190 protein-coding genes, 7 tRNA genes and 2 pseudogenes (1 of these 199 only partly in view) are annotated in these 208,475 nt (G+C 59.6%); 124 read left to right on the top strand and 75 right to left on the bottom strand.

The annotated features are described in order from the left end of the window. The 3 genes and pseudogenes from ASG35_RS06840 to ASG35_RS06830 form a co-directional block, all read left to right on the top strand. Positions 1-596, top strand: a pseudogene (locus ASG35_RS06840) (electron transfer flavoprotein subunit beta/FixA family protein); the annotation flags it as partial. Positions 597-608: 12 nt separating this feature from the next. Next, the gene (locus ASG35_RS06835) at positions 609-1,610 is read left to right on the top strand and encodes an electron transfer flavoprotein subunit alpha/FixB family protein (protein WP_056354528.1); all 1,002 of its coding nucleotides are present in this window, start codon (positions 609-611) and stop codon (positions 1,608-1,610) included. Between the two features lie 75 nt (positions 1,611-1,685). Next, positions 1,686-3,476 (top strand): acyl-CoA dehydrogenase, encoded by a 1,791-nt coding sequence (locus ASG35_RS06830; protein WP_056354527.1) that lies wholly within the window; start codon positions 1,686-1,688, stop codon positions 3,474-3,476. A gap of 78 nt (positions 3,477-3,554) precedes the next feature. Here the strand turns inward: ASG35_RS06830 and ASG35_RS06825 are convergent, their stop codons facing one another. Continuing rightward, complete coding sequence (locus tag ASG35_RS06825) at positions 3,555-4,847, bottom strand: D-amino acid dehydrogenase (protein ID WP_056354523.1); 1,293 nt, start codon at positions 4,845-4,847, stop codon at positions 3,555-3,557. A gap of 133 nt (positions 4,848-4,980) precedes the next feature. Between ASG35_RS06825 and ASG35_RS06820 the strand changes: the two genes are divergently transcribed. After that, complete coding sequence (locus ASG35_RS06820; RefSeq protein WP_056354520.1) at positions 4,981-5,469, top strand: Lrp/AsnC ligand binding domain-containing protein; 489 nt, start codon at positions 4,981-4,983, stop codon at positions 5,467-5,469. Positions 5,470-5,537: 68 nt separating this feature from the next. Further along, the gene (locus ASG35_RS06815; RefSeq protein WP_056354517.1) at positions 5,538-6,674 is read left to right on the top strand and encodes a PA0069 family radical SAM protein; all 1,137 of its coding nucleotides are present in this window, start codon (positions 5,538-5,540) and stop codon (positions 6,672-6,674) included. Between the two features lie 33 nt (positions 6,675-6,707). On the opposite strand, the gene ASG35_RS06810 is transcribed toward ASG35_RS06815, so the two are convergent. Beyond that, positions 6,708-7,202 (bottom strand): NINE protein, encoded by a 495-nt coding sequence (locus tag ASG35_RS06810; protein WP_056354615.1) that lies wholly within the window; start codon positions 7,200-7,202, stop codon positions 6,708-6,710. 370 nt (positions 7,203-7,572) lie between these two features. On the opposite strand from ASG35_RS06810, the gene rpsP reads away from it, so the two are divergent. From rpsP to ASG35_RS06780, 6 genes are all read left to right on the top strand, one after another. Further along, positions 7,573-7,827 (top strand): 30S ribosomal protein S16, encoded by a 255-nt coding sequence (gene rpsP / locus ASG35_RS06805; RefSeq protein ID WP_056354515.1) that lies wholly within the window; start codon positions 7,573-7,575, stop codon positions 7,825-7,827. A 79-nt stretch (positions 7,828-7,906) separates the two neighbouring features. After that, complete coding sequence (gene rimM, locus ASG35_RS06800; protein ID WP_056354512.1) at positions 7,907-8,614, top strand: ribosome maturation factor RimM; 708 nt, start codon at positions 7,907-7,909, stop codon at positions 8,612-8,614. A 33-nt stretch (positions 8,615-8,647) separates the two neighbouring features. After that, positions 8,648-9,418, top strand: a complete 771-nt coding sequence (gene trmD / locus ASG35_RS06795; protein ID WP_056354509.1) for a tRNA (guanosine(37)-N1)-methyltransferase TrmD — start codon at positions 8,648-8,650, stop codon at positions 9,416-9,418. A gap of 138 nt (positions 9,419-9,556) precedes the next feature. Next, positions 9,557-9,943: a 50S ribosomal protein L19 gene (gene rplS / locus ASG35_RS06790; protein ID WP_056354506.1), complete on the top strand. Its 387-nt coding sequence runs from the start codon at positions 9,557-9,559 to the stop codon at positions 9,941-9,943. A 127-nt stretch (positions 9,944-10,070) separates the two neighbouring features. Further along, positions 10,071-10,772 (top strand): CoA pyrophosphatase, encoded by a 702-nt coding sequence (locus tag ASG35_RS06785; RefSeq protein ID WP_235527473.1) that lies wholly within the window; start codon positions 10,071-10,073, stop codon positions 10,770-10,772. A gap of 114 nt (positions 10,773-10,886) precedes the next feature. Continuing rightward, positions 10,887-11,825 (top strand): CobD/CbiB family protein, encoded by a 939-nt coding sequence (locus tag ASG35_RS06780; RefSeq protein ID WP_056354503.1) that lies wholly within the window; start codon positions 10,887-10,889, stop codon positions 11,823-11,825. A gap of 302 nt (positions 11,826-12,127) precedes the next feature. On the opposite strand, the gene ASG35_RS06775 is transcribed toward ASG35_RS06780, so the two are convergent. The 3 genes from ASG35_RS06775 to ASG35_RS06765 are packed head-to-tail and all read right to left on the bottom strand — an operon-like array spanning position 12,128 to position 14,655. Continuing rightward, positions 12,128-12,454 carry a putative signal transducing protein gene (locus ASG35_RS06775; RefSeq protein WP_056354500.1) on the bottom strand — a complete coding sequence of 109 codons (327 nt, stop codon included), beginning with the start codon at positions 12,452-12,454 and terminating at the stop codon, positions 12,128-12,130. Positions 12,455-12,463: 9 nt separating this feature from the next. Continuing rightward, the gene (rsgA, locus tag ASG35_RS06770; protein ID WP_056354498.1) at positions 12,464-13,390 is read right to left on the bottom strand and encodes a ribosome small subunit-dependent GTPase A; all 927 of its coding nucleotides are present in this window, start codon (positions 13,388-13,390) and stop codon (positions 12,464-12,466) included. After that, positions 13,387-14,655: a M48 family metallopeptidase gene (locus tag ASG35_RS06765; protein ID WP_056354494.1), complete on the bottom strand. Its 1,269-nt coding sequence runs from the start codon at positions 14,653-14,655 to the stop codon at positions 13,387-13,389. Before ASG35_RS06765 ends, rsgA begins: the two co-directional genes overlap by 4 nt. A gap of 185 nt (positions 14,656-14,840) precedes the next feature. On the opposite strand from ASG35_RS06765, the gene orn reads away from it, so the two are divergent. Further along, positions 14,841-15,461: an oligoribonuclease gene (gene orn / locus ASG35_RS06760; RefSeq protein ID WP_056354491.1), complete on the top strand. Its 621-nt coding sequence runs from the start codon at positions 14,841-14,843 to the stop codon at positions 15,459-15,461. A gap of 12 nt (positions 15,462-15,473) precedes the next feature. Here orn and mog read toward each other — a convergent pair whose 3' ends face one another. Together mog and yjgA are read right to left on the bottom strand one after the other, a co-directional pair. Continuing rightward, a complete protein-coding gene (gene mog, locus ASG35_RS06755; protein ID WP_082508259.1) occupies positions 15,474-16,094 on the bottom strand; it encodes a molybdopterin adenylyltransferase in 621 nt (206 codons plus the stop codon). Beyond that, on the bottom strand, positions 16,078-16,722 hold the full coding sequence (gene yjgA, locus ASG35_RS06750; RefSeq protein ID WP_056354607.1) for a ribosome biogenesis factor YjgA: 645 nt from the start codon (positions 16,720-16,722) through the stop codon (positions 16,078-16,080). The genes mog and yjgA overlap by 17 nt, the downstream gene beginning before the upstream one ends. 188 nt (positions 16,723-16,910) lie before the next feature. Here yjgA and pmbA point away from each other — a divergent pair, with 188 nt between their 5' ends. Continuing rightward, complete coding sequence (gene pmbA / locus ASG35_RS06745; protein WP_056354488.1) at positions 16,911-18,281, top strand: metalloprotease PmbA; 1,371 nt, start codon at positions 16,911-16,913, stop codon at positions 18,279-18,281. A 72-nt stretch (positions 18,282-18,353) separates the two neighbouring features. On the opposite strand, the gene ASG35_RS06740 is transcribed toward pmbA, so the two are convergent. The 3 genes from ASG35_RS06740 to ASG35_RS31210 form a co-directional block, all read right to left on the bottom strand. Then, entirely contained in the window at positions 18,354-18,851 is a 498-nt protein-coding gene (locus ASG35_RS06740; RefSeq protein WP_056354486.1) for a dihydrofolate reductase, read from the bottom strand. Between the two features lie 45 nt (positions 18,852-18,896). Beyond that, the gene (locus tag ASG35_RS06735; protein WP_200945695.1) at positions 18,897-20,330 is read right to left on the bottom strand and encodes a sigma-54-dependent transcriptional regulator; all 1,434 of its coding nucleotides are present in this window, start codon (positions 20,328-20,330) and stop codon (positions 18,897-18,899) included. A gap of 169 nt (positions 20,331-20,499) precedes the next feature. Beyond that, entirely contained in the window at positions 20,500-21,045 is a 546-nt protein-coding gene (locus tag ASG35_RS31210) for a hypothetical protein (protein ID WP_056354483.1), read from the bottom strand. Between the two features lie 516 nt (positions 21,046-21,561). Between ASG35_RS31210 and ASG35_RS06725 the strand changes: the two genes are divergently transcribed. Next, positions 21,562-22,938, top strand: coding sequence for a sigma-54 dependent transcriptional regulator (locus ASG35_RS06725; RefSeq protein WP_056354480.1), 1,377 nt, complete (start codon positions 21,562-21,564; stop codon positions 22,936-22,938). A 260-nt stretch (positions 22,939-23,198) separates the two neighbouring features. Then, positions 23,199-24,032, top strand: a complete 834-nt coding sequence (locus ASG35_RS06720; protein ID WP_056354476.1) for a thymidylate synthase — start codon at positions 23,199-23,201, stop codon at positions 24,030-24,032. Between the two features lie 62 nt (positions 24,033-24,094). On the opposite strand, the gene ASG35_RS06715 is transcribed toward ASG35_RS06720, so the two are convergent. Further along, the gene (locus ASG35_RS06715) at positions 24,095-26,059 is read right to left on the bottom strand and encodes an alkyl/aryl-sulfatase (protein WP_056354474.1); all 1,965 of its coding nucleotides are present in this window, start codon (positions 26,057-26,059) and stop codon (positions 24,095-24,097) included. Positions 26,060-26,292: 233 nt separating this feature from the next. Further along, positions 26,293-27,060 (bottom strand): ArsR/SmtB family transcription factor, encoded by a 768-nt coding sequence (locus ASG35_RS06710; protein WP_056354471.1) that lies wholly within the window; start codon positions 27,058-27,060, stop codon positions 26,293-26,295. 137 nt (positions 27,061-27,197) lie between these two features. Between ASG35_RS06710 and ASG35_RS31890 the strand changes: the two genes are divergently transcribed. The 3 genes from ASG35_RS31890 (at position 27,198) to ASG35_RS06700 (ending at position 29,671) form a co-directional block, all read left to right on the top strand. Further along, positions 27,198-27,350, top strand: a complete 153-nt coding sequence (locus tag ASG35_RS31890) for a hypothetical protein (RefSeq protein WP_200945694.1) — start codon at positions 27,198-27,200, stop codon at positions 27,348-27,350. Between the two features lie 103 nt (positions 27,351-27,453). After that, complete coding sequence (locus ASG35_RS06705; RefSeq protein ID WP_056354468.1) at positions 27,454-27,981, top strand: acyl-CoA thioesterase; 528 nt, start codon at positions 27,454-27,456, stop codon at positions 27,979-27,981. A 136-nt stretch (positions 27,982-28,117) separates the two neighbouring features. Then, positions 28,118-29,671, top strand: coding sequence for a class I SAM-dependent methyltransferase (locus ASG35_RS06700; RefSeq protein ID WP_056354465.1), 1,554 nt, complete (start codon positions 28,118-28,120; stop codon positions 29,669-29,671). 53 nt (positions 29,672-29,724) lie between these two features. On the opposite strand, the gene fumC is transcribed toward ASG35_RS06700, so the two are convergent. The 5 genes from fumC to ASG35_RS06675 all read right to left on the bottom strand — a co-directional run bounded on the left by fumC (position 29,725) and on the right by ASG35_RS06675 (position 36,537). Further along, positions 29,725-31,119, bottom strand: coding sequence for a class II fumarate hydratase (gene fumC / locus ASG35_RS06695; RefSeq protein WP_056354464.1), 1,395 nt, complete (start codon positions 31,117-31,119; stop codon positions 29,725-29,727). 38 nt (positions 31,120-31,157) lie between these two features. Then, a complete protein-coding gene (locus ASG35_RS06690; protein ID WP_082508256.1) occupies positions 31,158-32,834 on the bottom strand; it encodes a phospholipase D family protein in 1,677 nt (558 codons plus the stop codon). Between the two features lie 342 nt (positions 32,835-33,176). Further along, on the bottom strand, positions 33,177-34,589 hold the full coding sequence (locus ASG35_RS06685; RefSeq protein WP_235527471.1) for an MATE family efflux transporter: 1,413 nt from the start codon (positions 34,587-34,589) through the stop codon (positions 33,177-33,179). A gap of 196 nt (positions 34,590-34,785) precedes the next feature. Further along, a complete protein-coding gene (locus tag ASG35_RS06680; protein ID WP_056354463.1) occupies positions 34,786-35,841 on the bottom strand; it encodes an NAD(P)-dependent alcohol dehydrogenase in 1,056 nt (351 codons plus the stop codon). 474 nt (positions 35,842-36,315) lie between these two features. Continuing rightward, positions 36,316-36,537: an RNA-binding S4 domain-containing protein gene (locus ASG35_RS06675; RefSeq protein ID WP_056354462.1), complete on the bottom strand. Its 222-nt coding sequence runs from the start codon at positions 36,535-36,537 to the stop codon at positions 36,316-36,318. Positions 36,538-36,903: 366 nt separating this feature from the next. On the opposite strand from ASG35_RS06675, the gene ASG35_RS06670 reads away from it, so the two are divergent. The 3 genes from ASG35_RS06670 to ASG35_RS06660 all read left to right on the top strand — a co-directional run bounded on the left by ASG35_RS06670 (position 36,904) and on the right by ASG35_RS06660 (position 39,908). Then, on the top strand, positions 36,904-37,287 hold the full coding sequence (locus tag ASG35_RS06670) for a hypothetical protein (protein ID WP_056354460.1): 384 nt from the start codon (positions 36,904-36,906) through the stop codon (positions 37,285-37,287). A gap of 69 nt (positions 37,288-37,356) precedes the next feature. Continuing rightward, the gene (locus ASG35_RS06665) at positions 37,357-37,611 is read left to right on the top strand and encodes a hypothetical protein (protein ID WP_056354457.1); all 255 of its coding nucleotides are present in this window, start codon (positions 37,357-37,359) and stop codon (positions 37,609-37,611) included. A 182-nt stretch (positions 37,612-37,793) separates the two neighbouring features. After that, the gene (locus ASG35_RS06660; protein ID WP_056354595.1) at positions 37,794-39,908 is read left to right on the top strand and encodes an ATP-dependent helicase; all 2,115 of its coding nucleotides are present in this window, start codon (positions 37,794-37,796) and stop codon (positions 39,906-39,908) included. A gap of 6 nt (positions 39,909-39,914) precedes the next feature. Here ASG35_RS06660 and ASG35_RS06655 read toward each other — a convergent pair whose 3' ends face one another. The 4 genes from ASG35_RS06655 to ASG35_RS06640 all read right to left on the bottom strand — a co-directional run bounded on the left by ASG35_RS06655 (position 39,915) and on the right by ASG35_RS06640 (position 43,433). Further along, positions 39,915-40,679, bottom strand: coding sequence for a DUF4088 family protein (locus tag ASG35_RS06655; protein ID WP_056354594.1), 765 nt, complete (start codon positions 40,677-40,679; stop codon positions 39,915-39,917). A 145-nt stretch (positions 40,680-40,824) separates the two neighbouring features. Next, complete coding sequence (locus tag ASG35_RS06650) at positions 40,825-41,298, bottom strand: CreA family protein (protein WP_056354454.1); 474 nt, start codon at positions 41,296-41,298, stop codon at positions 40,825-40,827. 294 nt (positions 41,299-41,592) lie between these two features. Further along, positions 41,593-42,651, bottom strand: a complete 1,059-nt coding sequence (locus ASG35_RS06645; protein WP_056354451.1) for an aldose epimerase family protein — start codon at positions 42,649-42,651, stop codon at positions 41,593-41,595. Next, positions 42,648-43,433, bottom strand: coding sequence for a FadR/GntR family transcriptional regulator (locus ASG35_RS06640; RefSeq protein WP_056354448.1), 786 nt, complete (start codon positions 43,431-43,433; stop codon positions 42,648-42,650). Before ASG35_RS06640 ends, ASG35_RS06645 begins: the two co-directional genes overlap by 4 nt. 1,868 nt (positions 43,434-45,301) lie before the next feature. On the opposite strand from ASG35_RS06640, the gene ASG35_RS06635 reads away from it, so the two are divergent. From ASG35_RS06635 to ASG35_RS06625, 3 genes are read left to right on the top strand one after another with little or no spacing between them, the layout of a single operon-like run. Further along, positions 45,302-46,045, top strand: coding sequence for a (Fe-S)-binding protein (locus ASG35_RS06635; RefSeq protein WP_056354445.1), 744 nt, complete (start codon positions 45,302-45,304; stop codon positions 46,043-46,045). Next, positions 46,042-47,451 carry a lactate utilization protein B gene (locus ASG35_RS06630; protein WP_056354442.1) on the top strand — a complete coding sequence of 470 codons (1,410 nt, stop codon included), beginning with the start codon at positions 46,042-46,044 and terminating at the stop codon, positions 47,449-47,451. The genes ASG35_RS06635 and ASG35_RS06630 overlap by 4 nt, the downstream gene beginning before the upstream one ends. Next, positions 47,448-48,035 (top strand): LutC/YkgG family protein, encoded by a 588-nt coding sequence (locus tag ASG35_RS06625; protein ID WP_056354439.1) that lies wholly within the window; start codon positions 47,448-47,450, stop codon positions 48,033-48,035. The genes ASG35_RS06630 and ASG35_RS06625 overlap by 4 nt, the downstream gene beginning before the upstream one ends. 76 nt (positions 48,036-48,111) lie before the next feature. On the opposite strand, the gene kdgD is transcribed toward ASG35_RS06625, so the two are convergent. The 4 genes from kdgD to fdxA form a co-directional block, all read right to left on the bottom strand. Continuing rightward, positions 48,112-49,029, bottom strand: a complete 918-nt coding sequence (gene kdgD / locus ASG35_RS06620; RefSeq protein WP_056354436.1) for a 5-dehydro-4-deoxyglucarate dehydratase — start codon at positions 49,027-49,029, stop codon at positions 48,112-48,114. Positions 49,030-49,287: 258 nt separating this feature from the next. Next, on the bottom strand, positions 49,288-50,031 hold the full coding sequence (locus ASG35_RS06615) for a FadR/GntR family transcriptional regulator (protein WP_056354433.1): 744 nt from the start codon (positions 50,029-50,031) through the stop codon (positions 49,288-49,290). A 233-nt stretch (positions 50,032-50,264) separates the two neighbouring features. Then, positions 50,265-50,340 (bottom strand) — tRNA-Asn (locus ASG35_RS06610). 132 nt (positions 50,341-50,472) lie between these two features. After that, complete coding sequence (gene fdxA / locus ASG35_RS06605; protein WP_056354430.1) at positions 50,473-50,796, bottom strand: ferredoxin FdxA; 324 nt, start codon at positions 50,794-50,796, stop codon at positions 50,473-50,475. Between the two features lie 428 nt (positions 50,797-51,224). Between fdxA and pncB the strand changes: the two genes are divergently transcribed. The 4 genes from pncB to rmuC all read left to right on the top strand — a co-directional run bounded on the left by pncB (position 51,225) and on the right by rmuC (position 56,443). Then, positions 51,225-52,415 (top strand): nicotinate phosphoribosyltransferase, encoded by a 1,191-nt coding sequence (pncB, locus tag ASG35_RS06600; RefSeq protein WP_056354427.1) that lies wholly within the window; start codon positions 51,225-51,227, stop codon positions 52,413-52,415. Positions 52,416-52,591: 176 nt separating this feature from the next. Beyond that, positions 52,592-53,983, top strand: a complete 1,392-nt coding sequence (locus tag ASG35_RS06595; protein ID WP_056354591.1) for a sodium:proton antiporter — start codon at positions 52,592-52,594, stop codon at positions 53,981-53,983. Positions 53,984-53,993: 10 nt separating this feature from the next. Then, positions 53,994-54,974 carry a 2-hydroxyacid dehydrogenase gene (locus ASG35_RS06590; protein WP_056354424.1) on the top strand — a complete coding sequence of 327 codons (981 nt, stop codon included), beginning with the start codon at positions 53,994-53,996 and terminating at the stop codon, positions 54,972-54,974. A gap of 2 nt (positions 54,975-54,976) precedes the next feature. Next, complete coding sequence (gene rmuC / locus ASG35_RS06585; RefSeq protein WP_056354588.1) at positions 54,977-56,443, top strand: DNA recombination protein RmuC; 1,467 nt, start codon at positions 54,977-54,979, stop codon at positions 56,441-56,443. Here rmuC and ASG35_RS06580 read toward each other — a convergent pair. The 6 genes from ASG35_RS06580 to ASG35_RS06555 all read right to left on the bottom strand — a co-directional run bounded on the left by ASG35_RS06580 (position 56,440) and on the right by ASG35_RS06555 (position 64,079). Beyond that, positions 56,440-56,922, bottom strand: coding sequence for a GNAT family N-acetyltransferase (locus tag ASG35_RS06580; RefSeq protein ID WP_056354421.1), 483 nt, complete (start codon positions 56,920-56,922; stop codon positions 56,440-56,442). The two genes, rmuC and ASG35_RS06580, sit on opposite strands and share 4 nt — an antisense overlap. Further along, on the bottom strand, positions 56,922-57,197 hold the full coding sequence (locus tag ASG35_RS06575) for a hypothetical protein (protein WP_056354418.1): 276 nt from the start codon (positions 57,195-57,197) through the stop codon (positions 56,922-56,924). The genes ASG35_RS06580 and ASG35_RS06575 overlap by 1 nt, the downstream gene beginning before the upstream one ends. 116 nt (positions 57,198-57,313) lie before the next feature. After that, positions 57,314-58,621, bottom strand: coding sequence for a molybdopterin molybdotransferase MoeA (gene moeA / locus ASG35_RS06570; RefSeq protein WP_056354414.1), 1,308 nt, complete (start codon positions 58,619-58,621; stop codon positions 57,314-57,316). Positions 58,622-58,757: 136 nt separating this feature from the next. Beyond that, the gene (gene mobA / locus ASG35_RS06565; protein WP_056354411.1) at positions 58,758-59,390 is read right to left on the bottom strand and encodes a molybdenum cofactor guanylyltransferase MobA; all 633 of its coding nucleotides are present in this window, start codon (positions 59,388-59,390) and stop codon (positions 58,758-58,760) included. Position 59,391: 1 nt separating this feature from the next. Beyond that, positions 59,392-60,501, bottom strand: coding sequence for a GTP 3',8-cyclase MoaA (gene moaA, locus ASG35_RS06560; protein WP_056354408.1), 1,110 nt, complete (start codon positions 60,499-60,501; stop codon positions 59,392-59,394). Between the two features lie 215 nt (positions 60,502-60,716). Next, a complete protein-coding gene (locus ASG35_RS06555; protein WP_056354405.1) occupies positions 60,717-64,079 on the bottom strand; it encodes an Rne/Rng family ribonuclease in 3,363 nt (1,120 codons plus the stop codon). Positions 64,080-65,032: 953 nt separating this feature from the next. On the opposite strand from ASG35_RS06555, the gene ASG35_RS06550 reads away from it, so the two are divergent. From ASG35_RS06550 to ASG35_RS06535, 4 genes are read left to right on the top strand one after another with little or no spacing between them, the layout of a single operon-like run. Beyond that, entirely contained in the window at positions 65,033-66,037 is a 1,005-nt protein-coding gene (locus ASG35_RS06550) for an RluA family pseudouridine synthase (protein WP_056354402.1), read from the top strand. Further along, positions 66,038-66,697, top strand: coding sequence for an HAD-IIIA family hydrolase (locus ASG35_RS06545; RefSeq protein WP_056354398.1), 660 nt, complete (start codon positions 66,038-66,040; stop codon positions 66,695-66,697). After that, complete coding sequence (locus ASG35_RS06540) at positions 66,694-67,080, top strand: Rieske (2Fe-2S) protein (protein ID WP_056354395.1); 387 nt, start codon at positions 66,694-66,696, stop codon at positions 67,078-67,080. The genes ASG35_RS06545 and ASG35_RS06540 overlap by 4 nt, the downstream gene beginning before the upstream one ends. A 52-nt stretch (positions 67,081-67,132) precedes the next feature. Next, on the top strand, positions 67,133-68,146 hold the full coding sequence (locus ASG35_RS06535; protein ID WP_056354392.1) for a S49 family peptidase: 1,014 nt from the start codon (positions 67,133-67,135) through the stop codon (positions 68,144-68,146). A gap of 67 nt (positions 68,147-68,213) precedes the next feature. Here the strand turns inward: ASG35_RS06535 and ASG35_RS06530 are convergent, their stop codons facing one another. Together ASG35_RS06530 and ASG35_RS06525 are read right to left on the bottom strand one after the other, a co-directional pair. Continuing rightward, positions 68,214-68,933, bottom strand: a complete 720-nt coding sequence (locus ASG35_RS06530; RefSeq protein ID WP_056354389.1) for an SAM-dependent methyltransferase — start codon at positions 68,931-68,933, stop codon at positions 68,214-68,216. Further along, on the bottom strand, positions 68,930-69,544 hold the full coding sequence (locus tag ASG35_RS06525; RefSeq protein ID WP_056354386.1) for a Maf-like protein: 615 nt from the start codon (positions 69,542-69,544) through the stop codon (positions 68,930-68,932). Before ASG35_RS06525 ends, ASG35_RS06530 begins: the two co-directional genes overlap by 4 nt. 407 nt (positions 69,545-69,951) lie before the next feature. Here ASG35_RS06525 and ASG35_RS06520 point away from each other — a divergent pair, with 407 nt between their 5' ends. From ASG35_RS06520 to nagZ, 22 genes and pseudogenes are all read left to right on the top strand, one after another. Then, positions 69,952-70,605, top strand: coding sequence for a YceD family protein (locus ASG35_RS06520; RefSeq protein WP_056354383.1), 654 nt, complete (start codon positions 69,952-69,954; stop codon positions 70,603-70,605). Positions 70,606-70,723: 118 nt separating this feature from the next. Continuing rightward, positions 70,724-70,903, top strand: a complete 180-nt coding sequence (rpmF, locus tag ASG35_RS06515; RefSeq protein ID WP_056354381.1) for a 50S ribosomal protein L32 — start codon at positions 70,724-70,726, stop codon at positions 70,901-70,903. A gap of 171 nt (positions 70,904-71,074) precedes the next feature. After that, a pseudogene (gene plsX / locus ASG35_RS06510) lies at positions 71,075-72,074 on the top strand (phosphate acyltransferase PlsX); the annotation flags it as partial. A gap of 160 nt (positions 72,075-72,234) precedes the next feature. Further along, positions 72,235-73,224, top strand: coding sequence for a beta-ketoacyl-ACP synthase III (locus ASG35_RS06505; RefSeq protein WP_056354378.1), 990 nt, complete (start codon positions 72,235-72,237; stop codon positions 73,222-73,224). Between the two features lie 78 nt (positions 73,225-73,302). Then, positions 73,303-74,235, top strand: coding sequence for an ACP S-malonyltransferase (gene fabD / locus ASG35_RS06500; protein WP_056354375.1), 933 nt, complete (start codon positions 73,303-73,305; stop codon positions 74,233-74,235). Between the two features lie 22 nt (positions 74,236-74,257). After that, positions 74,258-75,004 (top strand): 3-oxoacyl-ACP reductase FabG, encoded by a 747-nt coding sequence (gene fabG, locus ASG35_RS06495; protein ID WP_156393025.1) that lies wholly within the window; start codon positions 74,258-74,260, stop codon positions 75,002-75,004. A 207-nt stretch (positions 75,005-75,211) separates the two neighbouring features. Further along, complete coding sequence (gene acpP, locus ASG35_RS06490; protein ID WP_004197638.1) at positions 75,212-75,451, top strand: acyl carrier protein; 240 nt, start codon at positions 75,212-75,214, stop codon at positions 75,449-75,451. Between the two features lie 166 nt (positions 75,452-75,617). Then, on the top strand, positions 75,618-76,856 hold the full coding sequence (gene fabF, locus ASG35_RS06485; protein ID WP_056354369.1) for a beta-ketoacyl-ACP synthase II: 1,239 nt from the start codon (positions 75,618-75,620) through the stop codon (positions 76,854-76,856). Between the two features lie 36 nt (positions 76,857-76,892). Next, positions 76,893-77,372, top strand: a complete 480-nt coding sequence (locus ASG35_RS06480) for a hypothetical protein (protein ID WP_235527469.1) — start codon at positions 76,893-76,895, stop codon at positions 77,370-77,372. Positions 77,373-77,465: 93 nt separating this feature from the next. After that, positions 77,466-78,065 carry an RNA polymerase sigma factor RpoE gene (rpoE, locus tag ASG35_RS06475; protein WP_031363443.1) on the top strand — a complete coding sequence of 200 codons (600 nt, stop codon included), beginning with the start codon at positions 77,466-77,468 and terminating at the stop codon, positions 78,063-78,065. A 77-nt stretch (positions 78,066-78,142) separates the two neighbouring features. Continuing rightward, positions 78,143-78,775: a sigma-E factor negative regulatory protein gene (locus ASG35_RS06470; RefSeq protein ID WP_056354582.1), complete on the top strand. Its 633-nt coding sequence runs from the start codon at positions 78,143-78,145 to the stop codon at positions 78,773-78,775. A 3-nt stretch (positions 78,776-78,778) separates the two neighbouring features. Continuing rightward, positions 78,779-79,822, top strand: coding sequence for a MucB/RseB C-terminal domain-containing protein (locus tag ASG35_RS06465; protein WP_056354363.1), 1,044 nt, complete (start codon positions 78,779-78,781; stop codon positions 79,820-79,822). Positions 79,823-79,841: 19 nt separating this feature from the next. Further along, on the top strand, positions 79,842-81,479 hold the full coding sequence (locus ASG35_RS06460; RefSeq protein WP_056354360.1) for a DegQ family serine endoprotease: 1,638 nt from the start codon (positions 79,842-79,844) through the stop codon (positions 81,477-81,479). 6 nt (positions 81,480-81,485) lie between these two features. Then, positions 81,486-81,728, top strand: coding sequence for a glutaredoxin family protein (locus ASG35_RS06455; RefSeq protein WP_056354358.1), 243 nt, complete (start codon positions 81,486-81,488; stop codon positions 81,726-81,728). Positions 81,729-81,878: 150 nt separating this feature from the next. After that, positions 81,879-83,669, top strand: a complete 1,791-nt coding sequence (lepA, locus tag ASG35_RS06450) for a translation elongation factor 4 (protein WP_056354355.1) — start codon at positions 81,879-81,881, stop codon at positions 83,667-83,669. A 21-nt stretch (positions 83,670-83,690) separates the two neighbouring features. Then, entirely contained in the window at positions 83,691-84,584 is an 894-nt protein-coding gene (lepB, locus tag ASG35_RS06445) for a signal peptidase I (RefSeq protein WP_056354352.1), read from the top strand. Between the two features lie 222 nt (positions 84,585-84,806). Next, positions 84,807-86,009, top strand: coding sequence for a ribonuclease III (rnc, locus tag ASG35_RS06440; RefSeq protein ID WP_056354349.1), 1,203 nt, complete (start codon positions 84,807-84,809; stop codon positions 86,007-86,009). 96 nt (positions 86,010-86,105) lie between these two features. Further along, positions 86,106-87,005: a GTPase Era gene (era, locus tag ASG35_RS06435; protein ID WP_056354346.1), complete on the top strand. Its 900-nt coding sequence runs from the start codon at positions 86,106-86,108 to the stop codon at positions 87,003-87,005. Further along, a complete protein-coding gene (gene recO, locus ASG35_RS06430; protein ID WP_056354342.1) occupies positions 86,992-87,906 on the top strand; it encodes a DNA repair protein RecO in 915 nt (304 codons plus the stop codon). The genes era and recO overlap by 14 nt, the downstream gene beginning before the upstream one ends. Continuing rightward, the gene (pdxJ, locus tag ASG35_RS06425; RefSeq protein WP_056354339.1) at positions 87,903-88,676 is read left to right on the top strand and encodes a pyridoxine 5'-phosphate synthase; all 774 of its coding nucleotides are present in this window, start codon (positions 87,903-87,905) and stop codon (positions 88,674-88,676) included. Before recO ends, pdxJ begins: the two co-directional genes overlap by 4 nt. A 4-nt stretch (positions 88,677-88,680) precedes the next feature. Then, complete coding sequence (gene acpS, locus ASG35_RS06420) at positions 88,681-89,079, top strand: holo-ACP synthase (protein WP_056354336.1); 399 nt, start codon at positions 88,681-88,683, stop codon at positions 89,077-89,079. Between the two features lie 90 nt (positions 89,080-89,169). Then, complete coding sequence (gene nagZ, locus ASG35_RS06415) at positions 89,170-90,174, top strand: beta-N-acetylhexosaminidase (protein ID WP_056354333.1); 1,005 nt, start codon at positions 89,170-89,172, stop codon at positions 90,172-90,174. Positions 90,175-90,245: 71 nt separating this feature from the next. On the opposite strand, the gene ASG35_RS06410 is transcribed toward nagZ, so the two are convergent. The 4 genes from ASG35_RS06410 to earP all read right to left on the bottom strand — a co-directional run bounded on the left by ASG35_RS06410 (position 90,246) and on the right by earP (position 94,439). After that, a complete protein-coding gene (locus tag ASG35_RS06410; RefSeq protein WP_056354330.1) occupies positions 90,246-91,628 on the bottom strand; it encodes a sigma-54-dependent transcriptional regulator in 1,383 nt (460 codons plus the stop codon). Between the two features lie 259 nt (positions 91,629-91,887). Beyond that, positions 91,888-92,223, bottom strand: coding sequence for a BON domain-containing protein (locus ASG35_RS06405; protein WP_056354328.1), 336 nt, complete (start codon positions 92,221-92,223; stop codon positions 91,888-91,890). Positions 92,224-92,483: 260 nt separating this feature from the next. Continuing rightward, on the bottom strand, positions 92,484-93,041 hold the full coding sequence (gene efp, locus ASG35_RS06400; protein ID WP_056354324.1) for an elongation factor P: 558 nt from the start codon (positions 93,039-93,041) through the stop codon (positions 92,484-92,486). A gap of 216 nt (positions 93,042-93,257) precedes the next feature. Further along, positions 93,258-94,439 (bottom strand): elongation factor P maturation arginine rhamnosyltransferase EarP, encoded by a 1,182-nt coding sequence (earP, locus tag ASG35_RS06395; protein WP_056354321.1) that lies wholly within the window; start codon positions 94,437-94,439, stop codon positions 93,258-93,260. A 155-nt stretch (positions 94,440-94,594) separates the two neighbouring features. Here earP and uvrC point away from each other — a divergent pair, with 155 nt between their 5' ends. The 6 genes from uvrC (at position 94,595) to ASG35_RS06365 (ending at position 98,607) form a co-directional block, all read left to right on the top strand. After that, positions 94,595-96,757, top strand: coding sequence for an excinuclease ABC subunit UvrC (gene uvrC, locus ASG35_RS06390; protein ID WP_082508252.1), 2,163 nt, complete (start codon positions 94,595-94,597; stop codon positions 96,755-96,757). An 85-nt stretch (positions 96,758-96,842) separates the two neighbouring features. Then, positions 96,843-97,439: a CDP-diacylglycerol--glycerol-3-phosphate 3-phosphatidyltransferase gene (pgsA, locus tag ASG35_RS06385; protein ID WP_056354315.1), complete on the top strand. Its 597-nt coding sequence runs from the start codon at positions 96,843-96,845 to the stop codon at positions 97,437-97,439. A gap of 178 nt (positions 97,440-97,617) precedes the next feature. Then, a tRNA-Gly gene (locus tag ASG35_RS06380) sits at positions 97,618-97,693 on the top strand. Positions 97,694-97,757: 64 nt separating this feature from the next. Then, positions 97,758-97,833, top strand: a tRNA-Gly gene (locus ASG35_RS06375). A gap of 102 nt (positions 97,834-97,935) precedes the next feature. Next, positions 97,936-98,009, top strand: a tRNA-Cys gene (locus ASG35_RS06370). A gap of 103 nt (positions 98,010-98,112) precedes the next feature. Further along, positions 98,113-98,607: a GNAT family N-acetyltransferase gene (locus ASG35_RS06365; protein ID WP_056354312.1), complete on the top strand. Its 495-nt coding sequence runs from the start codon at positions 98,113-98,115 to the stop codon at positions 98,605-98,607. Here the strand turns inward: ASG35_RS06365 and ASG35_RS06360 are convergent. Then, positions 98,604-99,230 carry an SCO family protein gene (locus ASG35_RS06360; protein WP_056354307.1) on the bottom strand — a complete coding sequence of 209 codons (627 nt, stop codon included), beginning with the start codon at positions 99,228-99,230 and terminating at the stop codon, positions 98,604-98,606. The two genes, ASG35_RS06365 and ASG35_RS06360, sit on opposite strands and share 4 nt — an antisense overlap. Positions 99,231-99,586: 356 nt before the next feature. Here ASG35_RS06360 and otsB point away from each other — a divergent pair, with 356 nt between their 5' ends. Beyond that, a complete protein-coding gene (gene otsB / locus ASG35_RS06350) occupies positions 99,587-100,339 on the top strand; it encodes a trehalose-phosphatase (protein WP_056354301.1) in 753 nt (250 codons plus the stop codon). After that, the gene (gene otsA / locus ASG35_RS06345) at positions 100,336-101,715 is read left to right on the top strand and encodes an alpha,alpha-trehalose-phosphate synthase (UDP-forming) (RefSeq protein ID WP_056354299.1); all 1,380 of its coding nucleotides are present in this window, start codon (positions 100,336-100,338) and stop codon (positions 101,713-101,715) included. The genes otsB and otsA overlap by 4 nt, the downstream gene beginning before the upstream one ends. 62 nt (positions 101,716-101,777) lie before the next feature. Here the strand turns inward: otsA and ASG35_RS06340 are convergent, their stop codons facing one another. Beyond that, a complete protein-coding gene (locus ASG35_RS06340) occupies positions 101,778-103,616 on the bottom strand; it encodes an ABC transporter ATP-binding protein (protein WP_056354293.1) in 1,839 nt (612 codons plus the stop codon). A 962-nt stretch (positions 103,617-104,578) separates the two neighbouring features. On the opposite strand from ASG35_RS06340, the gene ASG35_RS06335 reads away from it, so the two are divergent. The 3 genes from ASG35_RS06335 to ASG35_RS06325 all read left to right on the top strand — a co-directional run bounded on the left by ASG35_RS06335 (position 104,579) and on the right by ASG35_RS06325 (position 107,270). After that, the gene (locus ASG35_RS06335; RefSeq protein WP_056354274.1) at positions 104,579-105,643 is read left to right on the top strand and encodes a glycosyltransferase family 4 protein; all 1,065 of its coding nucleotides are present in this window, start codon (positions 104,579-104,581) and stop codon (positions 105,641-105,643) included. A 296-nt stretch (positions 105,644-105,939) separates the two neighbouring features. Next, on the top strand, positions 105,940-106,749 hold the full coding sequence (locus ASG35_RS06330) for a hypothetical protein (RefSeq protein ID WP_056354579.1): 810 nt from the start codon (positions 105,940-105,942) through the stop codon (positions 106,747-106,749). A 47-nt stretch (positions 106,750-106,796) separates the two neighbouring features. Beyond that, positions 106,797-107,270, top strand: a complete 474-nt coding sequence (locus ASG35_RS06325) for a DUF2214 family protein (RefSeq protein ID WP_056354271.1) — start codon at positions 106,797-106,799, stop codon at positions 107,268-107,270. Positions 107,271-107,359: 89 nt separating this feature from the next. Here the strand turns inward: ASG35_RS06325 and ASG35_RS06320 are convergent. From ASG35_RS06320 to ASG35_RS06305, 4 genes are all read right to left on the bottom strand, one after another. After that, a tRNA-Val gene (locus tag ASG35_RS06320) sits at positions 107,360-107,434 on the bottom strand. A gap of 79 nt (positions 107,435-107,513) precedes the next feature. Next, entirely contained in the window at positions 107,514-108,251 is a 738-nt protein-coding gene (dnaQ, locus tag ASG35_RS06315; RefSeq protein ID WP_056354268.1) for a DNA polymerase III subunit epsilon, read from the bottom strand. 12 nt (positions 108,252-108,263) lie between these two features. Further along, entirely contained in the window at positions 108,264-108,722 is a 459-nt protein-coding gene (gene rnhA, locus ASG35_RS06310) for a ribonuclease HI (RefSeq protein WP_056354265.1), read from the bottom strand. Then, on the bottom strand, positions 108,722-109,567 hold the full coding sequence (locus ASG35_RS06305; protein ID WP_056354262.1) for a class I SAM-dependent methyltransferase: 846 nt from the start codon (positions 109,565-109,567) through the stop codon (positions 108,722-108,724). Before ASG35_RS06305 ends, rnhA begins: the two co-directional genes overlap by 1 nt. An 18-nt stretch (positions 109,568-109,585) precedes the next feature. Here ASG35_RS06305 and gloB point away from each other — a divergent pair, with 18 nt between their 5' ends. From gloB to ASG35_RS06270, 7 genes are all read left to right on the top strand, one after another. Then, on the top strand, positions 109,586-110,389 hold the full coding sequence (gloB, locus tag ASG35_RS06300) for a hydroxyacylglutathione hydrolase (protein WP_056354260.1): 804 nt from the start codon (positions 109,586-109,588) through the stop codon (positions 110,387-110,389). A 157-nt stretch (positions 110,390-110,546) separates the two neighbouring features. Further along, the gene (locus ASG35_RS06295; RefSeq protein WP_056354576.1) at positions 110,547-112,205 is read left to right on the top strand and encodes a transglycosylase SLT domain-containing protein; all 1,659 of its coding nucleotides are present in this window, start codon (positions 110,547-110,549) and stop codon (positions 112,203-112,205) included. Between the two features lie 110 nt (positions 112,206-112,315). Then, on the top strand, positions 112,316-113,551 hold the full coding sequence (locus ASG35_RS06290) for an MFS transporter (RefSeq protein ID WP_056354256.1): 1,236 nt from the start codon (positions 112,316-112,318) through the stop codon (positions 113,549-113,551). 363 nt (positions 113,552-113,914) lie between these two features. Beyond that, positions 113,915-115,054 (top strand): glutamine-hydrolyzing carbamoyl-phosphate synthase small subunit, encoded by a 1,140-nt coding sequence (gene carA / locus ASG35_RS06285; RefSeq protein ID WP_056354253.1) that lies wholly within the window; start codon positions 113,915-113,917, stop codon positions 115,052-115,054. Between the two features lie 59 nt (positions 115,055-115,113). Next, positions 115,114-118,368, top strand: a complete 3,255-nt coding sequence (carB, locus tag ASG35_RS06280) for a carbamoyl-phosphate synthase large subunit (protein ID WP_056354250.1) — start codon at positions 115,114-115,116, stop codon at positions 118,366-118,368. A gap of 153 nt (positions 118,369-118,521) precedes the next feature. Continuing rightward, the gene (greA, locus tag ASG35_RS06275) at positions 118,522-118,998 is read left to right on the top strand and encodes a transcription elongation factor GreA (protein ID WP_056354247.1); all 477 of its coding nucleotides are present in this window, start codon (positions 118,522-118,524) and stop codon (positions 118,996-118,998) included. After that, the gene (locus tag ASG35_RS06270) at positions 118,998-119,519 is read left to right on the top strand and encodes a DUF4149 domain-containing protein (protein WP_056354243.1); all 522 of its coding nucleotides are present in this window, start codon (positions 118,998-119,000) and stop codon (positions 119,517-119,519) included. Before greA ends, ASG35_RS06270 begins: the two co-directional genes overlap by 1 nt. 68 nt (positions 119,520-119,587) lie before the next feature. Here the strand turns inward: ASG35_RS06270 and ASG35_RS06265 are convergent, their stop codons facing one another. After that, a complete protein-coding gene (locus ASG35_RS06265; RefSeq protein ID WP_056354240.1) occupies positions 119,588-120,142 on the bottom strand; it encodes a YhbY family RNA-binding protein in 555 nt (184 codons plus the stop codon). Between the two features lie 392 nt (positions 120,143-120,534). Between ASG35_RS06265 and ASG35_RS06260 the strand changes: the two genes are divergently transcribed. From ASG35_RS06260 to phoR, 11 genes are all read left to right on the top strand, one after another. Then, positions 120,535-121,197 (top strand): RlmE family RNA methyltransferase, encoded by a 663-nt coding sequence (locus ASG35_RS06260; protein ID WP_056354237.1) that lies wholly within the window; start codon positions 120,535-120,537, stop codon positions 121,195-121,197. A gap of 192 nt (positions 121,198-121,389) precedes the next feature. Beyond that, the gene (gene ftsH, locus ASG35_RS06255; protein ID WP_056354234.1) at positions 121,390-123,285 is read left to right on the top strand and encodes an ATP-dependent zinc metalloprotease FtsH; all 1,896 of its coding nucleotides are present in this window, start codon (positions 121,390-121,392) and stop codon (positions 123,283-123,285) included. A gap of 83 nt (positions 123,286-123,368) precedes the next feature. Beyond that, positions 123,369-124,238: a dihydropteroate synthase gene (gene folP / locus ASG35_RS06250; RefSeq protein ID WP_056354231.1), complete on the top strand. Its 870-nt coding sequence runs from the start codon at positions 123,369-123,371 to the stop codon at positions 124,236-124,238. A gap of 81 nt (positions 124,239-124,319) precedes the next feature. Further along, the gene (glmM, locus tag ASG35_RS06245; protein ID WP_056354573.1) at positions 124,320-125,678 is read left to right on the top strand and encodes a phosphoglucosamine mutase; all 1,359 of its coding nucleotides are present in this window, start codon (positions 124,320-124,322) and stop codon (positions 125,676-125,678) included. Positions 125,679-125,906: 228 nt separating this feature from the next. Beyond that, positions 125,907-126,938: a phosphate ABC transporter substrate-binding protein PstS gene (pstS, locus tag ASG35_RS06240; RefSeq protein ID WP_056354228.1), complete on the top strand. Its 1,032-nt coding sequence runs from the start codon at positions 125,907-125,909 to the stop codon at positions 126,936-126,938. A gap of 113 nt (positions 126,939-127,051) precedes the next feature. Next, entirely contained in the window at positions 127,052-128,035 is a 984-nt protein-coding gene (gene pstC / locus ASG35_RS06235) for a phosphate ABC transporter permease PstC (protein WP_056354225.1), read from the top strand. Beyond that, positions 128,035-128,931: a phosphate ABC transporter permease PstA gene (gene pstA / locus ASG35_RS06230; protein ID WP_056354222.1), complete on the top strand. Its 897-nt coding sequence runs from the start codon at positions 128,035-128,037 to the stop codon at positions 128,929-128,931. Before pstC ends, pstA begins: the two co-directional genes overlap by 1 nt. A gap of 145 nt (positions 128,932-129,076) precedes the next feature. Beyond that, positions 129,077-129,832, top strand: coding sequence for a phosphate ABC transporter ATP-binding protein PstB (pstB, locus tag ASG35_RS06225; protein ID WP_172811968.1), 756 nt, complete (start codon positions 129,077-129,079; stop codon positions 129,830-129,832). Between the two features lie 37 nt (positions 129,833-129,869). Next, complete coding sequence (gene phoU, locus ASG35_RS06220) at positions 129,870-130,574, top strand: phosphate signaling complex protein PhoU (RefSeq protein WP_056354216.1); 705 nt, start codon at positions 129,870-129,872, stop codon at positions 130,572-130,574. Positions 130,575-130,636: 62 nt separating this feature from the next. Further along, a complete protein-coding gene (phoB, locus tag ASG35_RS06215) occupies positions 130,637-131,344 on the top strand; it encodes a phosphate regulon transcriptional regulator PhoB (RefSeq protein ID WP_056354212.1) in 708 nt (235 codons plus the stop codon). A gap of 82 nt (positions 131,345-131,426) precedes the next feature. Then, the gene (phoR, locus tag ASG35_RS06210) at positions 131,427-132,740 is read left to right on the top strand and encodes a phosphate regulon sensor histidine kinase PhoR (RefSeq protein WP_056354210.1); all 1,314 of its coding nucleotides are present in this window, start codon (positions 131,427-131,429) and stop codon (positions 132,738-132,740) included. Positions 132,741-132,756: 16 nt separating this feature from the next. On the opposite strand, the gene ppk1 is transcribed toward phoR, so the two are convergent. Then, positions 132,757-134,820: a polyphosphate kinase 1 gene (gene ppk1 / locus ASG35_RS06205; RefSeq protein WP_056354207.1), complete on the bottom strand. Its 2,064-nt coding sequence runs from the start codon at positions 134,818-134,820 to the stop codon at positions 132,757-132,759. Between the two features lie 327 nt (positions 134,821-135,147). On the opposite strand from ppk1, the gene ppx reads away from it, so the two are divergent. Then, the gene (gene ppx / locus ASG35_RS06200) at positions 135,148-136,671 is read left to right on the top strand and encodes an exopolyphosphatase (protein ID WP_056354205.1); all 1,524 of its coding nucleotides are present in this window, start codon (positions 135,148-135,150) and stop codon (positions 136,669-136,671) included. A gap of 19 nt (positions 136,672-136,690) precedes the next feature. Here the strand turns inward: ppx and ASG35_RS06195 are convergent, their stop codons facing one another. Together ASG35_RS06195 and sixA are read right to left on the bottom strand one after the other, a co-directional pair. After that, entirely contained in the window at positions 136,691-137,497 is an 807-nt protein-coding gene (locus tag ASG35_RS06195) for a GNAT family N-acetyltransferase (protein ID WP_056354202.1), read from the bottom strand. Between the two features lie 145 nt (positions 137,498-137,642). Beyond that, positions 137,643-138,101, bottom strand: coding sequence for a phosphohistidine phosphatase SixA (gene sixA, locus ASG35_RS06190; RefSeq protein ID WP_056354199.1), 459 nt, complete (start codon positions 138,099-138,101; stop codon positions 137,643-137,645). Positions 138,102-138,176: 75 nt separating this feature from the next. On the opposite strand from sixA, the gene ASG35_RS06185 reads away from it, so the two are divergent. The 3 genes from ASG35_RS06185 (at position 138,177) to ASG35_RS06175 (ending at position 139,186) form a co-directional block, all read left to right on the top strand. Continuing rightward, positions 138,177-138,253: transfer RNA gene (locus ASG35_RS06185), tRNA-Pro, on the top strand. Between the two features lie 159 nt (positions 138,254-138,412). Beyond that, the gene (locus ASG35_RS06180) at positions 138,413-138,592 is read left to right on the top strand and encodes a hypothetical protein (protein WP_056354196.1); all 180 of its coding nucleotides are present in this window, start codon (positions 138,413-138,415) and stop codon (positions 138,590-138,592) included. A gap of 60 nt (positions 138,593-138,652) precedes the next feature. Next, entirely contained in the window at positions 138,653-139,186 is a 534-nt protein-coding gene (locus ASG35_RS06175) for a Fur family transcriptional regulator (RefSeq protein WP_056354193.1), read from the top strand. Positions 139,187-139,620: 434 nt separating this feature from the next. Here the strand turns inward: ASG35_RS06175 and ASG35_RS06165 are convergent, their stop codons facing one another. The 3 genes from ASG35_RS06165 to ASG35_RS06155 all read right to left on the bottom strand — a co-directional run bounded on the left by ASG35_RS06165 (position 139,621) and on the right by ASG35_RS06155 (position 141,787). Further along, complete coding sequence (locus tag ASG35_RS06165) at positions 139,621-139,908, bottom strand: hypothetical protein (RefSeq protein WP_156393028.1); 288 nt, start codon at positions 139,906-139,908, stop codon at positions 139,621-139,623. Between the two features lie 100 nt (positions 139,909-140,008). Next, the gene (locus tag ASG35_RS06160) at positions 140,009-140,737 is read right to left on the bottom strand and encodes a peptidoglycan DD-metalloendopeptidase family protein (protein ID WP_235527467.1); all 729 of its coding nucleotides are present in this window, start codon (positions 140,735-140,737) and stop codon (positions 140,009-140,011) included. 147 nt (positions 140,738-140,884) lie between these two features. Beyond that, a complete protein-coding gene (locus ASG35_RS06155; RefSeq protein WP_056354570.1) occupies positions 140,885-141,787 on the bottom strand; it encodes an aldose epimerase family protein in 903 nt (300 codons plus the stop codon). A 534-nt stretch (positions 141,788-142,321) separates the two neighbouring features. Between ASG35_RS06155 and ASG35_RS06150 the strand changes: the two genes are divergently transcribed. Together ASG35_RS06150 and ASG35_RS06145 are read left to right on the top strand one after the other, a co-directional pair. After that, complete coding sequence (locus ASG35_RS06150; protein WP_056354183.1) at positions 142,322-143,152, top strand: undecaprenyl-diphosphate phosphatase; 831 nt, start codon at positions 142,322-142,324, stop codon at positions 143,150-143,152. 79 nt (positions 143,153-143,231) lie between these two features. Next, a tRNA-Arg gene (locus ASG35_RS06145) sits at positions 143,232-143,308 on the top strand. Between the two features lie 20 nt (positions 143,309-143,328). Here ASG35_RS06145 and ASG35_RS06140 read toward each other — a convergent pair. Continuing rightward, the gene (locus ASG35_RS06140) at positions 143,329-143,601 is read right to left on the bottom strand and encodes a hypothetical protein (RefSeq protein WP_056354181.1); all 273 of its coding nucleotides are present in this window, start codon (positions 143,599-143,601) and stop codon (positions 143,329-143,331) included. A gap of 262 nt (positions 143,602-143,863) precedes the next feature. On the opposite strand from ASG35_RS06140, the gene ASG35_RS06135 reads away from it, so the two are divergent. Further along, positions 143,864-144,283, top strand: a complete 420-nt coding sequence (locus tag ASG35_RS06135; protein WP_056354179.1) for an RT0821/Lpp0805 family surface protein — start codon at positions 143,864-143,866, stop codon at positions 144,281-144,283. A gap of 63 nt (positions 144,284-144,346) precedes the next feature. After that, positions 144,347-144,799, top strand: coding sequence for an NUDIX hydrolase (locus ASG35_RS06130; RefSeq protein WP_056354177.1), 453 nt, complete (start codon positions 144,347-144,349; stop codon positions 144,797-144,799). 43 nt (positions 144,800-144,842) lie between these two features. Here the strand turns inward: ASG35_RS06130 and ASG35_RS06125 are convergent, their stop codons facing one another. Next, entirely contained in the window at positions 144,843-145,748 is a 906-nt protein-coding gene (locus tag ASG35_RS06125) for a transporter substrate-binding domain-containing protein (RefSeq protein WP_082508263.1), read from the bottom strand. A 71-nt stretch (positions 145,749-145,819) separates the two neighbouring features. Next, entirely contained in the window at positions 145,820-147,529 is a 1,710-nt protein-coding gene (locus ASG35_RS06120; RefSeq protein WP_056354171.1) for a glutamine--tRNA ligase/YqeY domain fusion protein, read from the bottom strand. A 343-nt stretch (positions 147,530-147,872) separates the two neighbouring features. Here ASG35_RS06120 and ASG35_RS06115 point away from each other — a divergent pair, with 343 nt between their 5' ends. From ASG35_RS06115 to cysC, 14 genes are all read left to right on the top strand, one after another. Further along, on the top strand, positions 147,873-148,070 hold the full coding sequence (locus tag ASG35_RS06115) for an ornithine acetyltransferase (protein WP_442854814.1): 198 nt from the start codon (positions 147,873-147,875) through the stop codon (positions 148,068-148,070). A 658-nt stretch (positions 148,071-148,728) separates the two neighbouring features. Next, positions 148,729-151,353, top strand: a complete 2,625-nt coding sequence (alaS, locus tag ASG35_RS06110) for an alanine--tRNA ligase (protein ID WP_056354165.1) — start codon at positions 148,729-148,731, stop codon at positions 151,351-151,353. A gap of 236 nt (positions 151,354-151,589) precedes the next feature. Beyond that, positions 151,590-151,787 carry a hypothetical protein gene (locus ASG35_RS06105; protein WP_442854813.1) on the top strand — a complete coding sequence of 66 codons (198 nt, stop codon included), beginning with the start codon at positions 151,590-151,592 and terminating at the stop codon, positions 151,785-151,787. 121 nt (positions 151,788-151,908) lie between these two features. Continuing rightward, positions 151,909-152,943: a threonine aldolase family protein gene (locus ASG35_RS06100; RefSeq protein WP_056354158.1), complete on the top strand. Its 1,035-nt coding sequence runs from the start codon at positions 151,909-151,911 to the stop codon at positions 152,941-152,943. 25 nt (positions 152,944-152,968) lie between these two features. Beyond that, positions 152,969-153,499, top strand: a complete 531-nt coding sequence (locus ASG35_RS06095; RefSeq protein WP_056354156.1) for an NUDIX domain-containing protein — start codon at positions 152,969-152,971, stop codon at positions 153,497-153,499. An 81-nt stretch (positions 153,500-153,580) separates the two neighbouring features. Next, positions 153,581-154,735, top strand: coding sequence for an iron-containing alcohol dehydrogenase (locus ASG35_RS06090; RefSeq protein WP_056354152.1), 1,155 nt, complete (start codon positions 153,581-153,583; stop codon positions 154,733-154,735). 3 nt (positions 154,736-154,738) lie between these two features. Beyond that, positions 154,739-155,176 (top strand): acyl-CoA thioesterase, encoded by a 438-nt coding sequence (locus ASG35_RS06085; RefSeq protein WP_056354150.1) that lies wholly within the window; start codon positions 154,739-154,741, stop codon positions 155,174-155,176. Between the two features lie 80 nt (positions 155,177-155,256). Next, positions 155,257-156,141, top strand: coding sequence for a branched-chain amino acid ABC transporter permease (locus ASG35_RS06080; protein ID WP_056354567.1), 885 nt, complete (start codon positions 155,257-155,259; stop codon positions 156,139-156,141). Beyond that, positions 156,128-157,282, top strand: coding sequence for a branched-chain amino acid ABC transporter permease (locus tag ASG35_RS06075; protein WP_056354146.1), 1,155 nt, complete (start codon positions 156,128-156,130; stop codon positions 157,280-157,282). The genes ASG35_RS06080 and ASG35_RS06075 overlap by 14 nt, the downstream gene beginning before the upstream one ends. After that, entirely contained in the window at positions 157,279-158,019 is a 741-nt protein-coding gene (locus ASG35_RS06070) for an ABC transporter ATP-binding protein (protein ID WP_056354144.1), read from the top strand. Before ASG35_RS06075 ends, ASG35_RS06070 begins: the two co-directional genes overlap by 4 nt. Then, a complete protein-coding gene (locus tag ASG35_RS06065; RefSeq protein WP_056354141.1) occupies positions 158,016-158,717 on the top strand; it encodes an ABC transporter ATP-binding protein in 702 nt (233 codons plus the stop codon). The genes ASG35_RS06070 and ASG35_RS06065 overlap by 4 nt, the downstream gene beginning before the upstream one ends. Before the next feature lie 617 nt (positions 158,718-159,334). Then, the gene (locus ASG35_RS31205; RefSeq protein ID WP_156393021.1) at positions 159,335-160,711 is read left to right on the top strand and encodes a WD40 repeat domain-containing protein; all 1,377 of its coding nucleotides are present in this window, start codon (positions 159,335-159,337) and stop codon (positions 160,709-160,711) included. A gap of 187 nt (positions 160,712-160,898) precedes the next feature. Further along, positions 160,899-161,744 (top strand): TolC family protein, encoded by an 846-nt coding sequence (locus tag ASG35_RS06060; protein ID WP_056354138.1) that lies wholly within the window; start codon positions 160,899-160,901, stop codon positions 161,742-161,744. Between the two features lie 36 nt (positions 161,745-161,780). After that, on the top strand, positions 161,781-162,368 hold the full coding sequence (gene cysC, locus ASG35_RS06055) for an adenylyl-sulfate kinase (RefSeq protein WP_082508250.1): 588 nt from the start codon (positions 161,781-161,783) through the stop codon (positions 162,366-162,368). Here cysC and iolB read toward each other — a convergent pair. The 7 genes from iolB to ASG35_RS06020 form a co-directional block, all read right to left on the bottom strand. Beyond that, a complete protein-coding gene (gene iolB / locus ASG35_RS06050; protein WP_056354135.1) occupies positions 162,365-163,174 on the bottom strand; it encodes a 5-deoxy-glucuronate isomerase in 810 nt (269 codons plus the stop codon). The two genes, cysC and iolB, sit on opposite strands and share 4 nt — an antisense overlap. After that, positions 163,171-164,076: a myo-inosose-2 dehydratase gene (gene iolE, locus ASG35_RS06045; RefSeq protein ID WP_056354132.1), complete on the bottom strand. Its 906-nt coding sequence runs from the start codon at positions 164,074-164,076 to the stop codon at positions 163,171-163,173. The genes iolB and iolE overlap by 4 nt, the downstream gene beginning before the upstream one ends. 3 nt (positions 164,077-164,079) lie before the next feature. Continuing rightward, the gene (iolD, locus tag ASG35_RS06040) at positions 164,080-165,942 is read right to left on the bottom strand and encodes a 3D-(3,5/4)-trihydroxycyclohexane-1,2-dione acylhydrolase (decyclizing) (protein WP_082508249.1); all 1,863 of its coding nucleotides are present in this window, start codon (positions 165,940-165,942) and stop codon (positions 164,080-164,082) included. Beyond that, entirely contained in the window at positions 165,939-167,933 is a 1,995-nt protein-coding gene (locus ASG35_RS06035; RefSeq protein WP_056354558.1) for a bifunctional 5-dehydro-2-deoxygluconokinase/5-dehydro-2-deoxyphosphogluconate aldolase, read from the bottom strand. The genes iolD and ASG35_RS06035 overlap by 4 nt, the downstream gene beginning before the upstream one ends. A gap of 44 nt (positions 167,934-167,977) precedes the next feature. Beyond that, the gene (locus ASG35_RS06030; RefSeq protein ID WP_056354131.1) at positions 167,978-168,769 is read right to left on the bottom strand and encodes an ATP-binding cassette domain-containing protein; all 792 of its coding nucleotides are present in this window, start codon (positions 168,767-168,769) and stop codon (positions 167,978-167,980) included. A gap of 37 nt (positions 168,770-168,806) precedes the next feature. Continuing rightward, positions 168,807-169,970 (bottom strand): ABC transporter permease, encoded by a 1,164-nt coding sequence (locus tag ASG35_RS06025; protein ID WP_056354128.1) that lies wholly within the window; start codon positions 169,968-169,970, stop codon positions 168,807-168,809. A 124-nt stretch (positions 169,971-170,094) separates the two neighbouring features. Next, a complete protein-coding gene (locus tag ASG35_RS06020; RefSeq protein ID WP_056354125.1) occupies positions 170,095-171,147 on the bottom strand; it encodes a sugar ABC transporter substrate-binding protein in 1,053 nt (350 codons plus the stop codon). Between the two features lie 218 nt (positions 171,148-171,365). Here ASG35_RS06020 and ASG35_RS06015 point away from each other — a divergent pair, with 218 nt between their 5' ends. From ASG35_RS06015 to ASG35_RS06000, 4 genes are read left to right on the top strand one after another with little or no spacing between them, the layout of a single operon-like run. Then, positions 171,366-172,265, top strand: a complete 900-nt coding sequence (locus ASG35_RS06015) for a MurR/RpiR family transcriptional regulator (protein ID WP_056354122.1) — start codon at positions 171,366-171,368, stop codon at positions 172,263-172,265. Continuing rightward, entirely contained in the window at positions 172,255-173,253 is a 999-nt protein-coding gene (gene iolG / locus ASG35_RS06010; RefSeq protein ID WP_056354119.1) for an inositol 2-dehydrogenase, read from the top strand. The genes ASG35_RS06015 and iolG overlap by 11 nt, the downstream gene beginning before the upstream one ends. Further along, a complete protein-coding gene (locus ASG35_RS06005) occupies positions 173,250-174,269 on the top strand; it encodes a Gfo/Idh/MocA family oxidoreductase (protein WP_056354116.1) in 1,020 nt (339 codons plus the stop codon). The genes iolG and ASG35_RS06005 overlap by 4 nt, the downstream gene beginning before the upstream one ends. A gap of 54 nt (positions 174,270-174,323) precedes the next feature. Further along, on the top strand, positions 174,324-174,551 hold the full coding sequence (locus ASG35_RS06000; protein ID WP_056354114.1) for a sulfurtransferase TusA family protein: 228 nt from the start codon (positions 174,324-174,326) through the stop codon (positions 174,549-174,551). A gap of 83 nt (positions 174,552-174,634) precedes the next feature. Here the strand turns inward: ASG35_RS06000 and galU are convergent, their stop codons facing one another. Then, a complete protein-coding gene (galU, locus tag ASG35_RS05995; RefSeq protein WP_056354112.1) occupies positions 174,635-175,516 on the bottom strand; it encodes a UTP--glucose-1-phosphate uridylyltransferase GalU in 882 nt (293 codons plus the stop codon). Between the two features lie 211 nt (positions 175,517-175,727). After that, a complete protein-coding gene (locus tag ASG35_RS05990) occupies positions 175,728-178,598 on the bottom strand; it encodes a valine--tRNA ligase (RefSeq protein WP_056354108.1) in 2,871 nt (956 codons plus the stop codon). 186 nt (positions 178,599-178,784) lie between these two features. Between ASG35_RS05990 and ASG35_RS05985 the strand changes: the two genes are divergently transcribed. The 5 genes from ASG35_RS05985 (at position 178,785) to ASG35_RS05965 (ending at position 184,868) form a co-directional block, all read left to right on the top strand. Beyond that, on the top strand, positions 178,785-181,154 hold the full coding sequence (locus ASG35_RS05985) for a UvrD-helicase domain-containing protein (RefSeq protein WP_056354555.1): 2,370 nt from the start codon (positions 178,785-178,787) through the stop codon (positions 181,152-181,154). Then, positions 181,151-181,909 (top strand): 5'-methylthioadenosine/adenosylhomocysteine nucleosidase, encoded by a 759-nt coding sequence (locus ASG35_RS05980; RefSeq protein ID WP_056354105.1) that lies wholly within the window; start codon positions 181,151-181,153, stop codon positions 181,907-181,909. Before ASG35_RS05985 ends, ASG35_RS05980 begins: the two co-directional genes overlap by 4 nt. 164 nt (positions 181,910-182,073) lie before the next feature. Further along, positions 182,074-182,337 carry a hypothetical protein gene (locus ASG35_RS31200; protein ID WP_156393019.1) on the top strand — a complete coding sequence of 88 codons (264 nt, stop codon included), beginning with the start codon at positions 182,074-182,076 and terminating at the stop codon, positions 182,335-182,337. Beyond that, entirely contained in the window at positions 182,334-182,852 is a 519-nt protein-coding gene (locus tag ASG35_RS05970) for a hypothetical protein (RefSeq protein WP_235527465.1), read from the top strand. The genes ASG35_RS31200 and ASG35_RS05970 overlap by 4 nt, the downstream gene beginning before the upstream one ends. Before the next feature lie 66 nt (positions 182,853-182,918). Beyond that, positions 182,919-184,868, top strand: coding sequence for a propionate--CoA ligase (locus tag ASG35_RS05965; protein WP_268761112.1), 1,950 nt, complete (start codon positions 182,919-182,921; stop codon positions 184,866-184,868). A 38-nt stretch (positions 184,869-184,906) separates the two neighbouring features. Here ASG35_RS05965 and ASG35_RS05960 read toward each other — a convergent pair whose 3' ends face one another. The 3 genes from ASG35_RS05960 to ASG35_RS05955 all read right to left on the bottom strand — a co-directional run bounded on the left by ASG35_RS05960 (position 184,907) and on the right by ASG35_RS05955 (position 187,108). After that, the gene (locus tag ASG35_RS05960) at positions 184,907-185,431 is read right to left on the bottom strand and encodes a helix-turn-helix transcriptional regulator (RefSeq protein ID WP_056354097.1); all 525 of its coding nucleotides are present in this window, start codon (positions 185,429-185,431) and stop codon (positions 184,907-184,909) included. Next, entirely contained in the window at positions 185,410-185,715 is a 306-nt protein-coding gene (locus ASG35_RS32065; protein WP_082508262.1) for a hypothetical protein, read from the bottom strand. Before ASG35_RS32065 ends, ASG35_RS05960 begins: the two co-directional genes overlap by 22 nt. 139 nt (positions 185,716-185,854) lie before the next feature. Further along, a complete protein-coding gene (locus ASG35_RS05955; RefSeq protein WP_056354094.1) occupies positions 185,855-187,108 on the bottom strand; it encodes an MFS transporter in 1,254 nt (417 codons plus the stop codon). Positions 187,109-187,415: 307 nt separating this feature from the next. On the opposite strand from ASG35_RS05955, the gene ASG35_RS05950 reads away from it, so the two are divergent. Both ASG35_RS05950 and ASG35_RS05945 read left to right on the top strand, forming a co-directional pair. Then, positions 187,416-189,068, top strand: a complete 1,653-nt coding sequence (locus ASG35_RS05950) for a methyl-accepting chemotaxis protein (RefSeq protein WP_056354091.1) — start codon at positions 187,416-187,418, stop codon at positions 189,066-189,068. Between the two features lie 190 nt (positions 189,069-189,258). Then, positions 189,259-189,711, top strand: coding sequence for a hypothetical protein (locus ASG35_RS05945; protein WP_056354088.1), 453 nt, complete (start codon positions 189,259-189,261; stop codon positions 189,709-189,711). A 58-nt stretch (positions 189,712-189,769) separates the two neighbouring features. Here ASG35_RS05945 and ASG35_RS05940 read toward each other — a convergent pair whose 3' ends face one another. After that, positions 189,770-191,245, bottom strand: a complete 1,476-nt coding sequence (locus ASG35_RS05940) for an HDOD domain-containing protein (protein ID WP_056354549.1) — start codon at positions 191,243-191,245, stop codon at positions 189,770-189,772. A gap of 238 nt (positions 191,246-191,483) precedes the next feature. Then, positions 191,484-193,436 carry a putative bifunctional diguanylate cyclase/phosphodiesterase gene (locus ASG35_RS05935; RefSeq protein ID WP_082508247.1) on the bottom strand — a complete coding sequence of 651 codons (1,953 nt, stop codon included), beginning with the start codon at positions 193,434-193,436 and terminating at the stop codon, positions 191,484-191,486. A gap of 563 nt (positions 193,437-193,999) precedes the next feature. On the opposite strand from ASG35_RS05935, the gene ASG35_RS05930 reads away from it, so the two are divergent. From ASG35_RS05930 to ASG35_RS05920, 3 genes are all read left to right on the top strand, one after another. Continuing rightward, entirely contained in the window at positions 194,000-195,313 is a 1,314-nt protein-coding gene (locus ASG35_RS05930; RefSeq protein WP_056354085.1) for an EAL and HDOD domain-containing protein, read from the top strand. Positions 195,314-195,393: 80 nt separating this feature from the next. Next, positions 195,394-195,957 (top strand): peroxiredoxin, encoded by a 564-nt coding sequence (locus tag ASG35_RS05925; RefSeq protein ID WP_056354083.1) that lies wholly within the window; start codon positions 195,394-195,396, stop codon positions 195,955-195,957. Positions 195,958-195,982: 25 nt separating this feature from the next. After that, on the top strand, positions 195,983-196,453 hold the full coding sequence (locus ASG35_RS05920) for a hypothetical protein (RefSeq protein WP_056354080.1): 471 nt from the start codon (positions 195,983-195,985) through the stop codon (positions 196,451-196,453). A 4-nt stretch (positions 196,454-196,457) separates the two neighbouring features. Here ASG35_RS05920 and cydB read toward each other — a convergent pair whose 3' ends face one another. Both cydB and ASG35_RS05910 read right to left on the bottom strand, forming a co-directional pair. Continuing rightward, positions 196,458-197,462: a cytochrome d ubiquinol oxidase subunit II gene (gene cydB / locus ASG35_RS05915; RefSeq protein ID WP_200945693.1), complete on the bottom strand. Its 1,005-nt coding sequence runs from the start codon at positions 197,460-197,462 to the stop codon at positions 196,458-196,460. Continuing rightward, positions 197,459-198,934, bottom strand: a complete 1,476-nt coding sequence (locus tag ASG35_RS05910; RefSeq protein WP_056354077.1) for a cytochrome ubiquinol oxidase subunit I — start codon at positions 198,932-198,934, stop codon at positions 197,459-197,461. The genes cydB and ASG35_RS05910 overlap by 4 nt, the downstream gene beginning before the upstream one ends. Before the next feature lie 247 nt (positions 198,935-199,181). Between ASG35_RS05910 and sugE the strand changes: the two genes are divergently transcribed. The 5 genes from sugE (at position 199,182) to ASG35_RS05885 (ending at position 204,152) form a co-directional block, all read left to right on the top strand. Beyond that, a complete protein-coding gene (sugE, locus tag ASG35_RS05905; RefSeq protein ID WP_056354074.1) occupies positions 199,182-199,502 on the top strand; it encodes a quaternary ammonium compound efflux SMR transporter SugE in 321 nt (106 codons plus the stop codon). A gap of 307 nt (positions 199,503-199,809) precedes the next feature. Next, complete coding sequence (locus ASG35_RS05900; protein ID WP_056354071.1) at positions 199,810-200,454, top strand: DUF4126 domain-containing protein; 645 nt, start codon at positions 199,810-199,812, stop codon at positions 200,452-200,454. A 107-nt stretch (positions 200,455-200,561) separates the two neighbouring features. After that, entirely contained in the window at positions 200,562-203,105 is a 2,544-nt protein-coding gene (locus ASG35_RS05895) for an ABC transporter permease (protein ID WP_156393027.1), read from the top strand. Positions 203,106-203,124: 19 nt separating this feature from the next. Further along, on the top strand, positions 203,125-203,547 hold the full coding sequence (locus ASG35_RS05890) for a group II truncated hemoglobin (protein WP_056354065.1): 423 nt from the start codon (positions 203,125-203,127) through the stop codon (positions 203,545-203,547). Between the two features lie 5 nt (positions 203,548-203,552). Then, complete coding sequence (locus ASG35_RS05885) at positions 203,553-204,152, top strand: DUF924 family protein (protein WP_056354062.1); 600 nt, start codon at positions 203,553-203,555, stop codon at positions 204,150-204,152. 13 nt (positions 204,153-204,165) lie between these two features. Here the strand turns inward: ASG35_RS05885 and ASG35_RS05880 are convergent, their stop codons facing one another. The 6 genes from ASG35_RS05880 to ASG35_RS05855 all read right to left on the bottom strand — a co-directional run. Next, positions 204,166-204,912, bottom strand: coding sequence for an SDR family oxidoreductase (locus ASG35_RS05880; protein ID WP_056354059.1), 747 nt, complete (start codon positions 204,910-204,912; stop codon positions 204,166-204,168). A gap of 14 nt (positions 204,913-204,926) precedes the next feature. Beyond that, positions 204,927-205,511: a TIGR00730 family Rossman fold protein gene (locus ASG35_RS05875; RefSeq protein ID WP_056354056.1), complete on the bottom strand. Its 585-nt coding sequence runs from the start codon at positions 205,509-205,511 to the stop codon at positions 204,927-204,929. Continuing rightward, entirely contained in the window at positions 205,511-206,227 is a 717-nt protein-coding gene (locus tag ASG35_RS05870) for a TetR/AcrR family transcriptional regulator (RefSeq protein WP_056354053.1), read from the bottom strand. The genes ASG35_RS05875 and ASG35_RS05870 overlap by 1 nt, the downstream gene beginning before the upstream one ends. A gap of 122 nt (positions 206,228-206,349) precedes the next feature. After that, positions 206,350-206,904 (bottom strand): diacylglycerol kinase, encoded by a 555-nt coding sequence (locus ASG35_RS05865; RefSeq protein ID WP_056354050.1) that lies wholly within the window; start codon positions 206,902-206,904, stop codon positions 206,350-206,352. 53 nt (positions 206,905-206,957) lie between these two features. Continuing rightward, positions 206,958-207,989: a glycosyltransferase family 4 protein gene (locus ASG35_RS05860; protein ID WP_056354046.1), complete on the bottom strand. Its 1,032-nt coding sequence runs from the start codon at positions 207,987-207,989 to the stop codon at positions 206,958-206,960. A 27-nt stretch (positions 207,990-208,016) separates the two neighbouring features. After that, positions 208,017-208,475 carry the 3' portion of a UDP-2,3-diacylglucosamine diphosphatase gene (locus ASG35_RS05855; protein ID WP_442854812.1) on the bottom strand. It continues 426 nt past the right edge of the window, so the window shows 459 of its 885 coding nt (coding positions 427-885); the start codon falls outside the window, past its right edge; its stop codon occupies positions 208,017-208,019.

Below are 208,475 nucleotides of genomic sequence, written 5' to 3'. Positions count from 1 at the left end.
CGGGCGATTCTGGTTGAATCGACTGAGGAATTGCAGCCGCTGGCGGTCGCGAAAATCCTCAAAGCACTGGTCGATAAAGAACAGCCGCAACTGATCATTCTCGGCAAGCAGGCAATCGACGACGACTCCAATCAAACCGGTCAAATGCTCGCCGCATTGGCTGGTTTGCCGCAGGCGACGTTTGCATCGAAGGTGACGGTAGCCGATGGAAAAGTCTCGGTCGCGCGCGAAATCGATGGCGGTTCCGAAACGCTGTCACTGACTTTGCCCGCTGTGATCACCACGGACTTGCGCCTGAACGAGCCGCGTTACGTCACGCTGCCGAACATCATGAAGGCGAAGAAAAAGCCGATGGAAACCATCAAGCCGGCCGATCTCGGCGTGGATGTCACGCCGCTTTCAGAGCACGAACTCGCAATCAAGCATGACGGCATCCACGAGAGTCTGCCATCAAGCCGGCCGATCTCGGCGTGGATGTCACGCCGCGCCTGAAGACGCTGAAGGTCGCCGAACCGCCGCAGCGCTCCGCAGGCGTGAAGGTGCCGGACGTGAAGACGCTGGTCGAGAAGTTGAAGACCGAAGCCAAGGTTCTGTGAGGAGTTGAGAAAGTGACCATTCTTGTAATTGCAGAACACGACAATGCATCCATCAAGCCGGCAACGCTAAATACCATTGCGGCTGCATCGAAGATTGGCGGTGATGTTCACGTGCTGGTCGCGGGTTCGAACGCGCAAGCCGCAGCCGATGCCGCCGCGAAGATCGCGGGCGTGGCGAAAGTGCTGTTGGCCGATGCACCGCAACTCGCTGAGGGACTTGCCGAGAATATCGACGGAACGGTGTTGCAGATCGCGAAGAATTATTCGCATATCCTGGCGCCGGCAACCGCTTACGGCAAGAACGTCGCGCCGCGCATTGCTGCACATCTGGATGTGGCGCAGATCAGCGATATCACCGCGGTCGACAGCGCCGATACCTTCGAGCGTCCCATCTACGCGGGCAACGCGATCGCGACGGTTCAATCGAGCGATGCCATCAAGGTCATCACGGTGCGTTCCACGGGTTTCGATCCGGTCGCGGCGGAAGGCGGCAGCGCATCGGTCGAGAAGATCGAAGCGGCAGCTGACTCCGGTATCTCGACGTTCGTGAGCCGTGAAGTGACGAAGCTGGATCGTCCGGAACTGACGTCGGCGCAGATCATTGTGTCGGGCGGACGCGGGCTTGGCAACGGCGAGAACTACACGAAAGTGCTCGAACCGCTCGCCGACAAACTGGGCGCGGCGCTGGGTGCATCGCGTGCAGCGGTCGATGCCGGCTTCGTGCCAAACGATTACAAACTGGGCGCGGCGCTGGGTGCATCGCGTGCAGCGGTCGATGCCGGCTTCGTGCCAAACGATTATCAGGTCGGGCAAACGGGCAAGATCGTGGCGCCTAATTTGTACGTCGCGGTCGGCATCTCGGGCGCCATTCAGCATCTGGCCGGGATGAAGGACTCGAAGGTCATTGTTGCCATCAACAAGGACGCCGAAGCGCCGATCTTCGGTGTGGCGGACTACGGCCTCGTAGGCGATTTGTTCACCGTGGTGCCGGAGTTGGTGAAAGAGCTGGGTTGATCGGCTGATTGAGCAGTACAGCAAAAAAGGGGCGACGCATGTGCGCCCCTTTTCACATCAGGGGGAGACAAAGACATGAGCTATCACGCGCCCGTCAAGGACATGTTGTTCGTGATGAAGGAACTCGCGGACATTGAAGGCATCGCGGCATTGCCGGGTTTCGAGGACGCAAATCTCGACACCGCGCGCGCCGTGCTCGAAGAAGCCGCGCGATTCAACGGCGAAGTGGTGGCGCCGCTGAACGTTGAAGGCGACAAGAATCCGAGCGCGTGGAAAGACGGTGAAGTGATCACCACGCCGGGTTTCAAGGAAGCGTTCAAGCAGTTCGGCGAAGGCGGCTGGCAAGGCGTGCTGCATCCGGTCGAATACGACGGACAAGGCTTGCCCAAACTCATTGCCACGCCGTGTATAGAAATGTTGAACTCGGCAAATCTCTCGTTCGCGTTGTGTCCGCTGCTGACCGATGGCGCCATTGAAGCGTTGCTCACCGCCGGCACCGACGAACAAAAGCAGCGCTACGTGCCGAAGCTGATTTCCGGCGAGTGGACCGGTACGATGAACCTCACCGAGCCGCAGGCCGGCTCGGATCTCGCGCTCGTGCGAACGCGCGCCGAGCCGCAAGGCGACGGTACGTTCAAGCTCTTCGGCACGAAGATTTTCATCACGTACGGCGAGCACGACATGGCGAAGAACATCGCGCATCTCGTGCTGGCGCGCATGCCCGGTGCGCCCGAAGGCGTGAAGGGCATCTCGCTTTTCATCGTTCCCAAGTTCCTCACCAATGACGCCGGCGCGCTCGGCGAACGCAACGACGTGCATTGCGTATCGATTGAACACAAGCTCGGGATCAAGGCGAGCCCGACCGCCGTGCTGCAATTCGGCGATCACGGCGGCGCGGTCGGCGAGTTGATCGGCGAAGAAAATCGCGGGCTCGAATACATGTTCATCATGATGAACGCGGCGCGCTTCGCGGTCGGGCTACAGGGCGTGGCGGTGTCCGAGCGGGCTTACCAGCAGGCCGTCGCATTCGCGAAGGATCGCGTGCAAAGCCGGCCGGTGGATGGCTCGGCCAAACAGCCGGTGTCGATCATTCATCATCCGGACGTGCGCCGCATGCTTTTGACCATGCGCTCGCTGACCGAGGCTTCGCGCGCGCTGGCCTACGTGGCGGCCGCGCATTGCGACCTGGCGCATCATCATCCCGATGAAACCACGCGCGCGAATCATCAGGCCGTCTACGAGTTTCTCGTGCCGATCGTGAAGGGATGGAGCACGGAGCTTTCCATCGATGTCACGAGTCTCGGCGTGCAAGTTCATGGCGGCATGGGATTCATCGAGGAAACGGGCGCGGCGCAGCATTATCGTGATGCACGCATTCTTTCCATCTACGAAGGCACGACCGCGATCCAGGCCAACGATCTGATCGGGCGGAAAACAGTGCGCGATGGCGGCGCGACGGCGCTGGCGATTCTGGCGCAAATGGACCAGACCATCGCGCTTTTAGCCGATCGTGACGGACAGGCGTTCACGTCGATGCATCGTCATTTGGGCGCCGGAAGTCTTGCTTTGGCGCGGGTGGTCGAGTTCATGGTCGCGAAGGTGAAAAGCGATCCGAACGCGGTGTTTGCGGGGAGCGTGCCTTATCTGAAGCTTGCGGGCATCGTGCTCGGTGGATGGCAGATGGCGCGGGCGCTGCTGGTTGCATCGGATAAACGCGCTGAAGATGACGCGTTTTACGGCGCGAAGATCGCAACGGCACAGTTCTTCGCCGAGCATGTCTTGTCGCAAGCGCCGGGCATCGAGGCATCGATTGTCAGTGGCAATGGACAGGAAGGGTATCTCGCGATGAGCGAAGCGCAGTTCTGATTCGCTATGTTTTACGTAATAAAAAGGGCTGTCCCTTCGCGGAAACAGCCCCTTTTTGTTGTAGTCACCTTTTTTAGCTTATGCCCGTGCGTACGCCGGCCTGCCGTTCGTGCGCGTTTCGCCCAAATAGCGGTGCACCGACAAATCGTCCGACTGGATAGCCGGCTGTTTGCCCGACATCAGATCCGCCAGCAATTGGCCGGAACCGCAGGACATGGTCCAGCCGAGCGTGCCGTGGCCCGTGTTCAGATAAAGATTCGATACAGGCGTGCGTCCGACGATAGGCGTGCCGTCCGGCGTCATAGGACGCAGTCCGGTCCAGAACGATGCCTTCGCCGTATCGCCGCCGCCGGGGAACAGGTCGTTCACGCACATTTCGAGCGTCTCACGACGCGCTTGGCGCAGGGATTTATCGAAGCCGACGATTTCTGCCATTCCGCCGACTCGAATCCGGTCATCGAAACGGGTGATCGCGATCTTGTAGGTTTCGTCGAGCACGGTCGAAATTGGCGCTGCGCTTTCATTCACTACGGGCGCCGTCAGCGAATAGCCCTTCAGCGGATAAACCGGAATCTTGATGAGATCGCCGAGCAGCTTCGTGGAATACGAACCCAGCGCGACCACGTACGAATCGCCACGGATCAATTCGGCGCCGCATTGCACGCCGGCGATGCGGCCGCCGCTGACCGCGAGGGCATCGATAGGCGTGTTGTAGCGAAACTTCACGCCGAGCTGTTCGGCCATGGCAGCAAGACGCGTGGTGAATTTCTGGCAATCGCCGGTTTCGTCGTTCGGCAGGCGCAAACCGCCCGTCAATTTCTGCGATACCGCCGCGAGAGCCGGCTCGGCCTTGTGCAGATCGGCGGGCATGAGCAATTCGAAGGGCACGTTTGCATCGCGCAAAACGGCGATGTCTTTTGCCGCGCCATCGAGTTGCTGCTGGGTGCGAAACAATTGCAACGTGCCGCCGGTACGGCCTTCATATTGAATGCCCGTATCCGCGCGCAGTGCCTGCAGGCAATCGCGGCTGTATTCAGCCAGACGAACCATGCGGCCCTTGTTGACCGAATAGCGGTCTTGCGTGCAGTTCTGCAGCATCTGCCACATCCATTTCAATTGAAACGAAGTTCCGTCCAGGCGAATGGCCAGCGGCGCGTGTTTCTCGAACATCCACTTCACCGCTTTGAGCGGCACGCCGGGCGCGGCCCATGGCGACGCGTATCCGGGCGAGATTTGCCCGGCGTTTGCGAAACTCGTCTCGAGCGCCGGTCCCGCTTCCCGATCGATAACCGTGACCTCGTGGCCCGCCCGCGCCAGATAGTAGGCACTGGTTACGCCGATAACACCGCTGCCCAAAATTACGACTTTCATGTCTTGCTCCGTGCAAAGTGACATTCCGCCGGTCATGCTTCTTTGAGTAGCGGGATATATAGTGGTATCGACTATAGTATTGAGAGTGCAGTAGTTTTTGTTATTGTATTTATCTACGTTTCAGTGGATTCGAATGAGAACTCAACGAAATTCGGTGCGGGAACTGGACAAGATCGATCGCCGTATTCTGCGGATACTTCAGCAGGACGGCCGTATTGCCATGAAGGAACTTGCGGAACAGGTTGGGCTATCGGTGACACCCTGTATTGAGCGCGTAAAGCGCATGGAGCGCGACGACGTGATTTCAGGCTACTACGCGCGTGTGAACCCGCATCAACTCGGGGCTTCGCTGCTGGTATTCGTGGAAATCACGCTCGATCATAAGAGCGGCAACATGTTCGAGCAATTTCGACGCGAAGTGCAGCGCATCCCCGAGGTCCTGGAATGCCACCTGGTTTCTGGCGATTTCGACTATCTGATCAAGGCGCGCATTGGCGAGATGGCCGATTACCGGAAGCTTCTCGGCGACATCCTGTTGCAGCTTCCCGGCGCGGTGCAGTCGAAAAGCTACGTGGTCATGGAAGAGATCAAGGAGAGCCTGGCCATCGCCGTTGATGGCTGAATCTGCTTGCGGATAAGAAATTTTACTGTATATTTGTACAGTACTTTATCCTTTTCCACGCATTGATCATGGCTTTGCCTGACTTCGAATATCCTGTCGCTCCGCCCGCGCCGCGCAAAGGCCGGGGCGCGGTCACGAATGTTCAGGGACGATACGAAAAGGACGAGCGTGAACGTATCGACGACGGCTGGACGTACACCGACCAGGATGGCGAGGAGGAACGCGCGCCGCCGCTGCGTACCCAGGTATTCGAGGAGCGTGCAAAGAGCATTCTCACGCACAACTCCTCGCCCGACATTCCGTTCGGGGTATCGCTGAATCCGTATCGAGGTTGCGAGCACGGCTGTATATATTGTTTCGCCCGTCCCACGCACAGCTATTTGGGTTTGTCGCCGGGACTCGATTTCGAAAGCCGCATCTACGCGAAGGTCAACGCAGGGGAGTTGCTCGAGCGCGAACTGGACAAGCCGTCGTATCAGCCGGAGCCCATTGCTCTCGGGGTCAACACGGATGCGTATCAGCCGGTCGAACGGAACCTGCGGATAACAAGGCGCGTAACCGAAATCCTCAGTGAACGCGGCCATCCGTTTGCCGCAATAACAAAGTCGTCGCTGATTGAACGGGATATCGACTTGCTGGCGCCAATGGCGCAAAAAGGCCAGGTGATCGTCGCGGTGACCATTACCACGCTCGACGCCGAGATTGCCCGGACGCTGGAGCCGCGCGCCGCAACGCCGGCGAGACGGCTGCGCACCATCCGCACACTGGCCGAAGCCGGCATTCCAGTCGGCGTTAGCGTTGCGCCGATGATTCCATTTGTCACCGAACCCGACATGGAACGCGTGCTGGAAGCATGCGCGGAAGCCGGTGCCACGAGCGCGAGTTATATCGTCTTGAGATTGCCTTGGGAGGTTGCGCCGTTGTTCAAGGATTGGCTCGCGGCGCATTTCCCCGATCGCGCTGAACGCGTGATGGGACGTGTGCGCGATATGCGCGGCGGCAAGGATTACGATTCGGATTTCTCGAAGCGGATGAAAGGCGAAGGCCTATGGGCGGACATGCTCAAGCAGCGCTTTCATCATGCCGCGCGGCGACTAGGACTGAATCAGCGCCAACGCGGCATTCTGGATATGTCGGGATTTCGGCGCGGGGAGTTGGCGCCGAAGCGGCCGGTCGTAGATAGTCCGCAGATGAAGCTGTTTTGATTGGATCCAGTGCAGGACGCCGCCCGGGACGTGCTACTGTGACAACTCTTTGGCTGCTTGAACCTGGCCTTCGAAGTAGGTCTGGAAGGTGAGCGCAAGGCCGGCCATCAACATGAACGCGCCAAACAGGAGGGAAAATATCACGATGAAGATCACCGTCCAGCCTGAGTCGCTGTGTTGGCCCGTTTGCGGATTGAACTGAGCGTCCCATTTTTCATCGGGTCGCAGACCGTACACGATCGCGGATAAAAACGCTGCCAGCAGGGAAGCGGCGCCTGGCACGACGAGCACCCAACCGAGGACGGACGCGCGTTCCGTCGCGGCGAGCAACATGTAACCCACGACGCCCACCAGAAGCCCGACAATGTGTGCCCAACCGAATTTGTCGCGCAAACCATACAGATAGAATCGATGCGCGCCGACGCTGCCCAAGAAGAAGGCGAGCGCGGCAGTTAGCGTTTTCGAGCGAAAACGCGCTTGCGGCGCTGGATTCGAGGAGTGTGTGACGTGGGACGACGGGTTGTTCATCGGGAGCTGAATGAAAAGCGTTAAAGGCAGGTCGGAGCGAACTTTGGCGTGAAGCGGCATTCTACGCTGCAGGCGTTGGTCAAGGCGGCCGGTCGTCGTTCACGGAGGCGCGCGCAGCCCCGGAACATGCCGTTTGCCGTTCAGGCGCTTGTAGAAAAGTTTCCACCAACCCCGGGACGTTGTGGCCAATCTCGAAAGTCTTGAAAAGCCCAGGACACGGTGCTTTACGAGTACTGACCGCCATCGGGAAGTGGCGGAAAATGCCCCTTCGCATCTCGATTAATCGATGCAAGTGTTTGTTAAGGCATCGTTTTGCCGCTATAATCGCGTGTTTTGGTAGTTCCGAACCCCGGTTTTCAAGGATTTCAGCATGGTTATCATCCGCTTGGCTCGTGGCGGCTCCAAGAAGCGCCCGTTTTACAACATCGTCGCAACTGATTCGCGTAGCCGCCGTGATGGCCGCTTCATCGAACGTGTGGGTTTTTACAACCCTGTCGCGACCAAAGGCGAAGCATTGCGCATCGCTCAAGACCGCCTGACGTACTGGCAAGACAACGGCGCGCAAATGTCGCCGACGGTTGCTCGTCTGGTCAAGCAATCGCAACAAGCTCAGCCGGCTGCTTAAGTGCAGTTGCTGCAGGTGATCGCTCGGGTTCCAGTGACTCGATCGATTTTCGCTGCCGAGGTTCGCGGGAGATTGGCTCATGTCGACGCGTGATCATGCTTCAGACTCAGGTTTGAAAGCCGCACGTGGCGAAGAGCCTCAGCAAAACGATGCCACGTTTGGCGCATTTGTCCGCAAGCCGGCAACGCGCCGCGTGGCCATCGACGCTTTGGACGACTCGGGATCAATCGAGACTGTCGAAGCTTTGCCCGACGACGCTATCGAAGTCGGTGCCATTGTCGACGCTTACGGCCTGAAGGGCTGGGTCAAGATTGCACCGCACGCGCATGCAGGGCATGGCGGCGACGCAATGCTCGCGGCAAAGCGCTGGTGGCTGGTCAAGGGAAACGAGCGCAAGTCGGTTCGTTGCCTTCAGTCGAAAGTGCATAGCGACACGGTAGTCGCGCATTTTGCCGGCTGCGACGACCGCGATACAGCTTATGCATTGCGCGGCCACAGCATTCACGTGTTGCGCAGCGACTTCCCGAAGCTCACTGGCGAAGACGAATTCTACTGGGTCGATCTGATCGGCCTGGATGTCGTGAATGAAGCGAACGTGGCTTTAGGCCAGGTTGCCGGCATGATCGACAACGGCGCGCATTCAATCATGCGTGTGGAATTTGCGACTACCGGCAAGGACGGCTCGGCCACGACTGGCGAACGTCTCATTCCGTTTGTCGGCGTGTACGTCAAATCGGTCGATCAGGCGGCGCGCAAGATAGTCGTCGACTGGGATGTCGACTATTGATTCATCGGCATCATCGATCACAAGGAGAGAGCGATGCAGTTTGACGTCGTGACGCTCTTTCCCGAGATGTTTCGCGCGCTGACCGATTGGGGTATTACCAGCCGGGCAGTGAAGCAGGAACGGTTTGGTTTGCGCACGTGGAATCCCCGCGATTTCACCACGGACAATTACCGGACCATCGACGATCGTCCATATGGTGGTGGACCCGGCATGGTCATGCTCGCGCGACCTCTGGAAGACGCCATATCGGCTGCGAAAGCGGCACAGGCGGAGCAGGGTATCAGCGGCACGCGTGTGGTGATGATGTCGCCACAAGGCAAAACGCTGGATCATGAGCGAGTTATGCAAATCGCTCAGGAGCCCGGGCTGATCGTGTTGTGCGGCCGTTATGAGGCCATCGACCAGCGTTTGATCGATCGCGTGGTGGACGAAGAGATTAGTCTTGGCGACTTCGTTTTGTCGGGCGGTGAATTGCCAGCCATGGCGCTGATGGACGCAGTCGTGCGCCAGTTGCCCGGCGTGCTGAATGATTCGCAGTCGGCGGTCCAGGACAGTTTTGTAGATGTGCTGCTCGATTGTCCGCATTACACACGCCCGGAAGAATACGCCGGCGTGCGGGTGCCGGATGTGCTGCTTGGCGGCCATCACAAGGAAATCGAAGCGTGGCGCAGGCGTGAATCGCTTAAGAATACGCAGGAAAAGCGGCCTGATCTTATCGATCGTGCTCGCAGGAATAAAATGTTGAGCCGTGCCGACGAGGCATGGCTTGCAAGTCTCGCCAAGGAAGGGTCGAAGGCGCAGTAGGCTTTCCGGCCATTTGTCGAAGCGGGACAAAAGGGCGGCGTCATGCTTGAATAAAGCCGGCGCCAGATGTGAACCCATCCTCTACCGGGGCCACCAACATGGCAAACAACTCCGGCAAGATGGCTCCAGGAGTCAGTAATGAATCTGATTGAGCAACTCGAAAAAGAAGAAATCGCGCGCGCACTCGGCGAAAAGTCGATTCCCGAATTCGCCCCGGGCGATACGGTGATCGTCAGCGTCAACGTGGTCGAAGGTACGCGCAAGCGTGTCCAGGCTTATGAAGGCGTCGTGATCTCGAAGCGCAACCGTGGTTTGAACTCGAATTTCATCGTCCGCAAGATTTCGTCGGGCGAAGGCGTCGAGCGTACGTTCCAGACCTACTCGCCGCTGCTCGCGAGCATCGTCGTGAAGCGTCGTGGTGACGTGCGTCGTGCAAAGCTGTACTACCTGCGCGAACGTTCGGGCAAGTCGGCTCGGATCAAGGAAAAGCTCGTGTCGAAAGACCGTGCTGCGGCAAAGGCGTAATTTTTGCGCTGACGATGCACCTGAAAAAAGCACCCTTACGGGTGCTTTTTTCTTTGGTGTGGTCAAATCATGGTTTGCGCTGGTGTTTGCGCGCCGATGTAAAACTACTCGATAAACCAAGTCCCACGTGTCTCCGCCCAAGTCGTCGACTCCCCGCATTCTCGAGCCCGAAATCCTGCCGATCGAATCGACCAGCGCGGATCTGCCGCGCGTGCGTGACGACGTTCTGACGCCCAACGGCATGCGCGCACGATTCACGCAGACGCTCGACTGGACGCCGGACGCACGCGACGACAAGATCAAGGCGCTTGGGGGTGATCCTCGGGTGGCATCGGTGCTGATTGCGCTGGTCGTGCGTGAGGACGGCTTGAGCGTGCTGCTCACGCAGCGTGCCGATCACTTGTCGAACCATGCAGGGCAGATCAGTTTTCCCGGCGGACGCCAGGAACCAGAAGATGCTGACGCCGCTGCCACTGCGCTTCGCGAAGCACAAGAAGAAGTGGGGCTCGAGGCCGAACATGTGGAAGTGCTGGGCGAGTTGCCCGACTATCTGACCGGTACCGGATTTCGCGTAACGCCCGTGGTCGCGCTGGTGCATCCGCCGATCGAGCTCCACGCCGATACCCTCGAAGTCGCCGATATCTTCGAAGTGCCGCTCGCGTTCCTTATGAACCCGGCCAACCATCAAGTGCGCGTGTTTCGTTGGGAAGGCGGCGAACGTCGTTTTTTTGCGATGCCTTTCACACCCGCTGAAAATGCGGCTCCCTATTTCATCTGGGGCGCAACGGCGGGTATGTTACGTAATTTCTATCGCTTCCTCGCGGCGTGACGCGTAATGTGTCGGCACTCGAATGGCGCTTCGTCCGATGTGTCCCTCTGGCAGCATCGACGCTGTGCTATCTTTACAAGAAATTCGTAAAACTCGAATGTCCCGGCGCATCGCATGACTTTTTTCTCTGTATTGCTGGCTCTTATCATTGAGCAGTTGCGCGCGCTCTCGCCGCAGAATCCTATATCGGCGTTGCTTCAGTATCATGCGGAATCCGCGGCTCATGGCTTCGATGCCGGCAAGCAGCGGCATGGCGTGCTCGCTTGGCTGATCGTCGTGTTGCCATGGACGTTGGCCGTTGGATTGGTCTATTACGTCCTGTATCGCATCAACTTCGCCCTCGCGTTTCTATGGAACGTCGTGATCGTGTACTTCACGCTCGGGTTCCGGCAGTTCAGCCACTATTTCACCGATATCCATCTTGCGTTGAACAACGACGACGTTCCGCGTGCCCGCGAGATTCTTAATGAATGGACCGGTATCGATACGCTCGACATGCCCGTGAGCGAGATCGTCCGGCATACGCTGGTTCATGCAGTGGTGGCGTCGCATCGGCACGTGTTTGGTGTGTTCTTCTGGTTTTTGATTCCTATCGGGCCGGCGGGTGCGGTGTTTTATCGGATCGCTGAATATCTGGCGCGCTCGTGGGTTCAGCCGACCGATGAACGCACGCCCGCGTTTTCCACGTTTGCTCAGCGGGCGTTCTTCTTCATCGATTGGGTACCGGCGCGGTTGACTGCGTTGGGTTTCGCGATTGTGGGGAATTTCGAGGACGCCATTTATGCGTGGCGCAATCATGCGAAGCAATGGCCCGATGCTAATGAAGGGGTTTTGCTGGCTGCGGGGAGCGGGGCGTTGGGGGCACGGTTGGCCGGACCGTTGGCGGAGCCGCTTAGCGTGGAGGCGTTGGCGGTTGGGGATGCTAGCCCATTGCCAGTGGGCGATGACTGTACGCCACGGACACTTCAGTCTGCCGTGGGTCTTGTCTGGCGCGCCGTGATTCTTTGGATGCTTTTGTTGCTCATGCTGAGCATTGCGGTTTGGTTGGCGTGAGGGTTTTCGCTCGCGCTGTTTTGCTGTGAACTTGATTCGGCTTTGGTCTATTAGCGTTGCCCCTGTGCGGGGCGGCACTTCATTTCTTTTTCCAAACGGCGAAAAAGAAACGAAGCAAAGAAAACGCCTCCACACCACAACCACTAAATTATCGTCTTCGCACAGCCAGGTTGGTGGCACGCATCTGCTACGGCCTTTAGCTGCACGCCGCCGTTGAAAAGAACCTTCTCTTCTCTTGACGTTACTTCACACGCTTCGCTTATCAGGTCGTACCGCCTGCCTGTTCTCGCTGGGGCGTTGTTTTATTCGTCGTTCAGTGGGTCTCTCGCCGTTCCGCATTGCCAGCACACCGTGAATTGAGCTTCCAGCATTTCACCGCATTGCTGGCATCGCCATGCTCTCGCATTCGATGACGGGCCGTTTCTCGCACGATCCAATATGTCCGTGGCTAATGCCTCGTCGCGGTCGTCGGCTATCCAGATTTCCGGCGCACATTGATCCGCCGGTATCTCACCCATCGCGCCACTCAAATAGCGGTTGTGCATCTCGCATGCAATGCCGGCCGTCGACAGCACATTTATCCAGTGATGCGCCGTGATCAGGTTCGGAGCACGCGTGAGCTTCTTCATGCCGCGCGTCTATCGGACAATTTGGCTGGCCTCATGCACCAGTTGCGCATACAACTGGTGACGCGCCGGGCGTATTTTGCCTTCTGCCATCGCCTCCAGGATTGCGCAGCCGGGTTCCTGCAAATGCCGGCAATTGTAAAAGCGACATTTGCCTAGAAATGGCCGGAAGTCCGCGAACGCGCGCTCCAGTTGTCCCTCGGACAAGTGGTGCAATCCGAATTCCTGAAACCCGGGCGAGTCGATCAACGATCCACCCCCCGGCAACGGATACAAGCGTGTGAACGTGGTGGTGTGCCGGCCGCTGTTCAACGCCTTCGAAATTTCCCGTGTCGCCACTTCGGCGTTAGGAATCAGAATATTTACCAGCGTCGACTTGCCCATGCCCGACTGTCCAAGCAGCAAAGTTGAACGGTTGGCAAGGCGGGCGTCGAGTTCATCGTGGACGTGCTGGGGCGCCGCCTTCGCCGATAACTCCACAACCGTATATCCAAGCTCCCGATACAGCGCCAGGCGCTTGCGTGCAACGGCGAGCGGCCCTTCCATGTCGATCTTGTTCAACACGATCAGCGGTTCCAGACCATGCGCTTCGGCCGCGATCAACGCGCGGCCGAGCAAGTCCTCGCTGAAATGCGGTTCAGTGCCAAGCACGATCATCAGTTGATCAAGGTTGGCGGCGAAGAGCTTCGATTTGAACTGGTCGGATCGATAAAGCAGATTGCGCCGCTCACCAATCTCGACAATGACGCCCTGATCCGCCGACGACTGCTCGTATTGCACGATGTCGCCCACCGCAATCTCACTGCGCTTGCCGCGCGGGAAACATTGCAACATGGCGCTGCCATCGGCGGGAGCGACGAGATAATGCCGCCCGTGAGCGGCAATGACCCTTCCTTCGATGCGCGCATTCGCCGGTTTCTTCGCGTCACGCGGCCTCATGCGGCGAATTGCATCAGGCGCTCGATGCGCTGCGATGCAGGCGGATGCGATGCGTAGAACGCGGTGTAGATGGGATCGGGCGTGAGCGTGGATGCGTTGTCTTCGTAAAGCTTGACGAGCGCGTTGACGAGGTCGCGCGGATCAGTCTGGCTCGCGGCGAAAGCGTCGGCTTCGAATTCGTGTTTGCGCGAGCTCAAGCTGCCAAGCGGCGTAACGAAGAACATGAAGACCGGCAGCGCCAGCATGAACAGCACGAGGGCCAGGCCGTTGTTGTTGCCAATCAGCGAAGGCCGCACGCCGAGTCCTTCGTAGAACCACACACATTGTGCAAGCCAGCCAAGCAATGCAAGCATCACGAGGCTGAGCACGAACGTGACAACCAGACGCTTGATCACGTGGCGACGCTTGAAGTGGCCGAGTTCGTGAGCCAGCACCGCCTCGATCTCGCTGCCGGAGAGCCGGGCGAGCAGGGTATCGAAGAAAACGATGCGTTTTGCCGCCCCGAAACCCGTGAAATAAGCATTGCCATGCGCGGAACGGCGGCTGCCGTCCATCACGAACAAGCCCTTTGCAGCAAAGCCCGTGCGCGACATCAGGTTTTCAATGCGCGCGCGCAAGGCTTCGTCTTTCAGCGGCTCGAACTTGTTGAAAAGCGGCGCGATAAACGTTGGATACAGAATCAGCACGAGCATCTGGAATGCGACCAGCAGCACCCACGCCCACAGCCACCACAACGCGCCAGCCTGGTTCATCAGCCACAAGGTGACGAACAGCACCGGCAAACCGATGGCCGCGCCCAGAACCACGCCCTTGATCAGATCGAGGAAAAAGAGCTTCTTGGTCATCCGGTTGAAGCCGAACTTCTCCTCGATCACGAAGTGCCGGATGTAATCGAACGGCAGGTCGACCACGCTTGTGATCGCCACCACGATAGCCACGAGCGCCATCTGTCCCACGTAGCCGCGGCCAAGCCAGTCGGTCACCGCGAGATCGATCTGCTGGATTCCGCCCAGCAGCGTCAACGCGATCAGCAGCGCGGCGCTGACAACGACTTCAACCATGGTCAGGCGCGTGCGCTCGACGGTGTAATCGGCGGCGCGCTGGTGGGCGGCGAGCGGGATGGTTTGCAGGAACTGCGGCGGCACGTTTTTGCGGTGCGCCGCGACGTGCCGGATCTGGCGCGAGGCAAGCCACAACTTTGTGCCGACCATGCCGACCAGCGCCACGACAAACACGACCGAGAACGCGAGATTAAAATTGGACATCAGCAAGGATCCGATTGATAACGCGCAATGGAAATCGCGCGATTGAATTATGCGAGAATTATAGGTTCTTGGCCGTCACCGCGCGCATGGCTTGTCGAGCGTTGGCCGAACGACCGGGTCTCGCGACTTCCTGCAAACTTTCAAGCGCCGCTCAAGGCGTCAAACTCATCCAGGTTGCCCTCCATATGGCCGATCCCGTGCTCGACTCCTCAACTTCCGCAAGCCCTTCCGGCCTCGTTCGCAGCGACATGAACCTTGTCTGGCTCGACATGGAAATGACGGGTCTCGAACCCGATGACGACCGCATCATCGAAATTGCGGTGGTCGTGACGAATTCGACGCTCGACAAGCTCGTTGAAGGGCCGGTGCTCGCCATTCACCAGGACGAAACGGCGCTCGGCAAGATGGACGAGTGGAATCGCAACACGCATGGCCGGTCGGGATTGACGGAGCGCGTGCGGGCATCGACGGTAGATGAAGCCGAAGCCACGCGCCAAATCCGCGAATTCCTCGGGCAATACGTGCCGCCGGGCAAATCGCCGATGTGCGGCAATTCCATCTGTCAGGACCGCCGTTTCATGGCCCGATGGATGCCGGAACTTGAAACGTTCTTCCACTACCGCAACCTCGATGTCAGCACGCTCAAGGAATTGTGCCGCCGCTGGCAGCCGGCGATCTATAAGGGTTTCCAGAAGCGCGCCATGCACACGGCGCTCGCCGATATTCACGAGTCCATCGACGAACTCAAGTATTACCGCGAGCATTTCCTGATTCCGCCGGCGAGCGGCGACGCCGGAGCCGCTTGAGCCTTCAGGCGTTCAGGCCTTTGGCGGCCTGATCGCGCTTTTCGGCCGGAACGCGGTGATCACTTCCGGGCGGGTTTCCACATACGGCCCGCCAATCAAGTCGATGCAATACGGAATCGCCGCGAAGATGCCGGGCACCTTCGGCTTGCCGTCGGCGTCACGAAGTCCTTCGAGCGTTTCGCGAATCGATTTCGGCTGTCCGGGCAGGTTCACGATCAACGCGGCGTGATCCGCCGTCTCGCGAATGACCGCGACCTGGCGCGACAAAATGGCGGTCGGCACGAAGTTCAGGCTGATCTGGCGCATTTGCTCGCCGAAGCCGGGCATCGGCTTGGTGGCGACGGCCAAGCTGGCTTCCGGTGTGACGTCACGGCGCGACGGGCCCGTGCCGCCCGTTGTCAGGATGAGGTCGCAACCGGTTTCATCGACGAGTTGGGTCAGCGTGGCCGAAATGGTCGCCGCGTCGTCGTGAATCAGACGGGTTTCGGCGCGCCACGGGGAACTCAGCGCGCCCGCGAGCCATTCCTGCAGCGACGGAATGCCCTTGTCCTCGTACACGCCTTCCGAAGCGCGGTCGCTGATCGAAACCAGCCCAATCAGCAGTTCGTCCGGATGATTACGCTTTGTAGCCATCGTCGTCGTCTCGTTGCGGGAATTCCACGTCGTTGCCATCTTCCATTTCGTCGATGTCGTCGTCTTCTTCATCCGCGCCCGCTGCCGACTTGATCCACTGAAACAGTTCACGGAAATAGCGTGGCGGTTTGCTTTGCTCGCGTTCCTTGCGCGCGTTGCGAATCAGTGTGCGGCCTTCCTGCGGATCGACGCCCGGATGCTGGCGGATGAATTCGGTAAGGGCGGAATCGTCGGCGAGCAGTTTTTCGCGCGTATGTTCGATCCAGTGCAGCTTGGCCGTTTCAGCGCGATTGACACCGCGATACGTGTCGAGCGCCGTGCGCAGCGCCGCCGTTTCCTCGTCGGTCAGGGAACGCATCACGCGGCCGACGTATTGCACCTGACGGCGCTTGCCTTCGTGATCGGTGATTTTCCGGGCATCGCGGACGGCGTCGTCGAGCTTTTCCGGCATGGGCATGCGTTTGAGCGCGTCTTTCGGCAGTTCGATCAACGCCACGCCCAGCACTTGCAGCGCGAGCATGTCGCGTTTGAGCTGGGATTTGCTCGGACGGTCGTAGCCGTGCTCGCTGCCATCCTGTTCGGTGGCAACGGCCGGATTTATGGGTTGCGTGCGGGTTTTACGGTTCATCGCGATATTGTACTTGTTCGAAGGTGCCCGCTGGCGCCTGGCGGCATGGACGAACGAAACCAAACACGTCTCAACTTGCTATGATCTTGCGATACACGGAAGCGGTTACGTTAAGCACCGCGCCTCGATAAATCCGGCGCGACCGTTCTGGACCCTTCTGCAACTTGAGCATCCACAGGCAGACAAAAATGGCAGCAGACATGGACGTGAGGCAACGCTTTTTCCCGCACACCCAGGACGAGCTGAAAGAAATTGCGTCCGATATCCTGCGGCACGCAAAAGAACTCGGCGGCACCGACGCCGCCACTGAAATCTCCGAAGGCGATGGCCTTTCGGTCAGCGTGCGTCGTGGTGAAGTTGAAACCATCGAGCACAATCGCGACAAGATGGTCGGCGTGACGGTGTTCATCGGCAAGAAGCGGGGGAATGCAAGCACCTCGGACTTCACGTCCGCCGCGCTGAAAGACACCGTGGCCGCCGCCTATAACATCGCGCGCTTCACGGCCGAAGACAGCGCCGCAGGACTCGCCGACGCCGAATTGCTGGAAATGGCGCCGCAGGACCTCGATCTCTATCACCCGTGGGACATCAACGCCGAAGAAGCGGCCGATCTCGCCCGCCGCGCGGAAGACGCAGCGTTCGCCGTCGATAAACGCATCCAGAACTCGGAAGGCGCAAGCGTTTCGGCACAACATTCGCAATTCGTCCTGGCAACGTCACGCGGTTTCATGGGCGGTTATCCGTTTTCGCGGCATTACGTGGCGTGCGCGCCCATTGCGGGATCGGGACGCGACATGCAGCGTGACGACTGGTACACATCGAAGAGAAACGCTGCCGATCTCGCTGATCCGGAAGCAATCGGTCGATACGCCGCGCATCGTGCGCTGGCGCGTCTCGGCGCGCGCAGTCTGGATACCCGCAAATGCCGCGTGATGTTCGAAGCGCCGCTGGCAGCGGGCATTCTGGGCGCATTCGTGCAGGCAGTGAGCGGCGGGGCGTTGTATCGGAAGACAACTTTTCTCGTCGATAGCCTCGGCAAGCCGGTTTTCGCGCCGCACGTTCAGGTGGTCGAAGATCCGCACGTGAAGGGCGGCATGGGCAGCGCGCCGTTCGACGAAGAAGGCGTGCGCACGCAGCGCCGCAATGTGGTCGAGGACGGCGTGGTGCAGGGCTATTTCCTGTCGACATATTCGGCGCGCAAGCTCGGTATGAAAACCACCGGCAATGCGGGCGGTTCGCACAATCTGTCGTTGCGCAGTTCGCTGACCAAACCCGGCGATGACTTCGAGGAAATGCTCAAGAAGCTCGGCACAGGTTTGCTGCTGACGGAATTGATGGGGCAGGGCGTGAATTACGTGACGGGCGATTATTCGCGCGGCGCGTCGGGATTCTGGGTGGAAAACGGCAAGATCCAGTATCCGGTCGAGGAAATCACGGTGGCGAGCACGCTGCAGGAGATGTTCCGCCACATCGAGGCAATCGGCGCCGATACGGTCGTTCGCGGGAACAAGGAAATTGGCTCAGTGCTGATCGAGAAGATGACGATCGCGGGGCAATAAAGCGTCTGCCGAAACGCAAATAAAGTAATCGAAAAGCCCGGAACGGTATGCACCGTTTCGGGCTTTTACGTTTCAGACGCGCCGCTCGTACACCACGAACGAATAGTCGAAGTCATTTGGCGCGGCCGCCCGATGTTTCTCGCGCGAGATTTCTGTCCAGACGGCCGGATCGGGGGCATCGATTGAGATATCGCCTTCGAAATCGGCATCGATCTCGGTAAGCACGAGCTTTTGCGCGAGCTCCCAGCCCTTGCGGAAAAGCTCCGCTCCGCCGATCAGGAACACTTCCTTCGACTCGTCGCGCGCCGCGACTTCCAGCGCTTCGCACAAGCCGGGAACGGTGTCGCAACCCTCGAAACGACGCCCGGCGTCGCGCGTCACCACGATATTCCGTCGTCCCGGCAGCACACGTCCAATCGACTGATGCGTCTTACGCCCCATGACGATCGGCGCGCCCATTGTCGTGCGTTTGAAGAATGCGAGATCTTCAGGCAGGCGCCAGGGCAATTGGTTGTCGCGTCCGATCACGCCATTGCGCGCGCGGGCGACGATCAGGGTGAGCGTCGTCATGATGGTGATCCTCTGCCGGCATTGAGATAAATCAAGCCGCAGATTCTACCCGACGTCGCTCCCGCCCACGGCCGCCGGCGCGCGCAAACCGTGCGCGACCATCAGCCTGTACAGCGTCACGCGCGAGATGCCGAGCTCGGCCGCCGCTTCGTTCAACCGGTGCCGATGCCGCAGCAAGCTGAGCTCGATCGCGCGTTTCTCGGCGGCGTCGCGGGCGGCGGCGAGCGTCGTGGATTCCATGCCCGTGCAGTGGCCGAGGCCTAAGTCATCGGCGGTAATCAGCTTGTTTTCGGCCATCACGATCGCGCGCCGCACGCGGTTGATCATCTCGCGCACGTTGCCGGTCCAGGCGTAGCTGTACATGGCTTCGATCGCCGAAGGCGCGAAGCCGCGGATCTTGCGTTTGCCGTCGCTCTTGAACTTGTGCAGCACGTGCAGCGCGAGGATCTCGATGTCCTTGCCGCGCGAGCGCAACGGTGGTTCGTCCACGCGCAGCACGCATAACCGATGAAACAGGTCCGTGCGAAAACGCCCGTCGCGCAGAGCTGCATCGAGGTCGATGTGCGTCGCGGAAATCACGCGGACATCGACTGGAATGGATTCGTGGCCACCCAGCCGGTCGATTTTCCCTTCCTGCAGGAAACGGAGCAGATGAACCTGGTTTTCGGGCGGCAGGTCGCCGATTTCATCGAGGAAAAGCGTGCCGCCATCGGCCTGTTCAACGCGCCCGATCTTGCGCTGATGCGCGCCGGTGAACGCACCGCGCTCGTAGCCGAACAACTCCGACTGAATCAGATGGTTGCCGATCGCACCGCAGTTGATCGCAACGAACGGTCCTTTGCGGCGCGGCGAGCGCTCGTGGATGGCGACCGCGGTCAATTCCTTGCCCGTGCCGGATTCGCCGGAAATGAACACATTGGCGTTCGTGTTTGCAACCTTGCGGATGGTGCGGAAGAGTTCCTGCATGGCTTCGCACGCGCCGACCATTTGTTCGTCGCCAAGAACGGCGGGCGTTTCCGCCCGGTCGATGTCGCCAAGACTCACCATGCCGTATGCATGGTCGACCAGATATCCGATAGCCGCCGGCGCGAACGGGCCCTTCACGAAATCGAAGCAGTAATGCCGGATCATGTGGCAGACCACGGGATCGGCGAGCAGCGTGGTATCGGCGAGGGCGATCCAGCCAATGTGCTGGTGGCGCAGCGCGGGTTCCAGCGCGGTCAGTTCCCGCGCCGAAAAGCCCGTCAAATCCACGATGCCGGCAACCGGCGCGCCACTTTTCAGCACGCCGGCATGGGCTGCAAACGCGCCAGTCGACACTTTCCAGCCGCGACCTTTCAGGTAGTCGATCAGGATCGGGTCCGGCTTCTGCGCGATGTAAATCAGGTGGCGAACGCCGGGCGCAGGGTTTGGTCGGGAAACCGCGGCGCTTACGGTTGTGACAAGGGCTGGAGGGGTCGGCGTTGCCCCGGTGGGCATTCTCGGGCTGCGCGTGCGGCTGGCCGGTGCTGCAGGAGATACGGGGGCAGGATCGTGCACGAACGACCTCCAGGGCAAGCGCGAAGCATTATCGCGGCCATTGCGGCGAAGATATGGCCCGTAATCGGGACGCGAACACGTTCCGCGCCGGATAGCTCGTCCGACACGGCTATTGCGTAGTACGGACCTCCTTGTCCGCTGTGTCGTCAGGGGTCGAGTGCACGGTGACATCTACCGGCGAGCGAACCGGTGCCGGCGGCGCGATCTCGTCCCACAGCGTCACGCTCGTTGGTTGATGCGGCAGAACCGGCATCCATCCGTCGGTCACCGTGACCTTTTCGAATGCGCCATCGTCCTGGTCCATAAACGATGCCGTAGTTACGCTGTGAGTGAGAGCCGGATCCACCCAGACTATTGCCGAACTGTAAATAATAGGGCCGTCCGACACGATTTCTTTCAAACCGGACTTTCCTATAAATTGTTCTTTAAAAATGGCTGGCGGATTAGTCAGTGTCAAAGATGTTTCAAATCCGGACATTGAAGGCGCTGCCTTTGTCTCGAAAGCCGGAATAATCACACGGCTCTGATTTAATTCGGTTTGCGCGCAAACGTTGCCGCCTGAACTTCCCAGTACAATCCACGCCGTTGCGACGGCGGCAAAGCGCTGCGGAACGGCGTTTTTTCCGCATCTGTCGGCGCTGCTGCTGATTTCCATGGCAGTCTCCGTGATTCGTCTTTATTAGCGAGACGTGTGCCATCGGCCGCAATCGCCCGTTCTATTTCGATCCCGACGAAACAGGTCCGATAATGCAGCCTAGAAGTGGTGGAAAATGTTTCACCGCTGAAACGAACTGCGTTTTGCAGCCGGTTTTATTCGCGCACGCGTAAATGATTTTGTCTTATTTAATGTTTTTACAAACTGCTTATTAAAACAGAATGTCAGATTGATTCGCGTACGGGGATTGGTTCGGCAACTCGAAGGGCGACATTGTTGCGGATAATTGTTTTCGAAGTATTCGCTTTATAGTAGTCTCTCAAAAACAGCAGTAGAAACAAAACAGGTTCGTTTATGAACCGCGCGACATCATTCGTCGCTTCCGGGGTTTCATCGTTTGCAGCTTTCCGAATGACCGTTCGCCTTGGCGCTTGCGAGTCTTTGACGTCTGCAGCGTGATCGAGGACATTGACCGGCGCGACCTTTTCAACGACCGTTGACGAAAGGATCAGAACAATGGAAGTCGCTCGGCGGCAATTAATCTATGTGACTCGCGACCCAAGCGCGGCTTTGTGCGCCCGGTTCGAGGAAAGGGGCTGGCACATCGAGGTGGTTTCCAACGCCAAGGATGCTCGCCGGTGGCTGCGCAGCGATCTGGCAACCGGAGGCTTGCTGGATTTGTCGAGCCATTTTGAAACGCATGAATTGGCCGCGCTCGAAGCGTCACTGACGCTCACCAATGTCGGCTGGGTTGCGGCCACCGTGCCGGGCCAGCTCGAAGACGCAGCCGTGCGCCGGTTGATTCGCGACTATTGCTTCGACTACGTGACGTTGCCTACATCGAATGATCGCGTAGTCGATGCAGTCGGCCATGCATACGGCATGGTGGCCTTGCACGAAAACGCATCGAACGACGCGCGCGACGGCCGTGCCGAAGGCGAAATGGTCGGTTCGTGCGACGCGATGCTGAGCCTGTTTCGCTCCATCCGCAAGGTTGCAATGACCGACGCGCCCGTTTTCATCTCGGGCGAATCCGGTACCGGCAAGGAACTGACGGCGGTTGCCATTCACGAACGTTCCGCGCGGCGCGAACAGCCGTTCGTCGCGATCAATTGCGGCGCGATTCCCGCGCACCTTCTGCAATCGGAATTGTTCGGGTACGAGCGCGGTGCGTTTACCGGCGCGAACCAGCGCAAGATCGGCCGCGTGGAAGCTGCAAATGGCGGCACGCTTTTCCTCGATGAAATCGGCGACCTGCCGCTCGAAAGCCAGGCCAGCTTGCTGCGTTTTCTGCAGGAGCGCAAGGTCGAGCGGCTTGGCGGACACGGTTCGACGCCGGTCGATGTACGCATCATCTCGGCCACGCACGTTGATATGCAAACCGCGATGATCGAAGGACGATTCCGCGCCGACCTGTATCACCGACTGTGCGTCCTGCAGATCGATGAACCGCCGCTGCGGGCGCGCGGCAAGGACATCGAATTGCTCGCGAAACACATGCTCGACCGTTTCAAGAAGGACGCAAGCCGGCGTCTGCGTGGTTTCGCGCCCGATGCCATCGCGGCCATCCATAACTACGGCTGGCCTGGCAATGTGCGCGAACTGATCAACCGGGTGCGTCGCGCGATCGTGATGTCGGAAGGGCGGCAGATCAGCGCTCGCGATCTTGAACTGGGTGAGTACGTGGAAGTTGCGCCGGTTTCGCTTGCGCAGGCGCGTGAGGCGGCGGAGCGGCAGGCCATTGAACTCGCGTTGCTGCGTCATCGCGGACGTCTTGGAGACGCCGCTCAGGAACTCGGCATTTCGCGTGTCACGTTGTATCGGTTGTTGAGTGCGCACGGCATGCGTCACATTGAAGTCGATGCACCCACGGAACACGTCACGCGCGGCTGATGCCCGGCCGCGCGTGACGGTTGTCCGCCAGTTGATCGAATTAGTTGATTGAGTTAGTTGATCGAGACTGTCTGAAGTCCAAACCCGGGGTTCACCGGAACCTTCGCGGCGTGCACATCTCTGTCCCTAAAAGACATCCCGGAGCCAGACTTTCCGGCGCTTGGTAAAATCGCGGTTTGGTTTTATCGGCGGCTGGATGCCTGTTGATTTTCACAGGCTTGCTGGCCCGGGCTATCACTTTTACGAACGACGACGCTCCCATGATCCAGTATCAAGAACTGCTCAAAGACATTCTCGAGCGCGGTGCTCGAAAGATGGACCGGACCGGCACGGGGACGATCAGTACGTTCGGCCGGCAATTGCGGTTCGATCTGGCAGCGGGTTTTCCGATCGTGACGACCAAGCGCATTCACATGAAAAGCGTGGTCTACGAGCTGCTCTGGTTCCTGAACGGCGACACGAACATCAAATATTTGAACGATCACGGCGTCACGATCTGGGACGAATGGGCCGATGAAAACGGCGATCTCGGTCCGGTTTATGGCCATCAATGGCGCTTCTGGCCAAAAAACGATGGCACCATGGTCGATCAGGTCAGCGGGCTCGTGCATCAGATCAAGACGCGGCCGAATTCGCGTCGCCTGATGCTGACGGCGCTGAACGTAGCGGATTTCCCCGACGAATCCATGTCTCCCGTCGATAACGCCCGCGCCGGCCGAATGGCGCTTGCGCCGTGCCATTGCCTCGCGCAGTTCTACGTGAACGACGGCAAGCTGAGTTGCCTTTTGTATTGCCGCAGCCAGGACGTGTTTCTGGGCACGCCGTTCAATATCGCGAGTTACGCGCTGCTCACGCATATGCTCGCGCAGCAATGTGACCTGGACGTTGGCGAACTGGTGTGGACGGGCGGCGATTGTCATATCTACCTGAACCATCTGGAACAGGTGGATCTGCAATTGAGCCGCGAGCCGTATCCGCTGCCAAAGCTCAAGCTGGCGAGAAAACCCGAGTCGATATTCGATTACCAATACGAGGATTTTGTCATCGAAGGGTATGAATATCACCCGGGCATCAAGGCGCCTATTGCGGTTTAAAGCGGCGGTTTAAGCGACGTTTTAAAGCCGCAGTCCAAGCTGCGGTTTAAAACATCCGGCGATCAAGGCGTGACGATATTGAACATCGGGTCGAAGGTATCGAGAAGACTAAACAACTCGCTCACCTTCTGATTGTTTCCGCTGACCTTGTCCCCGCCCGCCTGGCCGCCGCTCATCAGGAATTTGGCGAAGTCGCTCTTGCTCATGGCGAGTGTCGCGTCCGGATTCGCGAATGCGACGCCTTCGGTATAAATCAGTACCGAGTTGCGAAGTTCGATGCCGTACTTGCGGCCATCGCCAAGATTCCAGTTGATGACCGTGTGCTTGCCGTCCGCCTTCGGACCGTTGAGCCGGATTCCCATGAAGTCGAGCAGCATGTCGGGGCTCATGGCCGCGATGGCATCGGGCGTCGCCGTATTGATTCCCTTGCCCTTGGGCACGCCGTTTCGCAATTCGAACGCGCCCATCAAATACTCGTTGCGCCACGTCGGGTTTTCGGTCTGATAACCGAGTTGTTCGAGTGCATCGGCTTCAAGATCGCGCGCTGCCTTGTTCGATGGATCCGCGAACACGACCTTGTTCATCACGGTCGCGACCCAGCGGTAATCGCCTTTGTCGAATGACTGCGTGGCTTTCGCGATCACCGCGTCGGCGCCGCCCATGAACTCGACGAAGCGCGCCGACTCGTCCTCCGGCGGCAGCGGATGCAGGTTCGCCGGATTCGAGTCGTACCAGCCGAGATAGCGCTGGTAGATCCCCTTCACGTTGTGATTCACCGATCCGTAGTAACCGCGGTTGTACCACTTCTTGCCGATACCATCGGGCAACTGAACCTGCTCCGCGATCTCCGTCATGGTGTAGCCGGCGTTGGCGAGACGCAGCGATTGATCGTGCAAATATTTGAGCATGTCGCGCTGATCGGCCATGTAGCTCACGACATTCTGACGGCCCCACGTTGGCCAGTGATGCTGAGCGATCACCACATCCGTGCGGTCGCCATAGCGCAAGATCGCTTCGTTGATGGTCTTCCACCATTGCACCGTGTCGCGTACCTGTGCGCCGCGCAGCGTGTACAGGTTGTGCATGGTGTGCGTGGTGTCTTCGGCGGTATCCAGCAGCTTGAACTGCGGCATGTAGATCAGCATCTCGGCAGGTGCTTCCGTGCCGGGCGCCATCTGGAACTCGAACTGGATGCCATCGATAACGCGTGTCTCGCCGGTTTTTTCGACCGTGTCATTCGGCGCGATCAAGCCGAGATTGCCCCGCGCGTTGGTCTTGCCGAGACCGGCATCGACCTGTCCGCGCGCGCTCGCCGGCAGCATGGCGCCGTATTGATACAGCGCGCGCCGGCCCATCGCGTTGCCCGCGTAGATATTCTCCGCCACGGCTTCCTGCAAGAAGCCACTGGGCGCGAGCACCTTCACTTTGCCGCTCTTTGCATCGGCTTCGTCGATCACGCCTTTCACGCCGCCGTAGTGATCCGCGTGGCTGTGCGTGTAGATCACGGCGACCACCGGTTTCTTCGGCCGATGCTGGAAGTACAGATCGAGCGCGGCGCGAGCGGCTTCGCGCGTTGTCAGCACGTCGATCAGGACAACGCCCGTATCGCCTTCGATGATCGTCATGTTCGAAAGATCGAGCCCGCGCACCTGATACACGCGGTCCGTCACCTTGAACAAGCCCGTGAACATGTTCAATTGCGCGATGCGCCACAGGCTCGGATTGACCGTATCGGGCGCCTCGCCTTTGAGAAAAGCGTACTTGTTCAGGTCCCAGCTCGTGCGGCCGTCGTCGGTGGGAAACGTGCCGTTCGCAATCGTGCCGATAAAGCCGCGCTGCGCGTTCTCGAAGTCGGTTTTATCGGCGAAAGGGAGTTGCTGGTAGACGGCGAGATTGTCTTGCCGGGTAATCGCTGTGGCGTCCTTGGCGGGCGCGAAGGCGGCTTGTTGCGCAAGCGCGAACGGTGCTGTGAGCACGCTCAAGGCCGCGATTGCGGCAAGCGTGAGCCGGTGCGGCGATACGATCATTGTTGTCTCCATTGAATGCCAAGCCTGGTGTGTTGTTCACGCCTGAATGGACGCCCGGGCACTCATGGATCGCAATTCCGGTATTGCCGATAACTCCCTGGAAACGACCGGTCGCTGTTCGATAAACCAATCTGCCGCGTGCTCCTGGCGTCACAAGCGAGCCAAAAACTTTACAGGCGAACCGGTTTTGTATTTGTCATATTTGGTCGGCACATGGACAGGCGACGAGAGGCTCACGCTTCGCTGAGGAACTCGGCGAAATGATGTTCACCAGCCGGCGTGACGCGCAGGATGCGTCGGCGAGACGTTGTTTCAAGCCAGCCGTGTTCGGTGCAGGTATCGAGGAAAGCCGCGCCTAGCGCGCCGCCCAGATGCGGACGGCGCTCGCTCCAGTCTATGCACGTGCAGGCGAAGCGCCGGCGCCGCGCTTTCTGCTTGTTCAGATCGATGCCAAGCTGCGAAAACGCGTCCATTCCTTGCGCGGTTGCATCGAGTGAAGTGGGGCCGGGACGCGCGGATTCGGACGCAGCGCGGGGCACAACCTCCAGCCATTCCGATTTCAACATCCGTTCGAACAACTGCACCGCCAGTTCACCCGCCAGATGGTCGTAGCAGGTCCGCGCGTACCGCATGTCGAGCGGCACGGCCGACGCACGTCGCGGCGCCTGTCTATGCGCTTCAGCCGGCTCGCGCAGCGGCGCGCTGGCCTGCGCGAGATTGGCGAGCGCTTCGATCGCCATGGCGATGTCGGGCGTGGCGATGCGGTAATAACGATGCCTGCCGCTGACCTCGAGCGCCAGCAATCCGGCGTCGATCAACCGCGCAAAATGCCCGCTTGCCGCCGATGGCGAGATGCCTGCGATCATCGTCAACTCGCCGGCGGGACGGGCGGTGCCGTCCATCAGCGCCCACAGCATGGCGGCGCGCCCCGGGTCGGCGAGCAGTGCGCCGATCCGCGACAAACCCGGGAACGGGCGTGCATCGTCGTGATTGAGAGTCATGAAAACCTCCTTCGATTGACTCTACTTTAGCGTCACGGCGCACGCGATGTTTCACTGAGACGTGAAGTAACAATGCACCACGACCACGGGGCTAAAATGCGGATTCGTATTGAAGTGCGGTCTTGCAGGGGATTTTCATGCTGAAACTTTGGGTAGTCGCGCTGCTTGCCGCAGTGTGTGCCGTGTGTGCGGGTTGCGCCGGGACTTCGGGTGGCTCGTCTTCGGCGGGCGGGTCGAGCGGCATCACCATGTATGGGGTTATCGACGAAGGCATTTCCGTGCGCAAGTAGGGAAACGCGCGTCTTGCCCTGAACCCGTCCATATTTTGGGACTCGTATAATTCCGGCAACTTCACTTTGCCGGGCAGCGCCGCTGGGCGTGCCGCACATCCTCATGAACACTACAGCGCCGCTTTCGAATTCCACCGATGCCCCCATCAGCGACCGGTCCGAAACCACGTTCCGGTTTCTCGCCGAGCCTACGTCCGTCAACTTCGGCGGCAAGGTTCACGGCGGCGCGCTGATGAAGTGGATGGACGAGACGGCCTACGCGTGCGCCGCCGTCTGGTCCGGCCGATACTGCGTGACCGTGAGCGTGGGCAACATCCGCTTTCGCCGGCCAATCCTGGTTGGCAATCTCGTGGAGTTGCGGGCACGGGTTGTCGCCACCGGGCGCACGAGCATGCATCTGCATATCTCCGTGCATGCCGGCGACCCGAAGAGCGGCGTATTGCAGCAAACGACTGATTGCCTGATGGTCTTCGTTGCCGTCGATGAACAGGGCAAACCGGTGCCGGTGCCGTCCTTTGTGCCCGTGACCGACGAGCAGAAGCGCCTCGCAAAATACGCGATGGATGTGAAGGACGCGCTCGATGCCATCGTGGAATTGAAGCCGGAAGAAGTCGCCGCGGGCAAAGTCTAGAAATTTAGACGCGATAAAACAAGTAAATAAGACGTTTCTCATTCATGAATGTGTGCGTTGTAGGCATAGTTCGGCGCACCGAGCGTAAGGCCGCAAATGAGGCCGGGCGCAAACACAATCTGAATGAGGAACTACCATGACCTGGACGGCCGGCTACAACAGCTCCGTTGCTTACACGACTGGCTATTACCAGGAACAAAGCCCGAGTTTCCTGAATGCGTGTCTTGTGATGCAGCGCGTACAGCCGCCATCGATCGAGAAATTCACGTATTGCGAACTTGGGTTCGGTCAGGGATTGACGTCGCTGATCCTGGCCGCGACGCATCCGAACGGCGAGTTTTACGCCTGCGATTTCAACCCGTTGCATGTTCTCAGCGCGTCATCCGTGCGCGACGAAGCGCGGCTGCCGAACCTCACCTTGCTTGAAAACGGCTTCGGCGATCTTGCACAAGGCAAGGTCGATCTGCCCTTGTTCGACTTCATCACGTTGCACGGCATCATCTCGTGGGTATCGGACGAAACGCGCGCGCAGATCATGCAGTTCCTCACGCGCTATCTGAAGCCGGGCGGTGTGGTGCAAATCAGCTACAACGCCATGGTCGGATGCGCGCAGATTCAGCCGCTGCAACGCTTGTTGATGCTTGGCGCAGGAAAGGGCGGCGACGCATGGGAGAAAGCCAGTGAACTGGCCACAAAAGTAAAGAATCTGGAAGCACTGCATTTCACGCGCAACCCGGATTCAACGGGACGCGTCAATGGTTTCAACGATCTCAACAAAAACTATCTCGTTCACGAATACCTGCATGCAAAGTGGACGCCGTTTCATATCACCGACATTGCGCGCGAAATGGCGGAAGCAAAGCTGAGCTTTGCCGGCAGCGCGCGATTCGCGCATATGACGCCTGTTCCGTGGCTCGGAGACGACCAGCGGCAGATGCTGGAAACGGTCAACGATCCTATCGAGGCGGAAGAGTTGCGCGATTATTTTGCGAATCGTGGATTCCGCTCGGACATCTTCGTGCGCGGCAAGGCGCAACTCAGCGATATCCGTCTGCGCGAACAAGGGCGTCACGTTTATTTGTGGGGCAACGCGTCGGCGGTCTTCAAGCCGGAGGTGAGTGTGGAGCACGCCACGATCACCCGCACCGACAACTCGCACAAGGTGTTATTCGATTTGCTGCACCGCTCGGAAACGACGCTGGCGCAAGTCTTCGATGCACCCGAGCTCGCTGGACTGTCGCTCGACTCCATTCTGAAAATGCTGCGTTTGTCGATTGCCGTTGGCGAGACCATGGTGCGTTACGGCGCGGAACAACCGCGCGCGGCAGCGGACCGGCTCAATGCAATCTTGCTGTCGCGCATTGAACGCGGTGAGGTCTGGGGCGCATTGGCGTCGCCCCGGCAAGGCGGAGGCGCGGGAGTCAGCGTGCTGGATCAGTTGATACTCGCTTCGCTGCATGCAAAAGCCGATCCGGTAAAAGCACTGACCAAGGATCAAGACGAACTGGTCGCGCGCGTGAAGCGCTCATTGGCCGCGACGGGCCTGAAATTACGCGTCGGCGATGTTGACGTGGCCGAAGAAGACACGGACCAGCGTCTTGGTCATATCCTCGAAGACTCCGGGAAGACGCTGCTCGCGCATGCCGTCGAACTGGGTTTCATGGCCGCGCGAAAAACTGCCGCTCGATAAATCCAACCAGCCAACGCAGCGGTCGATACACGCTCAACCGCTGCAACCCGGCTTTATTTCTTCCCGACCATCTCTTCCGGCTTCACCCACTCGTCGAACTCGGCTTCGGTCACGTAGCCGAGCTTGAGCGCGGAAGCCTTCAGCGTCGTCCCTTCCTTATGCGCCTGCTTCGCAATCTTCGCGGCCTTGTCGTAGCCAATATGCGGATTCAGCGCCGTCACCAGCATCAGCGATTCGTTCAGCAAACTCTCGATACGCGGCTTGTTCGGCTCGATACCAACCGCGCAGTTGTCGTTGAAACTTTGCGCGCCATCGGCGAGAAGACGCACGGACTGCAATACGTTGTGCGCGATCATCGGGCGGAACACGTTCAGCTCGAAATTGCCGCTCGCGCCGCCGATATTCACGGCGACGTCATTGCCGAAAACCTGGCAGCACAACATGGTCACGGCTTCGGATTGCGTGGGATTGACCTTGCCCGGCATGATCGAGCTGCCCGGTTCGTTTTCCGGAATCGATAATTCGCCCAAGCCGCAGCGCGGGCCGCTCGCGAGCCAGCGGATGTCATTGGCGATCTTCATCAAACCCGCCGCGATGGTCTTGAGCGCGCCGTGCGCGAACACAAGCGCGTCGGCGGCGGCCATGACTTCGAACTTGTTCGGCGCGGTTTCGAAGGGCAGGCCGGTCAGCTTGCCGATCACGTTCGCGACCTTCACCGCGAATTCGGGATGCGCGTTCAAACCCGTGCCGACCGCCGTGCCGCCGAGCGCCAGCTGATACAAATGCGGCAACGTCGATTCAACGTGGCGGATCCCCTGATCCAGTTGCGCGACGTAACCCGAAAACTCCTGTCCGAGCGTCAGCGGCGTTGCGTCCTGCAAATGCGTGCGGCCAATTTTCACGATCGAATCGAAGTCCTTCGATTTTTTATCGAGCGTTGCGCGCAAGGTTTTCAGCGACGGCACCAGATGCTTGACGATCGCGACAGCCGCCGCGATGTGCATGGCGGTCGGGAACACATCGTTCGATGATTGCCCGCGATTCACATCGTCATTCGGATGAACCTTGCGCGCCTCGCCGCGTTCGCCGCCCATCAGTTCGCTCGCGCGATTCGCGATCACCTCGTTCAGGTTCATGTTCGACTGCGTGCCCGAACCCGTTTGCCACACGGCAAGCGGGAATTCGTCCGGATGCTTGCCGGCGAGGATTTCATCGGCGGCGGCGATGATGGCTTTCGCTTTATCGTCGGCGAGCACTTTTAGTTCTGCATTCACTTCCGCCGAAGCGCGTTTGACGATCGCGAGGGCATCGATCAATTCCGGCGATTGTTTTTCGCTCGAGATCTTGAAGTTCTGCAACGAGCGTTGCGTCTGCGCGCCCCAGAGTTTCTCGTTCGGCACGGCGATTTCGCCGAAGGTGTCTTTCTCGAGTCTTGCGTTGTCCGTCATGACTACTTGCTCCTTCAGGTTCGGTTGAAACGTGATGCTCAGAGTTGAGCGTCGACAGGCAATAACGTGAACAAGCCCGTCAGCAGGTTGCGGTACAAGCCGGCTTGCGGATCGAAGTCATACGTGCGCATCTGGCCGTTTTCTTCGGTGATCCAGATGAGCCGCGACGTCGACGAGCCGATGTTCTGGAGGCCGCCCAGTCCTGCGGGAGGTGCGAGCTCCACACGATACGACGTTGCCGGCGCAATGCCGCGATCGAACAACTCGGCGGCTTCGCGGGCAATTTCCTGGTTATAGACGATCAGCACGAGTTCCGTGTTGAGCGACGCCGAACGCGGATCGAGGTTTATCGAGCCGATGACGAGGATACTGCGGTCGATCACATAAGCCTTGGCGTGCAGACTCGAGCGCGATTGCGACCCGAACAGTCCGGCGCGCGGCTGGCCGGCGCCCTCGGCGATCACGGGTTTCAGTTCGTACAGTTCCACGCCGGCCTTCAGCATTGGCACGCGATAGGGCGCGTAACCCGCCTGGACCGCGACGGCGTCGGTGGCAGCAAGCGAGTTTGTCAGCACTTCGACCTTCACGCCTTTGCCGGTGATCGCGGCAAGCGCCTTGACGCCTTCGTCGTGAGGCACGAAATACGGCGACACGATCAAGACGCTGCTCTTCGCCTCGTTCGACAATTCTATGAGACGTTCCAGAGGCGGGCTTTTGTAGTCCGGATCGGGATGCTCGATCTTGACCGGCGAATCGGCTTTGAATTCCGTGCGCGCCCACGTGAGACCGAGGCTGTCCTGCGCGATCTGCTGAGCAAGCGGCGTGGCGTTCAGCGGTTTCGCGTTCAACGGATCGGCTTGTTCTTTCCAGTGCTGGCGAAGGTCGGCGCGGGTTTTATCGAGATCGGCGGGATCGAATTTCTGCTTGTTGAGCGCGCGTAGCGGATACGCAATCGAACTGTTCCAATAGTCGTCGAAGCTCGCCGATATTTCCTGCGTCGCCGGTCCCGCCACGAACGCGTCGAGATCGCGAAACTGGATGGTCGGACTCGCGCTGAAATATTCATCGCCGAGATTACGGCCGCCGATGATCGCAATCTGGTTGTCCGAAATCATCGCCTTGTTATGCATGCGGCGCGTGAACTGGTCCACGTTCGTGAACAGGTTGCGCGTGCGTTCGCCGAAACTCCGAGCCGCGCTGCCAAACGGATTGAAAACGCGGATATCGATGTTCTCGTGCGAATTCAGCGTCGCCATGATCTTGTCGATATCCTTGAAATTCAGGTCATCCACCAGCATCCGGACCTTCACGCCGTGGTCCGGGGCGTACAGCGCCGCGCCGAGCAGCAGCTTGCCCGTATTGTCCTCTTCCGCAATGTAGTACTGCATGTCGAGCGTTTTCGTGGCGGCGCGGGCAAGCGCGATGCGCGCCTGCAGCGCTTCGGTGCCGGTTGGCAGCAAACGCACGCCGGATGTGCCGGGATGTTCGGCTTCCTTTTGCGCGATAGCAGCGCGCAGCGGCGTATCGGCCGTGGCTGCGAGCGCGTGCGTGACCGGATGATCGAACGCGCTTGCCGGCGGCCGCGTTGCGCAGGCGGTGAGCGCGACTACAGCGAGAGCAGCAATGGTGAGCTTCAAATAGCGCGAAATTCCGCTGGGCCCGGCATGAAAGGCTTCGTTTTTCGATAACTGCCTGCTGCGTTGCGACACGTCCATTTCTCTTCTTTCCCGAGCGATTTTTATGATCTGGCGGCGCTAAAGACACGCCTTTCTTTTCGTTCTCAGCGCTGGATCTCGTTCAAAAGCCGGAGGATCACGCGGACCCATTTTATGGGAAAACAGGGTATTCACACGCGGACAGCCACGAATTGTGAAAATGTGGGATGGGTGACGCGACAGATCGACGGACGAAAAAAAGCCCGCTTCAAGGAAGCGGGCCTAATACCCCTGTTACTGGATGAGTCTCAAGGAGACGGCTTGATCGTATCCGGGGAATGCCTGGATTCCAACCAACAATGCCTGCTTAACTTATTCGGCGGCGTTACTGCAACGTCATGTTCAAGCCGTATTACGTGACGCCTGGCTGTTTTTTTCGGCGGGCAACGGGCTCCCGGCCACGAGCTTGCGGCTCATCCGGTCGAAACGGAAAGTCATCAACGCTGCAACGCTTGCCAGCCCGGCCGCCAGCCCCCACCACAGGCCTTTTGTTCCGCCGCCGAAGTGAAATGCCAGCAAATAACCTGTCGGAAAGCCGATGCCCCAATAGCCGAACGCCGCGGCGAGCATGGGCACGCGCGTGTCTTTCAACCCGCGCAGCACGCCGGAGGCCACCGTCTGCATGCCGTCGACGATCTGGAACACGGCGGCCACGCCCAGCAGCGAGGCCGCCAGCGCGACGGTCTGGGCGTTCTTCGGGTCATCGAGATGCAGATACAGCCCGACGATCGCGTGCGGCGCCAGCACGAGCACGCAGCCCGACAACGCCATGAACGCCACGCCGAGCGCGAGCGCGACAAACCCCGCATGGCGCGCGGCCACCGGCACGCCCGCGCCGATCCAGTACCCCACGCGCACATTGGCCGCCTGGCCGATGGCAAGCGGCACCATGAACGCCACCGACGCCACGTTCAACGCAATCTGGTGCGCCGCGAGCGGCGCTTCGCCGAGCGTTCCGACGGTCATGCCGGTGGCGAGAAACAACGTGGATTCAACGCCATAGGTGATCGCAACCGGCCAGCCGATGCCAAACAGCTCGCCCATTAATGGCAGGCGCGGACGCGACGCGGCGACAAAATGCTTGAATCGCGGACGCAAATGCAGGAACGCGACCAATAGGAGTGCAGTTCCCCAGACGGTGATGGTGGTTGCGACCGCCGATCCCAGGAAACCGAGGCGGGGCAGGCCGTAGGCGCCGTGAATCAAGCCGTAGTTCAGGAAGCCGTTCACGAACACGCCGCCAATCGATACCCACAAAAGCCGCCGTGCCGCGCCGATTGCCGGCAGGAATGCGCGCATCATGCCGATCCCGATCAGGCTGCCGGGCGCGCCCCAGCGCAGCACCGCGCAATATTCGCCGACGTTTTTAGCAAGCATTGTGGGTTCGTGGAACGCAAGCAGGATCGGCTCGGCGAAGCTCAGCAATATGAACGCCGGAATGGCGAGCAGCAGCGACAAGACAAAACCGGTCCAGTAGATATTCGGTACGAGATGATCGTTATTCGCGCCGCGCGCGTGCGAAACAGACACGCTCACCGACGTCAGCACGCCCTGCAGCAGCACGACCACGACAAAAAACAGGTTCGCGCCGAGACCGCCCGCCGCGAGCGAATCCGGGCCGAGCGAGCCGAGCAGGATGGTGTCGGTCACGCCCATTGCCATTTGCGAAAGCTGCGAAATGGCGAGCGGCGCCGCGAGAATGGCGGTATCGACGGCATGACGGGAAAGGCTGGGCGCCACATTCGCGCGATTCATTCGGGTTGGCATGACGGATAACAGGAAACTTGCGCCGCGCGCTTGGACGATGTACAAAGCCGCCGCAAAAACGGTAACGGGCGATGCGAAGGCCGTTGCCGGCCCTGCATCGCCCGGTCGTTCCGGCCGGGCTTCGGAGATCGGCGTGAATCACGCGGAATCCGAAACCGGCGAAAGAGAACGAAAGCCGTCTAGCTTATTGCTTGATCGAGCTCATGTCGATCACGAAGCGGTATTTCACGTCGCTCTTGATCATCCGGTCGTACGCGGTATCGATTTCGTCCATTCGGATCATTTCAATATCCGACGTAATTCCGTGCTTGCCGCAGAAATCGAGCATCTCCTGCGTTTCGGCGATACCGCCAATCAGCGAACCCGTCAGCGACCGGCGCTTGAAAATCAGGTTGCCGATGGACGGCGACGGATGCGGATGTTCCGGCACGCCGACGAGCGTCATGGCGCCATCGCGCTTGAGCAGCGTCACGAACGCGTCGAGATCATGGGAAGCGGCGACCGTGTTCAGGATGTAATCGAAGCTGTTGACGTGCTTCGCCATCTGCTCCGGATCCTTCGAGATCACCACTTCATTCGCGCCGAGGCGCTTGCCGTCTTCCACCTTGCTTTGTGACGTGGTGAACAGCACCACGTGCGCGCCGAGCGCAGCGGCGATCTTCACGCCCATGTGCCCTAGGCCGCCCAATCCGACGATACCAACCTTCTGCCCCGGCTGAATATTCCAGTGGCGCAGCGGCGAGTAGGTCGTGATGCCGGCGCACAACAGCGGCGCGACGGCGGCGAGTTCGAGGTTTTCCGGGATGTGCAGGGTGAAGGCTTCATCGACGACGATCTGCGTGGAATAACCGCCGTAGGTCACGCCGCCAGTGTGTTTGTCCGGTCCGTTGTACGTGCCTACGAAGCCGCTGCCTTCGCAATATTGCTCGAGGCCTTCCTGGCAACTCGGGCACGTGCGGCATGAATCGACCATGCAGCCGACGCCCGCGAGCTGTCCGACCTTGAACTTCGATACTTCCGATCCGACTTCGACCACACGGCCGACGATCTCATGGCCCGGAACGTTCGGATACACCGTGCCGCCCCATTCGCCGCGAGCGGTGTGCAGGTCCGAATGGCATACGCCGCAGAACAGGATGTCGATACGCACATCGTGCGGCGTGAGGTCGCGGCGCTCGAACTCGAAGGGGCTGAGCGGTTCGGTGGCGGAACGTGCGGCATATGAGTTGGTCTTGTACATGGAATTGCTCCAGAAAAAGGGCAAAGAAGTGCCAGGCGAAATGCCGGTGCCTGACACGAATATTTAATGCTCCGGTCATCGGCCTGTTGGACGGGCGCGTGCCTGAAACATCCGGGCCGGCGAACGAGATCGCCGGATAAAGCGGGCAAGGGCCGTGCAGGTCCTGAAGAGGACTTCCACGCGTTGCGATAGAAGGAATGGTTGCAAGGATGGCGTTGCTCGGCCGGACAGTGTCCGGATGCTACGAGGGTGCAGCGAAGGTCCTGCGATGCTTCTATTAGTCGGCGGCGCATTTAAATTGATGCCGCCTGAAACGATTTTAGATCGGCATAAAAAAACGTGCTTGAGTGGCCGTGATGTCACCGGAGCCAGCCGTTACGAAGCGCTGATTATCGCGCTTACGGCGACGTCTTCCAACCCGTCCCGATGTAAAAATTGACCACGGTCAGATGCGTGCTGCATCGATCGAATGATTTATTCCGGCTTGCGAATCTTGATGGTGGTGTCGTCGACAAGAACCGTTTGGCCCGCGCGGATCTTGCACGTCTTGCGCAACTCAACCTTGCCGTCGACCTTCACTTCGCCCTCGGCTACACGCATCTTCGCCGAGCCGCCGCTGTCGGCTAAGCCCATGATCTTGAGCAGGTTGTGCAGTTCGACGTAATCGCCCGTAAGCGTGAATTCCTGGCGCGGCATGGCGGCCCTCGTTCAGATTGAAACCGCTTTGAGGCGGATAGGGCGCACATCATAAACCAGCGATGCAGGCCGTATTCGTGTGAAGTATTGGCTGTGCAGGCACGCCGCGTGCGAATAAGGCCATGTCCCGGTAAATCCGGCCATCCGGCGCTTTTGCAACATGTCAGAAAATTAAACCTTCGGTAACAGTGACGGGTTTCATCGAACCCGGATGGCGGGAGCGGGGTCAGTCGTAATACGTTGTCCCGTAATCGAGTAAGCGGGCGATGGCAGCGCGCAGTGCCCAAGGGCGTTTCAGGACACGAAACAGGCTGCCCTGCGTTGCCATCGATACCCGGAAAAACAATCGCTAGAGAGGAATTGAATATGTCGCAAGTCAAGAAGATGCTGCTTGGTACCGCTTTCATTGCTATCGCAGGTTCCGCTTTCGCGCAGACCGCACAGCCGACCGATGCCGGTGCCCAGCCGCCTGCCCAGGTTACGCCCGCGCCTCAGAACCTGACGGCTCCGGCGCCTACCGATCCGCTGGTTCAGAAGCGCAACGCGAACGCTCAGGCCAGCGCGGAATACAAGGCATCGAAGAAGGCGTCGCAGCAGGAATTGAAGGCGACCAGCAAGCAGGCGAAGCAGCAATACAAGGAGCAAGTCCGCAACGCGAAGATCAACAAGAAGGCCGATAACCAAACGGCCAACGACGAACTCAAGTCCGCCGAACCGAACGGTCCGCAGAACACGAACTTGCAGCACTAAGCTGGATGTATCAATGAGCGCGGCTTTTTCGTGATCGCCGCGCCCGGAAAAAAATAGAAGGAGAACATCATGACCAAGACCACTCATCGTTTATGTGCTGCCTTGCTTGCAGGCGCGTTTGCAACGGCGGCGACGGTATCGATCGCGCAGACCACGGCCGAGCCCACGCACGCGGAGAAGAAGGCCGCCAAAAAGCAGGCCGAAGCCGATAAAGACGCGAACGTGGCGCAAGCCAAGGCCGACAAGCAGAAGACCGAGTCGCAGTCGAAGGCGAATGAAGCCGCCGCCGACGCCAACCTGAAGAACGCGAAGAAAGCGGACTGATTTCGCTTTGTCGCTTGAAGAACGGCCCGACGAGCGCAAAGCTCGCCGGGCCGTTTGTTTTTTAGGGCCAAAAGCGTGCTGCATCAAGCGCTTGCGTGCGAGGGTTGTATGGATATACAGTGTGCGTCACCTGTTTTTTCCATGCTTTAAGGTCACGCGACGTGCTTTCGCCCATTCCCGCCATTGATGCCAGGACCGAATCCGATGAAGCGGAAGTCGCGCCGTATTTGACCAAGCTCAACGACGCGCAGCGTGAGGCCGTCGAATACGGCACCGATGCCGATACCAATACAAGCAACGCCGCCGGCGCGCTGCTCGTGATTGCGGGCGCGGGATCGGGCAAGACGAACACGCTTGCGCATCGCGTGGCGCATTTGCTGGTGAAGGGCGCCGATCCGCGCCGAATCCTGTTGCTGACTTTTTCGCGGCGCGCGGCCAACGAGATGACTCGGCGCGTAACGCGCATCGCAACGAACGCGCTTGGAAACCGCAGCGGCATGGCGCAGGGCCTCACGTGGTCCGGCACGTTCCACAGCGTCGGCGCGCGATTGCTGCGCGACTATGCTGATTTGGTCGGCTTGTCGCCGTCGTTCACCATCAACGACCGCGAGGATTCCGCCGACGTGATGAATCTCGTGCGGCACGAACTGGGGTTATCGGCGAAGGAAAAGCGCTTTCCCGCCAAGTCCACCTGCTTCGCCATCTACTCGCGCGTGGTCAATACGGGCGCTTCGCTCGCGACCGTACTCGATCAGGCGTTCCCATGGTGCCGCGAGTGGGAAGACGATTTGCGCCGCCTTTTCGCCGCCTACGTCCACGCGAAGCAGCAGCAAAGCGTGCTCGACTACGACGACTTGCTGCTCTACTGGTCGCACCTGGCCGCGGAGCCGTCGATTGCGGCGGATTTGTCGAGCCGCTTCGACCACGTTCTCGTCGATGAATACCAGGACACGAACACGCTCCAGGCGTCCATCCTCCTTTCCATGAAACCCGACGGCCGCGGCCTCACCGTCGTCGGCGACGACGCGCAGTCCATCTACTCGTTTCGCGGCGCGACGGTGCGCAACATTCTCGACTTCCCGAATCACTTCAATCCGCCCGCCAAATGCGTGACGCTCGAGCGCAACTACCGCTCCACGCAGCCGATCCTCGCGGCATCGAACGCGGTGATCGGACTCGCCACCGAGCGATATACAAAAAACCTCTGGACGGACAAGTCGTCGGAGCAACGGCCGCGGATCGTTTCCGTCGCCGATGAAGCCGATCAGGCGCGTTACATCGTCGAGCAAATACTGGAAGCGCGTGAAGGCGGCATGACGCTCAAGCAGCAAGCGGTGTTGTTTCGGACCGCGTATCACAGCGCCGCGCTGGAAATAGAACTCACGCGGCGCAACATTCCGTTCGTGAAATTCGGCGGATTGAAGTTTCTCGATTCCGTGCATGTGAAAGACGTGCTGGCCGTATTGCGGTGGGCGGAAAATCCGCGCGATCGCGTGGCCGGATTTCGCGTCGTGCAGTTGCTGCCGGGTATTGGGCCGGCAATCGCGGGTCGCGTGCTCGATCAGGTAACTGAACGTGGCGATACAGCGTCCGCGCTTGCGGCATTTGCGCCGCCGCCGCGCGCGAGCGAGGACTGGCCTGTATTTGCGGCGCTGATGGCGAAGGTGTGCGCACGTGAAAGCGGCTGGCCAGCCGAGTTCGAGATGATCCGGCGCTGGTACGAACCGCATCTGGAGCGCAATCATGAAGACGCGGCGATCCGTCATGGCGACGTGCTGCAGATGGAAAGCATTGCATCCACGTATCCCACGCGCGAGCGTTTCCTGACGGAACTCACGCTCGATCCGCCCGATGCCACGAGCGACGAGTCGGGCGTGCCGCTTATCGATGAAGATTATCTGATTCTTTCGACCATCCATTCGGCCAAGGGCCAGGAATGGAAGAACGTGTTTGTGCTGAACGGCGTGGACGGCTGCATTCCGTCGGACATGGGCACGGGCAGCGACGAAGAAATCGATGAAGAACGGCGGCTGTTATACGTCGCCATGACGCGCGCAAAAGAGGATCTGCATATAGTCACGCCGCAGCGGTTCTATGTGCACAACCAGACGGCCATGGGCGACCGGCACGTGTGGGCGGCGCGCACGCGTTTCATTCCCGCGCATCTGATGCCGCATTTCGAGGCGCGCGCGTGGCCGCATGTGCCTGAGCCGGTGGCGCCGACTGCCGCAGGTTTGGCCGCGGCGGCGAAAGCGAAGCTGGATATCGCGGCGCGGCTCAAGAAAATGTGGGAATAAAGCGCCTCAACGTTCCGCACGCGACGGCTTCGGCACCTTGCGCTCCGGCGTGAAGATTGCACGAAGCCAATTGCCAAAGCGCGTAAAACCGTCATACGGCTCTTCGATAAAAATCTCGGGTTTCAACGAGCGCAATTGTTCCAGCACTTGCTGCGCTTCCTGCTTCGAAACGGAGCCATGAAACATTCCGAGCCGCAGCAAACAGCGCAGCTCGCCAAGCTTCTCGCGCGCGGTCGAGCCCACGCTATGCTCGGTCGCGATCCTTGTTTCGTACACGCGTTGCCGCAGGGAATCGGCGAGACGCCATGCGGGCGTCTGCATCTTCTGCTCGAGATCCTGAATATCCGTTGCCGCCGATTTGATCTGCGCGGCAAGCGATTCGATTTGCGCCGGGTCGCCTTTTGCTTCAGTGACGATCGACGTCGCCCAGGTTCGCGCGGCTTTTACCAGATCGTCCGTCGACCAGTCCGAGCGCACCGCAAACCCGAAACCGTGTTCCGCGGCTTGGCGCATCATCATGTCCACCACGTCCGGGAATTCCTTGTCGAGCGCGCGCTTGGCCCAGGCGTACTGGCCGTTCTGCAGCATTCGCTGGACAGCTTGTTCGGTGAGCGGCGTGGGGTTGTCGAGCAGTTTTGCGCGCAGGAAATCTTCGAACGATGGCGTGACGAATTGCGGATCGAATTTCAGCGACAGGCGAATGAACGTATCGAAATCGCGGCGCAGCGCAACGAGCGTTTCGTCTTTGAATGAGAGGGTGATCTGGCCCATGATGTGTCCCGGTTCGCGCGTCCCGCGCATCGAATTTTTGTGCTCGCGCGGGAAAACAGTTGGCGTCGCCATTAGAGCGATGGCCATTCGTCTTGATATCGGCGGCCGGGCGGAAAACTTTAGAGCGTTGGAGGAAAGCCTCCAGTCACTTCACGGGAATCGTGGTGCCGGCCGGCATAGGCACAGCGGTGACGCTGTTCTTCGCGCTGCCGGTTGCAATGCGGTCGCTATACGTCAGATAAACCAGCGTGTTGCGCTTGGCGTCGACAACTCGCACCACATGCAACGTCTTGAAGATGAACGACATGCGCTCGGAAAACACATCGGCTTTCTGTTTCAGCGGCGCGTCGATCTTGATCGGACCGACCTGGCGGCACGCAATCGACGCCTCGGACGGGTCTTCCGCGATACCCAGCGTTCCCTTCACACCGCCCGTTCGCGCCCGCGAGACGTAGCAGGTGACGCCGGCGACGGCTGGATCGTCGTACGCTTCCACGCTCACGCGATCCGAACCGGTGAACCGGAAGTTGGTGTTCACGCTGGCGATTTCCTCGGCATGAAGACTGGAAACGCCGAACAGCGCAGCGAGCGATGCAAGCAAGGGGAGGGCGCGTTTCATCGGAATCCTTGAGCCATTCCTGGCGGTGTGCTGGCGATATGCTGACGATAAAAAACAAAAAAGGCGTCGTATTGTAACGACGCCTTCGTTGAGTCCGGCTAAAACGCGTGCAGTTGAAAGATCAGTGGAAGATCAGATACAAGATCACCAGCACGATCACCGGAACACCAAGCAGCCAGCCAAGTAGGTAAGGCATGTCGTCCTCCATTCCATATCTGATTTGATGAATCAAGTATCCGTGAGAGGTCGATGTGCCGATAGCCGCGCCTGTCCTATATCGGTGTAGGCGGGCTCCTATCGAATGCCGGTGGTGTATTGCGTCACTTGCCGATAGCGTTCGTTTGGACGCAACACCACGTCTTCCGCGCTTTCCATGTTGATCTGATTTGGGAATCCGCCGGCTTCCAGGCACAACGCGCCATGCTTTTTATAGATCGTGCCTTGTTTGCCCGGCTCGCCTTCCAGATGATTGCTCGTATAAAACACCAGGCCGCGTTCAGTCGTCGATACCGTCAGTTCACGGCCGCTCGGCCGGTGATAGACGTTCGCCGCGCGCTGCAATTCGGGCAGTTCGGTGACCGCGCCGATCGAGCGCAATACAAAACAATGATCGATACCGCCATTCGCCAGCCGGACCTGCTCGTTGTCCTGTGCATCGATGCGCGGTCCGATTGCCGCTGGCTTGCGAAAATCGAACGGGGTGTCGGCGACGCTTTCGAGTGTTACTGGGATCGTGTTTTCATCGATAGTGAAAAACTGGTCCGCCGCGATTTCGATCTCGTGATCGGCAATGCTCGAAGGCGCGCCCGACAAGTTGAAGTACGCGTGATTCGTGAGGTTGAGCGGCGTGGGAGCATCGGTGAAAGCGTCGTAGGCGATCGTCAGCTCCCCCGCCGCGCTGAACGTGTAGGTCACCTGGACCGTGAGCGCGCCGGGAAAACCGTTGTCGCCGGCGGGCGACTCCAGCCTGAACACGAGCGATTCGTCCGTGTGTTTCGCTTGCCAGAGCTTGTAGCTGAATCCGGTCGAGCCGCCATGCAGCGAGTTCGGCGGCTGGTTGGCTTCGAGCGGATACTCGACGCCATCGAGTGAAAAACGCGCGCCCGCGATCCGGTTCGCCCATCGCCCGACGGTCGCGCCCATGTGCGCCGGGCCTTCCGTGTAGGCGGTGGGCGTGTCGTGGCCGAGCAGGATATCGGCGAGACGGCCGTCGCGATCCGGCGCGAACCACGAGACGAGCGCTGCGCCCAGGTTCGTTGCCGATACGCGCAAGCCGTTGTCGTGGCTGATGGTATGGAGTTCGACGGGCGTGCCGTCCGGGAGGTCGCCCCAATGGGCGCTGGAAATGTTCATTGCGTGGTCTCCGGGTTACGGTTTTTCGCGGGTTGGCGCGGCGCTTCGGGCTTCGGCAGCCTGTCACGATACAGCGTGCGCACGTAGTCCAGATGCGCGCCGGCGGCGTCGCGCGCGCGTTGCGGATCACGGGCGATGATGGCATCGAAAATGGCTTGATGTTGCGCGAGCAGATCGGCTTCGACCTGATCGTCGTAATCGACCAGCCTGTGTGACGTCAGCATCGATTCACGCACGAGTTCGTGCAGGCCGTGCATTACGTGGGCGAGCGCGAGGTTGTGGGTGGCATCGGCGATTGCCAGGTGGAACGCGGCGTCGTGTTCGGCAATGCGCGTGCGTTTCGGTTCGATGGCCGCCGTTTTCAGGGCCTGGAAGGTTTCCGCGATGCGGGCGAGGTCGGTATCGGTTGCGCGTTCGGCGGCGTAGGCGGTCGCGAGGGATTCGAGACCGTGGCGCAGTTCGAGGACATCGGCGCTGGCGGTGGGGTGCTGGCTCAGCAATGCGGCGAGCGGTGCGGAGACGAGGGGCGCGGTGACATCGGACACTTCGAAACCGCCGCGGGCGGCGGCGCGGATGAAGCCGTCGGATTCCAGGCGGATTAGTGCTTCGCGCAGCGACGGCCGCGAGACGTTGAGTTGTTCGGCGAGATCGCGTTCGGCGGGGAGGCGCTGACCTGGGGTGAGGGCGCCGCTCGTGATCAGGGCGCGGATCTGGTCGGAGACGACATCGGCGATGCGTACTCGGTAGGCGTTGACGGGATGGAAGGGGCGGGGCGTTGGCACTTTTTTTGGGGGGGATGGTTTGTGAGCGGGGGGCAGGGGTTGGTGCTGCTTGGGCCTTCGCGGGTTTTGTCTTTGCCGTTCTCTTTGGCCACTGTCCGTGGCGGGACTTCATTTCACGAGGTTGGACGCTGACGCTCGAACGTTGTTTGTAGCGGTCGGGGTTGGTGCCGGGTTGTTGCTGCTTAGGCCTTCGCGGGTTCTGTCTTAGCTGACTTCTTCATCACTGTTAGCCACTGTCCGTGGCGGGACTTCATTTCACGAGGTTTGACGCTGGCGCTCGGACGTTGTTTGTTGCGGTCGGGGTTGATGCTGGGTTGCTGCTGCTTAGGCCTTCGCGAGTTCTGTCTTAGCTGACTTCTTCATCACTGTTAGCCACTGTCCGTGGCGGGACTTCATTTCTTTGTCCAACGGCGACAAAGAAACGAAGCAAAGAAAACGCCTCTCCACCGCTAATTCTTAANGCCACTGTCCGTGGCGGGACTTCATTTCTTTGTCCAACGGCGACAAAGAAACGAAGCAAAGAAAACGCCTCTCCACCGCTAATTCTTAAGTGTCCACAACGTGCAGCGACAACTGCGTGGCACGCAAGAAGCACCCTCAGCGCATAGCCCAGAACAGTTGAAACCCTCCCCCTCCGGTAACAGATACCCACACGCTTCGCCACCAGCGTCGGAATCCGTTAATACGGAAACCTGGCATACACGTAACAGCGGACGAGCTCATAACGGGTCCTGAGCAGCTTGAATCCGAGACAGCTTCGCTAGTACCGTAACTCTTCCGTTCTTCCGTTTGGGCGCCAGCGCGCGCAGCGGGGAGGCCTGGTTAGTGGATTCCCACACCGGTGGCGAAGCGTGTGGGTTGCCGTGAACGGAGGGGGAGGGTTTCAAGTGTTCGGGGTTATGCGCTGAGGGTACTTCTTGCGTGCCACACAGTTTTCGCTGCACGCTGTGGACACTTAAGAGTTAGCGGTTGGGAGGCGTTTTCTTTGCTTCGTTTCTTTGTCGCCGTTGGAAAAAGAAATGAAGTCCCGCCACGGACAGTGGCTAACAGTGCTAAGGAAATCAGCTGAGACAGAACCCGCGAAGGCCCAAGCAGCAACAACCCAGCACCAACCCCGACCACTACAAACAACCGCTCAAGCGTCAGCGTCCAACCTGTGAAATGAAGTCCCGCCACGGACAGTGGCTAACAGTGCTNACTGGTCGAGCTTGCGCGCGGGCGCAACCCAGCACCAACCCCGACCACTACAAACAACCGCTCAAGCGTCAGCGTCCAACCTGTGAAATGAAGTCCCGCCACGGACAGTGGCTAACAGTGCTAAAGAAATCAGCTGAGAAAGAACCCGCGAAGACTTAAGCAGCAGCAACCCAGCACCAACCCCGACCACTACAAACAACCGCTCAAGCGTCAGCGTCCAACCTGTGAAATGAAGTCCCGCCACGGACAGTGGCTAACAGTGCTNACCACTACAAACAACCGCTCAAGCGTCAGCGTCCAACCTGTGAAATGAAGTCCCGCCACGGACAGTGGCTAACAGTGCTAAAGAAATCAGCTGAGACAGTACCCGCGAAGACTTAAGCAGCAGCAACTCCGACCACTACAAACAACCGCCCAACCGCCAAAATCAAAACCTCAGGAAATAAAGCCCCGCCACGGCCAGTGGGTGAAAGTGCCAAAAAACTCAGCCAGCACAAAACCCGCGAAACCCCAAAAAGCAGCAACCCACCGTCACCCTCGGACTCCCGAGTCCTTAGTTTGACATGAAACACCACAAACTTTAAAGTCTTGGTCAGACCACGCTGACCACAAAAAGATCCGAAACCGCCAGCAACCCAAAAATTCCCCCGAGCGCCAGCGTAAAAATCAAAATGAAAGTTGCCTTGTTCGTCCCGTGTTTCATTGATGCGTTCTATCCTGAAGTAGGCATTGCGACGCTCGAACTGCTAGAACGGCTAGGCGTAGACGTCGATTACCCCGAAGAACAAACCTGCTGCGGCCAGCCCATGGCAAACAGCGGCGCGCAAAAAGAATCCGCCGGCGCGGAACGCGTGTTCGCCCGCAACTTCGCCGATTACGACTACGTGGTCGGACCCTCGGCGAGTTGCATCCACCACGTGCGCGAACATCTAACGGCAATCGAACAAACGGCATCGGTGAAAAAGGTTCGAACAAGCGCCTACGAGCTCGTCGAGTTTCTCCACGATGTCCTCAAGGTGCGCGAATTTCCATGGGCCGAATTCCCGCACCGCGTAGGCCTGCACAACAGCTGCAGCGCGATTCGGCATCTGAAGGAAGTATCGGCATCGGAAATCGGCGGAGCGCCGTTCTCCAAACCGCGCGCGTTGCTCGAAGGCGTAAAGGGCATCGAATTCGTCGCACCAACCCGACCCGACGAATGTTGCGGCTTCGGCGGCACGTTTTCCGTGACGGAAGAAGCGGTATCGGTGAGGATGGGACAGGACAAGGTGCGCGACCATTTGGGCGCGGGCGCGCAATACATCGTCTCCGGCGACATGTCGTGCCTCATGCATCAGCAAGGCTGCGCCGAACGCCTGAAACTCGATGCACGGTTCATCCACATTGCCCAGGTTCTGAACGGAGCACGCGCATGAGCGACGTCGTGAAGGGCAAGAGCAAACGGCTGGATCACGCGAAAGCGGCGGGTGCGTTTATCGCGAAAACGGATCACGTCGCTTTCCACGATAAACGCCTCTGGGACCTGCGCAGCAAACGCGATGCGCAGGCGCACGGCATGCCGGAATGGGAGACGCTGCGGGATCTGGCGTCGGGGATCAAGGAGCACACGCTCTCGCATCTCTCCGAATATCTCGAGCAGTTCATCACGCAAGCCGAGTCGCACGGCGTCACGGTGCATTTCGCGGCGACCGCCGAGGAACACAACAAGATCGTCTACAAGCTGATGTCCGAGCGCGGCCTGACCACGCTCGTCAAAAGCAAATCCATGCTCACCGATGAATGCAAGATGCGCGAGTACGTCGAACCGCGCGGTATCACGGTGATGGAAACGGATCTCGGCGAACGCATCCAGCAACTGGACAATCAGGACCCGAGCCATATGGTCGTGCCGGCCGTGCACAAGTTGCGCGCGGATGTTGCCGAATTGTTCGGACGGACCATCGGCACGGATCCCAAGAATAGCGACATCCACTATCTCGCCGAAAGCCAGCGCATGAACACGCGACCGTATTTCGTGCGTGAGAAAACGGCCGGCATGACGGGCTGCAACTTCGCGGTCGCCGAGACCGGCACGGTCGTGGTGTGCACGAACGAAGGCAACGCGGATTTGTCGGCGAATGTGCCGCCGTTGCATATTGCATCGATTGGTATCGAAAAGCTGATTCCCATGATTTCCGATCTCGGTGTGTTCGTACGCATGCTGTCACGGAGCGCGCTTGGCTCGCCGATCACGCAATACACTTCGCATTTCCGGGCGCCGCGTCCGGGTTCGGAGATGCACTACATCCTCGTGGATCACGGCCGTTCCGAACGCCTTGCCATGGAGGATTTCTGGTACTCGCTCAAATGCATCCGCTGCGGCGCGTGCATGAATACGTGCCCGGTTTATCGGCGTAGCGGCGGGTTGTCGTATGGCTTTACGTATTCGGGGCCGATCGGCGCGATCATCAACCCGACTTACGATATGAAGCGCTTCAGCAGCTTGCCGTTTGCATCGACGTTGAATGGCAGCTGCACGAACGTCTGCCCAACGAAAGTCAACATCCACGAGCAGATCTACAAGTGGCGCGAGGTCATCGCGGCGAATCACGAAGTGCCGTTCGTGAAGGCCGAAGTGCTGAAGATGGCGGGGCGCCTGCTTGCAAGCCCGACGCTGTATCGCGGCACGGTGGCGTCGCTTGGCGGCGCGTTGAAACGCCTGCCGAATTTCGTGTTGTATAACCCGCTGAACATCTGGGGCCGTCAGCGCGACTTGCCCGAAACACCGCCTGAAACCTTCCACGACTGGTACAAGAAAAATCGCAAGGCGGCGCAGAAATGACGACAACCCGTGAAGCGTTCCTCGCCAAGATTCGCGCGGCGCAACCGGCGGCCCGTCCGCGCCCTGAAGTGCCCCTTTTCGATACACCTCCAGGCGAGCGCCTCGAACGTTTTCGCACGGCGCTGGCGGCAATGGGCGGAACGGTGGTCGAAGGCGAATCGCTCGATACGGTGCGCGCCCTGCTTGCCGAGCGCTTCGGCGCCGATGCTGTGATTGCCTCGGCGGTTCCGGGTATCGATGGAAACCGCGCGCTTGCCCCGGAGATGTCGCCCGCTTTGCTGCAGGACGTCGATGCCGGCGTCGTGCGTGCGCGTTTCGGCGTGGCGGAAACCGGCTCGGTGTGGTTCAGCGAGGACGAGTACATCGTCAACTCGATTGGGTATCTCGTGCAACATCTCGTCGTGCTGCTCGATCCGGCGCGGATCGTGGATGGACTGCAGGACGTGTACAGGCAGGACGATTTCAAGAGCGCCCGATACGCGGTGCTGGTGACAGGGCCATCCGCCACAGCCGACATTGAAGGCGTGCTGATTCGCGGCGCGCAAGGCGTGAGGTCGCTGACGGTTGTTTTGCTCACGGCCTGAACTGACTTGCAGACGTACAAAAGCCCGTTCCGCTTGCGTTGGCGGAACGGGCTTTTTGCTGGCGTATTTCGGGCGATTACTGCGAACCGAGCTTCTTGATCAGCACATCTAGTTGAGCCATTTCGTCTTCGGTCAGATCAGTCAATGGCGCGCGAACCGGACCGGCGCTGCGGCCAATGAGCTTCGCGCCCGCCTTCACAATACTCACCGCATATCCCGCGCGACGATTCCGGATCGCGAGATATGGCATGAAAAACTCATCGAGCAGACGGCCGGTGGTTGCGTGATCCTGCGATGCCACCGCGCGATAAAACTCCATCGCCGTTTTCGGAATGAAGTTGAATACCGCCGATGAATACACCGGCACGCCCAGCGCCTTATACGCTTCGGCATATACCTCGGCAGTCGGCAAGCCGCCGAGATACGAGAAGCGATCACCCAGACGACGACGGATCGTCACCATGTTTTCGATCTCGCCCACTCCATCCTTGAAGCCGATCAGGTTCGGGCAACTGTCTGCCAGACGTTCGAGCATGTCCGCGTTGAGCTTCGAAATCGCCCGGTTATAGACGATTACCCCGATGTTCTTGACCGCCTTGCAAACCTGCTCGACGTGCGCGGCAATCCCTTCCTGACTGGCTTCGGTCAGGTAATGCGGCATTAGCAAGATGCCGTTCGCGCCCAGCCGCTCGGCTTCCTGCGCATAAGCGATGGCAACGCGCGTCGGGCCACCCGCGCCGGCGAGGATCGGCACCTTGCCTTTGCAGGTTTCGGTCGCGGTGCGGATCACGTTCGAATAGTCGGCCTGCGTGAGCGAGAAGAACTCGCCCGTTCCGCCTGCCGCAAACAACGCTGTCGCGCCGTAGGGCGCGAGCCATTCGAGGCGTTCGGCGTAGGTATCGGCGCGAAAATCGCCTTGTTCATCGAAGTCGGTCAGAGGGAAAGACAGCAGGCCTTCGGAAACGATTTTCTTGAGTTCTTGAGGTGTCGTCATGTTCGGTCGTGAGTATTTTTTAAAGTAGCCAGCGCGCACTCGTTATATTGACATACGTTGTCTGATGACATTCTACGGGTGATCGGATTTGTCGTAGTATGGGTATTAACCCCGAATTGCGCGTATTTATAAAGCCTTACAGATCTGTGGGATCGATGTCAAACACACGCACAGTATCCGTTAAAGTATGACGTCAGACAAGATAAGATGCGCCCGCATTCGTTGAGTTGCAGAGCGAAGCAGTCAGACAGCGGCGGGTCAGATATTGGCGTCGGCGGCCTGGTTGGCGCGCCGCAACCGTTCGCGGCTATTCGACAAGTGCATGCGCATGGCGGCGCGGGCGCTTTCGGCATCGCGCCTGACGATGGCTTCAAGAATGCTCTCGTGTTCGAGGTTCACGAGCGACATGTACGCCTTCGGATCCGCCTTGGCGATACCCGCCGAGTCAATGCGATTGCGTGGAATCAGCGCGGAGCCCATTTGCGTCAGGATATCGACGAAATAGCGATTGCCCGTTGCCCGGGCGAGCGCGATGTGGAACTGAAGATCTGCGGCCACGCTGTCATTGCCGTTGCGGCTGGTTGCTTCGATTGCATCGAGCGCGGCGCGCATGCGTACGAGATCCTCAGGTTGTGCGCGCTGCGCGGCCAGACCGGCGCATTCCGTCTCTAGGCTGATGCGCAATTCGAGCACGGAGAGGACGTCACGCAGGGTAGTGGCCGGCACCATGTCGATACCGAGCTTCTCGCGTCGTGGCTCCAGTACGAAACTGCCGATGCCATGCCGTGTTTCGATGACCTCGTTCGCCTGCAGACGCGAAATGCCTTCGCGTACGACTGTACGACTAACGCCGAGCGTCGCCATGAGTTTGGCTTCGGTCGGCAGTTTGTCGCCCGGCTTCAGGGCAGCAGATTCGATCTGTTCGATCACATAGTCGAACACGCTCTCCGCGAGGTTGCGGGCACGTCGGGGTGTCGCGACGGATGCGAGGGGTTCGGCCATCAGAAACGCTCCTTGAGTCGGTCGGGCGGTGGAAGCAAGCCCAGATTATACCGTTGTCTGACGACCGTCGATTTTAAAGATTGGGCGATTACGCGGAGTGGGGCAATCAGCGACGTTCAATTGTCCTGATCGATGCGCGATCATTTCGCAGCACGTCCGCGAGCGGGTTCAATCCCACCCTCCAAACGCAAAAAGCCCAATCTTTCGATTGGGCTTTTTGGCTGGAACCTTTTTGGCTCCCCGACCTGGGCTCGAACCAGGGACCTACGGATTAACAGTCCGGCGCTCTACCAACTGAGCTATCGGGGAACATCTGCAGCAGAGAAACGAAATTATATGGAGGGGAATCTAGACTGTCAACACCCTGCGTTCATCTCGATTTAAAAATTTCCCGGCAACCGATAACCCATTCGCCATCGCCAAAAAGGCGCAATAAGCGCATTAACGTTCGAGCAGTTCGAGCTTCTCTTTTACGTCCTTGAAATCATCGGCTTCGGGCAGCGGCGCCTTGGTCTTGGTGATGCTCGGCCAAGAACGCGAGAGATCTGCATTCAATTCGATGAAGTGCTGTTGATCGCCCGGCACGTCTTCTTCAGCATAGATTGCATTGACCGGGCACTCCGCCACGCACACGGCACAGTCGATGCACTCGTCCGGATCGATCGAGAGGAAATTGGGACCTTCGCGGAAGCAATCCACCGGGCACACGTCCACGCAATCGGTGTAACGGCACTTGATGCAGCTTTCGGTCACAACGTGAGTCATTCAGGCTCCTGCATGCGAAATTCGTGGGGCGGCGGGGCAACTTGGACGCTGGTTCAAACTCGAACCGTCAGTCTCTTTCCTGGGCAGGGGAGCCCGGTTGTGCACATTGCGCGCGCTAAAACCAATATTGTAGCGTACCGGTAAATACGAGCGCGACCCCGATCTGGCAAGCTTTATATCCTTTAGTGATTTGTTTATGGACGCAAACGTGCTCCGCGCGTGGTCGCTAGCGAATGCTGAAGCCAGCGTGGGCGCGGCTCTAGGCCGGCACTTCGGGTAACATGCACTTCAAGGCCGCAGGGGACCAGCCAATGCACGTCACACGCCTCTCAGACCGTGACCATACAAACCGTGTCACCGCTTGCGGTTCTTCCCGCGGGTTTTTGCCTGGCGGTTCTTTCCGTTGTACTAGCCGTTCGTCTGGAACCATGATCATCCATTCGCTGCTCGATACCGATCTCTACAAGTTCACCATGATGCAGGTGGTCCTGCATCACTTTCCGGCAGCGCACGCGGAATACAAATTCCGATGCCGTACGCAAGGTGTCGATCTCGTTCCGTATATCGATGAAATCCGGGAGGAAGTGCGAGCGCTCTGTCAGTTGCGTTTCACCGACGACGAACTCGAATACCTTCGGCGGATGCGCTTCATCAAGAGCGATTTCATCGACTTCCTGGCGCTCTTTCATCTCAACGAAAAGTCCGTGACGATCAAGCCGTCGGCGAAGAATAACGGCGAGATCGACATCGATATTGTCGGACCCTGGCTGCATACCATCCTGTTCGAGATCCCCGTTCTCGCGATCGTCAACGAGGTCTATTTCCGCAACACGCAGCGCGATCCGACTTTCGAAACCGGGCGCGAGCGGCTGCGCGACAAGATCGAACTGCTTGGCGGCCGTCCCGAAGTCTCGGACTGCAAGATCGCCGACTACGGCACCCGCCGCCGTTTCTCGGGCAAGTGGCACGAAGAAGTCATCCTCAAGCTGAAGGAAGGGCTCGGCGAACAGTTCACCGGAACGAGCAACGTCTACTACGCAATGAAGCATGGCCTTCGTCCCCTCGGCACGATGGCGCACGAATACTTGCAAGCTTGCCAGGCGCTCGGTCCGAGGCTGCGCGATTCACAAGTGTTCGGCTTCGAAATGTGGGCCAAGGAATATCGCGGTGATCTGGGCATTGCGCTCTCCGATGTTTATGGCATGAAGGCGTTTCTCAACGACTTCGACATGTACTTTTGCAAGCTCTTCGACGGCGCGCGTCACGATTCCGGCGATCCCTTCGACTGGGGCGAGCGCCTGATCCGTCACTACGAACAGAATCGCTGCGACCCTCGAACCAAGGTACTGGTTTTCTCGGACGCACTCGATATCCCGAAAGTCCTTCGCCTCTACGAACGTTTCCGCGGCCGCTGCCAGCTCGCGTTCGGCGTTGGTACGAACCTCACCAATGACCTCGGTTATCAGCCTCTGCAGATTGTCATCAAGATGGTCCGATGCAACGGTCAGCCAGTCGCCAAGCTCTCCGATTCACCCGGCAAGAACATGTGCGAAGACCAGGCTTATCTTGCGTACCTGCGTCAGGTCTTCGATATCGCCAAGCCGGTAGGAGAACTGTAGCTCGCAAGCACGCGGATTCGCGCAAAATCGCTCAGCGTTAGCCGTTCGGTCTAGGGTAGCCGGACTGGGCTGCTCGTTATAATCAAGTCCTTGATCGACGTGCAGGCTAACGGGGACCCCATCACATGGATACATCGGCCGCATGCCGGAACTCAAGCGGGCGGCGCGGCCGGAACATGCTTTGGTTAATGCAGGTTCTCGTGATCACGTTGTTACCGCTGGACGCCTCCGCGGCAACGCTCAATGGCGGCGCGTTATCGCCGCTTTGGGCGCTGCCGTTCGCGGGCATTCTGCTTTCCATCGCCATTGCGCCTTTGGTCGCGCCGCACGCCTGGCATAGTCATTACGGCAAGATATCTGCAGCGTGGGCGCTGGCTTTTCTCGTGCCGTTCGCAATGGGATTCGGAGCGCAAGCCGCCTTTGCCACATTCGTCCATGCCATGCTGGAAGAATATATTCCGTTCATCATTTTGCTGGCCGCGCTGTTTACAGTCGCGGGCGGAATTTGCCTGAATGGTGATTTGCGCGGATCTCCTCGCATGAACACCGGCATACTCGCGCTCGGCACCGTGCTCGCCAGCATTATGGGAACAACGGGCGCAGCCATGCTGCTGATCCGTCCTTTACTGCGCGCGAACGAGCAGCGCAGGCATCAGGTGCATCGGGTGGTGTTCTTTATTTTTCTTGTAGCCAATGCGGGTGGTTCGCTTTCGCCGCTTGGTGACCCGCCGCTGTTCCTTGGTTTTCTGAATGGCGTCAGCTTTTTCTGGACCACCGTGCATCTCGCAAAGCCCACGCTGTTTATTTGCGGCGTCTTGCTCGTACTTTTTTATGCGTTCGACCGGTATTACTTCGCGCAGGAAGATGCGCCGCAGGAGACTGCGGGCAAAACGCCTTTGAGCATCGACGGGAAGATCAATTTCGTTCTTCTCGCGGCAATTGTCGTGCTGGTTCTGATGAGCGGCTTGTGGAAACCGGATATCGAGTTCGATGTATTCGGCACGCACGTGGCGCTTCAGAATCTCGTACGCGACGTGATGCTCATAGTCGTGTTGCTGCTTTCGCTCGCGCTCACGCCGAAGAGCGCGCGGGAGGGCAACGCGTTCAACTGGGCGCCTATAGAAGAGGTCGCGAAGCTCTTCGCCGCCATCTTCATCACCATTGCACCAGTCATCATGATCTTGCGTGCCGGCGCGGACGGGGCGTTTGCGGGCATCGTGCATCTGGTCACCGACTCGAGCGGCAAGCCTATCGACATCGCGTACTTCTGGGCAACGGGCTTGCTGTCATCGTTTCTCGATAACGCGCCGACGTACCTCGTCTTCTTCAACCTCGCCGGCGGCGACGCGCAGAGCTTGATGACGACCGGCGCCACCACACTCGCCGCAATCTCGGCGGGCGCCGTTTTCATGGGCGCGAACAGCTACATAGGCAACGCGCCCAACTTCATGGTCAAGGCGATCGCCGAATCGCGCGGCGTCGCGATGCCAAGTTTCTTCGGATACCTGGGCTGGTCAGCGGTCATCTTGCTGCCCTTGTTCCTGCTTACTGGATGGTTGTTCTTCTAAGGAGAAGTCGATGAAAAAAGTGCTGGTTGCCCGCCCGATTTTCCCGGACGTGATCGAACGTCTGCGACAGTATTTTGAAGTCGATGCCAATCCGGGAGCACCGCTTCCCGCCGACGAACTCGCCCGCCGCATGTCCGATCGCGACGGCGCCTTGCTCGCAGGCGATCCCATCACGGCGAAGGTTCTCGAAGGCGCACCGAATTTGAAGGTCGTGTCGAACATGGCTGTCGGCTACAACAACTTCGACATGCAGGCGCTGAACGCTCACGGCGTGCTCGGCACGAACACGCCCGACGTGCTGAACGAAAGCACCGCGGATTTCGGCTGGGCGCTGATGATGGCCGCCGCGCGCCGCATTACGGACTCAGAGCATTTTCTGCGCGCGGGCAAATGGGGCACGTGGTCGTACGACGCGTTCCTTGGCTCCGACGTCTATGGCTCGACGCTCGGCGTGATCGGCATGGGACGCATCGGGCAAGCATTGGCTCGACGTGCACGGGGATTCAATATGCGTGTGATTTATCACAACCGCTCGCGCGTCGCGCCGGAAATTGAAGCGGACTTGAACGCGGAATATGCATCGAAGGCCGACTTACTAAAGCAGGCCGATCACGTCGTGCTGGTATTGCCGTACACGGCGGAAAATGATCACACGATCGGTGCGGCCGAACTGGCGAGCATGAAACCCACGGCGACGCTGACGAACATCGCGCGCGGTGGAATCGTGGACGATGTGGCGCTGATCGAGGCGCTGCGCAACAAGACGATCGCTGCAGCCGGCCTCGATGTGTTCGAAGGCGAACCCAACTTCAATCGCGATTTCCTGGGTTTGTCGAACGTCGTGCTGACGCCGCATATTGCAAGCGCCACCGAATCCACGCGTCGCGCAATGGCAAATCTCGCCGCCGACAACCTGATCGCAGCGCTCGGCGAAGGTCCGCGCGCAGGCAATCCGCCGAACCCGATCAATCCGGACGTCCTGAAGAAATGACCATGTTGTTGCTGTTGAGCGCGGCGGTCGCTGTCCTCGCGATCACGCTGGTGATTGTGCTGATCCTGTTGCTACGTCCGAAGCGGGAGTCGGATATCGAGGAACAATTCGAGGCGCTCACGGATCGGGTCATCGATATGGGCGAAGCGCACGCGCGCGCCCAGGAGCGGCTTGAACGCAACGTGCGGGGCGAAGTCGTCGAGACCTCGCGTGCATCGCGTACGGAAGCGGGCGGCGCGTTCGCGCAGTTCCAGCAGACGCTCGCAACGCAACTCGCGAGCATGTCGAACGTTCAGAACGCTCAGTTGGAGGCGTTCTCGCGGCAATTGCTGGCGTTGACGGAAAGCAACGTGCAGCAAAGCCAGCACGCGCGCGACGAACAAAGCCAGGCGCTCAAGCGTTTCGGCGATGCCTTGACGTTGCAGCTCGCGCAGATGTCGGAGTCGAACGATCGTCGCTTGAGCGAAGTGCGCACGACGCTCGAAGCGCGGCTGAAGGACATTGAGGCGAACAATTCGGCAAAGCTGGAAGAAATGCGCCGCACCGTCGATGAAAAACTCCACGCCACGTTGGAACAACGTCTTGGCGAATCGTTCAAGCTGGTATCGGACCGGCTTGAGCAGGTGCATCGCGGATTAGGGGAAATGCAGACGCTCGCGGCGGGCGTCGGCGATTTGAAGAAGGTGCTGACCAACGTCAAGACGCGCGGAACGTGGGGCGAAGTGCAACTCGAGTCTTTGCTCGAACAACTGCTGACGCCGGACCAGTACGCAAAGAATGTCGCGACCATTCCGAAGAGCAACGACCGCGTGGAGTTCGCAATCAAACTGCCCGGCCGCCACGACGCGCCTGGCCAAAGCGGATCAAACGCGGTGGCGACGCCGGTGTGGCTTCCCATCGATGCAAAATTTCCGCGCGAGGACTATGAGCGGTTAATCGATGCGCAGGATCGCGGAGATCCGGTTGCGGTTGAAGAGGCGTCGCGCGCGCTCGAAGGTCGGATTCGCGCAGAGGCGAAAACCATTGCGCAGAAGTACGTCGCGCCGCCGCACACCACGGACTTCGCGTTGCTGTTCCTGCCCACTGAAGGTTTGTACGCGGAGATCTTGCGCCGTCCGGGGCTGACGGATTTTTTGCAGCGTGAATATCGCGTGAGCGTGACCGGCCCGACCACGCTCACCGCGTTGCTCAACAGTCTGCAAATGGGCTTCAGGACACTCGCAATCGAGCAACGCTCCAGCGAAGTCTGGCAAGTGCTCGGCGCGGTGAAAACAGAGTTCAGGAAGTTTGGGGAAGTGCTGTCGAAGACGCGCTCGCAATTGGAGGCGGTGACGCGGTCGATTGAATCGGCGGAAACGCGTACACGTCAGATGAGCAAGAAACTACGCGATGTAGAAGCATTGCCGGGCGAGCAGGCGGCTAACCTGCTCGGGCATGAAGCTGATGATCGAGACGAACCAGAGGCTTAGTCAGTTGCAGCGAGTTTGGCGAGTTCGTCGCCGGTAATACGCACGATGCGCCAGTCCGGAAGCACGGTCGCGCCCATCTTTTCGTAGAAGCCGATGGCGTTCGTGTTCCAGTCGAGTACGGTCCATTCAAAGCGGCCGCACTGACGTTCCACCGCCAGCGCCGCCAGCGCGCGCAGCATTTTCGTGCCGAGTCCGCTGCCGCGAATCGATGGCTTCACGTACAGGTCCTCCAGATACAACCCGCGCTTGCCGAGGAACGTCGAGTAGTTCTGGAAGAACAGGGCATAACTGACGATTGCCCCGTTTTCCTCCGCGACGATGGCTTCAGCCGCGGGCTTCGCGCCAAACAGCGCGTCGTGCAGACCGGACTCAGTCGCAACGAACAAATGCGTCAGCTTTTCAAACTCGGCCAGTTCCAGCATGAGGCCGAAAATCGCGCTGATATCGTCTGGCGTGGCGTTACGGATCGCGGCGCTCATCAGGCTTCTTCCGGTGCATCGGACAATACGATCTCGATGCCGCCGAATCGCGACGCCACCCAGTTGTACGCGTGACATGCGATCCACAACAGGATGAATCCGAGGATCGCGTTGAGCAGCAAGGCGCTCGTCACGGTGCTGAGCTCGACGGAGCCGTATCGGAAGAACGCGACCAGCACGCCGAGCAGCACGATCGGCACGCTGAATGTGAGGTACACGAGAATCAGCGCTTTGGCGGTTTGTCCCGGTGCGATGAACGTAATCTGTTTTTTCATGAAGGAAAAGCCCCGTCAGTCGTAGTGCAATGCATTCAAATCCAGCTGTTGGCCGCACACGTGATGACGGCGTCCCGGCCGGATTCTTGAAGCAGGTTGTCGAAGAGCCTTTGAAGCTAGATCAGGCCGTCGAATGGCAGGATATCGACGCTGTCTCCTGCATCGATATTTCCCGCCTCGTGCTTGAGAACAATGAAGCAATTTGCCTCGCTCATTGAACTCAGCACTCCCGAGCCTTGCGGCCCGGTTGTTACTACATGCCAGCGTCCGGCGGCGTCGCGCTGCGCGATACCGCGCTGGAACTCCGTGCGGCCGGCCCGCTTGGATAACGGATTCGTGCTGATCGCCGATATCAGCGGCAACGCATGCCGCGTCGCGCCCGACATGGCGAGCAGCGCCTCCCGCACGATGAAATAAAACGTCGCCATGACCGCGACCGGGTTGCCGGGCAAGCCAAAGAACAACGCCGATTTGCCGTCGCCGGGACGCACGCCCGACCAAAGGCGGCCGAACGCGAGCGGCCGGCCGGGGCGCATCGCGATTTTCCAGAATGCCACGTCGCCGAGCGTGTTCATCAGGTTGCGCGTGAAGTCGGCGTCGCCCACCGACACACCGCCCGAGCTGATCACGACGTCGGCTTCCCGGGTCGCGCGCCGCAGCGCTTCTTCCAGCGACGCCCGGTCGTCGCGGACAATACCGAGATCGACAGGTTCGACGTTCATCCGGCGAAGCATCGCGTAAAGCGTGTAGCGATTGCTGTCGTAGATGGAACCTGGCGTAAGCGCTTCGCCCACAGAACGCAGTTCGTCACCGGTCGAGAAAAACGCGACGCGCAAACGCCGCTGAACAGCGACTTCGGCGATGCCCAACGAAGCCAGCAAGCCAATATCCGATGCCCGCACAATCCGGCCAGCACGCAACGCCGGTTGACCTTGCGCAAGATCTTCTCCGGCGAGCCGCCGATTGACGCCGCGCTTGATTCCCGCAATTGCAAACGTGACCGTGTCTCCCGCGCGCTGCACGAATTCTTGCGCAACGACGGTATCGCAACCGGGCGGAATCAGCGCGCCCGTCATGATGCGCACGCACTCGGTGAGATGCGGCTGACCGTCGAAAGGTTGTCCGGCGAGTGCTTTCCCAGCAATCGACAATTGCACTTGCCCTTCGATACCCGCCACTTCCAACGCGGCGCCATTGAACGCGTAGCCGTCCATGGCCGAGTTATCGTGCGAGGGCACGTTGATCGGCGAGATCACGTCTTCTGCCAGTACCCGATCCAGCGCGTCGAATAGCCGCATGCGTTCCATCTCGGCACGCCCGCGCGGCAACGCCCACTGACGCACGATCTCCTGCGCCGCGCTGACGGGCAGCGCGTTCGGATCGTACTCAGCGACGCAGCTTGAAAAGTGCTTGGGTGTGTTCATCGATGGGTAAAAACAGCGCGGAGAATCGACGCAAAGCCCGCAGGCAGATGGATGGAGAGGCAGACGTGGTGAGATGCGCGGTACTACGCAGCATCCGGCAAGCCGATGGATTGCAGCGACTGAAACGAACCGGCGCTTAGTTGCGCTCGAGGTCGCCTAGCTGCTGCAGATCGTTGACATTGTAAAACGCACGCTCGTCGGTGAAGGTCACTTCTACCGCCTTGTGGCGCGCGTACCACGCGCGCACCTTGCGTTCTCCGGCGCGGATGAACGTGTCGAGATCGTCGATGAGCGAGGTTCGAAGCAACGCGAAAACCGGATGAAGATGGCGTTCTCCGGCGGAATCGGTAGCTGTTGCCATTGCAATATTCGCGTCGCTGGCGATCAGCTTTTCCGATAGCCGATCGGCCAGATGGGGATCGATGAAAGGTGCATCGCACGGCGCAAAAAGCACGAAATCCGTCTGCGCCGCGTGCATCGCCGCCGATATGCCCGCGAGCGGACCGGGGAAATCGGGAAATGCATCGACCACGACCTTGGCGCGGAACGGCATGCCAAGTTGCGCATAGATTTCGAGGCTGCGATTTGCGCTGATGAGCATGGCGCCACATTGCGGCGACATCCGGCGCAGCGCGTGAAGCGCGAGCGGTTCGAGATTCAGCGGCTGCAAGCCTTTGTCGACGCCACCCATGCGCGATCCGCGACCACCGGCAAGCACCACACCCGTAATATCGGCCTTCGAAAGCGCGCCACGGATTGGTTCGGCCATATCAGCCGCCGATGTACGACATCTCGACGCGCCGCGCGTCCGGATCTGCTGCCGGCAACGAATTACTGCCGCGAAGCTCGGAGTACCGGTCGGTGCGCGCTTCCCAGATCCGCGCGATGGCCGTGGCGACGGTCGCGTCGCTCGCGCCGCTTCGGATCAAAGCGCGCAGATCGTGACCAGAAGTTGCGAACAGGCACAGGTAAAGCTTGCCTTCCGTGGACAATCGCGCCCGCGTGCAAGTCCCGCAAAACGCGCGCGTAACGCTGGAAATCACGCCGATTTCGCCGCTGCCGTCCTGATAACCCCAGCGTTGCGCGGTTTCGGCGTCGTTGTGCGCTTCGAGCGGCCGCAATGGAAAATGCTCGGCAATGCGCGCAACGACATCCGACGAGGGCAACACTTCGCTCATGTTCCAGCCGTTCGACGCACCCACGTCCATATATTCGATAAACCGCAGCACCGTGCCGCTGCCTTTGAAATGGCGCGCCATCGGCACGATTTCGGCGTCGTTCGTACCGCGCTTGACGACCATGTTCACCTTGAGCGGCGCCAGCCCGACTGCGTGCGCCGCTTCGATGCCATCGAGCACATCGGCAACGGCAAAATCAGCGTCGTTCATGCGGCGAAACAACGCGTCATCGAGTGCATCGAGACTCACCGTAACGCGCGATAAACCCGCGTCCTTCAGCGACCGGGCTTTGCGGCCGAGAATGGAACCGTTGGTCGTCAGCGTGATGTCGAGCGGTCGGCCTTCAGGTGTGCGCATGAGCGCCAGCCGTTCGATCAAAAATTCGATGTTCTTTCGCAACAGCGGCTCACCGCCGGTCAGCCGGATCTTTTCGACACCATGAGCCACAAAAAGCCGCGCCAGCCGCTCGATTTCCTCGAAGGAAAGCAGCGCGCTGTGCGGCAGGAATTCGTAGTTTTTATCGAACACTTCGCGTGGCATGCAGTACACGCAGCGAAAGTTGCAACGATCGGTCACCGAGATGCGCAGATCGCGCAAATCGCGTGAGAGCGTGTCAGTGAGCAATCCAGTCGGCGTCGCCACGGCTCCCGGGAAGGCTGGGATCGCGGTGACATCGGTGACGGGAATGATGCGGCGGGACATGATCGTTTTATTTCTCGCACGCAGCGGCGGGGTGCCTGAGCAAACGCCCTTTTGGCTGCTATTGACTTCGAACAAGTTATTTTAGCGGAACGGCGGTTCCGGGGTGGGCCGCCGCTCTCGCTTTATGGTGTTTTTGCACACGCAATAATAAAAAGCGCCACGGACCTGAGTCACGTGGCGCTTTTGGCAAATCGCTGGACGCTTAATCAGCGCCGTTATTGCGCATCTTTACCTGTTTCGACTTGTTGCATGGGCGCAGCATCGAGCGGCGGCAGGCGCTTGCGCTCCCGCACGACGCGTTTCGGCGCTTCCACCTGAGCCGCAGCTTCGCGGGCGGCGCGGAGCTTGTCGGCGTCGGTGTTCACCCAGACGAGACCCGCCGTGTCCAGCATCGGCTTGAGGGCTTCTTCTTTCAGCGCGACCGGAGCGGCTGGAGTGACCGTCGGCGCCGGAGCAACATGAACCGGAGCCGCCGTTTCCACCGCTTCAAACGCCTTCACTGGCTCGGACTCGACCGGCGCAGACGCTTCCGCCACGACTGGCGCGGGCGGGGCAATCGCCGACACCATTTCCGATTCCGGCGATGCAGCCACAGCCGCCGTCTTCAACGGCTCAGCAGGCTGGGCAAGCGTTTCGACGGCTTGCGGCGCAGCTTGAGCAGTTGCAGGTTCCTCGGCCTTCGGGGTATCGATGAACGGGCTCGCCGGCTTTTGTTCCGCTACCTTCGGCGTCGGGCCAAACGGGTTTTCGACCGGCTGCGGTGCTGCCGGCTTCTCGAACACGTTGATGGCGGGCGTTTCCGTCGCTGCATGCTGCGTATGGACTTCATGCGCCTCGCGCTGCACCACGAACCCTTCGGCTTCGGCGTGCTTCGCTTCGATCGGCTGGGCTGCAGGCGTAGCAACCGGCGCGGCCGTTTCTACCGGCACGGCGCGAACCGGCTCGGGCAATTCGGTCACGGCGACTGCCGCAGCGGCAACCGGCTCCACCGTTACAGCCGGCGCTGGTGCAGGAGTTGCTTGAACCGGCTTGACTGCAGCGGGCGCGAACTCGCGGGTATCGTCGCCATCGGTATCGAAAACGCCAGCTTGAGCGCGTTCCGGATCAGCGCTTTCAGCCGTGCCTTCACCTTCCGCAATATCCGCAGCCTGATTGACCGTCACGCCATCTTCCTCGCGATCGCGGCGTCCACCACGACGGCCACGACGACGGCGACGGCGCTCTTCGCCTTCACGCGCGGCGCTCGCCTGATCGGCCTGCAATGCGTCGGCGCTGCCGTTTTGCTGCGATTCCTGGCCTGCTTGCGCGTTTTCTGCAAAGTCAGAAACCACCGTTTCGCTTTGCGTCAATGCTTCGACGGCCGCTTCCGGCTGCGGTTTCTTACGCTCGCCACGTTCCGGACGATCGCCGCGTTCACGACGTTCACCTCGATCGGCAGCTTCCGTACGCTCACGGTTATCGCGCGATTCACGCGGCTCGCGCGGCTCACGCTGTTCCCGCGGCTCGCGACCTTCGCGTGCTTCACGCGGTTCACGGCCTTCCCGCGGCTCGCGACCTTCGCGCGGCTCGCGGCCTTCACGGCCACCACGCGGTTCACGTGCTTCACGCGGCTCGCGACCTTCCTTCGGTTCCCGTTCCTCGCGACGCGGATTCTGACGGCCACTTGCCGTGCCCGGCGCGCTCGGCGTACCTGCAACGGCCGCTGCGCTGTCGCGCGAACCGGCGCCGCCACGGCGATTCCGGTTGCGATCGCCACCTTGGCCTGAGCGTTCCGGCCGCTCGCCGCGTGCCGGACGTGCCGGTGCTGGCGTGACGACTGGCGCGGGCGCCGGCTTCACTTCCGGTTGCACGCCGAACAGGTTCTTCAGCCAGCCGATAAACCCGCCCGTCGATGCCGCCACAGGCGCGGGCGCCGCGACCGGAGCCGCCGCAACCTTCACCGGCGCGCTCGGCGCAGGCGAAGCCGGCGTGATGCCCTTGACCATGGCTTCCTGCTTGGGCTTCACTTCCTCGCTGCGCTTGCTGTAACCCGTTTCGGATTCCAGCTCGTGCGCGGCTTCCTCGGCCATCTTCCACGATGCACGCGGCTCGTCCAGACGCGTGTCGTCGTGACGCAGGCGCTCCAGCTTGTAATGCGGCGTTTCGAGGTGCTTGTTCGGGATCAACACCACGTTGACCTTGAAGCGCGACTCGATCTTGTTGATTTCCGAACGCTTTTCGTTCAGCAGGAAAGCGGTGACTTCCACCGGCACCTGGCAATGAATTGCCGCGGTGTTTTCCTTCATTGCTTCTTCCTGAATGATCCGCAGCACTTGCAGCGCGGACGATTCGGTATCGCGAATATGGCCCGTGCCGTTACAGCGCGGGCATGTCACATGGCTGCCTTCGGAAAGCGCCGGACGCAGGCGCTGACGCGACAATTCCATCAAACCGAAGCGCGAAATCTTGCCCATTTGTACGCGCGCACGATCGTGCTTCAACGCGTCTTTCAGGCGTTGCTCGACTTCGCGCTGGCTCTTGGCCGACTCCATGTCGATAAAGTCGATCACGATCAGACCGCCCAGATCGCGCAGGCGCAACTGGCGCGCGACTTCGTCGGCGGCTTCGAGGTTCGTGCGAGTTGCCGTTTCCTCGATATCCGCGCCCTTGGTCGAGCGCGCCGAGTTCACGTCGATGGCAACCAGCGCTTCCGTGTGGTCGATCACGATCGCGCCGCCCGAGGGCAACGGCACCGTGCGCGAATACGCGGTTTCGATCTGGTGTTCGATCTGGAAACGGGAGAAGAGGGGAACGTCGTCGTGATAGCGCTTAACTTTGCTCAAGTTATCCGGCATCACGATGTCCATGAAGGCGCTGGCCTGGTCATGGATCTCGGTGGTATCGATGAGAATTTCGCCGATATCCGGCTGGAAATAATCGCGGATCGCGCGGATCACGAGGCTGGATTCGAGATAAATCAGCATCGGCTTGCCAGCCACGCCGCTTTGCGACGCCGCTTCCACCGCGCGCCACAATTGCATCAGGTAGTTCAAATCCCACTGCAGTTCTTCGGCCGAACGGCCAATCCCTGCTGTCCGCGCGATGATGCTCATGCCTTCCGGCAAATCGAGCTGGGCCATCGTCTCGCGCAATTCCTGGCGCTCGTCACCCTCGATCCGGCGCGATACACCACCGCCGCGCGGGTTGTTCGGCATCAGGACGAGGTAACGTCCGGCGAGCGAGATGAACGTGGTCAGGGCCGCGCCCTTGTTGCCGCGCTCTTCCTTTTCGACCTGGATGATCAGTTCCTGGCCTTCGCGCAGCGCGTCCTGAATGCGCGCAGAACGCATGTCCACGCCGTCCTTGAAATACTGGCGGGCAACTTCCTTGAACGGCAGAAAACCGTGGCGGTCTTCGCCATAGTTCACGAAACAGGCTTCGAGCGAGGGCTCGATGCGGGTAATGACTCCCTTGTAGATATTGCCTTTGCGCTGTTCGCGCCCGGCGGTTTCGATGTCGATGTCGATGAGTTTTTGCCCATCGACGATGGCGACGCGCAATTCTTCTTGCTGCGTCGCGTTAAACAGCATGCGTTTCATTGGACGGCTCCAGAGCGGCTCTACCGGCCCCCGTCGAGCGAATTCGCGCGGTTGTCAGTCGCGTGAAGCAGGAGGGCGGGCGCGCCGCGCTTATGTGTTTGTTGTCACAAAGCACGCTGGGCGCGGAGTTCTGGCTAGGAGAATTGCCTGGAGCGGGCGTTGCCACCAATGTGCGACGAGGTACGTCGCGACAGGCAGAAAGCCCTGGGCACATGCGAACGGGTTTGACACGCCGTGATTCGACGGCTGTCGGCTTAAGCGGCACAGCACTGCGGCTCGACGTTCTTCAACCGAATCGAGGAGCCGGCAGCGCAGCCAGCAGCAGCCGGATGCATCCTGCAGCAGTCTCTTTTCCGGCCGGGGTTTTCTGCGCAAAAACGTACAAATACGTACTAGCAACGTACAAGCAGCGCGGGATCACAACCACCAGGCTTTCTTCAAAACTGCAGCAGACTGCCGTTGTGGTTTTTCAGGCGCTCAAAGCGCCCAATAACCGCGTTGGGTGTCTCGCCTTATGACAATGTCCGCCACGCTTCGCCCGTTTCAGCGCAGCTTGCAGCAGACCCTTGTTTCTTCGCTACGGCAAAGCGTTGATGTTCCATTCACCCAAGACCGGATACCCGCCCAATATCTTCTCGATACCTGCCTGATACCCGGGGTCGAATCCGGAAGTCGGCCGAATTAAAACCCGGCCTTCATCAACTCTCGCCGATAAAATTCTTGATCGCCAAAATTCCGTTACCGTGTCGGCGATCGACTCGACCGAACGCGCCTGTGGGCACCGTCCCTGCCGCGCGATATCGCCGTGCGTGCAACTTGTTACTCCATTTTCCGGGTGAGCAACTGGCCCTGGGCGCAAGTAAAATAACGGTTATCCGCTTGCACCTGTACAGTCTGACTACATCCGGCCAGCTTAGTGGCTTTTTACAGACTGTCCGCAAATTATATTCAGAATGAATGAGTTAGGCAAAACATCCCATAAAAAGGTCGCAAGCGAACAGGTCTCCATGATCGAGATCGACGAAAATGCGGCGGGTCAGCGCATCGACAATTTTTTACTCCGCGTCTGTAAAGGCGTGCCGAAAAGTCACATTTACCGGATTTTGCGAAGCGGCGAAGTTCGTGTGAATAAAGGCCGCATCGACGCGGCGTATCGGCTGGAAATGGGCGACCTGGTTCGAGTGCCGCCTATACGCATCGCTCAACTGGACGAGACACCGGTTTCGTCGAACGCACCCGCGGCCGAATTCCCCATACTATTTGAAGACGATCATTTGATCGTGATCGACAAACCCGCCGGCGTCGCGGTCCATGGCGGCAGCGGCGTGGCGTTCGGCGTAATCGAACAACTGCGCAATGCGCGTCCGCAGGCCAAGTTCCTGGAATTGGTGCATCGGCTGGATCGGGAGACGTCGGGTGTGCTGATGCTCGCGAAAAAGCGCTCAGCGCTTGTGAACCTTCACGAGCAAATGCGCGACAACAAGATCGATAAACGCTATCAGGCAGTCGGTCACGGCGAGTGGCTCGCCGGCTGGGGACGTCGAAGGATTGTGAAAGAATCCTTGCACAAATATCTGACGCCCGAGGGCGAGCGGCGCGTGCGGGTTCAGGACGACGGCCTTGCGTCGCACACGGTTTTCAACCTGATCGAACGTTTCGATGAATACGCGTGGGTCGAAGCCGAACTGAAGACCGGGCGCACGCACCAGATTCGCGTGCATATGGCGCACATCGGCCTGCCGATTGCCGGCGATGCCAAATACGGCGACTTTGCGCTGAACAAGAATTTGCTGCGCCCGAATGCCGATCCTTCGCTCAAGCGTATGTTCCTGCACGCGTTCCGGCTGAAACTCGTGCATCCGGCGACAGGCGAGACACTTCAGGTCGAGGCGCCGCTGCCGGCCGAATGCAAAAGGTTTATCGAACAACTCAAACAATCTTCCAGAGAGACACAATAAATGGCGCGTCAGCAATTCGACCTGATTGTCTTCGACTGGGACGGCACCTTGATGGACTCCACGGCGCACATTACGCGCAGCATTCAGGCGGCATGCCGCGATCTGAGCCTGCCCGTTCCCGCCGATGAAGCCGCCAGCTACGTGATCGGACTCGGCTTGCGCGACGCATTGCAGATCGCGGCGCCCACGCTCGATCCCATCGATTATCCGAAGCTGGCGGAGCGGTATCGCTTTCATTATCTAATCAAGGGCGAACAGACCGAGCTTTTCGATGGCGTGCGCCAAATGCTGCAAAACCTTCGCGACGAAGGTTATTTGCTGGCGGTCGCGACGGGCAAAAGCCGCGTTGGTTTGAACCGGGCGCTCGACCAGTCGCGCCTGACAAGCCTTTTCGACGGCACCCGCTGCGCCGATGAAACCTTCTCCAAGCCACATCCGGCCATGCTCCATGAACTGACGCGCGAACTCGGCCAGGACGTGAACCGTACGGTGATGATCGGCGACACCACGCACGATCTGCAAATGGCGAAGAATGCGGGCGCGGCGTCCGTCGGCGTGACCTATGGTGCGCATCCGGCAAAGTCGCTGCATGCGCTCGAGCCGTTATTCGTGGCCGAAAACGTGACCGCGCTCGGCGACTGGCTGCGGGAGAACGCATGACCGGAGCGGCGCCCGAAGCGGTGCGCGTGTGTGCATCGGAGGAACTGGTCGATGGCGGCGACGGACTTCGCCGCAACGCAGTCGGCAAAAGCGGTGAAGCGACGGTATTTTTCGTCCGTTACGACGGCCGGCCGTTCGGCTATCTGAACCAGTGCGCGCACGTCCCCATGGAGCTGGACTGGTCCGAGGGCAAGTTCTTCGAGAGCTCCGGCTTATACTTGATGTGCGCCACCCATGGCGCGATTTACGAGCCGGATACGGGAAAATGCGTTGGCGGCCCGTGCCGCGGCGCGCGTTTGCGGAAGATCGAAACCGAAGAGCGCGACACGCCGGAAGGCCGCGCCGTTTTCTGGCTTCCCGACGACGACCTTCGTCCTGCTTGAATCCAAAATCCCCGTTTAATCTTCAATCTTTAATCTGTCATCCAGGCGACGCATGTCCGATCACATTCCCACTGAACCTTCCGACCCGGCTCGCCCGACCTCTGCGGCTCTTCCTCCGGCTGGTGCAAAGGGCGAAAACTGGGAGCGCGCCGCGCTCGAACGCATTGCGCTCGCGGCCATCAACGAACAGCGCTCGGCGCGCCGCTGGCGGATCTTTTTCCGCTTCGTTTTCTTGGCGATCCTGGCCGTCGCGGTCTGGCGCGCCTTCGATTTCACCGGCGACAAGGTATCGAAAACCGCGCGGCACACGGCGCTCGTCGAGCTGGAAGGCGAAATCTCCGCTAATAGCGACGCCAGCGCGGACAACGTGAACGCAGCGCTAGACAGCGCGTTCGAAGACGACGCCACCGCAGCCGTGATCCTCCGATGCAACAGCCCGGGCGGAAGTCCCGTGCAGGCCGGCATCATCAATCGCGAGATCACGCGTTTGCGGACCAAATATCCGTCGAAGCCGCTTTATGTGGTCGTGAACGACATGTGCGCGTCGGGCGGGTATTACGCCGCTGCGGCCGCGGACAAGATTTACGTCGATAAAGCGAGCATCGTGGGTTCTATCGGCGTGCTGATGGACGGTTTCGGCTTCACGGGCCTGATGAGCAAGCTGGGCGTGGAGCGTCGCCTGCACACGTCGGGCGCGAACAAAGGCGCTTTTGATCCGTTCTCGCCGGAAACGCCGGGAATGGACGCCCACGCGCAGGAAATGCTGGACCAGATTCACGCGCAATTTATCGATGCCGTCAAAAAGGGCCGTGGCGCGCGCCTGAAAGACAATCCCGATTTGTTCTCGGGCATGTTCTGGACGGGGCAAAAGAGCGTTGAACTCGGTCTCGCCGATGGTTTCGGCGACGCGGATTATGTGGCGCGCGAGATCGTGAAGCAGCCGGATATCATCGATTACACGCAAAAGGAGAGCATCGGCGAGCGCGTTGCGCGAAAATTTGGCGCGGCGGTCGGCAATGCATCCATGAGCGCGCTGATGATGGGCGGCAAGATGCAGTTGAAGTAATTGTTGGCGCAAGAAACTGAAAACCGCTCGTCCTGAAAATTCAGGCGAGCGGTTTTTTCATGCCTTTTCACGCACCCAGCAAGAGGAAGATCGCCGGCCGCTTATGCAGTTCCGGCGCGGCTTTCTTCTTCCACTCGGCGACAGTCCGCGTGACGATCGTTTCATCCGGCATCGTCAGATCGACCGCGACGCAAACCAGCGTCGACGGTGCGCACGTCGCGAGCAACGTGTCCAGCAGCGCCCGATTCCTGTACGGCGTCTCGATAAAAATCTGCGTCTGGTTCGCCTTCCTCGACAACATTTCGAGTTCGCGAAGGCGTTTGCCGCGCTCGGCGGCATCGACGGGAAGGTAGCCGTTGAACGCAAAACTCTGCCCATTCATTCCAGATGCCATCAACGCCAGCAAGATCGAGCTCGGTCCAACGAACGGTACGACTTTCACACCGCGTTCATGCGCACGGCGCACGAGCAATGCGCCGGGATCGGCTACGGCGGGGCAGCCGGCTTCCGAAACGAGTCCCGCGTCGGTGCCGGCCAGGATCGGCTTAAGCAACTTCTCGACTTCTCCCGGTGGCGTGTTCACGTTCAATTCGCGGATTTCGATTTCCTGGATCGGCCGCTCGGTGCCGACTTTCTTCAGGAATGCGCGCGTTGTTTTCGCGTTTTCGCCGATGTAATACTGCAACACTGCGGCGCGCGCCCTTACGGGTTCGGGCAGGACGTCGGCGAGCGCCGCGCTGTCGCCTTCGCCGAGTGTGTTGGGAATCAGATACAAAACGCCGCTCATGCAGCCTCCGTCAAAGAGAATCCGGCCGCGCGCAGCATTTTCGACAACGCGATGAGCGGCAAACCGATCAGCGCGGTGGGATCGTCGGAATGAATAGACTCCACGAGCGTGATGCCGAGTCCTTCGGATTTCGCGCTTCCGGCCACGTCGTAGGGCGTTTCGGCGAGCAGATACGCTTCGATTTCTTCATCGGAAAGGTCGCGAAACTGCACGCGCGTGACGATATCTGCAGATTGAACGTGGTTCGTGCGGTTATCGAAAAGGCATAGCGCGCTGTGGAATTCGACGCTTTTTCCACGCATCGACTGAAGCTGGGCGCGGGCGTTTTCATGCGTGCCGGGCTTGCCGATCTGCCGGCCATCGCACGTCGCGACCTGGTCCGAGCCGATCACAAGCACGCCGGAGGCATGGCTGACACGCGTCGCGGCTGCTTGCGCTTTCGCTACCGAAAGCCGCAACGCCGTGGCTTCGGGCGTTTCTCCATGAAGCGGCGTTTCGTCGATATCGGGCGTGATTACATCGAACGGAATGCGCAGGCGCTCGAGCAATTCCCGGCGGTAACGCGAACTCGACGCAAGGACGAGGCGCGGCTGATTTGAGACATCGGGCATGAAAAGAACCGGCTATAAACAAGTAGGAAAGAGGTCGTGGCGGCCGAGCCGCAACTCGAAGGATAAGTGTTTGACTCGAAAAGACAAAGCCGCTATAGTTTTGGGCTTTTCATCGGTATGCAAAGCGCTTTTCCGCATTGTCCGATGGAACGGGATTGAAGCGCGACAAGTGAAAGTGTACCGAGGCGTGTAGTGATTTTGGGGCCAGAAACCGGATCGCTGACTTCGAAGGCGCAGCAAAACGCGTGATTCCTCCGCTTTGTCCAGCCGTGTCGGTCGGAATAACTCGGGATAAACCACACCAGCCGGACGGGTTCCGTGCGGTGCATACTGCAGTTTCCATCCCGGTCGTATTCCGTGACTCGCCGTTCAGACTGTCGCGGTAATGATCACCTGCAGGAGCGCACATGACACAAAATCCTGGCAAACCTGCGTGTCCCGCGGACTTGCGCTCGCTCGACCTGTTCGACTTTGCGCAAAGCCGCCGGCAGGCAGCAGGCGGCGTACGGGTTTCGCAGTTGCCGCGCTTGCTCAATGAAGTGCCGGCGGACGCGCCCGATCGCGACACGGTGTTTTCATGGCAGGCCGAAGGCTCCATGCAGCCCGAATTACAGGACGACGGCACTGAGGCGCCGCAGCCGTACTTGCGGCTCGCCGTGCACGGGTCGGTGTGGATCGAATGTCAGCGGTGTTTGTCGCCGTACTCGCAGCATCTTGATGTCGACGCAACGTATCGCGTTGTGTTGACGGAAGAAGAAGCGGACGAATTTCCGCTCGACAACGATGAAGTCGAAGTGATCGTGGGCTCGCGCCAGTTCGATCTCATCGACTTGATCGAAGATGAATTGTTGTTGTCCCTGCCGCTCGTGCCCAAGCACGACGTGTGTCCCGAAGTGCATGAGAGCCTGAATACAGGTGTCTACAGCGCCGAGGGCGAGCTGGACGAAGGTGGTCTGAATGGCGAAGCGGACTCGCAGCAGGATGGCGGCTCCGGAAGACCCAATCCGTTCGCCGCGCTCGGCAAGCTCAAGCAGGGCGGTTCCGGCAACGACACGCATTAAAGAGTCAAAGGTATCCGTCATTTGGCGCGATGCACCCGGATCGATTCACTGGCCTTGAGGTCAGGGTCGCCGGTGTGTCGAGCTGTGTTAGAATTCGCAAAATTTTTCTGGAGTCATCATGGCAGTTCAGCAAAACAAGAAATCGCCGTCCAAGCGCGGCATGCATCGTTCGCACGATTTCCTCACGGCACCGGCACTGGCTGTCGAGCCGGGCACGGGTGAAGTGCATCTGCGTCACCACGTGAGCCCGAACGGCTACTATCGTGGCAAGAAAGTCATCAAGACGAAGAACGACTAAGCGTTCGGCGCGTAGTGCGTCCGCGACGCTTGGTGCGTCTCGCGTCGCCGTCTTGACTCATGGTCTGACACATGATTTGAGCTACGGTCGCTCGCGTTTGACATCTTCCTGGTGCAACAAGAAGGCGGCATTTCACTGCCGCTTTTTTGTGCCTGAAATTCGTCGCACTCCATGACCGTAAAGATCACCATCGACTGCATGGGAGGCGACCACGGCCCGTCCGTGACCGTTCCCGCCGCCGTCAGTTTCGTGCGTTCGCATCCCGATGCGCATTTGCTGCTCGTGGGCATCGAGTCGGCTATCCGTGCGCAACTCAAGAAGTGCAAAGCCGTCGACGAAACCCGGTTGACGGTCGTCTCCGCCACCGAAGTGGTCGAGATGGACGATCCGGTGGAAGTCGCGCTGCGCCGGAAAAAAGATTCGTCCATGCGCGTGGCGCTCAATCTCGTCAAGGAGGGGCAGGCGCAGACCTGCATCTCGGCGGGCAACACCGGTGCGCTGATGGCGGTGTCGCGCTACGTGTTGAAGACGCTGCCGGGCATCGAACGCCCGGCTATCGCGTTTGCGATGCCAAGCCAGAAAGGCTTCACCACCGTGCTCGACCTGGGCGCGAACGTGGATTGCGAGCCGCAGCATCTGCTGCAATTCGCCGAGATGGGCCATGCGCTCGTTGCTGCTATCGGCAACAAGGAGCGTCCGACTATCGGCCTGCTCAATATCGGCGAAGAAGTCATCAAGGGCAATGAGACCATCAAACGCGCCGGCGAGTTGCTGCGCGCAAGCACGCTCAACTTCTACGGCAACGTGGAAGGCAACGACATCTATAAAGGCACGACAGACGTAGTCGTGTGCGACGGGTTTGTCGGCAATGTGGCGCTGAAGACATCGGAAGGTCTCGCGCAAATGCTCACCGACATGATCCGCGAAGAATTCAGCCGGTCGCTCGCCACCAAACTGATGGCGATCGTCGCATTGCCGGTTCTCAAGCGCTTCAAACGACGCGTCGATCCCGCCCAATACAACGGCGCAGCGTTGCTCGGATTGCGCGGACTCGTCATCAAGAGTCACGGCTCGGCACAAGCCTACGGGTTTGAGTGGGCTATCAAACGCGGGTATGATGCGGTCAAAAATGGCGTGTTGGAACGGCTTGTGCGCGCCATGGAAGATAATGCTGCTCCTGTGCAACAAGCGGCGCTGGGCGCTTCCGCTGATGCAGCCGGCACCGTGATTCCGGACCCGGCCGCATCCGTCGCCCCGGTCGACGACGCGGCCGTTTTACCTCCGCTCGTGCAGCCGGGGACATCGGGCGCCGCGCTACCCTCGAAGGCATAATGGCTCAATCGAATCTCTATTCCCGTGTGATCGGAACGGGCAGTTACCTGCCGGCCGATCGCGTCACGAATCAGGATCTGGCCGACCGGCTGGCCAAGCAAGGCGTGGAAACGAGCGATGAATGGATCGTTGCCCGCACGGGCATTCACGCACGTCATTTCGCCGCACCCGATCAGACCACGAGTGAGCTCGCTCTGCACGCGTCGCGCAATGCGATCGAAGCGGCGGGTATCGATCCGGAATCGATCGATCTGATCATCGTGGCGACTTCCACGCCTGACTTCGTATTCCCCAGCACGGCTTGCCTGCTTCAGAACAAACTCGGCATCAAGAACGGCGGCGCGGCCTTCGATATCCAGGCGGTCTGCTCCGGTTTTGCCTACGCCGTTGCGACGGCGGACAGCTTTATCCGCGGCGGCATGAACCGCACGGCGCTGGTCGTCGGCGCTGAGACCTTCTCGCGCATCCTCGATTTCAACGACCGCACCACGTGCGTGCTGTTCGGCGACGGCGCGGGCGCGGTCATCCTGCAGGCATCGGATGAACCCGGCGTGCTTTCCAGCGCGCTTCACGCCGATGGCAGCCATTCAAACATTCTCTGCACGCCAGGCAACGTGAACAAGGGCGTGATCGAAGGCAGCGCGTTCCTGCACATGGACGGCCAGGCCGTCTTCAAGCTCGCCGTGAAAGTGCTGGAGAAAGTGGCCGTCGAGGCGCTTGAAAAGGCGCAGCTCACCGCTGGTGATATCGATTGGCTCATTCCCCATCAAGCCAATATCCGCATCATGGAGAGCACGGCGAAAAAGCTTCATGTGCCGCTCGAGCGCATGGTCGTGACCGTGGGCGAGCATGGCAATACGTCGGCTGCATCCATTCCGCTTGCGTTCGACGTCGCTGTACGCGATGGCCGCATCAAGCGCGGCCAGCATGTGCTGATAGAAGGCGTCGGCGGAGGTTTTACCTGGGGCGCGTCGGTCATCCGCTATTGACCGCTGCCGCAGGACCCAAGGCTCGCGCGTGATTTTGCCGCATCGGCCATTCGACCCATTCAATCGAGTAAGGACGTCATGAAATTCGCGTTCGTTTTTCCGGGACAAGGCTCCCAGTCGGTTGGCATGCTCAACGCATTCGCCGATCACGCCGTGGTGCGCGAAACCCTACAACAGGCATCCGATGCACTGAACCAGGATCTCGGCAAACTGATGGCCGTTGGACCGGCGGAAGACCTCGGCCTCACGACCAACACGCAGCCCGTGATGTTGACGGCGGCTTATGCGGTTTACCGTGTGTGGGAGAAGGAAACCGGGTTGAAGCCGGCGCTCGTGGCGGGGCACAGCCTGGGCGAATATACGGCGCTGGTCGCTGCCGGCGCGTTGAAATTCGCCGATGCCGTCCCGCTCGTGCGTTTTCGCGCGCAAGCCATGCAAAGCGCGGTGCCGGTGGGTGAAGGCGGCATGGCCGCAATCCTCGGTCTCGACGATGACGCCGTGCGCGCCGTTTGTGCGGAAGCATCGGCGGCCGGGATCGTGGAAGCGGTCAATTTCAACGCACCGTCGCAAGTGGTGATCGCCGGCGCGAAGGCCGGAGTCGAAAAAGCCTGCGAGCTGGCGAAGGCGAAGGGCGCGAAACGCGCGCTTCCGCTGCCGGTTTCCGCACCGTTCCATTCGTCGCTTTTGAAGCCCGCATCGGACCAGTTGCGGGAATATCTTGCAAGCGTCGAAATTGGCGTGCCGGAGATTCCGCTAATCAATAACATCGATGTTGCCAGCGTCGCCGAACCGGCCGCCATCAAGGACGCGCTCGTGCGCCAGGCCGCGGGTCCCGTGCGCTGGGTCGAAACCGTGCAGAAAATGGCCCACGAAGGCGTCACGCACGTAATCGAATGCGGTCCGGGCAAGGTGCTGAACGGCTTGACGAAGCGCATCGACGGCACGTTGATCGGCGCGTCGATTTTCGATCCTGCTTCGCTCGACGAAGTGCGCAAGCTGCTCGCCGGCTAAACAAGAACTCGAACAGGAACGGATAAGCATGATTCTGGACAAGCAGATAGTGGTGGTGACGGGTGCATCGCGCGGAATTGGCCGCTCGATCGCGCTCGAACTCGCGCGTCAGGGCGCAACGGTAATTGGTACGGCGACGAGCGAAAGCGGCGCCGAAGCGATCACAGCGGCCTTGAAAGAGGCGGGCGTGCAAGGCCGTGGCGCCGTGCTGAACGTGACAGATGCGGCCGCGAGCGAGGCGTTTATTGACGGTGTGGTGAAGGAATTCGGCGCCCTGAATGTGCTGGTGAACAACGCCGGGATCACGAAAGATCAGCTGGCGATGCGCATGAAAGACGAGGAATTCGATGCCGTTATCGACACGAACCTGCGTGCCGTATTTCGTTTGTCGCGCGCGGTCCTGCGCCCGATGATGAAAGCGCGCGGCGGACGGATCATCAATATCACGTCGGTGGTGGCGTCGTCGGGCAATCCGGGGCAGGCGAATTATGCGGCGGCGAAGGCGGGCGTGGCGGGCATGACGCGGGCATTGGCGCGCGAAATCGGCAGCCGCGGGATCACGGTGAACTGCATTGCGCCGGGTTTTATCGATACTGACATGACCAAGGTGCTGCCGGAAGCGCAGCGTGCGGCGCTCACAGCACAGATACCACTTGGTCGACTGGGCAGCCCCGAAGATATCGCTCATGCTGTGGCTTTCCTGGCGTCGCCCCACGCGGGCTACATTACAGGCACGACGCTTCATGTGAACGGCGGCATGTACATGTGACAGGCATTTCGTTAATATCCGCGCCTTGGCGGGTGCGCAAAATGCTTAATGCGCTGTGATTGGCAGGTGTCGTTGAAAGTATGTGACGTGTATCAGAAGCCTGTCACACGTGAAGCAAACCTGATTCGTGCGTGGGTTATTACGGGTGCAAACCTGATAAAATGCGCGCACTTGTGTTTTTGAACTACATTTCCCTCGGAGGGCTGCATGGACAATATCGAACAGCGCGTGAAGAAGATCGTCGCCGAACAACTGGGCGTCGCCGAAGCCGAAATCAAGAACGAAGCTTCGTTCGTCAACGATCTGGGCGCTGACTCGCTCGACACCGTTGAACTCGTGATGGCTCTCGAAGACGAATTCGGCATGGAAATTCCGGACGAAGAAGCAGAAAAGATCACGACGGTTCAGCAAGCAATCGACTACGCTCGCGCAAACGTCAAGGCTTAAGCCAGCACGCAGCCGCTGCTACGATATTCGGGGTTGACGCTCTGTTGCGCTTCGAACCGCGCTTCGAACCGGCTTCGAACCGATTTAACAGCCACAGGGCTCACAGGTTACTTTCCTGTGGATCTTGTGGCTTTTGCTTTTTGTCATTTATGGATAAGGGGTTACCGTGAGCCGTCGTCGTGTTGTTGTTACAGGCCTTGGGCTGATATCGCCTGTCGGCAATACCGTTGCCGACGGCTGGGCCAATCTGGTCGCCGGCAAGTCAGGCATTGGCGAGATCACGAAGTTCGACACTGCGAACTTCTCAACGCGCTTTGCCGGCGAAGTCAAAGGCTTCAATGTCGAAGACTATATGCCGGCCAAGGAAGCGCGCCACATGGATACCTTTATCCATTACGGCATTGCAGCCGGCGTTCAAGCCATGCAGGACAGCGGGCTTGAAATCACCGAAGAAAACTCGGAACGCGTCGGTGTTGTGGTGGGCTCGGGAATCGGCGGCCTGCCAATGATCGAAGCCACGCAAACGGAACTGCTGAATCGCGGTCCTCGCCGGGTTTCGCCGTTCTTCGTGCCGGCATCGATCATCAACATGATTTCCGGACATCTTTCCATCCGCTTCGGTTTGAAAGGGCCGAATCTCGCGATCGTGACCGCGTGTACCACGGGGTTGCATTGCATCGGAGAAGGATCGCGGCTGATCGAATACGGCGACGCCGACGTCATGATCTGCGGCGGCTCTGAAGCAACCGTGTCGCCGCTGGGTATCGGCGGTTTTGCGGCGGCGCGCGCGCTGTCGCAACGCAATGACGATCCGGCAACCGCGAGCCGTCCGTGGGACAAGGATCGCGACGGTTTTGTGCTCGGCGAGGGCGCGGGCGTGATGGTGCTCGAAGAGTACGAACACGCGAAAGCGCGTGGTGCGAAGATCTATGCCGAAGTCAGCGGCTACGGCATGAGCGGCGATGCTTATCACATGACCGCTCCGCCGGAAGATGGCGACGGCGCGCGCCGCAGCATGCGCAACGCGCTGAAAAACGCCCAGATGAATCCGGATGAAGTGCACTATCTGAACGCGCATGGCACGTCCACGCCGTTGGGCGATCTGGCGGAAACCATCGGCATCAAGAACATGTTCGGCGATCACGCGAAGAAGATCGTTGTGAACTCCACCAAGTCGATGACCGGGCACCTGCTCGGCGGCGCGGGCGGGCTGGAGTCGGTGTTCACGGTGCTGGCGCTGCATCATCAGGTTTCGCCGCCGACCATCAACATCTTCAACCAGGACCCGGAGTGCGACCTGGACTACTGCGCGAACGAGGCGCGGGAAATGAAGATCGACGTGGCGCTGAAAAATTCGTTCGGCTTTGGTGGCACGAACGGCACGCTCGTTTTCAAGCGTCACTGAGCGCGGCGCGTTTACGTGTTCGCACGGACGGGACGCGTGGCAAACGCGCAGGCGGCGCGGCAGGAAATTCCAGCGGACGGTTTCGCGGAATTTCCCCGCCGCCAGAAAATCACTACGTCGCTGTTTTTATCGGTCGCCACGGTCGGCTTCATGGCGATCGCAGCCGGCGCCGTATTTCAGTCGGTTTTGCCGCACACCAGTCTTTCCGACGCCTGCGTTGCCGCGCTCGTTGTCACGATCGGCCTTGGCGGCATAGCGCTAAGGCGCGAACGTCGCAGGCCGGTCGCATTCGAGATCGGTCAGGATGGTTTGACGACGTGGGATCGCGAAGGCCGCGCGCACTATCGGCAAATATCGGGTTGCGCGCAGTGGAGCGATCGTCTGCTTGCTTTGATCCTGGTTTCAGCCGATGGGCGTTCGGAGCCGCTCCTGGTTCCCGCCGATGCGCTCGCCACCGCGGGCGCGTTCCGCGAGCTGGCCGTTCGTGCCCGGCGATGCGCCCAAGAACACCTGTAACTTGTAACCGCCCATGAGCATCCGGCGCGTCCAGGCACCGTAACGCTACAATAGCCCTCCTCGTAGCACCCCCAAAGTTAACGGATTTCCCAGGTGAGCGAAAAAGAAATCGATCAGGTACTGGTCGAACGCGTGCAGAAGGGCGATAAAGCAGCGTTCGAGCTCCTGGTCGCCAAATATCAGCGCAAGATTATCCGGCTTATATCGCGGCTCGTTCGCGACCCCGCCGAAGTGGAGGACGTCGCGCAGGACGCCTTCATCAAGGCTTATCGTGCGTTGCCGCAGTTTCGCGGAGAATCGGCGTTTTACACGTGGCTTTACCGGATTGCGGTGAACACGGCGAAGAATTATCTTGCCACTCAGAGTCGTCGCGCTCCAACTTCTACCGAAGCCGATGCAGAAGAAGCGGAAACTTTCTCTGACGCAGACCAACTAAGGGATATCAACACGCCCGAGTCGATGTTGATGAGCAAGCAGATCGCACAAACGGTCAATGCTGCGATGGCGGTTTTACCGGAAGAGCTTCGCACCGCCATAACTCTTCGTGAAATTGAAGGTCTGAGTTATGAAGAGATTGCCGAGATGATGAATTGTCCTATCGGGACAGTCAGATCGAGAATTTTTCGTGCTCGCGAAGCCATTGCGGCAAAATTGCGTCCGTTGCTGGACACTCCCGAAGGCAAACGCTGGTAGCGGCGAGGTTGCGCGGGGCAGGGACGCGGTTTCTGGGTCAGGTAGTGTCACTAGGGGCAGTCAAGATGGGGAGCATCATGGGGTCGGTTTCGGTGCAATCGCAAGCTAGTTCGCGCGGCGAGCGTCTTTCCGCTTTTGTCGATGGAGAATTTTTCGACGATTCGGGCGACTTGAGCCAGTTTCTTTCCGGATTCACGCAAAAAGATCGTGCGGCGTGGTCGGACTATCACCTGATCGGCGACGCACTGCGTTCCGACGATCTCGCGGCAAGTCCAGCCGCCAGCAGCGCGTTCATGAACGCGTTCTCGGCGCGTTTCGAGGCCGAGGCGCATGTATTTGCGCCGGCGGCCATTCCGGCAGCGTCGGCTGAACGTGCGCGTTCGGGCATGTTCCGCCGTCGCGTGGTGCCGGCTTTTGCCGTCGCGGCTGCCGCAGCCACGCTGACGTGGATCGTCGTGCCGCAGTTGCAGGGCGTCGACAACCACAGCGGCCTTCAGGTGGCGAGCGTTTCTTCGTCGGATCATGTGCAGCGCGTCGCGATGGCTTCGGTGCCTGCCGCCACGCTGCGTTCGCCGGTCGTCGAAGCGAACATCATCCGCGATGCAAGCCTCGACCAGTATCTGGAAGCGCATCAGCAATTCTCTCAACAGCCCGTCATGCCGGGCTCGACGCCTTTGATCCGCACTGCGGCTTCCAGCCAAGGTCAATAACTGATGCAACTTGTGCGGTTGACGAAAACGACTCATTGGGGGCGGCTGCCGGTTCTGTTGTTTTGCGCAGCTGCGTTGTTATCCGCGGGAACCGTCGCTCGGGCTCAAGGCGACGATTCCGCCGCCCAGCGCAAGTCCGCTGCGGACCTGCTCAACCGGATTCACGAAGCCGCACAGCAGCAGAACTACGAGGGCACCTTCGTCTACCAGCGCGGGACAACGGTGCAATCGTCACGGATTACGCACTCGGCCGCGCGTGCCGATGGCGAGTATGAATCGCTGGAAAGTCTCGACGGCAAGCCTCGAAAGATGCTTCGCCACGACGACGATATGTACACGTTCGTGCCCGAACGTCATCTGCTGGTCGTCGAAAAACGCCAAAACAAGGATTCGTTCCCGTCGCTGCTGGCGACCGGCGGCGAACAGATCCTGTCCGTCTACGAGCCGAAAATGCTCGGCGCGGATCGCGTCGCGGGTATCGACAGCCAGGTCATCGAGCTCGATCCGAAAGACGCCTGGCGGTTTGCCTACAAACTCTGGTCGGACACGAAGACCGGTTTGTTGTTGCGCGCCCAGACGCTCGGTCCCGACGGCCAGGTTCTGGAACAGCTTTCATTCTCGCAAGTCAAGATTGGCGGCACGGTCGACCGGGCGGCAATTGCAAACGGGATCAAGAACATAAGCGGATGGACGGTCGTGCGTCCGCCGGTTCAGCCTGTCGATATGCAGGCGCAAGGCTGGAAAATTACCCCGAATGTTCCTGGTTTCCGCGAGATTCGCGAATTGCGCCGGCCGATGGCATCGCGTGAAGAGGGGCAGCCGCCCATTCCCGTCGATCAAGCCGTTTTCTCCGACGGCCTCGCCGCAATCTCGATATTTGTCGAGCCGGTGGAAAAGAATTCACGCAAGGAAGGCGCCGGCAATAGCGGCGCGACACACGTACTGGTCAAGCGTCGCGGCGATTTCTGGATTACCTTGTTGGGCGAAGTGCCCCAAGCTACGTTGCAGCAATTTGCTTCTGCCATAGAATACAAGCCTTCCAAGTAATTCCTCGGCCCATCAAGATATGAGCAACCTCTCGCTGCGCACCTTCCTTACGGCTGCGGCGCTTGCTGCGTGCCTGCCGCTTGCGACTTCCGCGGCAACGGCTGCATCGGGCGCTGCAGTACCAGCAGTCGCGCCGGGCGCTACGCCGGTTGCATCGACTGGCGCAGTGCCGATTGTGAATCTGCCCGACTTCACCACGCTCGTGGACAGAGTCGGGCCGTCTGTCGTGAATATCCGCACGACCACGCGCGTGAGCAGCAGCAGCGATCTGCGCGGCTTGCCGCCCGGCATGGACAACGGCGACATGTCGGAGTTCTTCCGGCGGTTCTTCGGCATTCCGATGCCCGGCACGCCGGGATCGCCAGGCTCGCCCCGTGGCGGGAATGGCGGCGGCGGTGGTGGCAGTGGAGGCGGGGATCAAGGCGGCGACAGCGGTGGCGGCAGCGGCCGAGGGAATCGCAGCGCCCCACAAGACAGTCCTGACAGCCAGGACAATTCCGAGCAAAGCAGCGGCGTTGGATCGGGCTTCATCATGTCGGCGGATGGTTATGTAATGACCAATGCCCACGTGGTCGATGATGCCGACACCATCTACGTCACGCTCACCGACAAACGCGAATTCAAGGCCAAGCTGGTTGGTGTCGATGAACGCACGGACGTCGCGGTCGTCAAGATCCAGGCAACAAGCCTGCCGGCCATCACCATGGGCGACTCGAACAAGGTCCGCGTGGGCGAATGGGTGCTGGCGATCGGCTCGCCATTCGGCCTCGACAACACCGTGACCGCGGGCATTGTCAGCGCCAAGGGGCGCGACACCGGCGACTATCTGCCGTTCATCCAGACGGACGTGGCGGTGAATCCGGGCAATTCGGGCGGTCCGCTCATCAACATGGCCGGCGAAGTGATCGGCATCAATTCGCAGATTTATAGCCGTACCGGCGGCTTCATGGGAATTTCGTTCGCGATTCCTATCGATGAAGCCATGCGCGTGGCCGATCAGCTTAAGACTGGCGGCAAGGTGGTGCGCGGCCGTATTGCGGTGGCGATTGGCGAAGTGACCAAAGAAGTGGCCGATTCGCTCGGTTTGCCAAAGGCGCAAGGGGCGTTGGTGAGCAGCGTGGAACCGGGCGGTCCCGCCGACAAAGCCGGCATCCAGCCGGGCGACATCATCCTGAAATACAACGGCCACGATGTCTCGACGGCGACGGATCTGCCGCGTATGGTCGGCGACACGAAGCCGGGTACGAAGGCAACGATCACCGTGTGGCGCAAGGGTCAGTCGCGCGATTTGCCGATCACCATCGCGGAAATGCAGCCGGACAAGGTCACGAAAGCCGAAGCCAAGAAGCCTACGCCGCCGAAGGAACGTGCGCCGAGCAACGCGCTGGGGATTGCCGTGAGCGATATCCCGGCTGATCAAAAGAAGTCGCTGAAGATCAGCAACGGCGTGCAGGTGGAAGCGGTGGAAGGACCGGCGTCGCGTGCCGGGTTCCAGAAGGGCGACATCATCCTGCGTATCGGCGACACCGATATCACGAGCGCAAAACAATTCGATGCAGTCGCGCAGAACGTCGATCCGAGCAAAATGGTCGCGGTTCTGGTGCGTCGTGGCGACAATACGCAATTCGTGCCGCTGCGTCCGCGCGCGCAGAAGTAGGCCGCAATGTCCGCGCTCAAGCTTTATGGGCGGGCGTGGTGCCATCTTTGCGAGGATTTGCGCGCCGAACTCGAGCCGATTGCGGCGGAGTTCGGCATGCGGATCGAATGGATCGATATTGATATGGATCCGGCGCTCGAAGCGCTCTACGACGAATTCGTGCCCGTTTTGGTGCTCGATGGCGTCGAACTGTGTCACTACCGGCTGGACGAACCACGCGTGAGACAGGCGCTCGCCGGCATAGCTTGAGCCAGTCCCGAGCACACCCTCGACCGTCCGGCTGCAAACGTAAATTCCCGTCCCCCCTCCTTTTCGGCTAAAATCGAAGGGTTTTTCACCCCATTTTCAAGGCGTGCTCCGCGTTTGTCTGGGCGCGCCTTTTTGCTTGATCGGCACTGAATGAATTATATTCGTAACTTCTCGATCATCGCGCACATCGACCACGGCAAATCGACGCTGGCCGACCGCATCATCCAGCTTTGCGGCGGCCTGTCCGACCGCGAAATGGACGCGCAGGTGCTCGATTCCATGGATCTCGAGCGCGAGCGCGGCATTACCATCAAGGCGCAAACCGCGGCGCTGAGCTACAAGGCGCGCGACGGTCAGGTCTATAACCTGAATCTCATCGATACCCCCGGACACGTCGACTTCTCGTACGAGGTCAGCCGTTCGCTGTCCGCGTGCGAAGGCGCGTTGCTGGTGGTGGACGCGAGCCAGGGCGTGGAAGCGCAGACGGTTGCCAACTGCTACATGGCGATCGAGCTCGGCGTGGAAGTGGTGCCGGTGCTGAACAAGATCGACTTGCCGGCCGCCGACCCCGAAAACGCGATTGCGGAAATCGAAGACGTGATCGGTATCGATGCAACCGATGCAACGCATTGCAGCGCCAAAACGGGCCTCGGCGTGACTGACGTACTCGAAGCGCTGATCGCCAAGGTTCCGCCGCCGAAGGGCGATCCGGACGCGCCGCTGCAGGCGCTGATCATCGACTCGTGGTTCGACAATTACGTGGGCGTGGTCATGCTCGTGCGCATCAAGAACGGCACGCTGCGCCCGAAAGACAAGATCAAGATGATGGCGTCCGGCGCGGTTTATCCGGTCGAGCATCTCGGCGTGTTCGCGCCGAAATCCACGAATCTGGCGTCGCTGTCGGCGGGCCAGGTGGGTTTCATCATCGCCGGCATCAAGGAATTGCAGGCGGCGAAAGTGGGCGATACCGTCACCACCGTTGCCCGGCCGTCCGAAACACCGTTGCCCGGTTTCAAGGAAGTGAAACCGCAGGTTTTCGCCGGTTTGTATCCGGTCGAAGCGAACCAGTACGACGCGCTGCGTGAATCGCTCGAAAAGCTGAAGCTGAACGACGCGTCGCTGCAATACGAGCCGGAAGTGTCGCAGGCGCTCGGTTTCGGTTTCCGATGCGGCTTTCTCGGCCTTCTGCACATGGAGATTGTGCAGGAACGTCTTGAGCGCGAATTCGACATGGACCTCATCACCACGGCGCCGACCGTGGTGTATGAAGTCGTGAAGCGCGACGGGGAACTGATCCAGGTCGAGAATCCGGCCAAGATGCCGGAGCCTTCGTACATTGAAGAAGTGCGCGAGCCGATCGTGACCGTGAACCTTTATATGCCCCAGGAGTATGTGGGCGCGGTGATCACGCTGTGCACGGGCAAGCGCGGCCAGCAGATCAACATGCAGTATCACGGGCGTCAGGTACAACTCACGTACGAGATCCCCATGGCGGAAATCGTGCTCGATTTCTTCGATCGGCTGAAATCCACGTCGCGCGGTTATGCGTCGATGGATTACGAGTTCAAGGAATATCGTGCTTCGGACGTGGTGAAGGTCGACATGCTGATCAACGGCGACAAGGTCGACGCGTTGTCCGTTATCACGCACCGCTCGCAGAGCCAGCATCGTGGACGCGAAGTGGCGTCGAAAATGCGCGAGCTGATTCCGCGGCAAATGTACGACGTGGCGATCCAGGCGACCATTGGCGCAAATATCATCGCGCGGGAAAACATTAAAGCATTGCGTAAGAACGTTCTGGCAAAGTGCTACGGCGGCGATATCTCCCGAAAGAAAAAGCTTTTGGAAAAGCAGAAGGCCGGCAAGAAGCGCATGAAGCAGGTCGGTTCGGTCGAGATTCCGCAGGAAGCTTTCCTCGCGATTCTTCGCGTCGAAGATTAATAAAACAACCGGAAACGATTGATGAATTTTGCGTTGATTCTTTTGGTGCTCGTCGTCTTGACGGGGATCGCGTGGGTGTTCGATAAATTGGTGTTCGAGCCGCAACGGCGCCGCGCGGCAGATGAAGCGGTAGCCGAATTTGACAAACAGCAGGCACGCCTGGAACCCCGATTCGCCGATGAACATGCGCCGCAAACGCGCGCCCGTCTGCGCGATGAAAAGCTTCGCCAGCCCTGGTATCTGGAATATTCGGCAAGCTTTTTTCCGGTGATTCTTGTTGTGTTCGTCGTGCGTTCGTTTGTGGTCGAGCCGTTCAAGATTCCATCGGGATCCATGGTGCCAACGCTGTTGGTCGGCGACTTCATTCTGGTCAACAAATTCGAATATGGTTTGCGCCTGCCTATCAGCAACACGAAGCTGACGAGTGGCACGCCGCTTAGACGCGGTGACGTCGTGGTGTTTCGTTACCCGAAAGACGAATCCGTGGATTACATCAAACGCGTGATCGGACTTCCCGGCGATACCGTTGCATATCAGGACAAGAAGCTGACCATCAATGGCAAGCCGGTTCCTGAAACGTCATTACCCGATTTTTTCGACGACGAACGCATTGGTTATGCAAAGCAATTCGAAGAAGATCTCGATGGCCGCAAGAATGCGATTCTGAACAACGCGCAAGTGCCGCCGTTCGTGATTGGCGCCGATGATTTCCCGAATCGCGACAATTGCAATTACAACGCGCAAGGCGTGATCTGCAAGGTGCCGCCAGGCAGCTACTTCATGATGGGCGACAATCGCGATAACAGCGCGGACAGCCGCTATTGGGGTTTTGTCCCCGATGCGAATATAGTCGGGCGCGCATTCTTTATCTGGATGAACTTCAGCAGCTTGAAGCGCATTGGTTCATTCCATTGAAGCACGCCATGCGCGAGTAATTGATTGACGACTACGCCGCGGCATAACGCGGCGTAGTCGTTAATAGGTTCGATGAATGAACATGGCACAAGCCGCCTAGAAACAGCACGAAGAAAAGCGGCTAACGTGCCCATGCCGTACTGAATTAATTTTTTGGTTTTCCGTTTTTCAGCCGTTTTCAGCCAAAATCGCCGCTTCCGGCGCCCGCGTTATACTCTGCCCATGCCCTCAACCCCGTTGGAAAGCCGGCTTCAGTACGAATTTCGCAATGCGGAATTGCTGCGCCAGGCGATGACCCATCGCAGTCATAGTGCCACGCACAACGAACGACTCGAATTTCTCGGAGATTCCGTTCTAAATTGCGTGGTGGCTGCGCTTTTGTTCCAACGATTCGCAAAACTCGACGAAGGCGATCTTTCCCGCGTCCGCGCAAATCTGGTGAAGCAACAGTCGCTTTACGAGATTGCGCAAGCGCTGAACGTCTCCGAGGCTTTGCGGCTGGGCGAGGGCGAACTGAGAAGCGGCGGCTTCCGCCGGCCGTCAATCCTGGCCGATACGCTCGAAGCCATCTTCGGCGCGGTTTTCCTGGACGGCGGTTTCGACGCGGCGCTTCAGGTCATCAAACGGCTATACACGCCAATTCTCGATCACATCGATCCGCGCACTATCGGCAAGGATGCGAAGACGTTGCTGCAAGAGTATCTGCAAGGTCACAAGATTGCGTTGCCCACTTATACCGTGGTCGCAACGCACGGGGCCGCGCACAATCAGCAGTTCGAAGTGGAATGCACGGTGCCGAAGCTCGAAGTGAAAGTCTCGGGTTCTGGCGCCAGCCGCCGTGCAGCGGAGCAGGCCGCGGCGAAGAAGGCGCTGGACGAACTGGCCTCCGCAACGCCCGCGCTCACGACGAAACCCAAACGCAAGGGCGCGCGCGCCGCGAAGCTGGCTGAACAGGAAGTCGTGCCCGGCGTCACAGGCGTTCAGGCGGCTCTGGATCTGCGCGCCCCCGATCGGCGCGAACGCGCGCGGGCAAATGCCGCCAACAGCAACACGCATAACGACCCCGAGCGCCCGGCTACGGCGCCTTTGGCGGTGATTCGTGCATCGCATGTCGAGCCGTCCGGGGATAAAGCCGAGCGCGCCACGATCAGCCGGACAGACCGCGCTGAAAAAAGTGCATCCGACGCGTCCACACCGCGCAGCGAAAGCACTGAAAAGCCGGTGGATAACGCTGTGCACAACCCGGTGGAAAAGAACGTCGCTAAGTCTGCGGCCAAGGGCGCTGATTCGCCGGTCATCGAGAAATCCGCGTCTCCCGCACGTCCGCGAGAAGAAGTCGCGGCGAATGCTGAGGAAAGCGTCGAGGCGCACGCCGAAGCGAGTGTCGATGAAACCATCGCCCGCGCGGCCGATACCGGTCATTGATCGCCAAAGCCATAGCCGAACGCTCTAATACCGGCCGCCGAAAGCCCCACACTCCGGACGCCACGCGTCCCAACGAATCTGCAGTTGCAAACATCTATGAACGCTCCCACTCCTCCTGGTTTCCGCTGCGGCATGGTCGCGATCGTCGGTCGGCCGAACGTCGGCAAATCGACCTTGATGAACGCGCTCGTCGGGCAGAAAGTCAGCATCACGTCGCGCAAGGCGCAGACTACGCGGCATCGGATCACCGGCATCCACACGCTTGACGACGCGCAGTATATTTTCGTCGATACCCCCGGATTCCAGACCAAGCACAGCGGCGCGCTGAACCGCTCGCTGAACCGCGCCGTGACGTCCACGCTGACGGCGGTCGATGCAATCCTGTTCGTGATCGAAGCGGGTCGTTTCGGGCCTGACGACCAGAAAGTGCTCGACCTGATTCCGAACGACACGCCGTGTCTTCTGATCGCGAACAAGCTGGATCACGTGAACGACAAGGAGACGCTGTTCCCGTTCATGCAGAAGATGAGCGCGCTGCACGACTTCAAGGAAATCGTGCCGATGACCGCGAAGCATCCGGATGACATCACGCGCCTGATGGCAGTCGTGAAGCCGTATTTGCCGGAAGGTTCGCCCATCTATGGCGAGGACGACCTGACGGATCGCAGCGAGCGTTTTCTCGCTGCTGAAATCCTGCGCGAAAAAGTGTTCCGCTGGACCGGCGACGAACTGCCGTACACAAGCACGGTGATGATCGACAAATGGGAAACCGAAGGACGCCTGCGGCGCATTTTCGCGACTATTCTGGTGGAACGCGATACCCACAAGGCGATGATCATCGGGCAGAAGGGCGCCAAGCTGAAGCAGATCAGCACCGAGGCGCGGCTCGACATGGAAAAGCTTTTCGATGGACCCGTGTACCTCGAAACCTTCATCAAGGTAAAGAGCGGCTGGGCCGACAACGAAGCGGGATTGCGCGCTTATGGGTACGAATGACGCGTGGATGACACAGTCTTCCAACGCCGACTCCGATCCGCTCGCCGACGATAACGCAAGTATCGACGAGCCTTCAACACCCGCGCCGAAAAAGCGCGGGACGCGCGCGGCTTCGTCGAAAGCCGCCGCGCCTAAAGATCCAAAAACACCGAAAGAACCCAGACCGCCGCGCGCCGCGCCGCGCTCGGACTTTCGTATCGCCGAGCAACCGTCGTTCGTGCTGCATAGTTATCCGTATCGCGAGACAAGCCTGATTCTGGATGTGTTTTCCCGCGATCACGGCCGCGTCGCGCTCGTAGCCAAAGGCGCAAAGCGGCCGCATTCGGCATTGCGCGGCGTGCTGCAGACGTTCCAGCCGCTGGGTTTATCGTGGACGGGGAAGGGCGAGGTTCGCACGTTGACGCAAGCCGAATGGGTCGGCGGCATGTTGCCGCTTGCCGGCGATGCGCTGTTGTGCGGTTTCTACGTCAACGAATTGCTCGTCAAGTTTTGCGCGCGCGAAGACGCGCATCCCGCGTTGTTCAATCATTACGTGCTGACGTTGTCGCGCCTCGCGCACGGCGAGCCGGCCTTGCACGCGCTGCGGTCGTTCGAACGCGTGCTGCTGCGCGAAACCGGTTATGCAATGGCGCTGAACAGAACCATCACGCGCCAGCCGGTTATCGCCGATGGAAAATATGTATTCGATCCGGAACGCGGTGTGCGCGAAGCATCGGACAACGTCCCGTCACAATGGCCCGTGATCTCGGGCCAAACCCTTCTCGACATGGAGAAGGACGAATACAGCCGCCCGCAGACGGCCGCGCAAAGCAAAACGCTGATGCGCTTTCTGCTGAACGTGTATCTTGGCGGCACGCCGCTCGCCACCCGTCAAATCCTGATCGACCTGCAAAACCTATGAGCTTCTTTCTTTCGTCGCCCGCGAATGTGATCGATCTGGGCGTCAACATCGATCACGTCGCCACGCTGCGCAACGCGCGCGGCACCCCATACCCCGATCCCATCCGCGCCGCGCTCCAAGCCGAAGAAGCGGGCGCCGACGCGATCACACTGCACTTGCGCGAGGACCGTCGTCATATTCTCGATGCCGACGTCCACGCGCTGCGTCCTCTGCTCAAGACGCGCATGAATCTCGAGTGCGCGGTCACGCAGGAAATGCTCGATATTGCGTGCGGCGTGCGTCCGCATGACGTGTGTCTGGTGCCGGAAAAGCGTCAGGAGTTGACCACCGAAGGCGGTCTTGATGTCGCCGGCCAGTTCAACGCCGTAAAAGCCGCGTGCGAGCAACTGCGGCAAGCAGGGGCGCGAGTATCGCTTTTCATCGATGCCGACGAAACCCAGATTCGCGCCGCCTATGAAGCGGGCGCGCCGGTGATCGAATTGCATACGGGCAGCTACGCCGAAGCGCATGACGAAGCCACGCAGCAAAAGGAATTCGAGCGCGTGGCGCGCAGCGTCGATTTCGGCAATTCGCTCGGTTTGAAAGTGAACGCGGGACACGGCTTGCATTACACGAACGTGCAGCCGATCGCGGCGCTGGAAGGCATCGTAGAGCTGAACATCGGGCATGCAATCGTCGCGCACGCGATCTTCGCAGGCTGGGACAACGCCGTTCGCGAGATGAAGGCGATCATGGTGGCATCGCGTCTTGCCGCTACATCGTCACGATAAAGCCATGGCGATCTACGGAATCGGTACGGATCTCGTGCAGGTAAGCCGCATTGCCGGCGTCATGGAACGCACGAAAGGGCGCTTCGCCGAAAAGGTGCTCGGCGCCGACGAACTGCGCGTTTATCACGCAAGAAAAGCGCGTTCGGAAGTGCGCGGCCTGGCGTTCCTCGCAACGCGATTTTCGGCGAAGGAAGCGTTCTCCAAGGCGATTGGCCTCGGCATGCACTGGCCGATGACCTGGCGCGCCGTCCAGACGCTCAACGAGCCGAGCGGCAAGCCGATCGTGGTGGCATCGGGCGAACTCGCCGAATGGCTCAAAGCGCGTGGCATCACCGCGCAGGTCACGATCACCGACGAACGCGACTACGCGGTATCGTTCGTGATCGCGGAAACGAATGTTTAAGACTGCATATAAGACTGAGTGTAAGACTATTAACCGCTGACTTTTCACGCTTCCAATTTGAACTCGTTAAAACGCATTCCCGGTCCGATCATGCTGGACGTGGCCGGCACCACGCTCTCCGACGCCGACATCCGCCGTATCGACCATCCGATGACCGGCGGCATCATCCTCTTCACGCGGCATTTCCAGGATCGGGCGCAGCTCGTTGCGCTGACCGACGCAATACGCGCGGTGCGCGACGACATCCTGATCGCGGTCGATCACGAAGGCGGCCGCGTGCAGCGTTTTCGTACCGACGGCTTCACGGTTCTGCCCGCGCCGGGCAAGCTCGGCGCGCTCTGGGATCGCGACGTGTTGCTCGCGACAAAAACCGCGACCGCGTTTGGCTACGTGCTCGCGGCGGAGTTGCGGGCGTGCGGTATCGATATGAGCTTCACGCCGGTGCTCGATCTCGATTACGGGCATTCGAAGGTAATCGGCGATCGTGCGCTCCATAGCGATCCGCGCGTGGTGACAATGCTCGCGAAGAGCCTGAACCACGGTCTCGCGCTCGCGGGCATGGCGAATTGCGGCAAGCACTTTCCGGGACATGGGTTTGCATCGGCGGATTCGCATGTCGCCATGCCGGTGGACGATCGCTCGCTCGAGGACATCCTCGCCGCCGATGCCAAACCGTACGACTGGCTGGGCATGTCGCTGGCGTCGGTTATTCCGGCGCACGTCATCTATCCGCAAGTCGATGAAAAACCCGCCGGTTTTTCGCGCGTCTGGCTACAGGACATCTTGCGCGGCAAGCTTGGTTTCAACGGCGCAATCTTCAGCGACGATTTATCGATGGAAGCAGCGCGCGCCGGCGGCACGCTGACCGAAGCTGCAACCGCCGCGCTGACCGCCGGCTGCGATATGGTGCTGATCTGCAATCAGCCGGAAGAGGCTGAAAAAGTGCTCGATCGGTTGACGTTCCAGCAGACAAAGGCGTCGCAAACGCGATTGAAGCGCATGCGGCCGAAAGGCCATCCGTGGCGATGGAACAAGCTGATGTCGCAGGTCGAATATCAGCAGGCGCGGGCGCTGGTCAAAAGCGCGCTGGGCTGAATGCAAAAGCCGGTGGTTTCTTAAAAAGAAACCACCGGCTTTTTTCAAGCGCACGTCCAACTACGCATTGATTACTCCAGTTTCATGCGCTGCAGCTTGTTATAAAGCGTCTTCGGGCTGATGCCAAGCAGCGTCGCCGCCCTGTGCCGCGTGCCGCCAACCGCTTCGAGCGTTGCGCGGATCAACATGTCTTCCACATCGGCGAGCGCCGTTCCTACCGTGACCTGAACGCTCGTGCCATTCAGGCCGCGACCGCCTGCGCTCGTGTGTTCATCGGCGCGAAGGGTTTCGATTACATCGCCGGACGCGTGGTATGCGCGTCGAACGCGGTCGCGCAATTCACGCACGTTGCCCGGCCACTCGGCCGCGAGACATTCGCGAATGAAATCCGGGCTCACGCGTTTGGGCGCGCCGCTCGTGATCCCGCTCACATGATTCTCACGGTTCAGCTCGTAGACGAAATGCTCGGCGAGCAGCGCGATATCGTCGCCGCGATCACGCAACGGCGGCAATGCAATCGATGACGCGTTCAAGCGCTGGAACAAATCCTCGCGCAATTTGCCATCGGCGACCGCGTCTTTCGGCGGCATTCTGGTCGATGCCAACAGCCGGAAATCCGTCACGATCTTGTTGCTGCCGCCCACGCGCATGAACGTCTGCGAGTCGAGTGCACGCAAGAGCGCTTCTTGCTGGGCAAACGGCAAAGCATCGATCTGATCGAGGAACAGGGTGCCGCCGCCCGCCTGTTCGAGCAAACCCGGTTCGCGGTTTTCCGCGCCGGCAAATGCGCCGCGCTCGTGGCCGAACATCAGGCTTTCCATCGAACGCGCGTTGCTGTCTGAGGCCGTCGAACAATCGAACGAAACGAACGGACCTTTGCGGCGTCGGCTCATTTCGTGCAAGGTTTTCGCGGCGACTTTCTTGCCCGTGCCGGCTTCTCCGCAAATCAGCACGGCGGCTTCGGTTGGCGCGGTATGTTCGATCAGATCGTAGATGTGCTGGATTGCGGCGCTACGCCCCAGCATGCTGCCGAAATGTCCGAGTTCGCGCAGGGTGCTGCGCAACGCGCCGACTTCCTCGGTCAGTTCGTATGGACGCGGAATGCGTGCGAGCAAGCTGCGCAGTCGGGGGATATTCACCGGCTTGAGCAGGTAATCCCAGATGCCCTGGCGCAAGCCTTCAATCGCGCTTTCCACGGTCGCGTTCCCGGTCATCACGATGACCGGCAACGCACCGCCCGGCGGCTGCGCAGGAAGATTGTGCAGGAGGTCGAGACCGCTGCCATCGGGCAGGTTCAGATCGACCAGCACGACGTCTGGAATGAAGCGCGTGAGTGCGGAGCGCGCCTCGGCGAGCGTGGTGGCGGTATCGACGGAAAAACCATCGGCCGCAAGAATGGCGGACAGGCCGGAAAGGCTGTTCGGATCGTCTTCGACAATCAAAGCGTGTGGCATGGCGGACACGGCGTAATAAATGGGTCTGAATGGCGTTCCAGGCCGGTCGCCCTTGAGGCGACACCCGGCGGCGAACGCGTCGGTACCGGGCGATGGCAGTACCGGTACGCACGGCTGACTTAGTCTCAGCGCATCATTGCGTTCCAATACCCGTTATCACCGCCGGGTCTTCGTCCTGCGCTTGCTTATTACTTGTTTCAGCGCTGGCGCGGCTTGCTTGTGGTTCAAACCACAGAAAGCAAGCCGGGCCTCGAGGCGCTTACTGCGGCTTCACATGCAGATCGTTTTTCACGGACTGCACGCCTTCCACGCCGCGAGCGACCGAAACCGCCTTCTGAATCTGATTCGGAGAATCCACGAAGCCGGACAAAAGCACTTCGCTCCGATACGTCTTGACGCTTACCGACAGCGACTTCAGACCTGGATCTTCCAGCAACGCGGTCTTCACCTTCGTGGTCAGTGCGGTGTCCGTCGTGTATTCGCCTGCCGATTCGTGCGTAGGCGTCGACGAACAACCCGCGGTGATGGCGATGGCGGGGATAGCGCAAACAGCAGCGATAACGAGACGTGCGATAGTGGTTTTGGAATTCGGCATTTTTTCTTGTATAGGAAGTTGATAAATTCCGCGCGTTCATTTCTTTTTACGCGGTCTCAATATCCACAGCAGGTTCTGTGCCATCGGTGAGATGTAGACAAATCAGTGTGTTAGCGGCGTCCGTTGCATGTCGCGACGCATTTCAATCGTAATTTCGATGATTGAAGCGGTAAAGTTTGCCTGAATTGGCAACTATGTTGGGCAAAAAGAAAAAGCGCCCCGTGGGGCGCTTTCGCGGACTGCTGGCGCAACGCCCAGGCTTAGGCGCGGCTGCGATACTCGTTCGTGCGGGTATCGATTTCGATCTTGTCGCCGATGTTGCAGAAAAGCGGCACTTGCAATTCGAAGCCCGTAGCAAGCTTGGCCGTCTTCAAAACCTTGCCCGACGATGTATCGCCCTTGACGGCCGGTTCCGTGTAGATGATCTCGCGGACCAGCGACGTCGGCAGTTCCACCGAAATGGCTTTCTCGTTGTAAAACACCACTTCGCACGGCATGCCGTCCGCGAGGTAGTGCAACGCGTCGCCCATCATGTCGGCTTCGACTTCGAACTGGTTGTAGTCTGCGTCCATGAACACGTACATGGGGTCGGCGAAGTACGAGTACGTCACTTCCTTGCGGTCGAGCTGAACGACGTCGAACTTGTCGTCCGCCTTGTACACCGATTCCATGTTGCCGCTCGCCAGCAAGTTACGGAACTTCATCTTCACGACCGCGGAATTGCGGCCGGATTTGTTGTATTCGGCCTTCAACACGACCATGGCATCGCTGCCGATCATCACGACGTTGCCGACGCGGAGTTCTTGTGCGGTCTTCATATTAAAAACTGTCCTGTACGAAAATTTGAGCCTGATCGCTGCGATGTTGGCGGCCGGCTTCGAGATTTGGATGCGTTGCGGCTACCCTGCCTGTTCCATCCCACGCCATCCCGCGCGCCTGGATGCCCGCTTGTGCGTTCACCCGTCCATCGTGGAATCTGCCCGGGACTGTACGCTTTTGTACGTGCCCCGAACTGCAAGCCGTTGGATAACCGCTTATTTTAACTGAGATTTTGCGAATTCCGCCAGATTTCCAGCCAGATCGCCGACAGCCGCCAGTTCCAGCGCCCAATCGGCGGCGCGCGGCTCCAGATCCTTCCGATGTCCCCAGAAACCCGCCCAATCGGGCGTGCCCACGCCGTTCCACGCATGCCAGAAGCGCTCCAATGCCGTCCGGGCGCCTTCGGGCAAGCCATCCGCGTAGTGGGCTAGAGCGGCGTCGAGCTTGGGCAAATGGGCATCGTCGGCTTGCGGGTAGATCTGCCAGACGAACGGCTTTTGCGCCCACTGCGCCCGCACGAACGAATCCTCGCCGCGTACGAAGTTGATATCGGAGGCCCAGAGAAGGGCATCGAAAAGCGGTTGTTCCACAAAACCTAACGCGTAAGCTTTCAACGAACCGCTTTCAGCCTTCGATCCCGCCGGGAATCCCGGCAACCCGAAAAAGCGCGCGATCGCGCCCGAGATTCGCCCCTCGGGCACCAGCAAGGCGATGGGCGTCGGCGAATCGCGCCACTGCTCCAGCAACGCATCGATGGCCGGATTCTCATAGGCGAACATGGAGATGACCGTCGTGTCCGCCGAGGGCACTGAAATGCCGACCCGCTCCTGCCACCACGTTTCGCGCTGGAAGGCTTCGCGGTCGGCGTCGAGCGTCCGTTCTTTCAGCACGCCGCCCGTTCCCGCGCCGAGGCCGGGAAAGAAGAACGTCTTGTTGATCGCGTGGCGCGGATGCGGCGACGGCCTCAGGTGAAAGTCCGCGACCCAGTCCTCCGCGCTCAGGTATTCCAGGTTCAGCCATACGGGCGTGCGTTCGCGGCGCGTCATCGCGGTAACGTAGATAGCAGCCAGTTCGCAGCCAAACGCCTCGATCACGACATCGGCGATCTGCAGCGTATCGCCCGCGTGCGTGGGCGCGTGCCAGTGCTCGATCACCACGCCCGCGGCTTCCTGGCGCGCGAGCGTGGAATCGACAGCGGGGCAGAGCGCGTGGAATGCCTTGAGGTCATCGACGAAAAGGCGCACTTGCCAGCCATGCTCCGCCTTGAGCTGACGCGCGAGACGCCAGCAGACGCCGATGTCACCGAAGTTGTCGATGACCTCGCAAAAGATATCGCACGCTATTTGGGAGTCTGGATTGCCGCCAGACACGCGGGAATTTTCCACTGAAGCAGGCATAGGTGCTAAAACGGCGACGAACCGCTTGATCGATGGTGAACGAGAGCCGGAGTGTGGTTTGCACTAAACTGGCATTTTTGAAGATAACGATTCGCGCGTCCCCTGCCGTCAATCGGCCAAGCAAACTCAACGCGAACTCCGCACGACATTCCTGCATGACCGAACCCGACGTTTTCGACCCTAAAAAGAACCTGGCGCAATTGCCGCATCTGCCGGGCGTGTACCGCTACTACGACGAGAACGGCAACGTGCTCTACGTCGGAAAAGCGCGCGACCTGAAAAAGCGCGTATCGAGCTATTTTACGAAGACGCTGCTTTCGCCGCGCATCGCGATGATGGTCACGCGCATTCGCAAGATTGAAACGACCGTCACGCGTTCCGAAGCCGAAGCGCTGTTACTTGAAAATAATCTGATCAAGGCGCTCGCGCCGCGATACAACATCCTGTTTCGCGACGACAAGTCTTATCCGTATCTCAAGCTGACCGGCCACACATTTCCACGCATGGCGTATTACCGCGGCAGCGTCGACAAGAAAAACCAGTTCTTCGGGCCGTTCCCAAGCGCCTGGGCCGTGCGCGAAAGTATCCAGATTTTGCAGCGCGTGTTCCAGTTGCGCACGTGCGAGGATTCCGTTTTCACAAACCGCACGCGGCCGTGCCTGCTGCATCAGATCGGCCGATGCACGGGACCGTGCGTCGGTTTGATCGATAAAGAAGATTACGCGCGCGATGTATCGAACGCATCGCGGTTCCTGCTTGGGCGGCAGGGCGAAGTGATGAAGGAACTCGAACAGAAGATGCACGCGTTCGCCGCCGATCTCAAGTTCGAGCAAGCCGCCGCGGTGCGCAACCAGATGAGCTCGTTGTCCACCGTTCTACATCAGCAAGCCATAGAAGTGGGCGGCGACAACGACGTCGATATCCTCGCGGTCGCGGCGCTCGGCGGCAAGGTCTGCGTGAACCTCGCGATGGTGCGCGGCGGGCGTCATCTCGGCGACAAAGCGTATTTCCCGACGCACGTAGAAGCAGCGCTAGCCATTGAAGACGCGATGCCCGAGGAACTCGCCGAAGACGATATTGCAGAAAATATCGGCAATATTGTGATCGAGCAGGTTGAAGCGAGCGCCGGTGAAGTTGCATTGCCGCCGGGCACGCTGGCCGCCATCGAGCAAGACTTCGAGGCGCACGCCACGACCGGCGAGATGGAGGAAGAGATCGCCGAAACAGGCGCGGTCGAAGGGCTGGATGAGGCGAGCGAATCGGAGCGTCAGGGCGCGCTCGAGGCTGAAGTGCTGGAGGCGTTTATCGCGCAGCATTACATCGGCAATCGTGTGCCGCCGGTGCTGGTCGTGAGTCACGCGCCGGCCAATCGCGAGCTCGTCGATCTGTTGATCGAGCAGGCCGGACACAAGGTCACGCTCTTGCGTCAGCCTCAGGGGCAAAAGCGCGTGTGGCTGTCGATGGCCGAATCCAACGCGAAGCTCGCCCTCGCGCGCCTGCTGTCCGAACAGGGCTCGCAACAGGCTCGCACGCGCTCGCTCGCGGATACGCTGAGCCTGGAGATGGACGATCTCGCGCAACTGCGCATTGAATGCTTTGACATCAGCCACACCATGGGCGAAGCAACGCAGGCATCGTGCGTGGTCTATCACCACCATAAGATGCAGACGGCGGAATACCGTCGCTACAACATCACCGGCATCACGCCCGGCGACGACTACGCCGCGATGCGCCAGGTCTTGACCCGTCGATACGAGAAGATGGTCGCGCAAGCTGCGGCGCGCGCGGCTGAAGAGCCGGTCGAACTCGACCTGTCCGAGGCGCCGCAATCCGATGAACCCGATGTCGCCGAGCCGACGGCCGCCGGCGGGCGCTTGCCGAATATCGTGTTGATCGATGGCGGCAAGGGACAAGTGGAGATCGCGCGGCAAGTGTTCGCCGAACTGGGGCTCGACCGCGGCATGCTGGTTGGCGTGGCGAAAGGAGAAGGGCGTAAGGTGGGCCTGGAAACGCTGGTTTTCGCCGATACCCGCACGCCGCTCGAACTCGGCAAGGAAAGCGCGGCGCTGATGCTGGTTGCGCAGATCCGCGACGAAGCGCACCGGTTTGCGATCACCGGCATGCGTGCAAAGCGCGCAAAAACACGCCAGACATCGCGGCTGGAAGAGCTCGAAGGTATTGGCGCTAAGCGACGTCAGCGTTTGCTGTCGCGCTTTGGCGGGTTGCGCGGCGTGCAGGCGGCAAGCGTGGAAGACCTGGCGAGCGTGGAAGGGATATCGCAGGCGCTGGCCGAGCAGATCTACCGGCAGTTGCATTGAGCGCAACGTCCGGCCGTCCGGCCCGTCGGCTTGTGACATATAAGTCGACGCGGCACAATGGCACCTCTCAATAAGAGTCACGCCCATGCCGTTCAATTTCCCGATTTTCCTGACGTGGCTGCGAATCGTGTTGATTCCGCTCGTCGTGGGCGTCTTCTATTTGCCGGACATGATGATGAGCCCGGACCATCGCAATCTGGTCGGCATGGTCATCTTCGTGCTCGCCGCGCTGACCGATTGGCTCGACGGCTACATGGCCCGCAAGCTCAACCAGACGTCGGCGTTCGGTGCGTTCCTCGATCCCGTCGCCGACAAACTCATGGTCACCGCCGCGTTGTTGATCCTCGTGCAGCTGATGCGACTGAATGCGGTGATCGCGCTGGTCATCGTGGGGCGCGAGATCACCATTTCCGCGTTGCGTGAATGGATGGCGCAGATCGGGGCATCGAAAAGCGTGGCGGTGAATTCGCTCGGCAAGTTCAAGACCGTCTGCCAGATGGTCGCGATCCCAATGCTGCTTTTCTATGGGCCGCTGAAGATTTCGGGTACGCCTATTGTCATCGATACACGTGTCTGGGGACTCTGGCTGATCTACGTGGCTGCGTTCCTCACCGTCTGGTCGATGCTCTATTACATGAAGCTCGCGTGGCCGCAGATTCGAGAGCGTGGCGGCATGCTGTAACCGCTGTACGAAAGGCTTTATTGCAGCAAAAAGTGATGGGGCACATACAAAGCTCTTGACACTAAAGTTGGGCTTCTCCATAATCTCGTTTCTGTCGGATGCACGCGAAACAAGACACCGCAACGCATCATCTGATGAAGTACAAAAGCAGTGAATTGGCAGAAGAAGTCGGCAAGATGCGGGAGTAGCTCAGCTGGTAGAGCGCAACCTTGCCAAGGTTGAGGTCGCGAGTTCGAGCCTCGTCTCCCGCTCCAGATTCAGAGGTCGTTGGCAATGGTAAGCCGGCGGCTGGCAACAAAGTACAGTGCAAGGCAAAATGCGGGAGTAGCTCAGCTGGTAGAGCGCAACCTTGCCAAGGTTGAGGTCGCGAGTTCGAGCCTCGTCTCCCGCTCCACAAAAAGGGGAAGCCAAGCTTCCCTTTTTGTTTGGCGGCCTTGGTTCATGTGCTGGCTGAACTGGTTTGTCAGATACGGTAGTTTTGGTAGCCCCCGCTTCTGGCGCGATAGCAAAGCGGTTATGCAGCGGCCTGCAAAGCCGTTTAGGCCGGTTCGACTCCGGCTCGCGCCTCCAGAGATTCAAAACGAAAAGCCCTGACTTGGTCGGGGCTTTTTGTTTTGTCGTTGGCGTTTGCAGGATGCATTCTGATATCAATCCTCTTCAGGCGAAACTATCCATGACCGACCTCCACTCCGAATTCGAATGGCGCTGGGCTGCATTCAGTCAACTTGCCGCGATCGATGTCTACACCATCCTCGCCGCCCGCAGCGAAGTATTCGTGATCGAGCAGCAGTGTTTGTATGCCGATGTAGACGGTCAGGATACCGATGCATGGCATCTGCTGGTACTCAGCCAAACGGCCAACGCTGAACTCGCCGGTTATCTGCGCGTTCTTCCACCCGATGAAAACGGCGTCGCTGAAACTGCCGACGTTCGCATTGGGCGCGTTCTTACGCGGGCGCCATTCCGCGGCATTGGTCTTGGTCAGGCGATGCTCGAACGCACGGTCGCGCGTATCACGGCGCAATGGCCCGACAACGCAATCCGCCTTCACGCCCAAGCGCATTTGCAACGCTTCTACGCAGGCTTCGGCTTCGAACCGATCTCGGATATTCACCTCGACGACGACATCCCGCATATCTGGATGCGTCGCCTGGGTTCGTCGCGTTAGGACGGCGAATCGATCACGCGGCGCACATCGGTCGCGATGTTTTGAATGGAATCATTTTCGGTCGCGAGCAAACGCGCGTGGCCGTGGGTATCGAAGATATAGACGGCCGAGCTGTGCGTGACGTCGTATGCGCCCGACGGATCGCGTTTTTCCATCTGATACGCCACCCGATACCGCTTCGCCAGCCCCTCAATTGCTCCATCCGTGCCCGTCAGGCCGATCGCATGTTCCGCGTCGAATGCGCGCACGTAGTCGTGCAGCGCGGCCGCTGTATCGCGGGCAGGATCGACGGTGATGAACGCGATGCGCGTGTTCCGGGCGTCAGGTCCGAGTTGCTGCAGGACCTGCATCAGCCGCGCCATGGTTTCCGGGCAGACGTCCGGGCAATGCGTGTAGCCGAAGTAGACGAGCGTCGTTTTCCCCGCGAACGACTGGCCGGTGGCGGGTTTGCCGGTGTCGTCGGTGAGATTGAAATCGAGGTCGGGGAGATGGCCGCTGACGTCGGTCAGCTTCCAGGGCGCGGCGTCGTGATGCGAGCAGCCGGCAAGCGCGGCGCTTAAAACCAGTGGAGCAAGCAAGGCGCACACGCGGCCTGTGCGATGAAACCTGAACCAGGAAGACATTTTGCGACTCGAACAAAGTGGGATGCATGAATCCACAAGATTGGATGATTCGTCACAAGATGTTTCGTGACGCCATGCGCGCCCGACTTTATCTCAGAATAGAGGCTTTCGCCGCGCATCCATGAATCGGGGCGGCTTTTCGTGGCGATTTGCCGCAGGCTTTTTAAATCACCGCTTGCCCGCCGATCCAGGCAATTTGCAAGATTCGAGTGCACGGTATGGCGCGTTCATTCGTTATGGACTGCATCCACGCCGCTTTCTTCCAAGGGCGTTCCGCTGCGGACGTACCGAAAAGCCGACTTGGCGCTTCAACATGCGCATACTTTCCGGCCGTTCCGGCTAAAAGGCAGATATCGATGCAAAACCTTCCTGAACAACTTCCGCTTGCCGAGACCGCTTTTTTCTTCGATTTCGACGGCACGCTCGTCGAACTGGCTTCCACGCCCGATGGCGTCGTGGTGTCGCCGGCTGTGTCGCCCATTCTTGCGGCATTGCGCCGCGCAACCAATGGCGCGGTTGCAATCGTGTCGGGGCGGGGAATCGAGAGCATCGACTCGTTCTTGAAGATGCCGGATATCCCCGTCGCCGGTCTTCATGGCGCCGAGCGCCGCGATTCGAACGCGGACGTGCATCGCGTGGGTTTTAACGACGAACGCCTGCTGCGCATGGAACACGCGCTCGAAGGCGTGGTGAAGGCAAATCCCGGCATGCTGCTCGAGATCAAGGGCGCGGCGCTCGCGCTGCATTACCGCAACGCGCCGGATCGCGGTCCGACGGCGCGTGAGGCGACGGAAAAGCTCGTCGCGCAATACGCCGATGCCTACGTGCTGCAACCCGGCAAGATGGTCTACGAGATCAAGCCGAAGGATGTCGACAAAGGCCGCGCCGTGCGCGCTTTCCTCGATGAACCGCCTTTCACGGGCCGCAGGCCGGTGTTTATTGGCGACGATCTGACGGACGAGAAAGGCTTTGCGGTCGTGAACGAGCACAACGGGCTTTCGATCAAAGTCGGCGCGGGCGATACGCTCGCGCATGCGCGAGCCGATTCGGTGAGCGCGTTGATCGAATGGCTGCAGGGCGTGGCGGGTATTCAGGGAACGCGTTCGTGAGCCGCCTGATCATTGTTTCGAACCGCGTCGCGCCGATCTCCGAAGGCGGTCCGGCAGCGGGCGGCCTCGCGGTCGGAGTCTACGACGCGCTGAAGGAAACCGGCGGCATGTGGTTCGGCTGGAGCGGCGACGTGGTGGCCGAAGCGCCCGAGGGCATCAAGCTCGAAGAGCGCGGACGCGTGACGTTTGCGACCATCGGACTTGCGCAACGGGATTACGACCAGTATTACCGCGGTTTTTCGAACGCGACGCTTTGGCCGGCGTTTCACTATCGGCCGGATCTGATCCAGTTCGATCGCGATGAATTCGATGGTTATTGCCGCGTGAATCGATGGCTCGCGAAGCAACTCGCGCCGCTGCTGAAACCGGACGATGTCATCTGGGTCCACGACTATCACCTGATTCCGTTCGCGCAGGCGTTGCGCGATGAAGGCGTGACGAACCGCATCGGCTTTTTCCTGCACATTCCGTTTCCAGCGTCGCAGGTTCTGTTGAGCGTGCCGCGTCATCGCATGCTCGCCGAGGCGTTGTGTTCCTACGATCTGCTCGGTTTCCAGACCGCGCCCGACCTGCGCGCGTTTTGCGATTACATCGAAACAGAGGCGAACGGCACGGTTACGCGGATCACGGGCGAGCCGAATGCCGTGCGCGCATTCGGCAAGACGCTGCGGGCGGGCGCTTATCCGATCGGCGTGTATCCCGATGAAATTGCCGCGCTCGCCAAAGATGGCGAAAGCGGGCGCGAGGTGCAGACGGTCAAGACCACGTTGCGCGACCGCAAGCTGATCATGAGCGTGGATCGGCTGGATTATTCGAAGGGTCTCGTCGAGCGGTTTCGTGCGTTCGAGAAGTTGCTCGAACATCAGCCGGCTCAGCGTAACAACGTTTCGTTCGTGCAGATCGCGCCACCCACACGCGCCGACATGGACACGTACAAGGACATTCGCCTCCAACTGGAAGCGGAATCCGGCCGGATCAATGGCCGATACGCGGAACTGGACTGGACGCCGATCCGCTATATCCACCGGCAATACGAACGGCCCGTGCTCGCCGCGCTTTTTCACGCGTCGCACGTGGGATTTGTCACGCCGTTGCGCGACGGCATGAATCTGGTCGCGAAGGAATACGTGGCAGCGCAAGACCCGGACGATCCCGGCGTGCTGGTTCTATCGCAGTTCGCGGGCGCGGCACAGGAATTGAACGGCGCGTTGATCGTGAATCCGCTCGATATCGCCGGAATGGCCGACGCACTGGCCGCCGCGCTCGCGATGCCGCTGGCCGAACGAAAGGCCCGTCACGCCGAGATGTTCACGCAACTCCGCGAGAACAACGTCTCCGTCTGGCGCGACAACTTCATGCGTGACCTGCAGGCGTGACGTAAAAAAAGCCGCTTCGGTTTTGAGCCCGAAGCGGCTTTTTAATGTGGCGAAAACTCCGATTACGTCTGTTCAGCCTTGGCCGCAAGTTGCTGCGAAGGCATGGTGGTCGGCGGCAGCTTCCCGTGCTGCTTCGACAACAATTCCCGATACAAACCCGGACGATCCCGCAACTGCTGCGGCGATCCGTCGTCGATCACCTTGCCCGAGCTCATCACGATGATCCGGTCGAAGCCCTGCAGCGTCGACAACCGATGCGCGATTGCGATCACCGTACGGCCGACCATCAGCCGGTCGAGCGCCTGCTGAATGGCTTCTTCCGAAGAACTATCGAGCGCGGACGTGGCTTCATCGAGCAGAAGAATGGGCGCGTTCTTCAGGATCGCGCGAGCGATGGCAATCCGCTGGCGCTGGCCGCCGGACAACTTCACGCCACGATCGCCGACGATGGTATCGAACCCTTCAGGCATCGCTTCGATGAAATCCGTGCAGCGCGCTTCGCGGGCCGCCGCAAGCACTTCTTCGCGCGTAGCTTCCGGCCGGCCATACGCAATGTTCTCGTACACCGTCCGGTGAAACAGCGAAATATCCTGCGGCACGAGCGCGATCGACATCCGCAAACTGTCCTGCGTGATCAGCGAAATATCCTGTCCGTCGACTTTGATCGCGCCGCCTTGCGCTTCGTAAAAGCGCTGCAAAAGGGCGAGCACGGTCGATTTCCCCGCGCCCGACTTCCCGATCAAACCGACTCGCTGACCCGGTTCTATATGCAGGTTGAATTTATCGAGGATCGGACGGCGGCGCGGATACGCAAATGTCACTTCTTCGAAATCAACACGGCCGCCTTGCGGCACGAGTTCGGTGGCATCCGAACGATCGGGCATGCCGTGCGGTTCGAGCAGCGTTTGCACCGCTTCGGAAAGGCGCGCGACGTGTTGCGTGACATCGACCAGTGCGACGGCGAGATCCCGCGTGCCGTGAAGAATGGTGAAACCGAGCGAGCTGACCAGCACGATATCGCCGGAAGTCGCCTGGCCTTTCGACCACAGCCACAACGCCCAGCCGAGCAGTCCGGCCGAAAGGATTGCGGTCACGACCGCGTGGAAAAGGCGCAACTTTTCGAGGTAGAGCAGGCTTTGCTGACGCGCGACCATTTCGGCCTTGACCGTCGAGCCGAAGCGCTTCTGCTCGCGGAACGTCATGCCGAAAGCACGAACGAGCGCCATGTTGCCGATTACATCGACAAGTTCGCCGTCCACTGAAGCAGCCTTCGATGCAAACGTGTGATGCCGCGCCGACCCGCGCCCGGCCAGCCGATACAGCACGAAAGCGAGAATGGCCGACGCCAGCATCAGGCCGCCGGCCATGAGCGGATTCACCGCGATGATCATGAAGATCGCGCCGATCACCGCAATGCACGGCGGCAACACGTTCCACGCCATGGTGTTTTCGGCGGTGTAGATCGCGTTCGATGTCGCCGTGATCCGGCTCGCCAGCATGCCGGGCTGTTTCTCGGAGAAGTACGTTGGAGAGTGGCCGCTCAGATACGAGAACAGATCGCGCCGCAAGTCGCCCGTCACTATCACGAACGCGTGCGCGCCGACCCAGCCGCCGACCCGCCATAGCAGGTTGTCGGCGGCGATCAGGCCAACCAGGATCATGAAGGCAGCCCAAAGCGGGCCGGGATGTCCGCGGCCCTGGCCGAGCACGTCGATCAGATGCTTGATTGCGTACTGCGACGCGAGCGCACAACCGACGGCCGCCAGGACGCTGACCAGCACAATGGTGTGAGCGACGGGATGCCGGCGAATGTAACGAAACAGGAACGCAAGCGGGCGATGCGCGTAGCTCGCTAGCTTGGCGTTGTGTACGTTACGCTGGGAGACGGTGAGTTGGTCCAATTGGTCGTTTTAGGTCGAGTAGAGCGGTTGAGCGCAGTGCTTCGCCGTGGCCACAAGCAAGGCGCGCCGGGCAGTCCATCGGAGCATCAATGCAGCAATCAAGCCAAACGCCGCGCAGCGACGATTGTTGAATTGTAGCCAGTGTAGCGAGCCAAATCCCCTCGCGTAGTCCTTTCCGTGGCACTTATCCATCAGAACACACGCAATTTCAGCAAAAGTGGGGCGCTTTGCAAGTTATTGATGCCTTGCGAGCGCTTGTGCGCTTCCCATGACATTCGTCCTCACGTGCATGTCGGTCTGCGGCGGTCCGCCATAAGTAAGGCGAATAACCATCTAATTTGCTGAATACTTCCTGCAACTTCCTGCGGAAGGTAAGAGCACGTGGCGGTCCTGCCGGGATTTAATTGCGACGGAAATGTTGATAGACATCCCGGTTGTATTGCGCCGGTGTCACGGATTGGCCTGACCGCATTGGCTTGGCTCTCGAAGAAGCGCTGCGGCGTGTTCGTACAATGTAGAACAGCCTTGATAAACAAGGGCTTGCAAAGTGTATCGGCGATGTAACAACGTAAATAAGTTGAAATGCAGGCGTGAAACGCTTGTAAAAACCGCGATACTCCGTGCGGGTTTGCCCTTAGATTTTTTGACAGCTGGTTGTAGGTTCCGGTCAACGGCCTTGCGGGTGATGCGTTTATCGCTAGGTGCGCCATTTTTACGAGATGGACCCGATCTTGCTCTTTGGGATCGCCATCTGAAACTGGCGCGTGACGCAAGGGGCGCGAAGGGCCGAAGGCTCAAACCCGAAGCACCCAAGCAACAGCGAAGCATCGCGATTTTTCTCGTGCTAACGGCCTTACTGCTGGATGACCAGCATCGCGCCGAGCCCGGGTGGGCGATTCGCTTGATCAACATGACCGATGCCAAGCGCATCAATTTGCCTGACATTATTAGGAGTTTTCGACATGCGAATCGCTCAAATCGCGCCTCTCCACGAAGCCGTTCCCCCGAAGTTCTACGGCGGCACGGAGCGCGTGGTGTCCTATCTGACCGAAGCCCTCGTTGAGGCGGGTCACGACGTCACGCTGTTCGCGAGCGGTGATTCGCAAACGTCGGCGAAGCTCGAAGCATTCTGGCCGCAGGCATTGCGCCTCGACCCGACTATCCGCGACACGATGGCGCCGCACATGCTGTTGCTGGAAGAAGTGCGCCGCCGCGCCGATGAGTTCGACGTGCTGCATTTTCACATCGACTATTACCCGTTTTCGCTGTTCTCGCGCCAGCCGGTGCCGTTCCTGACGACCATGCACGGCCGTCTCGACCTGCCCGAACTGCAGCCGATCTTCAACACGTTTAACGAAGCGCCGGTGGTTTCGATCTCGGACAACCAGCGCCAGCCGCTGCCGCAAGCCAACTGGCTTTCGACGGTTTATCACGGTCTGCCGGAAAACCTGCTGACGCCGGTTCCGAACGTGCAGCCGGGTTACCTTGCGTTCCTCGGCCGTATCTCGCCGGAAAAGCGCGTTGACCGGGCAATTCGCATTGCCGGCGCCGCGGGCATGAAGATCAAGATCGCCGCGAAAATCGATAACGCCGATCGTGCTTATTACGAAGAGCAGATCAAGCCGCTGTTCGCGTTGCCGCACGTTGAGTACATCGGGGAAATCAATGAGCAGCAGAAGACCGAATTCCTCGGCAACGCGCACGCACTGCTGTTCCCGATCGACTGGCCGGAGCCGTTTGGTCTCGTGATGATCGAAGCGATGGCGTGCGGTACGCCGGTGATCGCGTTCAATCGCGGATCGGTGCCGGAAGTGATCGAAAACGGCGTGTCGGGTTTTGTCGTGGAAGACGAACTCAGTGCAATCGCCGCCGTGAAACGTCTTCACACGCTGCCGCGCGCCAAGGTGCGCCATGCGTTTGAAACGCGTTTTTCGTCGAAAGTCATGGCCGCGCGTTACGTCCAGACCTACGAAGATTTGCTGCGCGCGAAGCGCCGGACCGTGCTGCGCGAAGTCAACGCAAGCTGAGTCGAACGCTCTCACCGCTTACACGTTTCACCAAACAACGCCCCGTGCGCCGTCAGGCGCACGGGGCGTTGTTGTTTTGACACACTGCCGAGCCAAGCTGGACGGGTTATCGACGGGTTGGAGCGGCAAGCCTCATGGCGGCTTCGACATTCTCCATATAATGTGCTGGCTCCGCCAAAAGACATCGGAATTGGCGGAATTGGACGGTCAGACGTGGAATTTCCAGAAGATCAAATCGCGCGCCTCAACCATTTGGCTTGTGCGGATAAGGAAATGCTGTGAACAGGAGCGAAGTTTTGGCGAGATCGAAGCAGAGTAGCGCGAAGGCGGCACCTATTACGGTCGCTGGCGCCGGCACCGTATTCGCGCTGCGGGCGATCGGACTCGTGCTCGTCGCGCGCTGGATGTTCTCCATGTCGCAGATGGGCTATTTCTCCTCCATGCGCGCGATGACTTCATCGCCGTGGGCCTGCATCAACCTCGTTCTGCTGTTCCTTTTGCTGTTTCTTCCGGGCGCTCGTGCCCGTGCCGAACGGCCGTTGCATCCGTTGCCGCAATGGTTGCGGCAAGCATTGCGTTTTCTCGCGCTGTTGAGTTTCGTGTTCGCGGTTTGGTCGGTGGGATTTTTCACGTGGACAGCCGGCTGGAAAAACGCGGTGCACGCGCTCGCGCAAACCAACGGCTGGTTGCTCGTCGCGCCGGCGCTTTATGCCGTGGTGCTGTGGATTTGCCGTCCGCGCGCGCTTTGGCGCTCGAATTTCGCGGCTCGGCGATTCGCCATTGGCCGCTATGCGATTTCCATCGATAACACCACGCGCACCGCCGTGGTCTGGGCCGAAAGCCGCAAGCTCGGTCAGTACGATGCGCGGGAGTTATCGGTGAAATGGCCGGAAGGTTTCAAGGCATCCGAAACCGTGGCTGCGGCCGTTCCGTCGAAACGCGGATTGTTCGGCCGTAGCGCCCGCGCCAAGATGGAATTGTTGTGGGATTCGCCGGCCGCGGCCGGCCATAACCGCAAGACCGTGTTTCGCACGCCGCTCGCGAGCGAAGGCGACCGGAAGGCGGCGCGGGCGCTGGAAGTATCGTTAGGTCAAAGCCTGGGTTAGAGCGCTCGGTGTGAGCCTTCGGCCCGTACTTTCGCGGAGGAGTTCGCATGCTCGCTCGATGGTGTCTTGCAGCCATTCACTTGCTGGCGTTTGGGTTTGCGCTTGCGTCGGTGTTCGGTCGGGCGAGGGCGTTGCGCCAACTCGATCCCGCCAACTCGCTAAGCGCGAATTCCGCGCGCCTTAAACAGGTTTTTCGTGCCGATAACGTTTGGGGCGTCACTGCGCTCATCCTGCTAATCACCGGTGCGACCCGCGCATTCGGCGGCTTCGAAAAAGGCAGTGCTTATTATTTGCACGAGCCGCTCTTTCACCTGAAGATGACGGCGCTCGTCCTGATCATCCTGATCGAAATCTCCCCGATGATCGCGTTGATCAAATGGCGCAGGGGCATTGGGCGCGGGACAGCGATCGATCTCGGCAAGGCTCGCAAGTTTGCCGCGATGAGCGACGCCGAAGGTGGCTTGATCATTGTGATGGTGATCGCCGCAAGCGGAATGGCACGCGGGATTTGGGCGGGGTAATTCGCTTGTACACGTGCTGCAAAGAAAAAGGCCCTCGAGCTTTCGCCTGAGGGCCTTTTCTACACGGTACACAATCAACCGCGAAATTCTGGTGGGTGGTACAGGGATTGAACCTGTGACCCCTGCCGTGTGAAGGCAGTGCTCTACCGCTGAGCTAACCACCCGAAGAGCTTTGGATTATGTCAGAGCTTCGCCGTTTCGTAAAGTGCTTCTTCCGGTGCTTCAATAATTCCGCTGACCGGATCAGGGCGCAGCCGAAACCTCGACATGGTTAACCGTTTCGATTCTCCACACACTCGTGCCTTTGACCGCTTTATCGAGGTCATCGAGGGCCGCGAGATGCGCGCTCAGTTCTTCCTCCGACGCCAGCAGCACCGGCAGTTGCAGATCATCCAGCGCGATTCGCGGCGCATGACCCGGCCCGGACGTAGGCATTTCGCCCAGCATGTCGATGACCAGGCTTTCCTGGCCGCGCGTCATCGCCAGATAAACTTCCGCGAGCAACTCCGAGTCGAGCAAAGCGCCGTGCAGCGTCCGATGCGCGTTGCTGATGCCAAAGCGGTCGCACAAGGCATCGAGTGAATTGCGCTTGCCGGGGAACATCTGCTTCGCCTGCACAAGCGTGTCGATCACTCCGCCGCACACATCTTTCACGCAAGGCATGCCGAGCAGCGCGAACTCGACGTCCATGAATCCGACGTCGAACGGCGCGTTGTGGATGATCAGTTCCGCGCCCGAAACGAAATCGCGCAGCTCGGCGGCGATATCCGCGAACCTGGGTTTGTCGCTGAGAAATTCGGTGGTGAGGCCGTGCACCGCGAGCGCTCCCGGATCGCTGTCGCGCCCTGGATTCACATAGAAGTGCAGGTTGTTGCCGGTGAGCCGTCGATTCACGAGCTCCACACAGCCGATTTCGATGATGCGATCGCCCGTGCGGGCGTTGAGGCCGGTTGTTTCGGTATCGAGTACGAGTTGGCGCATAGAGATAAAAAGTTAGCCTTCGGCGAGTGAAGTCACGCCGCGATTCGCGAGCGCATCGGCGCGTTCATTTTCCGGATGGCCGGCGTGGCCTTTTACCCAGCGCCATTCGATCTGGTGCTGGACCACGAGCGCATCGAGCCGTTTCCAGAGATCCGCATTCTTGACGGGCGTTTTCGCCGCTGTCATCCAGTTCTTTTTCTTCCAGCCGTGGATCCATTCGCTGATGCCTTTCTGCACGTATTGCGAATCGGTATGGATCACCACGCGGCAAGGACGCTTGAGCGCCTCGAGCGCCGAAATCACGCCCATCAGTTCCATGCGGTTATTCGTGGTCGGCGTCTCGCCGCCGAACAACTCTTTCTCCTGATCGCCGAAGCGCAGCAGCGCGCCCCAGCCGCCCGGGCCGGGATTGCCTTTGCAGGCGCCGTCGGTATAGATATCGATTACTTTGTCCGTGGAATCTTGGGTCATCAATGTTCGTTGCGAGTGTGCGGCGTGGCGACCGGGGCCAGGCCCGGTGCGAGGGCGGGTTTCTTCAGCTTGCGCGGCCCGATCAGGCGCATGCCGCGCACGCGCTTGATGGCGGTGATCATGTAGGCCGCGCCGAAAATGGGCCACCAGCGGTCGCCGGCGGCTTCCATGAATTGATAGCGCGCGAGCCATTGATCGGTGAGAAGAGGCGGACGATAACAGCCGAAGCGCCCGCGTTCAAGATCGAAGCCGAGCAGCTTGATCCAGTCCTTGATCCGCGTGAACGCGATCATTTCATGCGCCGACGGCACGAACGGCCGTCCGGCGACCTTTCCGAGCGATTGCCGCGCGCCCCACAAGCTCAGGGAGTTGAAGCCGAGAATGATCAACTGTCCTTCGGGCATCAGTACGCGCTCGGCTTCGCGCAACAATCTGTGCGGATCGCTCGTGAATTCGAGCGTATGCGGCATCACGAGCAGATCCACGCTCTGCGCTTCGAACGGCAGGTCGAGCAGGTCACACCAGACGGCGCTGCGCCCCGAAGGCGCGTGCAAACCGCGGCTCGCCGATGGCAACGCGGTCACGCCCGGCCGGGCATCAGCGGAAATGGCGGGCGGGAGCGTGAACGGCGCGCTTGCGGCGCTGGCGGTATCGAGCACGAGACCGCGATACGGCATGCGGTTCTCGCGCAATGCGTCGAGCCCGGGCAGGCCCAGTTGCAGCGCGTGATAACCAAAAATATCCGATACCACGCGGTCGAGCTGCGCCTGCTCCCAGTCGAGCACGTAGCGGCCGGGCGCAGAAACCGTCCAGGCGGGCCAGTCTATAATCGTTCGCTCTGACATGTTCGGGTGAGTCGCCTTATGAAAACGCTTGAGTACGTGCCGGTTCCGGCGTTTGAAGACAACTACATCTGGGTGATCTCCGACGGACAAGACGCCGTCGTTGTCGATCCTGGCGATGCCGCGCCTGTCGAAGCTTATTTGACCAAGCGCGGTTGGCGGCTGACTGCTATTTTACTCACGCACCATCATCACGACCACGTCGGCGGCGTCGCAAAACTGCTCGTTAGCCAATCGGCCGATGGTGAAATCCCCGTGATCGGCCCGGCCAGCGAGGCGATCGACCATCTGACGCGGCGCGTGAAGCAGGGAGACACCGTCAGTATCGCGAGTCCCGCGCTGGAATGTTCTGTTATCGATGTACCGGGGCACACTGCCGGGCACATCGCGTTTTTTCAGGCTGCGGATACAGAAGGCACGCCGCATCTTTTCTGCGGCGACACATTGTTCGCGAGCGGTTGCGGCCGGCTCTTCGAAGGCACGCCGCAGCAAATGCTGACTTCTCTCGACGCGCTCGCAGCGCTTCCCGACGCAACGCTCGTCCACTGCGCACATGAATATACGCTGTCGAACATCCGCTTTGCACGCGCGGCGGACCCTGACAACGCGGCGCTCGCTGCCTGGCAGCAGACCGCGGAGGATTTGCGCGCACAAAATCAGCCGACCATTCCCACCACGCTATTGCACGAACGCCAGGTCAACCCGTTCTTGCGCGTGGACAATAAAAATGTCCGCGCTACGCTCGCCGCCCAGTTCGGGCGCCCGGTTCGCGACCGGCTCGACGCCTTCACGCTCGTGCGCGGTTGGAAAGACAAATTTCGTTAACGAGAGATACAGTGCGGTTATCTTCATCTGAAACGTTGGAAAGCATTGCAGGTCCCGGATTTTGCTGAGTTTTTTGCATTTATATTGACGTGATGCGTGCGGTTCCGTACTATCGGGTCCAAATTTCCAAGCACATTTTTTGGAATCCGAGACGTTCATGCGATTGATTTTTAGCGCGCTACTCGTCCTGACTTTGGCTGCATGTGCCAGCCAGGGGCCGACAGCGACCAACTCCCTATCTTCACTCCCTTCCGCCCAGAAGCAGCAAGCCGTAGCTGACACCATCCGCAAGACTGCCGCCGCCAAGGAAACGATCAACGTCGACAAGACGTCCGTCGATTCGCTTTCCGGACCCGACGGCGACTTGTGGGGCCGTATCCGCCGAGGTTTTCAGATTCCGGACTTGCAAAGCGACCTGGTCGACATGCAGGTGAACTGGTACGCGCAGCGCCCCGATTACGTGGAGCGCATGACCGGGCGGTCTCAGAAATATCTGTATCACATTGTCGAGGAACTCGAGCAGCGGCACATGCCGACCGAACTCGCGTTGCTGCCGTTCATCGAATCTGCTTATAACCCGCAAGCGCTCTCCGTGGCGAAAGCCGCCGGCATGTGGCAGTTCGTGCCGGGCACTGGCCGCGATTACAACTTGAAGCAGAACATGTTTCAGGATGAGCGGCGCGACGTGCTTGCCTCTACTAGCGCAGCACTCGACTATCTCTCGCGTCTTCATGACATGTTCGGCGACTGGCATCTGGCGCTAGCCGCATATAACTGGGGCGAGGGTAGTGTGCAGCGCGCGATCGCGAAGAACGAAGCGCTGGGTTTGCCGACCGACTACCAAAGCTTGCGCATGCCGAACGAGACACGTAACTACGTGCCGAAGCTGCAGGCGGTGAAGAACATCGTCGCGAATCCGCAAATGTACGGGCTCACGTTGCCGGACATTCCGAACCATCCTTATTTCGTGACCGTGACCACGGCGCGCGATATCGACGTGACCATGGCCGCGAAACTCGCCGGCATGACCGTGGAAGAGTTCCGTTCGCTGAATCCGTCGTTCGCGAAACCGGTGATTCTGGGCGCGACCAACCCGCAAATCCTGCTTCCTTTCGATAACGCCAACACGTTCCAGAAAAATCTGAAGACGTATTCGGGCGCGTTGTCGTCGTGGACCACTTACACGGTCAGCGAACGCGCCACGCCCGCGGTGATCGCGCAGAAAATCGGCGTGGATGCCGACACGCTGATGTCCGTGAACCGCATTCCGGCGGGCATGCGGCTGAAGGCGGGGTCGACCATCGTCGTGCCGCGAGGCGATGACGACGACGAAGACATCAGCGCCGACGTCGCCGAGAGCGCCATGCTGGCCGTCGAGCCGGACGTCCCCGATACCCGCAAGATGCTGATTCGGGTTCGTCGCGCGCAATCCATGTCGACTTTCGCCGATAGATACAACGTCTCGGTCGGACAACTGAGAAGCTGGAACCGGACGCATCGCGACTCTGTGTTGCCGGGTCAGCTGATGGTTCTGCACGTGCCGGTCGGCCGTGCCGTGCCCGCCGAACCAGGTCCGGTTCGCGTTGAAACGGTGAGTGCGACGAGCCGGACGCGGGGCGGTGTTTCGAAGATTGGCACGCATGCGCCGCAATCGAAGGCCGCTGCAGTGCGTGGCGGCAAGGCGAGCGCAGCGCCCGTCAAGGTGACGCGTGTAGCCGAGAAAACCAGTGCACCCGCGAAAGCCAAGCCGGTAGCGGTGAAGCCGGCAGTCGCTGCATCGAAGAGCACGAAGACCAACGAGAAAAAGAAGAAATAACAAGCTGTCCGAGTGGTCAAGAATCCACGCCGTCACCAAGGTGACGGCGTTTTTATTTGGGTATGCAAGTTAAACTTCCGCTTCAAATCCTATAAAGCCCTGCGCTGCACATGACGTCCTCCGTTCGTCTTCGCGTGTTTTTCCTGTTCTCGGCCGGGTACTTTGTCTCGTACGTTTTCCGCGGCGTGAACCTGGGCTTCGCGCCGTATATCACGCACGATCTCGGGCTGTCGGGCGCTGATCTTGGCTTGCTTACATCGCTATATTTTCTTGGTTTCGCGGCGGCGCAGATTCCTGTCGGCATCTTGCTCGACCGCTTTGGTCCGCGCCGCGTCACGGCCGGCATGTTGCTGTTCGCGGCGCTCGGAATCGGCGTATTCGGCGCGGCTCGGGGTATCGGAGGCATGATGCTCGGGCGCTTGTTGATTGGCGTGGGAGTGTCCGTGTGCATGAGCGCAGCGTTCAAGGCGCTCGCGCAAATCCTTCCCGTCGCGCAATTGCCGATGGTCAATGGTTTCGTCATGGCCGTCGGCGGACTCGGCGGCGTGGTGGTCGGTTCGCCGCTTGCGTGGACGTTGGGCGTTACCGACTGGCGTCACATCTGCTTCGGTCTTGTCGTCATGACGCTCGCGGTGGCCGCCGCCATCTTTTTGTTCGCGCCCGAGCATCGCGATGACGGGCATCGTAAAGCGGACATGCTTACGCAATTCAAAGGCACCTGGCACATCTTGCGCAGCGGCACGTTCTGGAAGATCGCATCGTTTTCAGTGGTGACGCAGGGCGTTTTCTACGCAATGCAGTCGCTCTGGATCCGGCCTTATCTGCTCGATGTCATGGGCCTCAGCGCTCGGTACGCGGCGGTCCTGGTTTCGGTGCTCGGAATTGCGATGATGATCGGCTGCGTGAGTTTCGGCGCGGCGGCGCGCGGTTTAGCCAAGCGAGGGATCACGGTCTACGCGTTCTGTGGCTTCGGCATGGCGCTCTTCGTGCTCGTCCAGGTGCTGATGCTCATGCGCGCGCCCATCTCGCCCGCGTTTCTGATCGCGTGTTACGGGATTTTCGGCGGTACGGGCATTCTGAGTTATGCCGTGATGGCCGAGTATTTCCCGACTCACATGATTGGCCGCGCGCACAGCACGCTGACGCTCGTGTTGTTCATCCTGATCTTCGGACTGCAAGTCGGCATTGGCGCGATGCTCTCGCGCTGGCCAGTGCAAGCAGGACATTATCCGGTCGCCGCGCATTTGAGCGCGTGGGGCGTGCTGATTGCGATGCAGATTGCGAGCGCCATCTGGTATGTGCTGCCGAGCAGCGTTCTCGAAAAGCGTGGCGGCGTAGCGTCTTGAACGGGGGACGCCCGCCAGGCATGCTTCACAGCGTCACCCTGGAACGCCTCTTGCGTAACGCGCGTCTCAAATTTGGATGGAAGGGCTGTTTCCGGCTATAATTCGAAGGTTTGAGCAAATCAACCTACACCCTAGCGCCTACCTCCTAATCACCGTTCATCCGCCGCGTCCAGCCGAATGCGCGCACCCCGCCTGAAGCCTTGAACGTGCTTTTTCTCAACGGAATTGCAAGGGCTGAAAGATGGCGAGCGATGCGCCAGCGCCATGGAACGCCATGCGGTCTGCATGCGCCACGTACGAGGCCGCGCGCGACTCCACGGTCGGATGACAGGTCGGCAACAGGGTGTTCCCAAGGAGCCTCCCGTGTTGCCGTCATTCTCTCCCGCAATCCTCGCACTCGCCGACGGCACGGTCTTTCGTGGTCACTCGATCGGCGCGTCCGGTCATACGGTCGGCGAAGTGGTGTTCAACACCGCTATCACCGGCTATCAGGAAATCCTGACTGATCCGAGCTACGCCCAGCAAATCGTCACGCTGACCTACCCGCACATCGGCAATGTCGGCGTGAACGCTGAAGATGTCGAATCCACCAAAGTCCATGCCGCCGGTCTGATCATTCGCGATCTGCCGGCGCTGGCGTCGAATTTCCGCTCCGAACAATCGCTCGCCGATTATCTGAAAGCTGAAAATGTCGTCGCAATTTCCAATATCGATACTCGAAAACTCACGCGCATTTTGCGTGACAAGGGCGCGCAAAACGGCTGCATTTTAGCGGGTGACGACGAAGCCAAAGCGCTTGAGCTCGCGCGCTCGTTTCCGGGGTTGTCGGGAATGGACCTCGCGAAAGTGGTCTCCACGAAAGAGAAGTACGAGTGGACCCAGTCTGAATGGAAGCTGGAAAGCGGCTACGGCGAGCAGAAAGCGCCGCAATACAGAGTGGTCGCGTTCGATTACGGCGTGAAGTACAACATCCTGCGCATGCTGGCCGAGCGCGGTTGCCACGTCACCGTGTTGCCGGCTGAAGCCACCGCGGCCGAAGCCTTGGCGCTGAATCCCGACGGCATTTTCCTCTCGAACGGCCCGGGCGATCCGGAACCATGCGACTACGCAATCCGCGCGACGCGTGAGTTCATCGCGCGCGGCATTCCCACGTTCGGCATTTGCCTGGGTCACCAGATCATGGGTCTCGCCGTCGGCGCCAAAACCATGAAGATGAAAACGGGCCACCACGGCGCGAATCATCCGGTGAAGGATCTGGAAAACGGCCGCGTGGTGATCACGTCGCAGAACCATGGTTTTGCCGTCGATGCTTCCACGCTTCCCGCCAACGCAAAGGTCACGCATACGTCGCTCTTCGACGGCACGCTGCAAGGCTTCGCGCTCACCGACAAACCCGCGTTCTGCTTCCAGGGACATCCTGAAGCATCGCCGGGACCGAACGATATCGCGTATTTGTTCGATCGTTTTGTCGGCCTGATGGAAGCGCAAAAAGAAGCAGCCTGAAGCCGCAACCTGAATAAGCAGCCGGACCAGAACACGCAACACAATCATTGAGAGCAGTTATGCCGAAGCGGACAGACATGAAGAGCATCCTCATCATCGGCGCGGGACCGATCATCATCGGCCAGGCGTGCGAGTTCGATTATTCGGGCGCGCAGGCGTGCAAGGCGCTGCGCGAGGAAGGCTATAAGGTCATTCTCGTCAACAGCAATCCCGCGACGATCATGACCGACCCGAACACGGCGGACGTCACGTATATCGAGCCGATCACGTGGGAAGTGGTCGAGCGCATCATCGATAAAGAACGGCCCGACGCCATCCTCCCGACCATGGGCGGACAAACCGCGCTGAATTGCGCGCTCGATTTGTTCCATCATGGCGTGCTGGAAAAGTACCAGGTCGAGTTGATCGGCGCGTCGCCGGAAGCCATCGACAAAGCCGAAGACCGGCAGAAGTTCAAGGAAGCCATGACGAAGATCGGCCTCGGGTCGGCCAAGTCGGGCATCGCGCATTCCATGGAAGAGGCGCTGCAGGTGCAGGCGGATATCGCCGCGCAGACCGGCAGCGGCGGATATCCAACCGTGATTCGTCCGTCGTTCACGCTGGGTGGATCGGGCGGCGGGATTGCGTACAACAAGGAAGAATTCGAGGAAATCTGCCGTCGCGGGCTGGATCTCTCGCCCACGCGCGAGTTGCTGATCGAAGAGTCGCTGCTCGGCTGGAAAGAGTTCGAGATGGAAGTGGTTCGCGACACCAAGGACAACTGCATCATTGTCTGCTCGATCGAAAACCTGGACCCAATGGGCGTGCATACCGGCGACTCCATCACGGTCGCGCCCGCGCAAACGCTCACGGACAAGGAATATCAGATCCTGCGTAACGCGTCGCTTGCGGTGCTGCGCGAGATCGGCGTGGATACGGGCGGCTCGAACGTGCAGTTCGCGATCAACCCGAAAGACGGCCGCATGGTCGTGATCGAGATGAATCCGCGTGTGTCGCGTTCGTCGGCGCTGGCATCGAAGGCGACGGGTTTCCCGATTGCGAAGGTCGCAGCAAAGCTGGCGGTCGGCTACACGCTCGACGAGTTGAAGAACGAGATCACGGGCGGTCAGACGCCGGCGTCGTTTGAACCGACCATCGACTATGTGGTCACGAAAATTCCGCGTTTCGCGTTCGAAAAATTTCGCGAAGCCGATGCACGCCTGACGACGCAAATGAAGTCGGTTGGCGAAGTGATGGCGATTGGCCGCACGTTCCAGGAGTCGTTCCAGAAGGCGTTGCGCGGGCTGGAAGTCGGCGTCGATGGCCTCGACGAAAAGACCACCAGCCGCGACGAAGTCATTCGTGAGATCGGCGAGCCGGGTCCGGACCGGATCTGGTTCCTGGGCGATGCGTTCCGTCTCGGCCTGACCGCGCAGGAAATCTTCGAAGAGACGTCGATTGACCCGTGGTTCCTCGCGCAGATCGAACAGATCATTCTGAAGGAAAAGGCGCTGAACGGCCGCACCGTCGAGAGCCTGTCCAAAGACGAAATGCTGTACCTGAAGCAGAGCGGTTTCTCGGATCGGCGCCTGGCGAAATTGCTGGGCTCGGACCAGACGGCTGTGCGCCGCCATCGTCACGCATTGAAGGTGCGCCCGGTCTACAAGCGCGTGGACACGTGCGCGGCCGAGTTCGCGACGAAAACCGCGTACATGTACTCGACCTACGAGGAAGAGTGCGAAGCCAATCCCACGGACAAAAAGAAGATCATGGTCCTGGGCGGCGGCCCGAACCGGATCGGGCAGGGCATCGAATTCGATTATTGCTGCGTGCACGCGGCTTTGGCGATGCGTGAAGACGGCTATGAAACCATCATGGTCAACTGCAATCCCGAAACCGTTTCGACCGACTACGACACGTCCGATCGGCTGTACTTCGAGTCGTTGACGCTCGAAGACGTGCTCGAAATCGTCGATCTGGAAAAGCCGGTTGGTGTGATCGTGCAGTACGGCGGCCAGACGCCGCTGAAGCTCGCGCTTGACCTCGAAGCGAACGGCGTGCCGATCGTCGGAACATCGCCGGACATGATCGATGCCGCCGAAGACCGCGAGCGTTTCCAGAAGCTCTTGCAGGACCTGAACCTGCGCCAGCCGCCGAACCGCACGGCGCGCGCCGAAGACGAAGCGCTGCGTCTCGCCGAAGAAATTGGTTATCCGCTGGTCGTGCGTCCTTCGTACGTACTCGGCGGCCGCGCGATGGAAATCGTCCACGAACCGCGCGATCTCGAACGTTACATGCGCGAGGCGGTCAAGGTTTCGCACGATTCGCCGGTGCTGCTCGACCGCTTCCTGAACGACGCAATCGAATGCGACGTGGACTGTATTTCGGATGGCGAAGGGGTGTTTATCGGCGGCGTGATGGAGCACATCGAGCAGGCGGGCGTGCATTCCGGCGACTCGGCTTGCTCGCTGCCGCCGTATTCGCTGTCGCAGGAAACAATCGATGAACTCAAGCGCCAGACCGGCGCCATGGCGCGCGCACTGAACGTGGTCGGCCTGATGAACGTGCAGTTCGCGATTCAGCAAGTGCCGCGCGAAGACGGTACGAAGCAGGACGTGATTTACGTGCTCGAAGTAAATCCGCGTGCTTCGCGCACGGTGCCGTATGTATCGAAGGCGACGGGTTTGCCGCTCGCGAAAATCGCCGCGCGTGCGATGGTCGGCCAGAAGCTGACCGCGCAAGGCATCACGAAGGAAGTGATCCCGCCGTATTTCAGCGTGAAGGAAGCGGTATTTCCGTTCGTGAAATTCCCGGCAGTCGATCCGGTCCTTGGACCTGAAATGCGTTCAACGGGCGAAGTGATGGGCGTGGGCCGCACATTTGGCGAAGCGCTTTTCAAGTCGCAGCTCGCCGCGGGCTCGCGCTTGCCGGAAAGTGGGACGGTGCTCCTGACCGTGATGGACGCCGACAAGCAGAAGGCCGTGGAAGTCGCGACCATGCTGCACGAGCTCGGTTATCCGATCGTGGCGACCAAAGGCACGGCTGCGGCTATCGAGGCTGCAGGCGTTCCAGTCAAGGTCGTGAACAAGGTGAAGGATGGCCGGCCGCACATCGTCGACATGATCAAGAACGGTGAAATTGCCCTGGTCTTTACAACCGTAGATGAAACGCGCGCCGCGATTGCCGACTCGCGCTCGATCCGGATGAGCGCGCAAGCCAACAAGGTCACGTACTACACGACCATGTCCGGCGCCCGGGCGGCAGTCGAAGGCCTCCGATATCTGAAGGACCTGGAAGTCTATGATTTACAAGGACTGCATGCTCGCCTAAACTAAGGCTTCTGATTCGAGTCTCAGCAGTATCAGCAGTCTCCAAGCGAAGTCTAAGTATCAAGGGCCGCGGTTAAGCGGCGTCTCCCATTTTTACCGGGAGATGCACTTAACCGCGGTAATTTTTTTACGTCTGCATTTTTGCGTAATGAGTTGGTTATGAGCACAGTTCCTTTGACTAAACGTGGCGCAGCGTTGCTGCGTGACGAATTGCAACATTTGAAATCCGTAGAACGCCCAGCGGTCGTCAACTCGATCGCTGAAGCGCGCGCCCAGGGCGACCTGTCGGAAAACGCGGAATACGACGCGGCCAAGGAGAAGCAGGGTTTTATCGAAGGCCGGATTGCCGAGCTGGAGTCGAAGCTGGCGGGTGCGCAGGTGATTGATCCGACCGAAGTCGAAGCCGACGGCCGCGTGATCTTCGGCGCGACCGTCGAGCTGGAAGACCTGGACTCGGGCAACACCGTGACCTATCAGATTGTCGGTGACGACGAGGCTGACATCGACCACGGCCTTGTTTCGATCAGCTCGCCCATCGCGCGCGCGCTGATTGGCAAGACGGAAGGCGATGTCGCGTCCGTGCAGGCGCCGAGCGGCGCGCGCGAGTACGAAGTCATTGCGGTCAAGTACGTCTGATGGCTCATCGATTCTTTCGGATCGTCGCCATGATCTGGGTCGGCAGCGTGCTGACCCTGGGCTATATTGCCGCACCTGTGCTGTTCAGCATGCTCGACCGGACCTCCGCAGGATCGGTCGCGGCGCAGCTGTTTCGCATTGAGGGCATGCTGGGCGTAGTGTGCGCGCTAGTGCTGCTGGTCATGGCGAATCGTTTTGTACGTACCGGTTTCGACGAATACAAACGCACGCGCTGGGTAATCACCGGCATGCTTTTGTGCGTGCTGATCGGCTATTTTGCGCTGCAACCTTTTATGAATGCGTTGCGGGTCGCCGCGCAGGAAGGCGGGATGGAACTCGCGCAATCACCGTATGCAAGCCGGTTTGGCATGCTACATGGGATATCCAGCGCGTTTTATCTGGTCGAGAGCGTGTTGGGATTGGTGTTGTTCTGGCGTTTGCCGCCGGGACGTTTCCCCGCGCAAACCGCGGTTCCGAAGGGAAAGACAGCCAGCGTCGCAGCACGTCGCGCGCGCGGCTAAAAAAGCCGGTGGTCCGAGACACTCGGATTGCACCGGCTTTATGCTTTCCAGGCGAACCCGGAAACGGCTTATTTCGACGACTGATGGTGACGCTTGGCGCTCGGCAGGCGTTTCTTCGCCCGTTTTACGTTTCCGCCTGCGGTGACGCGTTCGTTGCCGCGAACAAGCAGCTTTTGCTTCTTTGGCTTGCGGACCACGGGTGCATCACGCGTGATCTTCACGACCTTTACCACGCGCGGGGCGCGGCCTTTGGTCGACGCGTCGGCGGCCTCACCAGCGCTCGGCGGCGCGACGCGATTTGCGCCTCGAACGCCGGCGGTGCCGGTTTTACGTGCTGGCGAGGCGTCGTCTTCCGGGCGCCAGATCACGAGCAACTTGCCGATTTGCTGCACCGGCGCTGCATCCAGGCGATCGCAGATTTCGGCGTACGCAGCGACACGGGCTTCCCGGTCATCGCCGAAAACGCGGATCTTGATGAGCTGGTGCGCGCCGAGATGGACTTCGATTTCGGCCAGTACGGCTTCGGTCAGCCCTTCGCCGCCAATAAGTACAACGGGCTTAAGCGCATGAGCCTGGGAGCGCAGATCGGCGCGTTGGGCAGGAGAAAGTTTGAGAGCTGACATGAGAAGTAACGGACTCGACTAAAATGAGGGGCGCCGTGGCGTAAAAACGGCTGAACGGTCGCGATTGCTAAACAAAAGACGGGTGGGGCGAGTCGCTTTTCGTGGAAATCTGATGGACGGCGCGCAGCGGTGCGGCGAGCAAACGGACTTGATTTTAACGAATCTTTAATCGCCGAAGCTGGGTGCCGCAACTTGCTAACATTGTTAGATCGGCGGCAAAGCCTTACTGGCTTTGCTGTTCCGGCGACCACCGTGAGCAGGCACAGGGCGCTACGACGCCAAAAACCAGCTGTCCACATCGACAAAGGCTGCTTCAAATTTGAGCAGCAGCCCGAATTAGACGCGTATTATCCGCTAAAAGCACAGCTTCACGCAGCAAGAGTTCATTCTTAATGGCAAAAAACCGCTTCAACTATTCGTGGCTGCATGACCACATCAACGACCCGTACGTGAAACTCGCCCAGCGCGAGGGGTATCGGGCGCGCGCCGCGTACAAGCTGAAGGAAATCGACGAGCAGGACAAGTTGATCAAGCCGGGGCAGATTATTGTCGATCTGGGGTCGACGCCGGGCAGCTGGAGCCAGTACGTGCGCAACAAGCTGGCGAAGGGGGCGAATCGCGCCGACACGCGTGAGGGCGGCATAGATGGCAAGATAATTGCGCTCGACATCCTGCCGATGGAACCTATCGCCGACGTGACGTTTTTCCAGGGTGACTTCCGGGAAGACTCAGTTTTGGACCAACTAAAAGAATTGGTCGGAGATCATCAGGTCGATCTTGTAATCTCGGACATGGCCCCCAACCTCTCAGGTGTAGCGAGCGCGGATGCTGCCCGGATGGAGCATTTATGTGATCTAGCGCTAGAGTTTTCGCAGAATCACCTGAAGCCGGAGGGCGCCTTGCTGGTTAAGTGTTTTCACGGCAGCGGTTATAGTCAGATAGTAGAAAAGTTCAAGCATCAATTCAAAATCGTCGCGCCGCGCAAACCCAAGGCGTCGCGAGATAAATCGTCCGAAACGTTTATTTTGGGCAGGCAGCTCAAGCGTCGTGAATGAGAGCTTGGGCAAGGCGCCCTTCAGTACCGTTTGTATTGACGTGCGTTTGCCGAACCTGTCCAAAAATCGGATCCGGCCACTATCCTCGCGCTAGTTAAAGGCTATAGCAGGGGTTTGCGGTCTGGATTAGAATGCTTTCGTGGTGCCGCAAGGCGAATGTAGGCGCCCGTCTATGAGTGAAGGAGTGGTGCTTTGAACAACAATATGTTCTCTAAGGCAGCGGTGTGGCTGGTTATCGCACTGGTGCTGTTCACGGTGTTCAAGCAGTTCGACAAGCCCCGCGTCCAGGAAGGTGTGTCGTATTCGCAGTTCATGGACGACGCGAAGACCGGTAAGGTCAAGACCGTTACCGTGCAGGGCCGTAATCTCACCGTCACTCCCGCAGACGGTCAGAAATACCAGATCGTGTCGCCTGGCGACATATGGATGGTCGGCGACCTGATGAAGTACGGCGTTCAGGTCAGTGGCAAGGCCGACGACGAACCGAACGCGCTCGTTTCCGCGCTGTATTACCTCGGACCGACGATCCTGATCATCGGTTTCTGGTTCTTCATGATGCGGCAGATGCAAGGCGGCGGGAAAGGCGGAGCGTTTTCATTTGGCAAGTCGCGAGCGCGGCTTATCGACGAAAACAATAACGCAATCAATTTCACCGATGTCGCGGGTTGTGACGAAGCGAAGGAAGAAGTTTCCGAACTCGTCGATTTCCTGCGCGATCCCCAAAAATTCCAGAAGCTCGGTGGGCGGATTCCGCGCGGCGTTCTGCTGGTCGGCCCTCCGGGTACAGGTAAGACGTTGCTTGCGCGCGCCATTGCGGGTGAAGCCAAAGTACCGTTCTTCAGCATTTCGGGTTCTGACTTCGTTGAAATGTTCGTTGGTGTCGGCGCCGCACGGGTGCGCGACATGTTCGAGCAGGCCAAGAAGCATGCGCCGTGTATCGTGTTTATCGATGAAATCGATGCTGTGGGCCGTCATCGCGGCGCCGGCATGGGTGGCGGGAACGACGAACGCGAACAGACGTTGAACCAGATGCTCGTGGAAATGGACGGCTTCGAAGCGAACTCCGGCGTGATCGTGATCGCTGCGACGAACCGCTCCGACGTGCTGGACAAAGCACTACTGCGTCCGGGCCGTTTCGACCGCCAAGTGTATGTGGGTCTGCCGGACATTCGTGGCCGCGAACACATCATGAAGGTCCACCTTCGCAAGGTGCCGATTTCAAACGACGTGGATGCATCGGTTATTGCACGCGGCACGCCAGGCTTCTCGGGCGCTGACTTGGCAAACCTGGTGAACGAAGCTGCGTTGTTTGCAGCACGCCGCGGCAAGCGAATTGTCGAGATGGCGGATTTCGAGGACGCGAAGGACAAGATCTTCATGGGTCCGGAGCGGAAGTCGGCTGTCATGCGCGAAGAAGAACGTCGCAATACGGCTTATCACGAGTCGGGTCACGCGGTAGTGGCGAAATTACTGCCGCACGCAGATCCGGTTCACAAGGTTTCCATCATGCCGCGCGGCTGGGCACTGGGCATTACGTGGCAATTGCCGGAGCATGATCGCGTGAATCTGTATCGCGACAAAATGCTCGAGGAAATCGCTATTCTGTTCGGCGGCCGTGCGGCGGAAGAAGTGTTCCTGAACTCCATGTCTACGGGTGCTTCGAACGACTTCGAACGTGCGACGAAGATGGCGCGTGACATGGTGACGCGTTACGGCATGTCGGATGTGCTCGGCACGATGGTGTACGTCGATACCGAGCAAGACGGAATGTTCGGCAAGATGGCGTCGAAGACGGTATCTGAAGCCACGCAGCAAAAGGTCGATGCTGAAATTCGCCGGATTCTCGACGATCAGTATGGTCTCGCCCGCAAGCTGCTTGAAGACAACCGCGACAAGGTCGAAGCCATGACGAAGGCGCTGCTGGAATGGGAAACCATCGACGCAGAGCAGATCGGCGACATCATGGGCGGTCGTCCGCCGCGTCCGCCGAAGAACCTGCCGCCGCCTTCGAGCGATCCGTCGGCTGGTGGTGGCAATACCGGCGCGGAAGTCAAGCCGGGAAATGCAGCGGCGCCTGCTTCTGCCTGATGTGAACCCAAGTTAGTCGGGAAGGCTGGTGTGATCTTCACACCAGCCTTTTTTGTTTTAAGCGTGTTTTTCTCTGCCACATCATGCAAATCATCGCCGAAGCGCTTCAATGCGGCCGTTTCACGCTCCCCTTCGAGCGTCCGCTGATCATGGGCATTCTGAACGTAACGCCGGACTCGTTTTCAGATGGAGGACGCTTTGTCGCGCGCGACGCCGCGCTTGCTCAGGCGGAGGCGATGATCCGCGATGGCGCGGACATCGTCGATATCGGTGGCGAATCTACCCGCCCCGGCGCGCCGCCCGTCCCGCTGGATGAAGAACTGGAACGCGTGATTCCAATGATCGAGGCGTTGCGTTCCACTGGCGTGCCGCTTTCCATCGATACCTACAAACCCGCCGTGATGCGCGCGGCAGTAAATGCCGGCGCCGACATGATCAACGACATCTGGGGATTTCGACGCGACGGCGCGATCGATGCCGTCAAGGCCAGCACCTGCGGTCTGTGCGTCATGCACATGCTCGGCGAGCCCGAAACCATGCAGAAGCACGAGCCGGTCTATCGCGATGTCGTGGCGGAAGTGCGCGAATTCTTCGATGAGCGTGTTCGCACATTGACGGCGAGCGGTATCGGGCAAGATCGGATTTGTCTGGATCCAGGATTTGGCTTCGGCAAGTCCGTGACGGTTCATAATTACGACTTGTTGACCGGTCTTGCTAATACGAAGCCTGCAAATCTGAACCTTCCGCTGCTCGCCGGCATGTCCCGTAAGTCGATGCTCGGCGCGGTCACAGGCCGATCGCAGCCGTCCGAGCGGGTAGCGGCGAGTGTCGCAGCGGCTGTATGTGCGGTGGAGCGGGGTGCGTCGATCGTCCGTGTGCACGATGTCGCCGCGACCGCGGACGCGCTGAAGGTATGGCAAGCCGTCCGGGACGCGGCTCGTCGGTCCGAATGAGGCAAGGGCGCGGCTGCGGTAATAAACAGATAAACAGATAAATAGATGAAGCGCGTCACGCGCGAGGATACGAACAAAAAAATGGCACGTCGATATTTTGGAACCGATGGCATTCGCGGCAAGGTCGGCGAATCCCCGATCACGCCTGATTTCGTGCTGCGGCTCGGCTACGCGGCCGGCAAGGTGCTCGCGGGCGCGGACCAGTGGGCACAGCGCGGCACCCGTCCGACGGTTTTGATCGGCAAGGATACGCGGGTGTCGGGCTACATGCTCGAAGCGGCGCTGGAGTCAGGTTTTTCGGCGGCGGGCGTCGATGTCATGCTGGCAGGTCCAATTCCCACGCCCGGCGTCGCTTACCTCACGCGAGCGCTTCGTCTGGCGGCGGGCGTGGTGATCAGCGCCTCGCACAATCCGTACTACGACAACGGCATCAAGTTTTTCTCCGCCGATGGCAACAAACTCCCCGACGAAGTCGAGTTGCAGATCGAAGCGCAACTCGACGAACCCATGTCGTGCGCGCCTTCGGAGTTGCTCGGCAAGGCGCGTCGGCTGGACGATGCGCGGGGTCGCTACATCGAGTTTTGCAAAAGCACTTTCCCCGCAAGTTTCGATTTGCATGGCTTGAAGCTGGTGGTCGACTGTGCACATGGAGCCGCCTACGACGTCGCGCCGCAAGTTTTTCACGAACTGGGCGCGGAAGTCGTGACGATCGGCGTGTCGCCGAACGGCTTCAATATCAATGACGGCGTGGGCGCAACGGCCCCGGACGCGCTGGTCAAGGCGGTAAAGGAACATCAGGCGCACATCGGCATTGCACTCGACGGCGACGCCGATCGTCTTCAGGTAGTCGATGCCTCCGGCCGCCTCTACAACGGCGACGAGTTGCTTTACGTGCTGGTCAACGACCGCATCGCGACCGATGGAAAGATCGATGGCGCCGTTGGCACGCTGATGACGAACATGGCGGTGGAAGTGGCGCTGAAGCAGGCCGGCGTGCAGTTTGTTCGCGCTGCCGTGGGCGACCGCTACGTGCTCGAAAAGCTGCGCGAGAACAACTGGGTACTCGGCGCGGAAGGTTCGGGCCATATCCTGTCGCTGGACCGGCATTCAACCGGCGATGGCATCGTGTCCGCGCTGCTCGTGCTCGCCGCGGTCAAACGCAGCGGCCGTTCGCTCGCCGAATTGCTCGAGGGCGTGAAGCTGTTCCCGCAAAAGCTGATCAACGTGCGCATGAGTCCGGGCGCGGACTGGAAAAGCAGCGACGCGATCAAACTTGCTATAGCCCAGGCCGAGCGCGAACTCGACTCGAAGGGACGCGTGCTGATTCGCGCATCTGGGACCGAGCCCGTGCTGCGCGTGATGGTCGAAGCGGCATCGCAGACTGAAGCCGTCAGGCACGCGGAAAATATCGCGAAAGTCGTCAAGGAAGCGACGACCTGACCTCTCGTGAGGCCATCGGAGCGAACATAAATGCTACGGCCAAAACCCGTGGCATTTTTTTATGCGCTCGCAGAAAAGCAAAGCAAACGTATGCGTCGCGAACAAAAGCGCATACTTTCAACCCGTAAGCGCGTTGTCACGCTGGGTTCATCATTCGTCATCGAACTGTCACACAGAGACCCTATCCTTCGCGGTGTCGAGCCACTTGCTCACAACCCTGGAGATCACATGAAATTGATGCACACCGCGCTCGCAGGCATCGTCGGCGCAATGTTTGCCCTGTCGGCGCAGGCCGCCGACATCACCGGCGCGGGCAGCACCTTCGCAGCACCGATTTATACGAAATGGGCCGATACGTACCAGAAGTCGGGCGGCGGCAAGGTCAACTATCAAGGTATCGGTTCGTCGGGCGGCGTCAAGCAAATCATCGCGAAGACGGTGGATTTCGCTGGCTCGGACGCACCCCTGAAAGACGATGAACTGGCAAAGCAGGGGCTTTTCCAGTTCCCGACAGTCGTTGGCGGCGTGGTTCCGGCCATCAACGTTCCGGGCATCAAGGCGGGTGAACTGACGTTGTCGGGTGAAGTGCTCGGCGATATCTATCTCGGCAAGATCAAGAAGTGGAACGACCCGGCAATCGCCGCGCTGAACCCGAAGGTCAAGCTGCCGGATACCGACATTGCCGTCGTGCGCCGCGCTGACGGTTCGGGCACGAGCTTCATCTGGACGAACTATTTGTCCAAGGTGAACGCCGAGTGGAAGAGCAAGGTAGGCGAAGGTTCGACGGTCAACTGGCCGACGGGTACGGGCGGCAAGGGCAACGACGGCGTGGCCGCGTTCGTTCAGCGTCTGCCGGGTGCGATTGGCTACGTGGAATGGGCGTATGCCAAGCAGAACAAGATGACCTACGTCGACATGAAGAACGCAGCAGGTTCCGTGGTCGAGCCGAAGACGGAAACGTTCAAGGCAGCGGCGGCAAGCGCTGACTGGTCGAAGTCGTTCTACCAGATCCTGACGAACGAGCCGGGCAAGGATGCATGGCCGATCGTCGGCGCCACGTTCGTGCTGCTGCACACGACGCAGGAAAAGGAAGCGCAGGGTGCGGAAACGTTGAAGTTCTTCGGCTGGGCGTTCAAGAACGGTACGCAAGCTGCGAATGACCTCGACTACATTCCGCTGCCGGATTCGGTAACCGCCGAAATCGAAACGCAATGGAAGGCGAAGGTGAAGGACGCGTCGGGCAAGGCAGTCGCGCAGTAAGTTGCATTTGGCTTCACGCAACACGTTCAGGCTTTTTAGTCCGTAGTCAGTCCGTAGTTCTGGTCCGTAAAACGCCGCGCGGCACCCGCCGCGCGGTCCTTCCGAAGGCTCCCATGTCGGACATCAACCTCGCATCGACTCCGCCCGCAAGCCGCGCCCAGCGTGCTCCGGGACAACTCGGTGATATCGTTTTCGGCAGCCTGACGCGGCTCGCCGCAGTGGTCACGCTGCTGCTGCTGGGCGGCATTATCGTGTCGCTGGTGGTGGCTTCGCTGCCTACGCTGCAAAAATTTGGTCTCAGTTTTCTGTGGCGTTCCGAGTGGGATCCGCAAGCGGATACCTTCGGTGCGCTCGTGCCTATTTACGGCACCATCGCGACATCGCTCATTGCATTGATCATTGCTGTGCCGGTGAGCTTCGGCATTGCGCTGTTCCTGACCGAGCTCGCGCCCGCGTGGCTGCGCCGGCCGCTGGGCGTTGCGATCGAATTGCTCGCCGCGATTCCATCGATTGTGTACGGCATGTGGGGCTTGCTCGTGTTCTCGCCCATTTTCGCCACGTACTTCGAAAAACCGCTCGGTCATTTGCTCGGCGATGTTTGGCTGATCGGCCGCTTTTTTCAAGGGCCGCCGATTGGTATCGGCATTCTGTGCGCCGGCGTGATTCTCGCGATCATGATCATTCCGTACATTGCGGCGGTGATGCGCGATGTGTTCGAAGTCACGCCCGTTCTGCTCAAGGAATCGGCTTACGGCATTGGGTGCACGACCTGGGAAGTGATGTGGAAAATCGTGTTGCCGTTCACGCGAACTGGTGTGATCGGCGGCGTGATGCTTGGCCTCGGCCGCGCGCTCGGCGAGACGATGGCGGTGACGTTCGTGATCGGCAATACGAATCTGCTCGATAACGTCTCGCTGTTTTCACCCGGCAACAGCATTACGTCGGCGCTGGCAAACGAATTTGCCGAAGCAAGCCCTGGCTTGCATACGTCGGCGCTGATGGAACTCGGGCTGATCCTGTTCCTGATCACGTTCATTGTGTTGTCGCTGTCGAAACTGATGCTGCTTCGCCTCGAAAAAGGGGAGGGCGGAAAATAATGAGCCAGCCCACATTGCAATTCCCAGGTTCGGGCAATCCGGAACGCGAAGCCGCCACGCGCATGAAGCTGCAACAACGCCGGCGCGGCAAGAATGTCGTGGCGCTGGTGTTGTCGCTGGCGGCCATGGCGTTCGGTTTGTTGTGGCTCATCTGGATTCTTTTCACTACGGTGAAGCTTGGCATAGGCGGCATGTCGATCGAGCTGTTCACGCAGAACACGCCGGCGCCGAATACGGACGGCGGTGGTTTGCTGAACGCGATTGTCGGCAGCTTGATGCTGGTGGTGCTCGCGACTTTTATCGGTACGCCGCTGGGCGTTCTGGCTGGCGTTTATCTCGCCGAATATGGCGATAAACGTTGGCTCGCCAGCGTCACGCGTTTTATCAACGACATTTTGTTGTCGGCGCCATCGATTGTGATCGGCTTGTTCGTGTATGCAATCGTGGTCGCGCACTCAGGGCGCTTCAGCGGCTGGGCAGGCGTGATTGCGCTCGCGTTGCTGCAGATTCCGATTGTGATCCGCACGACGGAAAACATGCTGCGGCTCGTGCCGAATGCGCTGCGCGAAGCGGCTTTCGCGCTCGGAACGCCTAAATGGAAGATGGTGTGTTCGATTACGCTGAAGGCATCGGTGAGCGGCATTGTCACGGGCGTGCTGCTCGCGGTTGCACGCATTACCGGCGAAACCGCGCCGCTCTTGTTCACGGCGTTGTCGAACCAGTTCTTCTCGTGGGACATGAGCCAGCCTGTCGCCAACTTGCCGGTCACCATCTACAAGTTCGCGATGAGCCCTTTCCCCCAATGGCAAGCGCTCGCGTGGGCCGGCGTGTTCCTGATCACGCTCGGCGTGCTCGGTCTGAACATCCTCGCGCGCACGATCTTCTCGAAAAAATAAGGCGGAAACTTCCATGAACACAGTCGCAAGCGATGTGAGCACCCGGAACGCAAATCCGGCCTCCGACAAGAACTCAAACCCGGTAGAACGCGGCGCCGTGCCTGGCAGCTTCAAGCCGACGCACCACGCGCCCCCGGTTGGATCGATGAAACCGAAGATCGAGGTGAATAACCTCAACTTCTTCTACAACAAGTTTCATGCACTGAAAAACATCAACCTGCGCATTCCCGAGCACAAGGTGACGGCGTTTATCGGGCCGTCGGGTTGCGGGAAATCCACGTTGCTGCGCACGTTCAACAAGATGTACGCGCTTTATCCGGAGCAGCGCGCGGAAGGCGAGATCCTGATGGACGGCAACAATCTGCTCGATACACGCCGCGATATCTCGCTGTTGCGCGCGCGCGTTGGCATGGTGTTCCAGAAGCCGACGCCGTTTCCCATGTCGATCTACGACAACATCGCGTTCGGCGTGAAGATGTTCGAGCAGCTTTCGCGCTCGGAGATGGATGACCGCGTTGAATGGGCGCTGACGAAAGCGGCGTTGTGGAACGAAGTGAAGGACAAGCTGCAGCAAAGCGGTTACGGCCTGTCGGGCGGCCAGCAGCAGCGTCTTTGCATCGCGCGCGGCATTGCGATCCGTCCGGAAGTGCTCTTGCTCGACGAACCGTGTTCGGCGCTCGATCCAATTTCCACGGGCCGGATTGAAGAGCTGATCGCTGAATTGAAGAATGACTATACGGTGGTCATCGTCACGCACAACATGCAGCAGGCGGCGCGTTGTTCGGACTACACTGCTTATATGTATCTGGGCGAATTGATTGAATTCGGCGATACGGAAAAGATCTTCATCAAGCCGTCCCGCAAGGAAACGGAAGACTACATCACCGGCCGTTTTGGTTGAATGCATAACGGGCTAAAAAAGGACTTCAGGAGCACATATGTCCGATAAACATTTGTCGAGCCAATTCGATGCCGATCTGAACGCGGTTTCGTCGAAGGTGCTGGAAATGGGCGGCTTGGTCGAGTCGCAAATCATCAACGCCATGCAGGCGCTCAATTCGTTTGATATCGATATTGCCGACAAGGTGATTCTGGCGGAGCAACGCCTGAATACCATGGAAGTCGAGATCGACGAAGAATGCAGCAATATCATTGCGCGCCGTCAGCCGGCTGCACGTGACCTGCGTTTGCTGATGGCGATATCGAAGACGATCACGAATCTCGAACGCGCCGGCGACGAAGCCGAGAAAATCGCCAAGCGCGTGAAGCGCATCGACGAAGACGGCATGGGCCGCAACGTCAATATCGCGGAAATCAAGTTATCGGGTGAAATGGCGGTGTCCATCTTGCGCCGTGCACTCGATGCATTCGCGCGCCTCGATACCGTTGCCGCAGCGCAGATCGTGCGTGACGATAAAGCCATCGACGAAGAATTTCGCGCGTTCGTGCGCAAACTCGTGACGTACATGATGGAAGATCCGCGAATGATTTCGGCCGGGCTCGATTATTTGTTCATTGCGAAAGCAGTCGAGCGGATTGGCGATCACGCAAAGAACATTGCCGAATTCATTATTTACATTGTGAAGGGAACGGATGTCCGCCATGTGTCGCGCGATCAGCTTGAACGCGAAGCACTGAGCTGAAGTTTCAAAGCAATCCCTACAGCCGTTAATCAACTTACGCGAAGAAGGTTACAGAGGTGCCGATGCCCAGCAGCATTCTCGTTATAGAAGACGAACCCGCGATTTCCGAATTGATTTCGGTGAATCTGCAACACGCGGGCCATTGCCCCATTCGTGCTTATAACGCGGAACAGGCGCAAAACCTGATCAGCGACGTATTGCCGGACCTGGTGCTTCTCGACTGGATGTTGCCGGGTAAATCCGGCATCGCCTTCGCTCGGGAATTACGTGGCAACGAACGCACGAAACACATTCCGATCATCATGCTCACTGCTCGCGGCGACGAGCAGGACAAGGTGCTTGGGCTTGAAATCGGCGCGGACGATTACGTGACCAAGCCGTTTTCTCCGAAGGAATTGATGGCGCGAATCAAGGCGGTATTGCGCCGGCGCGCGCCGCAATTGACGGAAGACGTGGTGGCCATCAACGGCTTGCGGCTCGATCCGGCGACACATCGCGTTGCAGCGCATGCGAACGGTCATCCCGACGATATCAAGCTCGACCTCGGTCCGACCGAGTTCCGCCTGCTGCATTTCTTCATGACGCATCCGGAACGCGTGCATAGCCGCACGCAATTGCTGGATCAGGTGTGGGGCGATCACGTATTCGTTGAAGAACGGACGGTGGATGTGCATATCAAGCGCTTGCGGGCGGCGTTAAAGCCCGCGGGTTGCGATGCTATGATTGAAACTGTTCGTGGCAGTGGGTATCGGCTGGCCAAGAGCGCTTGATCCGCGCGCTCGTATAATGCATGACACCCGCGACCAATAGGGGTCGTGGGCTCGCGTGGCAATAATCTCGATCCGCTAACTCATGAATATCATCTGGACGCGATCTCTCGTGTCCCTCGCGTTACTCGCGATACTGAGCGTGATCGTTGGTGCGCTGTTTGGTGTGCGCATCGCGCTCTGTTTTGCGCTCGTCATGCTGGTCCTTCAAGCCTTGTTCACCACCTTCCATACGCAGCGTCTCTGGCGTTTGCTGGACGCGCCGGTTTATGGCGAAGTGCCGAGCGCGCCGGGCGTGTGGGGCGAAATTTATTATCGTTTGCATAAGCTTGCAAAGCGCTGGCACGCGCAAGTGCGTCAGGTCGAGCAACAACATTCGCGATTCATCCAGGGCATTCAGGCTTCGCCGAATGGCGTGGCAATGCTCGACGATACCGATCAGATCGAGTGGTGCAATGCCATCGCTGAAACGCATTTCGGACTCGATGCAAAACGCGATCTGCGCCAGCATATAACGCATCTCGTACGTCAACCCGATTTTGTCCGGTATCTCGCTTCGCAGCATTACGAAGAAGTGCTGGTCATGCGCGGGATGGGTTTGAACCGGCAACATGTGTTGTCGGTGCAAATATTTCCTTACGGCGAAAATCGCAAGCTGATTCTCACGCAGGACATTACCGAGCTTGAAAGAACGGATTCCATGCGGCGCGATTTTGTCGCGAACGTTTCGCATGAATTGAAGACGCCGCTGACCGTGTTGTCGGGCTTTCTTGAAACCATGCGCGAGATTCCGCTCAATGAAGCGGACCGCGCGCGGTATCTGGAAATGATGGAACAGCAATCGGCGCGCATGCAGAACATCGTGCGCGATCTGCTGGTGCTGGCAAATCTCGAAGGCGATGGAAAACCGCCCAGCGACGACGTGCTCGATATGCGCGCCGTACTGCGTCACCTTGAAGAAGACGCGGAGAATTTATCGAGCGGCCGGCACAGGATCACGTTCGATATCGACGAAGCATTGACCGTGTCCGGTTCTGAAACGGAGATTGTCAGTGCGCTCGCCAATCTGGTGACAAACGCCATTCGATACACGCCCGATGGCGGCACCATCGATGTCGTCTGGCAACGCGTACGCGACCGCGCGGTGTTTTCGGTGCGCGATAGCGGACTCGGCATTCCCGCCGAACATATTCCGCGTTTGACGGAGCGGTTTTATCGAGTCGATAGAAGCCGTTCGCGCGATACCGGCGGTACGGGTCTTGGCCTTGCGATCGTGAAGCACGTATTGCAGCGCCACCACGCGGATCTTGAGATCAAGAGCGAGGAAGGGCGCGGCAGCACGTTCCTGGTGAAATTTCCGGCCGCGCGTACGTCGCTGAGAAAGTCGATCGCGGCCTGAGGCATTCCTGAGGCATTCAGGAGCAGAACTTCGTCAGCAATCCGAGTTGCGCGTTGCGCATGGATTTGCCGGGCCGACGCCGCCGATAATGCCCATCGCTTTGCATGAGCCACGCGGATTGGTTATCGCCAAGAAACGCCGATAAACCTTCCGCGATGACTCGCCGTTTCAGGCGCCGGTCATTCACAGGAAACGCGACTTCCACACGCCTGAAGAAGTTACGATCCATCCAGTCCGCGCTGGACAAATACACCTTCTCCTCACCGCCCGCGTAAAAATAAAAGATTCGGTGATGTTCGAGAAAGCGCCCGACTATCGAGCGCACGGTTATGTTTTCGGACAAGTCTTCCACGCCCGGTTTCAGCGCGCACACGCCGCGCACGATCAAATCGATCTTCACGCCCGCTTGCGACGCTTCATACAAAGCGGCGATCACGGTAGGTTCGAGCAGCGCGTTCATCTTCGCGACGATCCGCGCCTTCCTGCCCGCGCGCGCGTTGTCAGCTTCGACGCGAATCGCTTCCATGAGATTCGGATGCAGCGTGAAGGGCGCTTGCCATAGCTGATGCAGACGCAACTCGCCGCCAATGCCGGTCAGTTGCTGGAACACGTGATGTACGTCTTCGCAGACTTCCTGATTCGACGTCATCATGCCGAAATCGGTATAAAGCCGCGCGGTTCGCGGATGATAGTTTCCGGTACCGAGATGCGCATAACGCCTGAGCATCATCTTGCCGTTCTGCAAGACGCGCCTGACGATCAACATCATCTTCGCGTGGCATTTATGGCCCACTACGCCATAGACCACATGCGCGCCGACGGCCTCGAGTTGCGAAGCCCAATTGATGTTCGTTTCCTCGTCGAAGCGCGCAAGCAGCTCCACCACCACGGTCACTTCCTTGCCGTTGCGCGCGGCTTGCATCAGCGCGTCCATCAGCGGCGAATCCGTTCCCGTGCGATAGATCGTTTGCTTGATCGCGACGACTTGCGGATCCTTCGCGGCCTGCAGCAACAACTCCAGCACGGGCTGGAAGCTCTCGTACGGATGATGCAGAAGCACGTCGCCTTTATCGATGACATCGAAAAGATTGGACGCGTTTGCGATCACGCTCGGCACTGCGGGAATATGCGGCACGAACTTGAGGTCGGGGCGATCGACCATTTCGGGCAACTGCATCAGGCGCACGAGGTTCACCGGCCCGCTCACGCGATAACAATCGCGGTCATTGAGTTCGCTTTCGTCCAGCAGCCTGCGAATCATGTGCGGCGGTGTTTCCGCCGACACTTCGAGGCGCACCGCGTTGCCCAGATGCCGCGCCGGCAATTCGCCTTGCAGGGCGACGCGCAGGTTGGTGATTTCGTCTTCATCGACGAACAGTTCGCTATTGCGCGTGATCCGGAACTGGTTGCAACTGCGCACCATGAGATGCGGAAACAACTGGTCCACGAAGCGCTGCATCAACGAGCTCAGCAGCACAAACCCGTGCGGATATCCCGACAGCGCTTCCGGCATGCGCACGAGTCGGGGCAGGGCGCGCGGCGCCTGGACAATGCCCATGACCGCCTGGCGCCCGAACGCGTCCTTCCCTTCCAGTTCAATGACGAAGTTCAGGCTCTTGTTCAGCACGCGTGGAAACGGATGCGCGGGATCGAGGCCGATAGGCGTCAACACCGGCAGCAGCTCGTTATGAAAATAGTCGCGCGCCCAGTCGGTCTGCGCTTCGGTCCATGACTCGACGCCATGAAAATAGATGCCTTCGCTTTCGAGCGCGGGATAAACGCTGTCCTGCAGCATTGCATATTGCTGATGCACCAGCCTGTGCGCACGCTCGACCACGAGGTCGTAGACGTGCTGGAGCGACATGCCATCGGGCGAAAGCGAACCGGGATTGTCGCGCATCTGCTCCTGCATGCCGGCCATGCGGACTTCGAAAAACTCGTCGAGATTGCTGCTGGTGATGCAGATAAAACGGAGTCGTTCGAGCAGGGGGACGGCGGTATCGGCGGCTTGCGACAACACGCGTTCGTTGAAGCCCAGAATGCCCAGTTCGCGGTTCAGAAGGGGATAGCGGTTGGACATCGATATAAAAAGCACTCAGAAAAACGGAATCTGCAAGGATCGCCCGGAATGACTCACAATATGATGACGTTTTTGTGAAATCGTGATGTCACGAATTTAACGCAGGGCGCGTGTAAGGTCGACACTGGCTTTATTTGCCCGGAGCCGCCGCAAGATCGATTTATCCTCTTTGTTTGTTTCATTTGCTTTTCGCCAGACCAGCACACCGGCCCGCTTGGAATTAAAATTGGCGCGCTGCGGCGTGCATCCATCGTCCTTGCGCTTTCGGACATGCGCGAACACAACCGAGCGAAATGCAGGAACAACCCTACGGAACCTAAAAAATCGATGGTCAATTCACCTCATCTTTTGGCAGCCGTAGATCTTGGATCGAACAGCTTCAGGCTGATCGTCGGACGCGTTGAAGAAACGCCGTCGGGCAGCCCGATCTATCAGGTCGACGCGCTGCGCGAACCCGTGCGCCTGGCTGCAGGCCTGTCACGCGACAAATATCTCGATCGCGCCTCGCAACTGCGCGGCTGGGACGCACTGAAACGGTTTGGCGAACGGCTGCGCGACTTTCATCCTGATCACGTGCGCGCGGTCGCCACCAACACGCTGCGCGTGGCCAAGAACGCCGAGGAATTTCTCGCCGAGGCGCAGAACGCGCTGGGTTTTCCCATCGAAGTGATTGCGGGCCGCGAGGAAGCGCGTCTGATCTATGCCGGCGCCGCACACTCTGTGCCCGCGAGCGCTGGCAAACGGCTTGTTGTGGACATTGGCGGTGGTTCGACGGAATTCATCATCGGCTCGCATTACACGCCCATTCACATGGAAAGCCTTTATATCGGTTGCGTGAGTCATAGCAGGCAGTTCTTCGCGGCTGGGAATGTCGACGAATACTCCATGCGCCAGGCCGAACTCGCCGCCAAGCGCGAAATCGAAATCATCTCCAGCGAATACAAGCAGACCGGCTGGGACCAGGCGATCGGTTCATCGGGCACGGCGCGGGCGCTGGCCGAATTGATCGAAGCCAACGGTTTCAACGATCCCGGCATCACCCACGGCATCTCGCGCGGCGGCCTCGAGCGATTGAAAAAGGCGTTGATCAAGGCCGAGAACGTGAACCGGCTGAAGCTGATTGCGCTGAAGGCCGACCGTATTCCGGTGCTCGCTGGCGGCTTGTCGATCATGCTGGGCGTGTTCGAGGAACTGGGTATCGATTACGTCGATACCACCGACGGCGCGTTGCGTCTCGGCGTGCTTTACGACCTGCTCGGGCGGACGCAGCATCAGGATATGCGTACCGTGACGGTGGAAGGGTTCAAGCGTCGTTACGCGGTCGATGGCGCGCAGTCCGAGCGCATTGCGGAGCTGGCCATCAGCTTCTACGAGCAGCTCGAGGCAGGCGAATCTTCCGTCGATGCCGAACGCCGCGTCGAAAACCGGATGTTCCTGGGATGGGCCGCCGCGCTGCACGAGATCGGTCTTTCGATTTCGCACAGCGCGTATCACAAGCATTCGGCGTATATCGCGAGTCACGCGGATATGCCCGGATTCTCGCGCACCGATCAGGCGCGGCTCGCGGGTCTGGTGCTGGGACATGTCGGCAAGCTCGGCAAACTGTCGCACGCGCGTGACGTTGACTGGACCTTGCTGTTTTGCCTGCGGCTCGCGGCGTTGCTGTGCAGAAGACGGGCAGACGTAGGCTTGCCGGCTATCGAAGTCACGACTGCAAACGGCGGTTTCGATGTAAAGCTGCCCAACGACTGGGTCTCGCTGAATCCGCTGACCGACTATAGCCTCGTGCAGGAAGCGGCCGAGTGGGAAAAGATCGGCAAGCCGTATCGGGTGGTTTATACGGGCGTTTGAATCTGGCGGTGCGCAGCGGTCAGTCGGCCATGAAATGCCGCGCGTACCGTTCGTTGATATCGCTTAGGCGCAGCAAGGTCAGGAAATCGGCCGTGTTGAAATCCGGGTCCCAGGCCGGCGCGCCGCAGATCTTCGCGCCGAGGCGCAGATAGCCTTTGACCAGCGGCGGCGGCGCGACCTTCGCGCCGGTCCGCAATTCCTGCACCGGCAGCGGCGTGTGCGCGAACGCGCGGTATTCGAGCGCCGTCAACGCGTCCTTCTCCATGCCATCGAAAAGATCGGCGGCGTAGTGGCCGCCATCGGCCATCGATACGCTCGCGCAGCCCAGCATGGTCTCGTAGCCGTTCTGCTTCATGTACGCGGCGAGGCCGCCCCACAACGACATGATGACCGCGCCGCTGCGGTAATCGGCATGCACGCACGAGCGGCCGACTTCGACGAGCTTCGGGCGCAGATGGGCCAGGCGCGACACATCGAATTCACTCTCGGCATAAAGGCGGCCTGCGCGCGCGGCCTGATGCGGAGGCAACACGCGGTACGTACCGACAACTTTCAGCGTATCCAGGTCGCGAACTAGAAGGTGATCGCAGAAGGCATCGAATGCATCTACGTCGAGGCCCGCCGGACCTTTCAGCTGGGCGCCCATTTCATCGGCGAACACGCGGTATCGAAGGCGCTGTGCCTCGCGAAGTTCGGCTTCGGAATGCGCCCACGATACCCGCAGCCTGTGCTGCGCCGTCACCGTCTCGGCCGCACGCGGCAAGCGCTCGGAGCCGCCCATGCCATTCGATGGGTTCACGAAAGCGTGCGTCGTCGATTCCTGCATTGACAATCCCCAAGTGGATTTGGCTGACGTATTACCGATAGCCGACAATGTAAGTATCCCGAATGACGCTCGCATGGCATCACGGTGACGATTCAATGAAGTGCGCGCGGGTTGCCTCCTTTATTGATGTGATTCGTGACCGGGTTCAAAGCAGATCGGGGCCGGTTACGGCGCGCAATACGATCTGGTCGTCGCCCGCCCGCGAACGTCCCTGGAACCACCAAATTCCCGCTTTTTTGATGGTCCAGCCGGCTTCCTGTCCGGTCATGAGCCAAGCCGCAACGTGCCCGAGCGTCGGTTGATGTCCGACGACCACGACCGTTTCCGCCGCGCCTTTTGGCCATTGCGCGGCGTCGAGCACGGCTTGCGCCGAGGCGCCCGGCGCGATTTCCTTCACGACCTGGTACCGGTCGCTGAAGGTTTCCACGGTCTGGATGGTGCGCGTGGCGGGGCTGACGAGAAACAGCGCGTCGTCGTCGATACGGCTTTTTAGCCATTTAGCCGCCGCTTGCGCCTGCTTAACGCCGCGTGCGGTCAGCTGGCGCGCGAGGTCGCTTGCGGCCTGGTCTTCGGCTTCGGCGTGACGCCAGAGAATGAGGTTCATCGGATAGCTCCTTTTTGGGCTTTGGGTGTTTTCGATTGCGCCGGTATCCATTACACGCTATAGTCTCGCTCTTGTCGGAGCGTAGCGCAGCCTGGTAGCGCATCTGATTTGGGATCAGAGGGTCGAAGGTTCGAATCCTTTCGCTCCGACCACGTTACACATGAAGGGGTCACGAGTTCAACTCGCGACCCCTTTGTCATTTTCCGCGCGGTTTAGTTGTTCTTTCGGCCGCCGCATCCGGCTGCAATTCCCGATATCGTTTAATCTTCCTGCTTCACTTTCCGAATCGATCAATCTTTTCCGGGCCGTCCATGCCGCGCTTCGCCGTTCTGTTTGCCTGTTCCGTGTTTCTTTCGGCATGTGCCGATTCCACGCCGCATCGAGTGATACCGCAGGATCCGCCCGACTACAAGGGCGTTCCAACCGATACCACGCCGCCCGACATGACCATCGCGCCGGCAAAGTCGACGCAGTCCGCGCAACCGTTATGACCGGATGCATGCCGCGCGCCGCCGGGCTGCTCAAACGCCACGGCAGCGTATAATTTGCTGATGAACACGCCCGCAAACGCCGCCCAGTCTCACGACCACTCGTCCGCCGACGCGCTTCAAGCCGCGGTCACCATGGCCGACGACTATTGTCGCGAGCGCGGGCAGAAACTCACGCCCATCCGTCGCACTGTGCTGGAATTGCTGCTTACGTCCGGCCGCGCGACCAAGGCGTACACGCTGCTGGACGAAATGCGCGCGATGCACCCCAACGCATCGCCTCCGACGGTTTATCGGGCGCTGGATTTCCTGTTGTCGGCGGGGCTGATTCATCGGATCGAGTCCATCAACGCGTTCACCGTTTGTCATGACCTGACGCATTGTCAGCACGGCGTTCTGGTCGTTTGCCAGCAATGCGGGCGCGTTACGGAATTGCAGCAGCAAAAGCAGTTGCGACAGAGCTTGCTTTCGCAAGTCGAGGCGAGCGGCTACAAGCTGGCGGGCGATGATATTGAACTCAAGGGTATTTGCCCGGCGTGCCAGGCCGCGGAGGATCCGGGCGCGCATAAGCACGATCACGATCACGCGTCACATTAGACTATTCGATCAAAGCAAAAGCCCGTTCCAACGTGAGTCGGAACGGGCTTTTGCATGGTGCAGGTGTTCGGAGCTCCAGGCGTATTGACGGCGCCCCAGAGTACGCGCCAGATCAACCAAGGCCGAGTCACGTAATTATTACGATCGAAAAATTGCGATAGCCGCGCGTCATGCGAAATTCTTGCTGCAACGGTATCATCGAATTTCTCTCTGGCCGAAACTATCTTTCACCATGACTGCGCTGTGGATCTTTCTCGCTATTTGCCCGCTCGCGATGATTTCGCTGCTGGTGTTCGCGTCGCATATCGACCCGTTGTCAGGGCGGTGGCGCGGTGCGCGGCTGATCGGCTCGTTCCATGTTCCAGACGTACGCAAGCAAAGCAGGCGCTTTGGCGACGCTTTGAAGAATCACTCGGCCACCGGCCGCGCGAGTGCTACTGCTTACAGCGAATCACCATCGACCGGTTCTTGACGTTCGCGCCAAAAATACCGGCAACCGACCCGCCCGAGGTCGCGCCGTTATCCACGTCCTTCGATACCACGTCGTACCCATACGACCCGCAGATTTCCCCAGCCTTTTTATAGCATTCGGCCCAGCTCGTGCTGGCGTCGCCGCCGCTGCAGTTGATGGCAAAACCCGTATCGCCGGTTGGTAAATAGGTGCGTTTTGCCGTGTTTGCGCAACCCGTCAGCGCGGCTGCGGCTATCAATACGGCACCCATTACCGCCAGCTTTTCAAGCGCCGGAGCGCGGACATTCTCTTTCATCGAATCTTCCCTGTAACTGATTGAACCTGCCTGGGCGCGTTTTTGCGCTATGGACTTATCGAGGTGGCAAATAGCGCGATGGATCGATCGAACTGCCCTTGTAACGCAGTTCGAAGTGCAACATCACGCGGTTCGTGTCGCTGTCGCCCATTTCCGCGATGGCCTGGCCTTGCGTGACTTGCTGACCTTCTTTCACGAGCAGTGCGCGATTATGCGCGTATGCGGTGAGGTAATCGGCGTTGTGCTTCACGATCAGCAAGTTGCCATAACCCCGCAAGCCGTTTCCTGCATACACCACCGATCCGGCCGCCGCTGCCACGATCTGCGTGCCCGGCGTGCCGCCAATGTCGATGCCCTTTGAATTCTTGCCATCGAAACCGCGAATCACCGCGCCTTGCACCGGCCAGATCAGCGAAATGCTGGAAGCCGGTTTGATCGCGCCGCCTGACACGGCAGGCGCCGTATCCGCAGAACTCGTGCCGCCGTTTGTGCGAGCCGGCGCGGACGAAGAAGACGAAGAGGACGACGAGGACGACGAGGACGCGATAGCCGTTCCGGCCGGCGGCGCCACGCGCAGAACCTGATCGACTTCAATTGCGTTCGGGTCGGTGAGATTGTTCCATCGCGAAATATTCTGTACCGATGTCCGGTTCGCGCGCGCGATCTTGGATAGCGTATCGCCCCGTTCCACACGATAAAACCCCGGCCCGACAGGCGCGGAGCCACACGCGGCGAGCACTGCGACCAAAGTCGCGCAGGTCAGCCGTCGAATTATTTTTGTCAAACTCAGAACCTCGCAAAGCGCCGCACAACCCGAAAGCCACGGCGGACAAACCACAACGCGTAACGTCGAAAGGTATGATTTTAACGTCCCCGTGCCGTGGTAGTCAGAAGCGTGCATGCGCGCAGTCGGTCTGGCTCCGTCTTCTCCTTACGATGCCGGCGAAATGGTCAGCCTGAGCGCCGCCGTTTCCGTCTTCCCCGGCGCGATCCAACGCAAACCGTGACCGTTGTGAATGGCATCCGGCAGACCCACCCACGGTTCAACGCAATAAAAATCTGACGCGGGCGCTTCGGTCCACGTCGTGACGGCATACCAGGGCACCGAGTCAGGACGCTGCAGATCGAAATTCACCGCGCGCTTCAGGCCAGGCGTCACGAGCCGGACCGGCTGGTCGGACGGACCGGTGAAACAATGAAAACGGTCGAGGATGCTTGCGTCATCGATTGAATAAAGCGTTTTTCCCGCTTCCGGTTCTGTAATCGAACCGTCTGCGAGTTGCCGGCGCATTTCCGTGCGCGGCAGTTCAATGCTGCTGATACCGCGCTGATCGTGCGGCAGCGCGAAGTAGAAATGGTGGCCGGAGTAATACGGCAATGGAACCTCGCCCGGGTTCGAAGTCGTCAGTTCGACATCCAGCGTCACACCATCCACTAGTCGGTACGCAGCTTCAAAGCGAAAGGCGAATGGATAACCCTGACGCGTGAAATCGTTGTCGACAAGCGTCGTCCGAACGCCGTGTCCGTCCGGATCGATCCTGTGTTCGAACGGCAGGTTGCGTGCGAACCCGTGCATGGGCAGGTCGTGCACAACGCCTTCAGGGTCGCGCCACTTGCCGATTTCGCCATCGACGAAATGACGCCCCAGGAACGGAAACAGCAGCGGATTGCCGCCGCGGATCTTGACGAAGTTGGACCAATCGGGCGAGGCAGGCCAGAAAATGACCGGATCGCCGCCGACTCGCCACGTCATCAGGCGTGCGCCGGCGTGCGGGGCGATTTCCAGGACGGCGTCGTCGTGCTTGATTTCCAGGATGTCGGGTATCGATGACATGTTGGCGGTCTCCTTGGCGTAAATGGTCGGATGGGTCGGCGCTTTTGGCGCATGGATCGCGCTCAATTCTACGGGGAAACCCTTTTGGGGAAATTGCGACTGACACACCTGGTTTCATTAGCCCGATAATGCAAACACGATGTAACGCACATGAAACATTTTCCGGCCTTGGCGATTGAATCGTTCAAGATGATCCTACGAAAGACGAGGTTGATATGGATCTGGCTTTGATGTTCGGAGTATTTATCTTTGGCACGTTCGGCGCGGGAACGGCGTTGTTCTTATACAAGCTTTAAGCGCTGCATTGCCAGGTCGGCATTTGCAAGAAGGCTCGTCTTATGACGGGCCTTTTTTATTTTTCTTTTAATATTCATATACCTAACAATAAGCTTTCGATTGCGCGATCTCGCACGCAAATGCTTGGCGCTGCAATTGGCGACCGGCATAATCGGCGCGTTTTATGTGCCTATGCTGCACCGCCGCGACCATGCACTTAATGCTGGTCTGTCGCCATTAACGAAAGAGGACTGACGCGTGACTTTGTGGTTTCTGATTTTCCTGAGCGTGTTGCAGGGCGTGACCGAGTTGTTCCCGGTCAGTAGTCTTGGCCATACCCTTCTCGTGCCCGGCTTGATCGGCATGCACATCGATAAACATGCACCACAGCTGCTGCCTTTCCTCGTCGCGCTTCACCTCGGCACCGCGCTCGCGTTGCTCTGGTATTTCCGCAAACGCTGGGTGGCGCTGGTGATCGGGTTCATTGGATCGCTGCGTGGCCGCAAGAACGCCGATGGCCACATGATGTGGGCGCTGATTATCGGCACGATTCCGACGGGCATCGTTGGTCTGCTGCTCGAAAAACGGCTCGAGGCGCTTTTCCACGACCTTCGAATTGTCGCGGCGGCCTTGATGGTCAACGGCGTGTTGCTGTGGGTCGGCGACCGGTTGACACGCTCGCGCGCCGAGCGCGCTCCGGAAGATTTAACATTCAAGCAGGCGTTCCTGGTCGGCCTGGCGCAAATCGGCGCACTGATTCCCGGTTTTTCGCGCAGCGGCCTGACGATCATCGCGGGCGTGGGCGCAGGTTTGAGCGCCGAGAAAGCCGCCGAGTTTTCGTTCCTGCTCGGTACGCCGATCATCTTCGCGGCCGGCGTCCTCGAATTGCCGAAGCTTTTTCATGCACCCGATCAACTCGCCGATGCCATCCTGGGCGGCGTGCTGACGGGCATCGCCGCATATCTCAGCGTGCGATTCCTGATGCGTTATTTCGAAGGAAAAGGGCGGCTTGCTGCGTTCGGCGTCTATTGCCTGATCGCGGGCGCGTTCTGTCTCGGCTGGTTCATGCTGCATCCGCAACCGGTTTGAGTTGAAGCAAATGACGTGAGGGGTCCGGAATGGGGCCCCGTGCGGTTTCAATGAGGTAAAATCGCGGATTGTCTGCACCGCGGCAGTAGCTCAGCTGGATAGAGCATCGGCCTTCTAAGCCGAGGGGCGGGGGTTCGAGTCCCTCCTGCCGTACCAAAGTCACGACTCGCGCGCGTTCACAGCGCAAGTTGCTGGCACAAAATCATCAGCACGAGCAGCGCCGCAAACAATAGCGCGCACCCTATGGCGGTGATTACGCGCGGCCAAACGGCGGGCTTCGCTTCATCCATGTTTCTATGCTCTTGCGGCCAGCCGTCGAGATTGAATCGCTCGGGTTGTCTTGCAAGCAGCCGATCCATTGCTGCCAATCCCTTCGGCATGACGAGCGCACACGCAATGGCGGCGATGCTCAAGCATCCGTAAAGCGTCGGCGCGAGATGGGTGTCCATGACGGTAGAAGAGCTGAAGTAGGGAAGCCTTCAATCTTAGGTTTGCCCTGCAAGCGGCTCTATCGGACATGTCTGAGATACTCTGTCATTCCTCCGAAATGCACATGCAATGGCCATTCGGCCGAGCTTTTGCGCTTGCGGCGCACGTGTGACCTCATGCTATCCTCGACGCAAGACGATCGTTATTTGCCGGCTTGGTCCGGCATGCCGAATCGCGATCCGCGCAGACAATCAATCAATATTCAACGAGGGAGAACATTTCATGTCACAGCCGGTGTCACAGTCCATCCGCGGGCTTAAACGCGTCTCCACGCACTTCACCTTGTCGCTAGTCGCGGGCTGCGTTTTGCTGGCCAGCGGCGCAGCGCAGGCGGCGAATCTCGGGTTCCTTAACAACACGCCCATCACGTACATGAAGCAGCGTGATCTCGAGATGCTCAACAAGGCCGCGCGCACCGCGTTGGATACCAAGCAGGACGGCGAATCGCTCGACTGGAATAACCAGGGCGCCGGGAATCCGGTAGCCGTCAATGGCACGCTCACGCCATCGGATACAGACAAGAAAGGCGACAGAACCTGCCGCAAGCTGACCATGGTCGCGCACGCCAAGGGCCAGACGCAAACCTGGGCGCCGATTATCTGCAAGAACGAAGGCGGCAAATGGGCGTTGCTCAAGCAGTGAACGTTCTTCAACTGCAGCTTTGCACAGAGCAGTTTTTCGTTGCTTGGCCTGGTGGGTCGATCAATGGCTGAGCGGACGGTTTCGTGCGGCGTCGTCATACTCAACACGCAAGGCGACGTGTTGCTTTGTCACGCGACCGAAACCTCGCACTGGGACGTTCCAAAAGGGCAGGGCGAAGAAGGTGAGGAACCGGTTGAAGCGGCGTTGCGCGAGCTCGTGGAAGAGACTGGCATTGTTCTGCCGGCGGATCGGCTCAGGGATCTCGGGCGCTTTGTTTATCGGCGTGACAAGGACCTGCATTTGTTCGCGGTGCGGGTTGACGAGGACGAAGTCAAGATCGAGGAGTGCGTATGCGAATCGTACTTTCCGCGTCGTCGTGACGGCACGATGATTCCCGAAATGGATGCCTACCGATGGGTATCGCCAACTGATGTCGACCAGTACGCAAGCCGCAGCCTCGCGCGGCTTTTCCAGACTACGCTGTCGCTCGCAGAACTGCATCAAACGCTGATTTGAGCGGCTGATTTGGGCGATTGACTTGGCCGATCAAATCAGCCGCTCAATTATCCGACGGCCGATCGTTCGGGTTCGCGAATAGTGCTTTCATTTCGGGCGAAAGCGGAAAGCGCAGGTTCATATTGTTGGGCGGAATGGGTTGCATGAACCAGGTGTTGTACAAGCTTTCCGCTTCGCCCGAACGCTGCATCCCGGCAATGACGTCATCGGCCAATTTTTTGAAGACCGGGTCGCCCTTGCGCATGACGCACGCATACGCTTCGTGCGCGAGCGGATCGCCCGTTACCACGTAGTCACGCTGCGCAACGCCTTCCTGCGCAATCTTTCCGTACAGCAGCGGATCATCCATTACGAACGCGACGGCGCGGCCGGTCTTTACCGCATCGAACGCTTCTGCGTGGTCGCGGGTGGCAAGTATCCGCAAGTCGAGATTCTGCGTGAGCGACAACGCGCGTATCAATTGTTCGTCGGATGTGCCGGCGGTCGTGGAGACTGTTTTCCCACGGAGATCACTGTAATTACGAATTCCGGATTTGCGTTTCACCGCCATCCGGATACCGTAGTCAAAGAAGCTGTTCGAAAATGCGACCAGTTGTTCACGATCGCGAATATGCGCGGTCGAGCCGCACTCCAGGTCGATCTGATGGTTGACTATGAAGGACAAGCGATTCGTGGACGTCATCACCACCGTGCTCACCGCAAGGTGAGGTTTTTGAAGGCGACGGCGGACTTCATCGACAATCTTGAGCGCGATGCTTTGCGAATAGCCGATAGGTTGCTGCTTCGCGTCCAGATAGGAAAACGGCACCGACGATTCGCGCACGCCAAGAACAATGCTGTTGTTTTCGACGATCTTGCGCAGCGTAGGCGAAATCTGAGATTGCTCCGCCGCGCTTGCGCAGACTGTTTGCGCCGACATCAGCAGCGTGATTGCGGACGCCGCGCACATTGCGCGAAGAAGCCGGGGCAATGTGCGATCGGAACCATTTCCCGGCGACATCGACAAATATCTCGCCAGCATCAAGCCGGCTTGCCCCAGCTGTCCCGCAAGCTGACGATTCGATTGAATACCGGCACGCCCGGTTTCGAGTCGACCCGGTCAGCCACGAAATAGCCATGCCGTTCGAACTGATAGCGATCTTCGGCCTTGGCATTGCGCGCCGACGGTTCGAGATAAGCACGCACCACGCGCTTTGAATCAGGGTTCAACGCATCGAGGAATTCAGCGCCGCCGGCTCCTGGTTGCGGTTCTTTAAAGAGCCGATCGTAGAGACGGACTTCGGCTTCATAGGCGTCTTTTGCACTGACCCAATGAATCGTGCCCTTGACCTTGTACGCGTTCGCGCCTTCCGTGCCCGATTTGCTGTCGGGGAAATAGTTGCAGCGCACCGCAGTGATGTTGCCGTTTTCGTCTTTGTCCGCGCCGGTGCATTCCACCACGAAGCCGTATTTCAGTCGCACCTTGTTGCCCGGGAACAGGCGGAAATAGCCCTTCTTCGGTTCTTCCTGGAAGTCTTCGCGCTCGATCCACAATTCACGCGAGAACGGAAATTCGCGCACGCCGCGGTCCGGATGATGCGGATGCACGGGCGCGCTGCACGATTCGCTCGTACCTTCCGGATAGTTGTCGATGATCAGCTTCAGCGGATCCAGCACGGCGATCGCGCGTGGCGCTTTTTCATCGAGGTCGTCACGCAGCGCGCCTTCCAGCACGCTCATGTCGATCCACGAATCGACCTTCGTCACAGCTACGCGGTCGCACATGAGGCGGATGCTTTCGGGCGTGAAGCCACGACGCCGGACGCCTACGATAGTCGGCATGCGCGGGTCGTCCCAGCCTTCCACGTGGTTCTCGTTCACCAGTTGCAGCAGCTTGCGCTTGCTGGTGATCGCGTACGTGAGGTTCAGTCGCGAAAACTCGATTTGCTGTGGCAGCGGACGAGTGAACTTGCCGTCGTCGGCGAGTTGGTTGAGGAACCAGTCGTACAACGGACGATGATCTTCGAATTCGAGTGTGCACAGCGAATGCGTGATGTTCTCGAGTGCGTCCGATACACAATGCGTGTAGTCGTACATCGGGTAGATGCACCACGTGTCGCCGGTCCGGTAATGATGCGCGAAACGGATCCGGTAGATCACCGGGTCGCGCATGTTGAAATTCGGCGATGCCATGTCGATTTTCGCGCGCAGCACGTGGTCGCCTTCCTGGAATTCGCCGGCTTTCATGCGGCGAAACAGGTCGAGGTTTTCCGCGGGCGTACGGTCGCGGAACGGCGAATTCTTGCCGGGCTCCTGCGCCGAGCCGCGCGTCAACCGCATTTCCTCGGCCGTCTGGCTATCCACATAGGCCTGGCCGCGCTCGATCAGAAGTTCCGCGAATTCATAAAGCTGGTCGTAGTAATCGCTCGCGAAGTACAGGAATTCCTGGCCGTCCTTGTTCCAGTCGAAGCCGAGCCATTTGACGGCGTCGATGATGGAATCCACATACTCGACGCTTTCCTTTTCGGGATTTGTATCGTCGAAACGCAGGTGGCAGACGCCGCCATAATCACGCGCGATGCCGAAATTCACGCAAATACTCTTCGCATGGCCGATGTGCAGATAACCGTTGGGCTCAGGCGGAAAACGCGTCTCGACTCGCTGCGACCATTTGCCGTTGCGGTTATCTTCGTCAATGATATTGCGGATGAAATTATTTACCGCCGGGGCGTCGTTGCGATCGGTGTTCATGCGAAAGAGAAGAAAAGCTGACGAGGGCGCTAGCGTTCGAAGACGTGCGGCTTGCGTTCGGTAAAGCTGAATTGATCCAACGATTCTACCTTAGCAACCAGTCTGAGGCAGCGCCGGCCGGGATTTTGCAGCGATGTGCGGCGCGGGTGCGACATGTTTCTTATCTTGTGCGAATGCGTGGCGTTTCAATACCGGATGTATCGAGCGTAACGGGAGGTAAATCGCATTGTCGGTAATGATGAGACGATTTTAAGATAGCTTCGCGTTCTGAAATAATGAGATTGAAAGGTTCGGGGCGCGGCGTTCTGACAATAAAAAGGAAGGTTTCATCATGAATAAGATCATGCGGGTATCGGTTCGGGTGGCGGCTGTTGCGACTTTGATCGCGGCAATGTCAGGGTGCGCGATGAGTCGCACGCAAGCGCATGCGGGGATTGGGGCTGCCGCTGGTGGGGCTTTGGGATATGTGCTGACCGGCGGGCCGTTGGGGACGGTTGCCGGGGCGGCGGCGGGGGGGCTGGTTGGGGCGGGAGTTAGGTAGGGCGGGGCGCTGCGGCGGGCGGGGTTGATGCTGGGTTGTTGCTGCTCAGGCTTTCGCGGGGTCCGTCTTTGTTGTTCTCTTTAGCACTGTTAGCCACTGTCCGTGGCGGGACTTCATTTCTTTGTCCAAACGGCGACAAAGAAACGAAGCAAAGAAAACGCCTCTCAACCGCTAATTCTTAAGTGTNGTTAGCCACTGTCCGTGGCGGGACTTCATTTCTTTGTCCAAACGGCGACAAAGAAACGAAGCAAAGAAAACGCCTCTCAACCGCTAATTCTTAAGTGTCCACAACGTGCAATTTCAACTGCGTGGTACGCAAGAAGCACCCTTAGCGCATAACTGCGTCCTGTCGAAACCCTTCCGCTCCGTTAGCAGATACCCACACGCTTCGCCACCAGTGTGGATGGCCGCTAACACGGAAACCCGGGTTGTGGCCGTTTGCGCTCATTTGCAGGGTTTGGCCGTGCTGGTTACTGGGAATCGGACTTGCTTTGGCCCTGCACCGAACCTGGCTTCTCCACGCTTCCGGCGCCAGCGAATTCCTTCCTCCATTCCCGTATAATCGACAATCCCGAATCTGGCCCCGGCTGGTGTTCATCGGCAGAAGTCGAAGCCTCGCCGTGCGCCGCAGCCGTACAAAACAGCAGACCCGCAAGCCATGAAAGCCGCCGACATCCGCGAGAAATTCCTCAAGTTCTTTGAATCGAAGGGCCACACTATCGTGCGCTCGTCCAGCCTCGTGCCGGGCAACGATCCCACGCTGCTCTTCACGAACTCCGGCATGGTCCAGTTCAAGGATGTATTCCTCGGCACGGAATCGCGTCCTTATTCACGCGCGACCACGTCTCAGCGTAGCGTGCGCGCCGGCGGCAAACACAACGATCTCGAAAACGTCGGTTATACGGCCCGCCATCACACGTTCTTCGAAATGCTCGGCAACTTCTCGTTTGGCGATTATTTCAAACGCGATGCCATCCACTATTGCTGGGAATTGCTGACCAAAGTCTACGGCCTGCCGCCGGAGAAACTCACCGTCACGGTCTATCAGGAAGACGACGAAGCGTTCGCGATCTGGGAAAACGAAATCGGCGTGCCGAAGGAACGGATCATCCGCATCGGCGACAACAAAGGCGCGCGCTACGCATCGGATAATTTCTGGACCATGGGTGACACGGGTCCATGCGGCCCGTGCTCCGAAGTGTTCTACGACCACGGCCCGGAAGTGTGGGGCGGCCCGCCGGGGTCTCCCGATGAAGACGGTGATCGTTTCATCGAGATCTGGAACCTCGTGTTCATGCAGTTCAATCGCGACGCCCAGGGCAACATGACGAAGCTGCCCAAGCAAAGCGTGGATACCGGCATGGGCCTCGAACGTCTCGCCGCCGTGCTCCAGCACGTGCACAGCAATTACGAAATCGACCTGTTCCAGTCGCTGATCAAGGCTGCAGCCCGCGAAACGGGTACGCCGGATCTCACGAACAATTCGCTGAAAGTGATCGCGGACCACATTCGCGCGTGCTCGTTCCTGATCGTCGATGGCGTCATTCCCGGCAACGAAGGACGCGGTTATGTGCTGCGCCGGATCGTGCGCCGCGCAATCCGTCACGGCTACAAGCTTGGCCGCAAGGGCGCGTTTTTCCATAAGCTCGTGGCCGATCTGGTCGAGCAAATGGGCGCGGCTTATCCGGAGCTGAAGGAAGCGCAAACGCGCGTCACGGACGTGCTGAGACAGGAAGAAGAGCGTTTCTTCGAAACTATCGAACACGGTATGTCGATGCTCGAAACCGCGCTGGCCGAACTCGACGCGAAGGGCTCGAAACAGCTGGACGGCGAACTCGCGTTCAAGCTGCACGACACGTTCGGCTTCCCGCTCGATCTGACAGCCGACGTGTGCCGCGAGCGCGGCATAACGGTAGACGAAGCCGCTTTCGACGAAGCCATGGCGCGTCAACGCGAACAAGCGCGTTCGGCCGGCAAATTCAAGTCGGCGCAAGGCCTGGAATACGCGGGCGAAAAGACCACGTTCCACGGCTACGAGAACGAAATTTTCGACGACGCGAAGATCGTCGCAATCTATGTAGACGGTGTTTCGGCGAAAGAAGCGCAGCCGGGACAGCAGGCCGTCGTCGTGCTCGATCACACGCCGTTCTACGCGGAATCGGGCGGTCAGGCGGGCGATCAGGGCGTGCTCGCGAACGCCGCGGTGCGCTTTACCGTCGCCGATACGCTCAAGGTGCAGTCGGACGTCGTCGGTCATCACGGCACGGTCGAGCAAGGCACGCTGAAAGTGGGCGACGTGGTGAAAGCGGAAATCGATACGGCTCGCCGTTTGCGCACCGCTCGCAATCATTCGGCCACGCACTTGATGCACAAGGCGTTGCGCGAAGTGCTCGGCAGTCACGTGCAACAAAAGGGTTCGCTCGTCGATCCCGACAAGACGCGCTTCGACTTCGCGCACAACGCACCCATGACGGACGAACAGATCCGTCGCGTGGAAGAAATCGTCAACGCGGAAGTGCTGGCGAATGCGCCGGGTATCGTGCGCGTGATGCCGTACGACGAAGCGGTGAAGGGCGGCGCAATGGCGCTCTTCGGTGAAAAATACGGCGATGAAGTGCGCGTGCTGGATCTCGGTTTTTCGCGTGAATTGTGCGGCGGTACGCACGTGAATCGCACGGGTGATATCGGGCTGTTCAAAATCGTGATGGAAGGCGGCGTGGCGGCGGGGATTCGTCGCGTGGAAGCCATTACCGGCGACAACGCGGTGCGTTTCGTGCAGGAACTCGATGCGCGGATCAACGCGGCATCGGCGGTGTTGAAGGCGCAGCCGTCGGAGCTGACCCAGCGCATCACGCAGGTTCAGGAGCATGTGAAATCGCTCGAAAAGGAACTCGGCGCGCTGAAGTCGAAGCTCGCATCGAGCCAGGGCGACGAACTCGTGTCGCAAGCGGTCGAGATCGGCGGCGTGCATATTCTGGCGGCGCAATTGCCCGGCGCGGACGGCAAGACGCTGCGCGAAACCGTCGATAAATTGAAGGACAAGCTGAAGAACGCGGCGATCGTCCTCGCTGCCGTCGATGGCAACAAGGTCAGCCTGATTGCAGGCGTGACGGCGGAGGCATCGAAGAAAGTGAAAGCAGGCGATCTCGTGAATTTCGTCGCGCAGCAGGTTGGCGGCAAGGGCGGCGGCCGGCCGGATATGGCGCAGGCTGGCGGCACCGAACCGCAGAACCTGGCGGCGGCTCTCGCCGGCGTCAGCGAGTGGGTGAAAGGGAAGCTTTAAACTCGCCTTCAGCAATATTAGGCAATATTCAGGCAATAACCAGCTAAGACCAGAAGCCCGCCGAGCGCACAGCACAGCGGGCTTTTTTGATTTCCAGCGTACTTTTTGCAAGCCGATCGACAGGTACGTCACTTGCGGTTCCGTGGGTCAGCGCGGACACGAAGTCCCGCGTATCGACTACAAAAAGGAACACGTTCATGAACAAGAAATTCGTCTCGCTCGCACTCGCATCCTCGATGCTCTTCACCACCGGCGCGGTCTATGCCAAGGGATGTCTGGAAGGCGCGGCAGTCGGTGGCGTAGCGGGTCACGTTGCGGGTAAGCACGGCGTGGTGGGCGCGGCCGGCGGTTGCGCAATCGGCCATCACGAAGCAAACAAGAAGGACAAACAGGCTCAACAAGCCTCGGCAGCGAGCCAACCCGCCGCCAAGTAATTCGGAATCGTCTGTATCCAGGCGATGAAACTCGCGGTGGTGTCTTATTGACGCTTCCGCGAGTTTGGACACGAAACGCTAAAATGGCGTCCACGTCCACATCGCCCTGGCACCAGACCGCATGCAACATTTCGCCTCCGACAACTACGCCGGCATTTGCCCCGAAGCGCTGGCTGCGCTGATCGACGCCAACAACAGCGGCCACGAACCCGCTTACGGCGACGATTCCTGGACGCAAGGCGTCTGCGATCGCATCCGTGACCTTTTTCAGACCGACTGCGAAGTCTTCTTCGTCTTCAACGGCACCGCCGCCAACTCCTTGGCCCTTGCATCGCTGTGCCAGTCCTATCACTCGGTGATCTGCCACGAACTCGCACACATCGAAACGGATGAATGCGGCGGCCCTGAATTTTTCTCCGGCGGCTCGAAATTGCTGACCGCACCGGGTATCGATGGAAAATTGACGCCCGATGCCATTGAAGCAATCGTCACGCGTCGCGCCGATATCCACTATCCGAAGCCCAAGGTCGTCACGCTCACGCAATCCACCGAAGTGGGCACCGTGTACAGCGTCGAGGAGATTCGCGCGATCGCGGCGATTGCCAAGCGCCGGCATCTGAAAGTGCATATGGACGGCGCGCGTTTTGCGAACGCGGTGGCGTCGCTCAACGTGCATCCGTCGGAAATCACGTGGCGTGCAGGCGTGGATGTGCTGTGTTTCGGCGGCACCAAAAACGGTTTGCCGGTCGGCGAGGCGGTAATTTTCTTCGATAAAGCCCTGGCCGTCGATTTCGCGTACCGGCTCAAGCAGGCCGGGCAACTTGCGTCGAAGATGCGCTTCATTTCCGCGCCCTGGCTCGGCCTTCTGAACAACGATGTCTGGCTGCGCAATGCCCGTCACGCCAATTCGATGGCGCTTTTGATGGCCGAGCGGCTGGAAGGCATTGAAGGCGTGAAGGTTATGTTCAAGCCGCAATCCAATGCTGTCTTCGCCGAACTGCCGCCGCACGTGGCGCAGGCGTTGCGCGCGAAAGGCTGGAAGTTCTATCAGTTCATCGGCTCGGGCGGCTGCCGGCTAATGTGCGCATGGGACACGCTGCCGGAAACGGTGGAACAATTCACCGCCGAAATCCGCGCGCTGTGCGCCGCTCGCTGAACGCCCGACATCACGGAATTTCACCATGATCGAATACCATTTCTGTCCGCGCGATGCGAATAAGCTGGTCGAACGCGCCGACGCCGCCCACGAAGGCGGTCGCGTGCGGCTGGCGTGCCCGGACCCGGAATGCGGCTTCGTTCACTGGAATAATCCGCTGCCGGTGGTGGCGGCTATCGTGGAATACGAGGGCAAGGTTCTGCTCGCGCGCAATGCGGCGTGGCCCGAAGGCATGTTTGCGCTGATCACCGGCTTTCTGGAGAACGGCGAAACGCCTGAAGAAGGCATCGCGCGGGAAGTGCTCGAGGAAACGTCGCTGGTCGCGGAATCGGTGGAACTGGTCGGCGTATATGAATTCATCCGCAAGAATGAGCTGATCATTGCTTATCACGTGAAGGCGAACGGGACGATCGCGCTGTCGCCGGAATTGCTCGAATACCGGCTGGTCGAACCGCCGAAGCTGAGGCCGTGGCGCGCGGGAACGGGGCACGCCGTTGCCGAATGGATGCGCGGGCGCGGGTTGGCCGTCGAATACGTGGACCGGCCGGGGCAATAGGCGGGCTCGCTTATCTGCGAGATTGACGGACTCTGCCTGCACTCCTAACATGCCTGACGCAGACCACAACGGGGACACGTCATGGCTTTCATCTTTTATCTCACACATATTCATCTCGGCTTCGACGCCCTTGCCTCGCTCGATGGCGAATGCGCGCGCATCGGCATCAGTCGGCCGCTGATCATCACGGACAAGGGCGTGCTCGCGGCGGGTCTCGTTTCGCAGACCGTCCAGGCCATGACGCTCGATGCCGGCGCGGTTCCCATCTTCGATGAAACCCCGTCCAACCCGACCGAAGCCATGGTCATGAAAGCCGCGGCGCTCTACAAAAGCGAACAGTGCGATGGCCTGATTGCGGTGGGCGGCGGATCGTCCATCGATCTGGCAAAGGGCGTGGCGATCGCCGCGACCCATCCCGGCACGCTGACCGAATACGCGACCATCGAAGGCGGCAGCAACAAGATCACGTCGGACGCCGCGCCGCTGATTGCCGTGCCGACCACGTCCGGCACGGGCAGCGAAGTGGCACGCGGAGCGATCATCATTCTGGACGATGGCCGCAAGCTCGGCTTCCATTCATGGCATTTGCTACCGAAATCGGCCATCTGCGATCCATCGCTGACGCTCGGCTTGCCGCCGATGCTCACGGCGGCCACCGGCATGGACGCGATCGCGCATTGCATCGAAACGTTTCTTGCGCCCGCGTTCAATCCGCCTGCCGATGGCATTGCGCTGGATGGGCTCGAGCGCGCCTGGGCGAATATCGAAAAAGCGACGCACGATGGCCAGGATCGCGATGCGCGGCTGAATATGATGAGTGCGTCCACGCAGGGCGCGATGGCGTTCCAGAAGGGTCTTGGATGCGTGCATTCGCTCTCGCATCCGATGGGCGGGCTGGTCGTGAACGGACGGACCGGCTTGCATCACGGCACGCTGAACGCCGTGGTTCTGCCAGCCGTGCTGCGCTTCAACGAAAGCGCGCCGAGCGTGGTCGCGGAAAACCGTTTCGCGCGCATGCGTCGCGTGATGAATCTTCCCGCCGGCGCCGATGTCGCTCAAGCCGTCCATGACATGACCGAACGCCTGGGCTTGCCGACGCGCCTGTCGCAAATGGGCGTGGAAACGAGCATGTTCGACAAGATCATCAAGGGCGCGCTCGCCGATCATTGCCACAAGACCAATCCGCGCGAGGCGAGCGCGGAGGATTATCGGCGGATGCTGCAGGAGTCGTTCTGATTCATGACGCGACCTGTCCCCACGAAGCGCGCGGATTACCCGCATTTTCTATCGATCAACACGCGCTGGTCCGACAACGATATCTACGGCCACGTAAACAACGTGGTGTATTACAGCTACTTCGATACCGTCGTGAACGAGTATCTGATCCGCGAAGGCGCGCTCGATCTGGAAGCCGGCAAGACGATCGGCCTCGTGGTCGAAACGCATTGCAGCTACTTCGCTTCGCTGGCGTTTCCTGATCGTGTCGATGCCGGTTTGCGCGTCACGCGGCTCGGCACAACGAGCGTGCGTTACGAAGTCGGCATTTTCAGCGCCGGGTCGGAGCAACCGGCCGCGCAAGGGCATTTCGTGCATGTCTATGTGGATCGCGATACACGCCGTCCGGTGCAGTTGCCCGATGCGCTCGTCGCGGCGCTCAAGCCGCTCGTGAACGGGTAGGGCCGCAGAGCGTGGACGCGTTCGTTCAGTGGTTCGCGATCAACCTTTTGAATGGAGTGAGCGTCGGGTTGCTGCTGTTCATGTTGTCGGCGGGATTGACGCTGATTTTCAGCATGATGGGCGTGCTCAACTTCGCTCACGCGAGCTTCTACATGCTTGGCGCTTACGTGGGTTACGCGCTCGCGGCGCATTTCGGCTTCTGGTTTGCGTTGCTCGTTTCGCCGCTGATCGTGGGCGCGCTCGGCGGCTTGTTCGAGCGCTTCCTGCTTCGCCGGATCGAAACGCGTGGCGCACTCGCCGAATTGTTGTTGACGTTCGGTGCGGCGTATTTGATCGCCGAAGCGGTCAAGCTGGTCTGGGGACTTGCACCGTTGAACGCCGTTGTCCCTCCTTCTCTCGATGGCCCTCTCTTCACGCTCTTCGGCGCGGCATTTCCGCGTTATCGGGCGTTCATGATGTGCGTGTCCATCGCGATGCTTTTAGCGTTGTACGCGGTGTTGCGCGTATCGCGGATAGGACTCGTCGTGCGGGCCGCGTTGACGCACGCCGCGACGGTCGAGACCCTCGGCCACAACGTGCCGTATGTGTTCACGCTGGTCTTTGCTGCCGGCACGGCGCTCGCCGCGCTCGCCGGCGTGATCGGTGCGCCGCTGTTCGTGATCGAGCCTTCGATGGCCGAGAACATCGGGCCCATTGTGTTTGTGGTTGTCGTCGTGGGTGGGCTTGGATCTATTGGCGGGGCGCTCGTGGCGTCGATATTGATCGGATGCGTGCAGACGTTCGCGGTCGGCACGACGATTTCGCTAGGCGGTATTGCAAGCTTCATGGGCGCAGCGCTGCCGCCTGTTTTGTCGGCGATGAGCGTCGCGCAGATTGCTCCCGTGCTGCCTTATTTCTTGCTTGTCGCGATGCTTGCGCTGCGGCCACGCGGACTGTTCGGACAACGCGGCGATGACGATGCTTGAGTTCAAGCGCCTGACGCCGTGGCTGATGCTCGTGGCTGGCCTCGCGTTGCCGCCCGTATTCAGTTCGGAAAGCTGGCTGCTCGCGTATCTCGCGCAGACGGCGACGATGATCGTGTTCGCACTTTCATTCAATCTGCTGCTGGGCGAAACGGGATTGCTGTCGTTTGGCCACGCCGTGTACGCGGGTCTCGGCGCGTTTGCCGCTGCGCATTGCTTCAATCGATTTGCGGTGCCGCTGCCTTTGTTGCCGTTGGTCGGCGGTCTTGCCGCGGGGCTCGTAGGCGGCGTGTTCGGCTTCTTCTCGACTCGTCGCGCCGGCACGACTTTCGCGATGATCACGCTCGGTATCGGTGAACTGGTTGCGGCAGGCGTCTGGCTCGTGCCGGGATGGTTCGGCGGCGAGGGCGGTGTTTCTATCGATCGTGCGAGCGGACCTGCCGTTCTGGGATTGAGCTTCGGACCTGCGATTCAGGCTTATGCGTTGATCGCGGTCTGGTGCGTGATCGCTTGCATCGCGATGTTCTTCTTCACGCGCACGCCGTTTGCACGCATCGCGAATGCTGTGCGCGATAACCCCGTGCGTGCCGCCGCCATTGGTTTCGATCCGAAGCGCGTGCGTTTTGTCATGGTTATTGTCGCGGCGTTTTTTGCGGGCGTGGCGGGTAGTCTCGGGCTGATCAATGTGGAGTTGGCATCGGCGGAAGGCGTCGGGCTGCCGCGCTCGGGGAGCGTGTTGATTGCGGTCGTCATAGGCGGGACATCCGGGTTTTTTGGACCGGTTGCGGGTGCGGTTGTGCTGACGTTTTTCAGCGTCGCAGTGGCCAGTGTTTCGGTTGCCTGGGTAGCGTATCTCGGGCTGTTTTTCATGTGGGTGGTAGTTGCAGCGCCTGACGGGTTCGTGAGTTTCGTCGAAAAGCGCTGGCGCGATGGCTTCGTCTTGTGCGCCGCTTTAGCGTGGTCGATGGCCGTTGTAGTTGTCATCGAGATGGTCTACGCGCTTCAGTTCGATTCCCATAACGATGGCCGCGCGCATATCTTCGGTTTTGCGTTCGATGGCAGGCATGCCGGCCCTTGGCTGATGGCGATTGCAATTGCAGCCGTGGCAATGTTGCTTACATATCGCGCGAGGAATCGGCTGTGACCGTTGCCCTCGAACTCGTCCACGTCACCAAACGTTTCGATGCAACGGAGATCCTGCGCGGCGTCGATCTGAGCATTCCACAAGGCGAGCGACATGCGTTGATCGGGCCGAATGGCGCGGGAAAATCGACGTTGTTCGATTTGATCTCGGGGCGTGTAAAGGCAACGAGCGGTGTCATCCGGGTGAATGAAATTGACGTCACCGGCATGCCGTCTCATCGGCTCAGCCGCGCTGGACTGGCAAGAAGTTTTCAGTCGACGCGCTTATTCGCCGGCCTGACCGTGTTCGACAATATCCGCTGTGCCGTGCTTGGATCGCGCAAGGCATCGTTCAGGGACCGATGGGTGAGATCGGCATCGATTGATCGTGAAGTGGAAGGCGTGCTCGACTCGATGGGTTTATCGGCGCGTCGTGACGAGCTGGCCGCGAGCTTGAGCTACGCGGAACAACGCGCGCTCGATCTGGGCATCGCGCTTTCGACAGGCGCCGATGTTCTCTTGCTCGACGAACCCACCGCCGGCATGAATCGCGCCGAGGCCGAGCGCGCTTTGGGATTGATCCATGAGACGACGCAAGGCAAGACGTTGCTGATAGTCGAGCACGATATGCAAGCCGTGTTCGCGCTCGCCGACCGGATATCGGTGCTGGTTCGAGGTCGCGTGATCGCTACTGGGAGCGCGGCTGAAATCAAAGCCAATGCGCTCGTGCGCGCGGCATATCTCGGAGACGTCCCTTGACGCGCTTGCTTGAAATCGCGGGACTCAATGCGTGGTATGGCGAAAGCCAGGTGCTGCGCGGCGTCACGCTGGCGCTTGACGAGGGTGAGGTCGTGGTGCTCGCCGGGCGCAATGGATCGGGGCGATCGACACTCGCGAAAGCGGTGATGGGACTTGTGCGCAAAGAGGGCACGGTGCGTTTTCGCGGCCGGTCGATTGCGGCGTTGCCGACGCACGCGATAGCGCGCCTGGGGTTGGGATATGTCCCGGAGCAGCGCGATGTGTTTCCGGGTTTAACCGTTCGCGAAAACCTGATACTTGGTCTGAAGCCGGGTAAAGGACGGTCTTTGCCGCCGGACGTGCTGCGATTGTTTCCTGTGCTGCAGGAACGCGCGAGCGTGCGGGCGGGAGCATTATCGGGCGGCGAGCAGCAGATGCTTTCATTGGCGCGGACGTTGGCCGGCGATCCGTCGCTGGTGATTATCGATGAACCGACTGAAGGGCTTGCGCCTCACATCGTAGCGTTGGTTGCCGAATGCCTCGCTGCTCTTAGAACGCGTGGTGTAGCAATTCTGTTGATTGAACAGCGGGCGAGTCTCGCGCGTGAATTGGCAACGAGGGTGGCAGTGATGGGGCACGGCAGGATTGTGTTCGATGGCTCGCCCGAGGATTTTGCCGCTGATTCGCGCGTACAGGGCGAGTGGTTGTCGTTGGGTTAATGATTGGGTGAGGTTAATTTGGGCTCGACACCGGGCAGGATCGCGCTCGTGTCGTAAATGCCGTTGTTTCTAAATATTGAGATGTAAGAACTGAATTGCATTTGAAAGATTCAGGATTTTTATCTTCGAAAATCCTGAATTTCATTGAAAATAAAATAAAAAATGAAATAATGTAATGCAATTGGAATGAATTACAACATGCTTTGACACTTTCAAGCAGATTAAAGCAGTACATTGAAGTGTGCTGGTGACCAAACCAGATTTGACGGGGCGCTTCAAGTGGTCCGACGAATCTATTTAGCTGATTAGAAACTCGAGCGCATTGACTAGATAACTCAAGGAAAGTGTTCGGGATCATGCACAGATAAAGCTGTCGCACGGAGAAAAATATCAAGGCATAAGCGTATGCAAACCATAAACGTCAAATGGTGCGTTCGAAGAGCATGGAAAGCCGCCACGTGAGTGAAAAGCCATTCATGCTACTTTATTTAAGGCGATTTTGCGGTACAAACTGCGCGGGTTTGAAGAAGTCTATTAGCTACTCGCTATCCCGAATCCCAACTGATTTCTTCCCGCGGTGGCGATTTCGGCACCGATAACACCGAGTTTCTGCATCAGTGGTTTTAACCGAACCAGATTGGACCGCTAACATCTGTGTGAACGCTGCGGTTTTTTATCGTTATCGCCATATTGGTTCAGTGTTTCGTGGTTTGATCCCAAATCGGATTATTAATCCCAAAAAATTTGAATATTGTGCGCTGGATGCAGTTTTAATAGAAGAGGGTACAGGTTTGACACCTTTTATATCATATTTAAAGCTAGCACTAAAAGTCATGCGTTATGCGGTCCGATCAGCAGTATTAACGTTTTTATTCTTTGCAACCGCTTGTCATGGCACGGTCGTTCAGAATGCAAAACTCGCTGAATTCTACGACGAACCGCAAGTTCTTCATGAAATAAAGCGATTTGACATGACGGCATCCGTAAACGCGGTTGCCTGGAATGACGATGGGACCGTGCTCGCGGCGTTAAGCAACTATGGCGGAACCATAACGACATGGAGCGCTTTGTCGTGGCAGCGTATCAAGCAATTTATGCGATACGCGGGCGGATATTCAAACAACTCATTTGATTTTTTGTCTGACGGTAGTTTGTTGACGGCCGCTCCGGGTGGTGATTATTCAAAAGATGCACGTTATGCAAATACAACGCTAACCGCCCCGAAATATAGCAGCTTGCAAATTTTTTCGTTGATTGAATGGGACTGGCGAACGGGACAGCATAAACGGTATCTACCAAATCTTAGTTATCCTCCCAAAGACCTGTCAGTGAAGATAACCGATCAATTTGCGGTTTCTGCCGTGACGCATCGAGTAGCTGGAATTCGGCCGATGCGAAATATTTTTATATATGACTCGCTGAGCGGGAATCTAACGCAGCGCATCAAAATTCCGATGCTCAAGACATCTCCACATTTTGCGAGTTCATTAGCGTTCACCCCCGACGGAAAAACGTTGGTCGTAGGAACAAGTGATGGACTAGCGTATTTTTATACCGTTGATAGCGGTTTGCTGGTTCGATCCATTCGTATCTATTCAGATTCAGGGAATAGTCTAGCCTGCGATCCGATATCGTTTTCATCTGACGGAAAATATATGGCTGTCGGCAGATATAGGACAGGGTTTAACCGTTTTGGGCCTGTGACCGCAACCGTATGGAATGTGAATAGTGGAGAACAGGTTGCGTCGATCGTCGATTTTGAACAGCATACAGAATTGATGGATACACCTCCAACGGTCCGGGCGTTTGCCTGGAAACCGCATACCAACGTGCTTGCGATCGGAGACGATTCTGGATTGAGTCTTTGGGCCATCGACAACAATGGAGCTCACTATATTTTCAACCGAAATTTGCCTCATACATTCGATCTCCGATACTCGTCGAAGGGGTCGCTAGCAGTCGTTCATGAGAATTATATTTCAATCTTTAACTAGTGTTGAATTGTATTGTTAGGTTTATCAGCAAGATTGACGATCTAATTATTTAAGACGAACCTTTCTATTGGAAAGAACATGCCGACAACATCAGATTACCAATGTTAAGTAATTCCGCATATACAAGGATTACTACGCAGCTCAGGCAGCGCAGGGCGCGCTCGCGGCAACCGTCGATATCGAGCACATGGCAGCCGATAGCGCCCACGCCGCGTTGGCCCGCGTAGACCGTGGCATAGCGCCGATCTCCGATGCGCTGCAGGCGCAAACCGCTTACATGCAGGCCGTGCTCGGCCGCAACAAGGCAAACGGTACTTGGCAAGCCGCCGCAGGGACCCTCGCCGCCGACATGAGCCTCTTGCCGGACGTGCCACTGACTTTGCCCGCCGTCACTGAAGGCGTGCAACCCGACGCCGCCTTCACCCAATCCCTGGGCGATCTGATCGATGACGCCCGCCGCACGCATCCCACGGTGCTTGCTGCAGAGGCCCAGGTGGACGCCGCAGCCGCCAAAGTCGATCAGACTCGCGCGCAGGGGCTTCCCAACTTCAGTCTGGTTTCGAAATACAGCCGTGACAACCAGCCGGCCAGCCTGGGCCTGGGCATCCCGGAATACCCGGCCAACGGGCACGAATGGTATGTCGGCGTGCAGGTCACTATTCCGTTCTTCGAAGGGTTCAGCCGCAACTACCAGATCCGGCAAACGCAGGCGCAACTGGAAAAGCAGCAGGACACGCTCGACGACGCCCGTCAGCAGGCCGGACTTGAAGTCTGGAACAGTTATCAGGGGGTGCAGACGTCGACCGAGACGGTGAAGGACAGCGCCACGTTGCTCGACATCGCGCAGCGTTCGTTTGTCGCAGCTCAACGGCGATATCAAGCGGGAGTGGGCAATATTCTCGAACTACTCAATACGCAGACCGCGCTTGCGAATGCACAACAGCAACGCGTGCAGGCGCTGACGGACTGGCGCGCGGCCCGCTTGCGGCTCGCGGGCAGTCTTGGTCGGCTGGGCCCGCGCGACATGCCATGACGGCGGGTTGGAACACACCTTAAACAGGACGCGAGCATGCATAAGACGATAAGTCGGAAAGAAAGTCAGGAGGGGAATCAGATGGGATTCTGTTATTGGCTAACCGGGTTGCCGGCCGCGGGAAAGACAACCATTGCGGTCCGGACAGCGGAGGATCTGCGCGAGCGCGGTTATAAGGTCTGTGTTCTCGATGGCGACGAATTGCGCCACGCCATGAACAGCGATCTGGGATTCTCGCGGGGCGACAGGGCGGAGAATGTGCGGCGTATTGGCGAGGTGGCGCGCTTGATGACTGACGATGGCTTCATTGTGTTCGTCAGCGCCATCTCGCCGTACAGGACGGAGCGGGACGCGGCGCTTCTCAGTATTGGCCGCAGTCGCTGCGCTGACGTCTTCATAGATACGGATCTACGCACGTGCATGGCGCGCGATCCAAAAGGACTCTACGCCCTTGCGAAGGCCGGCAAGATAAGCGGGCTCACTGGCTGCGACGATCCATACGAGCCGCCATTACAACCGGACTTTGCCATTCAAACTGAAACTGTTTCTGTTGACGAGGCGATGTTCTACCTCGAAGCGCATTATTTTTCAAAGAGCGGGCATACGTGGGATTTTGCTGCCTAAAGAGCCTTGCTATCCCGCTCTACAATCCACTCGTGCTTCGGATCGTTCTTGAAGTGCCACGTGCGTTTGTCGCCGGCCATCACGTTGAGGTAATAGTTGTCGTAACCATACGGCACTACGACCGGATGATAACCACGCGGCACCATGACCACGTCATGATCTTCAACGGCCATGGTTTCATCTATATCGCGTTCGTCGGTATAGACACGCTGGAACGCAAAACCTTGCGGCGGATTCAGCCGATGGTAATAAGTCTCTTCAAGCGAACTTTCCACCGGCACGTTGTCCTTGTCGTGCTTGTGCGGCGGATAACTCGATGCATGGCCGCCCGGCGTCTTCACTTCGACTACGAGCAGCCCTTCGGCGAGTTCGGTTTGCGGAAGAATATCGCATACGTATCGCGTATTCGCGCCTTTGCCGCGAGTCGAGCGTTTCATGTGCGAAGGCTCGATAAGGCGCGGCGGATACTTGCCCGTAGCAGGCGCGCTGGCTACGCCGATCTCGGCATCGCGATCCGCGCGCACGGTCGCGGCGAGCTTCGGCGGCAGATAAACGGCGTAGGGCGCGGTGTCCTCGAACACGCTGTCACGCGAACCGAGTTTTTCCCATTTCTGATCGCCGGCTTCAATGCTCACCGTCCCCGACAACACGACGATACACACCTCGCGTTTCGCTTCATGCACATACACAATATCGCCGGTTTCGAGTCTGTAAGCCGCGAAACCCACGTGCTTCCACAACGCGGTTTCCGGCGTGACGCGCGCGATAGTCTGACCTTCGCGCGATGCCTTGACGAGCAGGCTCATGCTGCCTCCTGAAGTGATTGATCGACGAGCGTGCGCAGCGTCTCATAGCCTTTCTCGGCATACGCGTAACTCGTCGCGATAACGGGATCCTGTTCGGCTTCGACCACGAGCCAGCCGTGGTAACCGTGTTGTTTCAATCGCGCGATGATCGATGGAAAATCGACGGCGCCATCGCCCGGAACGGTGAACGCGCCGTTGATGACCGAGTCGAGGAAACTCCAGTTGCGGTTGCGCGCAAGCTTGATGATGTCCGGCCGAACGTCCTTGCAATGGACATGACATACACGGCTGATGTGTTTGTCGAGCATGACAAGCGGATCGCCGCCCGCGAACGTGATGTGCCCTGCATCGAATAGCAGGCCGACTGAATCATGGGTCAGGCTCATCAGCTTGTCCACGTCGCCCGGCGTCTCAACGTACGCGCCCATGTGATGGTGATATGCAACGCGAACCCCTAAGGAGCGAGTGTATTCGGCGAATTTGTTCAGGCGTTCTGCATATTCGTTCCAGCGGTCTTCCGAGAAAAAACGCGGACGCTGATAGAGCGGGTGCGGCGAACCTTGAATCGAATCCGCGACTTCGCCGTAGACCATTACCGTGGCACCGTTCTTCGCGAGCAGGTCGAGATGCGGACCCACCGCCGCGATCTCGTCCTCCGCGCTGCGCTCGGCTAGACGGCCGGAATACCAGCCGGAGACGAGCGCCAGATCATGTTCGCCCAGCAATTTTTTCAACGCGTCCGGTTCACGCGGAAACTTGTTGCCGAGTTCAAAGCCTTCGTAGCCGATCTTTTTCCCTTCGGTAAGCGCAACGCTCAACGGCGTCTCGCCGCCAAGCGAAGGAAGGTCGTCGTTCATCCATGAAAGCGGATTGATGCCGATACGTACATCGAACGTGCTCATCTGTTATTCCTTCGTGCGCTTCGAGCGCGCCGTGAGTTTTTTCTCGTAGTCCGCGCGCGCCGAGCGCACCGCTTCCCGCGACGACACTTCAGGCACCGCGACTTCCCACCACCAGCCGCCTTCTTCCGTTGGACGCGCGGGGTCGGTATCGATGCTGACAAGATACGATTTCGTCGATGCCCGCGCGCGTTGCATCGCGGCTTCGAGTTCATCGATATTCGCAACGTGTTCCGCCGTCGCGCCAAGCGAGCGCGCGTGCATTGCGAAGTCGATGGCAGGCGCCCCTTCCGGTCCCTGACGGCTATCGGCTAGCAGGTTGTTGAACGGCGCGCCGCCGCATGCTTGCTGCAAACGGTTGATGCAGCCGTAACCGCGGTTATCGAGCAACACGACGATGATCTTGGCGCCGAGCATTACCGACGTTGCAAGCTCGCTGTTCATCATCAGATAGCTGCCGTCGCCCACGATCACGATCACTTCGCGTTCCGGCCGCGCCAGCTTCGCGCCGAGCGCGCCGGCGACTTCGTAGCCCATGCACGAGTAACCGTATTCGACGTGATAACCGCCCGGCGTGCTCGTCCGCCAGAGCTTTTGCAGATCGGCCGGCAAGGTTCCGGCCGCGCAAACCACGATGTCGTTGGCCGTCGATTGTTCACTGGAACGCTGCACGGCGCCGATGACATCGGCTTCACGCGGCAAGGTATTGTCCCGCTGCGGCGCGTTTGTGACCTGGTCGACGGTCGAACGCCAGCTGTCGGCAAGTTCGTTCGCGCGCACGGTCCAGGGCGGCGACGCACGCCAGTCGCCGAGCGCGGCGCTCAGCGCTTCCAGTGCGAGACGGGCATCGGCTTCTACCGCCAAAGCGCCTTGTTTCAAGGCATCGAACGCGTTTGCATTGATGCCGATAAGTTGCGCCCGCGCGAACAGCGTATTCGATCCCGTCGTGAAATCCTGCAGCCGCGTGCCGACCGCGAGCACACAATCGGCGTCGTTCGCCAACGCGTTCGCGGCTTCCGAACCGGTCACGCCGATACCACCCAGATTCAGCGGATGATTCCATTCAAGCGCGCCTTTTCCCGCCTGCGTTTCCGCGACGGGAATGCCATGACGTTCGGAAAATGAGCGCATCGCTTCGGTCGCCAAGCCATAAAGCACACCGCCGCCCGACACGAGAAACGGCTTTTTCGCCGCGCGCAATGCGGTGGCGGCGCGCGTGATGTCATCGGCTGCGGGTGAGGGCGCGTGGAACGAAACCACGCGCGGTTCGAAGAACGATTCGGGATAGTCGTATGCCATCGCCTGCACGTCTTGCGGCAACGCGAGCGTGACGGGGCCGCACAGCGCGGCATCGGTCAGCACGCGGATTGCGCGAGGCAATGCGCTCAACAACTGCGCAGGATGCACGATGCGGTCGAAGTAACGCGAGACGGGTTTTAACGTATCGTTTGCGGACACGTTGCCATCGGCGAAATCTTCCACTTGTTGCAGAACGGGATCGGGCGCGCGCGACACGAAGATATCGCCGGGCAGCAGCAACACGGGCAAGCGGTTCACGTGCGCGAGCGCGGCGGCCGTCACGAGGTTCGTCGCGCCCGGACCAATGGACGTGGTCACCGCCATCATTCGCCGGCGGAAATTTGCCTTCGCAAATGCAATGGCCGCGTGCGCCATCGCCTGTTCGTTGTGCGCGCGATAGGTCGGCAAGGTCTCGCGATGCGCATACAAAGCCTCGCCCATGCCCGCGACATTGCCATGACCGAAGATCGCAAAAACGCCGCCGAAGAGCGGCTCGCCGTCCTCGGTCTGTTGCGCGGCAAGGTAGCGGACCAGCGCCTGCGCCGCGGTCAAACGGATCGTGCTGTTCATGCTGCCTGCTCCTGCGCCGTGGCTTTCGGATGCTGGGCGGCGCGTGCGTCCGTCCAGGCATCGATCAGCGTTTCGAACGTGCGCCGAACGCTCGCGATGAGTTCGGCATCGTCGATCTTCCCGGCGAGCCACGCGTGACTCGGCTCATGAAAGATCGTGCGTCCAACCGTAAATCCGCGACACATCTTCGATAAAGCCGCTGGTTTGAACCCTTCGCAAAGCTGGTCGACCGCCGCCGATAACCCCAGCAGCACCACGCCGCGACACGCAGGATCACGCTCGGCAATCAACGCATCGACCGCTTCCCATTGCGTTGCGCTCATGGGTTCGAGCTTCCACCACTCGGGATAGATGCCGAGGTTATACAGCCGTTTCAGCGAACGCAGCGCGGTATCGTCCGCGATCGGCGGACCGTTTTTCGGCACGATCACTTCGAGCAGCAACTCGTGACCGCTCGCCTGAACCGCGTCGTACAGCGCGCGAATCTGCGCTTCCTGTTCAAGGCGGATATCGTGCAGATGATCGGGATGATAGTGAACCAGGCACTTCGCAACATGCTCGCGCGGCCACTCGATCAACGTGGTTCCAACCGACCGGCCGTGATCGAACACGAGCGGCATGGAACCCGGCAGTTCAACCGGCCGGCCGATCCACCAGCCGCGTCCGGTCGCCGCGTTCAGCGCATCCTGGCCGTAGCGGTCATCGATCAAAACGCCGATACGTCCTTTGAGTCCGCGTTCTTTTTCCGTCTGCGCGACGGCTTCCACGAACAAGCCTTTGAGCGCGGCGATACGGGTTTCATCCGCGCCGGTTTGCTGCGCGAGATCGAAGAACTGGTTGCGATGATCGAACGCAAATCCGAGCACCTCATCCCATTGTTTGCGCGCCGGCGTCACACGATGCAAACGCGCAAGCATCGCATCGCGATCAGGGCGGCGCATGCGAACAGGATCGGCGCGGGCGGCTTCCAGGAAGTAGCTGAGTTCGGCAGGCGTGGGCATGGCCGGTGCGCAACCGTGCCGCGACACCACCAGTCCGCCGCACGCGTTTGCCGTGCGCGCGCAGACGTCCATGGGTTCGTCGCGCAACCATCCGGCGAGGAAACCGGAGGCGAACGCATCGCCGGCGCCGAGCACGTTCAGCACCTCGACTTCCACGCCGCCATGAACGGGTGCATCGTCTATCGATACGGGAATGTCGCCTTCGATGATCGAGCAGCCCATTGGTCCGCGCTTGACGACGAGCGTTGCGTCGGTGACGGAACGGACTGCGGTCAATGCATCGATCAGCGTGTCCTTGCCGCCGGCAATCCGAAACTCCTCTTCAGTGCCGATAACAAGGTCTATCAGCGGCAGGATGCCTTGCAAATGCGCCGTGACGCCATCGTTCGCGACGAAGCGTGTTTCGCCATCGGCCTTGCCGGTCAAACCCCACAGTACCGGCCGGTAATCGATATCGAGTACCGTGCGAACCTGGTTGCGGCGGGCGTAATCCAGTGCGCGCCGGCTCGTGCGGTTCACTTGATCCGTGGAGAAGTGCGTGCCCGTGATCAGCAGCGCTTTCGAAGAAGCAATGAACGCTTCGTCGAAGTCGTTTTCATCGACGGCCATATCCGCGCAATCATCGCGATAGAACACGAGCGGGAACGTATCGCGATCTTCTATGCCGAGCAGCACGAGACCCGTCAGCCGGTCGTGGTCGATGCGTACGTGACTCGTGTCGCAACCCTCGCGTTCGAGCGTTTCGGTGAGAAAGCGGCCCATGTGATCGTTGCCGACGCGGGAGAGCATCGCGGATTTGAGGCCGAGACGCGCGCATCCGAACGCAATATTCGCCGACGACCCGCCAAGGTATTTCGCGAAACTCGATACATCTTCGAGCCGTGCGCCGACTTGCTGCGCGTAGAGATCGACCGCGAGCCGCCCGAGACACACGATGTCTCGCGATCGCCCGGCAGCGAAGCGCGATCCGGTTGATGAATGCAATGCCATGTCCGATCCTTTGATTAGATGAAAACCTGAAAAGCCGCCAGCGTTCAAGCCGGAGCGTCTTCGAGTTCGCTCATCATTTGCTGCATCTCGGCGCCGCCCGCCATCATGTCGAGGACTTCGTTCTTCGTGATCGTGTCTTTGGTGAACGTGCCCATGGAACGTCCGCGATTGAGCAGCGTGAACGAATCGCCGATGGGATACGCGTGATGCACGTTGTGCGTGATGAAGATCACGGAAATGCCTTTCGAGCGCGCGGTATGGATCAGGCGCAGTACGTTGAACGATTGCTTCACGCCGAGCGCGGCCGTGGGTTCATCGAGGATCAGAACGCGTGCGCCGAAATGAATCGCGCGCGCGATCGCGAGGCATTGCTTCTCGCCGCCCGACATGGTGCCGATAGGCTGATGCGCATCGCGCACGTTGATGCCCATTTCGGAAAGACGTGCAGTCGATGTTTCCGCCGCGAGGTCCAGATCCATCACGTTCAAGAAGCCGAGGAGCTTCTTCTGCGGCTCACGTCCCATGAAAAAATTTCGCGCGACGGACAACAGCGGCACGAGCGCGAGATCCTGGTAGACCGTCGCGATACCCATGTCGAGCGCTTCTTTTGGCGAGCCGAATCGCACGGGTTTTCCATCGACGAGATATTCGCCCGAGGAGGGCGTATGAACCCCGGCGAGCGTCTTGATCAAAGTGGATTTGCCCGCGCCGTTGTCGCCCAGCAGGCAATGCACTTCGCCACGTTTTAAACGCAGCGTGACGCCGTTCAGCGCGATCACGCGGCCGAAGAACTTGCTGACGTTTTCCAGCGCGAGAATGGTGTCTTGTTCAGCCATGACTGTTCTCCTTATTGAGCTTGTTCACTGAGCCTGTTCACTGAGCTTGTGATACACGACGACGCACGTAGTGATTGAACAGCACGGCGATCAGCAGCATCACGCCGAGGAACACGCGGAACCAGTCGGAGCTGACGTTCGTGTACGTGATACCGATCTGCACCACGCCGAAGATCAGCGCACCGAAACACGCGCCGATCACCGACCCATATCCACCAGTGAGCAACGTCCCGCCGATAACCGCCGCGATGATCGCTTCGAATTCCTTTTGCAGGCCACGATCGGCGGCGGCCGAACCGATGTCGCACACTTGGAGAACGGCAAACAGGCACGAGCAGAACGCAGTCAGAACGAACAACGAAATCTTCACGCGCCGCACCGGAACGCCGACATTTTTTGCTGCGTTTGCATCGCCGCCGACTGCGAGAATCCAGTTGCCGAAACGCGTCTTGGCAAGCACGAACGCGCTGACCGCGGCGAGTCCGAGCCACCACAAGATGACCTTGGGAATGCCGGGCACGAGCGGTTCGCCGCTATCGAGCAGCTTGCCGATACCCATATGCCCGAGCCACGAAAAAAGTCCATGCAACGCAACGCCATGAAACAGCGTGTTTGCAAACCAGTCGTTCTGCGCGAGATCGCCGACGCCCGAAATAATCGTGCGGTCCGCGAAGAGAATGGAGAGCGCGAGCGTCAGGCCGCGCAAGATGAACAGGAACGCCAGCGTGACGATGAACGACGGCAAGCGCGTCTTCACGACCAGATAGCCGTTCAGCGCGCCGAGCAACATGGAGCAGACGAACGCAAACAGGATCGCCATCGACAACGGCCAGTGAAAATACACCGACGGAATGGCGACCATCATGCCGGCGAAACCGATCATCGAACCAATGGAGAGGTCGAACTCGCCCGCGATCATCAGCAAGCACGCGCCGACTGCGAGCAGGCCGAGATACGCCGCGACCTGCGACCAGTTCATCACGCCGTCGAGGTTGAACATGCCCGAGCTTCCAGCGCCCACGCCGAACACGATAAACACGAGCACGGCGCCCGATATGGCCGCGAATTCCGGGCGGTTCAGGATGTGGCCGAACCACGATTGCCGCCTGACGCGTTCATCGGCGGGAATGGTCGTGGCCGGCGTGTTTGCGGAATCAGCCGCGTTTGAAAGGGGAGGAACGTGCTTGCCGGCTATACCCATGATGGCTCCTTGAAGCGCGCGGCCGGCCGCCTGAGCGGACCCGGGCGGCGGCGCGTTGAGAGAAAGCGGATGCTGCGAACGGTCGCGTCAGGTCGAGGAAGACCCGACAGCCGTCTGCATTTAATTACCTGTATTGGCCTGCGAACTTCAACACCTTGTCGATGTTGTCCTTCGTGATGAAGCCCGGACCCGAACGGATGTTCTTCGGACCGTATGAAGGCTCGAGGCCATACGTCGCGAGCCGCGCCTTGAACTTCGGATTGGCCTCGAGAATCTGGCGGATCTTCACCGGATCGGTGGTCTTGTCCTTCTTCACGATTGCCAGCACGGCGACCGGGATATAACCCTGCAAGTACGGCTGCTGGTCGATCGCGAACTGGATCGTGCCGGCCTGAATGGCTTTGGCAATGTCATCGGAAAAGTCGAAGGTCGCAAACCAGATCTTCTTCTCCAGGCCCATTTGCTGAACGGCTTTCAGCGTGGCCGATGCAGGCGTCGGTCCAAGCGTCAGGATTGCCTGCGTGTTCGGATGATTCCGCAAATACGCGCTGACCTTCGACTGGATCTCGGTCGGGTCTTGCCCCGAGTCGAGCGTCGACGGTTTGTAATCGACGCCGATGGCATCGGCGAAACCACGGCAACGATCGAACGACACCACGTTGGTCGCCAGATGGTTGACGCACAGGAACGACTTGATCCCCGCCGCCTTCGCCTTCTCGCCCGCGGCTTTCCCGGCGACGTATTCAGGCTGGCCGATATGCATGATCGCGCCGAGCTGCGCGCTTTGCTCTTCGGTGCCGGAGTTGATGGTCACGAGCGGAATCTTCTTGGCCGTCACCTTGTTCATCGAACTCTTGAGCACGTCGAAATCCGCGATGGTCACGATCACGCCGTCGTAATTACGCGCCGCCGCTTGTTCGATCAGCCGCGACATATCGGCGAGATCGCCGTTCGGCGGGTTGCGGTAATCCGTCTCGACGTTGAAATCCTCGTCGGCTTGTTTGATGGCGTTCTTGATCGTGTTCCACCACGAGTCCGAATCCGGCGCGTGGCTGATCAAAACGAAATGGGCGTCGGGAGCCGCGTGGGCCGCCTGGCTGCTCAGTGCCGCTGCGCCGCACAAGGCGGCAGCCGCCGCGAGCGCGCGCAGGGCGGCTCGGCCATTGCAAAGTCTCATTGTCTCCACCTATCTCGGTTGTTTTTCTGGATGAGCATCAGGCGTGTGGTCAATGTTCATGTCCGGTTCACGTCCCTCGCTCACGACCAAGATTAGGACAAGTCACATCGCTATGCAATAGGAAGTTTAACTACCAGAGGTTTGGAAAATTCATTCCATTTGTTGTGCGAGATATCTATAATCGGTTGCATCGAATACGGGAATACCAAGAGCGCGGCATGAAGGAAGACACGCAGGACATTCAGGAAGCAGCGGCGGGGACGGAAACGGTCGACGAGCTCATGCAACGCATCACCGAGGCTTACGACGCGCTGCCGCGCCAGTTGAAAAGCGTGGCGACCTATATAGAGCAGCATCGCAGCAACGTGATGATGGATCGCACCGGCGACATTGCGAGCGCGTGCGGCGTGCATCCGTCGGCGGTCGTGCGTTTTGCGCAGCGTTTCGGTTTCTCCGGCTTCTCGGACCTTCAGGCAATTTTCAAGCAGGCGTACACGGGCCAGAACGGCTCGGCGCAAAGCTACCAGCAGCGAATCAGAAAGCTTATCGATGAAAAACCCGGCAAGTTGTCGGGCGGATCGGTTGCGCGCGAATTTATTGCGGCGAGTCAGAGCGGGCTCGCCGAACTCGAAGCGGGTCTGGACGACGAACAATTCGAAGCCGCCGTGAAGATGCTGCAGCAAGCCGAGAATATTTATGTGATCGGCGTGCGCAGATCGTTTCCGGTGGCGAGTTATATCGTCTACGCGCTGCAGCATACGGCCAAGCGCGTGCATCTGGTTTCGGGCTTTGGCGGCATGTATCGCGAGCAGATTCGCAGCGTGAAAAAGGGCGATGTGGTGATCGCGATCAGCTTCGCGCCGTACGGCAAGGAGACGCAATACTGCGTGCGCGCGGCGCAGCATCACGGCGCGAAGACTTTAGTCATTACCGACGGCCAGCTTTCGCCGCTCGCGCGTCACGCGAGCGCGCATTTGTTCGTGAAGGAGGGCAGCGCATTCGCGTTCCGCTCGCTCACGAGCACGATCTGCCTGTGCCAGGCGCTGTTCATCGCGCTTGCGTACCGGCTTGAATTGAACGTAGAAGAATCAAGGGAGACAGGCGGCTATGACGATTGATGTAGCGGTTTTTGGAGCAGGGCGGATCGGCAAGATCCACGCGGCGAATCTGGCGAAACAGCCGGGCGTGCGCCTGAAATATGTAGTCGATGTCAACACGGAAGCCGCCGCCGCGCTCGCCGCGCTCCACGGCGCGCAGGTGGCGGACGTGGAAGGCGCGCTCGGCGATGCGTCCATCGGCGCGACCGTGGTGTGTTCGAGCACCGATACCCACGCCGACCTGATCATGAAATCGGCGGCGCAGAAAAAACATGTGTTCTGCGAAAAGCCCGTGGATTTGACGCTGGAGCGCGCACGCGCTTGCGCCGATGCCGTAGCAAAAGCCGGCGTGGTTTGCATGATCGGTTTCCAGCGCCGCTTCGATCCGACCTTCTCGGCGTTGAAAGCGCGTGTGGAAGCGGGTGAAATCGGCGATCCGGAAATGCTGGTCGTCACGAGCCGCGACCCGGGCGCGCCGCCGGTCGAGTACATCAAGCATTCGGGCGGCATTTTCAAGGACATGCTGATCCACGACTTCGACATCTTCCGCTGGATGCTCGACGACGAAGCCGACACATTGCATGCAACCGGAAGCTGCCTGAGCGATCCGGCGATTGCGGATGCTGGCGATATCGATTCAACGGCCGTCACGATCCGCACCAAACGCGGCCGCTTGTGCCAGATCAACACGACTCGCCGCGCGGCCTACGGTTACGACCAGCGCTTCGAACTGCTCGGCAGCAAAGGCATGCTGCAAGCCGGCAACGTCCGGCCGACGGAAGTGACGGCTTACTCGAAGACGGCGGTATCGAACGATGTTCCCGAAGCGTTTTTCCTCGAACGATACCGCGCGGCCTACGCACTGGAAATCGCGCATTTCTTCGATGCCGTCCAGGAAGGCAAACCGGTCCGCACGACAGTCGCCGACGGACTGAAAGCGCTCGAGCTCGCCGATGCCGCCACGCGCTCATGGCGCGAAGGCACGATCATCAAGCTGGGCGCGGCATGAAAGCCCCGGTGCGGATCGGCATAGTCGGACTGGGACGGCTTGGTCAGCGCCACGCGCGCAATCTCGCGTGGCACGTGCCCGGCGCGACGCTCGCGGCCGCGTGCAGCCCGGTTGCGGCCGAACGCGAATGGGCGGCGGAAAACCTGCCCGAACTCACGCTTCATGACGACTACGCGTCATTGCTGCAGGACGCATCGCTCGATGCCGTCTGGCTCGTCACGCCTACGTCCTTGCACGCCGACCAGATCATCGCGGCGTTGCGGGCCGGGAAACACGTGTTCTGCGAAAAGCCGTTGTCGCTGGATCTCGAACAGTGCGATCGGGTTATCGAAGAAAGCGCGCGGTTTCCCGACCTTCAGGTGATGATCGGTTTCGTGCGCCGTTTCGATGCCAGTTATCGCGATGCCTTCAACAAGATTCGCGAAGGCGCGATCGGCCGGCCGTTCATGGTCCGCTCGCAAACCGTCGATAAAAACGATCCCGATGGTTTTTTCGTGCGTTTCGCGCCGACATCGGGCGGTTTGTTCCTCGATTGCAGCGTGCACGACATCGATCTCGCGCGCTGGATGCTCGGCAATCCGAAGGTTACGCGCGTGTTCGCGAGCGGCACGATCGCGATCCACGAGGGCCTCGCGGCATGCGGCGACATCGATAACGGCGTCGCAATCTGCGAATTCGAAGGCGGCCGCATGGCGGTTTTTCATGCATCGCGGACCAGCGCTCACGGCCACGATACACAGACGGAAGTCGTGGGAACGGGCGGGGCGTTATCGGTCGGAAACAATCCGCGGCTGAACCGCGTGGAAATTTTCGATGCCGCCGGCATCCGCAACGAATGCACGCCGACCTTCTTCGAGCGCTTCGAACACGCGTTCCTGAACGAAGCAGAAGCGTTCGTGGCCGCGCTCAACGGCGGTCCGGCGACGGGACTGACGCTGGAAGACGCGCGCGAAGCGACGCGCATTGGCATTGCGATGCGGGAATCTCTTGCCAGAGGCGAAGCGGTGAATTTTTAGGCAGTGGGGTAAAATCGGACTCTTACAAAAGCAGGTTCGAACAAGGCTCATTCGATGGAAGTGCATAAGGAAGTCGACGCGCGCGGGCTCATGTGCCCGCTGCCCATCTTGCGGGCGAAGAAAGCGCTGGCCGACATGCAAAGCGGTCAGATTTTGAAGGTCCTCGCCACGGATCCTGGTTCCCAACGCGACTTTGCGGCGTTTTCGAAGCAGACCGGCAACGAACTGGTGGAGTCCAGCTCGCACGACAAGGTCTTTACATTTCTGATGCGGCGGCGCTGAACGGCCCGGCTGGATAAAAAAATGCCCATGACAACAATCATGGGCATTTTTTTTTAAGGCGCCGCGAGGCGCCCGAAACAAACTTATCCGACCAGATGCGGCGAGCGCGTATCCAGATATTCCTGGAAGTCAGCCGCAACTTCCGGGTGACGCAGCGCAAATTCCACCGTCGCCTTCAGATAACCGAGCTTGCTGCCGCAGTCGAAACGCGTGCCGTGGTACTTGTACGCGAGCACTTGTTCGTCGGCGAGAAGCGATTGAATGGCGTCCGTCAGTTGCAGTTCACCGCCGGCGCCCGGCTTCAACGCGCGGATATGATCGAAAACGCGCGGCTTCAGCACATAACGGCCGACCACGCCGAGATTCGACGGCGCGACAGCCGGTTCCGGCTTTTCCACGATGCCCGACAACTTGAAAATATTGTCTTCCCACTCTTTCCCGTCGATAACACCATACGACTTCGAATCCTGAGCCGGGATCTCTTCCACGCCGATCACCGAGCTGTGATAGTGGTCGAACACTTCGATCATCTGCGTCATGACCGGCGGCGTGCCGTACAACAAGTCATCGGCGAGGATGACGGCGAACGGATTGTCGCCAACCAGCTTTTCCGCGCACAGAACCGCGTGGCCGAGACCGAGCGCTTCCGCCTGACGCACGTAGAAACAATCCACGTGGCTCGGCTTGATGCTGCGAACCAGGTCCAGCAGCTTCTGCTTGCCGCGTGCTTCCAGTTCGGCTTCGATCTCATACGACTTGTCGAAGTGATCTTCAATGGCGCGCTTGCTGCGCCCCGTCACGAAGATCATTTCCGTGATGCCGGCCGCCATGGCCTCTTCGACCGCGTACTGAATCAGCGGTTTGTCGACGACGGGCAGCATTTCCTTCGGGCTGGCCTTGGTCGCGGGGAGGAACCGGGTACCGAGACCCGCAACCGGGAAAACCGCTTTCGTAACTTTTAGCATTTGATGACCCTGATCCTCTTATCGTGTTTAAACGTCAAGCCTGAAATTCGTGGGCGGCAAACCACTGCCATGATGCAGGTTGATGCGTTAATAAAAAAGTGCGACGAGATTAATTCTTCCAGCGTCAAACTGCACTTTGCTATAGACGGAACAAGCGATGGGTTAGTTTCCGGTCGAGCCTTCGTGTTCAGGTCGGCTCGCCGGCGAATCCTCAAGCGGGCAAGCGCGAAAGCTGCGCTTTCAGCTTGTCAGCCGTCGATTCGAATTCCGCAAGCCGCTTGCGTTCCTGTTCAACTACGGCAGCCGGTGCGCGGGCTACAAAACTTTCGTTTTCCAGCTTCACGCGCGCGCGGCCGATTTCCTGCGTCAAGCGATCGACCTCTTTTGTAAGGCGCTCGCGTTCTGCAGCAACATCGATTTCAACCTTCAGCACCAACTTGTTCGATCCTACAATAGCAACTGGCGCGCCACTTGCCTCGGCGTCGAGCGCGGTTTCGTCGGCGATGATCTTCACTTCCGACAAACGCGCCAGCGCCTGGACATAAGGCGCGAACGATTTCAGCTGCGCTTCGTCGCCCGTTGCCAGCAGCGGCACTTTCACTGCCGGCGACAAATTCATCTCGCCGCGCAGATTACGACATGCATCGATGACCCCCTTCAGTTCGGCCGCCCACTGTTCTGACGATTCGTCGATTTTCGACGGCTGCGCTTGCGGATACCGCTGAATCATGATCGACGTGCTTTCGCCGGCATTTGCAAGCTGCGGATACAGGTCCGTCAGCGGCGCCACCTTCTGCCACAAGGCTTCCGTGATGAACGGAATGATCGGGTGCGCCAGGCGCAGCACGGTTTCCAGCACGCGAAGCAGAGTGCGGCGCGTCGCGCGCTGCTGCTCGGGCAGGCCGTTCTGGATCTGCACTTTCGCCAGTTCCAGGTACCAGTCGCAGTACTCGTCCCAGACGAATTTGTAGATCGCGCTCGCCACGTTGTCGAACCGGTAATCCGCGAAACCCTTCGCCACGTCCGCTTCCACGCGCTGCAGCAGCGACACGATCCAGAAGTCCGCCTGCGAGAAATGCAGGTAGCCGCCCGGGCCGCAATCACCGGCTTCGCATTCTTCCGGTTTGCCGAAACCACAGTCGTGGCCTTCGGTATTCATGAGCACAAACCGTGTAGCGTTCCACAGCTTATTGCAAAAATTACGATATCCCTCGCACCTTGCCAGATCAAAATTCACGTTGCGACCGAGCGTGGCCATCGACGCCATCGTGAAGCGCAAAGCGTCCGTGCCGTAAGGCTGGATTCCGCCCGGGAATTCCTTGCGGGTTTTTTTCTCGATCTTCTCGGCCTGCTTCGGGTTCATCAGGCCGGTGATGCGCTTGGCGACCAGCGTTTCCAGATCGATGCCGTCGACGATATCGATGGGATCAAGCGTGTTGCCCTTGCTTTTCGACATCTTCTGGCCTTCCGCGTCGCGCACGAGGCCGTGGACGTAGACCGTGCCGAACGGAACCTGACCGGTGAAATGCGTGGTCATCATCACCATCCGGGCGACCCAGAAAAAGATGATGTCGAAACCGGTCACCAGCACCGATGAAGGCAGGAAATGCTTCAGCTCCGGCGTTTCCTCCGGCCAACCGAGCGACGAAAACGGCACCAGCGCGGACGAAAACCACGTGTCGAGCACGTCGTCGTCGCGTTTCAGCGCGCCGGTATAACCTTTGCCCGCCGCTTCCGCGCGTGCTTCGGCTTCCGTCTTTGCGACGAAAATCTCGCCGTTCTCGCCGTACCACGCCGGGATTTGATGGCCCCACCAGAGTTGGCGGGAAATGCACCAGTCCTGGATATTTTCAAGCCACTGGTAATAAGTGTTCGACCAGTTTTCCGGCACGAACTTGATCTCGCCGTTGCGCACGACGTCGAGCGCCGTCTCCGCAATCGACTTACCCGGATGAAACGTACCTTCCGGCGCCGGTTTGCTCATGGCGACGAACCACTGGTCCGTCAACATGGGCTCGATCACCACGCTCGTGCGGTCGCCGCGCGGCACCATTAGCGAATGCGGCTTGACGGATTCGAGCAGGCCGAGCGCTTCAAGGTCGGCGACGACCTGCTTGCGGGCATCGAAACGATCCAGTCCACGATATTTTTCCGGCGCGTTGTCATTGATTTTGGCGTCGAGCGTGAGGATCTCGATCATCGGCAGCTTGTGGCGCAGGCCGACCTGATAATCGTTGAAATCGTGCGCGGGCGTCACCTTCACCACGCCGGTTCCGAATTCGCGATCCACGTAGTCGTCTGCAATCACCGGAATCTCGCGGTCGGACAACGGCAGCATCACCGTCTTGCCAATCAGGTGCGCATACCGCTCGTCTTCCGGATGAACCATCACGGCGGTGTCGCCCAGCATGGTTTCCGGGCGCGTGGTCGCGACCGTCACATGGCCCGAGCCGTCCGGCAGCGGGTAGTTGATGTGCCACAAATTGCCGGCTTCTTCTTCGCTCACCACTTCAAGGTCGGACACGGCCGTGCCCAGCACAGGATCCCAGTTCACCAGCCGCTTTCCGCGATAAATCAGGCCCTGCTTGTAGAGCGTGACGAACACATCCTGAACGGCGGCCGACATCTTGTCGTCCATTGTGAAATATTCGCGCGACCAGTCGATAGACGCGCCAAGCCGCCGCACTTGCCCCGTAATGGTCGAGCCGGACTGCTGCTTCCAGTCCCATACACGTTTCAGGAATTCCTCGCGACCGAGGTCGTGGCGCGAGATGCCCTTCGCGTCCAGCTGACGTTCGACCACGATTTGCGTCGCGATGCCCGCGTGGTCCGTGCCCGGCAGCCACATGGTGTTTTCGCCGAGCATACGGTGATACCGCGTGAGGCTGTCCATGATGGTCTGGTTGAACGCGTGACCCATGTGCAGCGTGCCGGTGACATTCGGCGGCGGGAGCTGGATCGAGAAGTCTTTCTTCCCTTCGTCCAGAGTGGGCGCGGCGTAACCGCGCTTTTCCCATTCCGGTCCCCAATGGGATTCGATGTTCTGGGGCTCGAAACTCTTCGCAAGCGTGTTGTCACTCATGGGGTGGGATCTGCCGAAAATTGCGTAAAAAAGAAGCGGGGGTCGACCAGCGACATCGGTGAATTATAAGGTCTTACCGGCGCGGCAGCCGATTTTGGCGCTCCGGGGCGGACTGGCCGCCGTTCGTTCCAAAAACGTGTCCGGTCGCGCGGTCTTATAATGTTCGGCCCACCGGAAGACTCGCCCATGCCCGATCTGCTTGCCAATCTGAACCCCGAACAACTTGCCGCCGTCACGCTGCCAAACGAGCCGGCGCTCATCCTGGCGGGCGCGGGCAGCGGCAAGACGCGCGTCCTGATCACGCGGATTGCGTGGCTGATCCAGCAAGGTTATGCATCGCCGCAAACCATTCTCGCCGTCACGTTCACGAACAAGGCCGCAAAGGAAATGATGGCGCGGCTGACGGCCATGATGCCAATCGATACACGCGGCATGTGGATCGGCACCTTCCACGGCCTGTGCAACCGCATGCTGCGCGCGCATTTCCGCGATGCCGGCCTGCCGCAGGCGTTCCAGATCCTCGATACGGCGGACCAGCTCTCGGCCATCAAGCGGCTGATGAAAGGCCTGAATATCGACGATGAAAAATATCCGGCCAAGAATCTGCAGTACTTCATCAACAATGCGAAGGAACAAGGCCTGCGTCCGAAAGACGTGGACGCCACCGACGCCTTCAACATGAAGTTCGTCGAGTTGTACGCGGCGTATGAGCAGCAATGCCAGCGCGAAGGCGTGGTGGATTTCCCCGAGCTCTTGCTGCGTTGTTACGAGCTTCTCGCGCACAATCCGCCGCTGCGCGCGCATTATCAGGCGCGCTTTCGCAACATTCTCGTGGATGAGTTCCAGGACACGAACAAGTTGCAATACGCGTGGCTCAAGATCCTTGCGGGCGAGCACAACGCCATCTTCGCGGTGGGCGACGACGATCAGTCCATCTACGCGTTCCGTGGCGCGAACGTCGGCAACATGCATGATTTCGAGCGCGAATTCCACGTGCGAAACATGATCAAGCTGGAGCAGAACTATCGCTCGCACGGTCATATTCTCGATACCGCCAACTTCCTGATCGCGAAAAATTCGCGTCGGCTGGGCAAGAATCTGCGCACGGACGCGGGTCACGGCGAACCCGTGCGCGTGTACGAAGCCGCCACCGACACGCAGGAAGCAGGCTGGATCATCGAGGAGATCAAGGCGCTGATTCACGCGGGCGCGGCACGCGGCGAAATCGCGATCCTGTATAGAAGCAATGCGCAGTCGCGGACTATCGAACATACGCTCGTGAATGCGGGCATTGCGTATCGCGTGTATGGCGGTTTGCGGTTTTTCGAGCGCCAGGAAGTGAAGCACGCGCTCGCGTACTTGCGTCTGATCGACAACCCCAACGACGACACCGCGTTCGCCCGCGTCGTGAATTTCCCGACCCGGGGAATTGGCGCCAGGTCGATCGAACAACTCGCCGACGCCGCGCGTCTCTACAACTGTTCGATGGCCGCCGCCGTGCCCTACGTGGCCGGCAAAGCAGGTTCGAGCCTCGCGAATTTTGCGCAATTGATCGGCAAGATCCGCGCGGAAACGCAGCATATGAGCCTGCCGGAAACGGTCGAATACGTGGTTCGCGCGAGTGGTCTCGCGACGCATTACGAGAACGAGCGCGAAGGTCAGGACCGGCTCGAAAACTTGCAGGAAGTGGTGAACGCGGCAGCGGCATTCGTGCAGGAAGAGGGCTACGGGCTCGATACGCCCGCGCGCTCCATCCCGTTGCGCCCGGGTGCGACGAACGCGCCGGAGATAGGCGTCGCCACGGATGATCCGGCAGTCGATGTGCTCGATCCCGAAAGTCCCGCCGATCCCGCGCAAAACCCCGACACCATGACGCCGCTGGCGGGATTTTTATCGCATGCATCGCTGGAAGCCGGCGACAACCAGGCGCAAGCCGGACAGGACGCGGTGCAACTGATGACGGTGCACGCGGCGAAGGGTCTGGAATTCATGGCGGTGTTCATCACCGGCCTGGAAGAGGGCTTGTTTCCACACGAAAACAGCGCGCAGGAAAGCGACGGGCTCGAAGAAGAGCGGCGTCTTGCATATGTGGCGATCACGCGGGCAAAGGAGCGCTTGTATTTATCGTTTGCACAGAGCCGGATGTTGCATGGCCAGACGCGCTACAACATTCGCTCCCGTTTCTTCGATGAACTCCCGGAAGAGTCGCTCAAGTGGCTCACGCCGAAAGTCGAAGCGGGCGCGCGCTGGGGCGGTCGTGCGGACAACGCCGGCTGGGGCCGCGACTGGTTCGCGCGCCCGGGACAGGAACGTGGCGAGCGCGCCGCGTACACGGACCCCGATGCAGGCAAACCGTTGCCCGCGTTCGCCAACAACCAGCGCGCGGCCGATACCGGCTTCAAGATCGGCCAGCCGGTCTTCCACAACAAATTTGGCGAAGGCACGGTGATCGCGCTGGAAGGCGCGGGGACCGACGCGAAGGCGCAAGTTCGCTTTAAGCGTCATGGCGAGAAATGGCTCGCGTTGGCAGTGGCGAAGTTGCAGGCGGTTGAATGAAGATCGACCGGCTCGGCATCATGGCCGCGTTGCCGCAGGAACAGGGCGATCTTATCGATGCAATGCGTGTTGCCGGGAACGTGCGTACGGAGGTGATCGGGCGGCGCGAATATCACGTCGGGACGGCGCATGGCGTGGCGTGCGTGGTGACGCTGGCGCGCGTCGGCAAAGTGGCTGCGGCGGCTACGGCGAGCGCGCTGATTCATGTGTTCGGCGTCGAGGCAATCGTGTTCACGGGCGTGGCGGGCGGCGTTCGGGAAGACGTGCGCGTGGGCGATATCGTGATCGGTGATACCTTGATGCAGCATGATCTGGATGCGTCGCCGCTGTTTCCGCGTTTCGAAGTACCGTTGCTCGGCGTGGCGCGTTTTGCCGCGAATGCTGAATTGAGCGATGCGCTGGCGAAAGCCTGCACAGCATTTCTCGCCGATGAACACGCGGCGCTCGAAGCGCGTTTTGGCGTGCATCCGCCGCGTTTGCATCGCGGGCTGATTGTGAGCGGGGACCGGTTTGTATCGAGTCACGCGGAGGTGAACGCATTGCGCGCCGCCTTGCCCGAGGCGCTTGCGGTCGAGATGGAAGGCGCCGCGCTCGCGCAGATTTGCTACGAATACGACGTGCCGTGCGCCGTGGTTCGCACCGTGTCCGATACCGCCGACGCCGACGCGCCGGAATCATTCCTCGACTTCCTCCACGCGCTTGGCGGCGCGTATTCGTCCGGCATCCTGCGACGGTTCCTGGCCGAGCGCGCTTAAACCCTTTCCCTTCCAAAAGCCGAACGCGCTGTTTTCTGCAGCGTGTTCGGCTTTTTAGTTTCTGCACAACGGCTCAAACGTTCCGCACGGCCCCGCCCCAAAATTCTCGCTTGTAAGTGAGAATGATTCGCAATTACAATGCATCGGACGACAGGAGGTCCACCTTGACCCAAACGACGCCCGATAAATCGCCCGGTTTTATGCACGCTTCGTCGCCCGAATCCAGCCGGGCAACGCAGGTTGTATCCGTCAACGCGGCGCGTGTGATCGAGACAACTCGCCACGCCTGGCTCGGCGACGCTTCAAAAGCGGCATCGAAACCCGCGATGCAAAACGCCGTACAGGCTCGGCGGCCGCGCTTCTCGCGCCGCCCGATAGTCGCGAACCTGGCTTTAGTAATGAATTTCTGGAGTACGAGACCGCTGTGATCGCCATCCAATCTCAAACCGCAGCATCAGCGACATCCGCACCGCGAACGATCGAACCGTCCGATGTCCCCAATCAGCGGATGCACGACGCCGCCCGTTTTCCGCTCGTGCGATTGCGCCGCCGCTCGGTGCAGCCCGGTTACGCCTTCGCGTGGGGCGCTGAAATGAAACGTTTGCTTGCGCTGAAGGCGCCGTTCGTGATCGTCGCGGAGTATTGCCCCGACGAACCCGCCGACGATCTTCGCCTGCGCTCCGCCTGGCTGCGATCGAACCAGACCGCCCTCACGGCGTATTGCCGTGGCCTGATCGTGATCGAGCCGCGCATCGAGGCACGGGCGTCGACACGTGAAACGGTGCGCGGCATGTGCGAGGGCAGCGGCTTGCGTCTGGTCGTGGTGTCGAGCATGCGCGTGGCGAACGAACTTGCGCCCGTGTTGCTCAAGCATTCGGGTCCGGACTTGTCGAAAGCGCCTTCCATCGATAAACCGAATAAACCGCGTCTCCAGATGCCATGACGCTGGATCAAATCAGGGCCGTCCCTCTCTAGCACGGTATTACCGGCTGAACTATGCTCAGGAGCAATTCGCCGCGTCCGGAATCAACCGGCGCGGCGATTCCGCTACCCGACAGAGGTTCGAATGCCTACTTATCGTGAAGCTCACCGCCGTTCCATCGACGATCCGGAATCGTTCTGGGGCGAACAGGCCGGGCGCATCCACTGGGAAACGCCGTTCGACCAGGTGCTCGATCGCAGCAATCCGCCGTTTGCGCGCTGGTTTGTCGGCGGCAAGACCAATCTCTGCTACAACGCTGTCGACCGTCATCTGGCATCGCGCGCACAGCAAAATGCGCTCGTGTATGTATCGACGGAAACGGGCATCGAGCGGCGTTACACCTACGCCGAACTGCACGGCGAAGTGAACCGGATGGCCGCCGTGATGCGCTCGCTCGGCGTCAAGCAGGGCGAACGCGTGCTCATCTACTTGCCGATGATCCCCGAAGCCCTGTTTGCAATGCTCGCGTGCGCGCGGCTCGGCGCGGTGCATTCGGTCGTGTTCGGCGGCTTCGCGGCACCGAGTCTGGCGGCGCGGATCGACGACGCCACGCCCGTCTTGATCGTCTCCGCCGATGCGGGCGCGCGCGCGGGCAGGGTGATCGACTACACGCCGCTCGTCGATGAAGCGCTCGCCCGCGCCGAACACAAAGTGGCGAACGTGTTGCTGATCGACCGGCAACTCGCGCCGGAACGCCTGCAAGCGCCTTATCTGGTCGATTACGAACCGCTGCGCGAACAGTTCTTTGATGCCCAGGTCCCGTGCGTATGGCTCGAATCGAACGAACCGTCGTACGTGCTTTATACGTCCGGCACGACCGGCAAGCCGAAGGGCGTGCAGCGCGACGTGGGCGGGTACGCGGTGGCGCTGGCGGCTTCGATGGAACACATCTTCCAGGGCAAACCCGGCGACACCATGTGGACCGCGTCGGACGTGGGCTGGGTGGTCGGGCACAGCTACATCATCTATGCGCCGCTGATTGCCGGACTGACCACGGTCATGTACGAAGGCACGCCCATTCGCCCGGACGGCGGGATCTGGTGGCGCATTATCGAGCAGCACAAGATCAACCTGATGTTCACCGCACCGACCGCGCTGCGCGTGCTCAAGAAACAGGACCCGAAGCTGATGGAGCAAGCGGATTTATCGAGTTTGCGCACGCTGTTTCTGGCTGGTGAACCACTCGACGAACCCACCGCGCAATGGATCCAGGGCGCGCTGAAAAAGCCCGTGGTCGATAACTACTGGCAAACCGAAACCGGCTGGCCGATGATCGCGATTCCTCGCGGCATTGAAGCGTTGCCGCCGAAGCTGGGTTCTCCCGGCGTGCCGTCGATGGGCTTTGCCCTGACCGTGCGCAACGAGGCAACCGGCGAGATTTGCGAAGCGGGCGAGAAGGGCGTGATCGCGCTCGACTATCCGTTGCCGCCCGGTTGCATGCAAACCGTCTGGGGCGACGATTCGCGGTTCATCAAGACTTACTGGCAGAGCGTTCCCGGGCATCAGTTGTATTCGACCTTCGATTGGGGTGTGGCCGACGAAGACCGCTACGTTTCCATTCTCGGGCGCACCGATGACGTGATCAACGTCGCGGGGCACCGGCTGGGGACGCGCGAGATTGAAGAGGCGATCAGCAGTCATCGGGCGGTGGCGGAAGTGGCCGTTGTAGGCGTTGCCGATCCGGTCAAGGGTCAAGCCGCTCTGGCGTTCGTTGTTTTGCGCGACGCCCAGGCGCTGGATCAGCCAGGCGCACGCGAAGCGCTTGAAGCGGAACTTGCACGCAGTGTGGATTCACAGCTTGGTGCGATTGCGCGTCCCGCCCGCGTGCATTTTCTCGCGATGCTGCCGAAGACCCGCTCGGGCAAACTGCTTCGACGCGCGATTGCCGCGCTGGCCGAAGGCCGCGATCCAGGCGACCTGCCAATGATCGAAGACGCTGGAGCACTGCTGCAGGTGAAAGAAGCGCTGACACGATAAAACCGCGTTCCGGGTGCGCCGCCCGGAACGTGGTTTTATCAACGAACCAGTTTTTGCAGCACCGATTGCGTCTTGGGCAACCCGTGTACCGCCTCTTTAGCCAAGTTGATTTGCATGGTCGTAGCTGCGACTTCATGCACGGCCCGCTCGAGTTGATACGTTCCACGAGCGTTGAGCCAGTCCAGAATCTCTGCCAGATGCCAGACCACTGCGCTGCCTTCGTGAACCGGCGCAGGAAAGGTTGACGGATTCGCAAGCATCAGCTTGCGCATGTTCTGGCGCGTGACACCAATGGTATCGGCGACGTCGGTCAGGCCTACAAAATCCGGCGATGCCTCCACCAGCGTGGCCGATGGAACGGCCGTTTTCACGTCCTTCAACGCGCTCATCAACGCAGCTTCCGCGCTGTCTGCTTCGCGCGTGAATTCAAGCGCGATGCGGCCGGCCTGTCCAACACCAATCAGCGCGTCGTCGCATCCGGCAGCGCCAAGCCGCCCGATCAGCTCTTCGTGATCGCAGTCGTTATCCGACAGCCGGTATTTCAATGTGAACGTGTATTCCATGGCTTAAATTCAAGTAAGACCGCTGACTGATGGGAAACCTTTGCAGGCTGGATTGCGCAGTTGTCTACTACGCGTTTGATCGCTCGCGCGTGATTGACCGCATTCTTGGGCGTGCTCCAGATGCTGGTAATGCAAAACTCGCCGCAACGGCAAGTGGCTTCGTTATATGGGCAATACATCCGTCCCCATGCATGGCTTCCGCCTGGTTCAACGCGCCACCCGTGAGACTCTGCGTGCCGTAGTGCTTCTTCAACTTCCTTCTTTTGATGCTTTGAACGAGTCATCCTTAGCTCCATAGTAGAAGCGCCTCTCGAGGTTGTCAAGTGACAACCTTGAGAGGCGCTGGAACAACGAAACGAAAACTCGTTTTAGAGTCGTGCTTTCGCCGGTCGTGTGCCTGTCCTGCTCACATGATCGGAAGCATCACGCGTGTGCCGATACCTTTTTCTCCCGGGTATTTGGCAGCAAGATGGTCAGGACTCCAATCAGCGGCAGGAACGAACAAACCTTATAGACATAGTCGATGCTCGTCGCGTCAGCCAGATGGCCAAGGACAGCGGCGCCAATGCCGCCCATGCCGAACGCGAAGCCGAAGAACAGGCCCGCGACCATGCCGACCTTGCCGGGCACCAGTTCCGTTGCATAAACCAGGATGGCCGAGAACGCCGACGCCAGAACCAGCCCGATCACAACGGACAGCACGCCGGTCCAGAACAGGTTGGCGAATGGCAACATCAGCGTGAAGGGCGTCACGCCCAGGATCGACACCCAGATCACGACCTTGCGGCCGATCTTGTCGCCAACGGGACCGCCCACGATCGTGCCGACCGCCACTGCCGCAAGGAACCAGAAGAGGTGAACCTGCGCCGTTTCAACGGGCAAATGAAACTTGCTGATCAGATAAAACGTGAAGTAGCTCGTAATGCTCGCGAGATAAAAATACTTCGAGAACGTGAGCACCATCAGGACGGTCATCGCGATCATCACCTTGTTGCGTGGCAATGAGGACACCACGGCGGCGTTGCGCGCTTTCTTCACGGCAGGATGACGCTGATACCACCGTCCGATATTGAACAGCACAAAAATCGCGAGCAGCGCGGCCGCTGAAAACCAGGCAATGCTGCGTTGTCCATGAGGCATGATCACCAGCGCCGCCAGCAAAGGTCCGAGCGAACTGCCCGCATTGCCGCCGACCTGAAACACGGACTGTGCAAGACCATGCCGGCCGCCGGACGCCATGCGTGCCACGCGCGACGATTCCGGATGGAATATCGACGATCCGCATCCCACGAGCGCCGCTGCTATCAGCAAGACCGGGAAACTTCCTGCCATCGACATGAGTAACAAGCCGCACAACGTGAATCCCATGCCAATGGGCAACGAATACGGTTTTGGATGTTTGTCGGTGTAAAGGCCAACGAGCGGCTGCAATAACGACGCCGTGATTTGATACGTCAGCGTGATCAGGCCGATCTGCCCGAACGAGAGGGAAAACTCGCTTTTGAACATCGGGTAAATGGCAAGGATCAGCGACTGGATCATGTCGTTGAGCAGATGCGCAAAACTGATCGCGCCCAAAACTGAAAACACGGTGCGCGGAGCGGTTGCAATCGAAGCGCTCGCCGAACTTAAAGACGGTGCGGCGCCAAGCGCGTTTTTATCGATACTCGTCTGCATGGGAAAAGGGCTGAAGAAGTCTCGCGTTGCATTCGTTATCCGCCTGAACCGGCAGCAGGTAACCCGTTTTGGTAATTTTAAGGTGTCCTCTAACCATTGTCCGGCCAAGTTTTGTCGCAAACCGGACATTGAAAGTGCGCCTTCTCCGGGTTTTCCATGCGTTTTGGTCATCAAACCCTGCTTTGCAACAACCGCTGAAAACTTTCCTAAAGAACTGCCGGATCCCGCCGTAGACCATTGATGTACTTGCGCTCGCCGCTCAAAAGGCGGCCCTCGCGCGATGCCAATCAAACTTGGGATTCAATCGATGAAATTGTTCTCGCTGCGTGGCAACCCCGGCGCCGGCTTTATCCCCGAGGCCGATGCGGCCGGCAAAAACTCGAAGCATCAGGTCAACGGGACCAGCCGCCGTTCGCTGTCCGTGAAAGCATCGCTGCGGCTCGCGTTTGCGTTGCTGTTGATCGGGACGCTGGTTATCGGCGTGATCGCATTGACGCAAATCAGCCGTCTCAACGGCTCGACGGATTCGATTTATCGCGAGGGATACGTGGCGAGCCGTGCCGCCGAGGAACTCCGCGCCGCAATGTTGCGCGCAAGCCGCTCGCAAAAAATGCTGCTGACCGCGACGACGGCAAAGGAGCGCGACGAACTCGGCACGGACATTGAACACGCGTTGGCGGACATTGGCCGCGATCAAACCCAGCTGCAAAGTTTCGCCGATCCAACCGGCGAGCAGAAGCAACTGGCCAAGGCCGTGGGCGCGTGGAGCAACGACCTGCGCGCGTTCGTCAAGCTCATGAAAGAGCAGCCGCTCGATTTGTCTCAGATGAACTGGCAAGTCGGCATGCAGGATGTGTCGTTGCTGGTGGCGACCGGCAAGCTGGAGAAGCTCGTGAATGTGCTGATCGAGCAGCGCGGCGCGGCGGCGAAAGCGACCATCGATACCGCTTCGTCCATCTATCACGCGTCGTTCGTGATGGTCGCGGTGTTGACGCTGGCGATGATCGTACTGGCATTTTTCGTCGCCGAATGGGTTGTGCGGCGGCTTGCCCGGCAACTCGGCGGCGAACCCGTCTACGCAACGCAGATCGCCAGCCGCATCGCCGCGGGCGACCTGTCGAACCGAATCACCATTGCCAAACGCGATAACACCAGCATGCTCTACGCGCTTTCGGGCATGCAATCGGGTTTATCGACGACGGTCGGCGAGATCGCGGCGAGCGCGGAAGCGATTGCATCGGCGTCGGGCGAAATCTCGCAAGGCAATGTGGACTTGTCGCAGCGTACGGAACAGCAGGCGGTTGCGCTTGAGAAGACCGCGTCGAGCATGGAGCAGCTGACATCGACCGTGCGTCAGAACGCCGAGAACGCGAAGCAGGCGAGTTCGCTCGCGCACAACGCGTCGGAGATCGCGGAGAAGGGCGGCGAAGTCGTCGGCCGCGTGGTCGCGACCATGGAGCAGATCAACGCCAGCGCGAAGAGCATTGGCGACATCATTGGTGTGATCGAGGGGATTGCGTTCCAGACCAACATTCTGGCGCTCAACGCGGCCGTGGAAGCGGCGCGGGCCGGCGAAGAAGGGCGTGGTTTTGCGGTCGTTGCAGGCGAGGTGCGAAGTCTTGCGCAACGTTCATCGGCGGCGGCGAAAGAGATCAAGGGCTTGATCCATACATCGGTTTCGCGTGTTTCCGATGGTTCCACGTTCGCGCACGAAGCCGGCGCGACCATGGACGAAGTCGTGCGTGCAGTGAAGCGCGTGACGGACATCATGGGTGAGATATCGGCGGCATCGGCGGAACAAAGCAGCGGCATTGAAGAGATCAATCATGCCGTCACGCAGATGGACGCCGGCACGCAGCAAAACGCGGCGCTCGTGGAACAAGCGGCGGCCGCTGCGCAATCGCTCGATGACCAGGCGCACGCCTTGAAACAACTGGTCGGAAAGTTTCAGTTGAAGTGATGTAACGCTGTGTTCGGAAAACGAAGGCTTGCGGCAAAGCAGACCTTCGTTCTAGAATTCGCGACGGGCGCGGCAGGGCGCCCGGTCTCGCGAAAGTGAAAGCACCTGCCACGCGTTATCTCTTCATCCGGATAAACCGCAACGTTGAACCTTTAGCCGCAGCGAGAACGGCGCATTAAGGAGAAACGTCATGTGGTCAACATCCGTACCTCGCACTACCCATTCTGTTTCAACCAACACCGAGTTCCTTCGACGCCACGCGCGCCGGCTGCTTCGTCTCGCGCGCGCAGAAAGCACGAGCGCGGCGATGCCCGTGCTTCGGCGTTTGCTCGCGGCCGGCGTGATGCGCGGCGACGCCACGCTCGCGCAATTGCACGAAACCCGCGCGGAAATCCAGCTCAAGCACGTGCTAAATATGCTCGCCGTCGAGCTTGGACATTTCGGCTGGGACGCATGTAAGGCCGTGATCGATACGCAAGCGCCGTCTGTCATCGACCGATACCGCTTCGATGCCGGCGCTTTCGGCGATTACGAAAAAATCTGGTTTGCGAGCGCTGGAGAAGGACGCGAATGGCAGCGCGAGAATGGAGGTTATATCGTGGAGTACGGCGATCAGGCGGTGGCTATTCTCTGGCGCGAATAACTCCATGGAATATCTAGACTGCGAGCTTCAAGTACTACATTGCACTTGAGCGCGCCGACTAGATCAGTTCCATTTCCTTCCAGTCGGCGTTACTAAAAAAACGGCTCAATTCCCGCATCAGATCGTTGAGCGCGGACATTTCCATCGAGGTGATCTTGCGCACGTGTTGCGCCTGGGTCCAGTCGCCATAAAGCATCGCCACCGTCGTTCCATTCGCTTTCACCGGCAAGAGAACGAACGCGTGAGCGTCGCCGAAACACGACTTGAACCAGCGTGGCAGACGTGCATCGATACGCGGATCACGCGCATTTTCGATAAAAATCCCTACCGGATTCGAGATAGCCAGATGGAACACGTCCGGCTGGAACGCGGCCGGAAATGTCAGCGATGGCAGCAGCGATTCCACGCCCGGACCGAGTCCGAGCCGCGCCTGGAATTCCTCGTTGGCCTGACGCACGAACACGACAGTGCGCGAGAACGAAAGCCCGGCGAGCACGGCTTCGGACGCGAGCGCGAGCACGGGCGCCAACGCGTTTTTCGATGGCAGCGAGCGCAAGTCGTCAAGGCTCGCTGCGATCCGCGCTTCCGCCGATAACCCCGCGCGCGCGATGGCATCGGCGTCCGCGCGCAACTCCACGATCTCGCGCATCACGCCATCATTCGAGTCTTCGTTTGCGAGCGCCAGGCTCATTTCGGCGAGCGTTGCCGCGTCGGTCGAAAGTGCGCGGCTATAGCGGTTGGCAATATCGATCAGCGAACTCTCGCGATGAGCTTCATCGACATGAAGTGCCGTGAGCGCATCGGCGACTTCGGTGGAATAGTTGGTGACCGCTTGGAGCCAGCGCACATGGCGCGGCGTTTTTTCATCGATGGGCGCGAGCGGATCGCGTGTCAGCATGCCTGTGCGGATGGTCTCCGGCAAACGCCAGCGGTCCGCCGCCTCGATGCCGATCTCCTCGAACGTGACGCCCAGAAGCGCACCGCACGCAATGCTGTCGCTGATGTCTTCGGCGGCGGCCTTGCGGCGCAACTGATCCCATTCGGTCTCGAGATAAAACGCCACGAGCAGCTTGCCGATCTGCCGCATCAACGTACAGACCACCGCTTCTTCCGATGCCCGGAATTCGCTGCGCTCGGTCACTTGCCGCGCGACCGCGCCGGAAAGCAGCGTGCGATTCAGTTCGAGCTTGGCGTCGATACGGCGCGGCGCGCTGTGATGAAAATGATCGACGAGCTTGAGCCCGACCACGAGATGGCCGACCGCGTCCATGCCGAGCACCATCAGCGCGCGCGTGACGGTCGTGATGTTGCCGCCGAACGAGATGTACATCGCGGAATTGGCGAGCCGCAGCACCTTCTGCGTGAGGCCGAAGTCAGACAGAACGACCTGGACGAGGGCAGTGAAGTCCAGGTCGTCGTCGCTCATGGCGGATACCGTGGTTCGCAATGCTTGCGAAAGCATGGGGAAATCCCCGCGCTCGCTCATGCGCGCCCACAGTTTGTCCAGTAATTCGGCTTTGGTATTGCTTGCCATGCGATTGGTGTGTTGCCTTGCAGGTTCCAGTCCGGTTGGCTGAGCAGCTTGGGTTCGGCGCGTTGCGGCGTTCAGGCCGGCAACGCGCATTCGACTCAGCCGAGGTGTAATGCGCGGATAAAAACGTGCTTAAGTCCCATGTGCAAGTCTTGAATCCGTGTGTCTACGCTTTATAACGGCGTAACAGCACACAAGCTTTAAGGCAGACGCGAGACATGTCACAAATCGTGAAGGTATCTTATAAAGACGCCTGGAGAAAGAGCGTTTTATCCTCAAAGCAACGCTTCAGTTCCGTCGCGGGAAGCGCCTTGCTGATCAGCCAGCCCTGTATTTGATCACAGCCCATCTCGATTAGCAGATTCCGCTGGTCTTGCGTCTCCACGCCTTCCGCGACCAGTTCCAGCCCGAGAGATTTGGCCAGGCCCACCACGGCAGTGACGATCGCCCGGTTATTGCGCGATGTCAGCAAGTTTTCGATAAAGCTCCGGTCTATCTTCAACTTCGAAAGCGGGAAGCGCTGCAGATAGGAAAGGCTCGAATAACCGGTGCCGAAATCATCGACGGCAAAGTGGATGCCGAGCGCCGCCAGCGTTTCCAGCAGCAGCGTGGCTTCTTCGGGATCGTGCATCAGCAGGCTTTCGGTGATTTCGAAGACCAGCCGGCGCGGATTCAGACCCGTCAGTTCGAGCGCGTCCTTTACGTTTTGCGTAAAGCGCTTGTCGCGGAATTGCTGCGGCGAGACGTTCACCGACACGTAATCCAGCGCGATTCCGTCCTTGTCCCATTGCACCAGTTGCATGCACGCGGCTTTCAGCACCCAGTTGCCAAGATAGTTGATCAGGCCAATCGATTCCGCCAGCGAGATAAAAGCCGCCGGAGGAACCAGGCCGTGCACCGGATGCTGCCAGCGGATCAGCGCTTCGACACCGACCACGCCGCCGTGGCGGCTTTCTGTGATCGGCTGGAAATGCAGCGCAAATTCGCCGTTGCGCACGCCCTCGTAAAGATCGGCTTCCAGGTTCAGCCGCTCGGCGTCGCGCGGATCGTTATCGGGCGCATGGAACACGACGATATTGCCGCCCGAACCCTTGGCCTGCGCGAGCGCGTGATCGGCCATGCGCAACAGGCTGCTGCCGGTATGTTCCACAGCGTCGGGGAAGATAGCCGCGCCGATACTCGCCGACAAATGCGTATGTTGCCCACGATATTTATACGGCTGCGCCACCGCGCTCAAGCAGCGGCGCCCGAGGTCTTCGGCGGCCGCAATCGCTTCGTCGGCCGTGCCCGCCGTCATCAATACGGCGAATTCATCGCTCGATACACGTGCCACGCGTTCGCCCGCGCGAGCCGCATGCTGCAGCCGGCGCGCGGTTTCGCGCAGCATGTCGTCGCCGGCGTCGTAACCGAGCGCGCGGTTGATGCGCTGGAAATCGTCGATATCCACGCGCAGCAGGGCCGCGTGCGTTCGCGTGTGAACGGCTTCGGCCTGGGCGGCATCGAGTGCTGCTTGCAAGGCCGTCAGGTTTTCCAGGCCCGTGAGCGGATCGTGATTGAGCGCGTGGCGCAACGCCGCTTCGGTTTCGCGCCAGTGCGAGACTTCGAACGCGGCGACGGCAAAGCCGGCTTCGGGCGTCGAAAGCATTCGCAGCTCCACGAGGATCGGCGTGGTCAGCGACTTCAGCAGATGCAGCGTCGTCGCTTCCTGCTGGCCGCTTTGGCGGGCGCGGGCGACGAGGGCATCGAGTTCATCCATCTCTTCCGATGGCACCAGTTCATGCAGCGTTAGCGAGCTCAGATAGTCGCGGTGATAGCCGAGGAACTCGACGCTTCGTTCCGACACGTACTTGATCTGCAGCGACGCATCCACGTGCGCGATGAAGTCGACGGCAGCGAGCGTGGCTTCGTTTGCCGCGCTTGACGAAGGCTTGCTGGGCGCATCGATCGCGGCGGCTGCGTGAATTGGTTCGCCACGCGCGGACGAAATCTGGACGAGCCGTGCCGCATGGGACGAAACCGGTGCATACGATTTCACGCCGGCGGCTGGTGCGTCGATGGTAGCGAGCTTGGCGTTGCAACTGGCCTGCGCATTGGCGACCAGCGTCGCGGCAGCCCGGCGCACGGTAGCGCGAGTCTGGGCTGCGAAGGCGAGCCATGCATTGAAGCGCTGAGCGCGGGTCCGTTTTACTTGCATGTTGTGTGGGTTTGGCCTGTCTGAACGCGTGCTGGGCCTTGAAGGAACACGGCGCGCGCGGTCCGGAGCGCGCCGCATCGAAGTGCTGGAGAATTGCCGGCGATGCTGACGCAAAGGCTGCCGGGCAATCCAGCGGCCGCGACTCGGACCTGTTCTTTGCAAGTTAACGGTTACATCGCCGAATTCTTTAGAAGAATGGCCGCGCGCCCCAAGCCCTCAGCGCGGCGGGTTTCCACGCAATTTGTCGCCATCCCGATTTGCGGTAGAGTGCGATGAAGGAAGGTGAGCGGGCAGGCGGGATTCGCTGCGGGAAGAAGCTGCAAAATCTTTCCAACGATGGTCCGCATGCTTTAGCCTGATTCATCGCTTGTCATTGGTTTCCACTGTTATCGAGTTGTTATCGTTCCATTTGCCGTACGCCATGACCGTGTCTCCAAGCCGATTGTCACAGCCGGACCAGAGTCCGGACGCCGCCACCGCCAGCATTGCGCTGCGTCGGCTTCCGGCGTGCCGGGTGCGTGAAGCCGAGCAAGTTGGAAGGGCTGTAGCCATCGGGCCGATCAATGCCCCCGGTTGATCCCACTTCATCGCCAGGCGATTCCATCGACGTGTCCGCTGATCCGTCGGCCATCCGGGAACCGGAAAGTGTTTATCTGGGCCGGCAGCCGATCATCGACCGCAAGGGCGCGCTGCACGCCTACGAGTTGCTCTTTCGCGACAGCCCCGACAATCGCGCGCGGATTTTCGACGATGTCCAGGCTACCGCCCATGTCGTGGCGCGAACGGTAGGCGAGATCGGTTTGTCAGCCGTGCTCGGCGATCATCGCGGCTTCGTGAACATGAATCGCGACTTGTTGTTCGATGACATCGTCCACATCATGCCGCCCGATCGCTTCGTGCTCGAGATCCTTGAAACGGTTACCTTCGACGCAAAGCTCTTCAAGCGCTGCGAGCAGTTGCGGGCGGCCGGCTTTCAATTCGCACTCGATGACGTCGTTGCGCTCACCGAACCGCTGCACGAAGCGTTGCCTTACGTCGACTACGTGAAGATCGACTTTCTGACGGCCGACCGCGCGCATATTCCGGAACTCGCCGCCACGCTCAAACGTCATGGCAAAACTCTGATCGCCGAAAAGATCGAAACCCACCAGGACTTCAACGAAGCCAGCAGACTCGGCTTCGACCTCTTCCAGGGCTATTTCTTCGCGCGCCCGCAAGTGCTCGTGACGCGCCGCTCGAACCCGTCGCGCACTGCGCTATTGCGATTGCTGGGCCTGCTTTCCGGTGAACCCGGCATTGCGGAACTCGAAGCCGAACTGAAGCTCAATCCGAACGTGGTGGTGCAGTTGCTGCGCCTCGCCAATTCGAGTGCGTTCAAGCTGGCGCGGCCGGTTTCGTCGCTGCGCGAGGCCATCGCGGCGACCGGCACACGGCAGATATCGCGCTGGACCCAGTTGCTGCTTTATGCCGATGGCCGCCATCTGCCTTGGCGCTCCGACCCGCTCGTGCAGCTCGTCGGCACGCGCGCACGCTTCATGGAACTGGCGGCGCGCGCGTTGCGGCCATCGGATGAAGGATTCGCCGATGCCGCCTTCATGACCGGCATCTTTTCACTCGTCCATGTGGTCGTGGACTTGCCGCCTGTCGAAATCATGCAGTTGTTGAAGTTGTCGAAAGAGATTTGCGACGCGATCGTGGAAGGCAGCGGGCCGCTCGGCGCGTTGTTGCGGATTTCACAGGCCGCGGAACGGGGCGACGCGCCGGAGCTGGATTCGAGCATTGGCTCGGACGCCGAATTCGCGGTGCTGAGCCCGTCCGTGCTCGCCCAGTTGCAGTTCGATGCCGCCACGTGGTTCGGCGCCCACCGGGTGGAATAGTGTAGTCTCGCCGGACGGTTGTATTGTGTGCATGCTTACTATCCCCGGCAAAGCAGCCAATCAAGAACGAAGGGACTGTCATGAAGCGTAAATTTGCGGGTAAGTTGCTGGGTTTATCGCTGGGCGCCGCGTTGGCGGCTTATGCGCTTGTTGCCTACGCAACGTTGAAGCCGGGCGACCAGGCGCCGGGCTTCACCACGCAGGCATCGCTGGGCGGAAACGTCTTCGACTATTCGCTCGCAAGCGCGTTGAAGAAGGGACCGGTCGTGCTCTACTTTTATCCGGCTGCGTTCACGAAAGGCTGCACCATCGAGGCGCATGAATTCGCCGATGCCGTCGACGAATACAAGGCACAGGGCGCGACCGTTATCGGTGTGTCGCATGACAACATCGACACGCTGAAGAAGTTTTCGGTGAGCGAGTGCCGCAGCAAATTCCCTGTTGCCGCCGACGCCGACTCGAAGATCATCAAGCAATACGACGCGTCCATGCCGCTCGTGAATTCCATGGCGAACCGTGTTTCGTACGTGATTGCGCCCGATGGCAAGGTGATCTACGAATACACGAGCCTGTCGCCGGATCAGCACGTGGCGAACACGCTGCAGGCGTTAAAAGATTGGAACGCGAAGCACAAGACACAATAATCCCCGCGCTTGAGGTTGTTTGCTGATGCCGATAATCGTTGTACTGGTTGTTCTCGTGGCCGTGATCTACGGCGCGTTCTGGTCTTTCCACGCAATCTCGGCGGCGTTCGGCCTGGGCATTGCAGTTGGCGCCGCGATCCTGGCGGGTTTGATCGTGGCGGCCGCTGCAGCCTACTTCTGGTTCCGGTGGAAAGAGGTCGCTCCCAATGCCAGCGATGGCGACTGGACGCATGAGCTCAAAGCCGACTGGGGTGGCGTGAGAGTGGCGGCGGGCAAACGCCTGTGCGAGGTTCGCGTGGCCGAGCGCACCGGCATGTACATCTTTGCCGACCTGCGCGGCGCGCGCATGGAGGCGGGTTCGGCGGGAAGCGCCTGGCAGGTTGTGCTGGATGTGGACGACTCCGCGAACCCGCAATGGATCTTGCCCATGCGCGACCGGCGCGAAGCGCACAAGTGGAGCCGGATCTTGCAAAAGGCGACCGACGAGAAGTTGTAATTCTTTAGTGATATCCCATATCGCTGCGTACTTTCCCGCGAAAGACCCAGTACGACCAGACGACATAAATCACGATCACCGGCAACAGGAACATCGTTCCAATAAGCAGGAACTGCTGTGAAAGGGGCGCAGTGGATGCGTCCCACAGCGTCACCGATGGCGGTGCAATAAACGGCCACAAACTGATCACAAGCCCGGTGAATGCGAGGAAGAACAGGCCGATCGAACACATGAACGGCACGACTTCGCGGCGCTTGCCCAGCGCAGACCACAATGTCCAAACAAGCAGCACCGTCAGCACCGGCACCGGCGCAAATACGAAACTCGCGGGAAAGCTGAACCATCGTTCCGAAATCCGTGCGTCCTTGAGCGGCGTCCAGATGCTGATCAGCAGAATGAACGCGATCACGCCGAACAGCACCTTCTTCGCCATGCCGCGCGCCCATTCCTGTAAATCGCCTTCGGTTTTCAGCACGAGCCAGGTCGTGCCCTGCAACGCGTAACCGAAGATCAATCCGATGCCTGTCAAAAGCGGAAAGGGCGCGATCCAGTCCCAGCTGGTTCCGGCGAAAACGCGGCCGTGGATTGGAAAGCCCTGGATGAACATGCCGAGCACCACGCCCTGCGAGAACGTCGCGATAAGCGATCCGTAACCGAATGCGCCGTCCCATATCCATTTCCGTGCGTTGATCACTTCGCGGAATTCGAACGCGACGCCGCGAAAGATCAAGCCGAGCAGCATCAGCAGAATAGGAAAATAAACCGCTGGAACGATGATCGAGAACGCCAGCGGAAACACGGCGAGCAAGCCGCCGCCGCCGAGGATCAGCCAGGTTTCGTTGAAGTCCCAGACGGGCGCGACCGAGTTGATCATCAACTGCCTTTCGGCCGGATCGTGGCGCAGCAGAAACACCATGCCAACGCCCAGATCGAAGCCGTCCAGCAGCACGTACATGAATACGGCGAGCGCCAGGATGGCGGCCCACATCGGCACGAGGTCGAGCATCATGGTCTCCTGGCTGGCGGAATCACGTCGTCCGGGCGGACCGCTTTGGTCACGCCCGAAGCCGCCGCGCTTGCCGGTGCAGCACTTGCCGATGCCGCCGATAAAGGCCGCGCCGCACGCGTCTCCGGTTGCAGCTGATCGTGATCGGTATCGTGGTGTTCGTCGGCGGGACCGATGCGCACGAGGCGCCGCAGCAGGATGAATCCCGAGCCGAAAATCACGATGTACGCCAGCACGTAGAGCAGCCACGAAAGCCCGACATCGCCGGCTTTCAGCGACGGCGTGACCGAGTCGCTCGTGCGCATCAGGCCATATACGGTCCATGGCTGGCGGCCGCTTTCGGTCGTGGTCCATCCGGCCAGCACGGCGATAAACCCAAGCGGCATGCCATACGTGGCGCATCGCAGCCAGCGCGTGCTGGTTTCGAGCTTGCCGCGCGCAAACAGCACGATGCCGGACAGCACGAGCACGAACATCAGCAAGGCAATGCCGACCATGATCCGGAACGCAAAGAACACGACAGCCACGTTAGGCCGATCCTCGCGCGGAAAGTCTTTCAGACCTTGCACGACGCCATTTGGATCGTGCGTAAGATAGATGCTCCCGAGCACGGGTATCGATAATTCGAAGCGGTTGCGTTCGTTCTCCTGGTCTGGAATGGCGAAGATGGCGGCGGGAATGCGCGAGCCTGTTTCCCACAAGCCTTCCATGGCCGCGAGTTTCGCCGGCTGATGTTCGCGGGTATTGAGACCATGCATATCGCCGATAACCATCTGCACCGGCACCATGATCATCAGAAAGATCAGCGCCATCTTCGTCATCACGCGGCTTTCTTCCAGCGACCGGCGTTGTCGAAGGTACATAGCGCCGACGCCGAGAATCACGAACGCCGCCGTGACGAGAAACGCGCTGACCGTGTGGCCGAGGCGGTATGGGAAGGAGGGCGTGAAGATGGCGTCGAAGAAACTCGTCACTTCGAAACGACCGTCGGGAAGGATCTTGTAGCCGCGCGGCGTCTGCATCCAGCTATTGACCGCGAGAATCCAGAACGAGGAAATCACCGTTCCCGACGCCACGAAAAACGCAGCCAGCACATGCGCCCATTGCGGCACGAGCTTGCGGCCGAAGAGCAACACGCCGAGGAACGCGGCTTCGAGGAAAAACGCGGTGAGGACTTCGTAACCCATCAACGGGCCGATAACGCTCGCGGTGGCATCGGTGAAACGGCTCCAGTTGGTGCCGAACTGGAACGGCATCACGATCCCCGATACCACGCCCATGCCGAACGAAACCGCGAATATCTTGAGCCAGAACGCCGAGAGCCGCCGATAGACGTCGCGTTTGGTGATCCACCAAAGCACTTCCAGTGTCGCGATAAAACACGACAAGCCGACTGTGAACGCGGGCAGCAGGATGTGAAATGCGATGACCCACGCGAACTGAAAACGGGACAGCAATACGGCATCTAATTCCATGAACACTCCACTTGAGAAGTTTTCTATGGCGCGCTGACGGGTTTAGATTAAACCAGCTTTCCATGAGACGACGATATTATTTAGTGCCCGCTTTCCGAATAAGAATCCAATAACGCTCAACAAATTGGTCGAATGCGATGCTTTCTTATCGTTGATATAATTACGCTTTCATTACACGTCACGTGGACGACCACGCGCGCGTCGATTACACCGGGGACGGCCCCACTTTTGTCGATGGGGAATGTCCATGTCCTGGTTTCTTTTGTTTATCGCCGGATTGCTCGAAGTTGCATGGGCCGCGGGTCTCAAGACTTCCGAGGGTTTTACGCGCTTGTGGCCGTCGGTGTTCACGGTCGTGACGGCGACCGGCAGCTTCGTGCTGCTTGCCATGGCCATGCGCCAACTGCCGCTCGGCACCGCTTACGCTGTATGGACGGGCATCGGCGCGGTCGGCGCTTTTATTTTCGGCATCGTGATGATGGGTGAGGCGCTGACGGTGGCGCGGGTCGCCAGTGCGGCGTTGATCGTGGTCGGGCTGATCGGGCTGAAGCTGTCGTCGGGACATTGAACGCGAGGTTTTGCTGCATCAAGCGCTCAAACAATCGCTGGAATAGCCGTTAATGAGTCTATGCAGGAACGCGGCGCGCTGCATCGGTTAGCAACCGGTGGCTATAATGGGTTCAAACGGCCTGCTGGTTCGGCGTTTAACGGCACGGTCCGTAGCATATCGATCACGTCCGGCTCCAACGCTTTACGTTTTGTCCAATATCCCACCCACTGCTCGTTCCCGAACAGCGGGTAGAACACTCAAAGTCAGGAGCGCCGCGACGGTCCTGGTACCTGGCGCGGGGTGAGCAGCGCGCAAGGAGACGGTGATGCTTGAAGCACTTTCGCTGGCAGCGGGGCTTTCCTGGGCGAGCGGGCTGCGACTCTACCTGACGGTGTTCATCGCCGGGCTGTTCGAGCGGCTGGGCCTGATCCATCTGCCTGAAACGCTGGCGGTTCTGGCCTCTCCGTGGGTGATCGGCGTGGCGGCGGCGCTGACCATCGTAGAATTTTTCGCCGATAAAATCCCCGCCTTCGATTCCCTCTGGGACGCAATTCATACCTTTATCCGCATTCCCGCCGGCGCTGTACTGGCCGTCGGCGCGTTCGGTCATGCCGATCCGGCCCTCCTGACCATCGCCGCGCTTGCCGGCGGCACGCTCGCGGGCGCCGCGCATCTGGCTAAAGCCGGAACGCGCGCGTTGATCAATTTATCGCCGGAACCGGTGTCGAACTGGGTTGCCTCCGCCACCGAGGACTTCGGCGCGTTGCTCGGCATCACGCTGGCGTTGTTCGTGCCGTTGCTGTGCTTGTTGCTGATCATTGCGTTTCTACTATGCGCCGGATGGGCCTTGCCGCGACTCATGCGAGGCGTGCGCGGCGGATTCGGCCGAATGGCCAAGCACATGGTCGCAGCCCCGAGCGTCGGTGCACGCATCAATTCCGCCGGACCGTTCAGGAGCAAGCACGATTGAGTACCAGTAGCCTGGATAGCAGCGGTTCGGATTCGAAGCAGGAATCGAAACAGAATTTAGGTCGGCATGGCTTGAGCATCGCGCAGATTGCGCGGCAATCGCTGCGCATGACTGCTCGCGACTGGCGTGCCGGCGAACTGACCATGCTCATTCTCGCGCTCGTGCTGGCGGTTGCCGCGCTGGCGAGCGTTGGTTTTCTCGGCGACCGGATGCGGCAGGGACTTGAGCGCGACGCGCGGCAGATGATCGCCGCGGATTTTGTGGTTCGAGCGGATCATCCTGTGGATCCATCGTTTGCCGCCGAAGCCGCACAACTCAAGCTCGAAACCGCGACCACGGCAATTTTCCCCAGCATGATCAGCGCGGGCGTTTCCGGCAGCGGCACCGCGGCGCCCGTCGCCCGGTTATCGGCGCTCAAGGCCGTGTCGCCCGGGTATCCGTTGCGCGGCGCGTTGCGTATTGCGCCGGCGGTCGGTCAACCCGACGCTCCAGCCACGTCTATTCCCGCGCCCGGCACCGTCTGGGCCGATCCCGCCTTGCTCGATGCGCTGAAAGTGCCCGTAGGCGGAACGGTCCGGGTCGGTACGCGCACGTTCAAGGTTTCAGCGATCATCACGCGCGAACTCGATCGCGGTTTTTCCTTCGTGAGCTTCTCGCCGCGCCTGATGATGCGCGCCGACGAGCTTGCGTCCACCGGGCTCGTGACGTTCGGCAGCCGCGTGACGTATCGACTGCTGGTGGCGGGGCCGGACGCGCAGGTCAAGCAATTCGCCGAATTCGCCCGCGACAAGGTCGATGGAAAACCGGCCGGCGGGTCGAACGGCGCTTCGGCCGAAGGCAGCAAGCTGCGCGGCGTAGCACTTGAATCGCTGCAGGACGGCCAGCCGCAAGTTCGTCAGACCATCGACCGGGCGAGTCATTTTCTGACGCTGGTTTCGCTTCTGACCGCGTTGCTCGCGGCAGTTGCGATCGCGATGGCGTCGCATCGTTTTGCGCGCCGTCACCTCGACGGCTGCGCCGCGATGCGTTGTCTCGGCGTGAGTCAGGCGACGTTGCGATCGCTGTTTATCGGCGAGTTTTTACTGGTGGGCGTGCTGGGCAGCGTGGTTGGCGTGGTGCTGGGTTTCGGCGGGCATCTCGTGTTGCTCAGCTGGCTTGGAACGCTCGTCGATGTCGAGTTGCCGTCGCCCAGCATCTGGCCAGCGGTGCAGGGCGTGGCTACCGGGCTCGTGCTATTGCTTGGCTTTGCGGTGCCGCCGTTGCTGCCGCTGACGCGCGTGCCGCCCGTGCGTGTGATCCGGCGTGAACTCGGCGATGCAGGGCGTATCGCGTGGTTCGCTTACGCCGTCGGCGTGATGTTGTTTGCCGGACTGCTCGTGATCGCGGCGGGCGAGCTGAAACTTGGCGGGATCGTGGCGGGCGGTTTTGCGGGCGGTTTGCTCGTGTTCGGCGTGATCGCGCGCGTGGCGCTCTGGGCGGCAGCGCGGTTCGTGCGCAGCGAGCGCGTGGGGGCGGGCGTGGGCTGGCGCTACGCACTTGCATCGCTGGAGCGGCGCAGCGGCGCGAGCGCGTTGCAGATCACGGCGTTGGGTATCGGTTTGATGTGTTTGTTGCTGATCGCCATGACGCGTAGCGATTTGATCGCCGGGTGGCGGCAATCCACGCCGCCGGACGCGCCGAATCAGTTCCTGATCGATATCCAGCCCGACCAGCGCGCGGGCGTTACCACGTACTTGAAGCAGCACGGACAAGGCGACGCCGCGTTGTCGCCGATGGTGCGCGGCCGTCTTGTCGCGGTCAACGGCAAGCCGGTGAGCCCGGACAACTACGAGAAAGCCGATGCCAAACGGCTGGTCGATCGCGAATTCAATCTGTCGTACACCACCGAGCTTCCCGGCGATAACCGCCTGGTCGGCGGCGACTGGTACGGCACGGACGGCAAACCGCAGGTATCGATAGAACAAGGGCTCGCGAAGACCATTGGCGTGAAACTCGGCGACACTTTGCGTTTCGACGTCGCCGGCATGCAAGTGGAAGGGCCGGTGACGAGCCTGCGCAAGGTCGACTGGAATTCGTTCAAGGTGAACTTCTTCGTGCTGATGCCGCCGCCGTCCATCAGCGACTTGCCCGCCACGTTCATCACGAGTTTTCATTTGCCGCCGGGGCAGCAGGGTTTGATCGATGGACTAGTTGGCCAGTATCCGAACGTGACCGCCATCGATACCGCGCCGATCCTCGCGCAAATCCAGCGCGTGCTCGAACAGGTGATCGGCGCTGTGCAGTTCCTGTTCATCTTCACGCTGGCTGCCGGCGTGCTTGTTCTGTACGCCGCGCTTGCCGGTACGCGCGACGAACGCATGCACGAGTCCGCGTTGCTGCGCGCGCTGGGCGCTTCGCACAAGCAGGTGCGCTCGGTGCAGACGGCTGAGTTCGTCGCGGTCGGCGCGCTCAGCGGGCTGATGGCGGCGCTCGGCGCGCAAGGCATCGGCTATCTGCTCGCGACGCGCGTGTTCGAGTTTCACATCGATTTCAATCCGTGGCTCGTGCCAGCCGGCATTGCCGCGGGCGTGGTCTGTTCGGGGCTGGGCGGCTGGTTGAGCCTGCGCCGCGTGCTGTCGCGTCCGGCGCTGCAATCCCTACGCGACGCCTGAGTCACAATCAAAGATACGCATGACCGAAGCAACCTCCGACGCAACTCAGCAGGAAACGCCGCAACCCACGGCATTCGAACTCATCGGCGGCGAGGCGCGCGTCCGGGCGCTCGTCGACCGGTTCTACGACCTGATGGATCTGGAGCCCGAGTTTGCCGTGTTGCGCGGTTTGCATCCGCCGACGCTCGATAATTCCCGCGACAAGTTCTTCTGGTTCCTGTGCGGCTGGATGGGCGGCCCCGATTACTACATCAGCAAGTTCGGTCATCCGCGTTTGCGGGCGCGGCATTTGCCTTTTGCGATTGCATCGCCGGAACGGGATCAATGGCTGCGCTGCATGGCTTGGGCAATGGAAGACATCGGCCTCGACGAACCCATGCGCGAACGCCTGCTCACCTCTTTCTTCGATACCGTTGACTGGATGCGAAATCGTCCGGGCTGAGTTTTATGACTGACGCGCTGGATCATCGTGCTCGAGACGTGCTGGACGCGTGGTTCGGGACGCCCGATTCACTGGAGTTCGGGCACGCGCGCAGGCAATGGTTCAAGAAGAACGCCGCCTTCGATACCGCGCTTCACGCGCGTTTCGGCGGCTTGCTCGATCTGGCGTTGAGAGGAGAGCTTGCGTCGTGGTCTGCTGCGCCGCTTGGCGCGTTGGCGTTGATCGTGATGCTCGACCAGTTCACGCGCAATTGTTTTTGTGGAACGCCGCGCGCATTTTCCGGTGACGTGATGGCTCTGGAACTCGCCCGCGAACTGGTTGTTTCAGGCAAGGAGCGCAGCTTGCCGACTGTCTATCACCGCATGTTCGTGGCCATGCCATTCGAGCACCACGAGGCAATCGAGAGTCAGCGCGAAGCGGTGCGTCTTTATCAGATTCTCTTCGATGAAACCCGCGAAGACGATATCGAATCAGGTCTCAAGTACGCCATCCGTCACGCTGAAGTGATCGATAGATTCGGACGCTTTCCGCATCGAAACGTGATCCTCGGCCGTGAATCGACAGCCGAGGAACTCGAGTGGCTCAAGACGAATCGCGGTTTTTGATTCGCCACGAAACTCAACGTCCGCCCGCTACGTCGAGCAACGCGCCGGTCACATAAGACGACGCATCCGATAGCAGCCACACGATCGATTCCGCGACTTCATCGGCGGTACCGGGCCGGCCTAGCGGCGCCAGCACGCCCAGTTGCGCCGCGCGATCGGGCTTGCCGCCGCTCGCGTGGATCTCTGTATCGATCAAACCCGGACGCACGGCGTTCACGCGCACGCCTTCCGGGCCGAGTTCCTTCGCGAGACCGATAGTCAGCGTATCGACGGCGCCCTTCGAACCCGCGTAATCCACGTATTCGTTGGGCGATCCGAGCCGCGCCGCCGCCGACGAAATATTGACGATCGATCCGCCCGCGCCACCGCGCTTCGTCGACATTCGCCGCGCCGCTTCGCGCGCGCAGAGGTACGCGCCGAGCACGTTGGTATCGAAAACGCGTTTCATGCGGGCCACGTCCATGTCCGCCAGCGCCGAACCTGGCGCAACGATGCCCGCGTTGTTCACGAAGCCATCGATTGTCCCGAATGCTCGAACGGTGGCATCGAACATGGCGATGACATCGGCTTCCTGGCTGACATCGCCTTGGATGGCGATCGCGTGGCCGCCCGCAGCTTCGACGCGGGCGACGGTTTCATCGGCGGCGGCGCGGTTCGTGGCGTAATTCACGCCGATCGACCAGCCGCGCGCCGCGCACAACAACGCTGCTGAGCGGCCGATGCCGCGGCTGCCGCCCGTGATCAAAACGACTTTCGACATAACCGGAACTCCGTTCAAACAGCGTCGCGTTTTTCGGGCCAGCGATCGATCGCCGGCGGTCTGTATGCCTTCAGCGCGCCGATCAGTTTCGCCGGATCGGATTCGACCTGAAGCATGTCGAGAAACGGCGCGCGCATGAAACCTTCCTCGACCGTGTGCTTGAGCATGGCCAACAGCGGATCGTAGTAATTGTCGATGTTCAGGAGCGCGACGGGTTTCTCGTGGTATCGAAGTTGCGCCCACGTATAAACCTCGAACAGCTCTTCGAACGTGCCTACACCGCCCGGCATCGATACAAACGCATCCGACAGATCCGCCATCTTCTTCTTGCGCTGATGCATGTCGGGCACCACATGCAGCTCGGTCAACCCTTTGTGGCCGACTTCCTTGTTCATCAGCAATTCCGGGATGACGCCGATCGCGCGGCCGCCGTGGGCGAGCACTTCATCGGCGATGGTGCCCATCAATCCCACGCTCCCGCCGCCGTAGATCAGCGCGAGATCCGCCTGAACCAATGCGCGTCCGAACGCCTTGGCCGCTTCGGCATAGACCGGGCGGGCTCCGTAAGAGGAGCCGCAATATACACACACTGCTTTCATTAGATAGGTTCCTTGGGCGCGCCGTCTTCCTTCGGCGCGCGGTAGTCGGCAAAGACGCGTTCAGGCATTTTCCCGGACACGAGGTCATCGAAAATCTGCCGTGAACGGCCGCGCAAATACGGCGCCATTACCGAGATGATATTCAGGCTTGCCTGATGCAATTCCGCGCGAATCGTGTCCTGCTCGTTGTATTTGCGCGGGTTCATGACGAACTGATACGACAGCCAGTACGTCGCGATGATCCCCATGTTGGTCGCGATCACCTTGATCTCCGCGGGCGTCGCGACCATTTCGCCATCGGTTACGAGCGCGTCGCAGAGTTGCTGCGCGAAGTTGACCTTGTGCGTGATGATCTGCTTGAAATGCGTTTCGAGCGTGCGGTTGCGGGCAAGCAGGTCGTTCAGGTCACGGTACAGGAAACGGTATTGCCAGAGAAAATCCGCCATGTACTGCAGATACGACCACATTTCGTCGATAGTCGGACGATGATCTTCCGGAAACCGCAGCCGCTTTTCGATCAGTTGTTCGAACTGCGCGAAGATGCTGTTGATGATGTCGTCTTTATTGCGGAAATGGTAGTACAGATTGCCCGGGCTGATCTCCATCTCTTCCGCGATAGTCGTGGTCGTGACGTTCGGTTCCCCAATGTCGTTAAAGAGTTTCAGCGACAGTTCGAGAATGCGCTCGCGCGTGCGGCGGGGAGGTTTTGCTTCCATGTCGTCCGACCTGGTTGACCGGCGAAGGCGAGCCGCCTGGACGGCAGCGCTCGGACCCTGAAACCGGAGGCTATCTTGAATATCGGACGATTATAAACGGGTGGTTCGCGGGCGGGTCGGCTTCAGAATAGCGCGAGGGTCCATCGCCAGAGTAGCGGCCCTACGATCAGCGCCCAGGTCAACAGGCACACGAGCAGCGCCACCATGACCGCCGCACTGCCAAAGTCCTTCGCGCGTTTGGAAAGCTCGTGGCGTTCCAGCGAAATCCGGTCGATGGCCGCTTCCACGCTCGAATTCAGCAGTTCCACCATGAGAACCAGCAGCACCGATGCAATCAGCACCGCGCGCTCCACCGGCGCGACCGGCACAAAAATACCGCACGGCAGAAGAATCGCCGCGAGCGTCAGCTCCTGGCGGAACGCGCTTTCCTCGCGGATCGCCACGCGAAAGCCGTTCAGCGAGTTTTTCATCGCGTGCCAGGCGCGGGTCAGGCCGCGGTTGCCCTTGTACGGATTGAAGGGCAGGGGAGCCAGGGGATCGTCGGGACCCAGCGGTTCTCGAGCGTTCGGCAAGGTATCGACGTCGCTGTGCACGTCAACGTCGTCCGCTTCCTGATCGAAGGGATCGCGATGAACATAAAGCAACGAGTCCGCTTGCACTGAAGGTTTGGCTTTCACATTGCGAGTCGGTGGAGGTGCGTTCGTGGTGCGTTGATGTTGCGCTGATCGCTCTAAGCTGCGGCTTGCTTCTGGGTCGCGCCGCGCGTGCCGAGCGGCTTCAGATGCGAAGCAAATTGCTCCGATGCCGCGCGCCACGAAAACTTCTCCGCCCATGCGCGCGCATCGGCACGTTCAATTTTAAGCGCACGCAGGCAGGCTTCCTGCAAATCTTCATCGAGCGCGCCGGGGCCATCTGTTCCCAATACATCGATAGGACCCGTCACCGGATAGGCCGCCACCGGCGTGCCGCACGCCATGGCTTCGAGCAGCACCAGACCGAAGGTGTCCGTGCGGCTCGGGAATACAAAAACATCGGCGGCTGCATAGACCTTCGCGAGCTCGGCCTGCGACAACACGCCGAGATAATTCACGTTCGTATAACGCGATTTCAGTTCGGCGAGCGCCGGACCTTCGCCTGCCACCCATTTTGAACCCGGCAGGTCCAGCTTCAAAAAAGCCTCGACGTTCTTTTCCACGGCCACGCGTCCCACGTACAAAAATATCGGACGCGTGGTGTTGAGAACCTTTGAGTCCATCGGCTGAAAGATATCCAGATCCACGCCCCGCGTCCACAGTACAACGTTCGTGAAGCCGAATTTTTCGAGGTCCGTTTTCACCACGGGCGTCGGCGCCATCACCGCTTGCGAGGGTTTGTGAAACCAGTGCAGGAACTTGTACGTCGCGCTGATCGGAATGCCGAAACGCGCCTGAACGTACTCCGGAAAACGCGTGTGATAAGCGGTCGTGAACGGCAATTTGTTGCGTATGGCAAACGAGCGCGCCGCCATGCCGAGCGGACCTTCTGTTGCAATGTGCAACGCATCGGGCGCGAACTCTTCAATGCGCTCTGCCACGCGGCGTCGCGGCAATAGCGACAGCCGGATCTCGGGATACGTCGGGCACGGGATGGTCCTGAACTCGAGCGGCGTGAGCAATTCCACGCGATGCCCCAGCGCCGTCAATTCGCGGCTCGTGCTTTTCAGTGTACGCACTACGCCGTTGACTTGAGGTTCCCAAGCATCGGTCACGATCATGATTTTCATTCGATGGCCTCTCAGTAGGTGAAGCGCTCAGGCGGTTGCCCCGGCCTTTTGTACGTGGTGTTCAGGTGAGCGCAGAACGGTCCAGTAAACAATCTTCAGTTCGCCTTCGAACGTCTCGACGAGCGCCGACAAACTCTCGACCCAGTCGCCGTCGTTGCAGTACAGAACGCCGTCGATATCGCGAATCTCGGCTTTGTGTATGTGTCCGCAGACCACGCCGTCGCAACCGCGGCGGCGCGCTTCGTCGGTCATCACGGACTCGAACTTCGAGATGAAGTTGACCGCGTTCTTGACCTGATGCTTGAGGTACTGCGAGAGCGACCAGTAGTTCAGGCCGAGGCGGCTGCGCGCGCGATTGAACCAGCGGTTGAGCAGCAGAATAAGTGTGTAGAGCGTGTCCCCGAGATAGGCGAGCCACTTGGCGTGCTGAATGACGCCGTCGAAAAGATCGCCGTGGACAATCCACAAGCGCTTGCCGGCAAGCGT

The organism is Burkholderia sp. Leaf177 (assembly GCF_001424345.1).
Lineage (GTDB): Bacteria > Pseudomonadota > Gammaproteobacteria > Burkholderiales > Burkholderiaceae > Caballeronia.
This window is presented reverse-complemented; position numbering and strand designations above follow the sequence as displayed.

Bases quoted from the DNA above. Each gene is read 5' to 3' on its own strand.
- ASG35_RS06460 (WP_056354360.1), top strand. From the start codon at position 79,842: ATGAGCAACCTCTCGCTGCGCACCTTCCTTACGGCTGCGGCGCTTGCT.
- ASG35_RS06335 (WP_056354274.1), top strand. From the start codon at position 104,579: ATGCGAATCGCTCAAATCGCGCCTCTCCACGAAGCCGTTCCCCCGAAG.
- ASG35_RS06705 (WP_056354468.1), top strand. From the start codon at position 27,454: ATGAACACTACAGCGCCGCTTTCGAATTCCACCGATGCCCCCATCAGC.
- ASG35_RS06690 (WP_082508256.1), bottom strand. From the start codon at position 32,834: ATGGACGTGTCGCAACGCAGCAGGCAGTTATCGAAAAACGAAGCCTTT.
- ASG35_RS06810 (WP_056354615.1), bottom strand. From the start codon at position 7,202: ATGAACAACCCGTCGTCCCACGTCACACACTCCTCGAATCCAGCGCCG.
- ASG35_RS06180 (WP_056354196.1), top strand. From the start codon at position 138,413: ATGCCGCGCTTCGCCGTTCTGTTTGCCTGTTCCGTGTTTCTTTCGGCA.
- cysC (WP_082508250.1), top strand. From the start codon at position 161,781: ATGCATAAGACGATAAGTCGGAAAGAAAGTCAGGAGGGGAATCAGATG.
- ASG35_RS06165 (WP_156393028.1), bottom strand. From the start codon at position 139,908: ATGGGTGCCGTATTGATAGCCGCAGCCGCGCTGACGGGTTGCGCAAAC.
- ASG35_RS06135 (WP_056354179.1), top strand. From the start codon at position 143,864: ATGTCACAGCCGGTGTCACAGTCCATCCGCGGGCTTAAACGCGTCTCC.
- ASG35_RS06520 (WP_056354383.1), top strand. From the start codon at position 69,952: ATGACACAAAATCCTGGCAAACCTGCGTGTCCCGCGGACTTGCGCTCG.
- ASG35_RS06575 (WP_056354418.1), bottom strand. From the start codon at position 57,197: ATGAAAAAACAGATTACGTTCATCGCACCGGGACAAACCGCCAAAGCG.
- ASG35_RS06120 (WP_056354171.1), bottom strand. From the start codon at position 147,529: ATGAACACCGATCGCAACGACGCCCCGGCGGTAAATAATTTCATCCGC.
- sixA (WP_056354199.1), bottom strand. From the start codon at position 138,101: ATGAACCTCATTCTCTGGCGTCACGCCGAAGCCGAAGACCAGGCCGCA.
- ASG35_RS06305 (WP_056354262.1), bottom strand. From the start codon at position 109,567: ATGTCAGAGCGAACGATTATAGACTGGCCCGCCTGGACGGTTTCTGCG.
- rpsP (WP_056354515.1), top strand. From the start codon at position 7,573: ATGGTTATCATCCGCTTGGCTCGTGGCGGCTCCAAGAAGCGCCCGTTT.
- ASG35_RS06470 (WP_056354582.1), top strand. From the start codon at position 78,143: ATGGGGTCGGTTTCGGTGCAATCGCAAGCTAGTTCGCGCGGCGAGCGT.
- ASG35_RS06060 (WP_056354138.1), top strand. From the start codon at position 160,899: ATGGCAGCCGATAGCGCCCACGCCGCGTTGGCCCGCGTAGACCGTGGC.
- rplS (WP_056354506.1), top strand. From the start codon at position 9,557: ATGAATCTGATTGAGCAACTCGAAAAAGAAGAAATCGCGCGCGCACTC.
- gloB (WP_056354260.1), top strand. From the start codon at position 109,586: ATGAAAACGCTTGAGTACGTGCCGGTTCCGGCGTTTGAAGACAACTAC.
- ASG35_RS06020 (WP_056354125.1), bottom strand. From the start codon at position 171,147: ATGAGACTTTGCAATGGCCGAGCCGCCCTGCGCGCGCTCGCGGCGGCT.
- ASG35_RS06290 (WP_056354256.1), top strand. From the start codon at position 112,316: ATGACGTCCTCCGTTCGTCTTCGCGTGTTTTTCCTGTTCTCGGCCGGG.
- orn (WP_056354491.1), top strand. From the start codon at position 14,841: ATGGCCGATCCCGTGCTCGACTCCTCAACTTCCGCAAGCCCTTCCGGC.
- ASG35_RS06715 (WP_056354474.1), bottom strand. From the start codon at position 26,059: ATGATCGTATCGCCGCACCGGCTCACGCTTGCCGCAATCGCGGCCTTG.
- ASG35_RS06265 (WP_056354240.1), bottom strand. From the start codon at position 120,142: ATGTCAGCTCTCAAACTTTCTCCTGCCCAACGCGCCGATCTGCGCTCC.
- pgsA (WP_056354315.1), top strand. From the start codon at position 96,843: ATGCCGTTCAATTTCCCGATTTTCCTGACGTGGCTGCGAATCGTGTTG.
- ASG35_RS06685 (WP_235527471.1), bottom strand. From the start codon at position 34,589: ATGAATCGCGCGAATGTGGCGCCCAGCCTTTCCCGTCATGCCGTCGAT.
- ASG35_RS06325 (WP_056354271.1), top strand. From the start codon at position 106,797: ATGCTCGCTCGATGGTGTCTTGCAGCCATTCACTTGCTGGCGTTTGGG.
- ASG35_RS06085 (WP_056354150.1), top strand. From the start codon at position 154,739: ATGACGCGACCTGTCCCCACGAAGCGCGCGGATTACCCGCATTTTCTA.
- ASG35_RS05875 (WP_056354056.1), bottom strand. From the start codon at position 205,511: ATGAAAGCAGTGTGTGTATATTGCGGCTCCTCTTACGGAGCCCGCCCG.
- ASG35_RS06405 (WP_056354328.1), bottom strand. From the start codon at position 92,223: ATGCCGAATTCCAAAACCACTATCGCACGTCTCGTTATCGCTGCTGTT.
- ASG35_RS05860 (WP_056354046.1), bottom strand. From the start codon at position 207,989: ATGAAAATCATGATCGTGACCGATGCTTGGGAACCTCAAGTCAACGGC.
- ASG35_RS06525 (WP_056354386.1), bottom strand. From the start codon at position 69,544: ATGCCCGATGTCTCAAATCAGCCGCGCCTCGTCCTTGCGTCGAGTTCG.
- fabD (WP_056354375.1), top strand. From the start codon at position 73,303: ATGAAATTCGCGTTCGTTTTTCCGGGACAAGGCTCCCAGTCGGTTGGC.
- ASG35_RS06655 (WP_056354594.1), bottom strand. From the start codon at position 40,679: ATGGGCCAGATCACCCTCTCATTCAAAGACGAAACGCTCGTTGCGCTG.
- ASG35_RS06015 (WP_056354122.1), top strand. From the start codon at position 171,366: ATGAAGGAAGACACGCAGGACATTCAGGAAGCAGCGGCGGGGACGGAA.
- ASG35_RS32065 (WP_082508262.1), bottom strand. From the start codon at position 185,715: ATGACTCGTTCAAAGCATCAAAAGAAGGAAGTTGAAGAAGCACTACGG.
- mobA (WP_056354411.1), bottom strand. From the start codon at position 59,390: ATGGCCGAACCAATCCGTGGCGCGCTTTCGAAGGCCGATATTACGGGT.
- dnaQ (WP_056354268.1), bottom strand. From the start codon at position 108,251: ATGCGCCAACTCGTACTCGATACCGAAACAACCGGCCTCAACGCCCGC.
- ASG35_RS05945 (WP_056354088.1), top strand. From the start codon at position 189,259: ATGTGGTCAACATCCGTACCTCGCACTACCCATTCTGTTTCAACCAAC.
- ASG35_RS05985 (WP_056354555.1), top strand. From the start codon at position 178,785: ATGCCCGATCTGCTTGCCAATCTGAACCCCGAACAACTTGCCGCCGTC.
- ASG35_RS06820 (WP_056354520.1), top strand. From the start codon at position 4,981: ATGAGAACTCAACGAAATTCGGTGCGGGAACTGGACAAGATCGATCGC.
- ASG35_RS05910 (WP_056354077.1), bottom strand. From the start codon at position 198,934: ATGGAATTAGATGCCGTATTGCTGTCCCGTTTTCAGTTCGCGTGGGTC.
- iolB (WP_056354135.1), bottom strand. From the start codon at position 163,174: ATGAGCCTGCTCGTCAAGGCATCGCGCGAAGGTCAGACTATCGCGCGC.
- ASG35_RS06540 (WP_056354395.1), top strand. From the start codon at position 66,694: ATGACCGGAGCGGCGCCCGAAGCGGTGCGCGTGTGTGCATCGGAGGAA.
- ASG35_RS06195 (WP_056354202.1), bottom strand. From the start codon at position 137,497: ATGCAGGAATCGACGACGCACGCTTTCGTGAACCCATCGAATGGCATG.
- ASG35_RS06825 (WP_056354523.1), bottom strand. From the start codon at position 4,847: ATGAAAGTCGTAATTTTGGGCAGCGGTGTTATCGGCGTAACCAGTGCC.
- ASG35_RS06535 (WP_056354392.1), top strand. From the start codon at position 67,133: ATGTCCGATCACATTCCCACTGAACCTTCCGACCCGGCTCGCCCGACC.
- ASG35_RS06455 (WP_056354358.1), top strand. From the start codon at position 81,486: ATGTCCGCGCTCAAGCTTTATGGGCGGGCGTGGTGCCATCTTTGCGAG.
- alaS (WP_056354165.1), top strand. From the start codon at position 148,729: ATGAAAGCCGCCGACATCCGCGAGAAATTCCTCAAGTTCTTTGAATCG.
- acpS (WP_056354336.1), top strand. From the start codon at position 88,681: ATGGCGATCTACGGAATCGGTACGGATCTCGTGCAGGTAAGCCGCATT.
- pstC (WP_056354225.1), top strand. From the start codon at position 127,052: ATGTCGGACATCAACCTCGCATCGACTCCGCCCGCAAGCCGCGCCCAG.
- ASG35_RS06260 (WP_056354237.1), top strand. From the start codon at position 120,535: ATGGCAAAAAACCGCTTCAACTATTCGTGGCTGCATGACCACATCAAC.
- ASG35_RS05935 (WP_082508247.1), bottom strand. From the start codon at position 193,436: ATGCAAGTAAAACGGACCCGCGCTCAGCGCTTCAATGCATGGCTCGCC.
- ASG35_RS06075 (WP_056354146.1), top strand. From the start codon at position 156,128: ATGACGATGCTTGAGTTCAAGCGCCTGACGCCGTGGCTGATGCTCGTG.
- ASG35_RS05925 (WP_056354083.1), top strand. From the start codon at position 195,394: ATGAAGCGTAAATTTGCGGGTAAGTTGCTGGGTTTATCGCTGGGCGCC.
- ASG35_RS06080 (WP_056354567.1), top strand. From the start codon at position 155,257: ATGTTGTCGGCGGGATTGACGCTGATTTTCAGCATGATGGGCGTGCTC.
- ASG35_RS06725 (WP_056354480.1), top strand. From the start codon at position 21,562: ATGGAAGTCGCTCGGCGGCAATTAATCTATGTGACTCGCGACCCAAGC.
- glmM (WP_056354573.1), top strand. From the start codon at position 124,320: ATGGCACGTCGATATTTTGGAACCGATGGCATTCGCGGCAAGGTCGGC.
- folP (WP_056354231.1), top strand. From the start codon at position 123,369: ATGCAAATCATCGCCGAAGCGCTTCAATGCGGCCGTTTCACGCTCCCC.
- ASG35_RS06365 (WP_056354312.1), top strand. From the start codon at position 98,113: ATGACCGACCTCCACTCCGAATTCGAATGGCGCTGGGCTGCATTCAGT.
- ASG35_RS06505 (WP_056354378.1), top strand. From the start codon at position 72,235: ATGGCTCAATCGAATCTCTATTCCCGTGTGATCGGAACGGGCAGTTAC.
- ASG35_RS06115 (WP_442854814.1), top strand. From the start codon at position 147,873: ATGCGGGTATCGGTTCGGGTGGCGGCTGTTGCGACTTTGATCGCGGCA.
- rnhA (WP_056354265.1), bottom strand. From the start codon at position 108,722: ATGACCCAAGATTCCACGGACAAAGTAATCGATATCTATACCGACGGC.
- ASG35_RS06635 (WP_056354445.1), top strand. From the start codon at position 45,302: ATGAAAGTTGCCTTGTTCGTCCCGTGTTTCATTGATGCGTTCTATCCT.
- ASG35_RS06830 (WP_056354527.1), top strand. From the start codon at position 1,686: ATGAGCTATCACGCGCCCGTCAAGGACATGTTGTTCGTGATGAAGGAA.
- ASG35_RS05950 (WP_056354091.1), top strand. From the start codon at position 187,416: ATGAAATTGTTCTCGCTGCGTGGCAACCCCGGCGCCGGCTTTATCCCC.
- phoB (WP_056354212.1), top strand. From the start codon at position 130,637: ATGCCCAGCAGCATTCTCGTTATAGAAGACGAACCCGCGATTTCCGAA.
- ASG35_RS06360 (WP_056354307.1), bottom strand. From the start codon at position 99,230: ATGTCTTCCTGGTTCAGGTTTCATCGCACAGGCCGCGTGTGCGCCTTG.
- greA (WP_056354247.1), top strand. From the start codon at position 118,522: ATGAGCACAGTTCCTTTGACTAAACGTGGCGCAGCGTTGCTGCGTGAC.
- ASG35_RS05870 (WP_056354053.1), bottom strand. From the start codon at position 206,227: ATGGAAGCAAAACCTCCCCGCCGCACGCGCGAGCGCATTCTCGAACTG.
- ASG35_RS06590 (WP_056354424.1), top strand. From the start codon at position 53,994: ATGAAAAAAGTGCTGGTTGCCCGCCCGATTTTCCCGGACGTGATCGAA.
- ASG35_RS06650 (WP_056354454.1), bottom strand. From the start codon at position 41,298: ATGAAACGCGCCCTCCCCTTGCTTGCATCGCTCGCTGCGCTGTTCGGC.
- ASG35_RS06625 (WP_056354439.1), top strand. From the start codon at position 47,448: ATGACGACAACCCGTGAAGCGTTCCTCGCCAAGATTCGCGCGGCGCAA.
- mog (WP_082508259.1), bottom strand. From the start codon at position 16,094: ATGGCTACAAAGCGTAATCATCCGGACGAACTGCTGATTGGGCTGGTT.
- ASG35_RS06675 (WP_056354462.1), bottom strand. From the start codon at position 36,537: ATGCCGCGCCAGGAATTCACGCTTACGGGCGATTACGTCGAACTGCAC.
- ASG35_RS06130 (WP_056354177.1), top strand. From the start codon at position 144,347: ATGGCTGAGCGGACGGTTTCGTGCGGCGTCGTCATACTCAACACGCAA.
- kdgD (WP_056354436.1), bottom strand. From the start codon at position 49,029: ATGACGACACCTCAAGAACTCAAGAAAATCGTTTCCGAAGGCCTGCTG.
- ASG35_RS06550 (WP_056354402.1), top strand. From the start codon at position 65,033: ATGAATGAGTTAGGCAAAACATCCCATAAAAAGGTCGCAAGCGAACAG.
- pstS (WP_056354228.1), top strand. From the start codon at position 125,907: ATGAAATTGATGCACACCGCGCTCGCAGGCATCGTCGGCGCAATGTTT.
- ASG35_RS06270 (WP_056354243.1), top strand. From the start codon at position 118,998: ATGGCTCATCGATTCTTTCGGATCGTCGCCATGATCTGGGTCGGCAGC.
- pstA (WP_056354222.1), top strand. From the start codon at position 128,035: ATGAGCCAGCCCACATTGCAATTCCCAGGTTCGGGCAATCCGGAACGC.
- rpmF (WP_056354381.1), top strand. From the start codon at position 70,724: ATGGCAGTTCAGCAAAACAAGAAATCGCCGTCCAAGCGCGGCATGCAT.
- ASG35_RS06680 (WP_056354463.1), bottom strand. From the start codon at position 35,841: ATGTACAAGACCAACTCATATGCCGCACGTTCCGCCACCGAACCGCTC.
- ASG35_RS06030 (WP_056354131.1), bottom strand. From the start codon at position 168,769: ATGGCTGAACAAGACACCATTCTCGCGCTGGAAAACGTCAGCAAGTTC.
- ASG35_RS06100 (WP_056354158.1), top strand. From the start codon at position 151,909: ATGCAACATTTCGCCTCCGACAACTACGCCGGCATTTGCCCCGAAGCG.
- pmbA (WP_056354488.1), top strand. From the start codon at position 16,911: ATGGCAGCAGACATGGACGTGAGGCAACGCTTTTTCCCGCACACCCAG.
- ASG35_RS06410 (WP_056354330.1), bottom strand. From the start codon at position 91,628: ATGCCACACGCTTTGATTGTCGAAGACGATCCGAACAGCCTTTCCGGC.
- lepB (WP_056354352.1), top strand. From the start codon at position 83,691: ATGAATTTTGCGTTGATTCTTTTGGTGCTCGTCGTCTTGACGGGGATC.
- rnc (WP_056354349.1), top strand. From the start codon at position 84,807: ATGCCCTCAACCCCGTTGGAAAGCCGGCTTCAGTACGAATTTCGCAAT.
- carB (WP_056354250.1), top strand. From the start codon at position 115,114: ATGCCGAAGCGGACAGACATGAAGAGCATCCTCATCATCGGCGCGGGA.
- phoR (WP_056354210.1), top strand. From the start codon at position 131,427: ATGAATATCATCTGGACGCGATCTCTCGTGTCCCTCGCGTTACTCGCG.
- ASG35_RS06295 (WP_056354576.1), top strand. From the start codon at position 110,547: ATGCGATTGATTTTTAGCGCGCTACTCGTCCTGACTTTGGCTGCATGT.
- ASG35_RS05880 (WP_056354059.1), bottom strand. From the start codon at position 204,912: ATGTCGAAAGTCGTTTTGATCACGGGCGGCAGCCGCGGCATCGGCCGC.
- iolE (WP_056354132.1), bottom strand. From the start codon at position 164,076: ATGAGCACGTTCGATGTACGTATCGGCATCAATCCGCTTTCATGGATG.
- earP (WP_056354321.1), bottom strand. From the start codon at position 94,439: ATGCCTGCTTCAGTGGAAAATTCCCGCGTGTCTGGCGGCAATCCAGAC.
- trmD (WP_056354509.1), top strand. From the start codon at position 8,648: ATGCAGTTTGACGTCGTGACGCTCTTTCCCGAGATGTTTCGCGCGCTG.
- moaA (WP_056354408.1), bottom strand. From the start codon at position 60,501: ATGTCCCGCCGCATCATTCCCGTCACCGATGTCACCGCGATCCCAGCC.
- ASG35_RS06595 (WP_056354591.1), top strand. From the start codon at position 52,592: ATGCTTTGGTTAATGCAGGTTCTCGTGATCACGTTGTTACCGCTGGAC.
- ASG35_RS06765 (WP_056354494.1), bottom strand. From the start codon at position 14,655: ATGTCCAATTTTAATCTCGCGTTCTCGGTCGTGTTTGTCGTGGCGCTG.
- ASG35_RS06615 (WP_056354433.1), bottom strand. From the start codon at position 50,031: ATGGCCGAACCCCTCGCATCCGTCGCGACACCCCGACGTGCCCGCAAC.
- ASG35_RS05980 (WP_056354105.1), top strand. From the start codon at position 181,151: ATGAAGATCGACCGGCTCGGCATCATGGCCGCGTTGCCGCAGGAACAG.
- galU (WP_056354112.1), bottom strand. From the start codon at position 175,516: ATGCTAAAAGTTACGAAAGCGGTTTTCCCGGTTGCGGGTCTCGGTACC.
- ASG35_RS06665 (WP_056354457.1), top strand. From the start codon at position 37,357: ATGACCAAGACCACTCATCGTTTATGTGCTGCCTTGCTTGCAGGCGCG.
- pstB (WP_172811968.1), top strand. From the start codon at position 129,077: ATGAAACCGAAGATCGAGGTGAATAACCTCAACTTCTTCTACAACAAG.
- ASG35_RS06035 (WP_056354558.1), bottom strand. From the start codon at position 167,933: ATGGCATTGCATTCATCAACCGGATCGCGCTTCGCTGCCGGGCGATCG.
- ASG35_RS05930 (WP_056354085.1), top strand. From the start codon at position 194,000: ATGCCCCCGGTTGATCCCACTTCATCGCCAGGCGATTCCATCGACGTG.
- lepA (WP_056354355.1), top strand. From the start codon at position 81,879: ATGAATTATATTCGTAACTTCTCGATCATCGCGCACATCGACCACGGC.
- efp (WP_056354324.1), bottom strand. From the start codon at position 93,041: ATGAAGACCGCACAAGAACTCCGCGTCGGCAACGTCGTGATGATCGGC.
- nagZ (WP_056354333.1), top strand. From the start codon at position 89,170: ATGCTGGACGTGGCCGGCACCACGCTCTCCGACGCCGACATCCGCCGT.
- ASG35_RS05940 (WP_056354549.1), bottom strand. From the start codon at position 191,245: ATGGCAAGCAATACCAAAGCCGAATTACTGGACAAACTGTGGGCGCGC.
- uvrC (WP_082508252.1), top strand. From the start codon at position 94,595: ATGACCGAACCCGACGTTTTCGACCCTAAAAAGAACCTGGCGCAATTG.
- ASG35_RS06545 (WP_056354398.1), top strand. From the start codon at position 66,038: ATGGCGCGTCAGCAATTCGACCTGATTGTCTTCGACTGGGACGGCACC.
- ASG35_RS06140 (WP_056354181.1), bottom strand. From the start codon at position 143,601: ATGGACACCCATCTCGCGCCGACGCTTTACGGATGCTTGAGCATCGCC.
- pncB (WP_056354427.1), top strand. From the start codon at position 51,225: ATGATCATCCATTCGCTGCTCGATACCGATCTCTACAAGTTCACCATG.
- recO (WP_056354342.1), top strand. From the start codon at position 86,992: ATGGGTACGAATGACGCGTGGATGACACAGTCTTCCAACGCCGACTCC.
- moeA (WP_056354414.1), bottom strand. From the start codon at position 58,621: ATGAACACACCCAAGCACTTTTCAAGCTGCGTCGCTGAGTACGATCCG.
- ASG35_RS05990 (WP_056354108.1), bottom strand. From the start codon at position 178,598: ATGAGTGACAACACGCTTGCGAAGAGTTTCGAGCCCCAGAACATCGAA.
- ASG35_RS06555 (WP_056354405.1), bottom strand. From the start codon at position 64,079: ATGAAACGCATGCTGTTTAACGCGACGCAGCAAGAAGAATTGCGCGTC.
- ASG35_RS05955 (WP_056354094.1), bottom strand. From the start codon at position 187,108: ATGCAGACGAGTATCGATAAAAACGCGCTTGGCGCCGCACCGTCTTTA.
- ASG35_RS06710 (WP_056354471.1), bottom strand. From the start codon at position 27,060: ATGACTCTCAATCACGACGATGCACGCCCGTTCCCGGGTTTGTCGCGG.
- sugE (WP_056354074.1), top strand. From the start codon at position 199,182: ATGTCCTGGTTTCTTTTGTTTATCGCCGGATTGCTCGAAGTTGCATGG.
- acpP (WP_004197638.1), top strand. From the start codon at position 75,212: ATGGACAATATCGAACAGCGCGTGAAGAAGATCGTCGCCGAACAACTG.
- ASG35_RS05885 (WP_056354062.1), top strand. From the start codon at position 203,553: ATGACTGACGCGCTGGATCATCGTGCTCGAGACGTGCTGGACGCGTGG.
- ASG35_RS06095 (WP_056354156.1), top strand. From the start codon at position 152,969: ATGATCGAATACCATTTCTGTCCGCGCGATGCGAATAAGCTGGTCGAA.
- ASG35_RS06175 (WP_056354193.1), top strand. From the start codon at position 138,653: ATGAACACGCCCGCAAACGCCGCCCAGTCTCACGACCACTCGTCCGCC.
- ASG35_RS05960 (WP_056354097.1), bottom strand. From the start codon at position 185,431: ATGGAATACACGTTCACATTGAAATACCGGCTGTCGGATAACGACTGC.
- ASG35_RS05895 (WP_156393027.1), top strand. From the start codon at position 200,562: ATGACTGCTCGCGACTGGCGTGCCGGCGAACTGACCATGCTCATTCTC.
- pdxJ (WP_056354339.1), top strand. From the start codon at position 87,903: ATGAGCTTCTTTCTTTCGTCGCCCGCGAATGTGATCGATCTGGGCGTC.
- ASG35_RS06025 (WP_056354128.1), bottom strand. From the start codon at position 169,970: ATGGGTATAGCCGGCAAGCACGTTCCTCCCCTTTCAAACGCGGCTGAT.
- rmuC (WP_056354588.1), top strand. From the start codon at position 54,977: ATGTTGTTGCTGTTGAGCGCGGCGGTCGCTGTCCTCGCGATCACGCTG.
- ppk1 (WP_056354207.1), bottom strand. From the start codon at position 134,820: ATGTCCAACCGCTATCCCCTTCTGAACCGCGAACTGGGCATTCTGGGC.
- ASG35_RS06740 (WP_056354486.1), bottom strand. From the start codon at position 18,851: ATGACGACGCTCACCCTGATCGTCGCCCGCGCGCGCAATGGCGTGATC.
- ppx (WP_056354205.1), top strand. From the start codon at position 135,148: ATGGTCAATTCACCTCATCTTTTGGCAGCCGTAGATCTTGGATCGAAC.
- rimM (WP_056354512.1), top strand. From the start codon at position 7,907: ATGTCGACGCGTGATCATGCTTCAGACTCAGGTTTGAAAGCCGCACGT.
- iolG (WP_056354119.1), top strand. From the start codon at position 172,255: ATGACGATTGATGTAGCGGTTTTTGGAGCAGGGCGGATCGGCAAGATC.
- rsgA (WP_056354498.1), bottom strand. From the start codon at position 13,390: ATGAGGCCGCGTGACGCGAAGAAACCGGCGAATGCGCGCATCGAAGGA.
- ASG35_RS06580 (WP_056354421.1), bottom strand. From the start codon at position 56,922: ATGAGCGCCGCGATCCGTAACGCCACGCCAGACGATATCAGCGCGATT.
- ASG35_RS31210 (WP_056354483.1), bottom strand. From the start codon at position 21,045: ATGGAAATCAGCAGCAGCGCCGACAGATGCGGAAAAAACGCCGTTCCG.
- ASG35_RS06630 (WP_056354442.1), top strand. From the start codon at position 46,042: ATGAGCGACGTCGTGAAGGGCAAGAGCAAACGGCTGGATCACGCGAAA.
- phoU (WP_056354216.1), top strand. From the start codon at position 129,870: ATGTCCGATAAACATTTGTCGAGCCAATTCGATGCCGATCTGAACGCG.
- ASG35_RS06645 (WP_056354451.1), bottom strand. From the start codon at position 42,651: ATGAACATTTCCAGCGCCCATTGGGGCGACCTCCCGGACGGCACGCCC.
- cydB (WP_200945693.1), bottom strand. From the start codon at position 197,462: ATGATGCTCGACCTCGTGCCGATGTGGGCCGCCATCCTGGCGCTCGCC.
- ASG35_RS06735 (WP_200945695.1), bottom strand. From the start codon at position 20,330: ATGCCCACCGGGGCAACGCCGACCCCTCCAGCCCTTGTCACAACCGTA.
- ASG35_RS05920 (WP_056354080.1), top strand. From the start codon at position 195,983: ATGCCGATAATCGTTGTACTGGTTGTTCTCGTGGCCGTGATCTACGGC.
- ASG35_RS05890 (WP_056354065.1), top strand. From the start codon at position 203,125: ATGACCGAAGCAACCTCCGACGCAACTCAGCAGGAAACGCCGCAACCC.
- ASG35_RS06465 (WP_056354363.1), top strand. From the start codon at position 78,779: ATGCAACTTGTGCGGTTGACGAAAACGACTCATTGGGGGCGGCTGCCG.
- fdxA (WP_056354430.1), bottom strand. From the start codon at position 50,796: ATGACTCACGTTGTGACCGAAAGCTGCATCAAGTGCCGTTACACCGAT.
- ASG35_RS05900 (WP_056354071.1), top strand. From the start codon at position 199,810: ATGCTTGAAGCACTTTCGCTGGCAGCGGGGCTTTCCTGGGCGAGCGGG.
- ASG35_RS06105 (WP_442854813.1), top strand. From the start codon at position 151,590: ATGCTCTTCACCACCGGCGCGGTCTATGCCAAGGGATGTCTGGAAGGC.
- ASG35_RS06775 (WP_056354500.1), bottom strand. From the start codon at position 12,454: ATGAAGAAGCTCACGCGTGCTCCGAACCTGATCACGGCGCATCACTGG.
- ASG35_RS06155 (WP_056354570.1), bottom strand. From the start codon at position 141,787: ATGTCATCGATACCCGACATCCTGGAAATCAAGCACGACGACGCCGTC.
- iolD (WP_082508249.1), bottom strand. From the start codon at position 165,942: ATGAACAGCACGATCCGTTTGACCGCGGCGCAGGCGCTGGTCCGCTAC.
- ASG35_RS31890 (WP_200945694.1), top strand. From the start codon at position 27,198: ATGCTGAAACTTTGGGTAGTCGCGCTGCTTGCCGCAGTGTGTGCCGTG.
- ASG35_RS06780 (WP_056354503.1), top strand. From the start codon at position 10,887: ATGACTTTTTTCTCTGTATTGCTGGCTCTTATCATTGAGCAGTTGCGC.
- ASG35_RS06000 (WP_056354114.1), top strand. From the start codon at position 174,324: ATGGAAGTGCATAAGGAAGTCGACGCGCGCGGGCTCATGTGCCCGCTG.
- ASG35_RS06670 (WP_056354460.1), top strand. From the start codon at position 36,904: ATGTCGCAAGTCAAGAAGATGCTGCTTGGTACCGCTTTCATTGCTATC.
- ASG35_RS06720 (WP_056354476.1), top strand. From the start codon at position 23,199: ATGATCCAGTATCAAGAACTGCTCAAAGACATTCTCGAGCGCGGTGCT.
- ASG35_RS06815 (WP_056354517.1), top strand. From the start codon at position 5,538: ATGGCTTTGCCTGACTTCGAATATCCTGTCGCTCCGCCCGCGCCGCGC.
- ASG35_RS06005 (WP_056354116.1), top strand. From the start codon at position 173,250: ATGAAAGCCCCGGTGCGGATCGGCATAGTCGGACTGGGACGGCTTGGT.
- ASG35_RS06125 (WP_082508263.1), bottom strand. From the start codon at position 145,748: ATGTGCGCGGCGTCCGCAATCACGCTGCTGATGTCGGCGCAAACAGTC.
- fumC (WP_056354464.1), bottom strand. From the start codon at position 31,119: ATGACGGACAACGCAAGACTCGAGAAAGACACCTTCGGCGAAATCGCC.
- era (WP_056354346.1), top strand. From the start codon at position 86,106: ATGAACGCTCCCACTCCTCCTGGTTTCCGCTGCGGCATGGTCGCGATC.
- otsB (WP_056354301.1), top strand. From the start codon at position 99,587: ATGCAAAACCTTCCTGAACAACTTCCGCTTGCCGAGACCGCTTTTTTC.
- ASG35_RS06530 (WP_056354389.1), bottom strand. From the start codon at position 68,933: ATGAGCGGCGTTTTGTATCTGATTCCCAACACACTCGGCGAAGGCGAC.
- ASG35_RS06700 (WP_056354465.1), top strand. From the start codon at position 28,118: ATGACCTGGACGGCCGGCTACAACAGCTCCGTTGCTTACACGACTGGC.
- ASG35_RS06090 (WP_056354152.1), top strand. From the start codon at position 153,581: ATGGCTTTCATCTTTTATCTCACACATATTCATCTCGGCTTCGACGCC.
- yjgA (WP_056354607.1), bottom strand. From the start codon at position 16,722: ATGAACCGTAAAACCCGCACGCAACCCATAAATCCGGCCGTTGCCACC.